General features: G+C 39.1%; 215 protein-coding genes, 2 tRNA genes, 16 pseudogenes, 2 riboswitches and 1 other annotated feature (1 of these 236 running past the window's edge). Of the genes and pseudogenes, 174 read left to right on the top strand and 59 right to left on the bottom strand.

The features are described 5' to 3' along the window. Positions 1-472 precede the first annotated feature (472 nt). Positions 473-1,045, bottom strand: a complete 573-nt coding sequence (locus tag BrL25_RS01595; protein WP_018670885.1) for a putative glycolipid-binding domain-containing protein — start codon at positions 1,043-1,045, stop codon at positions 473-475. Between the two features lie 441 nt (positions 1,046-1,486). On the opposite strand from BrL25_RS01595, the gene BrL25_RS01590 reads away from it, so the two are divergent. The 30 genes from BrL25_RS01590 to BrL25_RS01455 all read left to right on the top strand — a co-directional run bounded on the left by BrL25_RS01590 (position 1,487) and on the right by BrL25_RS01455 (position 34,582). Further along, positions 1,487-2,719, top strand: coding sequence for a macrolide family glycosyltransferase (locus BrL25_RS01590; RefSeq protein WP_018670886.1), 1,233 nt, complete (start codon positions 1,487-1,489; stop codon positions 2,717-2,719). A gap of 488 nt (positions 2,720-3,207) precedes the next feature. Beyond that, entirely contained in the window at positions 3,208-3,723 is a 516-nt protein-coding gene (locus BrL25_RS25455) for a copper amine oxidase N-terminal domain-containing protein (protein ID WP_018670887.1), read from the top strand. Beyond that, positions 3,702-4,250: a DUF3298 and DUF4163 domain-containing protein gene (locus BrL25_RS25450; RefSeq protein ID WP_328150926.1), complete on the top strand. Its 549-nt coding sequence runs from the start codon at positions 3,702-3,704 to the stop codon at positions 4,248-4,250. Before BrL25_RS25455 ends, BrL25_RS25450 begins: the two co-directional genes overlap by 22 nt. A gap of 115 nt (positions 4,251-4,365) precedes the next feature. Then, a complete protein-coding gene (locus tag BrL25_RS01580) occupies positions 4,366-4,719 on the top strand; it encodes a YxeA family protein (protein ID WP_018670889.1) in 354 nt (117 codons plus the stop codon). Positions 4,720-4,912: 193 nt separating this feature from the next. Further along, positions 4,913-5,749, top strand: a complete 837-nt coding sequence (locus BrL25_RS01575; RefSeq protein ID WP_018670890.1) for a ClpP family protease — start codon at positions 4,913-4,915, stop codon at positions 5,747-5,749. Further along, on the top strand, positions 5,746-5,973 hold the full coding sequence (locus tag BrL25_RS01570; RefSeq protein WP_018670891.1) for a YlzJ-like family protein: 228 nt from the start codon (positions 5,746-5,748) through the stop codon (positions 5,971-5,973). Before BrL25_RS01575 ends, BrL25_RS01570 begins: the two co-directional genes overlap by 4 nt. Positions 5,974-6,165: 192 nt before the next feature. Then, entirely contained in the window at positions 6,166-8,547 is a 2,382-nt protein-coding gene (locus tag BrL25_RS01565; protein ID WP_018670892.1) for an FtsK/SpoIIIE family DNA translocase, read from the top strand. Positions 8,548-8,844: 297 nt separating this feature from the next. After that, complete coding sequence (locus BrL25_RS01560) at positions 8,845-9,891, top strand: BMP family lipoprotein (RefSeq protein WP_018670893.1); 1,047 nt, start codon at positions 8,845-8,847, stop codon at positions 9,889-9,891. Between the two features lie 122 nt (positions 9,892-10,013). Next, positions 10,014-11,555 (top strand): ABC transporter ATP-binding protein, encoded by a 1,542-nt coding sequence (locus BrL25_RS01555; protein ID WP_018670894.1) that lies wholly within the window; start codon positions 10,014-10,016, stop codon positions 11,553-11,555. Continuing rightward, positions 11,548-12,624 carry an ABC transporter permease gene (locus BrL25_RS01550; RefSeq protein WP_018670895.1) on the top strand — a complete coding sequence of 359 codons (1,077 nt, stop codon included), beginning with the start codon at positions 11,548-11,550 and terminating at the stop codon, positions 12,622-12,624. The genes BrL25_RS01555 and BrL25_RS01550 overlap by 8 nt, the downstream gene beginning before the upstream one ends. A 2-nt stretch (positions 12,625-12,626) precedes the next feature. Further along, positions 12,627-13,580 (top strand): ABC transporter permease, encoded by a 954-nt coding sequence (locus BrL25_RS01545; protein WP_018670896.1) that lies wholly within the window; start codon positions 12,627-12,629, stop codon positions 13,578-13,580. Positions 13,581-13,780: 200 nt separating this feature from the next. Beyond that, a complete protein-coding gene (locus BrL25_RS01540; protein WP_018670897.1) occupies positions 13,781-14,944 on the top strand; it encodes a stalk domain-containing protein in 1,164 nt (387 codons plus the stop codon). Between the two features lie 80 nt (positions 14,945-15,024). After that, on the top strand, positions 15,025-15,180 hold the full coding sequence (locus BrL25_RS25040; protein WP_018670898.1) for a hypothetical protein: 156 nt from the start codon (positions 15,025-15,027) through the stop codon (positions 15,178-15,180). Between the two features lie 183 nt (positions 15,181-15,363). Then, positions 15,364-16,659 (top strand): EF-P 5-aminopentanol modification-associated protein YfmF, encoded by a 1,296-nt coding sequence (gene yfmF / locus BrL25_RS01535; RefSeq protein ID WP_018670899.1) that lies wholly within the window; start codon positions 15,364-15,366, stop codon positions 16,657-16,659. A 1-nt stretch (position 16,660) separates the two neighbouring features. Further along, complete coding sequence (gene yfmH, locus BrL25_RS01530) at positions 16,661-17,944, top strand: EF-P 5-aminopentanol modification-associated protein YfmH (RefSeq protein WP_018670900.1); 1,284 nt, start codon at positions 16,661-16,663, stop codon at positions 17,942-17,944. Between the two features lie 25 nt (positions 17,945-17,969). Next, on the top strand, positions 17,970-18,704 hold the full coding sequence (gene ymfI, locus BrL25_RS01525) for an elongation factor P 5-aminopentanone reductase (protein ID WP_018670901.1): 735 nt from the start codon (positions 17,970-17,972) through the stop codon (positions 18,702-18,704). A 127-nt stretch (positions 18,705-18,831) separates the two neighbouring features. Then, positions 18,832-19,089: a DUF3243 domain-containing protein gene (locus tag BrL25_RS01520; RefSeq protein WP_018670902.1), complete on the top strand. Its 258-nt coding sequence runs from the start codon at positions 18,832-18,834 to the stop codon at positions 19,087-19,089. 335 nt (positions 19,090-19,424) lie between these two features. Continuing rightward, on the top strand, positions 19,425-20,216 hold the full coding sequence (locus tag BrL25_RS01515; RefSeq protein ID WP_018670903.1) for a DUF3388 domain-containing protein: 792 nt from the start codon (positions 19,425-19,427) through the stop codon (positions 20,214-20,216). 12 nt (positions 20,217-20,228) lie between these two features. Continuing rightward, positions 20,229-21,149 carry a helix-turn-helix domain-containing protein gene (locus BrL25_RS01510; protein ID WP_018670904.1) on the top strand — a complete coding sequence of 307 codons (921 nt, stop codon included), beginning with the start codon at positions 20,229-20,231 and terminating at the stop codon, positions 21,147-21,149. Positions 21,150-21,391: 242 nt separating this feature from the next. Further along, complete coding sequence (rimO, locus tag BrL25_RS01505; RefSeq protein WP_018670905.1) at positions 21,392-22,735, top strand: 30S ribosomal protein S12 methylthiotransferase RimO; 1,344 nt, start codon at positions 21,392-21,394, stop codon at positions 22,733-22,735. Further along, the gene (gene pgsA / locus BrL25_RS01500; RefSeq protein ID WP_018670906.1) at positions 22,736-23,311 is read left to right on the top strand and encodes a CDP-diacylglycerol--glycerol-3-phosphate 3-phosphatidyltransferase; all 576 of its coding nucleotides are present in this window, start codon (positions 22,736-22,738) and stop codon (positions 23,309-23,311) included. It abuts the gene before it with no gap. 19 nt (positions 23,312-23,330) lie between these two features. After that, positions 23,331-24,575: a competence/damage-inducible protein A gene (locus BrL25_RS01495; RefSeq protein ID WP_018670907.1), complete on the top strand. Its 1,245-nt coding sequence runs from the start codon at positions 23,331-23,333 to the stop codon at positions 24,573-24,575. Positions 24,576-24,591: 16 nt separating this feature from the next. Continuing rightward, complete coding sequence (locus BrL25_RS01490; protein WP_018670908.1) at positions 24,592-26,181, top strand: DEAD/DEAH box helicase; 1,590 nt, start codon at positions 24,592-24,594, stop codon at positions 26,179-26,181. A 173-nt stretch (positions 26,182-26,354) separates the two neighbouring features. Further along, entirely contained in the window at positions 26,355-27,413 is a 1,059-nt protein-coding gene (gene recA / locus BrL25_RS01485; RefSeq protein ID WP_018670909.1) for a recombinase RecA, read from the top strand. Positions 27,414-27,494: 81 nt separating this feature from the next. After that, positions 27,495-28,157 carry a RecX family transcriptional regulator gene (locus tag BrL25_RS01480; RefSeq protein WP_018670910.1) on the top strand — a complete coding sequence of 221 codons (663 nt, stop codon included), beginning with the start codon at positions 27,495-27,497 and terminating at the stop codon, positions 28,155-28,157. A 360-nt stretch (positions 28,158-28,517) separates the two neighbouring features. After that, entirely contained in the window at positions 28,518-30,068 is a 1,551-nt protein-coding gene (rny, locus tag BrL25_RS01475) for a ribonuclease Y (RefSeq protein WP_018670911.1), read from the top strand. 151 nt (positions 30,069-30,219) lie between these two features. Continuing rightward, positions 30,220-31,014 (top strand): TIGR00282 family metallophosphoesterase, encoded by a 795-nt coding sequence (locus tag BrL25_RS01470; protein ID WP_018670912.1) that lies wholly within the window; start codon positions 30,220-30,222, stop codon positions 31,012-31,014. Between the two features lie 115 nt (positions 31,015-31,129). Next, entirely contained in the window at positions 31,130-31,390 is a 261-nt protein-coding gene (gene spoVS, locus BrL25_RS01465) for a stage V sporulation protein SpoVS (protein ID WP_003337012.1), read from the top strand. A gap of 575 nt (positions 31,391-31,965) precedes the next feature. Then, entirely contained in the window at positions 31,966-33,744 is a 1,779-nt protein-coding gene (locus BrL25_RS01460; RefSeq protein ID WP_018670913.1) for a 2-oxoacid:acceptor oxidoreductase subunit alpha, read from the top strand. Continuing rightward, positions 33,716-34,582, top strand: coding sequence for a 2-oxoacid:ferredoxin oxidoreductase subunit beta (locus BrL25_RS01455; RefSeq protein ID WP_018670914.1), 867 nt, complete (start codon positions 33,716-33,718; stop codon positions 34,580-34,582). Before BrL25_RS01460 ends, BrL25_RS01455 begins: the two co-directional genes overlap by 29 nt. A gap of 185 nt (positions 34,583-34,767) precedes the next feature. Here the strand turns inward: BrL25_RS01455 and BrL25_RS01445 are convergent, their stop codons facing one another. Continuing rightward, a complete protein-coding gene (locus BrL25_RS01445; protein ID WP_018670916.1) occupies positions 34,768-35,826 on the bottom strand; it encodes a YkvI family membrane protein in 1,059 nt (352 codons plus the stop codon). Between the two features lie 51 nt (positions 35,827-35,877). Here BrL25_RS01445 and BrL25_RS01440 point away from each other — a divergent pair, with 51 nt between their 5' ends. From BrL25_RS01440 to BrL25_RS01430, 3 genes are all read left to right on the top strand, one after another. Beyond that, the gene (locus tag BrL25_RS01440; RefSeq protein ID WP_018670917.1) at positions 35,878-36,615 is read left to right on the top strand and encodes an MBL fold metallo-hydrolase; all 738 of its coding nucleotides are present in this window, start codon (positions 35,878-35,880) and stop codon (positions 36,613-36,615) included. A gap of 16 nt (positions 36,616-36,631) precedes the next feature. Beyond that, positions 36,632-37,186, top strand: a complete 555-nt coding sequence (gene mnmM / locus BrL25_RS01435; RefSeq protein ID WP_018670918.1) for a tRNA 5-(aminomethyl)-2-thiouridylate-methyltransferase MnmM — start codon at positions 36,632-36,634, stop codon at positions 37,184-37,186. Between the two features lie 173 nt (positions 37,187-37,359). Beyond that, entirely contained in the window at positions 37,360-38,421 is a 1,062-nt protein-coding gene (locus tag BrL25_RS01430; RefSeq protein ID WP_018670919.1) for a YheC/YheD family endospore coat-associated protein, read from the top strand. A 109-nt stretch (positions 38,422-38,530) separates the two neighbouring features. Here BrL25_RS01430 and cbpB read toward each other — a convergent pair whose 3' ends face one another. Together cbpB and BrL25_RS01420 are read right to left on the bottom strand one after the other, a co-directional pair. Next, the gene (cbpB, locus tag BrL25_RS01425; protein WP_018670920.1) at positions 38,531-38,971 is read right to left on the bottom strand and encodes a cyclic-di-AMP-binding protein CbpB; all 441 of its coding nucleotides are present in this window, start codon (positions 38,969-38,971) and stop codon (positions 38,531-38,533) included. Between the two features lie 517 nt (positions 38,972-39,488). Further along, on the bottom strand, positions 39,489-40,361 hold the full coding sequence (locus tag BrL25_RS01420; RefSeq protein WP_018670921.1) for a lipoate--protein ligase family protein: 873 nt from the start codon (positions 40,359-40,361) through the stop codon (positions 39,489-39,491). A gap of 158 nt (positions 40,362-40,519) precedes the next feature. Here BrL25_RS01420 and BrL25_RS01415 point away from each other — a divergent pair, with 158 nt between their 5' ends. Beyond that, positions 40,520-40,990 (top strand): GNAT family N-acetyltransferase, encoded by a 471-nt coding sequence (locus BrL25_RS01415; RefSeq protein ID WP_018670922.1) that lies wholly within the window; start codon positions 40,520-40,522, stop codon positions 40,988-40,990. Positions 40,991-41,094: 104 nt separating this feature from the next. Here BrL25_RS01415 and BrL25_RS01410 read toward each other — a convergent pair whose 3' ends face one another. After that, entirely contained in the window at positions 41,095-42,345 is a 1,251-nt protein-coding gene (locus BrL25_RS01410; protein WP_018670923.1) for an S-layer homology domain-containing protein, read from the bottom strand. A gap of 329 nt (positions 42,346-42,674) precedes the next feature. On the opposite strand from BrL25_RS01410, the gene BrL25_RS01405 reads away from it, so the two are divergent. The 8 genes from BrL25_RS01405 to BrL25_RS01370 all read left to right on the top strand — a co-directional run bounded on the left by BrL25_RS01405 (position 42,675) and on the right by BrL25_RS01370 (position 53,315). Further along, positions 42,675-44,801, top strand: a complete 2,127-nt coding sequence (locus tag BrL25_RS01405; RefSeq protein WP_018670924.1) for an AMP-binding protein — start codon at positions 42,675-42,677, stop codon at positions 44,799-44,801. 19 nt (positions 44,802-44,820) lie between these two features. Next, a complete protein-coding gene (gene lplT / locus BrL25_RS01400) occupies positions 44,821-46,023 on the top strand; it encodes a lysophospholipid transporter LplT (RefSeq protein WP_018670925.1) in 1,203 nt (400 codons plus the stop codon). 115 nt (positions 46,024-46,138) lie between these two features. Further along, entirely contained in the window at positions 46,139-48,967 is a 2,829-nt protein-coding gene (locus BrL25_RS01395; protein ID WP_018670926.1) for a sigma-54-dependent transcriptional regulator, read from the top strand. Between the two features lie 187 nt (positions 48,968-49,154). Next, complete coding sequence (locus BrL25_RS01390; RefSeq protein ID WP_018670927.1) at positions 49,155-49,457, top strand: PTS sugar transporter subunit IIB; 303 nt, start codon at positions 49,155-49,157, stop codon at positions 49,455-49,457. 15 nt (positions 49,458-49,472) lie between these two features. Further along, positions 49,473-50,822 carry a PTS cellobiose transporter subunit IIC gene (gene celB, locus BrL25_RS01385; RefSeq protein ID WP_018670928.1) on the top strand — a complete coding sequence of 450 codons (1,350 nt, stop codon included), beginning with the start codon at positions 49,473-49,475 and terminating at the stop codon, positions 50,820-50,822. Between the two features lie 36 nt (positions 50,823-50,858). Continuing rightward, the gene (chbG, locus tag BrL25_RS01380) at positions 50,859-51,608 is read left to right on the top strand and encodes a chitin disaccharide deacetylase (RefSeq protein WP_026315096.1); all 750 of its coding nucleotides are present in this window, start codon (positions 50,859-50,861) and stop codon (positions 51,606-51,608) included. Between the two features lie 29 nt (positions 51,609-51,637). Then, positions 51,638-51,973 (top strand): PTS sugar transporter subunit IIA, encoded by a 336-nt coding sequence (locus tag BrL25_RS01375; protein ID WP_018670930.1) that lies wholly within the window; start codon positions 51,638-51,640, stop codon positions 51,971-51,973. Continuing rightward, positions 51,960-53,315 (top strand): 6-phospho-beta-glucosidase, encoded by a 1,356-nt coding sequence (locus BrL25_RS01370; protein WP_018670931.1) that lies wholly within the window; start codon positions 51,960-51,962, stop codon positions 53,313-53,315. Before BrL25_RS01375 ends, BrL25_RS01370 begins: the two co-directional genes overlap by 14 nt. Positions 53,316-53,460: 145 nt before the next feature. On the opposite strand, the gene BrL25_RS01365 is transcribed toward BrL25_RS01370, so the two are convergent. From BrL25_RS01365 to BrL25_RS01355, 3 genes are read right to left on the bottom strand one after another with little or no spacing between them, the layout of a single operon-like run. After that, entirely contained in the window at positions 53,461-53,775 is a 315-nt protein-coding gene (locus BrL25_RS01365) for a DMT family transporter (RefSeq protein WP_018670932.1), read from the bottom strand. A gap of 2 nt (positions 53,776-53,777) precedes the next feature. Beyond that, the gene (locus BrL25_RS01360; RefSeq protein WP_018670933.1) at positions 53,778-54,134 is read right to left on the bottom strand and encodes a DMT family transporter; all 357 of its coding nucleotides are present in this window, start codon (positions 54,132-54,134) and stop codon (positions 53,778-53,780) included. A 21-nt stretch (positions 54,135-54,155) separates the two neighbouring features. Beyond that, positions 54,156-54,743, bottom strand: coding sequence for a TetR/AcrR family transcriptional regulator (locus BrL25_RS01355; RefSeq protein ID WP_018670934.1), 588 nt, complete (start codon positions 54,741-54,743; stop codon positions 54,156-54,158). A gap of 260 nt (positions 54,744-55,003) precedes the next feature. Between BrL25_RS01355 and BrL25_RS01350 the strand changes: the two genes are divergently transcribed. Beyond that, on the top strand, positions 55,004-55,645 hold the full coding sequence (locus tag BrL25_RS01350) for an FMN-dependent NADH-azoreductase (protein WP_018670935.1): 642 nt from the start codon (positions 55,004-55,006) through the stop codon (positions 55,643-55,645). Positions 55,646-55,912: 267 nt separating this feature from the next. Here BrL25_RS01350 and BrL25_RS01345 read toward each other — a convergent pair whose 3' ends face one another. Beyond that, complete coding sequence (locus tag BrL25_RS01345) at positions 55,913-57,121, bottom strand: NAD(P)/FAD-dependent oxidoreductase (protein ID WP_018670936.1); 1,209 nt, start codon at positions 57,119-57,121, stop codon at positions 55,913-55,915. Positions 57,122-57,789: 668 nt separating this feature from the next. On the opposite strand from BrL25_RS01345, the gene BrL25_RS01340 reads away from it, so the two are divergent. From BrL25_RS01340 to BrL25_RS25035, 6 genes are all read left to right on the top strand, one after another. Then, positions 57,790-58,952, top strand: a protein-coding gene (locus BrL25_RS01340; protein ID WP_099327220.1) for an IS3 family transposase whose coding sequence is annotated in 2 segments (ribosomal slippage) — positions 57,790-58,069 and positions 58,069-58,952 — 1,164 coding nt in all. Because the reading frame shifts where the segments join, the coding sequence is not laid out codon by codon here. 67 nt (positions 58,953-59,019) lie between these two features. Further along, positions 59,020-59,691, top strand: coding sequence for a hypothetical protein (locus BrL25_RS01335; RefSeq protein ID WP_018674299.1), 672 nt, complete (start codon positions 59,020-59,022; stop codon positions 59,689-59,691). Next, entirely contained in the window at positions 59,684-60,208 is a 525-nt protein-coding gene (locus BrL25_RS01330; protein WP_018674300.1) for an accessory gene regulator B family protein, read from the top strand. The genes BrL25_RS01335 and BrL25_RS01330 overlap by 8 nt, the downstream gene beginning before the upstream one ends. Further along, positions 60,205-60,339, top strand: coding sequence for a hypothetical protein (locus BrL25_RS26195; RefSeq protein WP_018674301.1), 135 nt, complete (start codon positions 60,205-60,207; stop codon positions 60,337-60,339). The genes BrL25_RS01330 and BrL25_RS26195 overlap by 4 nt, the downstream gene beginning before the upstream one ends. Beyond that, entirely contained in the window at positions 60,336-60,710 is a 375-nt protein-coding gene (locus tag BrL25_RS01325) for a LytTR family transcriptional regulator DNA-binding domain-containing protein (RefSeq protein ID WP_018674302.1), read from the top strand. The genes BrL25_RS26195 and BrL25_RS01325 overlap by 4 nt, the downstream gene beginning before the upstream one ends. A gap of 170 nt (positions 60,711-60,880) precedes the next feature. Then, a complete protein-coding gene (locus BrL25_RS25035) occupies positions 60,881-61,048 on the top strand; it encodes a hypothetical protein (protein WP_018674303.1) in 168 nt (55 codons plus the stop codon). Here BrL25_RS25035 and BrL25_RS01320 read toward each other — a convergent pair. After that, a complete protein-coding gene (locus tag BrL25_RS01320) occupies positions 61,045-61,434 on the bottom strand; it encodes a helix-turn-helix domain-containing protein (protein ID WP_018674304.1) in 390 nt (129 codons plus the stop codon). The two genes, BrL25_RS25035 and BrL25_RS01320, sit on opposite strands and share 4 nt — an antisense overlap. Before the next feature lie 491 nt (positions 61,435-61,925). On the opposite strand from BrL25_RS01320, the gene BrL25_RS01315 reads away from it, so the two are divergent. The 7 genes from BrL25_RS01315 to mutL all read left to right on the top strand — a co-directional run bounded on the left by BrL25_RS01315 (position 61,926) and on the right by mutL (position 72,354). Then, the gene (locus BrL25_RS01315) at positions 61,926-62,741 is read left to right on the top strand and encodes a (2Fe-2S)-binding protein (protein ID WP_018674306.1); all 816 of its coding nucleotides are present in this window, start codon (positions 61,926-61,928) and stop codon (positions 62,739-62,741) included. 395 nt (positions 62,742-63,136) lie between these two features. Continuing rightward, positions 63,137-64,648 carry a tRNA (N6-isopentenyl adenosine(37)-C2)-methylthiotransferase MiaB gene (miaB, locus tag BrL25_RS01305; RefSeq protein ID WP_018674307.1) on the top strand — a complete coding sequence of 504 codons (1,512 nt, stop codon included), beginning with the start codon at positions 63,137-63,139 and terminating at the stop codon, positions 64,646-64,648. A 6-nt stretch (positions 64,649-64,654) separates the two neighbouring features. After that, positions 64,655-65,107, top strand: a complete 453-nt coding sequence (locus tag BrL25_RS01300) for a YlbF/YmcA family competence regulator (RefSeq protein ID WP_018674308.1) — start codon at positions 64,655-64,657, stop codon at positions 65,105-65,107. Positions 65,108-65,212: 105 nt separating this feature from the next. Beyond that, positions 65,213-65,767 carry an outer spore coat protein CotE gene (gene cotE / locus BrL25_RS01295; RefSeq protein WP_018674309.1) on the top strand — a complete coding sequence of 185 codons (555 nt, stop codon included), beginning with the start codon at positions 65,213-65,215 and terminating at the stop codon, positions 65,765-65,767. A gap of 160 nt (positions 65,768-65,927) precedes the next feature. Beyond that, a complete protein-coding gene (locus tag BrL25_RS01290) occupies positions 65,928-67,232 on the top strand; it encodes a putative amidoligase domain-containing protein (RefSeq protein WP_018674310.1) in 1,305 nt (434 codons plus the stop codon). 53 nt (positions 67,233-67,285) lie between these two features. Beyond that, a complete protein-coding gene (gene mutS / locus BrL25_RS01285; protein WP_018674311.1) occupies positions 67,286-70,066 on the top strand; it encodes a DNA mismatch repair protein MutS in 2,781 nt (926 codons plus the stop codon). A gap of 29 nt (positions 70,067-70,095) precedes the next feature. Next, the gene (gene mutL / locus BrL25_RS01280) at positions 70,096-72,354 is read left to right on the top strand and encodes a DNA mismatch repair endonuclease MutL (protein WP_018674312.1); all 2,259 of its coding nucleotides are present in this window, start codon (positions 70,096-70,098) and stop codon (positions 72,352-72,354) included. A gap of 391 nt (positions 72,355-72,745) precedes the next feature. Here the strand turns inward: mutL and fabG are convergent. Then, positions 72,746-73,521, bottom strand: a pseudogene (gene fabG, locus BrL25_RS01275) (3-oxoacyl-ACP reductase FabG). 1,292 nt (positions 73,522-74,813) lie between these two features. On the opposite strand from fabG, the gene BrL25_RS01265 reads away from it, so the two are divergent. From BrL25_RS01265 to BrL25_RS01255, 3 genes and pseudogenes are all read left to right on the top strand, one after another. Next, positions 74,814-75,179 (top strand): YxeA family protein, encoded by a 366-nt coding sequence (locus tag BrL25_RS01265; RefSeq protein ID WP_018674316.1) that lies wholly within the window; start codon positions 74,814-74,816, stop codon positions 75,177-75,179. Positions 75,180-75,374: 195 nt separating this feature from the next. Continuing rightward, positions 75,375-75,893 (top strand): annotated as a pseudogene (locus tag BrL25_RS25445) (IS4 family transposase); the annotation flags it as partial. Between the two features lie 109 nt (positions 75,894-76,002). Further along, positions 76,003-76,956 (top strand): ETX/MTX2 family pore-forming toxin, encoded by a 954-nt coding sequence (locus BrL25_RS01255; RefSeq protein WP_099327219.1) that lies wholly within the window; start codon positions 76,003-76,005, stop codon positions 76,954-76,956. 491 nt (positions 76,957-77,447) lie between these two features. Here BrL25_RS01255 and BrL25_RS01245 read toward each other — a convergent pair whose 3' ends face one another. Next, on the bottom strand, positions 77,448-78,134 hold the full coding sequence (locus BrL25_RS01245) for a hypothetical protein (RefSeq protein ID WP_018673932.1): 687 nt from the start codon (positions 78,132-78,134) through the stop codon (positions 77,448-77,450). A 298-nt stretch (positions 78,135-78,432) separates the two neighbouring features. On the opposite strand from BrL25_RS01245, the gene BrL25_RS01240 reads away from it, so the two are divergent. Further along, a complete protein-coding gene (locus BrL25_RS01240) occupies positions 78,433-78,771 on the top strand; it encodes a YolD-like family protein (protein WP_018673933.1) in 339 nt (112 codons plus the stop codon). 110 nt (positions 78,772-78,881) lie between these two features. Here BrL25_RS01240 and BrL25_RS01235 read toward each other — a convergent pair whose 3' ends face one another. Continuing rightward, positions 78,882-79,289: a helix-turn-helix domain-containing protein gene (locus BrL25_RS01235; protein WP_018673934.1), complete on the bottom strand. Its 408-nt coding sequence runs from the start codon at positions 79,287-79,289 to the stop codon at positions 78,882-78,884. 204 nt (positions 79,290-79,493) lie between these two features. Here BrL25_RS01235 and BrL25_RS01230 point away from each other — a divergent pair, with 204 nt between their 5' ends. From BrL25_RS01230 to BrL25_RS01210, 6 genes and pseudogenes are all read left to right on the top strand, one after another. Beyond that, positions 79,494-79,748 carry a helix-turn-helix transcriptional regulator gene (locus tag BrL25_RS01230; protein ID WP_018673935.1) on the top strand — a complete coding sequence of 85 codons (255 nt, stop codon included), beginning with the start codon at positions 79,494-79,496 and terminating at the stop codon, positions 79,746-79,748. Positions 79,749-79,816: 68 nt separating this feature from the next. Then, a pseudogene (locus tag BrL25_RS26465) lies at positions 79,817-79,927 on the top strand (DUF7667 family protein); the annotation flags it as partial. A 422-nt stretch (positions 79,928-80,349) separates the two neighbouring features. Beyond that, positions 80,350-81,141: a class I SAM-dependent methyltransferase gene (locus tag BrL25_RS01225; protein WP_018673936.1), complete on the top strand. Its 792-nt coding sequence runs from the start codon at positions 80,350-80,352 to the stop codon at positions 81,139-81,141. Beyond that, complete coding sequence (gene miaA / locus BrL25_RS01220) at positions 81,138-82,091, top strand: tRNA (adenosine(37)-N6)-dimethylallyltransferase MiaA (protein WP_018673937.1); 954 nt, start codon at positions 81,138-81,140, stop codon at positions 82,089-82,091. The genes BrL25_RS01225 and miaA overlap by 4 nt, the downstream gene beginning before the upstream one ends. Before the next feature lie 29 nt (positions 82,092-82,120). Further along, a complete protein-coding gene (hfq, locus tag BrL25_RS01215; protein ID WP_018673938.1) occupies positions 82,121-82,363 on the top strand; it encodes an RNA chaperone Hfq in 243 nt (80 codons plus the stop codon). A gap of 128 nt (positions 82,364-82,491) precedes the next feature. Continuing rightward, positions 82,492-83,307, top strand: a complete 816-nt coding sequence (locus BrL25_RS01210; RefSeq protein ID WP_018673939.1) for a DeoR/GlpR family DNA-binding transcription regulator — start codon at positions 82,492-82,494, stop codon at positions 83,305-83,307. 4 nt (positions 83,308-83,311) lie between these two features. Here BrL25_RS01210 and BrL25_RS01205 read toward each other — a convergent pair whose 3' ends face one another. Further along, a complete protein-coding gene (locus BrL25_RS01205) occupies positions 83,312-84,244 on the bottom strand; it encodes a GNAT family N-acetyltransferase (protein WP_018673940.1) in 933 nt (310 codons plus the stop codon). A 534-nt stretch (positions 84,245-84,778) separates the two neighbouring features. Here BrL25_RS01205 and BrL25_RS01195 point away from each other — a divergent pair. Both BrL25_RS01195 and BrL25_RS01190 read left to right on the top strand, forming a co-directional pair. Continuing rightward, positions 84,779-85,092, top strand: a pseudogene (locus BrL25_RS01195) (DinB family protein). A 75-nt stretch (positions 85,093-85,167) separates the two neighbouring features. Next, positions 85,168-85,448: pseudogene (locus BrL25_RS01190) on the top strand (IS200/IS605 family accessory protein TnpB-related protein); the annotation flags it as partial. Positions 85,449-85,525: 77 nt separating this feature from the next. On the opposite strand, the gene BrL25_RS01185 reads toward BrL25_RS01190, so the two are convergent. Both BrL25_RS01185 and BrL25_RS01180 read right to left on the bottom strand, forming a co-directional pair. Then, positions 85,526-85,756, bottom strand: a complete 231-nt coding sequence (locus tag BrL25_RS01185; protein ID WP_018673942.1) for a hypothetical protein — start codon at positions 85,754-85,756, stop codon at positions 85,526-85,528. Between the two features lie 247 nt (positions 85,757-86,003). Next, positions 86,004-88,820 (bottom strand): NTTRR-F1 domain, encoded by a 2,817-nt coding sequence (locus BrL25_RS01180; RefSeq protein WP_099327218.1) that lies wholly within the window; start codon positions 88,818-88,820, stop codon positions 86,004-86,006. A 417-nt stretch (positions 88,821-89,237) separates the two neighbouring features. Here BrL25_RS01180 and BrL25_RS01175 point away from each other — a divergent pair, with 417 nt between their 5' ends. From BrL25_RS01175 to glnA, 10 genes are all read left to right on the top strand, one after another. Further along, positions 89,238-90,059 carry an AraC family transcriptional regulator gene (locus tag BrL25_RS01175; RefSeq protein WP_018673945.1) on the top strand — a complete coding sequence of 274 codons (822 nt, stop codon included), beginning with the start codon at positions 89,238-89,240 and terminating at the stop codon, positions 90,057-90,059. A 353-nt stretch (positions 90,060-90,412) separates the two neighbouring features. Further along, positions 90,413-90,967 (top strand): sigma-70 family RNA polymerase sigma factor, encoded by a 555-nt coding sequence (locus BrL25_RS01170; protein WP_026315348.1) that lies wholly within the window; start codon positions 90,413-90,415, stop codon positions 90,965-90,967. Then, positions 90,958-91,335 carry a hypothetical protein gene (locus BrL25_RS25440; RefSeq protein WP_018673947.1) on the top strand — a complete coding sequence of 126 codons (378 nt, stop codon included), beginning with the start codon at positions 90,958-90,960 and terminating at the stop codon, positions 91,333-91,335. The genes BrL25_RS01170 and BrL25_RS25440 overlap by 10 nt, the downstream gene beginning before the upstream one ends. Then, on the top strand, positions 91,316-92,632 hold the full coding sequence (locus tag BrL25_RS01165; RefSeq protein ID WP_236848088.1) for a YcdB/YcdC domain-containing protein: 1,317 nt from the start codon (positions 91,316-91,318) through the stop codon (positions 92,630-92,632). The genes BrL25_RS25440 and BrL25_RS01165 overlap by 20 nt, the downstream gene beginning before the upstream one ends. 139 nt (positions 92,633-92,771) lie before the next feature. Beyond that, positions 92,772-93,746, top strand: coding sequence for an AAA family ATPase (locus BrL25_RS01160; RefSeq protein WP_018673949.1), 975 nt, complete (start codon positions 92,772-92,774; stop codon positions 93,744-93,746). Positions 93,747-93,973: 227 nt separating this feature from the next. Then, positions 93,974-95,263 carry a GTPase HflX gene (gene hflX, locus BrL25_RS01155; RefSeq protein ID WP_018673950.1) on the top strand — a complete coding sequence of 430 codons (1,290 nt, stop codon included), beginning with the start codon at positions 93,974-93,976 and terminating at the stop codon, positions 95,261-95,263. Between the two features lie 19 nt (positions 95,264-95,282). Next, a complete protein-coding gene (locus tag BrL25_RS01150) occupies positions 95,283-96,551 on the top strand; it encodes a methionine gamma-lyase family protein (RefSeq protein ID WP_018673951.1) in 1,269 nt (422 codons plus the stop codon). A 191-nt stretch (positions 96,552-96,742) separates the two neighbouring features. Further along, positions 96,743-99,133, top strand: a complete 2,391-nt coding sequence (locus tag BrL25_RS01145; protein ID WP_018673952.1) for a peptidoglycan D,D-transpeptidase FtsI family protein — start codon at positions 96,743-96,745, stop codon at positions 99,131-99,133. A 203-nt stretch (positions 99,134-99,336) separates the two neighbouring features. Further along, a complete protein-coding gene (locus BrL25_RS01140) occupies positions 99,337-99,744 on the top strand; it encodes a MerR family transcriptional regulator (RefSeq protein ID WP_018673953.1) in 408 nt (135 codons plus the stop codon). A 48-nt stretch (positions 99,745-99,792) separates the two neighbouring features. Then, positions 99,793-101,127 carry a type I glutamate--ammonia ligase gene (gene glnA, locus BrL25_RS01135; RefSeq protein ID WP_018673954.1) on the top strand — a complete coding sequence of 445 codons (1,335 nt, stop codon included), beginning with the start codon at positions 99,793-99,795 and terminating at the stop codon, positions 101,125-101,127. A gap of 112 nt (positions 101,128-101,239) precedes the next feature. Here the strand turns inward: glnA and BrL25_RS01130 are convergent. Then, positions 101,240-102,271, bottom strand: a pseudogene (locus BrL25_RS01130) (tyrosine-type recombinase/integrase); the annotation flags it as partial. 386 nt (positions 102,272-102,657) lie between these two features. Between BrL25_RS01130 and BrL25_RS26460 the strand changes: the two are divergent. From BrL25_RS26460 to BrL25_RS25430, 9 genes are all read left to right on the top strand, one after another. Continuing rightward, the gene (locus BrL25_RS26460) at positions 102,658-102,948 is read left to right on the top strand and encodes a YiiX/YebB-like N1pC/P60 family cysteine hydrolase (protein WP_081621654.1); all 291 of its coding nucleotides are present in this window, start codon (positions 102,658-102,660) and stop codon (positions 102,946-102,948) included. A gap of 88 nt (positions 102,949-103,036) precedes the next feature. Next, positions 103,037-104,110, top strand: coding sequence for a hypothetical protein (locus BrL25_RS01120; RefSeq protein ID WP_018673956.1), 1,074 nt, complete (start codon positions 103,037-103,039; stop codon positions 104,108-104,110). 388 nt (positions 104,111-104,498) lie between these two features. Continuing rightward, entirely contained in the window at positions 104,499-104,561 is a 63-nt protein-coding gene (locus BrL25_RS26455) for a DUF7667 family protein (protein WP_418230117.1), read from the top strand. Positions 104,562-104,691: 130 nt separating this feature from the next. Continuing rightward, positions 104,692-105,237: an IS3 family transposase gene (locus BrL25_RS01110; protein WP_119732610.1), complete on the top strand. Its 546-nt coding sequence runs from the start codon at positions 104,692-104,694 to the stop codon at positions 105,235-105,237. Next, positions 105,227-105,406, top strand: a complete 180-nt coding sequence (locus tag BrL25_RS26450; protein ID WP_119732611.1) for an IS3 family transposase — start codon at positions 105,227-105,229, stop codon at positions 105,404-105,406. The genes BrL25_RS01110 and BrL25_RS26450 overlap by 11 nt, the downstream gene beginning before the upstream one ends. 389 nt (positions 105,407-105,795) lie before the next feature. After that, positions 105,796-105,948 (top strand): hypothetical protein, encoded by a 153-nt coding sequence (locus BrL25_RS24615; RefSeq protein WP_018673959.1) that lies wholly within the window; start codon positions 105,796-105,798, stop codon positions 105,946-105,948. 15 nt (positions 105,949-105,963) lie between these two features. Next, entirely contained in the window at positions 105,964-106,239 is a 276-nt protein-coding gene (locus BrL25_RS01105; protein ID WP_018673960.1) for a hypothetical protein, read from the top strand. 100 nt (positions 106,240-106,339) lie between these two features. After that, positions 106,340-106,720: a VOC family protein gene (locus BrL25_RS01100; protein WP_018673961.1), complete on the top strand. Its 381-nt coding sequence runs from the start codon at positions 106,340-106,342 to the stop codon at positions 106,718-106,720. A 163-nt stretch (positions 106,721-106,883) separates the two neighbouring features. Beyond that, positions 106,884-107,078: an STAS-like domain-containing protein gene (locus tag BrL25_RS25430; protein ID WP_272898245.1), complete on the top strand. Its 195-nt coding sequence runs from the start codon at positions 106,884-106,886 to the stop codon at positions 107,076-107,078. 318 nt (positions 107,079-107,396) lie between these two features. Here BrL25_RS25430 and BrL25_RS24610 read toward each other — a convergent pair whose 3' ends face one another. After that, positions 107,397-107,564: a hypothetical protein gene (locus BrL25_RS24610; protein ID WP_018673962.1), complete on the bottom strand. Its 168-nt coding sequence runs from the start codon at positions 107,562-107,564 to the stop codon at positions 107,397-107,399. A 258-nt stretch (positions 107,565-107,822) separates the two neighbouring features. On the opposite strand from BrL25_RS24610, the pseudogene BrL25_RS01090 reads away from it, so the two are divergent. Continuing rightward, a pseudogene (locus BrL25_RS01090) lies at positions 107,823-108,121 on the top strand (YolD-like family protein). A 174-nt stretch (positions 108,122-108,295) separates the two neighbouring features. On the opposite strand, the gene BrL25_RS01085 reads toward BrL25_RS01090, so the two are convergent. Then, a complete protein-coding gene (locus BrL25_RS01085) occupies positions 108,296-108,397 on the bottom strand; it encodes a helix-turn-helix domain-containing protein (RefSeq protein ID WP_081621655.1) in 102 nt (33 codons plus the stop codon). Between the two features lie 106 nt (positions 108,398-108,503). On the opposite strand from BrL25_RS01085, the gene BrL25_RS25425 reads away from it, so the two are divergent. Then, the gene (locus BrL25_RS25425; RefSeq protein ID WP_018673964.1) at positions 108,504-108,932 is read left to right on the top strand and encodes a geobacillin-26 family protein; all 429 of its coding nucleotides are present in this window, start codon (positions 108,504-108,506) and stop codon (positions 108,930-108,932) included. Further along, positions 108,898-109,224 carry a geobacillin-26 family protein gene (locus BrL25_RS25420; RefSeq protein WP_018673965.1) on the top strand — a complete coding sequence of 109 codons (327 nt, stop codon included), beginning with the start codon at positions 108,898-108,900 and terminating at the stop codon, positions 109,222-109,224. Before BrL25_RS25425 ends, BrL25_RS25420 begins: the two co-directional genes overlap by 35 nt. Before the next feature lie 587 nt (positions 109,225-109,811). Here the strand turns inward: BrL25_RS25420 and BrL25_RS01075 are convergent. Beyond that, the gene (locus tag BrL25_RS01075; RefSeq protein WP_018673966.1) at positions 109,812-110,426 is read right to left on the bottom strand and encodes a M23 family metallopeptidase; all 615 of its coding nucleotides are present in this window, start codon (positions 110,424-110,426) and stop codon (positions 109,812-109,814) included. A 609-nt stretch (positions 110,427-111,035) separates the two neighbouring features. On the opposite strand from BrL25_RS01075, the pseudogene BrL25_RS01065 reads away from it, so the two are divergent. From BrL25_RS01065 to BrL25_RS01015, 10 genes and pseudogenes are all read left to right on the top strand, one after another. Further along, a pseudogene (locus BrL25_RS01065) lies at positions 111,036-111,385 on the top strand (Rrf2 family transcriptional regulator). A gap of 79 nt (positions 111,386-111,464) precedes the next feature. Continuing rightward, positions 111,465-112,142: a DsbA family oxidoreductase gene (locus BrL25_RS01060; protein ID WP_018673968.1), complete on the top strand. Its 678-nt coding sequence runs from the start codon at positions 111,465-111,467 to the stop codon at positions 112,140-112,142. 73 nt (positions 112,143-112,215) lie between these two features. Next, on the top strand, positions 112,216-113,145 hold the full coding sequence (locus BrL25_RS01055) for an MBL fold metallo-hydrolase (RefSeq protein ID WP_018673969.1): 930 nt from the start codon (positions 112,216-112,218) through the stop codon (positions 113,143-113,145). A 329-nt stretch (positions 113,146-113,474) separates the two neighbouring features. Next, positions 113,475-113,696, top strand: a complete 222-nt coding sequence (locus tag BrL25_RS01045) for a DUF7667 family protein (protein WP_026315351.1) — start codon at positions 113,475-113,477, stop codon at positions 113,694-113,696. A gap of 1,253 nt (positions 113,697-114,949) precedes the next feature. Beyond that, positions 114,950-115,204, top strand: a complete 255-nt coding sequence (locus BrL25_RS01040) for a hypothetical protein (RefSeq protein WP_018673972.1) — start codon at positions 114,950-114,952, stop codon at positions 115,202-115,204. A gap of 334 nt (positions 115,205-115,538) precedes the next feature. Then, a complete protein-coding gene (locus tag BrL25_RS01035; protein WP_018673973.1) occupies positions 115,539-115,982 on the top strand; it encodes a hypothetical protein in 444 nt (147 codons plus the stop codon). A gap of 363 nt (positions 115,983-116,345) precedes the next feature. Then, positions 116,346-116,687: an HNH endonuclease signature motif containing protein gene (locus BrL25_RS01030; protein ID WP_328150820.1), complete on the top strand. Its 342-nt coding sequence runs from the start codon at positions 116,346-116,348 to the stop codon at positions 116,685-116,687. A gap of 796 nt (positions 116,688-117,483) precedes the next feature. After that, positions 117,484-118,009, top strand: a pseudogene (locus BrL25_RS01025) (phage terminase small subunit P27 family). Positions 118,010-118,112: 103 nt separating this feature from the next. Then, positions 118,113-118,346, top strand: coding sequence for a phage holin family protein (locus BrL25_RS24605; protein WP_018673974.1), 234 nt, complete (start codon positions 118,113-118,115; stop codon positions 118,344-118,346). A 37-nt stretch (positions 118,347-118,383) separates the two neighbouring features. Continuing rightward, positions 118,384-118,779: a GH25 family lysozyme gene (locus BrL25_RS01015; protein ID WP_206765458.1), complete on the top strand. Its 396-nt coding sequence runs from the start codon at positions 118,384-118,386 to the stop codon at positions 118,777-118,779. Between the two features lie 671 nt (positions 118,780-119,450). On the opposite strand, the gene BrL25_RS01005 is transcribed toward BrL25_RS01015, so the two are convergent. The 5 genes from BrL25_RS01005 to BrL25_RS26345 form a co-directional block, all read right to left on the bottom strand. After that, positions 119,451-120,113 (bottom strand): hypothetical protein, encoded by a 663-nt coding sequence (locus BrL25_RS01005; protein ID WP_018673977.1) that lies wholly within the window; start codon positions 120,111-120,113, stop codon positions 119,451-119,453. Positions 120,114-120,189: 76 nt separating this feature from the next. Then, positions 120,190-120,363 carry an aspartyl-phosphate phosphatase Spo0E family protein gene (locus BrL25_RS01000; RefSeq protein WP_081621656.1) on the bottom strand — a complete coding sequence of 58 codons (174 nt, stop codon included), beginning with the start codon at positions 120,361-120,363 and terminating at the stop codon, positions 120,190-120,192. Between the two features lie 452 nt (positions 120,364-120,815). Then, a complete protein-coding gene (locus BrL25_RS26355) occupies positions 120,816-121,142 on the bottom strand; it encodes a hypothetical protein (RefSeq protein ID WP_026315352.1) in 327 nt (108 codons plus the stop codon). Between the two features lie 29 nt (positions 121,143-121,171). Then, positions 121,172-121,546, bottom strand: a complete 375-nt coding sequence (locus BrL25_RS26350; RefSeq protein ID WP_026315353.1) for a hypothetical protein — start codon at positions 121,544-121,546, stop codon at positions 121,172-121,174. Between the two features lie 52 nt (positions 121,547-121,598). Then, positions 121,599-121,799 carry a helix-turn-helix domain-containing protein gene (locus tag BrL25_RS26345; protein WP_026315354.1) on the bottom strand — a complete coding sequence of 67 codons (201 nt, stop codon included), beginning with the start codon at positions 121,797-121,799 and terminating at the stop codon, positions 121,599-121,601. A gap of 168 nt (positions 121,800-121,967) precedes the next feature. Between BrL25_RS26345 and BrL25_RS25025 the strand changes: the two genes are divergently transcribed. Beyond that, positions 121,968-122,117 carry a hypothetical protein gene (locus BrL25_RS25025; protein ID WP_018673979.1) on the top strand — a complete coding sequence of 50 codons (150 nt, stop codon included), beginning with the start codon at positions 121,968-121,970 and terminating at the stop codon, positions 122,115-122,117. Positions 122,118-122,217: 100 nt separating this feature from the next. On the opposite strand, the gene BrL25_RS00980 is transcribed toward BrL25_RS25025, so the two are convergent. Further along, positions 122,218-122,451, bottom strand: coding sequence for a spore coat protein (locus BrL25_RS00980; protein ID WP_018673980.1), 234 nt, complete (start codon positions 122,449-122,451; stop codon positions 122,218-122,220). Positions 122,452-122,814: 363 nt separating this feature from the next. On the opposite strand from BrL25_RS00980, the pseudogene BrL25_RS25415 reads away from it, so the two are divergent. The 8 genes and pseudogenes from BrL25_RS25415 (at position 122,815) to BrL25_RS00945 (ending at position 130,273) form a co-directional block, all read left to right on the top strand. Continuing rightward, a pseudogene (locus BrL25_RS25415) lies at positions 122,815-123,016 on the top strand (DUF7667 family protein). A 324-nt stretch (positions 123,017-123,340) separates the two neighbouring features. After that, positions 123,341-123,742 carry a hypothetical protein gene (locus BrL25_RS00970; RefSeq protein WP_018673982.1) on the top strand — a complete coding sequence of 134 codons (402 nt, stop codon included), beginning with the start codon at positions 123,341-123,343 and terminating at the stop codon, positions 123,740-123,742. Positions 123,743-124,195: 453 nt separating this feature from the next. Beyond that, a complete protein-coding gene (locus BrL25_RS00965; RefSeq protein WP_099327217.1) occupies positions 124,196-125,329 on the top strand; it encodes a glycerol dehydrogenase in 1,134 nt (377 codons plus the stop codon). Then, positions 125,328-125,562 (top strand): annotated as a pseudogene (locus BrL25_RS26445) (dihydroxyacetone kinase); the annotation flags it as partial. The gene BrL25_RS00965 and the pseudogene BrL25_RS26445, both read left to right, overlap by 2 nt. 358 nt (positions 125,563-125,920) lie before the next feature. Next, a complete protein-coding gene (locus BrL25_RS24600; RefSeq protein ID WP_018674167.1) occupies positions 125,921-126,058 on the top strand; it encodes a hypothetical protein in 138 nt (45 codons plus the stop codon). A 248-nt stretch (positions 126,059-126,306) separates the two neighbouring features. Next, a pseudogene (locus BrL25_RS00955) lies at positions 126,307-126,489 on the top strand (SDR family oxidoreductase); the annotation flags it as partial. A 597-nt stretch (positions 126,490-127,086) separates the two neighbouring features. Continuing rightward, entirely contained in the window at positions 127,087-127,848 is a 762-nt protein-coding gene (locus tag BrL25_RS25410; RefSeq protein ID WP_018674165.1) for a LolA family protein, read from the top strand. 1,186 nt (positions 127,849-129,034) lie between these two features. Then, a complete protein-coding gene (locus tag BrL25_RS00945) occupies positions 129,035-130,273 on the top strand; it encodes a hypothetical protein (protein WP_018674164.1) in 1,239 nt (412 codons plus the stop codon). Positions 130,274-130,648: 375 nt separating this feature from the next. Here BrL25_RS00945 and BrL25_RS00940 read toward each other — a convergent pair whose 3' ends face one another. Together BrL25_RS00940 and BrL25_RS00935 are read right to left on the bottom strand one after the other, a co-directional pair. Beyond that, positions 130,649-131,635, bottom strand: coding sequence for an iron-hydroxamate ABC transporter substrate-binding protein (locus tag BrL25_RS00940; RefSeq protein WP_018674163.1), 987 nt, complete (start codon positions 131,633-131,635; stop codon positions 130,649-130,651). A gap of 419 nt (positions 131,636-132,054) precedes the next feature. Beyond that, complete coding sequence (locus tag BrL25_RS00935) at positions 132,055-132,459, bottom strand: DUF3221 domain-containing protein (protein WP_018674162.1); 405 nt, start codon at positions 132,457-132,459, stop codon at positions 132,055-132,057. Between the two features lie 165 nt (positions 132,460-132,624). Here BrL25_RS00935 and BrL25_RS26440 point away from each other — a divergent pair. Continuing rightward, a pseudogene (locus BrL25_RS26440) lies at positions 132,625-132,843 on the top strand (YolD-like family protein). A gap of 179 nt (positions 132,844-133,022) precedes the next feature. On the opposite strand, the gene BrL25_RS00925 reads toward BrL25_RS26440, so the two are convergent. Next, a complete protein-coding gene (locus tag BrL25_RS00925) occupies positions 133,023-133,472 on the bottom strand; it encodes a GNAT family N-acetyltransferase (RefSeq protein ID WP_018674161.1) in 450 nt (149 codons plus the stop codon). A gap of 156 nt (positions 133,473-133,628) precedes the next feature. Beyond that, positions 133,629-134,183, bottom strand: a complete 555-nt coding sequence (locus BrL25_RS00920; RefSeq protein WP_018674160.1) for a TetR/AcrR family transcriptional regulator — start codon at positions 134,181-134,183, stop codon at positions 133,629-133,631. A 144-nt stretch (positions 134,184-134,327) separates the two neighbouring features. On the opposite strand from BrL25_RS00920, the gene BrL25_RS00915 reads away from it, so the two are divergent. Continuing rightward, positions 134,328-135,440 (top strand): alpha/beta fold hydrolase, encoded by a 1,113-nt coding sequence (locus BrL25_RS00915; RefSeq protein ID WP_018674159.1) that lies wholly within the window; start codon positions 134,328-134,330, stop codon positions 135,438-135,440. 218 nt (positions 135,441-135,658) lie between these two features. After that, positions 135,659-135,820 (top strand): hypothetical protein, encoded by a 162-nt coding sequence (locus BrL25_RS00910; protein WP_018674158.1) that lies wholly within the window; start codon positions 135,659-135,661, stop codon positions 135,818-135,820. A gap of 168 nt (positions 135,821-135,988) precedes the next feature. Here BrL25_RS00910 and BrL25_RS00905 read toward each other — a convergent pair whose 3' ends face one another. The 3 genes from BrL25_RS00905 to BrL25_RS00895 are packed head-to-tail and all read right to left on the bottom strand — an operon-like array spanning position 135,989 to position 137,881. After that, the gene (locus BrL25_RS00905) at positions 135,989-136,645 is read right to left on the bottom strand and encodes an ABC-2 transporter permease (RefSeq protein ID WP_018674157.1); all 657 of its coding nucleotides are present in this window, start codon (positions 136,643-136,645) and stop codon (positions 135,989-135,991) included. Next, the gene (locus tag BrL25_RS00900; RefSeq protein WP_018674156.1) at positions 136,635-137,501 is read right to left on the bottom strand and encodes an ABC transporter ATP-binding protein; all 867 of its coding nucleotides are present in this window, start codon (positions 137,499-137,501) and stop codon (positions 136,635-136,637) included. The genes BrL25_RS00905 and BrL25_RS00900 overlap by 11 nt, the downstream gene beginning before the upstream one ends. Beyond that, the gene (locus BrL25_RS00895) at positions 137,498-137,881 is read right to left on the bottom strand and encodes a GntR family transcriptional regulator (protein ID WP_018674155.1); all 384 of its coding nucleotides are present in this window, start codon (positions 137,879-137,881) and stop codon (positions 137,498-137,500) included. Before BrL25_RS00895 ends, BrL25_RS00900 begins: the two co-directional genes overlap by 4 nt. Positions 137,882-138,201: 320 nt before the next feature. Between BrL25_RS00895 and BrL25_RS00890 the strand changes: the two genes are divergently transcribed. After that, positions 138,202-139,074: a DMT family transporter gene (locus BrL25_RS00890; protein WP_018674154.1), complete on the top strand. Its 873-nt coding sequence runs from the start codon at positions 138,202-138,204 to the stop codon at positions 139,072-139,074. 539 nt (positions 139,075-139,613) lie between these two features. Here BrL25_RS00890 and BrL25_RS00885 read toward each other — a convergent pair. Then, a complete protein-coding gene (locus tag BrL25_RS00885; protein ID WP_018674153.1) occupies positions 139,614-140,324 on the bottom strand; it encodes a hypothetical protein in 711 nt (236 codons plus the stop codon). Between the two features lie 643 nt (positions 140,325-140,967). Between BrL25_RS00885 and BrL25_RS00880 the strand changes: the two genes are divergently transcribed. Next, positions 140,968-141,663: an SDR family NAD(P)-dependent oxidoreductase gene (locus BrL25_RS00880; protein WP_018674152.1), complete on the top strand. Its 696-nt coding sequence runs from the start codon at positions 140,968-140,970 to the stop codon at positions 141,661-141,663. 534 nt (positions 141,664-142,197) lie between these two features. Here BrL25_RS00880 and ileS read toward each other — a convergent pair. Further along, positions 142,198-145,278, bottom strand: a complete 3,081-nt coding sequence (gene ileS / locus BrL25_RS00875; RefSeq protein WP_018674151.1) for an isoleucine--tRNA ligase — start codon at positions 145,276-145,278, stop codon at positions 142,198-142,200. Positions 145,279-145,347: 69 nt separating this feature from the next. After that, positions 145,348-145,605, bottom strand: a binding site (T-box leader). A 419-nt stretch (positions 145,606-146,024) separates the two neighbouring features. Further along, the gene (locus tag BrL25_RS25405; RefSeq protein ID WP_018674150.1) at positions 146,025-146,174 is read right to left on the bottom strand and encodes a hypothetical protein; all 150 of its coding nucleotides are present in this window, start codon (positions 146,172-146,174) and stop codon (positions 146,025-146,027) included. Positions 146,175-146,758: 584 nt separating this feature from the next. On the opposite strand from BrL25_RS25405, the pseudogene BrL25_RS00865 reads away from it, so the two are divergent. The 10 genes and pseudogenes from BrL25_RS00865 to BrL25_RS00825 all read left to right on the top strand — a co-directional run. Continuing rightward, positions 146,759-147,232 (top strand): annotated as a pseudogene (locus tag BrL25_RS00865) (alpha/beta fold hydrolase); the annotation flags it as partial. A gap of 345 nt (positions 147,233-147,577) precedes the next feature. Next, complete coding sequence (locus BrL25_RS00860) at positions 147,578-148,204, top strand: TetR/AcrR family transcriptional regulator (RefSeq protein ID WP_018674147.1); 627 nt, start codon at positions 147,578-147,580, stop codon at positions 148,202-148,204. Positions 148,205-148,301: 97 nt separating this feature from the next. Then, positions 148,302-149,000: a YqeB family protein gene (locus BrL25_RS00855; RefSeq protein ID WP_018674146.1), complete on the top strand. Its 699-nt coding sequence runs from the start codon at positions 148,302-148,304 to the stop codon at positions 148,998-149,000. A 696-nt stretch (positions 149,001-149,696) separates the two neighbouring features. Next, positions 149,697-151,094, top strand: a complete 1,398-nt coding sequence (locus BrL25_RS00850) for a radical SAM/SPASM domain-containing protein (protein WP_018674144.1) — start codon at positions 149,697-149,699, stop codon at positions 151,092-151,094. Next, positions 151,091-152,548, top strand: a complete 1,458-nt coding sequence (locus BrL25_RS00845) for a radical SAM/SPASM domain-containing protein (RefSeq protein ID WP_018674143.1) — start codon at positions 151,091-151,093, stop codon at positions 152,546-152,548. Before BrL25_RS00850 ends, BrL25_RS00845 begins: the two co-directional genes overlap by 4 nt. A gap of 53 nt (positions 152,549-152,601) precedes the next feature. Then, positions 152,602-152,763: a hypothetical protein gene (locus BrL25_RS24590; RefSeq protein WP_018674142.1), complete on the top strand. Its 162-nt coding sequence runs from the start codon at positions 152,602-152,604 to the stop codon at positions 152,761-152,763. A 75-nt stretch (positions 152,764-152,838) separates the two neighbouring features. Continuing rightward, positions 152,839-154,047 carry a site-2 protease family protein gene (locus BrL25_RS00840; protein ID WP_018674141.1) on the top strand — a complete coding sequence of 403 codons (1,209 nt, stop codon included), beginning with the start codon at positions 152,839-152,841 and terminating at the stop codon, positions 154,045-154,047. Positions 154,048-154,050: 3 nt separating this feature from the next. Further along, positions 154,051-154,734 (top strand): ABC transporter ATP-binding protein, encoded by a 684-nt coding sequence (locus BrL25_RS00835; protein ID WP_018674140.1) that lies wholly within the window; start codon positions 154,051-154,053, stop codon positions 154,732-154,734. A gap of 119 nt (positions 154,735-154,853) precedes the next feature. Continuing rightward, a complete protein-coding gene (locus tag BrL25_RS00830; protein WP_018674139.1) occupies positions 154,854-157,298 on the top strand; it encodes an ABC transporter permease in 2,445 nt (814 codons plus the stop codon). A gap of 13 nt (positions 157,299-157,311) precedes the next feature. Beyond that, the gene (locus BrL25_RS00825) at positions 157,312-158,247 is read left to right on the top strand and encodes a CPBP family intramembrane glutamic endopeptidase (protein WP_018674138.1); all 936 of its coding nucleotides are present in this window, start codon (positions 157,312-157,314) and stop codon (positions 158,245-158,247) included. Positions 158,248-158,741: 494 nt separating this feature from the next. Here the strand turns inward: BrL25_RS00825 and BrL25_RS00815 are convergent, their stop codons facing one another. The 3 genes from BrL25_RS00815 to BrL25_RS00805 all read right to left on the bottom strand — a co-directional run bounded on the left by BrL25_RS00815 (position 158,742) and on the right by BrL25_RS00805 (position 164,529). Beyond that, entirely contained in the window at positions 158,742-160,634 is a 1,893-nt protein-coding gene (locus tag BrL25_RS00815) for an ADP-ribosyltransferase (protein ID WP_099327216.1), read from the bottom strand. 240 nt (positions 160,635-160,874) lie between these two features. Next, positions 160,875-163,343 carry a binary toxin-like calcium binding domain-containing protein gene (locus BrL25_RS00810; RefSeq protein WP_099327215.1) on the bottom strand — a complete coding sequence of 823 codons (2,469 nt, stop codon included), beginning with the start codon at positions 163,341-163,343 and terminating at the stop codon, positions 160,875-160,877. Between the two features lie 619 nt (positions 163,344-163,962). After that, positions 163,963-164,529: a helix-turn-helix domain-containing protein gene (locus BrL25_RS00805; RefSeq protein WP_018670413.1), complete on the bottom strand. Its 567-nt coding sequence runs from the start codon at positions 164,527-164,529 to the stop codon at positions 163,963-163,965. A gap of 296 nt (positions 164,530-164,825) precedes the next feature. Between BrL25_RS00805 and BrL25_RS00800 the strand changes: the two are divergent. The 6 genes and pseudogenes from BrL25_RS00800 to BrL25_RS00775 all read left to right on the top strand — a co-directional run. Then, positions 164,826-165,050, top strand: a pseudogene (locus BrL25_RS00800) (multidrug resistance efflux transporter family protein); the annotation flags it as partial. A 348-nt stretch (positions 165,051-165,398) separates the two neighbouring features. After that, positions 165,399-166,757, top strand: a complete 1,359-nt coding sequence (locus BrL25_RS00795) for an Nramp family divalent metal transporter (protein WP_018670415.1) — start codon at positions 165,399-165,401, stop codon at positions 166,755-166,757. A 356-nt stretch (positions 166,758-167,113) separates the two neighbouring features. Then, positions 167,114-168,094, top strand: coding sequence for a carbon-nitrogen hydrolase family protein (locus BrL25_RS00790; protein WP_018670416.1), 981 nt, complete (start codon positions 167,114-167,116; stop codon positions 168,092-168,094). Between the two features lie 454 nt (positions 168,095-168,548). Then, complete coding sequence (locus BrL25_RS00785; RefSeq protein ID WP_018670417.1) at positions 168,549-169,394, top strand: D-Ala-D-Ala carboxypeptidase VanY; 846 nt, start codon at positions 168,549-168,551, stop codon at positions 169,392-169,394. Positions 169,395-169,743: 349 nt separating this feature from the next. Continuing rightward, a complete protein-coding gene (locus BrL25_RS00780) occupies positions 169,744-170,703 on the top strand; it encodes a DUF1259 domain-containing protein (protein WP_018670418.1) in 960 nt (319 codons plus the stop codon). 555 nt (positions 170,704-171,258) lie between these two features. Continuing rightward, positions 171,259-171,675 (top strand): hypothetical protein, encoded by a 417-nt coding sequence (locus BrL25_RS00775; protein ID WP_026315046.1) that lies wholly within the window; start codon positions 171,259-171,261, stop codon positions 171,673-171,675. A gap of 197 nt (positions 171,676-171,872) precedes the next feature. On the opposite strand, the gene BrL25_RS00770 is transcribed toward BrL25_RS00775, so the two are convergent. Continuing rightward, complete coding sequence (locus BrL25_RS00770) at positions 171,873-172,856, bottom strand: zinc-dependent alcohol dehydrogenase family protein (RefSeq protein ID WP_018670420.1); 984 nt, start codon at positions 172,854-172,856, stop codon at positions 171,873-171,875. 428 nt (positions 172,857-173,284) lie between these two features. Between BrL25_RS00770 and BrL25_RS00765 the strand changes: the two genes are divergently transcribed. Both BrL25_RS00765 and BrL25_RS00760 read left to right on the top strand, forming a co-directional pair. Further along, on the top strand, positions 173,285-174,166 hold the full coding sequence (locus BrL25_RS00765; RefSeq protein WP_018670421.1) for a DMT family transporter: 882 nt from the start codon (positions 173,285-173,287) through the stop codon (positions 174,164-174,166). 79 nt (positions 174,167-174,245) lie between these two features. After that, positions 174,246-174,710 (top strand): aminoacyl-tRNA deacylase, encoded by a 465-nt coding sequence (locus tag BrL25_RS00760; protein WP_018670422.1) that lies wholly within the window; start codon positions 174,246-174,248, stop codon positions 174,708-174,710. A gap of 371 nt (positions 174,711-175,081) precedes the next feature. Here the strand turns inward: BrL25_RS00760 and BrL25_RS00755 are convergent, their stop codons facing one another. Continuing rightward, positions 175,082-175,495 carry a hypothetical protein gene (locus BrL25_RS00755; protein ID WP_018670424.1) on the bottom strand — a complete coding sequence of 138 codons (414 nt, stop codon included), beginning with the start codon at positions 175,493-175,495 and terminating at the stop codon, positions 175,082-175,084. 301 nt (positions 175,496-175,796) lie between these two features. Here BrL25_RS00755 and BrL25_RS00750 point away from each other — a divergent pair, with 301 nt between their 5' ends. Next, positions 175,797-176,285 carry a DUF456 domain-containing protein gene (locus tag BrL25_RS00750; RefSeq protein ID WP_018670425.1) on the top strand — a complete coding sequence of 163 codons (489 nt, stop codon included), beginning with the start codon at positions 175,797-175,799 and terminating at the stop codon, positions 176,283-176,285. A 186-nt stretch (positions 176,286-176,471) separates the two neighbouring features. On the opposite strand, the pseudogene BrL25_RS26435 reads toward BrL25_RS00750, so the two are convergent. Both BrL25_RS26435 and lexA read right to left on the bottom strand, forming a co-directional pair. Further along, positions 176,472-176,869 (bottom strand): annotated as a pseudogene (locus BrL25_RS26435) (isochorismatase family protein); the annotation flags it as partial. A 118-nt stretch (positions 176,870-176,987) separates the two neighbouring features. Further along, positions 176,988-177,608: a transcriptional repressor LexA gene (gene lexA, locus BrL25_RS00745; protein ID WP_018670426.1), complete on the bottom strand. Its 621-nt coding sequence runs from the start codon at positions 177,606-177,608 to the stop codon at positions 176,988-176,990. 161 nt (positions 177,609-177,769) lie between these two features. On the opposite strand from lexA, the gene yneA reads away from it, so the two are divergent. From yneA to BrL25_RS00720, 5 genes are all read left to right on the top strand, one after another. Then, the gene (gene yneA / locus BrL25_RS00740; protein WP_018670427.1) at positions 177,770-178,156 is read left to right on the top strand and encodes a cell division suppressor protein YneA; all 387 of its coding nucleotides are present in this window, start codon (positions 177,770-177,772) and stop codon (positions 178,154-178,156) included. 78 nt (positions 178,157-178,234) lie between these two features. Further along, the gene (locus tag BrL25_RS00735; protein ID WP_018670428.1) at positions 178,235-178,429 is read left to right on the top strand and encodes a DUF896 domain-containing protein; all 195 of its coding nucleotides are present in this window, start codon (positions 178,235-178,237) and stop codon (positions 178,427-178,429) included. Between the two features lie 63 nt (positions 178,430-178,492). Continuing rightward, a riboswitch (Fluoride riboswitch) is annotated at positions 178,493-178,552 on the top strand. 60 nt (positions 178,553-178,612) lie between these two features. Then, the gene (crcB, locus tag BrL25_RS00730) at positions 178,613-179,005 is read left to right on the top strand and encodes a fluoride efflux transporter CrcB (protein WP_018670429.1); all 393 of its coding nucleotides are present in this window, start codon (positions 178,613-178,615) and stop codon (positions 179,003-179,005) included. After that, positions 179,005-179,367 carry a fluoride efflux transporter CrcB gene (gene crcB, locus BrL25_RS00725; protein ID WP_018670430.1) on the top strand — a complete coding sequence of 121 codons (363 nt, stop codon included), beginning with the start codon at positions 179,005-179,007 and terminating at the stop codon, positions 179,365-179,367. The genes crcB (BrL25_RS00730) and crcB (BrL25_RS00725) overlap by 1 nt, the downstream gene beginning before the upstream one ends. 77 nt (positions 179,368-179,444) lie before the next feature. Beyond that, entirely contained in the window at positions 179,445-181,688 is a 2,244-nt protein-coding gene (locus BrL25_RS00720; protein ID WP_018670431.1) for a HelD family protein, read from the top strand. On the opposite strand, the gene BrL25_RS25385 is transcribed toward BrL25_RS00720, so the two are convergent. The 3 genes from BrL25_RS25385 to BrL25_RS25020 form a co-directional block, all read right to left on the bottom strand. Next, positions 181,625-181,999 carry an OsmC family protein gene (locus BrL25_RS25385; RefSeq protein WP_081621587.1) on the bottom strand — a complete coding sequence of 125 codons (375 nt, stop codon included), beginning with the start codon at positions 181,997-181,999 and terminating at the stop codon, positions 181,625-181,627. The genes BrL25_RS00720 and BrL25_RS25385 overlap by 64 nt on opposite strands. A gap of 121 nt (positions 182,000-182,120) precedes the next feature. After that, positions 182,121-182,423: a HesB/IscA family protein gene (locus tag BrL25_RS00710; RefSeq protein WP_018670432.1), complete on the bottom strand. Its 303-nt coding sequence runs from the start codon at positions 182,421-182,423 to the stop codon at positions 182,121-182,123. A gap of 206 nt (positions 182,424-182,629) precedes the next feature. Next, positions 182,630-182,782: a hypothetical protein gene (locus BrL25_RS25020; protein WP_018670433.1), complete on the bottom strand. Its 153-nt coding sequence runs from the start codon at positions 182,780-182,782 to the stop codon at positions 182,630-182,632. A gap of 151 nt (positions 182,783-182,933) precedes the next feature. Here BrL25_RS25020 and BrL25_RS00705 point away from each other — a divergent pair. The 3 genes from BrL25_RS00705 to BrL25_RS00690 all read left to right on the top strand — a co-directional run bounded on the left by BrL25_RS00705 (position 182,934) and on the right by BrL25_RS00690 (position 183,766). Beyond that, positions 182,934-183,009: transfer RNA gene (locus BrL25_RS00705), tRNA-Thr, on the top strand. A 7-nt stretch (positions 183,010-183,016) separates the two neighbouring features. After that, positions 183,017-183,101 (top strand) — tRNA-Tyr (locus tag BrL25_RS00700). Positions 183,102-183,574: 473 nt separating this feature from the next. Continuing rightward, entirely contained in the window at positions 183,575-183,766 is a 192-nt protein-coding gene (locus tag BrL25_RS00690) for a hypothetical protein (RefSeq protein WP_018670435.1), read from the top strand. A gap of 123 nt (positions 183,767-183,889) precedes the next feature. Here BrL25_RS00690 and BrL25_RS00685 read toward each other — a convergent pair whose 3' ends face one another. Further along, a complete protein-coding gene (locus BrL25_RS00685) occupies positions 183,890-184,624 on the bottom strand; it encodes an alpha/beta hydrolase (protein WP_018670436.1) in 735 nt (244 codons plus the stop codon). A gap of 267 nt (positions 184,625-184,891) precedes the next feature. Here BrL25_RS00685 and pdhA point away from each other — a divergent pair, with 267 nt between their 5' ends. The 4 genes from pdhA (at position 184,892) to lpdA (ending at position 189,774) form a co-directional block, all read left to right on the top strand. Beyond that, on the top strand, positions 184,892-185,977 hold the full coding sequence (gene pdhA, locus BrL25_RS00680; protein ID WP_018670437.1) for a pyruvate dehydrogenase (acetyl-transferring) E1 component subunit alpha: 1,086 nt from the start codon (positions 184,892-184,894) through the stop codon (positions 185,975-185,977). A 3-nt stretch (positions 185,978-185,980) separates the two neighbouring features. Beyond that, on the top strand, positions 185,981-186,958 hold the full coding sequence (locus BrL25_RS00675; protein ID WP_018670438.1) for an alpha-ketoacid dehydrogenase subunit beta: 978 nt from the start codon (positions 185,981-185,983) through the stop codon (positions 186,956-186,958). Between the two features lie 70 nt (positions 186,959-187,028). Beyond that, positions 187,029-188,357 (top strand): dihydrolipoamide acetyltransferase family protein, encoded by a 1,329-nt coding sequence (locus BrL25_RS00670; RefSeq protein WP_018670439.1) that lies wholly within the window; start codon positions 187,029-187,031, stop codon positions 188,355-188,357. A gap of 4 nt (positions 188,358-188,361) precedes the next feature. Next, complete coding sequence (gene lpdA, locus BrL25_RS00665) at positions 188,362-189,774, top strand: dihydrolipoyl dehydrogenase (protein ID WP_018670440.1); 1,413 nt, start codon at positions 188,362-188,364, stop codon at positions 189,772-189,774. A gap of 133 nt (positions 189,775-189,907) precedes the next feature. Here lpdA and thiC read toward each other — a convergent pair whose 3' ends face one another. Together thiC and BrL25_RS00655 are read right to left on the bottom strand one after the other, a co-directional pair. Next, entirely contained in the window at positions 189,908-191,686 is a 1,779-nt protein-coding gene (gene thiC, locus BrL25_RS00660; RefSeq protein WP_018670441.1) for a phosphomethylpyrimidine synthase ThiC, read from the bottom strand. A 122-nt stretch (positions 191,687-191,808) separates the two neighbouring features. Continuing rightward, positions 191,809-191,925, bottom strand: a riboswitch (TPP riboswitch). Between the two features lie 122 nt (positions 191,926-192,047). Next, on the bottom strand, positions 192,048-192,197 hold the full coding sequence (locus BrL25_RS00655) for a hypothetical protein (RefSeq protein WP_018670442.1): 150 nt from the start codon (positions 192,195-192,197) through the stop codon (positions 192,048-192,050). Positions 192,198-192,306: 109 nt separating this feature from the next. On the opposite strand from BrL25_RS00655, the gene BrL25_RS00650 reads away from it, so the two are divergent. Continuing rightward, positions 192,307-192,990 carry a peptidylprolyl isomerase gene (locus BrL25_RS00650; protein WP_018670443.1) on the top strand — a complete coding sequence of 228 codons (684 nt, stop codon included), beginning with the start codon at positions 192,307-192,309 and terminating at the stop codon, positions 192,988-192,990. 64 nt (positions 192,991-193,054) lie between these two features. Next, the gene (locus BrL25_RS00645) at positions 193,055-193,921 is read left to right on the top strand and encodes a HEPN domain-containing protein (RefSeq protein ID WP_018670444.1); all 867 of its coding nucleotides are present in this window, start codon (positions 193,055-193,057) and stop codon (positions 193,919-193,921) included. A gap of 123 nt (positions 193,922-194,044) precedes the next feature. Here the strand turns inward: BrL25_RS00645 and BrL25_RS00640 are convergent, their stop codons facing one another. Together BrL25_RS00640 and BrL25_RS00635 are read right to left on the bottom strand one after the other, a co-directional pair. Further along, positions 194,045-194,512, bottom strand: a complete 468-nt coding sequence (locus tag BrL25_RS00640; RefSeq protein WP_018670445.1) for a low molecular weight protein-tyrosine-phosphatase — start codon at positions 194,510-194,512, stop codon at positions 194,045-194,047. A gap of 93 nt (positions 194,513-194,605) precedes the next feature. Beyond that, positions 194,606-195,679, bottom strand: a complete 1,074-nt coding sequence (locus tag BrL25_RS00635; protein ID WP_018670446.1) for a phosphodiester glycosidase family protein — start codon at positions 195,677-195,679, stop codon at positions 194,606-194,608. 191 nt (positions 195,680-195,870) lie between these two features. Between BrL25_RS00635 and BrL25_RS25015 the strand changes: the two genes are divergently transcribed. The 6 genes from BrL25_RS25015 (at position 195,871) to BrL25_RS25005 (ending at position 200,195) form a co-directional block, all read left to right on the top strand. Then, positions 195,871-196,011 (top strand): hypothetical protein, encoded by a 141-nt coding sequence (locus BrL25_RS25015; RefSeq protein WP_018670447.1) that lies wholly within the window; start codon positions 195,871-195,873, stop codon positions 196,009-196,011. Positions 196,012-196,174: 163 nt separating this feature from the next. Beyond that, entirely contained in the window at positions 196,175-197,407 is a 1,233-nt protein-coding gene (locus tag BrL25_RS00630) for a DEAD/DEAH box helicase (RefSeq protein ID WP_018670448.1), read from the top strand. Between the two features lie 95 nt (positions 197,408-197,502). Then, a complete protein-coding gene (locus tag BrL25_RS25010; RefSeq protein ID WP_018670449.1) occupies positions 197,503-197,658 on the top strand; it encodes a hypothetical protein in 156 nt (51 codons plus the stop codon). Positions 197,659-197,951: 293 nt separating this feature from the next. Next, positions 197,952-199,109 carry a DUF3900 domain-containing protein gene (locus BrL25_RS00625; RefSeq protein ID WP_018670450.1) on the top strand — a complete coding sequence of 386 codons (1,158 nt, stop codon included), beginning with the start codon at positions 197,952-197,954 and terminating at the stop codon, positions 199,107-199,109. 64 nt (positions 199,110-199,173) lie between these two features. Then, entirely contained in the window at positions 199,174-200,025 is an 852-nt protein-coding gene (locus BrL25_RS00620; RefSeq protein ID WP_018670451.1) for a DUF1444 family protein, read from the top strand. Between the two features lie 5 nt (positions 200,026-200,030). After that, a complete protein-coding gene (locus BrL25_RS25005) occupies positions 200,031-200,195 on the top strand; it encodes a hypothetical protein (protein ID WP_018670452.1) in 165 nt (54 codons plus the stop codon). A gap of 135 nt (positions 200,196-200,330) precedes the next feature. Here BrL25_RS25005 and BrL25_RS00615 read toward each other — a convergent pair whose 3' ends face one another. From BrL25_RS00615 to BrL25_RS25375, 8 genes are all read right to left on the bottom strand, one after another. Then, positions 200,331-201,452 (bottom strand): DUF2515 family protein, encoded by a 1,122-nt coding sequence (locus BrL25_RS00615; protein ID WP_018670453.1) that lies wholly within the window; start codon positions 201,450-201,452, stop codon positions 200,331-200,333. 131 nt (positions 201,453-201,583) lie between these two features. Next, positions 201,584-202,033, bottom strand: a complete 450-nt coding sequence (locus tag BrL25_RS00610) for a DUF441 domain-containing protein (protein ID WP_018670454.1) — start codon at positions 202,031-202,033, stop codon at positions 201,584-201,586. 27 nt (positions 202,034-202,060) lie between these two features. Next, positions 202,061-202,369, bottom strand: a complete 309-nt coding sequence (locus BrL25_RS00605) for a DUF1811 family protein (RefSeq protein ID WP_018670455.1) — start codon at positions 202,367-202,369, stop codon at positions 202,061-202,063. 351 nt (positions 202,370-202,720) lie between these two features. Further along, entirely contained in the window at positions 202,721-203,485 is a 765-nt protein-coding gene (locus tag BrL25_RS00600; protein WP_018670456.1) for a cell wall hydrolase, read from the bottom strand. 628 nt (positions 203,486-204,113) lie between these two features. Beyond that, positions 204,114-204,803 carry a peptidylprolyl isomerase gene (locus BrL25_RS00595; RefSeq protein WP_018670457.1) on the bottom strand — a complete coding sequence of 230 codons (690 nt, stop codon included), beginning with the start codon at positions 204,801-204,803 and terminating at the stop codon, positions 204,114-204,116. A 519-nt stretch (positions 204,804-205,322) separates the two neighbouring features. Further along, positions 205,323-205,826 (bottom strand): DinB family protein, encoded by a 504-nt coding sequence (locus BrL25_RS00590; protein WP_018670458.1) that lies wholly within the window; start codon positions 205,824-205,826, stop codon positions 205,323-205,325. A gap of 178 nt (positions 205,827-206,004) precedes the next feature. Beyond that, complete coding sequence (locus tag BrL25_RS25380) at positions 206,005-206,247, bottom strand: hypothetical protein (RefSeq protein ID WP_018670459.1); 243 nt, start codon at positions 206,245-206,247, stop codon at positions 206,005-206,007. Then, positions 206,222-206,377, bottom strand: coding sequence for a hypothetical protein (locus BrL25_RS25375; RefSeq protein WP_236847613.1), 156 nt, complete (start codon positions 206,375-206,377; stop codon positions 206,222-206,224). The genes BrL25_RS25380 and BrL25_RS25375 overlap by 26 nt, the downstream gene beginning before the upstream one ends. 259 nt (positions 206,378-206,636) lie before the next feature. On the opposite strand from BrL25_RS25375, the gene BrL25_RS25370 reads away from it, so the two are divergent. From BrL25_RS25370 to BrL25_RS00480, 21 genes are all read left to right on the top strand, one after another. Beyond that, complete coding sequence (locus BrL25_RS25370) at positions 206,637-206,852, top strand: helix-turn-helix domain-containing protein (protein WP_236847614.1); 216 nt, start codon at positions 206,637-206,639, stop codon at positions 206,850-206,852. Between the two features lie 22 nt (positions 206,853-206,874). Then, complete coding sequence (locus BrL25_RS00580) at positions 206,875-207,912, top strand: tetratricopeptide repeat protein (protein ID WP_236847615.1); 1,038 nt, start codon at positions 206,875-206,877, stop codon at positions 207,910-207,912. Between the two features lie 14 nt (positions 207,913-207,926). Next, a complete protein-coding gene (locus tag BrL25_RS25000) occupies positions 207,927-208,067 on the top strand; it encodes a hypothetical protein (RefSeq protein ID WP_018670460.1) in 141 nt (46 codons plus the stop codon). 303 nt (positions 208,068-208,370) lie between these two features. Continuing rightward, positions 208,371-208,505, top strand: a complete 135-nt coding sequence (locus BrL25_RS00575) for a Spo0E family sporulation regulatory protein-aspartic acid phosphatase (protein ID WP_018670461.1) — start codon at positions 208,371-208,373, stop codon at positions 208,503-208,505. Between the two features lie 326 nt (positions 208,506-208,831). Beyond that, positions 208,832-209,992 (top strand): DUF3238 domain-containing protein, encoded by a 1,161-nt coding sequence (locus BrL25_RS00570; RefSeq protein ID WP_236847618.1) that lies wholly within the window; start codon positions 208,832-208,834, stop codon positions 209,990-209,992. Between the two features lie 55 nt (positions 209,993-210,047). Beyond that, the gene (locus BrL25_RS00565) at positions 210,048-210,320 is read left to right on the top strand and encodes a hypothetical protein (RefSeq protein WP_018670463.1); all 273 of its coding nucleotides are present in this window, start codon (positions 210,048-210,050) and stop codon (positions 210,318-210,320) included. Positions 210,321-210,756: 436 nt separating this feature from the next. Then, entirely contained in the window at positions 210,757-211,389 is a 633-nt protein-coding gene (locus BrL25_RS00560; RefSeq protein WP_018670464.1) for a hypothetical protein, read from the top strand. 65 nt (positions 211,390-211,454) lie between these two features. Further along, positions 211,455-211,655, top strand: a complete 201-nt coding sequence (locus BrL25_RS24585; RefSeq protein ID WP_018670465.1) for a hypothetical protein — start codon at positions 211,455-211,457, stop codon at positions 211,653-211,655. Between the two features lie 475 nt (positions 211,656-212,130). After that, on the top strand, positions 212,131-212,541 hold the full coding sequence (locus tag BrL25_RS00550) for a hypothetical protein (RefSeq protein ID WP_018670466.1): 411 nt from the start codon (positions 212,131-212,133) through the stop codon (positions 212,539-212,541). Positions 212,542-213,473: 932 nt separating this feature from the next. Then, on the top strand, positions 213,474-214,610 hold the full coding sequence (locus BrL25_RS00545; protein ID WP_018670467.1) for a flagellin N-terminal helical domain-containing protein: 1,137 nt from the start codon (positions 213,474-213,476) through the stop codon (positions 214,608-214,610). 615 nt (positions 214,611-215,225) lie between these two features. Further along, complete coding sequence (locus tag BrL25_RS00535; protein ID WP_018670468.1) at positions 215,226-216,386, top strand: flagellin N-terminal helical domain-containing protein; 1,161 nt, start codon at positions 215,226-215,228, stop codon at positions 216,384-216,386. 341 nt (positions 216,387-216,727) lie between these two features. Next, positions 216,728-217,900, top strand: coding sequence for a flagellin N-terminal helical domain-containing protein (locus BrL25_RS00525; protein WP_018670469.1), 1,173 nt, complete (start codon positions 216,728-216,730; stop codon positions 217,898-217,900). An 853-nt stretch (positions 217,901-218,753) separates the two neighbouring features. Further along, entirely contained in the window at positions 218,754-219,800 is a 1,047-nt protein-coding gene (locus BrL25_RS00520) for an HAD-IIIC family phosphatase (protein ID WP_018670470.1), read from the top strand. Between the two features lie 28 nt (positions 219,801-219,828). Beyond that, the gene (locus BrL25_RS00515; RefSeq protein WP_018670471.1) at positions 219,829-220,977 is read left to right on the top strand and encodes an acyl-CoA dehydrogenase family protein; all 1,149 of its coding nucleotides are present in this window, start codon (positions 219,829-219,831) and stop codon (positions 220,975-220,977) included. Between the two features lie 92 nt (positions 220,978-221,069). Further along, a complete protein-coding gene (locus BrL25_RS00510; RefSeq protein ID WP_018670472.1) occupies positions 221,070-221,324 on the top strand; it encodes a phosphopantetheine-binding protein in 255 nt (84 codons plus the stop codon). A 53-nt stretch (positions 221,325-221,377) separates the two neighbouring features. Then, positions 221,378-222,604 (top strand): ACP S-malonyltransferase, encoded by a 1,227-nt coding sequence (locus tag BrL25_RS00505; RefSeq protein WP_018670473.1) that lies wholly within the window; start codon positions 221,378-221,380, stop codon positions 222,602-222,604. 40 nt (positions 222,605-222,644) lie between these two features. After that, the gene (locus BrL25_RS00500; protein ID WP_018670474.1) at positions 222,645-223,499 is read left to right on the top strand and encodes a 3-hydroxyacyl-CoA dehydrogenase family protein; all 855 of its coding nucleotides are present in this window, start codon (positions 222,645-222,647) and stop codon (positions 223,497-223,499) included. A gap of 33 nt (positions 223,500-223,532) precedes the next feature. Next, a complete protein-coding gene (locus tag BrL25_RS00495; RefSeq protein ID WP_018670475.1) occupies positions 223,533-223,781 on the top strand; it encodes an acyl carrier protein in 249 nt (82 codons plus the stop codon). 2 nt (positions 223,782-223,783) lie between these two features. Then, positions 223,784-224,950, top strand: coding sequence for an acyl-CoA dehydrogenase family protein (locus tag BrL25_RS00490; RefSeq protein WP_018670476.1), 1,167 nt, complete (start codon positions 223,784-223,786; stop codon positions 224,948-224,950). 7 nt (positions 224,951-224,957) lie between these two features. Continuing rightward, complete coding sequence (locus BrL25_RS00485; RefSeq protein ID WP_018670477.1) at positions 224,958-226,547, top strand: non-ribosomal peptide synthetase; 1,590 nt, start codon at positions 224,958-224,960, stop codon at positions 226,545-226,547. Positions 226,548-226,586: 39 nt separating this feature from the next. Further along, on the top strand, positions 226,587-230,686 hold the 5' portion of the coding sequence (locus BrL25_RS00480; protein WP_018670478.1) for a non-ribosomal peptide synthetase/type I polyketide synthase. It continues 3,775 nt past the right edge of the window; 4,100 of the gene's 7,875 nt are visible here — the first part of the coding sequence; the start codon lies at positions 226,587-226,589; the stop codon falls past the right edge of the window.

Here is a 230,686-nt window from a genome sequence, read left to right as displayed (position 1 = left end):
TGTAGACAGATCATTCTAAATGATTTATTATATACATAAAATTTATATAATGTAAATATATTACAAAAATAACTTTCGTCAACTAAGCTAGTCAGACCTGAGTAATGCACTTATGTTGCATGCATATGGAAGGAATATTTGGCTTCGATTCAGTAAAAATAGGCTCATTGTATGGCTATCAGGATCTCAAGCTCAGCTTAAAAGATTTTTAATACAACAAACAAGGGGGACTGTGAGGTTTGTCGGTATGAAATGATCCAGTATTAGCTGAAAAAATATTTGTTGCTAGTGAAAGGAAAATAGCTTATTTCCCCTTTTACTCAGTGCAAATTAACGAGTGCCTGCGTGCATTTGAAAACATAAAATCTAAGCCTACTTATGCTAATTCATTAGTAGGCCTAGGTATTGTGCTGAATGCAGCTATTCAAAAGCTATATGATTTGCCGCATCCTTATATAGGACAATCACATTTTTAAGTATGGGCATATTCGCGCAAAAACAATTGCGGATACTCTGTGACGATTCCGTCAGTATCTACCTTGATATTTTCTGTAAAACTGCCACTTTGATAGGTAAAAATCGATTCAGTATGGTTTGTTTTCATCAGAGTATAGGTCTGTTTTACCTGACGATAACATAGATCGGGTACTGATATGTAAACCACAGAGATTTCCTGTGGAGTAGAGAGGGTATGCTCTAAGCGATTGATAGGGAGTGTATTCGTAAATGGGGTACAGGATATGTCGATATCAATACATCCTGCTAAAGCGGAGATGACCTTTCCATGCGCATCCCGCCATTCTCCTCTCCCATTAGAGGTCAGTATCAGGGAATGTTCTTTGCCAATACACTGTATTGTTACTTTGCGGACGATCCAATTCGTGTCAAGAATAATTTGATATTGTACACGAAAAATTGCCCCTTCGTCAGTCTTTCCAATTACTAAACTGTCAACCGTTATCTTGTAATCGTCTTTTACTAATCGCAAATGTTCATAGCCGCTTCCGACGATTGGTCTCCAAAAAATATCTGTTGCTGTTGCCATAATACGTCCTCCTATGACCTGATTCACTACCTTTTCCTAATAAGAATGCAAGTAAAACGAGAAAATCGTAGAGATTGATACTTCAGCTTTAGTTATCTATCTATTTAGAATTGTACCATTAAATAGATGGTGTTTTTAAAAAAACGTAAGCCTAATTTCTTTTTTATCTACGCAAATTCATTTTCTGTGTAATTTCATGAACTGAATTTATTAGAAATTCAAAACTGTAAATAGCTAATACGTAAGAATACGGAACGAAAGGGATGTGAATAAAATGTAGACAAAAAATAAAATTGTTTGTTATAATCCAAACAAATAATAAATTCGTTTGGTTTTGTAGGGTGCCTTATTCACAAGTAGCAGTTCTAACGGATTTCCGTGGGCATCCTGTAAAAAAACTGAATGGGGAGTAGAACAACCTTTATTATGGGAGGGAAGCAAATGGCAAAGGCACTATACATCAGTATGTTGGGAGAAGGTCATGTAAATCCAACGTTAGGGCTAGTAACAGATTTAGTAAAGCGCGGGGAGCAGATTGTCTATTATTCGTCCAATCATTTTCAAGAGAAAATTGAACAAACAGGAGCTATATTTCGGCCTGTGGATCAAAGAGCGCAAGAAATACTTCAAGAAATTAGTAATTTGGTGAATTCACAGCCGGTGGAGTTTTTCCTGCAATTTCTACATGCCATAGAAATGATAACGGATACCATACAAAACGAAATTACGAATGAGACATATGACTATCTCTTATACGATGCACAAACGATGGTAGGTACCTGGATTGCTCACCAATGTAAGTTATTATCCATTGCTACTTGGACTACATTTGCATTTTCAAATGATCCCCATGAAAATATGACACTAACAGGCTCAGATGATGAAAAAAGGAAGCTAGAGAGGCTGACTACGCTTCAAAATTTTCTGCAATCGGAAAAAATACAAGAACGTAATAAGCAATTAGAAAGCAAATATAAAGTTTCATTAGCGGGATTTTTTTTATCGAATCCTGGACCAGTTGATTTAAATATTGTGTTCACTTCTTCTTATTTCCAGAGAAATAGTGAGCAATTTAATGACAACTATATTTTTGTAGGTCCTTCAATACCAGATAGCAGTCACCTTGGTGATTTTCCCATTGATGAGTTAAAAGGAAAACAAGTCATCTTCATCTCTATGGGAACGATCGTAAACCAACAGCTAGAGCTTTATCAAAAATGCTTTACGGCTTTAAAAGACGTAGATGGTAAGGTAGTACTTAGCATTGGAAAGAATACAACAATGGAAGAATTAGGGGATATACCAGATAACTTTATTGTGTGTCATTATGTCCCTCAATTAGACGTATTACGTCACACAAATGTGTTTATTAGCCATTGTGGTATGAATAGCATAAGTGAATCACTTTATTTTGAAGTACCGTTAGTTATGCTGCCCATTGTTAATGATCAACCTATGATAGCACAACGGGTGAAGGAGCTTGGAGCAGGGGTTTTGTTAGATTTTGAAAATCTATCATCAGAGGATATTAAACAAGCTGTTCACGAGGTTTTAGAAAATCCGATTTATCAGGAAAAGGCAAAAAAAATCAGTCAGTCATTTCATAAGTCTGGAGGGCGTCAAAGAGCAGCGGATGAAGTGTTCAAATTTACTCGTACCATAACAAAAAGGTAATTTATTTGTAACCGATGCGGAATAAAGTTTTGGGCAGGATGAATTTAAAATGATCCATATAAGTCTGATAAATTAGTCTTTTAGTTCCATCTCGAATAAGACGTACTGATCAAACTGCTGATTAAATCGCTTCGATCTAGCCAGTTGATTTGGCTGCAATATGACATGCGAGCATTGGAGGCGACAGAAGTGGTTAAGGGTGAATAAATGTAGAAGTCAGGCAGGTAGTCTAATCATTTCTTCTTAAAGAGGCATAAAATATATGGCCTGTGGGAACAGGGATACAGTATGAACGACCTGTCAAGATTTCGTTGATGGGTCGTTGTTTTTAGAATAAGAAGTTAACCTGGAAAAGTAATAATAAAAGCTGTACCGAGGTATGTGAAATGCTAATGAAGGAGTACAAACAAGCATCACATGTGATATACTGTCCTTTTCGCGTCATGGTAAAAAGAAGGAATGGTTCTGTACATAAAGGAGAGACTTGTATGAGAAAAGCAAGAGGGTATATTTTGATGGTAGCAGCAATGCTTCATTGCGTTACGTTCGGTGCAAATTCCGTCTGGGCAGAAACTACTAAGCAGGTTGATGTATTGGTCGACACCAAACTGCTTAGAAGTGCCGGAGAAGTCATCAAGGGAACTACATTTGTAACATTAGATACGTTACGCAACGATTTCCGATTTCATGTATACTACGAGCCCCAAACAAAACGTATTTCAATCCTATCTTCAAAAAAGGAAATAGTAATGAAGGTAGAAGATAATGCCTATCTCGTAAATGGACATAAGCTGTTTATGGAGGAAGCCCCTCGAATCAAAGACTCTTCCATACTGGTACCATTGCGGGTTATTTGTGAAAATATGGGTTTTTCTATTTCACAGGATTCCGTTACGAAAGCTGTAAGCACCCATTTTGTATCCGAAAATGACCTACAATTCGAGAATAAAGAACTGAAAATCAACAGAAATAATACAAACGTATCCTACAATATCCGCAATTAAAATGGCTTTCTTCCAATGTAGAAATTCAACGGAAAATAAACGATCAGCTAGAAAAGGTTGCACTTGAAACCTTTGAAATGGGTTCTCAAGCTTCTACGGAGATCAGAGAGGGTGAAAATCCTTATGATTACTCACTTGATTACGAGATTATCTATAATCAAAACGGATTAATTAGCGTCGTTTTTGATCAGTATACATATACGGGTGGAGCACACGGAATGGTTGATCGGGTTGCTTACACAATCGATATCAAAACAGGTAAAATTCTTTCACTGCAAGACCTTCTCAAAGAAAACCCTGATTATAAAACAGAGATTTCACAACAAATAAAGAAACAATTTCAACAAAAATATGGGTATTTACTAACACCATTTGAAACGATTAATGAGCAACAAGCGTTTTATATCAAAGGAGATTCCGTAATCATTTATTTTGGCTTATATGAATATACTCCTTATGCTGCGGGGATTCCTGAATTTGCTCTCCCGCTTGCTTCCCTTTTAAAAGGATCAATGGTCTCTAGATAGCAGATTTATGCCTTATCTTACAAAAATGTAATATTGATGAAAGGATATTCAATGTTACATTGGGTAAAACTCCCTTATACTGATCGCAATAGAATTCGTATAGAGGAGAATGAAAATGAAGAAGGCAATTATTGGGATTTTAGTTTTTTTGATAGTTTTAGGCGGTTTGTACTATCTTTTTGAAGACAATCGATTCAAAAAAATAGGAGCAGATATTTATTATGTCCAGATCATTGGAGAAGGTAAACAAGTGTCAGATTCGGACTTGTACGAGTATACGTTAACTGGATATGATCAAGATGGTATGGAAAAGACGATTACATTTAAGGGCCTTAAACAATTACGTCAAGAGGCGTATCTTAAAGTATATGTTAAGCCTGACGGAGTAGTTTCCTATACTGAGGTACAGAAATCAGAGGTTCCCGCTAAGGCAAGTGAAAATTTAAATAAAGGTGTAGACAGTAAATAAATTAATAAAACACTCCCTTCATGAATGATGGCTGATCTTCCGAATTTGCCAAACAATATGAATCGGAGTGTTTTTTTTAATATATGAATAACGATGTGAAACAACCTTATAAGCAGGCTAGCATTTCCATCAATGCATGATTTCGGTATGGCTTACCCATACTAAAACCAGCATAAAGGAGGTCGTTAGCCAGATGGATTCTAAAGATTATTTACGTAAGCCGCCATTTACAATGAATAGGATCAATAATGAGGAGAGTCCACAAACACCTCAGGTACAACCAGAACGATCACGGTCACGGTCACAAGAGCAACCAGAGACAACAGCACCTCAGCAGGAGCCTTCAGAGGAGGCTAAAAAACGTCTAATAGACAATATTACTCAACTTGGTCAGACTAACATACCCCAATTGGAAAGCAATATTTACTGCCTGACTATTATCGGGCAAATAGAGGGCCATATTCAATTACCACCTCAAAATAAAACAACGAAATATGAACATATCATTCCTCAATTGGTGGCCGCAGAACAGAACCAAAAGGTTGAGGGAGTTATGGTTATCCTAAATACAGTGGGTGGAGATGTTGAAGCAGGTCTTGCTTTGTCCGAGATGATTTCATCATTATCCAAGCCTGTGGTTACCCTCGTGCTTGGCGGAGGGCATTCTATCGGTGTACCAATATCTGTTGCCGGTAATTACTCCTATATAGCTGAGACGGCGACAATGACTATCCATCCAATTCGGTTAACAGGTCTTGTGATTGGTGTACCGCAAACCTTCGAGTATCTTGATAAAATGCAGGATCGTGTTGTTTCATTTGTTGCTCGTAATTCTGATATTACAGAGGAGAAATTCCGTGATCTTATGTTACGTACAGGCGAATTAACTCGTGATATTGGTACCAATGTAATTGGTTCAGATGCGGTCAAATATGGTTTAATTAATGAAGTAGGCGGACTTGGTAAAGCTTTAAAGAAGCTGAATGAACTTATTGAGGAAAGACGGAATAAAGAAGGTGTGTTTCAATGATAATTTACTCTGCTATGCCAATGGAGCTCATATTTGCTAACCAGGAACAGGTAGAAAAACAGCAGATTCAGGAAATTCAAATGGGAGAGGCGGTTATGTTGGTAGAACCCATTAATTCATATGAGGGAAAAATTGTACGTCTCATTAGCCCAAACCCACATGACTATGTCAATCCAGCCTATACACCTGGGCAAACAATTAAATTCCGTCCTTCATTTGATTAAAAAGGAATTTTGTTAGTAGTTTGTATTTGTAACAATTTCCTGTGGTATACTAATTAAGATAACAAAAACAGCCGGACGCACCAACTCCGGCTGTTTTTGTTCCCATAAAGCAGGGATTTTCGCTGTTAAAAGGGAATGTTACAAGGGGACTGGAAAAGAAAAGTAATCATACGTAAAGGAGGCAAGCGTGCCATGAGCAGAAGAAAGAGAAAAACATCTCCATCGGCATGGGCCTCGATCATTAAGCTGGAACTGATTGGTCTTATTATGATCTGTCTCAGTGTGATCGGTCTTTTGGAGAGTGGTTGGTTAGGTCAAAAAGTCCTTTCCTTTTTATTTCGCATGTTTGCAGGATCATGGGATTTTCTGATACCTGTTGCCCTTATTGTCATTTCTGTATATATGATGTTCGTTCGAAAACTCCCCAGAATGAGTCCTAGAATGTTCGGCTTTTTCATCATTTTCATGGGAATTCTGTTATGGGACCATTTGCTGTTATATGAGCTTTTGTCTGGAAGTGGACGTTTTGATCAAAATATCATTCAACTAACATGGGAGCGTATTATAGAGGACCAGAAGCAGAAAGTATCGACGGTAAGCGTTGGTGGGGGAATGATAGGAGCTGTCTTATTTACAGTAACTAATGCTTTAATTGGCAAAGTTGGGACAGGGCTTGTTGTTGGCCTCTTCTTTTTGATAGGAATCATGTTTATCTTCCAGCTTTCCTATGTAGATCTTTTCAATGTCATTCGAGGCAAGCTGTCTGCTGGCTATATAAAAACAAAACAATCTGTTAAAGAGTCCATGCAGCTATTGCAAGAAGAAAAAGAAAAGAAGAAATCGGAAGAAAAGGTCGGGAATGGCTCGAACTTGGAGCATGCCAGTGCAATAGAGGCACCATCGCCATTGATTGTAGATAATAATACCCCTTGGGAAGAGAAAATCGAGAATGAACAAGCAATTGTTTCACCCGTGATAAGAGATTTTACCGAACGAGTCGAGGATACTCTTCCAGAACAGGATATTGTGAATCCACCTCAAAAAGTAGAAACATCCGCCAAGATCACGGTTAAAACAAAGGCTCATTCACAAGGAGAAGATATGCCCGACGTGACGGTGAATTTTCATACAGAGGATAGTCAGCTTGAAAGCACTTATATAATCCCTGATTTGTCTATGCTTTCAAGACCGAAAAACACGGCTCAACAAAAAGACGTAGATCATGCTTCAAATGCAGCTAAGCTTGTGCAAACGCTCAAAAGCTTTGGTGTAAACGCTATTGTCTCTGAGATCCATCGTGGCCCCGCTGTGACACGTTATGAGGTACAACCTGCAACTGGGGTAAAAGTAAGTCGTATCGTAAGCTTAACCGATGATTTAGCCCTAGCATTAGCAGCAAAAGACATTAGAATTGAGGCTCCTATACCTGGCAAATCTGCCATAGGTATTGAGGTTCCTAATAGTGAAATTTCGTTGGTAACACTACGAGAGGTATTAGAAAGTCCACAATGCAAAGAGTCGGAAGCTAAATTAACTGTAGCTCTAGGACGTGATATCTCAGGAGAGCCGATTTTTGCAGATTTAGCAAAAATGCCCCATTTATTGGTGGCTGGAGCTACGGGAAGCGGTAAATCAGTATGTGTTAATGGGATTATTATGAGTATTTTATTGCGTGCAAAACCGAACGAAGTGAAATTAATGATGATAGATCCGAAAATGGTAGAACTTAATGTTTATAATGGTATACCACATTTACTAGCGCCTGTTGTAACTGATCCCAAACGTGCTTCTGTGGCTTTGAAAAAAGTAGTGGTAGAAATGGAAAGACGTTACAATTTGTTCTCTAAATCTAATTGTCGTAACATAGAAATGTACAACCAGATGGTGAAAACAGCAGAACAAGGGCAACAGACGGCTCCCCTACCTTATATAGTTGTGATAGTAGACGAGTTAGCAGATTTGATGATGGTAGCGCCAGGAGAGGTAGAAGATGCCATTTGTCGACTAGCCCAGATGGCCCGAGCAGCTGGAATTCATCTTTTAATTGCGACTCAACGACCTTCTGTTGACGTCATTACAGGTGTGATAAAAGCGAACATTCCATCGAGAATTGCCTTCGGAGTTTCGTCTATGGCTGATTCACGAACTATTTTAGATATGGGAGGAGCGGAAAAATTACTTGGGCGAGGAGACATGTTGTTCTTACCTATGGGTGCCTCCAAACCAACCCGTGTACAAGGCGCTTTTGTTGGAGATAAGGAAGTAGAAGAGGTTGTATCATTTGTGAAAGAACAACAGGAAGCAAAATACAGTGAAGAGATGATTCCCGAGGAAATAAGCGAGGAACCACAAATGGTTATGGACGACGAAATGTATGAACAAGCCGTTCAGGTTGTTGCAGAAGCTCAGACGGCATCCGCCTCTCTATTGCAAAGAAGGCTACGTGTTGGCTATACGAGAGCTGCTCGATTAATAGATATGATGGAGGCTCAGGGAATTGTTGGTCCGTACGAGGGAAGTAAGCCACGTGAGGTACGAATTCCACGCCCATCCACCGAAACACAAATCTCTTAAAAAAGGTTTTTTATGTTAAACATTAAGAAAACTAACATATTCCGAATGATAGAATAAAAAATTCGCTTGCATATCGCTTCTTACATGGGGTAAAATTTCTACGGGCTGGCGAAAATATTGGATTCATGTCGAAAATGGTGGTTTTTTCCTTAAAAGGAATTGGTAGAGAACAGAATAAACAAGTTATTGTTTTTTATTATTAATTTGCTCTCTCCAAGCTCTTGGATTAACACCCAGATCTGATAGTCTGATATTTTCTTGTCTACATAAAAACTGATAATTGGGGGTATCACAAGCATGAAAAAGATCCTATCTGTTCTTTCCGTGGCAACCCTAAGTCTTTCACTGGTGCTAACTGGTTGCGGTAAAGCTCAACCAACTGAGCCTAGTAAAGAAAGCGCTTCTCCAGGGGCAGAAAAGAAACTTTCTGCAAAAGTTGGTATGGTTACTGACGTTGGTGGTGTTAACGACAACTCCTTTAACCAAAGTGCATGGGAAGCTCTACAGAAGCTAAACAAAGACACAGGCATTGAAACAAACTATGCTCAAAGTAATGGCGATGCTGACTACGTACCAAACTTGAACAACTTTGTTAAGGAAAAATGGGATCTGACATGGGGTATTGGTTTCATGATGGCTGAACCAATCAAAAAAATTGCTGACCAAAACCCAGAATCGAAACTAGCGATCATCGACGCGCAAGTTGATGCTCCAAACGTAGCATCCGTATTGTTCAAAGAGCAAGAGGGAGCTTACCTCGCGGGTGTTGTTGCTGCTGAAATGTCCAAAACCAAAAAGGTGGGCTTCGTAGGCGGTGTTAAAATTCCGGTTATTGAACGTTTTGAAGCTGGTTTCCTTGCTGGTGTAAAAGCCGCTAATCCGGAAGCTCAAGTAATATCTATTTACACAGGTGCTTTTGATAAACCTGACCAAGGTAAATCTACTGCTTCTGGTATGTACGCTCAAGGTGTAGATATCATCTTCCATGCTTCTGGTGCTACTGGAGACGGTGTATTCAACGAGGCTGCTGACCGTAAGAAAAAAGGCGAAAACGTTTGGGTTATCGGTGTAGACAAAGACCAATCTCTTAACTTTGGTAACGAAATCACTTTGACTTCTATGGTGAAAAAAGTAGACGAAGCTGTTTACAAAGTATCCAAAGACATGGCTGAAGGCAAATGGGAAGGTGGAAAAGTTGTTAACCTAGGTATCGCTGAAGACGGCGTAGGTTTAGCTTCTACTTCTTCTATCAATGTACCAGCTGAAGTTCTGAAAAAAGTTGATGAATTTAAAGCAAAAATCGTTAGTGGCGAAATTAAAGTTCCAGAAAAAGCTGAAAAGTAATTGATCTAGTTATTTTATTTGTTAAAGAAAATAAGCAACAAGGCTAGTTTCATGACTAGCCTTGTTGTTGCCTTGTGCAGAGTTACTTGTGAATTATTACCCAGAAAAACGGGGTGAGTGAAATGAAAGATGTAAAAACTGTTGTAGAAATGCGTGGAATTACGAAGCGCTTTCCAGGAATTATTGCAAATGATAATATTCAACTTAAAGTAAAAAAGGGCGAGATTCACGCGCTCTTAGGTGAAAATGGTGCGGGTAAATCGACTCTAATGAATATTCTATTTGGGTTGTATCAACCTGATGAGGGTGAGATTTTACTTAATGAAACACCGGTGAAAATCACCAGTCCAAACGTTGCTAACGAAATGGGTATTGGAATGGTTCACCAACACTTTATGCTTGTCGAACCGTTTACCGTTACGGAAAATATTATTCTAGGAAAAGAACCAAAAAATGGTTTGAAGATAGATATCAATTCAGCGGCTAAAAAGGTACAAGCACTTTCTGAACAGTATGGGCTCAAGGTTGACCCTTATGCAAAAATTGAAGACATCTCAGTAGGGATGCAACAACGTGTTGAGATTCTAAAAACCTTGTACCGTGGAGCAAATATCCTCATTTTTGACGAACCAACGGCTGTTCTTACACCGCAAGAAATTTCCGAGTTAATTGAGATTATGCGTAATTTGGTTAAAGAAGGCAAAACGATTATCCTGATTACCCATAAGCTAAAAGAGATTATGGCGATTTGTGATAGTGTCACCATTATTCGCCGTGGTAAGACTATCGATTCTCTAGCTATTAAAGATACGAATCCAGATGAATTGGCATCTAAAATGGTGGGGCGTGATGTAACGTTTACCGTAGATAAAAAGCCTGCTGATCCTAAAGAGTCGATTCTATCTGTGAAAAATGTAACAGCAATTGGCAATCGAGGAGTTAATGCCTTAAATAAAATCAGCTTTGATGTGAAGGCTGGAGAAATTCTTGGAATTGCTGGTGTTGACGGTAACGGTCAGTCTGAATTGATTGAAGTGTTAACAGGGCTACGCAAATGTCAAGAAGGCTCAGTTACTTTAAATGGTAAGGATCTAACAAATAAAACTCCGCGTTTTATTTCCGAATCAGGACTTTCTAATATACCGGAAGATCGACATAAGCATGGTTTAGTTCTTGATTTTAGCATGGCTGAAAACATTGTTCTTGAGACGTATTTCCACCCTGAGTTTAATAAAAATGGATTCTTGAACTATGAGGCAATCAACAAGCATGCCGAAAAGCTAATTGAAGAATTCGATGTACGTACACCAGGGATACATACCCTAGCACGCGCTCTGTCAGGTGGTAACCAACAGAAAGCGATTATTGCTCGTGAAGTGGACAAGAATCCTGATCTGTTGATTGCAGCTCAGCCGACACGTGGGCTGGATGTAGGTGCGATTGAATTTATTCATAAGCGCCTAATTGAACAACGCGATAATGGAAAAGCGGTTTTACTTATTTCGTTTGAGCTGGATGAAATTCGCAACGTTTCCGATCGCATCGCAGTTATTTATGAAGGTGAAATCGTTGGTATTGTTGATCCGAAAACAACGAATGAACAAGAGCTCGGGTTGATGATGTCAGGTGGAAAACGCATGCAAGGAGGCGAACAGGATGAATAATGTATTTAAGATTTTTACAAAGGATTCTTTCATCGTTCCTGTTGTTGCGATTCTGCTTGGACTCATCGTCGGGGCAATTGCGATGCTGGCAGGTGGATTTGATCCACTGTTAGCGTATGGTTCTTTGGTAAAGAAAGTATTTGGTGACGCTTATAATTTTGGTGAAACGATCCGTCAGATCACTCCTTTGATTTTTAGTGGTTTGGCTGTTGCCTTTGCTTTCCGTACAGGACTATTTAACATCGGAGTAGAGGGTCAATTTATGATGGGAATGATTACAGCTGTTTACCTTGGTGTAAAGCTGGACTTACCTGTCTATATTCATGCTCCACTAACCATTATTGTTAGTACAATTGTCGGTGGACTGTGGGCGGCTTTTGCAGGTTGGCTAAAAGCTGCACGTGGTGTCCATGAGGTTATTACGACAATCATGATGAACTGGATTGCTTTGTATTTGGTAAACTTTATTCTGGTTACCACGTTGGTTCCAGAAGGTCAACAGCGTTCCCCAGAAATTAAGGAATCAGCGTCCATTGCAATTGGCTGGCTGTCTCAAATGTTTGAAAGTGCACGTATGCACTGGGGTACGTTACTTGCTCTTGTTTTAGCTGTTCTTTTCTTTGCTGTCCTCTGGAAAACAAAAACGGGCTTTGAACTTCGTGCGACAGGCTTTAACCCGCATGCAGCTCAATATGCTGGTATGAATGTAAATAACAACGTTGTAAAAGCTATGTTTATTTCAGGTTGTATGGCAGGTATGGGTGGAGCGGCTGAAATTCTTGGAGTGTTCCATTATCAAGCTATTATGGCCGCTCAACCTGGGTATGGTTTTGATGGAATCGCGGTAGCTTTAATTGGTGGTAATACTCCAATTGGGGTAGTATTAGGAGCTATTTTATTTGGAATATTGTCCTTTGGAGCAAATGGAATGAAGATGGGAGCGGGCGTACCAGTAGAGTTAATTCGTGTGGTAATTGCTTCGGTAATCTTCTTCGTTGCAGCTCATGGAATTGTTAGATTTATATTAAAACCTGTTTTATCTAAGAAGAATAAGAAGGAGGTGCTGTAAAGATGCAATGGCTAACCATTGGTGGCGATCTATTACATGACACGATCGTATTTTCCACAGCCCTCATTTTCGCGGCACTAGGCGGTGTTATTTCTGAACGTTCCGGGGTAGTTAACATTGCACTGGAGGGTCTCATGGTGATGGGAGCTTTCGTTGGAGCAGTTGTTACTTACTTTATGGAGCCTGCGCCGTACGCACCTTGGATTGGTTTAATCGCAGCAGGTGTTGCTGGTATTATTTTCTCCCTACCGCATGCAGCAGCATCGATTACTTTTAAATCAAATCAGGTAGTAAGTGGTGTTGCTCTTAACTTCTTGGCAACAGGTTTGGCTGTATATCTTACCAAAATCATTTTTGATGGTGCTGGACAAACAAAAACGTTGAGTGTTGTATTTTCCAAATGGGACATCCCATTTTTAAGTGATATTCCTTTCCTTGGTCGTGCTTTGTTCCAAGCATATCCAACAAGTTATTTGGCATTCATCACAGTTGCAATCGTTTGGTTCATGCTGTTTAAAACTCAGTTTGGGTTGAGACTTCGCTCTGTTGGGGAACATCCACGTGCCGCTGATACAGCTGGTATTAATGTATTTCGTGTTCGTTACATTGCCGTTATGCTGAGTGGAGCTTTAGCAGCGTTGGGTGGAGCAACCGTTGCTTTAACAACAACCTCAAACTTCTCTCACAACACGATTTCTGGTCAAGGTTTTATTGCACTTGCTGCGATGATTTTTGGTAAGTGGCATCCAGTAGGTGCAATGGGAGCAGCTCTTTTCTTCGGATTAGCTCAAGCTGTTAAGACGCTTGTACAAGTATTCGGGCTTACGAAGTACATTCCAGTTGAATTTATCTATATGCTACCATACGTATTGACAATTTTGGTGCTTGCTGGTCTCGTTGGTAAATCACGTGCTCCAAAAGCAAGTGGTGAACCATATGAAACAGGTTCTCGTTAGTAAACGTTATTTATATATTTCTAATCATAATATACACGCGTGTAATATGTGATGATAGCGAGAAGATAGATGGCCACCTTTCCATTTGGAAGGGTGGTTTTTCTTGTTAGTCTACTTTTTACCAGTAATTATGCATAGATACCTTTTTATTACCTATGGGATAATGGGACAAGTTTGACCTGGACAAGGAGGCTATTTACATGATGAGATTACGAAGGAGTATGAGCCGTTGGATAGTAAGCAGTATGGTGGGAACTGCCTTGTTATCAATTTCTTGGATTAACCCTATGCAAGTACAGGCTGCTTCTGTGCCACGCATTTTCCTAATGGTAGATGGAAAAGGTATAAAAACGGATGTAGAACCACAAATTGTGAATAATCGTATGTTGGTACCGATTCGAGCTGTGTCAGAAGCTACTCAGGCGGAGGTTACCTATCAGGCATCTACCAAGCAAGTACTTATTAGTACGGAAACAGAAGAATTTACTTATAGGGTGAACCAAAAAACAGCTTGGGGCAACGGGAAAAAGTATAATCTCGATGTTTCTCCAATAGTAAAAGAAGGTCGCATTTTAGTTCCCCTACGTTCGATAAGTGAGTTATTAGGTTATCAGGTAGATTATAATGAACAATCGAAGGTAGCTGTGGTTGCTACTAAAACAACCTCAGCAACTTATACAGTACAAACAGGGGACTCGCTGTGGTCCATTAGTCAAAAATTCGGTGTTCCCATTTTGTCGATAAAGAAAGAGTCTGGTTTAACAAAGGATGAGATATGGCAGGGAATGAAGCTAACCATTCCAGTGGTTACTATGTATAAACAGACATGGAGCCCATTAGATACAAAAACGAAACAGCAATACATAGAGAACATTGACCAAGCTTTAAATCCTAAACAAAGTGTTTTCCCATTAAAAAAGGGTACTTGGTATGAACAGGTTTACGATACATATGGGGATGGACGGACATGGGGAGCAGACGCTCAAGGTAGAAATCATGAAGGTATTGATATTATGGCTTTTCATGGAGTACCTGTCTTTTCGTCGACGAATGGAGTCATTAATCGCTTAGGATGGAATAACATGGGGGGGTGGAGAGTAAATATTACACATTCCTCTGGTAAGTATCGAGTGTACTATGCCCATTTAAGTGCTTTTGCTCCAGGATTAAAAGTGGGGAGTTCGGTTAAAACGGGCCAATTAATTGGTTTCGTAGGCGATACTGGCTATGGATCTAGTGGAACTTCAGGTATGTTTGCGCCTCATTTGCATTTTGGACTGTACAGCAATCAGACAGGCGAAGCTGTTAATCCTTATCCTTTCCTTAAATATCTTGAAACGATAGAAATGGAATCGATTAAGTAAAAAGCTGTTGGTTATACTCATATCCCAAGCATGTAATGGGCACACTAATCTGCGATAAGGAGCATAAGGAGTGTATAAAAATGTGGGAATGTCCATACTGTGGTTTTGCAAATGGTCATGTGTTTTTGGACAGTCAATTACATGGCATTCTATGCTTAAATCCGGACTGTGGTCGCTTTGACTCTAGCGATACTAGTGTAGAAATGCTTGGGGATTGGGATACAAGTGATTTTTAATGAATGTTATTGTCAGAAAGAAGACTGTTGAGTTCAGCTCATCAGTCTTTTTTTATTAGGATTAGTTACGATGTATAAGTTTACAGTTGAATGGCATACATTTGATGTAATCATTTTGCTGAAAGCTACCTATTTTGGGTAAAATAGAAGATAGGTACGTAAATAAGGAGGGAGACGAATTATATGGCTGAAAAAGCACAGGAAATTGCTTTTACGAAATCTCAGGTAAATGGCATGAATCTACATATTTTACAGACCGAAAAGTTTAAATCAATTACGATGATCGTAAATATTGAACAGGAATTAACTGAGGAATATGCGTCGAAAACCGCTTTGCTTGCCATGGTGTTAAAGCGTGCTACAGCTCGTTTTCCTGAACCCCAAAAGCTTCGTCAGCATCTTGATTATTTGTATGGAGCTATTTTTGACGTAGATGTAGCAAAAAAAGGGGAACGCCAAATTCTACAGCTTTATATGGAGGTTCCTAATGAAAAGTATTTAAGTGGAAACCAGTCTCTGGTTGAAGACGCTATAGAGTTTGTTGGTGATATTCTTACTCGTCCTTATTTGGTTAATGACCAGTTTGATAGTACGTATGTGGAAGCAGAGAAAAAATCTTTAACGAAAAAAATTGAAAGCATCGTAAATGATAAAATGAGGTACGCAAATCAACGGATTACGGAAGAAATGTTTAAAGGGGAACCATATGCTACTTCTGCAATTGGTACTATAGCCCATGTAACGAAGATAGATGCCGCTTCGCTTACCGATTATTATCGTCAATTCGTAGAGAATAACCCTCTTGAAATCTTTGTAGTGGGTGATGTGAAGGAGGATGAGATTACCTCTTTATGTAAGAAGCATCTTCAGCTACCTTCCCAACGTAAGAGTAATCTAGACATTCAACAGGTTTCCAAGAAAGTCACGGAACAAAAAGCAATTGTAGATCGTATGGATGTAAATCAGGCTAAATTAAACATAGGATGTCGTTCAAATATTGTTTACAAAGACGACGATTATCCTGCTTTGCTGGTGTATAACGGAATTCTGGGTGGTTTCCCACACTCCAAACTCTTTTTAAATGTACGTGAAAAGGCTAGCTTGGCCTACTATGCAGTGTCTCGTTTGGAAAGCCATAAGGGCGTAGTTATGATGATGTCAGGTATCGATGTAAATAATTATGAAAAAGCTGTCACTATTATAAAAGAACAGATGGCGATGATGGAAAATGGCGAGATCAGTCAGGAAGAGATGGATATGACGAAAGCTACGTTGTATAACCAATTTAAAGAATTGCTTGATAGCGGTAGAATGATGGTGGACTTTGCTTATAACGGGGTCATAAGTGGCAGAGCACGTGATTTACAAACCCTGCTGTCCGAGATTGAAAAAGTGAAGGTACAAGATGTCGTTAACGTAGCTCAAAAGATTGAACTGGATACAATTTATCTATTACGCGATAAGAAGGGTGGGGAATAGAGTGAAAACAGTAACATTTGATCAGTTAAATGAAACACTCTATCATGAAAAACTGCCAAATGGCTTGTCCGTCTATTTGTTACCAAAAGAAGGCTTTAGTAAGACATATGCAGTTTTTACAACCCGTTATGGTTCAAATGATAGTCATTTCCGATTAAATAATCAGGAAACCATCAATGTACCTGATGGCATCGCCCATTTTTTAGAGCATAAGCTATTTGAAAAAGAAGACCGCGATGTTTTTCAGGATTTTTCACGTAACGGTGCTTCTTATAATGCATTTACCAGCTTTAACCGAACAGCGTACCTCTTTTCTTCTACGGATAAAGTAGAGGAGAATGTGAAGATATTGCTTGATTTCGTACAGGAACCATATTTTTCTGAAGCAAGTGTTGAAAAAGAAAAAGGAATTATTGGTCAAGAAATTCAGATGTATGATGACAATCCGGATTGGAAAGTATACGTTAATTTGTTGAAAGCCATGTATCAAAAATATCCGGTACGAATTGAGATTGCTGGAACCATCGAAACCATTACTCCGATCACGAAAGACATGCTATACCAATGCTACGAGACATTTTACCATCCAAGTAATATGGTGTTATTTGTGGTGGGGGGATTTGATAAAGACCAGATAGGTGAATTGATTCGCAGTAATCAACAAACTAAAAAGTTTCCACCAGCCCCTATCATTGAACGCTTTTTTCCAGAGGAACCGGCTGAGGTTGGTGAAAAGCTTGTGGAAGCCCATCTTTCCGTGGCAATTCCGAAGATATACATCGGGTTTAAAGAAGCGAAAAACCAATTATTTGGTGAAGAGCTGTTAAAACGAGAACTAACCACAAAATTGATGCTAGATTTACTTTTTGGAAACAGCTCTAGCTTTTACCAAAAATATTATGATGAAGGACTAATTACTGAAGCCTTTGATTTTGATTACAGCAACGAGACTGATTACGGCTATACCATTCTAGGTGGAGATACTCCTGATCCTGAAAAGCTAGTTAGCGTTATTACACAGGAAATTAAGGAGGCGAAATCGCGAGGAATTGATGAGGAATCGTTCCAACGGCAAAAACGAAGAAGAATCGGGCTGTTCCTACGCTCGCTCAATTCCATTGAATTTATTGCCAATCAGTTTACTAGTTACAAATTTAATGGGATTGATTTGTTTGAGATCGTACCTACTTTAGAAAAAATTACATTAGAGGATGTACAGAAACGTATGCATGATCATCTGCAAGAAAGTCAGATGGCTGTTTCGATCGTGCGTTCACAGTCTTAGGCAACGTGGGGAAGAGGAGAAATACATGGAAGACAAGCAAGTATGGGCGTTGGTTACGGGAGCTTCCGGTGAAATTGGGCAAGCTATTGCCAGAAAGCTAGCAGACGAATCAATCCCACTATATCTTCATTACAACACACAGATAGACAAAATAAATTTGCTGTTATCGTATTGTGAAAGCAAAAATGTGCCAGCGATTGCTTTGCAGGCTGATTTATCTCAACCAGATGCAGTCACCACTATGTTTACTCAAATGCCAGTGAAGCCACTCTATATCATTAATAATGCTTCGATTGATCACGTGGGCTTACTAAGCGAGGTTAGCCCAGAGTTATTTGATGAATTGGTTCGAGTTAACATGGGCTCTTGCTTTTTTGTATCACAGCACGGATTACCTGCGATGCTACAGGCTAGATTTGGGCGAATTGTTACCATCTCCTCCATTTGGGGAGAGACAGGTGCAGCGTGTGAGGTCCTGTATTCTATGACAAAAGGTGCCATTCTTAGTTTTACGAAAGCTTTGGCCAAAGAAGTAGCCCTTAACCATATTACAGTCAATGCAGTATCACCAGGTGCTGTTTCAGGTGGGATGATGGATCGATTTACCTTAGAGGATAGGGAAGCTGTATGTGAAGAAATTCCGATGGGACGACTTGGACGACCAGAGGAAGTAGCTGTCGCAGTTTCGTTCTTATTACAAAAAGAAGCCGAATATATTACTGGCCAAACCATCTCTGTTAATGGTGGATGGCATACCTAAGAAATGAAAATATGAACGTTGGAGTTCAGTACTTTCCTTGCTACTTGCATAAAAATCAGGACTGAAACACATTCTAATTCTGAGCGGACATGAGAAATCGTCCGAAGAGTGCTAAGGAGGGATTTGGATGTCAGTACTTGATAACTTTAGTGATTGGAAAGGGTTTTTATCTGAACGCGTCCAACAAGCTACACAAGCTGGTATGAACTCCGATACCATCCACAATGTAGCATATCAAATCGGTGGATACCTTGCTGAACAGGTAGATCCGAAAAACGAACAAGAGCGTTTACTTAAACAACTATGGGATGCTGGAGATGACGAGCAGCGTCGTGCGATCGCTAGTGTTATGGTTAAAATTGTAAGCGATGGTAAAGCAGAATAGATATTTATTTCTCTTGACAGAAAAGTAGCTCTTACGTTAAAAACGTAAGGGCTGTTTTTTTATAAGAGGGAAATGTAAGGTCACAGACAGATTGTAAGAAGCACATTTTCTTATAATGGCATAAAAAGTAGAACATAGCATAGAAATGATTATTGATAAACAAAAGAAGAGACTTATTGATAAAATGTAATAAAAGAATTTTTATTAGGTTGATTGGCATGTTTTCTGCATTTTTCCTTTGTCCTTCTACATGCAAATGGTATACTATTGTTGAAAAGCCATCTATCACGGGGGAAGAACAATAGGATTGTTCTTACAGAAAAAGGGGATACATGATGCTCACGGAGGAGAAAGAATTTTTTGAGTGGTATCTAGAATATCGCTTAATTAAGGATCGTCCTGGTCTGCTAGGAGACTTAGCTTCTATTCTGGGGATGCTTAACATCAACATTCGTACAATTAATGGTGTACAAACCAACACGCGAGGAATGTTATTATCCACGGATGACAATGATAAGATTGAAGCCTTACGTAGCTTGTTGTTAAAAGTAAGCAATATTGAAATTAACAAGTTGCGTCCGCCTACCATGCTTGACCGTCTAGCTGTTCGTCATGGACGTTATATTGAACGTGATGCGGAAGATAAAAAAACATTTCGCTTTATCCGTGACGAATTGGGGATTCTGGTTGATTTTCTGGGCGAGCTATTTAAAAAAGAGGGCCATCAATTAATTGGAATTCGCGGAATGCCTCGCGTAGGTAAAACAGAGTCTATGATCGCAGCCAGTGTATCCTCCAATAAGCGTTGGACGTTTATTTCATCAACTTTATTGAGACAAACAGTTCGTAGTTCCTTGACCGTTGATGAAATGACAGCCAATCATGTATATTTGATTGATGGGATCGTCTCAACCATGCGCTCTACGGAACGTCACCACAGCTTGTTGCGTGAGATTATGGCTTTCCCAGCTACTAAAGTCATTGAACACCCTGATATTTTTGCAAGAGAGACAGAGTACAAGCTGTCTGACTTCCATTACATTATTGAGTTGAGACATCATCCTGATGAAGAGATTACATATGAATTAATCAACACGAGAAGTTTTAATGACTTCGAGATGACGTAAGGAGGCTACATTGTGTCTGAGCTCGGCCAAGTATTGAAGAGAGCAAGAGAAGAAAAAGGAATCTCGCTCAATGATATACAAAAAATGACAAAAATCCAAACCAGATATTTAGAAGCGATTGAGCGGGGAGATTTTCACATGTTGCCCGGCCACTTTTATGCAAGAGCTTTTATCAAAAGCTATGCGGAAGCGGTAGGATTGGATCCTAATCAGATCGTAGAGCATTACCAGGCCGACTTGCCATCCCAACCTCCACAAGAACAGGTGGAACGACTACAACGACGTCATGTGGTTCAAAGGCGATCACCTTTTCAAACCGGTAGCTGGGTAGCTCCTACTTTGTTAACTCTATTTATCATCTTAGTTCTTGGTGTTGCTTACATGGCACTAGTGAATCGGGATAGCACACCACCTATTGTTCAAAAGCCTGCTGAAGGTATCATTGATACCACACAAGGTGGAGGAGGAGTTCCTACTCCGAATCAAACACCGGGTCAGGGACAGGTTCCAACTACTCCTGAAACAGCTACTCCGCCAGCAACTACAACACCACCAGATGTTACTATGCCTGATGTGAATATGCCTGAGACTGATGGGGCTGCTGGTACACTTACTTTTGAATCCCAACAAGGAAAGTATTACAATTATAAGGTTGGTAATACGGATAAAATCTCAGTGACGATTAAAGCAACCCATGGTGCTTGTTGGGTACAGGTCCGAGATAAAGATCAAGGTAAAAAACTATTTGAGTCTACCCTTAAAAAAGGTGAAGAAAAAACCATAGAGGCACAAGATACTGCTTTTCTACATGTAGGTTTCTCACCTGCAGTTGAAATAATAGTTAATCAGGTTCCAATTACGATGAGTGATATTAAAGCACAAACGGCTAAGTTTAATTTCACTTTGCAAAAGGAAGAAGTGCCGGTACAATAGCTTTTTAAAAGGTTTTCAACTCCCGTTTCACTAGTAAAAGTGAGGCGGGAGTTTTTTATCTGGGAGTCAGGTTTCTATCTTTCGTTAATTGTATATACAATTAAAGTGGCTCGTATAGAATAAAGGCTTTGAATGCCTGAAAACAGTTGATTTTAAGTGCTACTCTTTTTGACTACTCGCCTTTGCTTATATTATACTGGTTAGGTGAATTTGGGCTGGAATATGCAATTGGAGGAAGAAAAATGACCGAAAAGACAACACCCCGTGAAAAGGTTGCCATAGTGACCTTGGGTTGTGAGAAGAACTTGGTTGATTCAGATATGATGGCACATCTGATTGATGAGAAGGGTTATGAGCTAGTTGATAATCCAGATGACGCAACAGTCGTTATCGTGAATACCTGTGGATTCATCGATGCTGCAAAAGAAGAATCCGTGAACAAGATTTTAGACATGGCCGAGTTAAAAGAGAGCGGAAAATTAAAGTCGTTGGTAGTAGCTGGCTGTTTAACCCAACGCTATAAAGAAGATTTATTACATGAGATCCCTGAAGTGGATGGTATTGTTGGAACCGGCGATTTCATGTCCATTATTAACGTGATTGAAGATACACTAATTGGTAAGCGTACAAGCCTGATCGGAAATCCGGTGTTTAACTACGAGCAAGTTGTTAAACGGAAGGTAAAAGAGGGAACTTATACGACATATACCAAAATTGCAGAAGGCTGCGATAACAATTGCACATTCTGTAGTATCCCACTCATGCGCGGTAAATTTCGCAGTCGTTCAATAGAATCTATCGTAGAGGAAGCGACATATCTGGCAACGAAAGGCATTGTAGAAATTTCGTTGATTGCCCAGGACTCAACCAACTACGGTATGGATTTATATGGCAAGCTAATGTTGCCTGAGCTTTTGAACAGACTGTCTGAAATAGACGGTATTGAGTGGGTTCGACTACACTATGCATATCCAGGGTTCTTTACAGATGAGCTAATTGAAACGTTTGCTAAAAACCCGAAAGTTTGTAAGTATATTGATATGCCTTTGCAACACTCAGAGGACGGTATTCTGAAACGAATGCGCCGTCCGGGACGTCAAACTGATATTCGTAAGCTTGTTGCCAAAATCCGCGCTGAAGTACCGGATGTAGCTTTGAGGACCTCTTTAATTGTTGGTTTCCCAGGTGAAACAGAGGAGGACTTCTTGAAGCTGTGTGATTTTGTGAAAGACATTAAGTTTGATCGTCTAGGTGTGTTTACGTATTCAAATGAAGATGATACTCCTGCGACACGCCTGCCTGATCAGATTGATGAAGATGTCAAAGAAAAACGCGCTAACATATTGATGGAAATTCAACGTGAGATTGCTAACGAGAAGAATGGTCAATACGTGGGTAAGGTATTGGATGTCCTAGTAGAGAGATACGAAGGCAGAAACAACATTTACGTAGGCCGTACCCAATACGATGCTCCAGAAATCGATGGGGAAGTCTTTATTTCAAATTATCAAGGAGAACTAGGTAAGATTGTAAAGGTGAGAATTACCCACTCATACGATTATGATCTAGCTGGGGAGGTTATTTAGTTGAATCTTGCCAACCGCATCACGCTTGCCAGAATTTTTCTGGTTCCTGTCGTCATGTTTTTTCTACTAGTAGAATACAAATTTGGCACGTTTACCATCGGGACTCTAACTATGACGTACAATGAGCTGATAGCGGCTTTGGTATTCATCTTGGCAGCCAGCACAGATGGTCTAGATGGGTACATTGCCCGTAAGCGGAAGATTGTTACGAATCTGGGCAAATTTTTAGATCCATTAGCGGACAAATTGTTGGTATCGGCTTCGCTTATTTCTCTTGTTGAGATGCAACGAATCGAGGCGTGGGTCGTTATAGTGATTATTAGTCGTGAATTTGCAGTGACAGGACTTCGAATGATTGCAGCGGCAGAAGGAAAGGTCATTGCTGCAAGCGCTTGGGGAAAAATTAAGACCTGGGTGCAAATCGTAGCGATTGCTGTATTAATGATGAATAATTTCCCGTTTGAGTTTATTGGTATACCTTTTGACAAAATCGCGATTTGGGCAATGGTTTTAATTACCCTTTGGTCAGGGTATGACTATTTTTCTAAGAATCGCAATGTCATTCAATATTCGTAAAAGATTGGGATGAAGAGTGATGAAAGCGGAAATTATCGCGGTTGGAACTGAGTTATTACTTGGACAAATTGCTAATACAAACGCACAATACTTATCGCAAAAGTTAGCTGAAGTAGGAATTAATGTTTATTATCACATAACAGTTGGCGATAATTATGAACGAATGCTACAAGTGATAGAACGTGCGAAATCGCGTTCCGATCTCATCATTTTTACCGGAGGGTTGGGCCCTACGCAGGATGATTTGACCAAAGACGTAGTGGCCGACCATCTTGGTCACAAGCTGGTCACGGATGGAAAAGCAATGGCGAATATTCGTGATTTTTTTGAGCGACGCGGTATTGACATGACAGACAACAATCGTAAGCAAGCCCTTGTAATTGAGGGATCGACGGTCTTTGACAATGATCACGGAATGGCACCAGGAATGGGGATTACCCAAGAGGGCGTAACGTATGTCTTGTTGCCTGGTCCCCCAAGCGAAATGTATCCGATGGTGGAAAATTATTTGATGCCATTTTTGGCTTCTTTAGGGAATGAGCATCAAATCTTTCATTCTCGTGTCTTTCGCTTTTTTGGTATCGGAGAATCTTTGTTAGAAGCAAAGCTGATTGACTTAATTGCAGGGCAATCCAACCCGACAATTGCCCCATATGCCAAGGAGTTTGAGGTGACGTTGCGCATAACGGCTCGCGCTACTTCTGTGGAGGAAGCCGAGAGTTTGTTACTTCCTGTCGAAGAAGAGATTCGCAATCGCGTAGGTGAGTTTATATATGCAGTAGGGGAATCTCCGTTGCATCAGGTACTCTATGAGCAACTGCTATTAAAACAGCAGACGATCTCTTTTGCTGAAAGCTGTACAGGGGGCACTGTTTCACAACTGCTTACCTCGGTTCCTGGCGCGTCGCAAGTATATCGAGGGGGTATTGTTTGTTATTCTAACGAAATGAAACATCAATGGCTGGATGTGCCTCTTGACGTCCTAGAGACAGAAGGAGCTGTCAGTGAAACAACGGCTCGGCTTTTAGCTGAGAATATTCGCCAAAAGATGGGCACAACCTATGGCGTTTCTGTTACCGGTGTAGCAGGACCTGAATCTTCCGAGGGAAAACCTGTAGGACTGGTCTATATCGGAATCGCCAGTGAGAAGCAGCCTACTTTGGTAAAAAAGGTGCAGGTTGCGGGACAGCGCAGAGCTATAATTGGACGTGTTGCCAAGTATGCTCTATATCACACCCTCCAGCAGCTGCACTGTAATGACTAAAAGAAAGGTGACTATCATGACGATTTTTTCAGATTTAGCTTTACATAAAAATGTGTTGCAAGCTATTCATGATATGGGCTTTGAAGAACCATCACCAATTCAAGCGGCTTGCATCCCCAAGATATTAGAGGGTGGCGACCTGATCGGACAGGCTCAAACAGGAACAGGGAAAACTGCTGCGTTTGGGATTCCACTAGCCGAGGCCTTAAACCCTACTAACAATCGGATACAGGCGATTGTGTTGACTCCAACTCGTGAACTTGCCATACAGGTGGCAGGAGAATTGGTGAGAATATGTAAATACAAAAAAATTCGCACCCTTCCCATCTATGGTGGTCAATCGATTAGTCATCAGATTCGTGCGCTTCGACAAGGCGTGCATGTGGTGATCGGTACTCCTGGGCGTGTTTTGGACCATTTGCGTCGTAAAACGCTCCATCTTGAAAATGTAAAAATGCTTGTTCTCGATGAAGCAGATGAAATGCTGGATATGGGTTTTATTGAAGATATCGAGACCATTCTTAGTCACATGAAAGCTGAACGTCAAACCTTGCTTTTCTCAGCAACGATGCCTCCTGAAATCAAGCGATTAGCTCATCGCTACATGAAAAATCCCGAGATTGTGGCTGTCAGTCGTGAAGAAGTCACAGCACCTTCTATTGAACAAGTGTATTATAAAGTTTTTGAACGTAATAAACGGGAGAGCTTATGCCGGATTCTCGATAGTCAGGATGTAGAGCTTGGTATCATTTTCTGTAGGACAAAGCGTGGAGTAGACGAATTAAGCGAAGCCTTGCAAGCACGAGGTTATTTGGCAGATGGATTACATGGTGACTTATCGCAAGCACAGCGCGATAAAGTGATGAAGGCTTTCCGGGAAGGTACTATTGAGTTCTTGATTGCTACAGATGTAGCAGCTCGTGGTATTGATGTAGGTAACGTATCACATGTTATTAATTATGATATTCCACAAGATCCGGAAAGCTACGTGCATCGAATTGGTCGTACAGGACGGGCTGGACGTAAGGGAATTGCCATGACACTAGTTACTCCACGAGAGATGCGTCAACTGATGGTAATTCAAAAACAGACTAAAGCATCTCTGGTTACTCGCACTGTGCCTACCTTGGAAGAGATTGCTGAGCGTAAACGTACCCAATTACGTGAACAACTAGGTTCGTTGATTGTAAGTGATTCTACGAACAGTATGTATCAAGAAATTGTTGAAGAGTTAATGCAGAAGCATGAACCGGCTAAAGTTGCCGCGGCAGCCCTACATCTTGCATTTCATACTGATCCAAGTGGAAATGATGAGGAAGAAGGGTACAACTTTGGTGAGACGGGTGCAGCTAGAGGAATGGTGCGTTTCTTCCTAAATGTAGGACGAAATGTTAACATGAAGCCTCAAGATCTTGTACGGGAGATTTCCGAATCGGTGGGCATTCCGGGAAAATCAGTCGGACGGATTGATATTTTTGAAAACTTCACCTTTGTAGAAGTTCCAGAAGATGTTGCTCCGTTTGTTTATGAAGCGTTAAGACAGACGCGCATCAACGGTAAACGTATTAATCTGGAGCCTGCTAAACCGCGAACACGAAAATCATAATTTGGCCGTATAGAAGGTTTTTTCACCCGGAGGTTGAGTGAAAATGCCTTCTTTTTTCTATATAATTTACATACGAATATTTGTTCGCAAAAAATACTTGGCAAACCCCTCTATCTCGATGTATGATACATACATAAGAAAAAGTTAGTGGAACGAGAAAGGGAGTGTCACTATTGTCAGATCGTCGCGCTGCGCTAGAGAGTGCTTTAAGACAAATAGAAAAACAGTTCGGGAAAGGCTCCATCATGAAGATGGGGGAAATGGCACATTCACAGGTTTCTACTGTTTCAACAGGAGCCTTAGCTCTTGATATCGCACTTGGTGTCGGCGGTTTCCCACGTGGTCGTATTATTGAGATTTATGGACCAGAATCCTCTGGTAAAACGACGGTTGCGCTTCATGCCATTGCAGAGGTACAGAAGCAAGGTGGACAAGCAGCCTTTATTGATGCAGAGCATGCCTTAGACCCTGTTTATGCTGCTAAATTGGGTGTTAACATAGAAGAATTACTTTTATCCCAACCAGATACAGGAGAACAAGCATTAGAAATTGCGGAAGCTCTCGTACGCTCTGGCGCTGTAGATATTATCGTAGTAGACTCCGTAGCGGCTTTGGTTCCAAAAGCTGAGATTGAAGGAGAAATGGGAGACTCTCACGTTGGTCTACAAGCTCGTTTGATGTCTCAAGCTTTACGTAAGCTTTCTGGAGCTATCAACAAATCCAAAACGATTACGATCTTCATTAACCAGTTGCGTGAAAAAGTGGGTGTTATGTTTGGTAACCCAGAAACTACTCCTGGTGGACGAGCTTTGAAGTTCTATGCTAGTGTACGTCTAGATGTACGTAAAGCAGAGGGTATTAAACAAGGCAATGATGTAGTAGGTACGAAGACTAAAATTAAAGTTGTAAAAAATAAAGTGGCTCCTCCGTTTAAAGTAGCCGAAGTAGATATTATGTATGGAGAAGGTATTTCTAGAGAAGGAAGTATTCTGGATATTGGAGCTGAGCTGGACATTGTTGCAAAAAGCGGTGCTTGGTATGCATTTAATGATGAACGATTAGGTCAAGGTCGTGAAAATGCAAAACAGTTCTTGAAAGAGAACCCAGCTATTGCGGCTCAGATTGACCAAAAAATTCGAGAATATTACAGCCTGAATCCTAATTCCATCCCAGAGGGAGAAGCGGTTCTCGATCCAGAGCAGGAGGAAGAACCAACTTTTGATTTAGAGTAGAAGAGATGTAAGCCTGTCGTATTCTGTGCGACAGGCTTTTTATGTAAAGAGAAGGCAGTTTCGATAAGAGTAGGAGGAAATATGAAAACCTCAGGGGTAATCACGGCCGTTCATAGGGATTCTAAACGAAAACAGGTATATTTGATTGATCTGGACAATGAATTTGCATTTGAAGTGCACGAGGAAGTCTTCATTAAGTATCACTTGATGAAAGGGACAGAGGTAGATAGTAATTTTTTCGCAGAGGTATTACGAGCGGATCAAGAGAACAGAGCCTATTTGGCTGCTATCAATTATCTTAGCTATCGTCCACGGAGTTCCAGAGAAGTGGAAAGATATCTAATGGGTAAGGAGTTTTCACTAGAACTAGCGGAACGAATAGTAGAGAAGTGTACGCGAGAAGGGTATGTAAATGATGAGTTGTTTGCTAAAAAATGGGTAGAAGAGAGACTACGTTTGAAACCTCGGGGAGCTTATATGCTAAAGATGGAATTGAAGCAGAAGGGAATTGCCCCAAGTTTGATAGAAAAAGTATTGGGAAGAATAGAATATGAACAGGAGCTAGATGCAGCTCGTTCTTTATTACGAGGAAAATTGGCAAGGAAAACAGCCCCAATCGATCAAAAAACAGAGCATAAGCTCTTACAATTTTTGTTACGGAAAGGTTTTTCGCATTCTATTGTTCAACAGGTAAGAAATGAATGGAGAACAAAAAACTGGACTGAGGAAGAAGATGAGCAGTGAGGGCGTATACTGTATAATCCTTCCCTATTCGAAGCAATCCTACTCCCCACAAGGTCTACTCCTTGACAAGGCTTGTTCGCAAATAATAAAATAGGTTTGTATTACTTGGTGTTTGATAACTTTTTGCGATTAGCAATCCATAACTGAACATCCATGAGACCTATGTCTATCATGATTGCAGTCGACCGAGTCGCATCGGTCTTGTTTTTTAGGCTATGGATGCCAAATGTTTCCTTCCTCGCTCTTACTTGGTTTTCATTTGGTGTACCAAGATATGAAGATGATAGGAATCACCAAGAAAAAAATGATTTGTATGAGAAATGTAAAAGTCATAGACAAAGGAGGTGTAAGAGAACACGTATGGATCTATCTAACCCACTATTGTTAGTTTTGCTATTGTTGGTAGCACTAGCAATTGGTTTTGGGGTCGGATACTTCTTACGTAAATCCATTGCAGAAGCCAAAATTTCAAGCGCAGAAGAGGCGGCGAAGCAAATCGTCGAAGAAGCAAAACGCGATGCGGAGGCAGTGAAAAAGGAAAAAGTCTTAGAAGCCAAAGACGAAGTGTTTAAGCTGCGTACAGATGCTGATCATGAAATCAAAGAGCGTCGGAACGAAATTCAGCGTCAAGAGAGACGTATCCTTCAAAAAGAGGAGTCTCTTGACCGAAAGCTGGACCAATTGGAACGTAAAGAAGTAGAGCAGAGCGACCGTGAAAAATCAATTACTGAGTTGCAAGCCAAGGTTGAGCAATTATATAAAGATCAAGTTGCTGAACTCGAACGCATTTCAGGACTAACTCAAGATGAAGCAAAAACGATTATTTTAACAAACGTAGAAAACGAAGTACGCCATGACATGGCAATTATGATCAAGGATATTGAAACGCATGCTAAAGAGGACGCTGACAAAAAAGCTCGTGAGATTATCACAACAGCTATCCAACGCTGCGCGGCAGATCATGTGGCAGAGACGACCGTTTCAGTTGTTACTCTTCCCAATGATGAAATGAAAGGTCGAATTATCGGTCGTGAAGGTCGTAACATTCGAGCACTAGAGACATTAACTGGTATTGATCTTATTATTGATGATACTCCTGAGGCAGTTATTCTTTCAGGCTTTGACCCGATTCGACGTGAAATTGCTAAAACCGCCCTCGATAAGCTGGTGGCAGACGGACGTATTCACCCGGCTCGTATTGAGGAAATGGTAGAGAAATCACGACGTGAAGTAGATGAACGTATTCGTGAGTACGGGGAACAAGCAACATTTGAGACAGATGTACACGGATTACATCCTGATTTAATAAAGATTTTAGGACGCTTGCGTTACCGTACAAGTTATGGACAAAATGTCTTGAAACATTCAATGGAAGTAGCTCATCTTGCTGGTCTTATGGCTGCGGAATTGAAAGAAGACGTTAAACTGGCAAAAAGATCAGGTTTGTTACATGATATCGGTAAAGCAATTGATCATGAAGTAGAGGGTTCTCATGTAGAGATTGGCGTGGAACTAGCGAAGAAGTACAATGAGCACCCTGTTGTTATCAACAGTATTGCTTCTCACCATGGTGATACAGAACCTACCTCTGTTATTGCAATGTTAGTAGCTGCAGCTGATGCCCTTTCTGCTGCACGTCCAGGCGCTCGCCGTGAAACCTTGGAAACATATATTAAACGCTTGGAGAAACTGGAGGAAATCTCCGAATCCTTCGATGGCGTAGAAAAATCATATGCAATCCAGGCAGGCCGAGAAGTGCGAGTGATGGTACAGCCAGAAAAAATTGATGATGCTGAGGCAATGAGGTTAGCTCGGGAAATTACGAAACGTATTGAAAATGAGCTGGATTATCCAGGACATATACGCGTAACAGTGATTCGGGAAACCCGCGCTGTTGAATACGCGAAGTAAAAATAAAGTGGCGAGATGCCACTTTATTTTTTTGACAAGATAGGAATTTATCTAAATTCTCATCTCTATATGTACAATCAAGCTTCTGCTGGCAATAGAGACTTGGTCATCGCCCATTTTCTTTAAAGAACGAATAGTAGAGGTGATTAGAATGAAATTATTATTTATTGGGGATATTGTAGGTTCTCCAGGAAGAGAAATTGTGAAAGAATATGTACCACGTCTGAAACGTAAATATACTCCTGATCTGATTGTAGTAAACGGTGAAAATGCAGCACATGGACGTGGAATTACGCGAAAAATTGCTAATGAGTTTTTTCAGGTGGGTGTTCAGGCGATCACGATGGGGAATCACACGTGGGATAATCGAGAAATTTTTGATTTTATAGATGAGGACTCACGTATCGTTCGACCGGCAAATTTTCCTGAGGGAACTCCAGGTAGAGGTCTTACCTATGTTCAAACACATCTGGGAGAGGTAGCTATCATTAATGTACAAGGGAGAACCTTTTTACCACCATTGATGTGTCCGTTTGAAACGGCAGAGCAACTAGTAGAAGAAGCAAGAAAGCGTACCAAATATATTTTTGTAGATGTGCATGCTGAGGCTACATCAGAAAAACAGGCACTAGGCTGGTATCTCGATGGCAAAATTAGCGCAATGGTTGGAACACATACCCATGTACAAACAGGAGATGAACGAATCTTACCTAATGGTACAGGCTATATTACTGATGCAGGGATGTGCGGTCCAACAGATGGGATTCTGGGTATGGAGCGTAGCGCAGTTATTATGAAGTTTTTAACACAATTACCTGTTAGATTTGAAGTAGCAGAAGGACCGACACAACTAAATGGTGTTCTCTTTACCCTTGATAAGTCAACAGGAAAAACTACAAAGATAGATCGAATTCGAATTGACGCCACTTGTCCTTTTATGGAATAATACAAGGTAGATTCGAATTTTGCGAATATTAATCGTAAAAGGCAGGAATTTTTAGGGGTTATGCGAATATCATTCTAGAGATAAGAGTTATTCTATCTGACGGGAGGTACAAAGGATGGACGTATTAAAAGTTTCAGCAAAGTCTAACCCCAACTCTGTTGCTGGTGCTCTTGCAGGCGTACTCCGTGAGCGCGGGGCCGCTGAGATTCAAGCTATTGGAGCGGGGGCGCTCAATCAAGCTGTGAAGGCAGTAGCTATCGCACGTGGATTCGTAGCGCCTAGTGGTGTTGATTTGATTTGTATCCCAGCCTTTACAGACATTATAATTGATGGAGAAGAGCGTACAGCCATAAAATTGATTGTGGAACCCAGATGATAGAGAACTAACCTACCTATTCACCTGTTTGTCCTCTTGGGAATAAACAGGTTTTTTATTTGCAGGGTAAGAAACAAGCCTGCTAACAAAGAGAGTTAGATGCCAAGCCTATCAGTCGATTGGCTTGGCTTTCTTATAGTATTTACATATAATTATCCTCAAAATTACATCGTAAAAAAGATGTCCAAGCAGTCAGAAAACAAAAAAATAAACATGACTTGCTTTCAGCGCTAAAATCGACGAAGATATAAAGAATAGCTAATGAATCAGCTTCAATGGAAGGACAAAACCTTCTAAATTTTTAGTAAAAATAGTTGCGACTTTATGGGAACATGTTACAATTACTTCAGAAGATCATTAATATACCGAGTACATTTATTTACACAATGCAACCATCTTTAGGAAAAGTACTTGCAATTTGAATAAGCTAGGTCTAAAATTGGTCTTGCTTATACACAAATTCTTCACAATTTGTCTACTATATTACATAGACAAATGCTGAATGACAGCTGTGTGCAGTTCGGATTGAATGATGATTGTAGATTTTCTCACAGTCGCTGAAGGGGTGGAATTTCATGATTAGTCAACTTTCTTGGAAAGTTGGAGGACAACAAGGGGAAGGTATTGAAAGTACGGGTGAAATCTTCTCTATTGCCATGAACCGCATGGGTTATTATCTGTATGGTTACCGTCATTTCTCCTCGCGTATTAAAGGAGGACATACCAATAACAAAATTCGTGTAAGCACGAAGCCTGTTCAGGCCATTTCGGATGTCCTAGATATGCTGGTAGCGTTTGACCAGGAAACGATTGATGTTAATGCTCCAGAGTTACGTGAAGGCGGAGTCATCATAGCAGATGCTAAATTCAACCCAGTGTTGCCAGAAGGATTACAGTCTGTTCGCCTATTAGCTGTTCCACTAACTGAAATTGCTGATGAATTGGGTACTTCCTTAATGAAGAACATGGTGTCCATTGGGGCAACCAGTGCAATCCTTGGTATTCCAGTTGAAGGATACCGAAACATTGTAGAGGACATGTTCTTGCGTAAAGGTGAAAAAGTAGTCGAATTAAACATGCAAGCGATTACTCGTGGAGCACAATTTGTAAATGAATTAACAGGTGGACAACTTCCAGAATTCCAACTAGAGCCGGCAGATGGAAACAAACGTCTTTTCATGATCGGTAATGATGCGATAGCTCTAGGGTGTTTGACGGCCGGAGTCCGCTTTATGCCTGCATACCCAATCACACCAGCGTCTGAGATCATGGAATATCTTATTAAAAAATTACCGAAATTTGGCGGTACAGTTATACAAACAGAGGATGAAATTGCAGCTATTACAATGGCAATTGGAGCTAGCTACGGTGGTGTGCGTGCATTGACCGCATCAGCTGGTCCTGGTCTGTCTCTCATGATGGAAGCGATCGGTTTAGCAGGAATGACCGAGATGCCTGTCGTGATTGTAGATACACAACGTGGCGGTCCTTCTACAGGTCTACCTACAAAACAAGAACAATCAGATGTTAATGCCATGATCAATGGTACACATGGTGAAATTCCTAAGGTAGTAATGGCACCTACATCGGTTGAAGAATGCTTCTATGATGCAGTAGAAGCTTTTAATATTGCGGAAGAATATCAAGTACCGGTTATTCTGATTACCGATTTGGCATTATCACTTGGTAAACAAACCGTCGAACCGCTTGATTATAATCGTGTTGAGATTCGTCGAGGAAAGCTACTTGCGGGTCAGGAGCTCCCAGAAACAGAGGCTGGTACGATGTTCCAGCGTTATCAGGTAACAGAGGATGGCGTATCTCCACGCGTCATTCCAGGTCAAAAATTTGGTCTTCACCACGTAACAGGGGTAGAGCATGACCAAACAGGTAAACCATCAGAAAGTCCAACGAACCGTAAAGCCCAAATGGATAAACGCTTACGCAAATTAGATGTACTTCCTGCTAAATTCCCAACTCCGGTTCGCATTAATGGTGAGGGTGTAGAGTCTGATGTACTATTGGTTTCTATTAACTCTGTCGGGGGTACAGTAGAAGAAGCGCGTACACGTTTAGAAGCAGATGGACTAAAGGTAAATCATGCTCAAATCAGATTGCTTCACCCATTCCCTGTAGAAGCCATCAAACCTTACGTAGATCAAGCTAAAAAGATTATTGTGGTTGAAAATAACGCGACTGGTCAAATCGCCAATCTAGTTAAATTGAATGTAGGCTGTGCTGATAGACTGGAGAACGTGTTAAAATACGATGGAAATCCGTTCTTACCGAACGAAATTTATACACAAGTCAAGGGGCTGATAAAAGATGGCGACGTTCAAAGAGTTTCGCAATAGTACCAAGCCAAACTGGTGTCCAGGGTGTGGTGACTTCTCCGTACAAGCTGCAATTCAACGGGCAGCAGCAAACGTGGGATTGGAACCAGAAAACTTAGCCGTCGTGTCTGGTATTGGTTGTTCAGGACGTATTTCTGGTTATATCAATTGCTATGGTTTCCACGGTGTACATGGTCGAGCTTTACCAATCGCCCAAGGTCTAAAAATGGCAAACCGTGAATTAACTGTCATTGCATCTGGTGGAGACGGAGATGGTTTCGCCATTGGGATGGGGCATACTGTTCATGCGATTCGACGTAATATGGATATTACGTATATTGTTATGGATAACCAGATCTATGGACTTACTAAAGGTCAAACTTCGCCTCGCTCTGCGGCAGGTTTTGTAACTAAATCTACCCCTGCTGGTGCGATTGAACAAGCTATTTCTCCTATCGAATTAGCCTTGTCAGCGGGAGCTACTTTTGTCGCACAGTCCGTATCTAGTGATTTAAAAGGGCTGACGGATGTTATTGAAAAGGGGATACAACATAAAGGCTTCTCGTTAATTAACGTATTTAGCCCCTGTGTAACCTTTAATAAAGTGAACACATATGACTGGTTCAAACAAAATATCGTACCAGTTGATAGTATTGAAGGCTATGACAAACACAATAAGATTATGGCAATGTCCCACTCGATGGCGAACAAAGGCTTGCTAACGGGCATTGTGTACCAAAATACAGAGCAACAGCGCTACGAGGATTTGGTAAAAGGATTTGATCAAGAAGCTCTTGTGAAAAAAGATTTGCATCTTGGTGAAGAACTCTTTAATCAATTACAAGCGGAATTTGCGTAAGTCAAATGCTAGAATAACTATTCTTACCTCATAACAATACATCCCTTCATCTACACTGAAAGCAAGGATTTCTTTTGCTAAACTAGTGTTTATGAGGGGATGATTTTTTTGTTGGCAAATAAGCAGATAACGAAAACAAGCTGATTCTAGAAAAAACACAGAATCAGCTTTTGCACCTGCAAATATCAGTTCCATCGTCTGGATCGATCCATCAGTTGGCGATAAAATAGCATCACTAAAAAGAACACGACAATCTGTCCAAAAAGCGGGTACAATATAGTAAGCAAAGAACTAAACCCTACAAAACTAACCCCATAGCAGATTAGCAGTATGATCAATAGGATTAGTGAAAAGTGCAGATTAATATAGCTTTTTACCTGTTCAACTAAGCCAAACAGATTGGCAACAAGCGAGGAGAAAACCTCTGCATAGACCAATAACGCAAACAGGAAGGTAATCGTTTTGCCTAGCCCAGACAAAATGAAAATCGTAGGAGTATCTACAAATTGAACGTGGGGCATATTGTCGAGTAGTGATGCATACGCGAGAAAGAGAAGGAAGCCAATACCTAATCCACCAACTAAGCCTCCGTAAACTAAAGTACGCCTAGAAGAGCACTCTCGCCCTATAGGGATTAGGACTGCTTGTGCTAATGCAACATTAAGCGATACATAATAGATGGGGGATTGGAGCCATCCGTCACTCTCTAGTTCATCAAGAGGCAAGCCGGTTACGGTGGCAGTACTATCCCATGGCTTCGTGTAAAAGAAGACAAGCAGTGTAAATCCAATAAGGATCGGAACAAAAATACTATTTACCGTGTGGATAGCTCCCATACCTCTAGCCGTTACCAGGAAAATAAGTATCATACTTGCCCAAATTCCTATCTGAGCTGGTAAATGGAACGATTCTTTAAAAAGGGAACCAGTAAAGGCAAGCATAACTGAAGTTGTCCCGATTAAGACCAGAAGTAATATTGTATTAAAAAAAGTGCCGATCGTTTTGCCAAATAGGTAGAAGCTAACTTCCTGATAGGATTTGGCCTGTATGCGCTGTGCTACCAGCATGACCTGTATAGCAGACCAGACAAATAATAGACTAGCGATGCCAATTCCAAGTAAACCGTACGGTCCAAAACGTACAAAAAATTCAAGAATCTCTCGACCTGAAGCAAATCCAGCACCTACAACCGTTCCGATATAAGTAAAGGCGATCTGCAAAATAGCTTTCCATGACTTTTGCATCGAGTACCTCCTGTCCACCATACTACATCCTATGAAATGGAGAGTGAAAACATGCGTATCACTGTGTTAGGCTTTCAATCACCATATCCAGGACCTGGAGGAGCTACCCCTGGTTATTTACTACAAACAGAATCAATGAATATATTAATTGACTGTGGGAGTGGGGTAATCAGCCAAGTAACGAAATACATACCAATTCATCAGTTAGATGCGGTTTTCTTATCACATTATCATCAAGATCATATTGCTGATGTTGGGGTTTTGCAGTATGGTTTGAATGTGCATCAAAGAGTGGAGGGAATACGCACTAATCAACCTGTACCAATTTATGCCCCGACAGAGCCAGCCGAATATAGCAGTCAAATGGTATATAAAGAAGCAACAATTTATAAGCCCATAACCGAGCAGACAGAAGTGATTCTAGGAGACATAGCTGTTCGTTTTATCAGAACAGATCACCCCATTTTATGTTATGCTATGATGTTTACGCATAATGGGAAAAAAGTTCTGTATGGTGCTGACACAGGAATGCAGATGCACTGGGAGAAGGTTATGGAACCCGATTTATTTATATGTGAAGGCACGTATCTTGACGGTTTTGAGCCAAACAAGCCGAGTGGTCATTTATCTGTGCGCCAAGCGGCTCAGATTGCAAATGATATAAAAGCAAAATCATTATTGATAACGCATCTATTCCATAACACAAAGGAAGAGGATGTTTACGAACAGGCCAGCTCATATGGGGAATTATGCTACGTAGCACAGATAGGATTACAGATAGAGATATAAAAAGGAGAGAATCAACGTGTTTCCAAATGTTTTAGAAGTTGTACGTCAATATATTAGAGAGCGAGTAGTAGAGGGAGAGACTGTAGTGGATGCTACTATGGGCAATGGAAATGATACATTATTTCTTGCTCAATTAGTTGGGGAAAGAGGAAAAGTGTACGCTTATGATGTTCAAGCAGAAGCGATTGAGAAGACTAGAGCACGCTTAGAACGTGAACAGGTAGTAGAGCGGGTAAATTTGTTATTAACCAGTCACGAACAAATTAAAGAGATTCCGGTTGATCTTGGAGCCGTTATGTTTAACTTAGGATATTTACCGGGCGGAAATAAGGATATTACCACACAGGCTAATACCACCATTCGTGCAATTGAAGCCGGCTTGGATAAGCTACGAACAGGCGGAATAATGACTATCATTATTTATTGGGGTCACGAAGCAGGTACTATTGAGAAAGATGCAGTAGTAGCCTATTGTGAAAAATTACCGCAGTCAGAGTACCTTGTGCTCAGATACCAATATATGAATCAACAAAACCAAGCCCCTTTTATCATTGCAATTGAAAAACGCTAAGAACAAAACAAATAACAACCTTATCCGAGTAATGGACATGTTCGTAGAATCCTTTACTCGGTTTTTTATTAGAGAGGAAGCAGATGAAAAATAGGCACCCCATTTGCCTATAGCCTACATAGAGTGATAAAGAGGAAAAATGTACTAAAGAAATGATGTAGGAAGGGATTAATGTGGAGAAAATTGGAATAATGCTCAATAAGAAAGTTATTTCTTTGAACAAACGGCGACGACACACTTATGAGCGACTTGCCTTTTATGTAGAGATTGGCGCTAGGCTTGGACTAGAAACTGTTTTTTTTCATTCAAGTCAAATTAACTTTGCCACGAATAAAATTAAAGGCTATGTGTGGAGAGATAAGAAGCTGGTACCATCCACTTTTATAATCCCAAAAGTCATTCACAATCGAGTGCTTTCTGGTAAGAAAGATACGATTAAACGAATTAAAAAATTAGAAAAAGTAAGCCGGGTGTACAATGGAATTGTAACACGCAATAAATGGATAGTGCACAAGAGGCTTTGGACACAGGACAATTTACGTCATTATCTTCCAGAAACCAAATTATTTCGTAACCGAGCCTTTACTGACATGCTAAATAAGTATGACATTATATACGTCAAACCAGTCATTGGATCTGTAGGTGCAGGTGTAGCTCGCATAGAACAAAAGCCAGATGGATATTTTTTTTACTCATCACAAACAAGCGAAAGTTTTCAACATCTAGAAGAACTAGTACAATTTGTGGAAAAATGGGTAAAAAATAAAACCTACATTATTCAACAAGGTATCCCGCTTTGTAAGTATCAGGATCGTACTTTCGATGTGCGTGTCTCTATTCAAAAAGATCAACTACACGAATGGAAAATATCGGGTATGGTAGCAAAGCTAGCAAATCTCGATAATAAATTAAGCAACTTAGCACAAGGTGGCAGTGCAGAACAACTGGAAACCGTTCTAGGCTCTCTTTTTGCTACTCAAAGTATTCCCATCGTTGTGAGGCGTTTGCAGACTGCCTGCTTTGCTATTGTAGAGCAGCTAGAACTCAACGAATCCTCACTTGTTGATTTGGGGTTAGACATGGGGATTGACCAGTTTGGATTACCTTATTTCATTGAGGCGAATGTTAGAGATCAAAGGTACTCATTTTTTAAAGCAGGTGAAAAGGCAATGTTTTATCAAACTTATGAAACCCCACTAGAATTTGGAGCTACTCTATACAGGAAGAAAAAATAATTAGATGAGATGTGAGACACCTATGCGTAATAAAAGGCCTGCTCCATGTTGGATGCGGGCCTTTTATTCATTTCTAACAATAACATGGTGTGTGTAAACTGAGACTGTCTTATTCGGCGTTACGGAAATGGTGGTATACGAGGGCAAGAACTGCTTTACGGGTCAAAATCCCCTCAAAGACACCTTGCTCATCCTCAACACATACAAATGGGTGATTAATGGACAACTCTAGAGCACGTTGAAAAGTGTCAGTAGGATGCAAACGTGGGATGTTGCGTTCCATTACCTTTTCTACATGATGTTCGTGCAATGTTTCATACTCCACACGCTCTAAACCTAGAATTGATTCCAGTATCATTGTTTTACTAATTTGTCCCATCACTTTATAGGAAGAATCCAATACAGGAATGGCTGAATATCTACTTTTCACCAATACCAGTAAAGCGTGTTCCAAAGAATTGCCCAATTGAACATGAGCTACTTTTGAGGCGGGCAATATTAAATCCATAATTGGGTAATTGAAAATATGCTTAGCTTGAGGATTAATCAATGCAAGATCCTCCTTACCTTTCATTGTTAATGGACATTCTTCTTTTATTGTATAAAAAATTAAGCAAAAATGCATTTTTTTCTCTATTTGAAATAAGATGAAAAATAACTTATCAGTAGCTCCCTATGATTTCAGATACAGATGAATAGCTATTGTCCTGTTTTTGTCGAGGTTTGTTCATCTATCATTCATATTTAGTTGCTATATTACTTTCCATAGCTTGAGATAAATCAAATGGTGAACGGTACATGTGAAGCACCACTTTTATAAAGGGGATAAGGGATGTAATCGGATCAATACGGGAAGTGGGTTAGGACTTGCCATCGTCAAAAAAATTATACAAATTTCCAATGGTAGTCTGTAGGTAAAGAGTGAATTAGGTAACGGGACAATCATAACAGTTACTTTACCAAAGGATAGGTGATAAAGAAAAAACCTGAGACAATGAATCCTCAGGTTTTTTGAGTGAGAAGATGTCTCTTTTATAGATATGCAACACATGTCTTCGTTTATGTGTCTATTTTAATAACTGCCAATCAGCTCGTTGAATCTCTGCTGCTGTAAAAGAGAAAAGACCAAGACGACCCGTTAGATGCTGGATTGCCACTTCTTTATCTGTTTCTGTCAAAGGCAAGGTTCCTTTAGGTGCTGTCCATTTTTTTGTAATGGCAAGATAAAGCTGCTCTTTTACTTCATCTACAGAGATGGCACGTCCAATATGTTCGGAGATACTGCCAATAGTCTCTTTTCGGACGGCTGGAACGGGACGTTGGGCTACTTCCATTTCATATAATCCAGCTTGATGATAGAAGTCTTCCATCAGCGCTCCACGTTCTAATCCACTTCCTTCAATATTGATACAGAGTTGCAAAATGGAACCATAGCGCGTTCGGCGTTGTGCCATCCCACCAATTTTTTTACCAGCAAGCGCAAAATCATAATCACCTACACAATAGGAATCTACGACTTCTCCCAGTTCAATCTTTCCGTAGTCAGCAAGCCCGACTGATAGAATTTCGGCAGCTAGCTTATAAAAATCATCAATTGTCAAATTACACTGGGGGAATAAAATAGCCATATTTAAAACACCGCTATCTAGTGGAACACATGCGCCACCAGAGGAACGGAGTAGAGCCGAATACCCTTTATGACTGTATGATTTCAATGCTTGTTCTAAGTGTGGTAGCTTGGCGTCACGGCGACCCAACCAAAAAGCTTTATCATAAATCCATAAATGGATAATCGGTTTTGCATTAGGCTCTTTCATAGCAGTAGCTAATGCTTCATCCAACGCAATCGGTTCTACCGGAGATTGTCGATAGATGCCGGAATCAATCCAGGTAAATGGAGAGTGCAGTAGTTCAGAATACACAGTAAAACCCCTTCCCAAATACCCTCCTGTAAGAGAGGTGTCTTTCTCCATTATACACATGTCATGAAAATCTCTGCTAGGTAAAAGGAGTATTCAGAAAAGATGGATTTTTCGGTTTGATTTGTTTAATATATGAGGAGAAGTCAAAGAAGTCCATGTAAGAGAGGAAGAGCGATTTGTCAGAGAAGGTAACTGTAGTCCTTGTACCCATGGAAGAACGAGATAAAGGTGAATATGATCGATTGTTGTTAGAGGCTGATGAATCAGAAGAAATGATTGCACGTTATAAGCATCGTGGTGATATGTACGCTGCCTATACGGAGGAGCGTTTGCTTGGTATAGCAATTTTGCTTCCATGTACAGAGGAAATGGTCGAAATTAAAAATATAGCAGTATGTAGAGGCGAACAAGGAAAAGGCTACGGTAAACAATTTATTTCGTGTTTAGAAGAAAAAGCTAAAGAAGCAAACTATAAGGTGATGGTTGTAGGAACAGCTAATTCTAGCTTGGATAACCTAGCGTTTTATCAAAAGGTAGGGTTTCGAATTACTGGAATCAAAGCTGATTTCTTTTTACAGTATCCCTATCCAATTTGGGAAAATGGAATTCGTGCTTTAGATATGGTGATCTTAAAAAAAAATCTATAAAACAAAAGCTGGTTTCCAAGAACATTTCGCCAAAGGTACCACAGTTTCAACAATTGTACCTTTATCTTAAAATGAAATGTTGTTCAAGGAGACCAGCTTCTTTTTTATTTTTTCGTAGCTGTAAATGTGAAATTGTCAAACCAAGTAGTCTTTGATGGAATTTGTTTAAAAGCATCTTTGCTCATGTACAATCCTATTTCGGAATGATCCCACTTCACCTTTTGCAGCGTATAGATATTTGTGCCGTTTAAATAAACGGATAATGTATCATTTTTTGCTTTTATTTTCAGGTTGTTGTTTGTTTTTAGCTTGGTGGCAATGCTTGCAATTGCTTTTGTCTCTTTCTTTTCTGGATCAGTAAGGTGACGAACTTGCAGGGAGTCTTTTGTCAAATAAACGATATCTGCTTCTCCGTCTTCACCATTAAAAAATATACCAGCTTCACCATCTGTTTTTACTGGATTAATATCTACTTCTATTTCCCATTCTGTATCATCTTTGTTTACCTTTTCTTGTAGAGGCAGAAGATAATGTTTTAGATCGCTGTCATTGCTATAAGCTGTTACACGTTTATCATAAACCACCCACGATCCAGTTCCTCGTGGACTGTTCCATTTTTTCAATTGATTATCTGAAAAATCATCAGTCACTTCTCTTGTTTTTTGATCAGGCTTTGGTTGTGGGACAGGAGAAGTAGGATCAGTTGGGAAAACCACTTTTTGTTCATCTAATTTAGCACGGTACAATAAAGATGCAGCTTCAGCACGAGTGATGGCATCTTGTGGACGGAAAGTACCATCGTTGAAGCCTTTAATAAGATCATTATCTAAGGCGATTGCGATAAAGGTACGAAGATTGTAAGAAATCTTTTCTTTATCTCTGAATTGATTTAATAATGTTATTTTTGCTGATTTTGATTGGTCATAACCTAGCAGGCGTACCAAAGCAACGGCAATGTCTTCACGTACCGCATTTTGATCAGGCTTGTAGCTGTAGGTCGAACCTGATTTGTAGCCAGTCAGGTAAGGCTTTGCATACTCGACATACGTAAATGCCCAATGACTGCGTGGTACATCTTTAAAGGTCTGAGAAATACCCCATTTATCCCCCAATTGGACTCCAGAGGCTGCAATCATAATTTTAGCAAACTCGGCACGGGTAACTTTTGAGTTTGGACGGAATGAACCGTCGCTATAACCATCAATAATTCCCTTGTTGGCCATATCTGTAATTGCTTCATAAGCCCAATGATCTCGCGGAACGTCCCAAAAAATTGTGTTTTTAGCTTGTGCAAGCAGGGGCATCATGGAAAACAGCAGTAGGAACGACAACAGTAAAGCAGATATCTTTTTCATGGTTTCCTCCTCATATTCTTTTTCATGTGTGATGTTTGTCAATTTTCTTGACGTGGAAAACAATAAGTTAGTTTCAGTGTTTATCAGAAAAAACAAAAAATAGGGCGAATTGAGTAGGGCTAATCTCCTTAGCTTGGATTCTAATTGGCCAAATAGACTTGTTTTGTACAGAGAAGAATAAAATATGCTATGAAAAAAGATAGAAAAAACCAGCATTACAGAAGATGGATGGTTAGGTGTAGAGATATGTCGTATATATTAGTTGACAAGTCTGTTATGATTTTTTGAGAATACAAGTAATTTGGAGAAAAGAAGAAGGGTGGAATGGTGTGGGTATTGTAGATGGTTTGTTAAAAACGGTGGTAAATGCGAGTTATCGAGTCGAGATAGAGGGACTCTCAAAACTTGATTTTTCCAAGCCGGTTATTTTAGCACCAAATCACGTGTCAATCTTAGATGCGATATTGCTGGCTTGCAATCTTCCTAAAGAGGTATGCTATGTAGTGAATACGGATATTGCAAAGAAATATGCCAGCTTTTTATCGCAGCGAAAATTTATAACGGTAGATCCTTTTAATTCCTATTCCATTCGTAAAATTGTACGTGAAGTCAAGACTGGCGTACCTTTGGTGTTGTTTCCTGAAGGCAGGATTACAACGACTGGTGGAATAATGAAAATATATAGTGGGCTCGGTTATATTGCACTTCGTACAGGTGCCACTATTTATCCCGTTACATTGCTGGGAGTTGAACGTACACCATTCTCTTACATTACGGATAAGTGGAAAACGAAGCTATTCCCCAAAGTGCGTATCCGTATTGGAGAGCCTTATACAATTCCAGTAGAAGCGGGAGTATCTAAGCGCATTCAAAAGGAAAAGGCCGGTAGTTTAGTCCTGAGAACGATGCAAACAGAGTTATTTTATTCCAAGGAGAAGCATCATGTGCAATTATTTAATGAATTGCTGGATGCATGTCGTCTTAATGGTCCCAACCGGATGATTGGTGAAGAATTAACACAGTCTATTACTTACAAAAAGTTGGCGATAAGTTCATATGCATTAGGTAATAAATTACAAGCTCTTGTTCGCAATGAGCAACGTATTGGTACTCTATTACCTACATCACTAGGCCATGCAGTAGCTTTATTTTCATTGTTTTATTTAGATAAGTCAGTTGCCCTACTCAACTTTAGCATGGGAGTGCAAACGGTGTTGGATGCATGTGAAACCGCAAGCATTTCCATCATTTTAACCTCCAGAGAATTTATTCAGAAGGCTAATTTACAGCCCATGGCTGATGCGCTTGAAAAACATATACAGGTTATTTACTTAGAAGACGTAAAAGCTTCTATTAGCACAACTGACAAAGTAAAGGCCATGTTTGCTTATATGAGCAATCAGCGTGCTTTAAAAGAGAATTCAAAACAGGAAAGTGAACTTATTTTATTTACATCTGGAAGTGAGAGCAAGCCAAAAGGGGTGGTGCTCACCCATAGTAATATTTATAACAATATTCAGCAGGTCTTGAGCATGATGGATATGACGTCGAAAGACAAGTTTTTAAATACCCTGCCAATGTTTCACAGCTTCGGTTTAACGGTAGGTACGATTTTGCCAATTGTGACAGGAATACCTGTATTCTTTTACCCTTCGCCGCTCCATTATAAGGTGATTCCTGAGATTGCTTATGATCGTAATTGTACAGTGTTATTTGGAACCTCTACATTTCTCGCAGGTTATGCTCGCACTGCCAAACCATACGATTTTTACGCCATGCGGCATGTAGTGGCGGGAGCAGAAAAATTAAAGGAAGAGGTCCGACAGCTCTGGATGGACAAATTCGGTATAAGAGTGATGGAAGGATATGGTACGACTGAGGCTTCTCCTATTCTTTCACTGAACACCCCGCTACAGCATAAAAAGGGAACAGTAGGCCAATTTCTGCCAGGTATTCGTTATGAACTAGAGAAGATTGAAGGCATATCTGAAGGCGGTAACCTTTGGGTTGATGGAGCGAATGTCATGAAAGGCTATTTATTTCATGGAAAAGGGTTTGAACCTAGAGAAGGCTACTATGATTGTGGAGATATCGTAACGGTGGATGACGAGGGGTACATTTCTATCGTAGCTCGCAAAAAACGTTTTGCAAAAATTGCAGGTGAAATGGTCTCACTAAATTTAGTCGAGCAATTGGTTACAGAAGTGGCGCAAGATACAAGGCTTGCCGCTGTGACGACAGGTGATCCACGAAAAGGGGAACGCATCTATCTATTTACCTCAATTCCCATTACAATGCGTGAGATTAAGGAATATGTACTAGCTAAAGGCTTCTCAGCACTGTTGGTTCCTTCCAAAATTGTAGAGATCGAGGAACTCCCTATGCTGGGTAGTGGCAAGGTGGACTATGTAACATTAAAACAATGGGCAGAACAAGGAAACCCATCTAATCGATAAGGAGAGGAGAGCGGCATTCGTGAAAAATAAAGCCTTGAAGTATCTATACATCACTCAATTTTTATCTGCATTTGCTGATAACATGGCATTATTTGTGATTGCCAATCTGTTAAGACAAAATGGCTTTTCTCCTGTCGCACTTGCCTTAGTTTCCATGGCATTTTTCTTGCCATTTATTTTAATGGCACCTGTGGTAGGACCCATAGCTGATAAGTATTCCAAAACAGAAATTTTACTTGCAGGTAATTTTTTGAAGCTACTTGGTATCGTGTTATTAATGTCAGTGGACCACCATAGTATTATGGCGTTGATGGCTAGTTACTTTACAGTAGGAATAGGAGCTGTTGTCTATTCACCTGCCAAGTATGGCATATTAGTAGAGCTTACTGAGAATGAAATGGAGTTATTTGAAGCTAATTCGCGGATTGAAGCCTATACGATACTTGCCATTTTGTTGGGGATTGGGGGAGGAGGGGCGATTGCAGCCGTTACTAGTGTAGCTGTTTCCTCTAGCATTTGCTTGCTTCTCTTTGCGGCTTCTATCGCTATGACTTTTTATATTCCAATGCAACGAGGCAATCCCCATATTAAAATTAGTGAAGAAATTCGCTTGTTTTTTGAAAATTTTCGTTTGCTGTACCGTCATCCGACTACGCATTACGCATTGATCGGAACAGGAGCATTCTGGATGAGTTCGGCGGTACTCCGGATTGCTGTACTTGCTTGGATTCCGCTTACATTAGGCTTTGCAGAGAATGACTTTCGAGTATCACTTATTCTAGCGACTACCTCTATTGGGATTATTGGAGGAGCTTTCTTTGCTCCCAAGGTTATTCCCTTATCTAGATTTACCAAAGCCATTTTCTATGGGTTTCTTATGACGGGCTGTATTATGCTGTTTCCCTGGATTCATTCTACATTCATTGCGATCCTGATGTTGCTTGCCGTTGGTTTTATGGGTGGGGTTTTTATCGTTCCGATGAACACAGTCATTCAGGAGCAGGGACTTCAAATCATTGGATCAGGCAAAACGATTGCGGTCCAAAATTTTGTGGAGAATAGCTTAATGCTAGGAGGAACTGCTATTTACTATGCGGTAGCCTATATGGGTGGCTCCGTTTCTTTCGCTATTTTATTTCAGGGTATTCTCCTTGCAGTCTTTCTCGGTTATCTGGTAATCAAAATTCCAGAAGTAGATCGGGCTCGGACCAAGCGAATTTAGCTTTCACAAAAATGATCCATGGATGAATAGATATAAATATGAGATGATGGATAATGAATGATGAAAGAGTTTTCATAGTGAACCTGTCAGTTAAAAATCGGCACAAGGTGATGAAATGAAACGCATAGAGCTGATTATGCAACAGATTGTATCCAATTCACGTGAAGGACAAGCAAGCAGTGCTCAAGAGTTGGCTGAGCTCCTCTCGTTAAGTCGAGCCAATGTGAGTTCTGATTTAAACCAGCTATGGAGAGAAGGGCGTATAGAGAAAAGTACAACCCGGCCTGTACGATTCTCCTTGCCTGGTACTCAACCTACTGCTTTGATGAATGAAAAGAAAGTGGAAGCGAAAGCATTTGAACAAAGAAAAGCTGAAGGAAAACGGACTTGGGAACGTAATAGTGCAGGCTCTTTTTCAACGGAACCCAAGAGAAATAATCATCAGGGAGTAAATCAGCTACAAGATAGCGTGATGGACCAGTTAGCTAAAGATTGTCAAAGCTTAACAGCACTCATTGAACAAGCTAAAGCCGCTTTGCTCTATCCGCCCCATGGCATGCATACACTACTCTTTGGTGAGACGGGTGTAGGGAAAACCATGTTTGCTGGGCTCATGTACGAATATGCTGTGGAAAAAGGAATTTTAGCAGCTACTGCTCCGTTTATCACATTTAACTGTGCAGACTACGCTCATAATGCTCAGTTATTGGTAGGTCAATTATTTGGTGTGAAAAAGGGTGCATACACTGGCGCTGATCAAGATCGTCCAGGACTAATGGAAGCCGCTGATAATGGCATTCTATTTTTAGACGAAGTGCATCGCTTGCCTTCAGAAGGGCAAGAGATGTTATTTACTTTCATTGATAAAGGCTTCTTCAGACGTGTAGGTGAAACCGATGGAGTGCGTCAGGCTACTGTCAGATTAATTGCGGCAACAACAGAGAATCCTACATCTGCCTTGCTAGCTACTTTTACCAGACGGATTCCTATGATGATTTCTCTGCCCTCCTTAAAAGAAAGAGGACTGGAGGAGCGTCTACAGCTAATCAAGCAGTTTTTTCAAGAAGAGTCTTATCGATTAGGGAAGGATATTCATGTCTCAGGGAATTCTATCCGTGCTCTTTTACTGTACCACTGTCCGAACAACATCGGTCAATTGAAAACGGATATTCGACTATCCTGCGCAAAGGCATATGCCGATTTTATTTCTTTACGGAAAACAGAAATGCAAATTACTACAGCTGATCTCCCCCCTCATGTAAAAGAGGGCGTGCTACATGTGGAGCAGAATAGACAAAATATCGAGAAGCTTATTGGAGAGAAAAAATATTTTCTGTTTCATCCAGATCAAGAGCCATATATTTTAGAAGATTCATCTGTGATTGATAATAATATCTATGAACGAATGGAACAAAAGATTGTTCAGCTACGAGCTACAGGAGTATCTGATACAGAGTTGTACACAGTTTTGACTAGTGAGATTGAGAAATATTTTACTAATTATCTGACTAATGTACGAAAAAGCTTTAATCAGGAGGATGTATTAAAAATCGTCCATCCCGATATTGTCAATCTGGTCGAAGACATCGTCAAGTATGCCGAGACTATTTTGAATAGAAAATTAACACGTAATGTTCTACTGGGAATGTCCTTACATATTCAGACACTGATTGATCGTATTGGAAGGGGTAAAACAATCTCGAATCCGCAGTTGAATCAAATTAGCAAGCTACATAAAGCTGAATTCATGGTGGCTCTTGAATGTGTGAGCAAGATAGAAGAGGCTTTTGATCTCGACATACCACTAGATGAAGCTGGTTTTCTCTGCATGTTCTTTGTACTCGATGAAGCACAACCTGAAGAAATGAAAAATTATGTTGGTATTCTCGTCATGATGCACGGTAATTCCAGTGCTACTTCTATGGTAGAGGTGACAAACCGCCTGCTGGGTACAGATCACGCTGTCTCATTGGATATGCCCTTAGAAAAGACACCCCATGAATTATTAGAGAAAGCCAAAGAAATCGCCAGGACGATTGGTAACGAAGAAGGACTGTTGTTTTTAGTAGATATGGGCTCTTTGCTTACCTTTGGGGAAATTGTCCAAAAAGAATTGGGAATACCCGTAAAAGTTATTCCGTTAGTTAGTACCACTCATGTTTTAGAAGCTACGCGCAAAGCGATATCAGGCTCTACTTTAGACGAGATTTATCAAAGTGTGTTAGCTGTATCAAGTCATGAAATACAAGAGCAGTCTGTTAAACGGGAACGTAATAAGCTACCAAAACAAGTGATCGTAACGGCGTGTTTGACAGGTGAAGGAAGCGCACTTGTAATTAAAAATTTGTTGAAAAATTATCTGCGGTTTCATAATGAATCATTACAAATTATACCGATTACTTGTGTAGATCAAACCAAGGCCAAACAGGAATTGGAAGACCTAAAGGAAAAACGCCAGATTTTGTGTGTTGTGAGCAATTTTCGATTGGATATTGAAGCACCTCAATACAATATTGAGCAGGTCTTAAGCTTACAGGCAATTCCAGAGATTCAGCAGATTATCAACCAGGAAGAAATTTATATAAAAATGGGTGAAACACTAGAATCTCATTTAAAATACCTCTCCGGTGAACAAGTCCTAGCAGATGTTCGTGCTACTATTAAATGTATGGAGAAGGAGCTACAGCAGGATCTATATCAGGATGAACTGATGGGAATTACATTGCATATGTGCTGCATGATTGATCGGTTAAAAGGTAGAGAAGAAGTAGCGGTATTTAAAGAAAAGGAAGCGTACAAGCAAAATTATAAGGAGATGCTTACTGTTATACAAAGGCTTATGCAGCCAATTGAACTGACTTATGGCATTATGGTGGAGGAAAATGAAATCTGTTACCTTGTTAAATTTTTCCTGATGAGTGAAGAAAACCAGCCTCAATCATAAGTAAACACTCGCTTTGCTTAAAACGAAACACTATCTCATTAGTGTTTCGTTTTTTTATGGATGAGCAATACACTAATAGAAGAATTAAGAGATGACAGCCTACACATAAAAGAATTAGTGTTTTGGCATAGCAATTGCAATATAAATAAAATGTAAACACTTACATGATCAAAGGGGGCATATAAAGATGAATATTGTACTGTGTTGTTCAGCAGGAATGTCAACTAGCCTACTCGTAACTCGAATGGAGGAGGCAGCAAGGGAGTTAGGAATTGAGGCAACGATTTGGGCTATCTCTGCAGATGATATGCGTGATAACTGGGATAAAGCAGAGGTCGTGCTACTCGGACCCCAAATTCGTTATAAATTAGCAGAATTCAAAAAGGAAGGCGAAGCGAGAAATATACCAGTTGATGTCATAAAACCTGTTGATTATGGCATGGTCAATGGCCAAAAGGTTCTAGAATCTGCTCTAAACATGAAGAAATAGAGAGGAGTGATAACAATGGACAGACTCGTTCAATTATTCGAGAGAGCGCTGATGCCCATTGCAGGGAAGATCGCGGGGCAGAAGCATTTACAAGCCATTCGTGACGGTATCGTCTTAACAACTCCCCTGCTAATTGTCGGGTCCTTATGTTTGGTTATTGGGTTTATTCCAATTGACGGTTATGATGACTTTATGAAAGGAATTTTTGGTGAGCTATGGCGTACAAAGCTTTTATACCCGGTAGGCGCTACTTTTGATATTATGGCACTCATTGCTAGTTTTGGTGTAGCGTATCGGTTAGCGGAGAAGTATAAGGTGGACCCTTTATCGGCAGCTTCCATATCTGTTGCCTCCTTCTTGTTGGTAACGCCATACAATACCATGTTTACTGCGCCTGGGACAGAAACAGCCATACAGGTTAGCGGTGTCATACCTGTAACATTGATGGGTAGCCAAGGCTTGTTTGTTGCCATGATTATGGCTCTTCTATCAACTGAAATTTTCCGTATTGTTATACAAAAGGACATTGTAGTAAAAATGCCGCCAGGTGTGCCACCAGCGGTTGCAAAATCCTTCGTCGCTCTCATTCCAGCTTTTATTGTACTTGGAGCCTGCTGGATTATTCGTTTGATTATGGAAGCGACCACTTTTGAAAGCGTACACAATATTGTTAAAACGCTGTTAGGAGTTCCGTTACAAGCATTAGGCTCCAGCTTTGCAGGCGCTTTAATCGCTGTTATTTTGATTCATCTTTTATGGGCTTGCGGTCTACATGGAGCCAATTTGGTTGGTAGTGTAATGAGTCCAATCTGGTTAACTCTGATGGATGCAAACCGAGCTGTTTACATGAGCAATCCTAATGCAGAATTACCCAATGTCATCACCAGTCAATTCTTTGATCTATGGCTCTATATTGGTGGGTCAGGCACAACACTTGCGATGGTTGTTGCAATGGCATTTCTGGCGAAGAGTCAACAGATGAAAAGCTTAGGTAGACTCTCACTTGCACCAGGGCTATTTAACATCAACGAACCGGTGATCTTCGGGATGCCGATCGTAATGAACCCGCTATTAATTATTCCGTTTGTAATAACGCCTGTTGTTCTATTGTGTGTCTCTTATTTTGCAATGTCCACGGGACTTGTAGCGAGACCTAGCGGTATATCCGTGCCTTGGACGACTCCATTGTTAATCAGCGGTTATCTAGCGACTGGTGCTAAAGCGTCTGGATTAATACTTCAACTCATTAACTTTATATTAGCTTTTGCGATTTACTATCCATTCTTCCGTCTGTGGGATCGTCAAAAATGCAAAGAAGAGCAGGAGGCAACAAAAAATCAAGCTGTCAACACATTACAAGCATAAGTAAAATTGTGTTTTGCAGATATATAGAAAGGGGTAATCGTTACGAAACTGATTATAAACGCAGATGATTTTGGTTACTCAAGAGGAGTCAATTATGGAATTATTACTTCCCATGCATGTGGTGTTGTTACATCGACCACGATGATGATGAATATGCCTGAGGTAGAGCATGCCTTTCAGCTGGCGGAACAGCACTCAGGTTTAGGAGTAGGGATTCATTTGGTTCTGACCTGTGGGAAACCACTCAGTGACGATGTACCTTCCTTAGTAAATGAATCAGGTCGATTTCACTCGTTGCGGGATGTATTTCATCTAATGAATACAGAAGATGTGGAAAAAGAATTTACACGTCAATTAGAAGCATTCCTCTCATTCGGGAAGAAACCAACCCATATTGATAGCCATCATCATGTACATGGGCATGAGAAAATATTGCCTATCGTGTTGAAATTAGCGGAGCGGTATAATGTACCGCTTCGTCTCTTCCACACAAATGATGAGACTAATAGGTTACAAGCAGGGGTACGGAGCACTGTTGCTTTCGATCATACTTTTTATGGGGATGAACTTTCCCTTGAGTCTTTGGAACAAATCTTGGATAAGTATGTTGGAGTTGAATCGCTTGAAATTATGACACATCCCGCTTTTATCGACCAACCTCTTTACCAAGGAAGTAGCTATGCGCTTCAACGTATGAACGAATTGGCGATTTTGACTGACCCGCATGTTAAAGAACGGCTGAACTGCCGAGATATACAATTGATTACATTTGAACAACTTGGCTGACAGTGGGTCATGGGATAGGAGGCAACCATATGGAAATTACGGATGTAGCTTTTCACATTATATTACATGGTGGTAACGCCAAAAGCTTTGCGATGGAGGCAATTGCAGCAGCAAAGCGCGGAGAGATAGAGGAAGCACGCAAATTAATGGACGAAGCAACCACAGAGTTACGCGAAGCCCACCATATTCAGACTTCTTTAATTCAGGAAGAAGCTGGTGGGCGCAAGACAGAGTTAACCTTATTAATGATCCACGCGCAAGACCATTTAATGAATGCAATCACCGTTAAAGACTTAGCAAATGAGTTCATTGACCTTTATGCAAAAATAAACATCGAAGGGGGACTTACAGTTGAGCGGAATTAAAATTGTAACCATTGGCGGTGGCTCTAGCTACACACCAGAGTTAGTTGAAGGCTTTATCAAGCGTTATGAGGAATTACCTGTGCGCGAACTCTGGCTAGTCGATATTCCAGAAGGAAAAGAAAAGTTGGAAATCGTAGGAAATTTAGCAAAACGCATGGTGGAGAAGGCTGGTGTCCCAATGCAAATTCATTTGTCATTGGATCACAGAGAAGCGTTGCCAGGGGCTGATTTTGTTACGACTCAATTACGTGTAGGTCTACTAAAGGCTCGTGGATTAGACGAAAGCATACCATTAAAGCATGGATGCATTGGCCAGGAAACAAACGGCGCAGGTGGTTTGTTTAAGGCATTGCGTACAATCCCAGTTATTTTAAGCATTAGTAAGGATATGGAGGAACTATGTCCAGATGCATGGCTCATTAATTTTACGAATCCAGCTGGAATGGTGACGGAGGCGGTTCTACGCCACAGCAATATTAAAAAAGTAGTAGGTCTTTGTAATGTTCCAGTCGGCATGAAGATGGCTGTTGCCAAGATGCTAGATGTAGATGGTAGCCGTGTGCACATTGATTTTGCAGGATTAAATCATATGGTTTTTGGGACAAACGTCTATCTGGATGGTAGGAAAGTAACGGAGCAAATAATCGAAAAGCTGACAAGTGACGAAGAAACGGGTCCTTCCGTGAAAAATATTGTAGATATGGGCTGGGAAAAAGAGTTCATTCGTGCGTTAGGTTTATTGCCGTGTCCGTATCATCGCTATTATTACCAAACAGGACCAATGCTTGAACATGAAGTAGAAGCGGCGAAAAAAGAAGGAACAAGAGCAGAAGTAGTTCAGAAGGTAGAAGCTGAATTGTTTGAGCTGTATAAAGACCCTGAGTTGGCCATCAAGCCACCGCAGCTGGAGAAACGAGGCGGCGCATACTACAGTGATGCGGCATGTAACCTAATTTACTCGATTTATAATGATGTACGTGACATCCAGCCGGTTAACGTTCGAAACAACGGTGCAATTGCAGGTATTTCCCCAGATTCAGCTGTAGAAGTGAACTGTGTAATCACAAAAGAAGGGCCTGTGCCAATCTCAGTCGGTGAACTACCAATCGCTGTAAACGGCTTAGTTCAACAAATTAAATCCTTTGAACGAGTGGCGATTGAAGCAGCGGTGACAGGTGATTACCATAAGGCGTTGTTAGCAATGAGCATTAATCCATTAATTCCATCAGATACCATCGCTAAAACGATTTTAGATGAAATGTTGGAAGCTCATAAGGCATATCTGCCGCAGTTTTTCAAATCGGAGACAGGTAAAGTGACCGCAGAAGTTGGTAATGCTTAGATGAAACCAAAAAATAATAGAAACTAGGTAGTGGTTTTGCTAATACAAAAAGCACAGGAGGTATCATTGCGAAATGTTGATCATCCCCGCAATTATCAACCTTCTGTGCTTTTTTGATCAGTTTTGTAAGCTGTCCCATGTATTGTTATGATATCATTTTCAAACCAATTGCTGCGGACACAATCATCATAATAAATAAAATCCGCCGCCATTCTTTTGGTTCCTTATAAACAAGCATGCCCAATAAGGCGCTCCCAACTGTACCAATACCAGTCCAGATTGCGTAAGCTGTACCCATTGAAATACTTTTCATGGACAGGTTCAAAAAAGTAAAACTAAGAGCGAATCCACCAATTAAAATAAGATAAGAGGCTAAGCTTTGTTTTAATGAGACCTTTTTTAGCCCCAGCACGCCAACAATTTCAAAGCATCCTGCAAAAAATAAGAAAGCCCAGCCCATGTTTAGCTCGCTCCTTTCAGCTTCGTTTCTCTGGTTCCTGAATCATCAGTTGTGATCAATTTCAATCCGATAACACCTACCAGCAATAAAGCAACAAGGATTACTTTAGCTAAATGGAACGGTTCACCAAACAACAACATCTCTGTCAAAATAGTACCAGCAGTACCGATTCCAGTAAAAACAGCATAAACCGTCCCAATTGGGAGATTTTTGGTTGCACGGATAAGCACGGCGAAACTAAGAGTAATCGTAATCAAAGTTCCAGCCCATTCATACCAGGTCGAGGAGTGTTTAATCCCCGAGACCCAAATAATTTCTAATAATCCACCAACTAGTACGTATGTCCAATTCCGATTCATCGCATGTTGCCTCCAAACCTGTTACTTGTGTAACTGAAGGTGAATCCCCTCAGCGAAAATTTTCCATGAGGAGGCCCAACGTTTCTCATATCGCTCTGACCCACCAAACAATAATTCTGCAAATAGACCATCCATTAAACAAAGAAAGGCAATCGCGGCATCTTGAGGATCATCAACCTGAATTTCCCCTAATTCCTTTGCACGCTTAAAGAAGGGGACTAGCATAGCCTCCAGTTCGTCCAAAAACTGATTGGTCACATCACTAACCGTCTCTACCATACTAGATGGGGGAAAAAAAGCCATCCGGAGCCAAAATGTAAACGTGCCATCATTAGTAAAATTTGTTTTGTAATGGTTCAAAAGCTGGGGTAACAAGACTGATAGGTGTTGATTCTGATTGACCACAAAAAATTGTTGAATAATGGCTGTTTCTTTAGCAAATACATCATGAATCAGGTGTAAAAAAAGATCTTCCTTTGCTTTAAAGTGGGCATAAATGGAAGGTTTTTTAATCCCAACCGCATCTGCAATTTGAGCAAGCGACGTTCCTTCATAGCCGTGTTGAGCAAAACACTGCAATGCAGCTTCTTTTATCTTGTTGGCAGTCATAAGACTAAACCTCCTACCTAACGTTCGTTAGGTAAAGCATCTCACAAGATTTTATCCGTGTCAAATAAAGAATGCTCCAAGAGATCAAAAAATATACAGAAAAATATGGAAAAATACTTTCTATATAAATGTGTTGACAAAATTTCTATCAAAAAGTACTATACTTGTATAAGGTAAGTAAATAAATATTAATGTATTACATGCTGTACACCTAGTAAGGAAATAATAAGGTACATACAACAGAAGGGATGATTACAACAATGGCAAAAGTATTGTATATTACAGCAAATCCGAAATCTGTAGAGGAATCATTTGGACTAAGTGTGGGAGAAACTTTCGTGGAGGCATATCGTCAAGCAAACCCGCAAGATGAGGTAGTTCGTGTTGATCTATTTAAAGAAGATATCCCAACAATTGATGGGACAGTATTGGACGCTTGGAACAAATTGGGTCAGGGAACTGCGTTCGGGGATTTAGCTCCAGAAGCTCAAGCTAAAGTAGGCCGTATGGGTGAAGTCTTGGAGCAGTTCTTGGAAGCAGATCGCTATGTATTTGTAACACCAATGTGGAACTTGAGCTTCCCTCCTGTAGTGAAAGCATATATTGACAATGTATTGATTGCTGGAAAAACCTTCAAATATACAGAAGCTGGCCCAGCAGGATTACTAAGTGGAAAAAAAGTTCTCCATATTCAAGCGCGTGGTGGTATGTACTCAGAAGGTCCTGCTGTTGACTTTGAATTTGGTGATAAATATTTACAAGCAGTAATGAACTTTATCGGTATCACTGAATATGAAACATTGGCAGTAGAAGGTATGAATGCACTTCCTGCTGAGGCGGAAAATATCAAGGCAAAAGCGAAAGTGCGTGCCACTGAAATCGCTAAAACGTTTGGTAAATAAATAGCAAGAAGCATACAATAAACGACCAGTTTATAAAGAAAGAGATATTTCAAAACAAAATCCATTCAGCAAAAAAACGCCATGGCTTATAGTAAAGCTGTGGCGTTTTTCTTTTGTTCCCCGGCTTTTTTTAATCATTTTAAAATCAATTTCAGCATGAGATCACCAATTATAAAATATTATTTAAGCTTAAACGCCTCTCTCTACATGATTTCCTTACACTCATTATGCGTAGGGTGTTGAAAAAATACCTTTTGAAAGAAAGAATTAAACACGGGCAAAATCTACTAAATGGGCATCCGTGTGAAAGCCTTTTACAACGAGGTCGTGAATAATTTGTGCTCCAACCATAGTGAGGACAGTTCCGTTTCCGCCGTAACCAAGCAAAAAATAGCATTGTGGGAAATCAGGCTGTGTTCCAATTAAAGGCAGACCATCATGTGTTTCACCAAATGTTGCAGCCCAGGAGTATTCAATGCGCATATCAGGTATGCTGGGAAACAAGTCTTGAACCTGCTGAAGCAAGAGCTTGGCTTTATGTTGTAGATGAGAATCGCGCTCTTGCTCGTCGTAGCTGGTAATATCTAAACCTCCCGCTACAATTCGATTATCCGCGGTAGTACGAAGATAAAGATAGGGACGGGCTGTTTCCCAAATAAGGGATCGCTCATGCCAACCCGTGAATGAAGGGAGCTGTTGAGTGACCAAAGCATAAGAACTAGAGAGCACTGCATTTTTATTTCGTTTGATTTGTTGTGTCTCATATCCAGTAGCAAAGATTGCTTTTTTACAGCGGATGTAGTTACCTTCTGCCGTAAAGAAAAGAAGGGTATCACCTTCTAGGATATGATGTGTTATCTCAGTTTCCGCATAAATGCGCATTCCTTTTCTGTGAGCATGCTGAAGAAGTGAATGTACCAGCTTAAAAGGATTAAATTCCGCATTACCTTCAGAATAAAGGGCAGCAGGTTTGCTAAAGGAGTAACGCTCTGCTATTTCATCTGCTTGGAGGAATGTTACAGGGAAACCGTATTTGGATAACCATTCATATTCTGTTTGCAAGTTTTGTACATCCCCTGGTTGCGAAGCGTAGTAAAGGCTTGGTCGTTGTATGTAATCGGGTGAGAATTCTAGCTGTGAGGTGATATGCTGTAGTTCTTCCACAGCTTGTTTACACATCCAGTAGAATCGTGCCCCTTTTTCTTCTCCAAAGGTAGCAATCATCGACGTCAGTGATTTATCATTAGCAAAATGCAAAAGACCAGTGTTAGCACAAGAGCTACCATGGGCTACCTTTCGTTTGTCTACTATCACAGTATCTACACCACTGTTAACTAAATAAAAACTACAAAGTGAACCAGCTTCCCCACCACCAATAATAAGAACATCACATTGAATGTCTTTGGAAAGTTTTGGATAAATAAAAGGGGATGGTAGTGTATCAAACCAAAATAATGAGCCGGTTTTTAAATTCATAGGTACCTATCCTTTGTATTAAGATAAATGTCATCTTAGTATGCCCTGACATTTTAAAATTATGGTAAATCATTCGTTCCGAAATATTTGACGTAGGGCATTACATTCTTTTGTTTTGGGCAAAAGTAGTAACAGAGGGAAGACAAGGTTTATCATTCAGATTTTGGGGTATTTTTTATGTTATTTTTTGCGTGATTTTACAAGAAAATACTTGATTTAATAAGGATTCACATGCTTTTCATTGATATTTTATGAAAGTAGAGAATACGTAAAAAATCCATGCTATAATAGCGAGGTACAATAGAATGCGGCTACTTAACAGATGATCAGCACACTCTCTTTTATCCCAATTGGGAAGGAGGTGAGTACATAAAGGTACACATTGGAATATCAGGAGTTGTTCTCGATTTCCATGTTTGGCATGTTCTTTTTAGCCTTGATGGTTACTTACTTAAACATAAAAAACCTCCCTTGGGCTGATTAGGCGAGGAGATCATTTTTCATCTAGAAGTTATGAGCGAGCTACACTCTCTAAGAGATAGTCTATTGCATGGTCGTGAGTACAAAAACACCTACATCGTTTTGAAGTGACCCAGTAAATTGAGACAAGGAAAAAGCACCTCCTGAATCGTATTAAACAATATGATTTGATGGGAGGTGCTTCTTTCATGGGTACAAGAGTTTCTTATCCAGAAGAGGTGAAGTGGCAAGTCGTAAAGATGAAGCAAGAGGGTTATACGAATAAACAGATTATGGATGAACTTGGTATCAAGGATAAATCTCAGATAAAGACATGGATGAAGTGGTTTCGTAATGGAGAAACGTATCGGTTTGCTCAACAGGTAGGCAAACAATATATGTATGGAAAATACGGACAAGATCAGCTAGACGAGATAGCTACCAAAGACCTGAGAATTCGTCAATTAGAGTTGCAGATAGAAGTCCTAAAAAAGTATCAGGAATTTCAAAGGAGGTGAAAAAATCGAGCCTAATTGACGTTGTAGAGAGCTTTAAAGATCGGTTTACTATTACGGAGATACTAAAATTGTTTGCTGTACCACGAGCAACGTATTATCGCTGGAAAGCGAAGTTTCAAAACACAAGTACAGAACTTGAATACCTAATTGAACAACTCTGCTTGAAGTATCACTATCGTTTTGGTCATCGCAAGATAACTGCTTTACTAGGTCGTATTTATAATAAAAAAGTGAATCGTAAAACAGTGCAGAGGGTTATGCAAAGGAAAAATTTACAATGTCGTGTAAAAGTAAAGCGCAAGACGTTTAGTAGTGGCGAGAGTAAAATGATTGTTTCAAACAAGCTGAACCGGGAATTTATAGCTTTAAAGCCAAATGAAAAGTGGGTAACGGATATTACGTATTTACCTTACGGTCAAAGCATGTTGTACTTATCTTCGATAATGGATCTATATAACAACGAGATCATTGCTTACCGAATAAGTGACAGACAAGATGTTTCTCTCGTTCTAGAGACGCTTGAACAAGCCACGAAAACTAGAGACGCGCGAGGTGTCCTTCTCCATAGTGACCAAGGTTCAGTTTATACCTCATACGCTTTTCAAAATAAAGCAAAAGAAAACAGCATTACCACGAGCATGTCCCGTAAGGGAAATTGCCATGATAATGCTGTCATTGAATCCTTCCACTCCTCGCTAAAGTCGGAAGAATTCGCCTCTCCGAAGAGAGAGTTCCTAACAAATCTAATGGTATTACAAAAAGTAGAAAATTACATCTGTTTTTACAATCAGGAACGAATTCAGGAAAAATTAAACTACCTGTCCCCATACGAGTATGGAAAACAGGTAGCATAGGTGTTTTTTCAATGTCTCATTAACCTGGGTCAGTCCATTTTGATCTTGGCTAAATAGGGGATATATTATGAAAAGTTTTTTGTATGTATTGTTTGGATTCATTGATTCATTTACCATTTTATTTTTAACCTTCAAAGCATTTAGGCTACCAGTAACTATGTATTTGAGGGACTTCTCAATCATGGCTACTGCATTGTCCATAACATCATTTGTAAATCGAGTTGTACTAGAAGTAGACCAGATTGATGTTGGGGCACAATTTTTTCTGATTGTAGTGTTTTTTAGACTTTTGTTTAAGATAAGAGTATATGAATCAGCCTTAATTACTGCAATTGGTTATCTAAGTTACATAGGGATACAATTTGTTATTTATCCTGTTCTTCTATCTTTTGGATGGGTGACCTTAAGTGATGGTAAAAGTCTTGTAGAGTGGGGAACTTTCTTGATTCAACTTATCACCGATGTGACCGTTTTGCTGATAGGTTGGCTCATTGGTATGTTTAATTTTGGGTTTTCCTTCATTATGCAACCACCCCATGATCTATACCAAAAAGGAAAGCTAGACGCTTTAAAGATAAGAATCATTTGTGGATTAGTGCTAGGGATATTAACTATTTCTGCTAATGCTTATTGGATTTTTATTTTTAAAGGCGATATGTGGGTGTTGATATTGCCTATTTTGGCCCCTCTGTTACTTTTACTTCGCTGGTTATATAGGAGGGACAAAATTATTGATTGAAAGATTATCTGAAGCTATGTCTATCAAAATAAAAAATGCAAGTCCAGAGCGTACGAATAGCGTAGCTGTGTTATCATACGCTCTTTCTATTTTACTTAATTTCTTTTTTATTTGTTTCTTTTTGCTTTTAATCGGAATTTTGACAGATAGTTTACAGGATAGCTTTATAGCATTGATGTCTTTTGTGGCCCTACGTTTTTTTTCGGGGGGCTATCATCTAAAATCCTTAGATCAGTGTGTCATCGTAACTACCGCAATTATTGCAGTAGTTCCACATATTCCTGTAAACTATATTGTTGTATATCTACTAACAGCTATCAGTGTTATTCTAGTTTTCTGTCTTGCTCCTAATAGTACATATGAAAATCTGACCGTACCTCGAAAAGTGCTGATCTTAAAATTAAGCTCTGTTTTAATCGTAAGCACGAATTTCGTCTTCGGCTCTCCTATAATAGCATTATCTTTCTTTATTCAATCGTTGTTATTAATTCCAAAAAGGGGGGTGAGTATCAAATGAAAAAACTTATAGCAGAAACTACTTCGGTTATGCTTACCGCTGTGGCTAGGGCCTTTGTTGTTTCCTTCAAAGCTAGTATCGGTAGTCCAGTCGTGCCAGAAGAACTAACAAAGCAAAGTGAAGCAAAATGAAACCAAGGTTAACAGGGATTAGAATCGAAAGGAAGTACGATGAGTCAGATTTTGTAGAATTTGGAGTGGAAGAGGTTAATTATGTAGATCTCTTCAGACCAAAAAAGAATTCAGCTAGCATTTTACGTTTTCATACTAATAAAGGTGTGTTTCTCGGAGTGACTACCTTAGAAGGGATTCGCGCTTCTTGGGGGAAATACGGTTTTGTTTCATTAGATGCTGTAAATGTTGTCAATCTCGAAAACATTACTTATGTAGTGGAGAATGCGTTGTTCATCAGAGCTTACTTCGACGATGGTTCTTATACAACAGTTTCTAGGTCTAAGTATGAATTAGTTAAACATCTGAAAAGAAAGAATCATCCAGATTAAATGGATGATTCTTTCTTTTTTGGCATATAATTATACATTTGTTTTTACTGAATGTAAAGAAAAATTGAAGGGGGTAGAACAGACAGGCTTTATCTTCATTTTTCGACAAAAAATTCTATAATTTAATGATAAATTTTTAGAAGCAAAGAATTTTAAAGTAGGTGAAAAAAATGGAGATAAAAGCGGTAAAACTCACAGATTATACCAAAATGAAAGCCGTTGAATTAGCCGAACTCTACTTAATCGAAAATAAAGACTATAGTATAAATTCCATTATTTGTTTTATAGAGAAAATTATTGAAGATGCGAAAAAACGCCATAATCAGTTCGATTACTAATCAGGACGGTTTTTGTTTTTTACGATTTCAACAGCCGCTTCAATCATTGTACCGATATTCATTTGGATGTCTTCCGGTAAGGATAAAAAATCGTTAATCTTTTCCATTTGTTTTGGAGTTAATTTTTCTAATTTTTCCTTAGGTAGGTACTCATCCACTAAAGAGAGATCGTGATCTGCTTGTTCACCTGATCGACCGAGAAGATAATCTACCGTAACAAAATAGAGATCTGCTAGTGCTATAAGAGTATCATTATCGGGTTGCGAGTGATCATTCTCATATTTGGAGATAGTGGAGTAGTCAAGTCCGAGTTTATTGGCCACTTGTTCTTGCGTTAATTTTGCTTTTTTTCTAGATTTCTGTAATCGTTGACCAAATGTCGACATTTTCTCACCCCATTTTTTTCTAACAATTATACGACAGTTGAAGTATCTTCAAAAGAAACATGAAGAAAATTCAAGTATAAAGAATGTTTTTCCTGAAGTTATTTCAAGTTTTTCGTATTAAGACTAAGATAACCGTCATGGATATCTTAGCAGTAGCTAGTTACCATTTACTATGGCAAATAATAACTTAATTATAAGTTGAAAAGATAGATTTTTACATCCTTTCATTTGAAATAACTTCAAGTTTTTTGTCGAACAAGCGTAAGCAACAATTTTAGAAAATTGAACACAGGAGAGCAGAAATTTATGAAGAAGCACATTGCTATGTCAAATAAAGAATGGCTACCCAACGTTATAAGAGAACGTTTGGTTAGCCTTTTTGAGTTGAATGCTCGTGTTTTGTGTTTTACAATTACAAATAATGAAAATCATTCTCGGACTTTAGAACCGTTTGGGGCCTCATAACTAAATGGAGGAAAAGGGGAAACATAATGAAAAAGAAATATGCTGACCTGCTTGATGAGATGTTTAATATTCATTTGCTAGAACCTAAGGGAGCTTATCGTTCAATGCCTGCCACTGACTTACTTAACGAGGGGTACATGCGAAATTTTATTGATCAATACGCCCCATTGATAAAGGCATTAGATGATACGGCTACGGCAGCATACCTTGCTAGCTGGTTTCTTGCGATGGCTACTGGGCTTCAGTATATGGTGTCGGTGCAAAATAAGGCTTTGGATCTTTCTTTAACGAATGTAATAATACATATGAGCCCAAAATCTGAGGGATCGTACACGCGGATCTCTTTCCAACTACGTTCGTGGACAGAAACGGAAGCACCAGAGAGTGACGAGAAGAGACAGGAATGGAGAAAAGATGTTCTTTCCCGTTTATACGGTGAAACATTGCGTCCGCTCTTGGAATGTATGTCTGTGGTTTCTGGATGTAACGTTGGCCAGATGTGGGGGCAGTTGCCAACTAAATTCCATTATTTTATAGAAAATCTTATGGAACAAACAACGAACTCAGAAGAAAAACAGCGAGTGATTGATGATTATCATTTTTTACAGCATGAGTTTAGTCCAAGTGTCATTGGGCGTAGCAAGAATCCGTTTGATGTGAAGGTGCGATTCATCGAACATATAGAGGACCCAACAAAACAAATGAGAATGAAAAATGTATGCTGCAGATATTTTAGAACCGAGGGTGCCCAGTATTGCTACACCTGTCCTCTTATGAAAGAAGAGGACAGAGCGGCAAGAAGAACAAAACATCGAGCTGAAATCATACAAGCGAATGCATAAAAGTGAAACAGCTCCTTGCTGAGGCAACCAAAAACTTGCGTCAGTGTATGGGCAAGTACGTACGGGGCATAGTATTTTCCGTGTTCAAGTGAAATGATCTTTTGACGTAGTACACCTGCTTTGATTAAGAGCTTTTCTTGTGTTTAACCAAGAAGGGCTCTTTTTCGCGTATACCATTCTTTGTGTAACCTCTCTATATAGAGCTGACTTTACAATCGAGGGATGAAGTCTCAAACAAATATCGAAAAGTGAGCCTTATCTTGAAATGAACGGCAAGTATCACCAATCGGAGGTACTCCTAGAGAACTTTTTCCTTTTATTCTCAAAGGACAAATATGCTATAATATCTGGATGGTAGTAGAAAAAAACAGCATTTTATGAGGTGAATATAGAAAATGATTGATAAAAAAGAGGCGACAACGGACTTAAAATCCGGAAAGTCTAGCAAATCCACAGCAGATTATGCAAAATATTTTCAGGCACCTAGCTTAAAAGATGCCAAGAAACGTGGAAAAGAAGAGATTGAAGTGCATTACGACTTCAATATACCTGAAGAAATGAAACAGATAGGAAAAGGCCTTCACTATTTGATTCGTACGTATGGCTGTCAAATGAACGAACATGACACTGAGACCATGGCTGGAATTTTTGAGGCTATGGGTTATACAGCGACAGAAGATACGATGGAAGCTGATGTCGTTCTGTTTAATACCTGTGCGATCCGAGAAGGGGCAGAGGATAAGGTTTTCGGTGAACTTGGTCACATGAAGCATCTGAAACGTAACAATCCTAATCTCATTCTCGGATTATGTGGCTGTATGTCACAAGAAGAAAAGGTAGTAAATAAAGTACTGCGCTCCTATTCGGAAGTAGATATGATTTTTGGAACGCATAATATTCATCGTCTACCAGTATTATTGCGAGATGCCATGTTTAGCAAAGAAATGGTAATTGAGGTATGGTCTAAAGAAGGCGATATCATTGAAAATATGCCGAAAACACGCACAGGTGATATCAAAGCGTGGGTAAATATTATGTATGGCTGTGATAAGTTCTGTACGTACTGTATCGTGCCCTATACACGTGGAAAAGAACGCAGTCGTCGTCCAGAGGATGTTATTGCCGAGGTGCGTGAACTGGCACGTCAAGGGTTTAAAGAAATCATGGTACTTGGACAAAACGTAAATGCATATGGGAAAGACTTTGAAGATCGGGAATACGGACTAGGGGATCTGTTAGACGAACTTCGTAAGATTGATATTCCACGTATTCGCTTTACAACAAGTCATCCACGGGATTTTGATGACCATTTAATTGAAGTCTTAGCAAAAGGCGGAAATTTGGTGGAGCAAATTCACCTGCCTGCGCAGTCTGGTAGCTCAGAAGTATTGAAAAAAATGGCACGTAAGTATACACGTGAACATTACATGGAGTTAGTACGTAAAATTAAGGCTGCTATTCCTGATGTTTCGCTAACTACAGATATTATAGTTGGATTTCCGGGTGAAACTGAGGAACAATTCCAGGAAACACTCTCCATGATGAAAGAAGTGGAGTACGACTCAGCCTACACTTTCATTTACTCCCCTCGCGAGGGTACACCGGCAGCTTCTATGGAGGATAATGTAGCTGAAGCGGAGAAAAAGGATCGTTTGCAACGATTGATGGCTGTACAGAATGATATTTCTTTGCGGAAAAATCAGCAGATGATTGGTAAAACCTATGAGTTGCTGATCGAAGGAGAGAGTCGAAAAAACCCTGAAGTATTAACTGGGCGCACTCGAACTGGAAAATTAGTGCATGTAAAAGCTGATAAATCTTTAATTGGTACACTGGTACATGTTACAATTACAGATGCAAAAACATTTACCACATACGGTGAATTAGTGACTAAAGTTGAGGTGTAATTGGAGATGGCAGAAACACCGGTTTACACAGATCAAGAAATTTTGGCAAAAGCGCGTGAATTAGCTAACATGATTTCTCGTACAAAAGAAGTAGACTTTTTCAAACGAGCAGAATCACAGGTAAAGCAAAATAAACGCGTTCAAGATTTGATTTCCAGTCTGAAAGCAAAACAAAAGCAACTAGTCATGTATGAGAGCATGAACAATGCGAAACTTGTCGAAAAAGTACAAGCTGAATTCGATGCTCTTCAGGAAGAATTAGACGAAATTCCGCTGGTAACGGAATTCAAGCAATCTCAAACAGATGTAAACGATCTATTGCAAATGGTGACACATGTTATTACCAATACCGTGTCCGATAGAATCATCCTAGATACTGGTGGTAATCCTCTTACAGGTAAAACAGGTGGCCCTGAAGCCGGTCATCATGATGATGAAGGCTGTGGTTGTGGCCACTAAAGTATGAAAGATTAATTATTGCCGCAACAGTTCTCTTTATCTTGCACTCTGAGCGAATCACCTGCATACAAATGTACAGAAACGATGTATGGAGGAGGTTACAATATGTCTGGTCCTGATAAAGATTTGCAGTGTCGAGAATTGATTGCCAAGGCTGTCTGCGGTAGAGGACATAGATTCTCGCAAACGACACATACAATCTCACCTACTCAGACGCCGACTACTATCCTAGGATGCTGGATTATTAACAATAATTTTTCAGCAGAAAAAGTATTAGAATCGGTCGTTATCAGTGGAACGTATGATGTCAATCTCTGGTATTCTTATGAGGATAATACTCAAACAGAAGTCAAAAAAGAAGAAGTACAGTATACTCTAGATGTTCCCCTCTCTTATTTTGACAAACATTGCCGCGGTGATTTAGAAATTATTTGCCAGTGCATTGAACAACCAAAATGCGTCAGAGCAGAAATTTGCGGTAGTACAGTTAATGTACGAGTTGAACAGGAGTATTCTGTGGAAGTTGTTGGAGAAACCAAGGTGTGTGTTGTAATTTGCCACAACTGTGAGGATAAAGACTCCTACTCGCATGACTTTGATGACTCAACCGAAGAGTACGATCAATTCGACTCATCAAGCTTACTAGATGATTTAGATTAAATGGTAGCAAGAAAGGCTGTCGGCCTGTACGACGGCCTTTTTATATTTTTTACGAATAGACAATATTGCATCAAAGTTAAAAATGTGACCGTGTTAGACCATGCACCATACCTTTTAATCATGCATAGCGTGTAAGTAAGGAAGTAAGGGAGGTAAGCGTATGTCTAACATGGTAATGAGTAAAGTCACCGCCTCTGCGATTGAGAAGTGGAATAGGGAGAGCGCCATAAAACATACGCATCATCGAGAGAAAATGATAGCCATTTTGAAGTTACACGGAGTGCCAATTCAGACGTACGTTGGAGTAATTCCAATGCAAACGTTTGAGGTACATCTGTTTCAACATCAGGTCGCTGCCATTTATCGGATAGAAGAACGTACTGTTTGGATTTTACAGGAAGCACGAACGATTGGCAAAACCCGTAAAGAAGAGGTAAGCCAAACTTTAGACGAGACGGAAAAAAATCGGATCATTGCTCTGGCAATGCGTACCATTTACGCTCTCGGATTAGATTACGGGAAAGTGACAGTTGGAGTGCATTCCCCAACAAGAATGCGAATAATTGACTGTCAAGCGGAACTACCGATAGATGTTTCGTTACGGGAACGTTTACAGTTGTTTATGAAGCAACGTGAACAGCAAATTCTTTTGGATCAAGTAGCCGCTCCACAGGTGATGTTAGGAGCCGATCCAGAATTTGCTTTGCGTGATCAGTTTGGACAGATGGCAATTGCTTCTGAATATTTAACGAAAAATGGTATCATTGGATATGATGGTGTCCGATTAAAGACAGAGTTTCCATCCAATCAGCATCCATTGGTTGAAGTTCGACCAGATCCTTCAACAGAGCCAGAAATCGTCTTCAAAAATATCTATAGAGCCCTTCATTTAGCTCAACGTCGGATATCTGATGATTCCATTAGTTGGTTAGCGGGGGGAATGCCCTTCGATGGTTATCCAATCGGTGGTCATATTCATGTTAGCGGGACTACTCTGCATTTCGATTTAATACGTAAATTAGATACTTATTTAGCACTACCTCTATGTTTACTAGAAGATCATGGTTGTCTTAAAAGACGACCGCGTTATGGCTTTTTAGGAGATGTACGAGAACAGCCGCATGGAGGATTTGAATACAGGACGCTACCTAGTTGGCTGGTTTCGCCACGAATCACCAAAGGAGTTTTGGCTCTTACCAAAGTAATTGCTGAATCCCAATATCTTCTCAAGCAAGATGTAAGTACAGATATATCCATGCAGCTTGCCTACTATCGAGGGGAGAAGGAAAAACTTGCTTCGTTAGTCAAGGATTTGTATTTGGAGTTAACCGTTTTACCTTTATACAAAAGGTATCGAAAATATATAACTCCCCTTTTTCATAGTATTTTTACGGATGGGGAGTGGCAATGCAACCAAGATATGAAGCTAGCTTGGAAGTTACCCCCATTTCAACTCAACAACTAGTAGGAACCATGCTATAATAGACGAAATGATTATGGGTATTAGGAGTAGAAATAATGGCACAATACACCCCGATGATTCAACAATATTTAGAGATAAAGCGTCAATATACAGATGCTTTTTTGTTTTTCCGTTTAGGCGATTTTTATGAGCTATTTTTTGAAGATGCAATTTTGGCTTCACGTGAACTAGAGATTACGTTAACAGGTCGTGGAGGAGGAGCGGAAGAGCGCATCCCAATGTGTGGAGTTCCTCATCATGCAGCTGAGACCTACATTGCTGAATTGTTAAAAAAAGGATACAAAGTAGCAATTTGTGAACAAGTAGAAGATCCTAAAGCATCAAAAGGTGTTGTAAAGCGCGAAGTAACACGAATGATTACACCTGGGACCATGATTGAAGGAAAATGGTTAAACGATAAAGAGAACAATTATCTGGTTGCTATTGCCGCTTTGTCTGGAAAAGCGGCGGTAGCAGCGTGTGATTTAAGTACTGGTGAAATGTATACAACTTCATTATCAACCATGTATGCAGCAGTAGAGGAAGCGATGCAGTATCGGCCGAGCGAGCTATTGCTATGTGATATCGCTGAAGATGAGCTTCGAGGCAAAGGATTATCACCACATATGTCTATTACCTGCCTAGCTACCAATGTAGTGTCGCAAACAGCCATAGATGAGCTGTATCCAAAGGAAGCTGCTCAGTTAGAGGATGCAGTCCGCCTAGCGATGAATGGTCTCTTGCATTATGTAGGATCTACACAAAAGCGAGCATTAACACATATGCGTTCCTTACAACATTATGTGGCAGATGAATTTCTGCAAATGGACCATTTCTCGCGCAGAAATTTAGAGCTGACTGAAACCATTCGGGACAAGTCCAAAAAAGGCTCTCTATTGTGGCTTCTGGATAAAACGGAGACGGCAATGGGAGGACGTTTGTTACGTCGCTGGATTGAACGACCTCTCTTGAATCCTGAGGAAATCGGTAATCGTTATGACACGGTAGAAGCATTTCGTCACGATTTATTATTGCGCTCCGATGTACGTGAAGGTCTTGATCGGGTGTATGATTTGGAGCGTTTAGCGGGACGAATTTCTTATGGCAATGCAAATGCAAAAGATTTGGTGCAACTGCGCCATTCTCTCGAGGCCATTCCTAGTGTAGTACATTTGTTGGTTAACAGTGGGGAGGAAGCCTTACAATCGATTGCTTCAGATATGGATGACTGTAGTGATATTGCCCAATTTCTAGCAGAAACGCTCGTAGAAGAACCACCTGTGAGTGTTCGTGAAGGTAATTTAATTCAAGATGGTCATGACGAATATCTGGACAAGCTCAGACTGGCTAGTCGCCAAGGTAAGAGCTGGATCGCACAACTCGAAAAAAGCGAGCGGGAGCTAACAGGAATTCGCTCCTTGAAGGTGGGCTTCAATAAAGTCTTTGGTTACTATATCGAAATCTCAAAGGCTAATCTTGCCCATATACCAGCGGGACGTTACGAGCGTAAGCAAACATTAACGAATGCGGAGCGCTATGTCACGCCAGAGTTAAAAGAGAAGGAAGCACTAATTCTGGAAGCTGAAGAGAAGCTAGTGGAATTAGAATATCAGTTATTTACTCAAATTCGTTTGGAAGTAGCTAAGCACATCCCTCGCATTCAAAAATTAGCAGAACGAATTGCGCGTATTGATGTGTTGCAAGCCTTTGCTACCGTGAGTGAAGAACGTGGCTTTATCCGTCCAACATTATCTACGGATGGTGAGGTTTATGTAAAAGATGGTCGCCATGCTGTAGTGGAAGCAGTATTAAATCAAGAGAAGTATGTTGCAAATGACGTGACGATGAATCAAAAAGATCGTAATATTTTACTCATTACAGGTCCTAATATGGCGGGTAAGAGTACATATATGCGTCAAATGGCGTTGATCACGGTTATGGCTCAGATCGGTTGTTTTGTTCCGGCTAGTGAAGCCCGTATTAGCTTAGTAGATCAGATTTTTACACGAATTGGTGCTGCCGATGATTTAGTAGGTGGATTCTCTACTTTTATGGTGGAAATGCTAGAAACTCGTAACGCGCTAGTAAAGGCGACTCCACGTAGTTTGATCTTATTAGATGAGATTGGTCGTGGAACGTCCACCTATGACGGTATGGCTTTAGCGCAAGCTGTCATTGAATATATCCATGAGCATATTGGTGCAAAGACACTATTCTCTACACACTATCATGAACTGACTGATTTGGAGGAGAAAATTCCTGGAGTGGTGAATGTCCATGCACGTTGTGAAGAACGTGATGGCAAACTCTTATTCTTGCATAAGATCGAAGAGGGGCGAGCTGATAAAAGCTATGGTATTCATGTTGCCGAATTAGCAGAAATGCCTCTTGAGGTAATCAGTCGTGCACGTGAAATCTTACAGGGATTAGAAGGGAAGGATCGAGAAGCGCCGTTAGAGCAACTTTCACTTGATATGCTTTGGGGACAAGCTCCATCAGCATTACAGCAAGTTGCTTCAGGTCAATCTGTACCTACTCATAAGAAAAAGAATAAAGTAGACGTTTCTACTGAATCAAACGTAGAAACAGAAGGTAAAACGGACAGGACCGATGCTGTAGTAGAAGTCGCAGAGGTGGTTCAATCTACAGCTACTTCTAGCCATACGGAAGATGCTATGAGGGTGGCAATGCCTCTGAATCCATCTGAACCTTCCGCAAACCCTACAGAGGCAGAAGTCCTATCAGAATTACGTGATATAGATTTAAATCAAATGACGCCTCTACAAGCACTCATTCAGTTATCTAACTGGAATGCACGTTTACGTAAACATAAGTAAGCTTACTTCACACAGAAAGGGGGAGGAACATGGGGAAAATTCAAGTGCTTACAGAGCAGGTAAGCAATATGATTGCTGCTGGTGAAGTGGTAGAACGCCCAGCCTCTGTGGTGAAGGAGCTGGTGGAAAACGCCATTGATGCAGGTACCTCTCAAGTAGAAATTCACATTGAGGAAGGCGGTTTACAGCTAATCCGCATCGTTGATAATGGCGCAGGAATGGATCGAGACGATTGCTTACGAGCTTTTGAGCGGCATGCTACGAGTAAGATTCGTTCAGCACGTGATTTATTCCATATTCGCTCTCTTGGTTTTCGCGGGGAAGCCTTGGCATCTATCGCCTCGGTATCTCGAATCGAATTGATGAGTGCTGAAGATAGCGGACAAGTAGGAACTAAGGTCGTTATCGACGGTGGAGATATGAAAAGCGTTGAGGATTTCGCTAGGGTAAAAGGAACAGAAATTGTCGTACGTGACTTATTTTTTAATACACCAGCACGTTTAAAATATATGCGCTCTATTTCTACAGAAGTAGGACATGTCTCAGATTATGTAAACCGTTTAGCGATTACCTATCCGAAAATTGCTTTTACCCTAACTCATAATGGGAAAAACCTCCTCCAAACGTCAGGCGATGGTAAACTATTACATGTGATGGCAGCCATTTATGGGGTTCAGGTAGCAAAGCTATTGTTGCCGTTTGAAGGGGAGACGTTAGATTTTCGCTGGAGTGGTCTATTATCTAAGACGGAGGTTACGAGAGCGAATCGCACGTACATCTCGACTCTGGTTAACGGTCGTTATGTACGTAATTATCCACTGTCTCAGGCGATTATGCGAGGGTATCATACCTTTTTACCGATTGGGCGGTTTCCGATAGTTGCTATGCATATTGAGATGGACCCTATTTTGGTTGATGTGAATGTTCACCCAGCTAAACTAGAGGTACGTTTTAGTAAGGAACAAGAATTGTGTGCAGCGGTCGAACAATCAGTGAAAGAGGCACTACAAGCAGGCTTACGAATCGTGCAACCATTACAGACAAGCAGTAAACCCAAAATTAAGCTGGAAAAACCGTATCAGCCGCAGTTTAATCTTGGTGAACACCATTCAGACGAACAGCAACAGCAGATGAATCGATTATTGACCGCTTTTGATGTACCGCTCAGAGAGAAACGGTCGACCTACGTAGAACGAACAGTGGAGCCTGCGTCTTTTGAATTGACGGCAAAAAAAATAGTTGAACAGCAGAGAGATCAGGAGCCTCTAGCAGAGGTTCCCGTACAGCCAGATCAACAACACGAGAGCAAGTGGATGTACACAGGTAACAACAAGACCGGTTATCCTTCTAGTATTTCGAGACAGCCTGTAGTAGAAGGCTCTAGTAATAGTTCTGTTCAAAATGATGCTGATAATGAAATTGATTCTTGTGAGCTAGAAAAGTCATCAACTGAATATGATATAACCGATTCTAGGAAAAGCGTTAAAACACAAGAGGTCGTATGGGACGATTTTATAGAAGATGACAAAAGCATAACAGACGAGGAAGATCGTAATAGGTTGAGTTCATATATAGTAGAACGTTCAGAGACAATGGGTGATATGAGTAACTCAACAGCTGAAGAACATACTGAGAATACATCTATACTAACGGCAAGCAATCTTGATGATTCAGCGCACTCAGACGAGGATGGAACTGCTGTCCCAGTCTTATATCCAGTAGGTCAAGTTCATGGGACTTACATCATTGCTCAGAATGATTCAGGCATGTATTTAATTGATCAGCATGCTGCTCAGGAACGGATTTTTTATGAGTACTTCATGCAAAAATTGCAAGAAGAAAAGGTTTCGAGTCAAATGCTTTTATTTCCACATACAGTGGAATGCACGATGCAGGAAGAAGCGAAATTATTGGATCGACTTGAGTTGCTACAATCATTTGGGTTAGATATAGAATGGTTTGGTAACCGGACGTTTCTTGTACGGGCTCATCCTCAGTGGTTCCCTCAAGGAAGTGAAGTAGAGATTATTAATGAACTGATTCAGTTTGTACAAGAAGCAAGTGAAAATGAGCGAGTTGAAGTGAGCAAGATGCGAGAAAAGGCTGCCATTATGATGTCATGTAAAGCTTCTATAAAAGCTAATCGTTATTTGACACACGCCGAGATGGAGGCTCTTTTAAACAGGCTTCGCCAAACGACCAGTCCATTTACTTGTCCGCATGGTCGACCCATCGCTATTCACTTTTCAACATATGAATTAGAAAAAATGTTTAAACGAGTTATGTAATAGGTTTATTTGTTATGCCCATCTTTAGTACAGTCGTAGAAATTTTAAAAAATAACTCTCACGTATACCCTCTTAGTACCCTTAACTTGATGGCGATGTGGCGGGCCCCCTTATTATCCCCAACTAATTTTTCAAGGCTTTGCAAGGCATCTCCGGTAATATAGGATACTTATTGGCCAACCTCCCAGGGCCCCTACTTCCACCTTCACCTTCACAAAAAAGTGGACATAACCGTTCTTCTAAAACGGATGTCCCTTATACATAGGTTATGATGATTACATTGAGCTCGGCCAGCAGAGGTTCATAATGAAATGTTTCGCTCTTCAAAAGACAAAGACATGCGCTTGCCTTCTCTCTCGGGGTATCGATATGGTGTCCTATCGTAATCGAATCAGGTTTGCCCCATCGCTTCCAGACTCTCTGGAATAATCTGACCGCCATCAACGATGATGGTTTGGCCCGTAATATAACCTGCCTCCTTCGAAGCCAAAAAAAGAGCGGCGTAAGCGATATCTTCGACGCTTCCGAGCCGCTTGAGCGGGATGGACGCCGTCATCGCCTGCAGATAATGATCTCCAAGGCCATCCAAGCCTTCCGTCATTATGTTGCCGGGCATGACGGCGTTAATGGTAATGCTGTAACGCGCGAGCTCGAGCGCCGCACTGCGCATGAATCCAAGCTGAGCGGCTTTGCTTGCGCCGTAGTGCGACCATCCGGCATAGCCGGTGGCCGGCCCCGTAATCGAAGAGGTAACAATGATCCGGCCGTATTCCGCCTTCTTCAGAAAGGGCAGGCAGGCTTGAAGGGAAAACAGAGTCCCGCGAGCATTCGTGTTCATCACCTGATCCCAATGCTCGCCGGTCATCTCCTCGATCGGCGCATTCGGAAAAATACCGGCATTGGCGCACAGCACGTCGATCCCCCCGAAAGTACCGGCCGTCTCGCAACGCACTTCATCGACTCCAAATCGGCGACATTGCCCTGGAAGGCATGAGCAATGCCTCCGTTCTTCCGGATTTCCACCGCGGTTTCCTCCGCTTTCGTCAGGCTGCGTGCGACGACCGCGACTTTCGCCCCCTGTGCGGCGAAGGTTCTCGCAATTCCTTTGCCGATTCCTTTGCTGGCTCCGGTCACTACGACCATCTTATCCTTCAGTGGCGTCAGCATGTAGCAGCACTCCTATCCTCTGTTATATAAGTTACATTTTCCCATTGCCTGGATTCCTTATCAGCGTACTACAAATCCAAATTTTAAACAGCTATAACTATTTCTATACATGAGACAACTCTCCTTCGGTTATCCGTTGGAGGTTTTTTTGATATTTGGTATCGGAGCAATTTCAGTTTGATCCAGTAATAACATAGCGATAACAAAAACATTCTGTTTTAGTATAATTTCTCTACAACTCCTGTAGGTTTAGCTACTTCATACTCAGTATGTAATAGCTTTATACGCTTTCCACATACCATACCTACAGCCTCGATACTTTCACTATGGACACATTCGACTGTATATACTCGTTATCTGTGTCAGGCTTTTTTGTAATTGGTTTTATCAGATCATCTTCGAAAGCAAAACTCTTATAAAGCATATATTGCTTTTTCCTGTATAAACAAAATAAAGTTCGTTCGTCTCATTAGAAATGCCCTATCAGCCCACAAAAGCATGATTCCATAGACTATTGTAAATGAAATCCATAGAATAAATTTAGTTTGATAGTGTTTTAATCGTCAACTAGTCATTTGGTATTTCTAAGCTGCCGTCTGGACCTTTTACTGAAGCAGTAACATCAATTGTTAGCCAAGCCACACTACCATAAAAGTCTCGATCTAAACTATAAGTCCAAGACTTTTTTTTGCTTTTAGTCCAACCACTAGAATATGTCTCGTCAACAGCTTTACCAACAATTGTGCCACTAGTGCCCACGGCACCGTATCCTATAATTCGAACATCTGTGTTATAGTCAGTTGGTTTTCCGCTACTTACTTTAGTAGTAATATCTCCCTCAATAGTATTATGCCAAATACCTAGTGCTGTATAAAGCTTACCCTTTATCGAAGCATCGAAAATATCGTTGGTGGGTAATTAGCAGATGAGTTGAGGGTGGCTAGTGGGCAGGAAATACAAAATCAATAACTCTTAAAAGGGTACCGTTAAATGCCTATCAAGTTATCGAATTCTCGTTTCTTCTTGATGGGGAGGAACAAAGAAGGATACTTATTAATTGTCCGTATAGAAAACGTAAACTCCTTACGGTGTTCGTTTTTCCGATTTCTAAATCGCAGTTTGTACTCTTAACCAATGACAGGCTTAAAAAAACTTAAGAAATTCCCTAATTTTTTGTTAAGGAACACTCCCTATACTTAAAAATATCTTATAAATCATATTTATTCTTATTAAAATTTAAAGATTTAAATGTAGGTGAAATTAACTATAGAGGAGAAAGGTGAAAAGTATAGATGAAGAAGGTAAAATTTTTTGTATTTGGGATTGCTGGACTAGTTATTGGGTTATGGGGATTGACATTTATCGAAAATGAGAACATAGACAGATTTAATCCGTTAGTGAAAGAAAAAGATGTATACGTTCTTACGAAGGGCGAAGCAGAACCAGATACTGAACACAAGGGAAAGAGATATTTTTACATGTTAAACGGAGTTGATAAATCGGGTAATGAAAATACCATTAAAGTAGGGCTTTCTGGTAAAGATGAGTATCAAGATTGTTATTTAAAAGTTCATGTAAAAGGAAAGTATGTTTACGGATTTGAGGAAGTGCAAGAAAAAGAAGTTCCTGAAAAAGCTAAAGAAATACTAAAAAAATAACAAGAAAATATATCCCCTAAGTTTACAGGCTCTATATAAACGCTGTCCTCTCGTGATGAATTTAAAACGAATGGATAGCGTTTTTTTCTTTGAGGGGTAGCACCACATGCCCATCAACTTAAAATAATTTAGTACCCCCAAAACGAAAAATACGCTATTCTTTCCGTAGATTTATAGGAGAGGATGGCGGTTTTTATGGAAATCTTAGACGATCTGCAGCTTTTTTCTCAAGAGCTCCAGCGTTGCTTAGTGCCTGAAGCTCTTGAAGAGCTTGCCAGAGAAGCTGGTTTTACCAAACGGAAAAGTAAGTAATCAGTCTCAGGAGTTAGTTGCACTTTGTGTATGGTTAAGTCAAAAGGTTGCAAGCACATCTTTAATGAAATTATGTAGTCGTTTAGAGGCATACACTGGGATATTAATGAGTCCGGAAGGGCTAAATAAGCGATTTAATAGAGAAGCCGTACAATTTCTTTAACGAATTTTTTCACACCTTCTATTCAAAAGCTATACGCTACCGATACATTACCTCATGGTTACGCGACTTTGTTTCATAGAATCCGCATACTAGACTCCACTACTTTTCAGCTTCCGGATATCTTTGCTTCTGCTTATAAAGGATCTGGGGGAAGTAGCCATACAGCCGGTGTTAAAATTCAGTTAGAATATGACCTTCTTAGTGGACAGTTCCTACACGTTGAAGCAGGACCAGGAAAATGGAGAATTTATGAACATATCTGATTACATAATGAAAATAGTGGAATTTAATTGTATGATTTTGTATGTGAATATATTCACATAATAAAATATTAACGGGAGGGTTTTTATGAAAAAATTTGCAAGTTTAATTCTTATAAGTGTGTTCCTTTTTTCGAGTACGCAATTTGTTCATGCGTCATCCACAGATGTTCAAGAAAGATTACGGGACTTGGCAAGAGAAAATGAAGCTGGAACCCTTAATGAAGCATGGAATACTAACTTCAAACCCAGTGATGAACAACAATTCTCTTATAGTCCAACTGAAGGTATTGTTTTCTTAACACCACCTAAAAATGTTATTGGCGAAAGAAGAATTTCACAGTATAAAGTAAATAATGCATGGGCTACATTAGAAGGAAGTCCAACCGAAATGTCGGGGACACCTTTATATGCGGGAAAAAACGTATTAGATAACTCAAAAGGAACAAGCGATCAAGAGCTGTTAACACCCGAGTTTAACTATACCTATACGGAAAGCACTTCAAATACAACAACTCATGGATTAAAATTAGGAGTCAAAACCACTGCTACCATGAAATTCCCGATTGCTCAGGGTAGCATGGAAGCTTCTACTGAATATAACTTTCAAAATTCTTCCACTGATACTAAAACTAAACAAGTATCATATAAAAGCCCATCACAAAAGATTAAAGTACCAGCAGGTAAAACCTTTAGAGTTTTAGCATACCTAAATACTGGATCTATTTCAGGTGAAGCTAACCTTTACGCAAATGTTGGGGGTATAGCTTGGGGGGTTTTACCAGGTTATCCCAATGGCGGAGGAGTAAATATAGGTGCTGTACTTACCAAATGCCAACAAAAAGGATGGGGAGATTTCAGAAACTTTCAACCTAGTGGAAGAGATGTAATCGTTAAAGGCCAAGGTACTTTCACATCTAATTATGGAACGGACTTCATTTTAAAAATTGAAGACATCACAGATTCAAAGTTACGAAACAATAACGGGAGTGGAACTGTCGTTCAAGAGATTAAAGTTCCACTAATTAGAACTGAAATATAGTAAGTCACTTTTTGATTATCCGTCTACTAGGGGTAGCACCACATTGCAATCAAGTGAAGAAATTGGTTGTTCCCCAAAACGGAAAAAAATGAGCTGAATTATTATAAACAACTATGGAAAGATAACGGGAAAGCCCTCTGACGGAAAGTTATAAAACGTCAGAGGGCTTTTTTTTATTTCTGTGGTATTAGTGTTCTATCCTTTTCTTTGGTCAGCTATTACTTTAATAGTGAAAGCCAAAATTAAAGTAATAACGAACAAATTGTTTGCATGCTCCATTGTTATTTGTTGCCAAACTAAAATTGAAATAAGAAGCAAAGAGAAAACAATATAGGCTATGTTTTTTGAAAACACAGACTTTAACAGGAATAAAGTTACAACAGCACCTATTAATATAATAAACAGCATTATACTAAATACACCGAATACGATAAGTCAACACCCCTCTGTAATACCTTGATGGAATAGTGTATGTTGATCTAATCAATATTTTACCATGTACCTTTAGGGTTTGTCGAAATTGTAAAATAACCGACATAATGAATGTTTATTGTAACCCCATAACCTTCATTTTTATAGTTAATATCATTTGCAATGGCTACCATTCCAGTTGACAAGGCATATGAAATAGCTTGTACAAGTTTTGTTGGCGGAGAAGGAATCAACCCAGAAATTGCAGTAACACCTGCAGTAACTGTCCCTGCTTGTGCCCAAGCGTTAGCTACGTCTCTAGTATCCCTATCTGTCATAGTAAATGCATATCCCCACCAGTAGTAGTTTCCGAAAGATCCAAGTGACGCAACTTTCGAATCCTTTTCAGTAGGGGCAGATAAATCTTTTTTATCTACTGAGAGCTCGCCATCTTTTACTTTAATGTCGCCAGACTCTATTGCACTATTAACAGATGCGGCACCATTCACGTATACCTCGTAAACTTCTTTCCCCACTATCTCTTTAGCAGCAGGATCAACGTGTACCAAGCCATCCTTGCCTACTTTAACATAATCCGACATTACAGTAATATTTCCAATAACTTGTTCCTGTAATTTAGATTCAATAGAGGATTGAGCTTGTGACGATGAACTAGATACCTCAACGGGGGAAGCAGCTAGTCCAGTAGTGGCGGTTCCCATAATAGTAGCTAAAGACAATGCAGTTGCGAGAAACGTTTTTTTCATAACATCATATCTCCTTTAGTTTTAATGTTAAAACTCAAAACTTTTAAAATATTTGTATTTGAAGTTAAATGTTACCATATAACCCACGAAATACAAACGCTTTTTTCAAAAAATGACATAAAATTACTGTATTTTTGATTTTGATAGGAGACAGGATACAGGATACAGGATACAGGATACAGGATACAGCAAATACCGCACCTAGCCTGAAGATAAACATGTAATTTTACCCATTACATAATCTCCTCATCATCAAATAAAATAAGAACACATATTCGTATTTTAAGCAGATGTTTTGATGGCTAGCAAAATTCTTGATCCACTTGTAACAAAATTTATTTTGCCAGAACATGCAGAAATGTTACGTCAGTATCATGAGGATAAGAAACTAATTGAGAAACCGATCATTGAAGAGGATGAGCTGGCCGAGTTTTGCTACAAGATATCTGACTCACGTCAGTATGACTATGCCTTAACCATTAGCTGGTGGAAAGAAACAAAAGAGGGTAGAGGCGTGATAGAATCTGCTTGGGGATGGGTAGATAGGTTTGATTCCCAATTTAAACAGATCAAGCTAAAAAACGACGAGTATTTCTGGTGGATTCCTGTAGAAGATGTGGTCAATATAGAAGCCTAAGCAGTGCCTCTTACAACTACATAGAATGTATAGCCTGTGGGAACAGGGATACAGCAAACACCCCATCAATAAGATTTATGATGGGGTGTTTATGTTATTGTCGAGTAGCCTTAACTAAGTTTCTGGCTATCCCACCAACTAAAAATGGATTTTATTATTTTTTTAAAGTCATCATAAAAAACCATTGTCAGAACTCCTAATATTGTTATTAATGCTGAAATTGATCCAGCATTAATAAACAACCCTATAAACATAATAACAAATCCTACGTACAAACCAGTATCTTTGTTATCGGCGATGATTATCTTTTTTTTGAAGCTCTCGTTTCCTTTTATTAAGTCATCTAGTGTTACATTGTATAACTCGCTAAGTAAAATCAAATTATCAATGTCAGGATAGCTTTTGTCATTTTCCCATTTATAGACAGCTTGTCTAGTCACACCAATTTTTTGAGCTATATCTTCTTGTGAAAGAGACTTTAATTCACGGAACTTTTTCAATTGCTGACCTAAACTCATTTCATTCATCCTTTTTTGTATCATCATTGCATATAAAGAAATAATTAGTAAAGAAACCATTGGTAACAATGCATGTAAACTAGTGGTTTACATCAGCAAATCCCGCCAATATCGACCAAGCGGGGTCTTTTTTCGTCAAAACCTCCATTTACTCGCTAAAGGATTCGACAAGGGCAGTAGTGAAGTGAGCAATGAGGTGATTTTATGATCTGCTACCTGAAAGCAATACTGGTCATGTTGGACATGTCACAGCAGGAGTTAGCTGATACACTTGGAGTTAGCCGAAATACGATCACAAGCCTTGCGAGGAATAAGTCAGTACCTAATCTAATGTTGGCTTATGACATAGTGGATGCTTTGAACGACCGAGCTGCTGAACAAGGGTTACAAAAACTATGGACGGTTGAGCAAATTTGGGATAGAAAAAAATCACAGTTGGACATGCAAAATCAAAGTTAACTGTGCATACACTGTACCATTAAGATTAAGGAGCTGGTGCAAATGTGGATCATTCACCAACGCATGGCAGAGCTTTGGAGATTGCAAAACTCAAAAACTTATCCTTAATCGCCAGTATGACGAACGATACGGACTGGCAGCACGAACTATGCTCAAGAATAGAGAAGATAGAAGGCTGACAACATTGACAACCAAATTGACAACGCAATGAAGTAAATGACAAGCAAAAAAGCTAAAAATATTCATTGTTAACTTCAATAAAATAGCGTAGTTGCGCTTCATTCATCTTATGTGTAAAGTAATAATTAAACGAGTTATGTAGAGCTAAATTGATATTTTCAATTGGCATGTGCATATAGGAACATCTCGAACGTATGATTACGAGACGGCGGGGTGTTCTTCTTTTTATTGATGGTGAAGTGACGAGAGGAAAAGAGGCAACATCGTGAATAACCTAGATTTCAAGCCATTTCTTAGTCAAATTTCGTTGCTGTTGCCAGCTTGCTTTTGTTAGTATAATAGGATAGCAACCAAGGCAGGAGAAAATTCACACAGGAATCCAAGAGAGCGGACTTAGTATGAGTAGGAAACGAGTGATGAAATGATTGTAACAACAGGAAATGAGCCAAAATCAGCTGTTCTGGCTCATGCGCAAGAACTGGCTACTATCTTTTCCGCTCCACTAGTTTCACGTGGAGAGGATTCAATTGAAAAACTCAGAGATAAATACCAGACGAATGATATTTTAATTGTAACTGCTAAGGGAGCTAGGTTGGAACGAAGAGGTCAACAAGCTTTCTTTTTTCATCCAAATACAGCTTCATTCCGTATAAAGAGGCTGGAACGCGGCGATAATGATACTATGCTTTCTGTTTGCCAAATTTCACCAGGTGATAAGGTGTTGGATGCCACGATGGGATTGGCAGCGGATGCGATCGTATTTGCCTATGCCACAGGTGAAGCAGGGCAAGTGGTTGGAATTGAATCGGAGCCTGTGATTGCTAGACTAGTCCGAGATGGTCTTGCTCATTGGAACACGGGAACGCAAGTCTTAATCGAGGCGATGAGGCGTGTACAGGTGGAACAATCAGATCATCTTAAAAAACTACAAGCGTTGCCTGATAACTCGTTTGACGTAGTTTATTTTGATCCTATGTTCCAACAAGCTGTCTTTGAGTCACATGGTATTTCTACCTTGCGTCAATTGGCTAATGATAAGGTGCTGACTGAGGAAACGATTGCTCAAGCTCGTCGGGTAGCTAAACGACGAGTCGTTTTAAAAGAGGGGACAACAGGTACCTTGCACGAGCAATTGGGTTTTACACCTTATCGAAAACGTGATCATCAAGTGATTTATAGTTATATCGAAGTATTGGAGGGGAGTGAGAGATGAAACAAAAAGAGAACTTAGTGGTAATTGCAGGCCCTACAGCAGTAGGTAAGACTGCTTTAAGCCTCCGATTAGCACAGCAATTTAACGGAGAGATCATCTCTGGTGATTCTATGCAAGTATATCGTGGTATGGATATAGGTACAGCTAAAGCTTCCGAGGAAGAGAGAGCCACTGTTCCCCATCATCTAATTGATATCATGAATCCAGATGAGGAATACTCTGTGGCTATCTTTCAACAGCAGGCACAACAGCTAATCACCCAAATCAATCAGCGTAATCATCTACCTATTATCGTGGGTGGAACGGGACTTTACATACAGTCAGTTACTCATGCTTATCAATTCTCTGAGGCGGATCAGGATGAGGAAATGCGAGAGCGTTTGCAGAGATTTGCCGATGTGGAAGGAGTAGAAGCTCTTCACAGGCGCTTACGCGAGCATGATCCTATTACAGCAGATCGGTTGCATCCTAATGATGTCCGCCGTGTTATACGTGCTATAGAAATATACGAGTTGACTGGAAAACGTATGTCTGATTTTCAAAATCAGGCCGATTATTCCCCTTACAACCTGAAAATCATAGGCTTAACAATGGATCGGGCGAAACTATATGAAAGAGTAAATCAACGAGTCGATTTAATGATTGAGGCTGGATTGGTAGAAGAAGTTCGCGTTTTGCTTGATCAAGGCTATTCCGCCGATCTAGTAGCGATGCAGGGGTTAGGCTACAAGGAGCTCATTCCTTATCTATATGGTGAGATTACGTTAGACAAAGCGATAGCTGATATTAAACAAAGAACCAGGCATTTTGCTAAGCGCCAGTTAACTTGGTTTAGACGTATGCCTCAGTTGGAATGGTATGATATGACTGATTCCGATTCTTATGAACAAGTGGTTGAAACAATTACCAGTGCGTTGGAAGGAAAGTTCCATTCAACGCCGAATATATAACTTACAAGTCCTTTTAGGGGGTATTGTCCATGAAACAGACGATCAATATTCAAGATACGTTCTTAAACCATTTACGTAAAGAAAATATCGCAGTTACCATATATTTGGTAAACGGGTTCCAATTGAGAGGCTATATCAAGGCGTTTGACAACTTCACAATCGTTATTGATACAGAGGGCAAACAACAATTGGTTTATAAACATGCGATCTCAACATTTACTCCACAACGTCCGGTATCTTTGATGTCGGAAAGCCAATCACAACAATTGTAATAGCAGACAAGAAAATCAGGGTTTCTTCGGGAATCCTGATTTTTTTGCTGAAAAAAGCATAAACAAGAAGATTTTTGCAGGTAAATATTGACTTTTTTGCGTATAACGGAATAAAATGGAAGTATTACATGATGAAGGCAGGCGATGAGATGTTTGCTGAAGAGAGAAGAGGCAAGATTCTGGAGATCCTTCATGAAGCGCAACGGGTGTTGGTGAAGGAGCTAGCAGAACAATTTCACGTTTCTATTGATTCTATCAGGAGAGATTTATCCATTATGGAAGAGCAGGGATTATTGAAAAAAACACATGGAGGAGCTATCCCTGTATCAGCTGTGCGCAAGCCCGTTGTACCATCAGCTGTACGCATTAAAGATGGTCCTAGTCATATCACTGCCATTTCCAAAACAGCCGTATCCTACATACAAGAGCACGATACCATATTTTTGAGTGGAACAAACCTGCATTTTCATATGGTAAAATATTTACCTCAACATATGCCAATAACAGTGGTTACTAACTCGATTAAAATTGCAGAACAATTGCGTGAATCTGAAAATACTGACGTTTACTTGATCGGTGGACAAGTTAAGAAAACAGGTTTAATTTCTGATATCATCGCGAATGAAATGGTAAAACAATTTACAATTGATCTTTGTTTCATGACAGCTGGAGCCATCAGTTTACAAGGTGTTAGCACTCCAACACCAGAAGTAGCTAGTTTTAGCCGTGCTGTTTTGGAGGTTTCTCGACGTCGTTTTATTTTAGCGTCTCATGAGAATATGGGGCATGATGCCTTTTCTAAAATAGGTCCCCTCAACAGCTTTCATTTACTAATCACTGACGAGGGAACACCAAAAGAGTTGCGAGATCAAATTGAAAAGCAAGGACTAGAGGTAACGGTAGCCAAAGGAAGCTACCCGGTCGCTGTTCCTGATTATTTGTAATTTTTTACATTTTTGTTTCCTGGTCACCTAACTCTTCATGCGAAAGCTGAAACAAGCCCCCAAGTTGCGAAGTGGCCAGGATATAATAATCATTGGCAGTTACTTCTTTAAAACCACAACGGTTATATAGTTTAAGCGCATTTTTGTTCTTCGTCTCTACCTCTAGGACGATTGAAGGTGATTGTTCTTGGATTAATTTGTTTACCACTCTTGTCAAAATCTCTCTCCCATATCCTTTTCCTTGTAAGGCTGGCATGACTGCAAAGCCGTAAATAAAATCTATATCCTCACTTCGTTGATGACTAATTTTTCCTATAAATTCGTTATGATGAAAAGCCACTATAAGATGTCGATCAGGTTCTTCAACTCCTGTTGACGCATATTCTTTTGCATCCTCTTTCGATAACCCAAAGGACTCCATATCAATTTGGACGAGTAAGGGAAGGTCATCTTTCGTTGCTTCTCTAAGAAGAAGAGAGGGTACTATTGGCTCAGTGGGAGAGGCTTCTAATTCCATCCAATATTCTGAGAAGGAATAGGCACTTCCCAGTGCTTCTAAGAATGCCTTACCAGATGCAGATTTTTCTTGTGACATGAAAATAAGTTTTGGCAACTGACGACGTTCAATTTCTGGGTAAGCGAGTCGAAGCAAAGAAGAAAAGATGCCATTACGTCTATGAGCCGGATCTACCATTCCGCTGATTTCTACCTCCCGACTATTAAAAATATACAAGGCAAGATAGCCAATGATTCGGTTATCTTTTGCAAAATAAAAATCCTGAATTTGGTCAGTAGGTCTACAGTTAAGCATGTCCAGATTTAACTTAATTTCAATTTGGTCATATTTATTACAAACCTGTAAAAGCTCCTTTATTTGAGTAAGTTCTGTTGCTGTAAGTCCTGCAGCGGCATAAACGCCGTTTGGCTGTCTTAGCACATTTATTCACACCTTTCGAGTACTGCTAGCTACATATAAATGATTCTTGACGCTAACGTATTATAATTAAGTATAAAAGAATTTGAAAATTACGCACATTAAAAATTGCGTGTTATGTAGCATAAATTGCGAACGTTGATTTTACTGCTTACACAGATGGTTGTGTATTTGAGTTTTTACCCATTATTGCAAAATTTTTGACGCTGTCTGACAGACTCTTGGAGTCCTTTTTTTGTGGATGTGTTACCACACATGAATAAGTGTAACAGCCGATGTGGTACGCGTGGGATGGGAGCGGATAGTACCTAAGTCTATTATGAGAATTATAGGCTCTGAACTGAAGGAAAATCAGGACGTTCCCAAAAGCATAAGGATGGGAAATGATGGGATATGACCTTTGTTATTGCTACATTACCGCTATACTATTTTCGGCTCTTTTTGTATTTTTTCCAACCGAAGAATTACAACGGTCAATGGACAACTATCATAGCTAATTTCAGAGCCTATAACAATTGGGAAAAGTCTATTAGATAGTTGTATGAATATAACGTATGGGCAATAAACAAATTTGTAACCGACTAAAAGAGCTTCCAAAGGATGTTTATCGTCAAGAGGTTAAAAGTGTGTTTTCATCGATATCTAATGCATTGGCCCATATTTATCTTTCTGATCTTGGGTGGATAGAAGTTTACTTAATGAAAACTAGTGTATCCGAATTAATACCCCATGTTGTGAATCATGGAACATATCATCGTGGCAATATCACAGTTATGTTACGACAAATAGGTTACGCTTCTATCACGACAGATTATGGTCTTTATTTATATTTAAAAACAAAGGGACAGTAACTGAGGATTGAAAACCCAGCATTCTGTACGAGGCGGCTGTTTGTGCTGTCTGAATAACCCAAAACAGCCTTTAACTTGAAGGCTACCGTTAGAAAAAATCCTTCTGGCAAATACTTTGCCATTCTTTTGACAGGTTTGAAAATAGCCAATCCCGGGATTCTTCGTCAATACGAAAAGAGGCTTGCTACTTGGCAACAGAAACTGTCAACTCAACTGATTCGTGAAAATCAAACGATTTGCTTGGAAGGCTTACGTGTGGAAAACATGATCAAGAACCACAAGCTTGCGAAAAGAATTGCGGATGCGTCATGGTCAGCATTTAGAACCATATAGAATACAAAGCAGCTTGGTATGGAATAATACCAACTAAGCCCATAACAGTTTTTTTACCCCATTTATTTTCCTCTAAGTTATACTTTAGTCTAATATGCTTTCATTCTTCATCTGCTTGCCAAAATTCAACTTCTTCTGCAATAACTCTATACAAAGTCCAAGAGGGAGACACTAAAGTTGGATTCTGACGTATACTATGGAGTTGCTTGGTTAGAGCGTCATTGAAATCACTTTGCTTTTCTAATATTGAATTTTGTTTGTCAATTAAAGTTATTGCTCGAGCTACGGTTCCGCGATTTAAGAAGTCTTTGGCATTGATTTCTTTAGCCATCTTAATTGCTTTTCCACGTATTGTAACTTGTCTTCCAATTAATGAAGAAAGTCGTCTCCCTTAATTAAGGAAACGACTTTTTCTTATGCAAACATTGCAAACAATTTCAAGGGACGTAAATGAATATAAAGGGGAGTTGTTGACGAACTGTTGACCAAATCCGTTAACATGTTTCGGAATCAATCAAAATAGAACGTAAATACGAGGAGAAAAAGTTGATTTAATCGTAATTAATCACACTATAAGACTATAATAAAGCGCCAGTGAAAGTGATTCCTCCTATTGCGGTAACTGTACCACTACCAATAATTTGGCCAACTAATGTGTACGTAACATTACCGACCCCAGGAGTTAAATCAACATGATTTATACTCGTAGAGCCAAACGCATTTGTTCCAGTTCTCTGATCATTAATACTAAAAATAACAGTAGTTCCTCGGAGAATCTGGAATTCGATTACTGGATTACTTGCTCCATTTTGCCAACCAATTATTCCACTTAACCAAATACGGTTTGTAGCGGTACTTCCTGATACTGTGATGGTTTTTAATGTGGTTTGGGTGCTACTTATTACTATAGCTGAACTGCCACTGGTATTCGGAATGTTTTCGGAGACCTGGAAATTTAAAAAGGTTCCAGAAGAGCCCGTGGAACCAGTAGCCCCCGTAGCGCCGGTGTCACCCGTAGCGCCAGTGATTCCGGTAGCGCCGGTGTTACCCGTAGCGCCAGTGATCCCGGTAGCGCCGGTGATTCCGGTAGTGCCAGTGATCCCGGTAGCGCCAGTAATCCCGGTAGCGCCAGTGATTCCGGTAGCGCCGGTGTTACCCGTAGCGCCAGTGATCCCGGTAGCGCCGGTGATTCCGGTAGTGCCAGTGATCCCGGTAGCGCCAGTAATCCCGGTAGCGCCAGTAGCGCCGGTAGTTCCGGTAGTTCCGGTAGCGCCAGTAATCCCGGTAGCGCCAGTAATACCAGTAGCGCCGGTGTCTCCGGTAGCGCCAGTGATCCCGGTAGCGCCGGTAATACCAGTAGCGCCAGTAGCGCCAGTGATACCCGTAGCGCCAGTAATACCAGTAGCACCGGTGTCTCCGGTAGCGCCAGTAGCCCCAGTAGCGCCAGTAGCGCCAGTAATGCCGGTAGCGCCAGTATCACCCGTAGCGCCGGTAATCCCGGTAGCGCCAGTAATACCAGTAGCGCCAGTAATACCAGTAGCGCCGGTAATACCAGTAGCGCCGGTAATACCAGTAGCGCCGGTAATACCAGTAGCCCCAGTAATGCCAGTAGCCCCAGTGTCACCAGTAGCGCCAGTAATACCAGTAGCACCGGTGTCTCCAGTAGCGCCGGTGTCTCCGGTAGCGCCAGTAATGCCGGTAGCGCCAGTATCACCCGTAGCGCCGGTGTCTCCGGTAGCGCCAGTAATGCCGGTAGCGCCAGTATCACCCGTAGCGCCGGTAATCCCGGTAGCGCCGGTAATCCCGGTAGCGCCAGTAATACCAGTAGCGCCAGTAATACCAGTAGCGCCGGTAATACCAGTAGCGCCAGTAATGCCAGTAGCCCCAGTAATACCAGTAGCGCCGGTAATCCCGGTAGCGCCAGTAATACCAGTAGCGCCAGTAATACCAGTAGCGCCGGTAATCCCGGTAGCGCCGGTAATCCCGGTAGCGCCAGTAATACCAGTAGCGCCAGTAATACCAGTAGCGCCAGTAATACCAGTAGCGCCGGTAATACCAGTAGCGCCAGTAATACCAGTAGCGCCGGTAATACCAGTAGCCCCAGTAATGCCAGTAGCGCCAGTAATACCAGTAGCACCGGTGTCACCAGTAGCGCCGGTGTCTCCGGTAGCGCCAGTAATGCCGGTAGCGCCAGTATCACCAGTAGCGCCGGTAATACCAGTAGCCCCAGTAATGCCAGTAGCCCCAGTGTCACCAGTAGCGCCGGTAATACCAGTAGCGCCAGTAATACCCGTAGCGCCGGTAATACCAGTAGCCCCAGTAATGCCAGTAGCGCCAGTAATACCAGTAGCGCCAGTAATACCAGTAGCGCCAGTGATACCCGTAGCACCGGTGTCTCCAGTAGCGCCAGTGTCTCCGGTAGCGCCAGTGATACCAGTAGCCCCAGTAATGCCGGTAGCGCCAGTGTCACCAGTAGCGCCGGTAATGCCCGTAGCGCCGGTAATACCCGTAGCGCCGGTAATACCAGTAGCGCCGGTAATACCAGTAGCCCCAGTAATGCCAGTAGCGCCAGTGATTCCGGTAGCGCCAGTAATACCAGTAGCGCCAGTAATACCCGTAGCACCGGTGTCTCCGGTAGCGCCAGTGATACCCGTAGCGCCGGTAGTTCCGGTAGCGCCAGTATCACCAGTAGCGCCGATAGTTCCGGTAGCGCCAGTGATCCCGGTAGCCCCGGTGTCTCCGGTAGCGCCGGTGATCCCGGTAGCGCCAGTGTCACCAGTAGCGCCAGTATCACCAGTAGCGCCGATAGTTCCGGTAGCGCCAGTGATCCCGGTAGCCCCGGTGTCTCCGGTAGCGCCGGTGATCCCGGTAGCGCCAGTGTCACCAGTAGCGCCAGTAGCCCCGGTATTTCCTATTGTCCCTGCTCCAGTTTGTACTAATACAATGTCATCAACTACTATATCTGAAGTTGATGGAGAAGGAATCTTATGAATAATCACCATTGCATGAGTAGCCATTGCAGGTACAACGGAAGATATTTCGTAGATGGTACTCCAGTTATTATTCAGATTATCGGGAAGATGGCCTATTGGAAGTATAATACTCATCCCAATACTTATAGGGGTTGAAGCTGCATTTAAATAAATAAGTGCAATATCTACTTGTGGGCTTGGTAAATTTCCTATTTTTGCGATCGATAGAAAGAATTCAAAACTATCTCCAACTGTTACAGGTACTGCTTGAAACAAAAAACTGTTAGCTGCATTTCCAAAAAGTAGTGCACTATAAGAACCAGTGTGACTCTGCAGGTTACTAATTGCTACATTCGAAGAACTCCATGGGATCAGGCTGCCGGTTTCAAAATTACCATTTACAATTTTGTTGCCAAAAGGCAATTAAATCACCACTTCCATAAATAGGTTTATTAGAGCTAATGTATTATATGGTGACTCTTCTATTTTTGAAAGGGTAAATACCAGTGGCTAAAAATACAAAATTTGAATAGAATTGATCGTTATGGAGTACGAGAGAGAAATACTCAATCAAACAAGAATCCAGAAAAGCAGATCCATACGAGATGTGATTGAATATGTTCAGGGATGGATAGATAAATATGTTAGTACAGTGTATACAGATTAACGCTTTTCTATTTTTTTCATTATGTTAGACTATTTGTAAAAGCTTCTACTTTCCTATTATGACGTCGTTATGTTTGCATAATTAAGTAAAGATACTTTTAAGTTTCAGAAAATGGTGCACATTAAAAATTGTGTATTAGCTAGCATTTATTGTGTTGGGGGAAATATAAATAAATGGATATGCTTCTAGAATGGAAAAACAGTGGTTTTCGACTGTTTACCTTGCAACAAGGTGAAAGCGATGAATTACATGATCATGGCAATTACTTGCAAGTAAGCATGCCGCTCGACAACGAGGTAGAGATTCAATGGAATAAACGATACCAAAGAGTGGCTTCTGGGCAAAGGCTGTTGGTACAACCAGATGAACAACATCGCCATCTTGCTACTTATGGTCCTGCTACTATTATGTTAGTTAGCTTACAGTGTGATTTTTTACAAGAAGTTTGGGAAAATGAACAGCCTGCAAGAGCAAAACATTCACTTGAATACACAAGTTTATCTACGGAGATTGTCCCCCTTTTTCAGCAAACCGTCCAACGTGCTTTTCAGCGATCGTTGTTTGAGCCGATGGATGAATTGCTTCAAATGGAGCAGGAGTGGGAGGTAGCAAGACTATTCCTTACCCTTCATTCAAAAAATAATACATGCACTGAGCTTAAAGTGACCTCACTGTATGAACATCCAGGAGTCAAAAGAGCGATTGACTATATGCATGATGAATTTAAACACCCCTTAACGCTTGAAGAGATAGCAGGTATCGCTGGTAGTAGTAAATATCATTTTATTCATCAGTTTAAAAAAAATAAAAGAATGACACCTGGACAATATCTGCAACAATTACGAATAAAAGAGGCAGCTTATTTACTACGTACAACTGATTGGGAAATCACACGAATTGCTTTTGAAGCTGGGTTTGGTAGTGTCAGCTCATTTCAACGCGTATGGAAGCAACAATATGGAGTTTCAGCTAGCGATTTTAGAAAAAATGTGTAAGTCATGTATAGAAATGTTCAATGTGGCTACACTATAATCATCGAGCTCGGTGGTCACCAATTAGAAACGCGCAACAGTCTTTATAGGAGGTTGATGTGCCGTGGACGATGAAATGATTACCCAGATTGTGGTATCCGGTTCGCTTTGATGATCTAACTCTATAATGGAGGTAGATGTGTTAAAGAACAGTACCGCTAGTACCCCAAATGACTGAGCTCGATGTAAACCGCTCTCCTATGAGGGCGGTTTTTCATGTTGAATGGAAGTATTTCTATAAAAATCATTGTCACAAAAATTGTTTAGCAGAATCTAATTTTATAGAGGAAAAAGAATACATAAAGCGGGTGAACACATTGGAAAAAGCGGAAATCGCTTTAACGATGTCTAAAGAGATTATTTTCGAGTCTCTTATGCATGAATATGGCCAAAAGATTTTAAATATGGTGTATCTCATGATAAAAGACCAAAAGATTGCAGAGGACATTACACAGGAAACGTTTATGAAGGCTTACATGAATTGGGATTGTTTTAGAGGGGAATCAGAGCCTAAGACATGGTTGTATCGAATTGCGATCAATGAAACGAAGAAGTATGTCCGTTCCTGGTCGTTTCGAACGATTTTTTCAAAGCTTACCTTGCAAAGTCAACAACAAGCGCAAAATAAGGTAACGGATGATACGGAAAGTGTATTTTTTAAGCAAAATCGAGCAACTGAATTAAAAAAGCTGGTAATGTCTTTGTCCCCAGATTATCGCCAAGTCATTATTTTACGTTATTATCAAGAGCTGGAAATGAAAGAAATAGCATTTATTATGCAGATGAAAGAAGAGGCAGTACGGAAAAGACTTTCGCGTGCTCGTCAACAGATCAAGCAGATGCTGGAAAGTAGGGGAGAGTCATGGGTGTAGATTCATTCGATAAAAAAATAGTACAAGAGTTTAGAGCGGCCAATTTAGATATGCTTCCCTTCACTCCTCAAATGGAAGCTAAAATTTGGGAAGGGATTCGTCAGAAAAAGCTGAAAAACCGTCGTGTGTTTACTTCCCTATCTTTAGCATGTGGCTTTGCTTTGGTCGTGCTAGGAACACGGTCCGCATGGATCGGGGAAACATCGCAGGTTACTTTACATCCAGTAATTATAAAGCATGAAACCGAATTAAAAGGATTGTCTCCAGAAGCGAAAAAAACGGTACAGTCACTTTATAAATTTGCGCCTTATCTGCAAAATGGCCAAGTAACAAAGCTGAGCGATAATAGTGATAGATACGATAGATAATAGTGATAGATACGATATTTATATGAAAGAAAAGAAAAAAGAAAAAGGTGAGGGATGGTCAGCAGAAATTCGGATCGATCGGACGAGTGGAGAGTTGGAAAAACTCGACGTATTAGGAGAGGAGAGGATCAGGGCAACAAAATCTGTTCTTATACAAAGGGGAACTGCCATTCTCCAAGAGATGCTAGGAGAAAAGAGTAATGAGTATAAGCAAATTGGGTTAGATAGATCAATTAGTTTCCAGCGATTTGTTAATAAAATTCCTGTATCGGGAGATTACATCGGGATTGATATTAATGAAAAAGGCGAGTTAGATGGGTATTGGAGACAGGGTAGTTTAGATTCTTTTGTAGATAAAGCAGCTTTTCCGCTTCCATCAAAAGTAATTCCTTCACATGAATTAGGGGATTATTTACAAAAATATATAAAATTAAGGTATGTAGAACATTTTGATCCGAAAAACGACCGCCCGATTCTAGAATACACACCAGGTATCCTGGATATGTATAATTTCGACGCAATAACGGGTAAACCGATCTATCATACATACTACGATTATGATCCTCCGACCTTGATTCAAATGGATCCACCGAATAAGCCTGTAATTGCACGCACTCAACAAGAAGCAGAGCTACTCATTAAACGGGAGTATGAAATAAAGGGGCCATTAAAAGTCTATTCAAATAATTGGGATGATCATAAACAACGTAAGAAAGAGAACGAGGCGGTTTATCAATTTGGAGAAAGGGGTGAATATACGGTTTTCACTGAATTAAGTTCTGGGCGTGTCTTACAAATTACCAAGGATACTCCTAAAGCGAAAGGGAAAATTTCTAAAGAGAATGCTAAAGAGAAAGCGATTCGTTTTCTGGAGAAATACCTTGATTCCTGGGACAAGGAAGTACAACTCACATACAGTAATGAGGATGAATACTCATATAAATTCCGTTTCTTTAAAAGCTATCAAGGCATTCCGGTTCTACCGACGGTTGATTCATATATCAGCTATTCGGTTAAAATAGATTCAGCTACAGGAGAAGGAATCTCATTTATAAAAGATTCAATTGAAAAACCTTATGTACCTAATAAGCAAGTCAAGCTCCCGGATCGAAATGCTATTATGTCAACGAAAGTGGGAGCTAGTGAGTGGCTTCGTCATAATCCAGTAAAGCTAGTGTATGAGTTTGTAGGTGGGGGAAAGGACCCTAGGTTGGTGTACCAACTTGTGGAAAAAAGGGTAGATAAAAATGTTTTTATTGATGCGACCACAGGTAAAGCCGTTTTAGTTGACAGATAGGAAGTATTCCCGGATCACTGTAACAGGTGAGACGGGATTTTTTTATAAATCAAGCTATTTATTTTTGGATTTTCTGTACAGGATTTTAAAGCATGCTGCGTATACTGTAGAGACGATTATGGAAGGCAGGTGATGGGACATGAAACAGGCTGCGACCATGACCAAAACGGTCGTTACAGAATCGCCGGAATCACCACATCGAATTCAATTTGTGTTTCATCATCCGGTGGTACAGCCGCTAAAGGAACCAGAGCCATTGGCAGACACGGTACGCTCTACAGCTAATGATCAAATCAAATCAGTTATTAATGAGCTGGAAAAAATGATTGGATTAGATGAGGCAAAGCTTGTCATGTACGAGATTTATGCTCTCCTTAGAACGAACCGTGAACGAGCAAAGCATCAATTAAAGACAGAACAACAAGTATATCATATGGTATTTAAAGGTAGTCCAGGAACAGGAAAGACTACTGTGGCCCGGATTTTTGGAAAGGTACTCAAAGAGATGGGAATATTAAGCAAGGGGCATTTAATTGAGGTGGAGCGAGCCGATCTGGTGGGAGAGTTCATCGGACATACAGCACAGAAAACACGAGATTTAATAAAAAAAGCTTTGGGTGGTATCCTGTTTGTGGATGAGGCTTATTCGTTAGCACGCGGAGGAGAAAAGGATTTTGGCAAGGAAGCAGTGGATTGTCTAACAAAGGCGATGGAAGATCATAAAAATGAATTTATTTGCATTTTGGCAGGGTACACAGAGGAGATGGATGAGTTTCTACACATTAATCCAGGTCTACCTTCGCGCTTTCCCATCCAGATTCATTTTACTGATTATGAGGTGGAGGAGTTAATGGAGATTGCTTCTATTATGGTCGAGGAAAAACAATATGTGCTCACCTCTACGGCAAAAGAAAAAATGAAACAACATCTGATCCATCTACTATCCGATCCTTTTTTGGAGTCATTTAGCAATGCTCGTTACATACGGAATTTGCTGGAGAAAGCAATTCGAGCACAAGCTATGCGTTTATTAAAGAGCTCTAATCCAAGCAAGGAAGAATTAATGAACATACGGTCAGAAGACTTACAGGTAAGTAATCCGTTTTTGAACTGAAAATCTGATGTTTAACGACTACAACATTTGTTTTAAAATCTGGTGAATCAAGCTCCGCATCCCTCTGGATTTCATGGTAGAAGGATGAAAGGGATGACAAATGGGTAAAAAAGAAGGTATATTGATTACTAGTTAGTAAAAGAATGAATCAGGGCATACGTTTGCTAGACACATGCGGGCGGATGCCGTTCTTTTCGTCTGGGGACGTGGGAAGGAAGGATACATATATGAGTGAATGGAATAAACAACAAACAGCTATAGTAGTCGGTTGTCTATTAGATCAACGGGATGAAGAACGAATGCGATTGTCCATGGAGGAGTTGGGAGAGCTAGCACGTACGGCCGGTGTTGAAGTGCTAGAAGTTATCACCCAAAATCGAGATCGAGTAGATTCAGCTTGGTATCTAGGAACGGGTAAAATTCAGGAAATTGCTGAATTAGCAGTAAGTCTGGATGTGGATGTTGTCATTTTTAATGATGAATTATCTTCTAGCCAAAACCGTAATTTGGAGGCTTTATTTGAATGTCGAGTAATTGACCGTACACAGTTGATACTAGATATATTTGCGAGTAGAGCTAATTCACGAGAAGGTAAAATCCAAGTAGAGCTAGCGCAATATAGCTATTTACTACCCCGACTTGCCGGACAGGGAAACCAAATGTCCCGATTGGGTGGTGGAATTGGTACACGTGGTCCTGGTGAGACCAAATTGGAAACAGACCGCCGTCATATTCGTCGTCGAATTAGCGAGTTAAAGCAACAGTTAGATGATATCGTGCGGACTCGTCAGCTTCACCGTGAGCGTCGGAAGAAAAACCACGTGTACCAAATCGCGCTGGTTGGCTATACGAATGCAGGCAAATCTACCTTACTAAATAATTTAACAAAAGCGGACACATTGCAAGAGGATAAATTATTTGCTACGCTTGACCCAACCACACGTCAGCTGGCTTTGCCTAGTGGAAAGGAAGTACTGTTGACGGATACGGTTGGTTTTATTCAAGACCTACCGACAGCTCTGATTGCAGCTTTCCGTTCAACCTTAGAAGGGGTTCAAGAGGCAGATTTAATTTTACATGTGGTCGACTGCTCTCACCCTGACTTTGAAGTTCATATGGAAGTTGTAGATAAAGTCTTAAAGGATTTAGAAGCTGAAAGCATCCCACGATTAGTCGTATATAATAAGGCTGACTTGCTTGATTCTGACAAGTATCTACCGCATCTTGAAGATTCGATTCAGGTATCAGCATTGTCCGAGCAAGATTTACAACGTCTGTTAAATAGAATAGAAGGAATTGTATTGACGGGATATGAGAGTGTTGAGCTGATTATTCCGATGGAACGTGGAGATGTGATTTCCATGATGCATCGAGCTGGATTGGAAATGGAGCAGGAATTCTCCGAAGATGGCACCGCTTATCATATTACGATACGTATTAAGCCAGATGAGCCAATGTATGGTCGCTTGATTCCATATATGGTAAATCCACCAGTTATCAACGAAGAGGAATGGTAAGAGAAAGGTGAGAAAGAACATGTTTCAACTGTTTACACACGGAGAGCAATTTCGCCCGCTCGTGGAAGAGGTAGAAGAAATGATTGCCAAGCGACATCAGGAAGTGTCTCGCTTGGTTGATTATAATCAATTAAAGGTGTTGCGCTCATTCCAAAAGCATGAAGTGAATGAATTTCATTTTTCGCCATCTACAGGATATGGCTATGATGACAGTGGTCGTACTACATTAGAATCCATTTATGCAGAGGTGTTTGGTGGAGAAGCGGCCTTAGTACGACCGCATATCATATCCGGTACGCATGCTATTGCTATTAGTTTATTTGGGATGCTGCGCCCAGGAGATCACTTATTATATATAACGGGCAAACCATACGATACGTTAGAAGAAGTAGTAGGGGTACGTGGGGAAGGTCAAGGCTCCTTGAAGGATTATGGGATTAGTTATGACTATGTACCATTATTAGAGGATGGAAGCATTGATTTTAATGCTGTAAGGACGGCGATTCGTCCCGAAACGAAAGTGATTGGTATTCAGCGCTCACGTGGATATGCCGATCGCCCGTCGTTTACGATTGCTAAGATAGAGGAAATGATTTCTTTTGTTAAAGAAATCCGCCCTGAATTAAACGTGTTTGTAGATAATTGCTATGGTGAATTTACAGAAGAAAAGGAACCACTACAGGTCGGCGCTGATATTATGGCGGGTTCGCTGATTAAAAATCCAGGTGGTGGCTTGGTCAAAACAGGCGGGTATATTGTGGGGCGTGAGGATCTGGTTACAATGGCGTCTTATCGTATGGCAGCTCCTGGGATTGGAGCGGAGGGAGGAGCGTCATTATACTCCTTATTGGAGATGTTCCAAGGATTCTTCTTAGCTCCGCATGTAGTAGGTGAAGCGTTAAAAGGGGCGATCTTCTCGTCTGCAATGTTGGAAAAGCTGGGCTTCCGTACTGATCCATTGTGGCATGAACCACGAACTGATTTAATTCAGTCGGTTGAATTTGGAAGTGCTGAACGATTAATAACCTTCTGCCAAGGTATTCAGAAGGCAGCACCTGTAGATTCACACGTAACACCTTATCCTAGTCCTATGCCAGGCTATGCCGATGAGGTGATCATGGCAGCGGGTACCTTTATTCAAGGTGCTAGTATTGAGTTTTCTGCTGATGGTCCCCTACGTGCGCCTTATTTAGGCTTTGTACAAGGTGGTCTTACTTACTCGCATGTAAAAGTGGGAATTTTAACAGCTTTAGATGGTATGATTGCAAAAGGCTTACTTGATTTATAGCATTTTACTATGATTTTTATACAATTGTGCAGACAGCTATGAATGAACATCATTTATAGCTGTTTTTTTGTATGTGGTAATCGTGAAGGTTAGTCAAGAATTACAGGTTTTTCCACTAATCTGATGGAATATATGGAATATTTTGGTATATTAATAAGGAAGGGATATATGACAAGGAATGCGGTGAAGTCATGCAAATTGAACCAGACCAACAGCGACAAAAAGACCCGGAAATATTATTCCGTGTAAATATTATGTTTTTAGCTGTCTTTATCTGTTTTGTAGTTGTCATTTTACGGCTAGCATATGTTCAAGTTGTCCAAGGAGAGTTATTTGCACAAGAATTGGAGAAATACAGTCTAAAAGAACTTCCGATCCCGGCTCCAAGAGGTCATATTTTAGATCGTAATGGCGTAGTGCTTGTTGATAACAAGCCTGTATTCACTGTGAAATTTATGGACAAACCAGAAGAGAAAATTAACAAGGAGAAAGTAGCTGAGGATCTGGCTACCTTGTTGGATTGGAAGCAAGAGGAGCGAGGTGATGATAGGAAGCTTGCTGATTTAGGGATTCAGCTACAGGCTAGCTTTCCTATCATGTTAACTCCTGAGGAACGTCAGAGATTGCGAACGCAAATACAGATAAAATTAGATGCATTACCTTCACCAGAGAGAATCGATCCATTACAACCTGTTGAATTATTTAGCATAGCAAAAGAAGTACATGTACCCATCAAGTATGTCTTTACCGATGTAGAACGAACTCAGGCCCTAGAACTGTTACGAAAAAAAACAGGGAAGACCTTGCCGAATGAGCAAGGTTCAAATGATCGGGTATTACTTACCGAGATTATAAAACAGCAGATTTCTTTTCCTTATCATTTTGAAAAAAAACAGGCAGATGACCTCGTTCGCAAAATAAAAAGTTCCATGGAGATTTTACGTGAGACACCTGTTACTAAGCAGAGTGATCGAAAGCTAATTGAAAATGCACGCTTCTTTTTCCTAGATGTAAAGCTAGGCCACTCTGCTTTACAACGCGAGCAGACATGGCGAAAACTGCTTGTTTTAGAGCGTATGGTAGGAATGGGTGTACCCGCCTTCATGCCAAGGCAGATAAAGCGAAATATCACAGCGTTTGAAGATGCACGGATTGAGGAGCGGTTAGTCGAATTACCTGGTGTTTATGTAGAGGTGGAGCCGCTAAGGAAAGTAAAAACTGATGCGAACGGAGGGCCACTTGCGACACACATTTTAGGGTATATAAATTCAATTGATCCTCAATTTGTCAAGGAGTATAAATCTAAACAATATTCTGGGAATGAATTAGTTGGTGTAGCTGGTTTAGAAAATTATTACGAGTCGCAGCTACGGGGGAAGAATGGTGCCATGGCTGTACAGGTAAATCGAAATTCGGAATTTGTCAATGAAACCATAAAGCGTATCGCAGAGCCGGGAAATGATCTAATTCTTACTTTGGACTGGAGATTTCAAGATAAAGTAGAGGAGATTCTTCATAAAAGTCTTTCGCAGAAAAATCTGAAAGTAGGGCATGCGGTGGTGATGGTTCCTAGTACGGGAGAAATATTAGCCTTGGCAAATTATCCTGACTATGATTTGAATTTATATTATGATCGAGAGACATTTAGTAAAGTGTATAAAACTGATATCTTGCCCTATGAAGATAATAAAATTACTCGAGGAGCTTATGCACCAGGCTCGACAGTAAAACCTGTATCCGTCATGCTTGCATTACAGGAAGGGCTGGTTTCACCTTCTGAGACAATCATGGACAGAGGAGGTATTTATGTCGGGAATCGATTTAAAAATAACTGGTTACGCTCTGGACATGGTGCGGTAGATGCGAGAAGGGCCTTGCAAGTATCTAATAATACCTACATGTATGAAATGGGACTTCGTCTAGCGAGAAAGGGCAATCGTGAGGGCAAGCATTATAGCGAACAATTTGAGGTGTTAGATTACTATAACAGTCAATTTGGATTGGGTGTAAAAACGGGAATCGATCTTCCGGGAGAGAAGACAGGATATCGAGCGGACGACAAATATTTAGGGAATTTAGTAGATGCATTTATCGGTCAATATAATAATTTTACGCCCATGCAACTTTGTCAGTATGTAAGTACAATCGCAAATGGGGGTTATCGAATCAAACCCCATGTAGTCAAGGAGATACGTAAGGGAGCAAGTAATCCAGCAGATCGAACACTGTTGACCAAAGTGAAGCCATACGTCATAAATAAAGTGGATATAGATCCCAAGTGGATAAAGGTAGCTCAGGAAGGGATGGCCAAGGTAACACAGCCCAATGGTACTGCGTATCGGAATTTTAAAGATTTTCCTTTTCCTGTGGCAGCTAAAACAGGAACAGCACAAACTGGTGGAAACACAGACAATGCGTTGATTGTTGGATATGCACCTGTTAATAACCCGCAAATTGCATTTGCTGTAGTTGTACCAGGTGGCGGACATGGCGCTGATATGTCTGGACCAATTGCAAAGCAAATTTTGGAAGAGTATGTGAAAATGTATGGGATCGAGCAATCATTAAAATTGATAAGATAATACCGTAAAAGGGAGCATGTTCTCTGATTGTCTTACTGTCTACCGTGTATAAGGTAGTCAAGAGATAGTCGAGGACATGTTTTTTTCTTAAATTAAAAAAGTCATGTCAGGTTATCTAACATGTATTGACAGATAATCTGCTATCAGTTAGAATTTGAACATAACAAATTTGAATAAATTGATTGGCAGGAAGGGGAAGCAAGATGAGTGATGAAATTCGTCGCAACATGGCCCTTTTTCCCATAGGTATCGTCATGAAGTTAACAGATCTGACTGCCCGACAGATCCGGTATTATGAACAACACGGGTTAGTTACACCAGTTCGCACAGACGGAAAGCAGCGGTTATTCTCGTTTAATGATGTAGATCGTCTGTTAGAAATTAAAGAACTGATTGATAAGGGCCTAAATATCGCTGGAATTAAACAGGTGATCCAAATGAAAGAGCCTGTGGTAGAAGCGCCGATCCTACCAGACAAAACGGCAGCTCGTCCACAAATGGAGAAGAAGGAACTATTGCAATTATTGAAACAACAAGTGATAAACCCCAGTGCCAATCGCTTAGGTGAATCGGCATTGATTCGTGGAGAACTTTCTAGGTTCTTCCACTAGATAGATGGGTACAAAAAATTAATGGATTTGGTCGAGGAGGAAGAGAGAATGAGCCGTTATACGAAAGAAGACATTATGCGTTTTGCTGATGAAGAGAATGTGAAGTATATCCGTTTGCAATTTACTGATCTAATGGGTATCAGTAAGAATATTGAGATTCCGATTTCTCAATTGCCAAAAGCGTTAGACAACAAAATGATGTTTGACGGATCTTCCATTGAGGGTTTCGTGCGCATTGAAGAGTCTGATATGTATCTTTTCCCAGATCTTGACACATGGGTAGTATTCCCGTGGGGAACTGAATTCGGAAAAGTGGCTCGTTTGATCTGTGATGTGTATATGCCGGATGGTAAGCCGTTTGAAGGTGATCCCCGCTATATTTTGAAAAAGGTAATGAAAGAAGCAGAAGAGCTAGGCTTTACGGATTTTAATGTTGGTCCAGAGCCTGAATTCTTCTTGTTTAAAATTGATGAGAAAGGCGAACCTACTCTCGATTTGAATGATCAAGGTGGATATTTTGACTTCGCACCATTAGACTTGGGTGAAAACTGTCGCCGTGATATCGTGTTAACCTTGGAGAAAATGGGTTTTGAAATTGAAGCTTCTCACCATGAAGTAGCACCAGGACAACATGAAATTGATTTTAAATATGCAAATGCTTTGCAAGCAGCTGATCAAATTCTAACGTTCAAACTGGTTGTTAAAACGATTGCTCGTCAACATGGGTTGCACGCAACCTTTATGCCAAAGCCGATGTTTGGTGTAAGTGGTTCTGGTATGCATGCTCACCAATCTTTATTTATTGGTAAAGAAAATGCATTCTATGATGAATCTGATGAGCTAGGTCTAAGTCAAACAGCAAAATACTATCTAGCTGGTCTGTTGAAGCATGCAAGAGGGTTTGCGGCAATTACGAATCCACTAGTTAACTCTTACAAGCGTCTCGTGCCAGGCTATGAAGCGCCTTGCTACGTGGCATGGTCTGCAAAAAACCGTTCTCCATTAGTACGTATTCCTGCTTCACGTGGAATGGGCACTCGCTTAGAAGTGCGTAATCCTGATCCAGCAGCGAACCCATACTTGGCATTAGCCGTTATGCTAAAAGCCGGTTTGGATGGAATTAAGAACAAATTAAAATTGCAACCTGCTGTTGATCGTAACATCTATGTGATGAATGAAGCTGATCGCGAAGCAAACGGTATTGATAGCTTGCCATCTACGTTAAAAGAGGCGATCGAGTGTCTGAAAGCGGATAGTGTTATCTGTGAAGCGCTTGGTGAGCATGCATCGTTACACTTCATTGAAGCGAAAGAAATCGAATGGGATATGTTCCGTACACGTGTTCACGAGTGGGAGCGTAGCCAATACATGAATACGTATTAATCGTCAGAACCCTTGCGCCTGTAGGCGTGAGGGTTTTTCTTGTTTGTGGGTTATAGGGTTGAAAAAGTCTGCACCCACATACGCACCCACAAAACACCCACATTTTTTTCAATTAGTCGTAAATATTTTGCATATACTCTTCGAATTTGCTTATCGAATCAGTTTCGATTTTTTTAGATATGTGGGCGTATACGTCTGATGTGATTCGAAGGTTGCCGTGTCCGAGACGCTCTTGAATGTATTTCATATCTACTCCTGTTTCTAAAAGCAAAACTGCGTGAGTGTGTCGTAAAGAATGAATGGGCATTGAGAGGATGCCTGCTCTTGTTAAAATCCTTGAGAATGCGTTGAATAGAGAAGATTTAGGAATGAAGCTCCCATCATTTCTACATAGAACCAGGTTAAGATCGTGATGGTAGAGATCGTTTAGCGCTAACTTGTTTTGATTTTGATATTTTGCATGATTGATCAAATCATTAACTAAGTTTTTACTAATATGAATCGTTCTAACAGAGTGATAGGTTTTTGTATCACCAAAGAGCTCACGTCTATCCGTGGCAGAAAAATCGAGCGTTTTGTTGATGCTGATGGTCATTTGTTTTAAATCAATGTCAGACCATTGAAGTGCAGCAGCTTCACCTTTTCGCATCCCTGTCTCAATTAAAAGCTTGAAGTAAATCCAATAGATGTAATTATATTGATAAGCTTGTTGCAAAAAAAAGGGTATATCTTTTGACTCCATAAATTTTAAAGTCTGTACTTTTTGTTGACCTTTAATAGTTGCACCGATACATGGATTTTTCTCAATCTTCCCTAATGTAACAGCTCTGCTCATTGCATTATGCATGGTAGAGTGTACTAACTCAACTGAGCGTTTGCTGTAGCCTTTATCAAATAGTTGATTCAAAAATTTCTGATACATAATAGGTTTTACTTTTTCTAATAATATCCGGCCGAAAAAAGGAATGATATGTTTCTCGATATTCCTTTTGTGGAGTACAAAGGTATTTTTTCGAATTGTCCCTTGTTTATATTCATTCAGCCAGATTAATAAATACTCTGAAAGGGGAATGTCTATTTGCTCAAACCCGCCCATTATTTTTTTCTCAAATTCTGAGGCTGCAAGTTGAGCTTCTTTTTTTGTTAAAGTTAATATATTACACGGATTGTATAGAGAGTTCAGAACAATGTCTAATAAGCCTAATACTTTACATTTATTTTAGGGGAATTAGCCAATTAATAACTCCAATAGCCATAAATAATATAAAAAATAGTACTAAAATTGATTTGAATTTCATTGGTATACCTCTAAAAATAAAAACAATATGCTATTTTAAAAAAATATGGAAAAAAGTGAACAAAAAATGAACATTTTTTTAAAATGTTACTATGCGACAAAATTCTACAAAATTCCCTTTTTGTATATGATATGTTTTTTACGAACCGGTTCATAGAATTAAGAAAAAAAAGGAAAGTCTAATTGAAACCGCAAAAGAAAAAATGGATATAAACTACATAAGGATGTAATGTATATCCCACGGTGGAACTGTTGATGACGAAGCACAGTATTATGTCAAAGGTGCTTCAGCTTCCGATTATCGAAAAGCGGTTTCTTATGCCAGAGATCAAATAGGTAAGCCCTATAAATTGAAAACTTCCCTAAATAACGAATCTAATTGGTACTGCTCTAAATTAGTATTTAAAGCTTGGGAATATGCTGGTTTCCGAATAGGTTCAGTAGACGAATACCTAGGTATTGTACTTCCAGCTAGCATAATATCGGATTGGGATGTAGTGGAATATATTAGCGATCCATATTAATTTAAAGTATTAAATCATGTTAATAGGCGTGTCGAAAAATATTTTCCGACACGCCCACAATGGTAATTTTTATAGAGGGAGAAGCGAAATGAAAAATTCTCTTATTGTTTTTTGTATTTCTACGATATTTCTCGGGGGATGTGTTCAGGATAAACCGTTAGATGATCTGACGAAATTTTCAACAGATAACAAAGGTGATTATCTATTATTCCATTTTATTAATCCTTTAGGGAAAGAGGGATATATATCAGAAGTTGATGATGACGGCAAAGTCATTAAGAATTTCATGATAAGAGATAAACATTTCGCTCCTTCCGATGTTTTTTATTATTCTGATAATTTCTTTTTTACTAGCGGAGCTTATTCCGATGATACAAAGGTAATGAAGTACAACCCAAAGAAAAAAGAATTGTCTTTATTTGATACAAATCAAAACAAGTTTATAGAGAAATATCACAAAGATGATAAATCTGAATACATAATAACGGTTCTTGATAAGAATAATAATAATGAAGTTTGTGACATTAAATTGAACAAGTGCATTGAATCCCTTGAGAATTATAGAGCACATACTGTTACTACGCTAGATAATTATATAATTGTTGTAGGAATTAATAAAACTCTTAGTAGTACAAAAAACAGTATACAACTTAAAAAATTTAATCGAAATTTAGAAGCTTTAAAAGAAGTTACGCTAGATCAAATACCTAATTATTTTACTTATACAAGCGAAGATCAGAAATTGTACATATTTATGAAAAACGGCGATATAGTAGAAATAGATAGTGATTTAAACGTCCATTCATATCCTGTAAATCTATCAGGTTTTTCCGAAAACATAGAAAATGTTAAATACAAAAAAAATGTCATGCTTGATAAAAAACGTATTCTCGTGGATATGGAAATAAAAGCAGACTACAAGAAAACTGATATTCTTGCTGAAATTTCTTTTGAAAAAGATGTACCAACTATGAATGTAATACAGAAAGGTATAAATGAAGATATTCTAAATGTGGACTATGAGACAGAAGAAGTTTTTACAAGATCTTATGTTGATAAAAAAACAGTGATTTCTATAAGAGACACGAAAAAGTTGGACCTTAAAAATCGGTTAGTATTAGGTAACAAAGACCCTATATATTTTGTGGATAACATCAAATAATATTAGCTTTGACTTGTATATTTAGGATGTATCTCGATAAGAGATTTCTAAGGAGTGAAAAAACAAGTGGAAACTCTTCCAGATTGGTTTTGGACTATATATTACTTATTTTTGTTAATAACATTAAGAAGTGCTATATCCAGTCTTGTTAAAAAAAGGTTTTAAGAATAGTATCTAGTTTAACAATTATTTTTGTGTGTACTATTCCCTTTATAGGTTTAATTCATGAGATTGAAAGACAAGAAGGGTTAAATGAGTTTGAATATTTAATCGATCAATTACAACAAGGAGAGATGTGGACTATTTATTCAATTTTAGGATACATATACCTACTTGTATGGTGGGGGCTAATAATTAGCAAAAAAAAGACTAATTAATCACTGCGAGTATGACAAATGACACGGACTGGCAGCATGAGCTATGTGCAAAGTTAGAAAAAATACAAGGATGAAATAAAAATGAAGAAAATCGTCTCCTAAGATATAAGGAAACGATTTTTTCTTTTGTAAACTATTAATGAAAAAAACATGGCTAATCAAACTGTATATAGAATAAAGAGATTATCTTAAAGCGCAGGTAGAATACCTAAAAAAGCGCAATCCGAATCTGCATCTGGGGGGAAGGTATGGAAAAATCTGAAGGAACATCTAATAGCGATCCACCAAGCTCATCCATACTTCGGATATCCAAGAATGCAAATTGCTTTAAGAAAGAAAGGATGGAAGGTGAATCACAAACGAGTATACCGGTTGATGAAGGAGCTAAACCTTCAGTCTATTATCCGAAAGAAGAGACGTTATTTTGGTAAAACAGTATCTGTTATTACTCCTAATTTACTTAACCGTAAGTTTAAAACGGACAAGCCAAATCATTTGTATGTAACAGATATCACCTTTGTATCGTTTCAAAGTCGCTTTTACTACCTCTCAGTCATCCAGGACCTCTATAACAACGAAGTTGTTAGTTGGAAGGTTTCTCATCGAAATGACTTACAGCTCGTACTAGATACTGTGGAACAACTGAGCAAAAAAAGAGACGTGCAGGAAGCGATCCTGCATTCTGATCAGGGCTTCCAGTACACGTCTAAGCAGTACAATAAGCTAATAAAGGAACGGCATAAAAGGTAGCCACTCTCGCAAAGGAAACTGCCTCGATAACGCCTACATTGAATCCTTTTTTTCGCATCTCAAAACCGAGACATTGTACTTTTTTGAGTGTAAAACAGAAGAAGAACTCTTTCAAGCCATTAAAAAATACATATGGTTTTATAACCATGAACGATTCCAAAAAATTTAAACCAGTGTGCTCCGGTGGAATACCGAAACACACTGGTTGCTTAGGCTTTTTTAATACTGTCTACTTGACAGGGGTAAGACCAAAGACCAAAAGTAGGGAGTCTTTTTTTATTCCATCAAAAGAGAGTAGGAGAAGGAAAGTGGCAAAAAAAAACGTGAGTAAAGAAGGGCTAGAAAGCCAAGCAAAGGCACTTCGAGACAATCGTCCTTCGGCACCCAATCAAAGGCATGGCGTGTTTCCTTTTATCAAGTCAGGACTGCATCCATGTAGTAAGTGTGTAAAGGCCAAGGATTGCGATAGATAAGATAGCTGAAGACGGTGCTACTCCAGCGAGACTACTGGTAGAGGTAAGTAACAATGCTGCGGATGAATCACCTACATGGGAAGACATGACGCAAGCGTTTTTAAGTAGGGATTACCTTGAGTTACAAAATCGGGTGAAGCAAGCAGAGAAATGGGGACTAAACGTAAGAATCACTATCTTTGCGAATGATAGTCTAGGCCCAATTGAATTTGATGCGTTTGGTTTTTCCTTCGACTAAGTGAGGTGATAGGATTTGGAAATCGCAAAATCAACTGATTTGGAAAAACTGCGTGCTGCTAAAGAGAAATTGGAGCAAGAGAAAAAGAAATTATTAAGTCAGGTTGAACAGCTTGAAAAAGAAAAGCGGGATTTAATGCTCACCGTCACAGACATGTATGAACAAAACTTGAAGTCCGAAAAAAGGAATAAAGACACGATGATAGCTGTAACAGACCTATATGAACAAGTTTCACAATTACAATCAGCAGATAATGCTGTAGCTTTTAAAAAAATTGATCGTTTAAAATAAAGATGGAGTAAAATGATATGATTTTGATGCCAAAGTATAATGGAATGCTCAAAAGTAAAAAATCAATATTAACTGAACTAGTAGAAAGGAAGAGAAGAAAATGATTAATAAAGTCGGTCAAATTATGATATATGTAAATAACCAAGATGAGGCATTGCAATTTTGGACAGAAAAAGTAGGGTTTAGCGTAGTTTCTGAAGAAGATAATGGCCAAGGGTTAAGATGGATTGAAATTGCTCCAACAAATGAAGCAGAAACGAGTATCATTCTCCACAATAAGGAATTAATAGCTAAAATGCAGCCTGAATTAAATCTTAATACACCTTCGCTGATGTTTTTCTCAGGAAATCTCGATAAGTTATATAAAGACTTTTCAGATAAAAAAATTACAGTCGGGGAAATTGTAAGTATGCCTTCTGGTAGAGTGTTTAACTTTGCTGATAATGAAAAAAATTACTTTGCAGTCATGGAAAAAAAGTAAATCACAAAATTAAAGCAGAAACAAACATCAAAAGTTGTTTAGATGTTGAGTAAACATGGTGATCAATATATTAGATTACATTGAACGCTGTTACTTCAATGCTGATGGGGAAGTAATCCTCGCTTTAATCAAGCCAAAACTCGCTAAGGGCTAACAAGTTACTATCTCTTTCAGTGGAGTAGATGGTGTACCATCTTCTTTTGTTAACTCCGCGTTTATTCAACTTCTTGAGGATTTTACCTTTGAGGAAATTCGTCAAAATTTGAGATTTATTAATTCAACAAAACAAATCAATCAAATGATCAAGAGCCGTTTTGAATTTGAGGTTAATGAAAGAAAAAAGTTGATTAGCGTGTAAAAGTTTTAACATTAAGCCCTACATAAAATGTCAGGGCTTAATGTTAACGTTTTGTAAATTTGTTCTCTGTTAATGATAGCCTCCCTTAACATAGCGAAGGAGGAGGGCGGTAAAGGAGCCTTAAATCATTTATACACAGAATAACCCCCTAGTAAGCCCTAGAGGGTTAACTTTATTTAAACAACTTCTTAATCACCTTAATTACATCAAACGTAGTTCTATTATACGCCTTGTTATAAGCATACTTCTTAGGGTATCTGAGCCATCCCCAGCCTCTGGGCATCTTCAACCCAGCTCGATGTACTAACTGTTTTTTCACTAGGCAGATTTATTATTACTTTTCTTTAACTCATCCCGTATTTCTTTTAATATTTCATTTTTTTGCTTCATCGTTTTAATAACAGTAACTACAGAGTAGAAAATGAAAAAAATTACTCCAAAATAAATCAAAACATTTAGCATACCGAAAAAAGCAAATCCATCCACAACAAATTACATCCTCTCAAAAATTGAATTTTTTTACATGATAGTACTCTACAGTTTTTAAGTAAGCAATATTAGCTCCACCATAGCTTACATAAACTCAGACAGAAAAGTAAACTGTTGGAGGGCCCTTTGCTTATACTGATTTTAGAAAAATACTAAGCCTCCTTTTTCTCTAATTGTACCATTTCTAACCATTGTATAATCTCCTCATCATCTAATAAAATAAGAACGCACATTCGTATTTAAAGAGATGTTTTTATGGCTAGCAAAATACTTGATCCGCTTGTAACAAAATTCACTTGCCAGAACATGCAGAAATGTTACGTCAGTTTCATGAAGATAAGAAACTGATTGAGAAACCGACCATTGAAGAAGATGAGCTAGTCGAGTTTTGTTACAGAATATCTGACTCACGTCAATATGACTATGCCCTTACAATTAGCTGGTGGAAAGAGACAAAAGAGGGTAGAGGAGTGATAGAATCAGCTTGGGGATGGGTAGAGAAGTTTGATTCAACGTTTAAACAGATTAAGTTAAAAAATGGTGAGGATTTTTAGTGGATACCTGTTGAGGATGTGGTCAGTGTAGAAGCCTAACACTATCTTTTTTATTTACATACAATGTATTACCTGTTGTAACAGGTATACAGCAAACACCCCGCCAGACTATCTATGGTGGGGTGTTTGCATTTAACTTTCAATAGCTTTTCAAACGGTTTCTATCTATGTATGTTAGAGACGCTCGTCCGAAAGTTCGAGTACATCCGTAATCTCAACGCCAAGCACTTCGCATATTTTCGCAAGGTTATCGGGCTGCAACCGTCCCGGTTTCATTGTTGCTCATGCCATATGTGTTTCCAATATGTTATTGATATTTAAAACAATAACTATTATACCGATTTATGTAAAAAAATTAGTATATATTCCCAAGGAGGAAAAAATGAAAAAAGTTATTTTATCTAGTGCTCTTGTTTTATCAGTAATGGCCTCATCTAGTATTCCTGTTTTTGCTATGGATGAATCTAATCAAATTGTTGAAGCAGAAACCCTTGAAGACAGTCAAGGAAATAAATATAAGATTGAGATTTTAGAGGATAATGATAGTGAAAGAGTAGTTAGAGTAGAAAGTAAAAATGGAATTACTGAGGCTACATATGATAAAATGAATCATACTATAGAGTTCGATGAAGATGGCACCCTAACGGAGGTCTCCATAGCAGACCCTGAGGAACAGATAAAGAAAGAAAAAGACAGACAAAAGCGGTCGGCGAAAGATATAGTGAGGAGTGCACATGAAAAATACTATGGTTATTATTATGTAATCGATAAGAGTCGTGGAAAAAAAATATTGGGATGTCGGGAACGGTAAAGAAGGCACCTATGTAAAACAAACGTCAAGTAACAAAGCCGACTTGTTTGATTATGAGGATAAAGTTCTAGATTTAATAAAAGCAGAGGCTACGTTTGTAGCAACCTCAACTGTTTCGTTATCGGCACTTATGGCAAGTGTAAAAGGCATTAAATCAGGTTGGGGCGCTGATAGAATGATCGCTTTTTTTGCAGGTGCTGGTTTTGGTATGACAGCAGCCGTTAACGCTGCGGATATGGTTATAATTGAGAGAAAAGTAGCACGTGCATTTGATATTATTATGGAAAAGTAGTGAATGAAATGACAGCATACAATTGGGTTATATTCCTTTTACCTTTGTATATATTTCTTAATCTAGCAATTCTTCCTTTTCTCCTAAAGGGTAAATTCGAAAGGTTACGAAAAGTGCTCTATATAGTAAGTATTGTATTAACGTCGCTCTCGTTCATCACATTTATATATTTGATTTATAATATAATGGCTTTTTCTGTTTTTTAAACAATTACATTGTTAATCTCGCTCGCCGTGTTGGTACAAGCCGTGAAAAAACGCAATTAGTCGTCGGACAGCTGGCGGCTTTTTCTATTTGGAAGGAAATCTTACAGCCATAGAAGGTACTGCCTGTGGAGTAGGGGTTGTGGCTTTGAAATAAAGTCACGATGTTTAAAGTAAAGTCACGACGTTTAGAAAAATGTTGCGATGCTTTTCCCATTTTTGATTAAAGAATACTAAGTGAGTTTTAATTAAATTTTTTATAAAATAGAAAGTTCAATCAAAAAACCAATTCATTTTGATTGAACTTTTTTTCAAAACGGATTCATTTTTATGTGCTATAGAATAAGAATTTGTGGAATATTTTTAACAATCTTTATTTCAAAGTTACATATAAAAGGGGCTATTTCTAATATAGTAGCCATGTACAACGCGACGAGGCATAGGACGACAATCTAAAGGTGGGAACTGAAGAAATGAATCGACACCCTGTATCATCCAATCACAAGTTGGCCTGCTCCACCAAGTTTTATCATCACCAGGTGTATATCGGCCAACATGAAGATGCGGCCCTGTAGTATAACCAGAATCATCTACAAAACCAATTAATTGACCTCGTGTAATGGAGTCTCCTATCTTTAGTAATTGCCTATTCCAACGCCATGGACGACCCCCGGGACCAACCCTGGGATCAACCCTGGGATCAACCCTGAGATCAACCTTGGTAGCTCGTGCCATGTGATTGTACTCTGTGAAAAACCCATCTTGACCTCGGATCACAACATTATTAGCATACTGTGGGCAGTCTGGAGTTGGACAATGGGGTCTGTTTGTTCTTACATCAGCTATTACACCTGATTCCATAGCATAAACTGGTGTGCCAAATGTAATGCCTGGAAACACCAAGTCTTTTGAACCTGGATGTCCTGGGTGGCAGCCAAAGCCCGGCGGGATGGTGACTTTTTCATTCGTTTTAAATGGATGTCTACAGTATATTTTCATAAGTTTATCTCTCCTCTAATAAATGATGTTTTCAGTATATTTGACATTATTTTGTTCTGCTTGTGGTCTATTGTGGATTTTATATAAAATCACAATGTTTATAAAAAAGATATGATGTATGTTTGAAAAGAGCCACAGGGTAGGGCTCTTTACGATATTTTTTGCTCGCGATTCTGTTTCTCTGATACCATTCGCCGTAATGCTTTTGGCACAATCCTTTGGTCTTGCTAGGATGCTCTTCTTTGCTATCGAGTAAACAAACATAGCAAGTGCTTTCTCTTGCTACGTCCATCATTGAGGTAATCTCAGAAAGTTTTTCTGCATCCGTTTTTTCGGACTCAAGTATGCTAGAGACTTCTGCTACTAAGGGGCAATCCCAGCGTCCGTGACACCAGGGGCAAATTTGTGTAAAATTATGGAAAACAATCTTAGGTAGTTCCGCAAATGGGTAGAATAGGAACATTTTTGTTAAAAACAGTATATCTGAACTAAAACAAAGAAATATATCGAAGTTCCTTTTACAAAATTAACAATATCAAAAGCCCTCTTGACACACGTTATATGTTGTAACTATAATGGTTACATCGAGAGGGTGTCAGCAATGAAAAAATAAGCAGCAGATTTTCCATAGCGGTTCACATTCTTTCGTTGCTTTCTACGGCCAAGGATGCGCACTGCTCGTCGGAATGGATTGCTGGTAGCGTCGGAACGAATCCGGTTATCATTCGGAAAATACTCGGGCAGCTAAAGAAAGCAGGATTGGCGGGCGTTCGAGCCGGAAAAGGCGGTGCTTTTTTCCTGAACAGCCGAATCCCGACTGTCCGGTCGGTGCGAACATTCAAGCCGTTCTGGAACTGATCGTAAGACGGGCCCAAAACGCCATGGAAGCGATCCTGGCTGACATAACGATGCATGAGTTACTTTCCGAGTTTGCCGAACATATCAACATGAAAAAGTGAACCCATTTTTTTTGGAATTATTGTAACCTAATTGGTTACAACTTCAAATCTCGAAATAAATTGAAAGGAGGTTCCCAGAATGAAAGTTGAAGTTTGGTCCGATTTTGCTTGCCCCTTCTGTTACATCGGCAAACAACGGATCGAAGAGGCGCTTGATAAATTTGCGCACAAAGACGATGTTGAGGTTGTTTTCCGAAGCTTCGAGCTTGATCCAAAAGCACAGAGAGACGTGGATTACGACGTGCATGACATGCTGGTCGCCAAGTACGGCATGAGCCGGGATCAAGCGATTGCGATGAACGAAAATCTTAGCGGTAAAGCGAAGGAAGTCGGGCTTACCTTCCAATTTGACACCTTAATTCTGACGAACACATTCGATGCCCATAGGTTGGCGAAGTACGCATTCAAGCAAGGTAAAATGAACCCGATGGCGCAGGAACTGTTCCGGGCATACTTTACCGACTCCCGGCATTTGGGCGACCACGAAACGCTGGTGGAATTAGCGGTGAAGGTCGGGTTGGATCGCGATGAAGCGCTCAAGGTGCTTGCCGGTGATGATTATTCCGCCGAAGTGCGCGCTGACGAGGAAGAAGCAAGCCGGCTTGGCGTCAGCGGAGTGCCGTTCTTCGTCATCGACCGCAAATACGCCGTATCGGGGGCGCAGTCAACCGACATGTTTCTCAATTCTTTGCAGACGGCTTGGAAGGAATCGCAGTCGTTGAACGTGTTGGACGATGCCGGAAGCGAATCTGAGTGAGCAGCTTGTGCTGACGGCGTTACGTTACTGTTTTGATAATCGTTATTAATTTAAGGGAGAGGGAGATTTACCGATGTTTAGTAAGAAATCATCAATCGGAGTTATTTTGTTGCTTTGTTTCACGCTTTTGCTGAGCGCATGCTCCAGCGAGGCGAGTAAGACGAATACCGCGAGCGAAGGAACTCAGACACCGGCGGCGGATCTGAAGATCACGCCGTTCAACGCTGGAGAAAACGGCCTCTTTTCCGTCACATCGAGCCTGATCGAAGGGCCGAACGAAGTGCTGCTCGTCGATGCTCAATTCGAAAAGAACAACGCCGAGCAACTGGTCAAGATGATCCGCGACACTGGAAAGAAGCTGACTACGGTTTATATCAGCCACAAGGATCCGGATTTCTACTTCGGCCTGTCGGCGATTCGCGAGGCGTTTCCTGACGTAAAGATCGTAGCCACCCCGGCTACTGTGGAAGGGATCAAGTCAACCATCCAGCTCAAGAGCGATTACTGGAGTCCGATCATGAAAGAAAACGCCCCGACCGCGCTGATCGTCCCCGATGTCCTTGACGGGGATAAGCTGACGGTAGATGGCGAAACCGTGCAGGTGATCGGTCTCGACGGTTCGGATCCGTCTCACACTGTCCTTTGGGTTCCGTCGGAAAAGACCATCCTGGGCGGAGTGCCGATCTACGAGAACCTGCATGTCTGGATGGCAGACAACCAGACCCCGGAGAGCCGTGACCACTGGCGGGAGATTCTGGACCGGGTTCTTTCCCTGAAGCCGGAGCGGGTTATCCCGGGCCATTACCTGGACAAGAGCTCCGAAGATACATCCAACGTTGTCTTCACCCGTGACTACATTGCGGAATTTGAAGCTGCGGCAAAGCAGGCCAAGAATTCCGCTGAGCTGATTGCGGCGATGCAGAAGGCCCACCCGGACTTAAAGAACACAAGTGATCTGGAACTGAGCGCCCAGGTGATCAAGGGTGAGCGTTCCTGGCCATGATATAACGCCGACTCCGACCGTTAGATGCGGAGGTGGTTAACCACTGTTTGCGGTGTATGAAGGCGCCCGGGTTCAGGCCCGGGCATTTTCAGAATTACGGTCCGCTCGGCGGGTACACGTCAGTGCAGCCAAGCCCATCCTTAGTGTACAAGGTGCCAATGTTTATCGATCAAATGGGGATGAATGCAAAATCTGTCGGTGCCCCTTCAAAAAAGCCGGTTACACTCTTAACGTGGTGACAATCGGCTTTTTTCGTATTCAAAACTCCTTTACGTTGTAAATCCATTTTTTGCTGGATGTACCCCTTCAAGATTAAGGAGCTGGTGCAAATATGGATCGTTCACCAACGTATGGCAGAGCTTTGGTTTATCAATAAGACGAGAGAACTTACTGACTCAGAAATGACAGAAATGAGCCGTTGTCTGAGTGCAAACGCTAAAAAAGCTTGGGAGATTGCAAAACTCAAAAACCTATTCCTGATCACCAGTATGACAAATGACACAGAGTGGCAGCATGAGCTTTGTGCAAGAATAGGGAAGATAGAGAGATGAGATTGAGAGCCCCCTTCATTTAAAAAGAGGGCTCTCATATACAACTCAACGGTCGTTTTGACGGGACCTATGATTTTGTAATTCAACCGAAAGACTACTAGTAAATGGGATTTCACGTTCGGAGTGATAGGTTTTTACATCTCCGAATAAATCTTCTTTTGTCTTTGCTTCGTAATCGAGAGTTTGAACGATTCTTACTCTATTATTGACAAGGTCTATATTAGTTCCATTGCAATGCAAGGGCTTCACCCTTTCGTGTTCCAGTTTCTATTAAAAATCCTTAATATAAGAATGTGTGTTCTGGTTTAAGCGTAGAGGAAACAACCTGAACGGTTGTGTGTCCTCAGGATCAAAAGAAATATAAGCAATTAAATACTAAAATGGCAAGTCATCATCACTAATGTCTCTAGGTGTATTAATAGAAAAAAGATCGGAAATTGGGTGTTTTACTACCTCATCTTTTGATTTTTCTTCTAATTCAACTTCCCAAGCTTTAGTAGACCCTCTTTAAAGAATGTAGTTTTCTCACCACATTTTGTACAATAACGTGCATTTCCTTCCGCAATTTCTTCGCACTATGGGTAGCCATTATAATCTGTTCTTGTACATTTATTAACTATCGTAACACCACATATTTTACAATATTATCCACCATTAATTTGTTCATTTAAGCACCGAGGACATTTATTAGCACGTCCATTTTTATCAACATTAAATCCATTGTAGATCAGTTTATAAATTCTTCTTTTCGAAAGTTTATTATTACTGCATAACTGATAAAATTTTGAATTTTAACTCACGAAAAACAACAATTAATGCAGAAAATTTATATATACTTCGCAACAATATGCAAGGCTGTTTGATTGGGAAATGACTCCCGATCAACGCCAAGAACATACGATAAAAGTAAATAAATTTGAGGGACTTCTTTATGAGCAATTAAGATAAGAACCAAACAGTCACTTTTTATTAGAACTACATAGAGAGTATCGTACAGCACTTGCACAACAAGTTAAGTATCATTCATTTCTTCACTAAAAAGGATTGGAAGATGAATTTCTAATGTTTCAAATGGAGAATACGCCTTAAATACAAATCTTGGGTAAGCGTGGGGGAATAGCGATGGGTAAGCAGATATCTTTTTTACCGGAGATCGACAGAAAAGCAACACAAAAGCACCACAAAAGAAGATAGAACAATATTTAGAAGATACGCGGATCTATAAACAAATTGGTTTTGTACGTAGAGAGATAGTGAATACCCCAAGCTATGAACCAAGACTTCATGGACAAACAAACAAAACCAGCGATCCAGTAGCAAATTGCGCTGCTTGGAATGTAGATCAAGAGCAAGAAGTTAAAAGGCTCTCTGAACGTGTAGAATGGGCTGTAAGCCGTCTTCTCAAAGACAGAGATGAGTTTTTTTATCCAGAACAGATATTAAGAGCGGGAGGATGCCTTGGATTGCCTCCTGTGCCGCGAACTAAATATGAGCAAGCGGACAAATGAAAGACAGAAAGCAAGAGCATTCTATTTACTTGCACATATGTTAAAAGCAGAGGTCATATTGGAAGAGGCTTCATGAGTGGCGGCTACATGGCGGAATATTGGCGGTAGAATGGCGCTCCATTTGAAGAATAAGGTGATAAAATGGAAATAGGTAAATAAAAGCAAGGACAGGCTACTCGATCAATCGGGTGGCTATTTTTATGTCAAGCATGAATATAATTAAAATAAGTATATTGAAAACACAGAATTAACAGGTTATTATATATCCATAATCTCTTATGTAATTTTTTTACAATAAAGGTTTATTATTGAAATTAGGAGGAGGATGGTAAAAATGAAAGTTGTACGCAAGTTTTTAATTTCATTAATGGGATTGTCTCTGATGTTATCAGCAGGAGCGACAGGAGCATTAGCGAGTGAAAATGTAATCAACACCCCAAACCAATTTCCACCAAGTATTAATAAGTCTGAAAAAAGTGTTCTTCCAGCAGATGATGCCCGTGAGAATTTTGTTAAAGACACACTTTACCATGCTTTTTACCAAGTGGGTCAAGGAAAAAAGAATGTGGTGGTTTATAATTTAAATCAAAGATATTCTCATAATCTACAAGGCATTCAAACATCTTATACAGTACGTTATGGTAGCATTCTTTATGGAGTGTGGGTTTTCACAGATGGTGAATTCTGGAATAATGGGGATGGCGGATGGATTAACGGGGGGTATCAAGGTAGTTTTGATAGGTATGCAGGATATGTACGATTCCATAGAATAAGTTGAAATCCCGTTTTGTAAAGAAGATATCACTATACATGATCCTCTTTTTGGATCATGTATTTTTTTATTGGAATCAAAAAAATCTCCTAATAAAAATACGTTTGCTTAATGTTTACATCATGTTGCAATAACTCTGTTTGAACTGTAGTTTCTGTAAGCAATAATCCTCATTTCTGCAACAGTAACTCTAGTTTTTGCTGCGTGATGTATGCAATAAGTACACAAAAGAAAAGAAATAAATATATAGGTCATTTTGATAGATATTTTTTCTATTAAACAAGGGGGATGAAACAATGCCTAGCAAACCATTAAAGACCTGTTTGCATTCCAGATGCCCAACATTAACTCGCGAAGCTTTATTGCCCTTTGCATCAAAAGAAACAAGTCCAGCAATATGATCGGGAACGTGGATCAGCTACGCAACGTGGTTATGATGCCAAGTGGAGAAAAGCTAGAATAGGATTTTTAAGAAAGCATCCATTTTGCAAACATTGCTTTGATAAAGGATTCCTAACGGGTGCTACAGTAGTTGACCATATCATTCCACACAAGGGAGATAAGACGTTGTTTTGGGATCGGAACAACTGGCAGCCATTATGTGAGCAGTGTCATAGCCGGAAGACTGCTAGAGAGATAGAGGCGCTTGGAGATAATCTATCAATTTATTCGAGACATGATCTATATGATGGAAGGTGTTTAGTGAAGTAGTAGTCAGGAAGAAAAAATATATTCCAGACTACCACTTTTTATTAAATTATAGATTCCTGTTATTGGAACAGTATTTGTACAACATTTACGGGGTAACTCATTGTTTCTGTAACTGTTGAGTCGGAGTTCGCAAACATAACGTTAATTCAAAGCATGTCAGTTAGCAATATCCACATCTATAGCAGCAGTTTAAAGAAGGTATTCCCAGTCTTCTGCATTCTCTAACACAATCATCGTCAGGAAGAAAAGAATAATAGTGATAAGGGATAGGTGGAAGAGGTTGAGGGTTAAGAGGATAGGGATATGGCTGTGGACTGTAAGGCACTGGTTGACTCATGCCGTAAGGTGTTGAAGGCGCATATGGCATAGATTCTGTACATATTGTATACCAAGGTCTTGTTTTATACTGTCTACATACAGGCTCGCATTCTTCAACTGTACCTGGATTTTCTCCAGATGTGCACTCCTGCATACATTGCTCATAGGTATAAGGAACATTATAACAAGCCAAATACAATCACTCCTTTTCTTAATCTTAATTTTCTAGATATTATATTTATCTGTATACCTTTTGGGTGATTATCCATGCATAATTGGGTGAATACCTACCAATACATAGCAAGGCCAAAATTCAGACGTTCACAGAGTCGCAGAAAGTGGGTAAGGTGAGTTTTTAATAGGAATGGAAGGATTGAGTAGTGGGTATCGAAAACCTGCACAGTGCTAACGCTAGACCGCGTAGTAGTCTTCCGTAAAAAAGTTCCCTAAATGGATTTTCAGAAATGAAGGTGAGGAGATGGCTAGACCAAGGCAACCAGTTGACTTGTTGCTTTACAAGGGAAAGAAAAACGTAACAAAAGCAGAAATAGAACAGCGTAAAGCCCAAGAAATAAAAGCGGCAAACGACAAAGTTAAGCCACCTAGCTACCTACCGAAAGACTTGAAAAAAGAATTTAAAAAGAGCAAGCGAGCTGCTGCATATCGGCATCATGACTAATCTTGATGTAGATGCATTGGCTCGCTTTTTATATGCCCGAAAGATGTATATAAAGGCCACAGACGCCTTGTTGGAAACGGAATTGACAGTGCAACGCAAACAAGCAATTCATGATGATGACGGGGCAGTAATTGACATGAACGAATGGGAGGAAGCAAACATAGCTTATTCAGATTTATTGAGTAACCAAGATAAATTATTCAAGCAATGTAGATCAGTAGCAAGCGACCTGGGCCTTACCATTGCATCTCGCTGCAAGGTTGTAATACCGAAACAGGAGAAGCAGGAGCCTAGCGAGGTCGAAAAGGCGTTTGGTGATTTATGATACATGGAAAACGTAATCAAAGTTCTTTCAGCCGTAGGAGGTGCAGCAGTTACGTGTCTTATTGATGGATGGTCTTATTTACTCACTGTATTAATTTTTTTGTATGTTTTACTACGCAAGTGGTATAGCGGCAGAAGGGAAACTAAAAAGCAAAATTGGACTCATCGGGATAGCAAGAAAACTTTTTATTTTTGGGATCTTTGCAATTGCTTACATGCTGGATACTATTAGCCTAGTTGAAAGGAAGCTGAAAGAAGGTTCTCAGGGAGCGAATAATACAGGAATTAAAGTGGGGTATTATCATTTTGCCCACCCTGATTTATCTGCCCAAGTATAAGCAGAGCGTTTTGTACAAACGGTTAAAGGGCTAACGTGTGATATGCCGCGAGACGGACAAAGGGTTAACACCTGCACAGATTACAACGTTTTGCCTTTCGTTTCTTAACCATGTTAAGGGCCACACAGGAAAAACGCCTATGATTTACACAGGAGCTTATTTTGCTAAACGTAACCTTGGGAAAGCTTTATCTAGCTTTCCTTTGTGGGTAGCCCATTACAATACAAACCAACCTATGCCAAACCCTACATGGAGCCGCTGGGCGGTATTCCAGTATTCCGATTGTGGGAAAGTGGCTGGTATTAAAGGTAATGTGGATATGAACTGTATGGAACAAGATTTTTGGAATGCAATTATGAAGGGGGAAACACCTGTGGATAAAATGTTAGCAGATGAACTTATTTTAGTTTTGAAAACACAATTTGAAAGTTAGTGACGCAATGGGGATGAAGGAGCAAGAGAAATATCTTGGGGAGCTGGCTGATCGAGTAAGGATTGCTAGTGGGCAAGCACCGCAAAACCGATAGAGTTAATCCAAAATCCTTGATAGGTTTTTATAAAATATAACTAGCATCTATAGAGTGTTTATTATTAAATAACGATGACTGAGGAGTGATATTGGGCTACCATAAAAGATGACAATAGTAGCCCAATTAATCAATATAATTATTCTATTATTACATAAGTTTATGGTGTACATATTTTATTTTGTGTAGGCTAAGATATAAATTGTAATAAGCAATAAGAAACTAATAAGTGATAGTATCCGACAAGTTTTATAACGAGACATGTTTTTTTCCAATAATGATTTTATTACTTCAAAAAAATTAAACAAAAACGTAAAAGCAAATATCAATAACAAAGATAAATAATAGTATTTCATAAATACCTCCTAATATAGGTTATCCTCATCGTCAAATGATGGGATTAGATAGACGAGAAAGTCCCCTTTCAAAAAGAGGACTTGTCTTGAATTTTAGGAGGGTACAAATATTTCTGTCTACCCTCGAAAAATATCTTAGAAGAGATTCAAGAAGGCAAAAAAGTTTTAACGTTCAAACTAACATTACTAACTTGAGGTTTCTTTCCATAATACGAGTAATTTTAATAATCAAATTCAATACCGAAATCAATTACTTTACTTACTGATTGAGGTTTAATTGAAAGTCCAGCTGGAAGTATAACAAATTCTACATCCCCAGACCAAGTTTGGTGGCCATATTGAAATTTAATATTGGTTGATCCTGAATTCCTTTCGTCTGTATATACATATTGACTAATGTATCCTTTGTGAAGGTTGTTACTTGGCATTGCTTTTAAATCTATTTCTCCACCAACTCCTACACCTGGGTCCCAATCTTTTGCTTTGGTACTTTCGGAACACTTCCATTTTTTATCTACGTTATCTGGCTTATGACAATATCGAAGTTCAAAATCTTTAACCTTCCCATTTGCTGACATCGGCAAAGTCCATTTATTACTCACTGGATACCCAATACTTATTCCGTCAGTTAATTCCCAACGAGGACTATCTGTCCATTCATACTTTCCATATAAATAAAACTTCTTTTTCCCTTTCTTATCACTTTTTTCCTCGAAGGCAGTTCCTCTCAACTCAAGAGTACCACCATCTATATCTTCACCAGATAGACCATGTATTGCCTCTTCTTTGACGACTTTATAATTAGTTGCTATTTTCTTAGCATCATTTTGAATTAGTTGGTGAAGAACTTGGACGGGATAATCATTAATCTCACTTTCTTCCATTCCAACATGGCTGTTTAATTATTACCCCTACTGGGTTTCGTATAAGTTTCCCGTACAGCTTATTCATATCGACCAACTAGAGTCTAAGCTTCTGAAAGATAACGATGTACTCATCTAGTTGTTGGCTCAGTTGTATTACGTTTGGGTGTAAAAAAGAGCCTTTTTTGAAATATACCTGTTCTAATTCTTTGCGGAGGATTTCTATAAGCCTTTGTAAATCATTTTCCAGTTGTGAATTTTCTGTTTTCATATCCTGTAAGTGAGTGGTAGAATATTCTTGAGTAACATTTTTGGTTGCTCAAGGTATAGGCGTTCCTGTGAGTTTAGCGGCTTTTGGGACGCCTTTTTTTGTATTGTTAAAGGACACAAAATAACTACAGATACCTCCTTTCTTCCTCCTATGTATTATTTTACCATACCGTTTTGATAATTCATGTGGAATAAAAAAATTGAAACGTTCTTCAAATTATGACAAAAAATCACAAAATTTTCACACAAAAAAGGACGCTAATTAATAGCGCCTTGAAAAATCTCAGAATGAATTAGTGACCAGGATCAGCGTTATTTGCACGCACACTGAAAAATACCAGATTTTTTGTGGGCTTTATTTCATCCACTGATAAAACCATAATATTTATGATTAAACTTAGAGATAATACCATTAGAGAGTATTTCTTACTCATTGCAATCCTTCTTCTATTGTTAATTTTTTCCTCTTATTTCATTATACGCTTTTTCTAACTTTTTTACATATTGCAAATCAATTGGCCTTGATATTTTGGAGAAGTGGGTGAAAATCTCTTGCAAACATTCCGTAATCTCTGCAAGTGCGTTTATTTCGCCGTATGCTGTTAAACTGTTAATGTAACTGTCCATACCTTCATCAAGAAGTCCTTTATTTATTTGGTAAGCACCTTTTTGACGATAGTATCTTGCAAGCGATGCCACTTTATAAGGTGTATGTGGATTATCGGGTAATAATTCTTCTTCCTTGCTAATTATTTCATCTATTGAATCTGTGATGTTCAAATGGGAGTATATTCCCAGTAGTTCATTTATTACATGTATTTATTGACTTTACTTAATTCAAGCATATATTGTTCCAACATTGGTAATGCTATGTCAAACTCTTTTTTCTTAGCTTTGGTTACTGCTTGTGTTATCATAGTTGATTCTGGGACAAAACCATGCTCGAATTCCCTAAAGACTTCCAGATGACTTTCAACATTGTCATAGTTATGTAGGTCAGAATTTGAGTTAATCATTGCTAAATACGCTCTAGCCTTTAACTCTGTATCTTTTTCTTCTAAAAGAATCCCAGCCTCACATAGTTCAATACATTCAAAGTATTTCTTAATGTTATGAGCATGTAATGACATTCTGAAATAGAACGTTATTTTCTCGTCGTCAGATAGAAAATCAATATAATGCAAACCTTCTTCTCCTACTTTAAACGATTCCTCCAACCGTTTTAAGTCATCTCTCTCAATAAGGTATTTTTATAGTATCTGCTATTAGTTTGAGATTTCTTAGCTCTGGACGCTTTGTTTCACCTGATTCTATTTTTGAAATGATTCCTTTGCTAACTCCCGATCTTCTTGATAATTCTGATAAAGTGATTCCAAATTCCTCTCTTTTTTCTTTTATCAGTTCCCCCAATGTTGTGGAAGTTAAAATTTCATTCATACAAATCCCCTTCCTAAATTAATAAAACATGATATTTCTTAACATTCTAACTTAAATGTATAATTATGTAAATGAGAATAAAATATAGTAATACTATCTATAGGATTAATAAAAAACCTATAAAAACCTCTATTCTGTATATTGATATTGTTTCTTATGAGTGGACAAGTGAAAGCAACACAAGAGGATAGGAGAGTAATTGATTCTGCATGGGGATGTGTAGATAAGTTTGATTCAACGTTTAAACAAATGAAGTTGAAGAATGATGAGGATTTCTGGTGGATACCTTTAGAAGATGTAGTGAGAGTGGGATATTAACAGAACAGGTACACTAAAACGCCAAGATTGGTCAATTGGATCAACAAACAAAAATCCTTTCCCAAAAGGAAAAGGATTCGAGAGAGCTCCACACTTTATTTTAAAATATTGATTGAGATGACTCTGGAAGATTCAAGGTTGTTTTTGCGGTCTTCATATCCATTTGAATTTGCTCGTTTATATGATAAGCATGATAGTAACCTTTGCTCATCATGTAGTTTGTTATTTTTTCATGAGTAGCGATGGCATCATCTAATTGTTTGTGCAAGATTGTACGAACGTCAGGAGTAGCTACCTCAGTCAAAGCAGCTGCGTAGTTCGAAAAAATGACCAAGCTCTAAAGGTTAGCAAGGGATTTTAACATAATCATTATTAATGTTTTTACTTCATTTCCTATGTTATTAGTGTAGAAGTCTAAGCAGTGCATCCTTCAACTAGCTAGAATGTATTCCTTTGTGGGAACAGGGGTACAGCGATCCCCCCTCTAACGGATAACCGAAAAAGGGGTTGTGTTATTTTATGTAGAATATGGTGATTACGTTTAGCAATACATAAAAAGCAGGGGGGAGAAATGAGATGTCAGGTAGTCACGGACCAGAAATAGGTTCTCTAGGATCAGTAGAAGGCAACAGAGCTTTAGAACTTATGGGACCGCCAGAAGGAAATTAATAGTTGCTAAGTTTTCGTCCATCAACGGATGGCAGAGCTTTGGTTCATCAATAAAACAAGGGAACTTACTGACTCAGAAATGACAGAAATGAGCCATTGCTTGAGTGCAAACACTTAAAAGAGCTTGGGAGATAGCAAAACTCAAAAACTTATCTTTGAATGCCAGCCTAACAAATGATACCGAATGGCAGCACGAGCGTTGCGCAAGGATAGAAAAAATTCAAGGATGAAATAAAATGAAGAAAATCGTCTCCTAAGAAATAAGGAAACGATTTTTTCTTTTGTAAATCAACTTCAAGGTGCGTAAAAAATGAAAGGAAGTAATGGTATCTAAAAATTGTAAGATATGGTGTTTATGCTGACATGAATGGATCTAAAAGACATTACATAATCAAAACAAAAGGCTGATGAGGATTCTCTTCAGATAACTTCACCTACATTTATTTTCGTTAATTTATGTCTTATTTGTTAAATATTAGAAAAAACGGAGGTTTTTTGTGGTGAAAAAAGAATTTCTACTATGTACGGACAAAATATAAGGAGGAGACATATTTATGAAAATGTCAAAAAACAAATTAATAGCGGCAGTAACCACTCTTACACTAGGGTTTGGATTTACGATGGGAGTAGCACCAGCTTTTGCGGATTCAAACCAATCCGTCTTACAGCATGCTTCTATCTCTTCTATTGAGAAAGAGGAACACCCTTTCACTGGCTATGTTATTTCTATTGATGATATGTACATGGTTGTGGCAAATACTTCTACACAAGAAGACGCACTTTCCTATAAAGATGATTGGTGGGAATTAGCTTCTCAAAATAAAATATTAAGAGTCCCTATTTCTACTGGTGACGATTACGTTTTGGGTGAAAAGTTGAATATATATGCAACAGCATGGTCTTTGTCAATTCCACCAATAGCAATTGCTCCTACGATTCAAAAAATAGCCGATTAATATCATACTTCTGACTTGTCAGCTATGTATTACATGTTATGGCAGTTTTTATGTACGGTTCAGTTGCCCTTTGAAGACCACTTTGTTGTAAATGTCAATCAGGCCCCTTTTCAATATGAAAGGGGCTCTTCCTTTTTCAACATTGTGTCTTTTCTAACCTAGCGTACTGCTCATATTAGCTTTAATATCTTTCGTCAGGCTGCAAGTTGAGCTTCTTTAACGTATTCACGCTGTCTTTAAGAACCCGAACACCTTTCTCTTTGAACAGTCCTTCTTCAATAAGAGTCTTTTCTCCCTGTTCCTCGTATGGCAGGACAAGATAATACCATTTTAGTACTTGGAGGATAAGATAATACGACGAGAAAGCGCTTTATTTGGAGTGGATTGTTCAATGATCTTTGTACAAGGTAGCTCTATAATGGGGGTACATTAACACAAAGGAGGATTACCCAAATGAGAAAAGCATTTATTAGTCCAACTAAGTATGTTCAGGGTGAAAATGAAATAGTCAATTTGGGGTATTTCATCAAGACATTTGGTGATTCAGCTCTTCTTATTGCTCATCAAGATGATATAGCACGTGTGAAAGATAAACTTAAGCAAACTATGGAAAAATTTGGTGTAACAATTATTGTAAGCGGTTTCAACGGAGAGTGCTCTCGAAATGAAGTTCATAGATTGCAACAGCTTGCAAAGGAACATGCTTGTTCTTGCACCATTGGATTAGGTGGGGGTAAAGCAATTGATACTGCGAAATGTGTAGCAGAAGGAGAAGCGTTAATTATTGTGCCGACAATTGCAGCGACGGATGCACCAACAAGCCATTCTGCCGTTCTTTATACACCAGAAGGGGAGTTTGATGATTATGCTTACTTTAAGCAAAGTCCAAGTGTAGTATTGATAGATACAAACGTTATCGCTAATGCTCCTACACGCTTTCTAGTTGCGGGTATGGGGGACGCGCTTTCTACTTACTTTGAAGCAAGAGCGACCGCTAACTCTTATTCGAATGTGAATGCAGGACTTCCTTGTGGAGCAAATGCAGGAGTTGGTCAGCCAACTAAAGGAACAAGAGCTGCTCTTGCCCTTGCCAAGCTTTGCTATGAAACACTGCTTGAAGACGGTCTAAAAGCTAAAATATCCTGTGATTCCAATATCGTCACTCCAGCGCTTGAAAATATTATCGAAACAAACATTCTGTTATCAGGTTTAGGATTTGAAAGCGGTGGTCTGGCAGCAGCGCATGCCATTCACAATGGCTTAACCGCGTTGGAAGGAACCCATTCGTATTATCATGGTGAGAAAGTCGCATTTTCTACGCTAGTTCAATTAGTCCTTGAAAATGCAAACAAGGGAGAAATAAACGAGGTATTGAATTTCTGTGTAAGTGTGGGTCTTCCAGTTTGTCTCGCTGATATTGGCGTAACGAATGTCACAAGATCCGAGTTGCTCAATGTCGCCCAGAAAGCTTGTATACTGGAAGAATCTATTCATTCCATGCCTTTTCCGTTGACTGAAGAAAATGTAGTAGCAGCTATTATGGTGGCGGATCAAATCGGGCAGGAATTTAAGAAAAAGGGTGAGTAATACTCCTGCTCTTCAAATTAATCAACCGTTTAGCCCGCTACGTGTTAACGAGATAGTTATTGGAATCCCAAGTAAATCAAAACGTTTCTTATCGATGTAGACGGATAAGAAATATGCAAAGATCGATCAGAATACCATTCTCTTTACACAACCCGAAATATCTGGTTGATAAGGTGAGTGAGGTTATTATAGAGAATGAAGTTCCTTTTTTTGAACTGGATTCCCATGCAGGTTAAACGATAAAGTAATAAAGTGTAGATCAATACCTAGAAATAAAAAATGATGGTGTAACATTACGTTCAGGTCATGGCGAGGGAAGTTTTGAAGTAAATGGAACAGGTTCGTTTGAAGGAGTAGTTGGAGCATATTTAGAAGTAGTGACGTATGATATTACTGATTCAAATAACATTAAAAAAGTAAACACTCGAAGTATTAATATATAAGCTCTATTAAAGATTATGGTTGATATTTTACTTAAAAAGAGGACTCCCAATCGGGAGTCCTCAGCGTGTAGACAAAATACCGAAAGGTATGGAGAGTCTGCACGCTTTTTTGTTGAATGTATCAATATAGTGGAAAGGAGTGGGTTTCTTGTTAAAAAGACAAGATGCAGAAGCCCGTTACCAACTGTCCGTTGTTTCGTTAGATGAGCTTGTCCCTTCTGATCATTTAGTTCGTAAAATTGAAAAAGCATCACAAATGGTAATTTTAGGCCGTATTTTTTATTGAATATATAGAATGACAAGACAAAAGTATGATATTAATCGGCTATTTTTTAAATCGTAGGTGCGATTGCTATTGGTGGAATTGACAAAGGCCATGCTTTTGCAAAAACATTCCACTTTACACCTAGAAGCCCACATTTTTTTTCATTAGTCGTAAATATTCTTCATGTGTTTTCGAACTTACTCTTGTTATCTGATACACGATACCTCAATTTCGCGGCCTCATACTGTAGTTTAATGAGCACTTGTTATACGGAGATGAATGCTGGGACATTGCAAGATCCCAATGGACAGAAATTTGCCGCTGGTCTTTCAACCTTCAACAGGTGGGGGGAGCCTGAAGATGTGGGGGATATGGCCGCCTTTCTTGCCTCATCGGACAGCCGTTGGGTAACCGGTCAATTGATTGATGCAAGTGGCGGATCTCATCTGTAAATCAACGGTTCCGAAACCTAGCTTAAGAGCCAGATTTCACTGTATTGATCCGAGCATTGTATCCGTCATCGAGGCGATGGCTTGTCTTAGAGGATCAGTACAAGCGATAATCGGCATACTAGGGTCATTGTGGTTTTTTGAAACGAAAAAAATTGTAAGCTAACGTACGATTTTTTTCGTTTTGTGACGTGATCCCTACAGTAAGTATGAGCCTATAAAGGATACATGAAAGGACGATCTGTTGATGAAGCAGATATTGGAAGCCAACAATGTCATTCACTGCTGATTAAAAAGAGGAGTCTGGCAAACACCTCACTTACTGAAGTAGAGCGACAGATTTATTATGTAGCACTCCACTCCAAATGTGGATCAGATTAGTGCTTTTATATTCTAGGACGATTATCATGAGATTTGAAGGTTAGTCACCTACGGGTGGCTATTTTTTATTCTTACAAAATAGGGAGACATAGAGCAATGTAAGATCGATGATTTTTTATGATCTATAAAGGCAAGAACCAATATCGAAAGATGTGGTGTCACAAAATCTGTTTTGCTGGATCAAATAGGGGAATAAGAAAAAAGAAAGGTTGGTATTTCATGAAAAAACAAGTATTTCTAGCCCTAAGTATGTTCACTCTTGCTCTCTCGGCTGCTTCCCCATTTTCCCATGTTTTTGCTCAAACAGTGAACGCAACAGCTATTCAGCAGAAAACCTTGAATCTGGATCAGGTGATTGCTGAAATCAATCAAAAACAACCAATTTCCACATACTCAGAAACTACCTTTACGTCTACTATCATTTTGCCCAATAATAACAAAGAAACATATACAATACAAAGTAAAATTTGGGATAATACGACAAAAAATGAGCTGCGTGCAGAGGAATTTGATAAGGATAGGATAACTTATTACGTTAGTAAGGGAGGTAAGTCCAGGTCTTATAAGGCGGGGAATAAGGAAGCAGTGCTCTTCCCAGCAGGAGTAACAGCAATTGCTGATAATAAAATCAATCATACAAAACAAAAGCTGATAAGATTTAAGGAAGAAGCTATCCAAGCTGACAGTAAGATGACTTTTCATGTTGTAGAAGAATCATTCCTGAATCGACCGGTATATCATTTTTCTCGCAAACAAGAAAACGTTTTCCAGGGAAAGACTCGTGTCTACCTGACAGATTTGTGGGTTGATAAAAAAACGGGTTTTCTATTAAAGGAAACTATTAATGACAACAATGGGACACAGGCTTCAGAATATACAGTAACCAAAGTGAATTTTAATCCTACATTTAATGAAAAAGATTTTACGCTTGATTTACCTAAAGGAGTAAAACTAGTAGATAGTAGTAAAAAGAAAAATTAATAGATTGTAGCTAAGCACCCAATGCGGTGCTTTTTCTTATGTACTCCATACATTCGTCATAGGTACGAGGGACACGATAACAAACCAAATACAATCACTCCTTATCTTAATCTGATTGTTCTCGATATTATATTTAGCTGTATACTTTTTGGGGGGTTATCCATGCATTATTGGGTGAATACCTACCATGCGTAGCAAGGCCCAAGTACAGATGTTCACAGAGTCGCAGAAAGTGGGTGAGGTAAGTTTTTAAAAGTGTAGGAAGGTTTTAGGGGAGAGTGGGGTGTCAAAAACCTGCACAGTACCAACGCTAGACCGAGTGGAAGTCTGCTGTGAAAAAAGTTCTAAATGAATTTTCAAATGAAAGAGTACAAAAAAATGGCATATTTTTCAAAAGTGAGTTTTTATTTGTTGCCTAAAACTTTACATCATAACTATTTGTATATCGTAAAACTTGTAACTATCCCCATATGTTTTGTCATAATTTACATAGTCATACATATATGGTTCACTGGGAGAATTCTATGAAAAAAGTATTTTAGTAGCACGGAACCAAGGTAGAACTTTCCATGACGGTATTGATTACGTTACTCCAAAAGGAACATCTATCGTTGCCGCAAATGATGGTGTTGTTATGGTAGTGGGTAGTCTATAAGGTTTTGGAGAAACGATAATCATCGATCATAATTCAGAGTTCATGACATTTATGGGAGCATTAAACCAGGATCTTTTCTTGTTAAAATAGGATATTATGTAAAAAAAGACAAAAAATTCTGCAGTGGGCTCGTCTGAATCAACCGGAAATAAACTGCATTTTACCGTGTACAAACAAGGGAAACCTGTAAAACCAAACGATTTTTTAAAGCAGTCAAGCAAGTAAATATACACAGTCACCTATCGTTTAGATTAGGTGGCTGTTTTCTCTTCCCCAAACGCGCGGGAGCGTTCTCTTTTTTGAACTAACAGGCAGGATGATGTAAGTATTGTTCCGTGAAAATAAAGTTGTAGACTGTAAAATAAAGTATTAGACTGAAAAAGAGTTATTGAGCTAACGTGCAGTTATGCGCCCTAAGTAACGTTAACACTTCTTCCTTAAACATTTCGAATATGACAGTCAGCTAATTCCAATCGTATTTATTGGTAAGAACAAATTATAAAAACACTAGTAAAGCGAGAGAACCTTACTGTGAAATCTACCAAATATTTCAAGATCATACTTTCTTTGTGTCTCACTTTTTTACTCGTTCCGCATGTCGTACAAGCAGAGCAACAGATCATCTCGATGAATGATGATATCCCGACAGAGAAGGAGATTCAGGTGCCACCTGGTTTGACAGAGCCATTCTTTGTTCCATTTATGAGACCGCTTCTGGATGCGGACCCACTGTTTAAGGGTCGTCAACCATTCCCATTTTTCGCGCTTGTATCCCCCACTGGAAAAATAATAGCAAGTCAGGAATTCACGGATTGGCCTGGCTACATCAGTCCGTTCAGAAATGGATATGGCTTCTTTAAAACAGGAGTTATGTTTAAGTACAGCGAGTATATTATTTACGACAAGCAAGGAAACATTCAGGAAACGGCTTCGTACGACAATTCGTTCTCGCAAATTGATGGCGAATGGTTTTTATCTTATGACAATGAACAGTCTTACTTTTACAATGTCCGTACCAAAACCACCAAACAGCTTACCGGTGAGGAACAATGGTGGAGTATTCCAGATCAATATACGGGTAAAATAGCGTACGATATTCATCACTACCCTTTTGTGCAATATCAAAAAAGTAATGGAATGATTACATCCTACAAATTCGGTTTAAAAGATATGAATGGAAAAGTATACTGCAAACCATTTTTCGATGAATATATGGGATATAGCGAAGGATTACACCGTGTAAAAATAAACGGCATGACTCACTTCATCACTCACGAAGGAAAAGTCGTATTGAAGCCTTCACGAAATTACAAGGTGGAATCAAACTTTCATTCGGGCGTAATCATCGTATCAGGAAAAAAGGATAAGGAAGAATTTTATTTGCTGATGGACAAAAAAGGGACCTTCGTGTCAAAAAAGTACGCTTTTATTAAGGAGACGAATGACGGACAGTTTATTGCTGTTTCGAAAACAAAAGACGGATATTTTTTTCAGAAAATAAATGCCATGGACAAAGCTATTACAACACTGAGTTACAAGCTGGATAAACCAGAAAAACTGAAGCAGCTGAATCAGACCGGCAAGCTGTATCACACTGATATACATATCATTACGGACATAGCGAATCAACAGCCATTCCCATTTCCGCACAAACTGCTCACGCCTCCGAGAAATGAGACGGTTGCAATTGAATACACAATAGCAGGTATTAAACGAATGGGTGTGTTTACACATGAAGGAAAACAAATATATGCGAGACAGGTTAAGTAGTCGATCGACGCGATACGTATACGTTATGAACGAGAATAAATTGTATTTAACCCCCCTTCAGTTACTGCTAAAGGGGGGTTACTCATATAACCGACTAGATTTGGGAAGTGAAATAATTTCAGAGGGAATTCGCGATTACGAGAAGCTTTTTTAATAATCACTAGCCTCTGGACTCATGGGGGATTCACCAGATTGTTTCATGGAGGGGTCAATATCAGCAATAGCGACTAGTTTTACCCCCTATTTTAAAGTGAGATTATTTACTTGTTATTGAACTCCGAAATCATAGACTGATTCTCTTAAGCAAAATGGGAAACAAAAAAAGCGTGTAGCTTACTCCAATAAGGAGTAGCTACATACTCTTCTGGTTCGAACTTATTTTTTAGACATGAGGTTATTGACAATTTGATCTAGTTGGTTATTTAGGGCCATAGCATCTTTAAAGTACATGGATTGTACGTCATATTCGTAAATATGACCGGATTTAACTGAGGGGAGGTTCTTCCATATAGTTGTTTCAACGACCCGTTTTTTGCTAGCACCAGTACCACTCGTCGTCCCTACACTTGTATTGCGAACGCCAAGAAAAATATGATCAGCTTCTGTTAGATAATCTGGGATTGCTTCCAAAGAAATTTTAGCCCAGCCTGTTTCAAATACATCTGCTTCTACTTTGGCTGGTGCATGTAAACCTAATTCATCATAAAGAATATCTCCGCCACGTCCATAGGTTTTTCCATAAATAAATATATCTTTATCAGAAATTTCGACAATGGCGACTTGTTCGTTTGGATTTACTTTTTGAAAGAGTTCTTTTTTCTTCTCAGCAATTTTTTTGTCAAAGTTGCTTAGCCAATCCTTAGTTTCTGCTTCCTTATTAAGGATTTTACCCATCTCTATCAATCGATCGCGGTAAGTAGATTTGCCATACGGAATGAAAACGGTAGAAGCAATCTTAGAAAGTTGTTCATAAGATTCCTCTTGATAGGTGAGGATGAGATCTGGCTTTAAACCGATAATGGTTTCCATAGAAACACCTTGCTTATCTCCAACCTTTACAACACCATCTAGATGCCCTTTGTAGTAGGGGGTATCAAACACCCAGCCAGCAGCTCCTACGGGTTTAATCCCTAGTGCTAGTACATCACCAACATAATCTTGAACACCTACCACAACACGTTGTGGATGGGCGGGTATAGTAATATCTCCTTTTTCTGTTTTATAGATTCTGGTTTCTGCTTGTTTCTCTTGTGTTGTTTCTTTTTGTTCAATAGGAGAAGCATTATTTCCACAAGCGCTTACCACCAGCGCAAAGAGTAGGAAGATGCCCCCTTTTGTACGTATTCTTTTCAGCAAATTCATGGATGTAACCTCCTAAAATGATAGCAGTAAGCTTCTTATTACTCTAAATAAATAATGAAAATGATTATCATTACTGATTATGCAATTAATAAAATACTACGTAGCCTGCATGAAGTCAAGCCGCATCAGGCAGAGTGAGGAAAAGATACGGAACAATAGATAATTGATAACGTCCTACAATGTCCTGTTTTTTTAACAATAAACTCCCTCCTTTCTGCTTTATTCATGCACTAACAAAAAAGCGTGCAGACCTTCGTACCTTACGGTACTTTGTCTACACGCTGAGCTAACTTATAAAATAAGTTAGCTTTTTACGATATGCTTTTAGGGAATTTTGTCTTGTTATTAATACATCATATCTGGGATTTTCAGGTCGTATTTTTTATTGAAATATTGAATGACAAGACAAAAGTATGATTTTAATCAGCTATTTTTTCAATCGTAGGTGCGATTGCTATTGGTGGAATTGACAAAGTCCATGCTTTTGCAAATACATTCAATTTTTCTCCTAGAACGTAATGGTCACCAGTAGATACAGGGACTCTTAATATTTTGTTTTGAGAAGCTAAATCCCACCAATTATCTTTATAGGAAAGTGCTTCTTCTTTTGTAGAAGTATTTGCCACAACCATGTATATATTATCAATAGAAATGACATAGCCAGTGAAAGGCTGTTGTTCCTCTTTCTCAACAGAAGAGATAGAAGTATGCTGTAATGATGATTGATTTGAATCCGCAAGAGCTGGTGTTACTCCCATCGTAAATCCAAAACCTAATGTAAGAGTGGTTACTGCTGTTATTACTTTGTTTTTTGAAAATAACATAATCACATTTCCTCCTTATATTTTATCCGTACATAGTAGGGGTTCTATTTTTACATAGCAAAACCTTTATATATTCAAATAATTAACAAATATGTCAAAAATTAAATTAAAAATTAGCTTGGTTGGATTTATCTGAAGAGAATCCATGAGGATAAGAAACTGATCATGGAAGAGGACGAGCTAGCCGAGTTTTGTTACAGGATATCTGACTCTCGACAGTATGACTATGCGCTTACCAAGTAGCTGGTGGAAAGCAACGAAAGAAGATCGAGGCGTGATTGAATCCGGATGGAGAGGGGGATAATTTTGATAGAACATGTAAGCAGAATAAGTTAAAAAAATGCTGGGGATTTCTGGTGGATACCTGTAGAGGATGTTGGTTAGTGTGGAATCTAAACAGTACTTCTTACATCTACATAGAATGTATTGGACTATGAGAATAGAGAAACACCAACGCATGGTAGAGCTTTGGCTTATTAAAAAACAAGGGAACTAACTGATTCAGAAATGATAGAAATGAGTCATTGCCAACGTGCAAACACCGCGCTCTTTAGCTGGACGTATTAGTATCCTTTGGTTTTGATCAGTTGAGTATTTCCCACAACCTCAAACCCTAATCTTGTGTAATAGTTACATACCCTCTTATTGGAAGGATTTGTTTCTAGTTGAAGGGCAACGATATTATCCATTTTCTCTATATAATTAAGAAAATAAGCACCTATCCCTCTACCTCTGGAATCTTCTTTAACGTATAACTCATCTATGAATAGAATGTTTCCACCAAACTCGTTACTCCAAAAGAAAACCAGTATTGAATATCCAATAATTTCATTGTTGTGTAATAAAATGAATATCCGAATCTTTTGTGGATTTTTTTTACACTCGTTAATAGTAGAGTTTACTTTCGTACGGGTCATTGGTTGACCTTCAAGATCCTCGCTATAGAGGGATTTTACCATTTCAAGAAATTGATTATAGTCAGCATCCAAATAATCCCTTACCTTTATATCCATTACTATATCACCTGTCTATTTTTAAAAAAATTGTACCATATGAGAAAGAGAGTAGGTTGAAGAGCTTTGTTGTTTGTAACGTCACTTGTTTTGACTAGTTAAGTTAATTGACACTACGCTGGTATTATCCCTAATCAATAAGTCTGGCTGACATGCTTATTTATGATTAAAAATATACTGTTGCATTTTGTCGGCCAGGTCAATCGCACTCGTGTCTTTATCATTTTTTAAAGTCCAGTTCATAAGCACCATAGCATTTGCCACATATAGTTGGGCTAGATAATCAATCGAGACGGTTGGTGTGGTCAGTTCTTTTTCCAGATAAGAAAAGCAGGCATTGTATAAAATCGTCTCAAATTCTACACGTAAATCTGCTAAAGACACGTGTACGTTTAACAGTGTAGCGATCTCGGTTTTATTTGCTGATGTCTGATCTATAATCATTTCAATGACTTCAGCCACATTACCTTGGTCCATGGATTCAAAGCGCAGGGCAATTTCTTTTTTAAAAGAGCTGGCATGTTTTTTTGCTATTTTTTCCAGGAGATCATACTTGTCTACAAAATGACTGTAAAAAGTAGATTTGCTGGTTAAAGAGCGGGTGCAAATATCTTTTATCGTAATTTGACTGAAATCTTTTTCATTCAGCAGATTGATTAGTGCTTCTGAAATGCTTTTTTTGGTTTTATATACGCGAACATCTTCTTCCATATCATCAATACCCTTCTACATGTCTCTTTTCGAACCAATGGTATATACATCGTTCGACTTCGTACGCCTTGTACTTTCTTGCTTATTGTTAGATCGGATAAATCCCTTTACCATGGTTTTGTAATCAATTGGAGGAGGGATACGATGTTTAAACAATATGTTGCCAATGAACAATTTAACTTGCAAATTAATCGTTTTTTAAATGACTATTATCAGGAAGATGAACGGGCAAACAGTGATTTGAAAGGCATTGTTCCAAGACTGACAGGTACAGAAGGCTGGTTTGAAGCTTGGCTGGAATATGCCGTAATGCGCGAAGAACAGCAGGATTATGATCTTGCTTCTGTCTATTATCAAGCTGCCGAATTTTATCTAGCTCCGTCAGATCCCAACAAAGAGAAAATGTATCAAAAATATCGCGAGACTTTCTATAAAGGTTTTCATGATTTTGTCTATGAATCCTATCAAATTCCCTATGATAATTCCTATCTTCCAGCGATTAAATTACTTACACCAGGTGCCGATAAAACCTTGCAGGTATTTGGTGGCTATGATTCCTATATGGAAGAAATGGTAAAGATGATGAATTTCATCAGAGGGATTAATTATCATATTATTGTCTTTGATGGTCCTGGACAAGGGACAGCGCTAAAAAATGGTTTGAAATTCATTCATAACTGGGAAAAACCGGTTTCTGCAGTAATTGACTACTTTAAACTTGACCGTGTTAGTATTATGGGAGCTTCATGGGGCGGTTATTTGGCGATGCGTGCTGCTGCTTTTGAAAAACGGATTGACAAAGTGATTGCATTTAATATTTTCTATAGCGGTCTTGATGCGCTAAAAATTCGGATGCCGGAGGATGTTTGGAATAAACTGACTTCTCTTTTGGCTGCGAATGAAGCTGATAAAGTCAATGCAATGATTCAAAAAATGATGGTCTCCAATATTGACTTAAACTGGAAGGTTACAAAAGGCATGGAAAATACGGGTGAGAAAACACCATTTACGTTGATTAAAAATTTTGAGAAACATACAATGGCTGGGATCGGTCAGTTTATCAACCAGGATGTATTGCTGCTAGCTGGAGAGGATGATCAGTACGTTCCAATCAGTCGTCTGCTGCAAATCCAGCATGAACTCTGCAATGCAGGGTCAATTACTACAAAAGTCTTTACCAAAGAAACGGGCGGTGAACAACACTGTCAGGCTGGTCATCGTGATTTGGCTTTTCATGAAATAAAAAAATTTCTGTAAATGTTATCTCTAGTGTTGCACAAAAAAACAAAAAATTAATAGTTTTCTACAGAAGCAGCTAAAGATAAGGCTGCTTCTAGTTTGCATTAAAAAGCAGGTTTTTTATGGGTAACTGTATTCTAATAAATTACATACGTTACATGATAGGTGTTGAGGCACAATGACATGAACGAGAGATATGTAGCTCATGTTTACATTATTGAAGGGAGAGCGTTCTTATGAGACAAACTCAAATGCTTCCATGGATGGAAGAATGGGTAAAATCATACAGTCAAGAAGAGAAAATACTGAAAGAAATATGTAAGGATGAATTGATTGATATTTTTCACATTAGCCGGTGCAAGAATAATAAAAGGGAAGAACATAGTAAACATGACTAATATGTTCTTCCCTTTATTTTTCGAGCATTTCAGATTCTAGGTATTGATAACCCACGCAAAGACATTTTAGAGGCAGAAATTTGATTGCAGGACGCTTTAACGTTGTATAAATACAATCTCCTTACACTAACCCTTGATAAGGGAGGCTATATGCTACAATCTTGTATTCTACAGATTTTTTTTCGAATAAATATTTGATGAAATGTACATTGATACGAAACCAATTAATAACGCAATACCTAAAGGAAGCCAATCCATAATTATTTGAGGGATTAATTCAAAAAATGAATAATCAAAGGATAGGTTTGACGATTGCATCCATTTTAAAACAGTAGGAAGTACAAAAGGTGTTAAAAAAATTGTGAAGAATGAAATATATCTTGTTTTCTCATAACCTAGATGAATTTGAATTGGTATTAATATTCCAAAGAAAATAGAAACGACCAATAATGCTATGCCGATGTTTAAAGGAGTTAGCCGTTCTAAGCCAACGGATGATCCAATTACAGTTGCTAGGTTATATAATAAGAAGCAGGCCATAAAGATCAAAAGAACAAATAGGTATTTTCCTTTAATGATACCTTTTCTTGTATAAGGGGTTGTACATAGAAGTGCTGCACCTTTATATTTCTCTTCTGACATTGAAACCATATTAAATAAAATAAATTCTGCGAATATCACAGTAATAAGAAAGCTTACAAAACTACCGCCACTAAATTCTAACTTCGAATAGAGATAGATTGGACCTATAACTGCAAAAAGTAGCATGGGTATCATATATTTTTTGGCAAGAATTAAATCCTTTTTTACAAGATTAATAACCATTTCCATTCCCTCCTATATAGGCTAACATTATATTTTCAATCGATGGTCTCTCTATAATGACATCTTTCATTTGTTCTAGGATCACCTCCTGTTTATCTGTGATACCCTCAAACCCATATGCTGTTTGATGCAACCTTAAGAATAATTTTTCAGTATGTTGATTAATGAATTGATTGTCGCCTTTTATTAAAGCATGACGGTCTAATAATTCGTCTTTACTTTCATTTAAAATAATTCGACCATTATCAATGAGAATAAGAACATCAGCAATTTTATCTAAATCAGAAGTTATATGCGTTGAAAAAAATACACTTTTTCCTTCTTCATTCATAAATTCTGACAGTATCTCCATTAACTCACTTCGAACAAGTGGATCTAGGCCACTTGTTGGTTCGTCCATTATTAATAAATCAGCATGATGAGAAAGAGCTAACGTAATGGCAAACTTCATGCGCATACCTTTTGATAAATGGGAAATTTTTTGATCCAATCTTAAATCAAATCGATTGATGTTCTTTGAAAATACGGATTCATCCCAGTTACTATAAGCAGGGGCGATTATACTTTTCATCTCTAGTAATGTCATTTCTTCATAGAAATATCCTTCATCCAATACGACACCTATCTGATTTTTTATTTCTTGTTCATGTTTTTCTAACTCTTTTCCCTTGAAACGTATATTCCCAGAATCCTTTCTATAGAGCCCGAGTATCGTTTTAATAGTGCTTGTTTTCCCAGACCCATTTGTACCAATAAAACCAGTAATACAATCTTCCTTTAAAGAAAAATTGATATTATCTAAACGAAAGCTACCTAATTTTTTATGTAAATGCTTCACTTCTAAAACATTCTTCATTGTTCATCATCCTCTTCAAAAAGTATATCCATCATTAAATAGAGTTCTTCTTTCTGAATACCTAGGTTTTTAGCCATATGCCATACTTCTGATAATTTTTTTTCTACTAAGTGCTTTTTAGTCTCCATTAATATATCTACATTTTCTGATGCTACGAAGGATCCTCTACCTGCTTTCGTGACAACAAATCCCTCTTTTTCTAACTCCTCATACACCCTTTTTGTTGTGAGTACGCTAACCTTAAGATCGTTTGCTAATGAACGAATAGAAGGTAGCTGTTCTCCTGCCTTTAATTCTTCACGAAGAATTGCTGATTTAATTTGGTCCTTTATTTGCTGATATAATGGTTGGCCTGAATTATTCTTAATAATAATTTTCATGATATGTACCCCTCGTTATTCTAACTGTATATTATATTAATACACAGTATGCACACAGTCAACAAACAATACACTCTTAAAGAATCAAGCACATCAGCAAATTTTGAACCATACAAGTAGTCGAAACGTTGAATAGTTATATACCAAATTCAATACAATTATTGTACGATGAAGTAAACAAAATGAAAGTGAGCTGAAAGCCGATGATGTGGTCACCATTATTTGAAAACGATGTACCTGAAGTTATTCTTCCTTAACGGTTTGAATAACTACATCTCCGTTAAGGACAGGAATTGTCTATATAAAACGGAGGGTACAAAATGAAAAACACCTTATTAGGTTCTTTATATTTATCACTCGCTGCTAGTATTTGGGGCGGGATGTACGTTGTGGTAAAAGTTGTGGTAGACTTTGTACCACCGCTTGAATTAGTTTGGTTTCGCTATGTAATTGCCATTTTTGCATTGCTAATGATTGGCGTTATAACAAAACAATCATGGCGTATTAAAAAACGAGACTGGCTATTAATTTTCATCATTGGGCTTATTGGAAATACAATTTCTATCGTAACCCAAGAAGTTGGTACGATGCTTTCTACTGCACAAATGGGTGCCATTATCACTTCAACGACACCTGCATTTATGGTGCTATTTGCGCGTATTATTTTAAAAGAAAAAATTACCTTTAAAAAGGCAATTTCTATTATTTTAGCAACACTCGGTGTCTGTATTATTGTTGGAAATGCGCATATCGATTCGTCTCATCAACTTGGAGGTGTATCACTCTTTATTGCAGCACTGACATGGTCACTTATGTCTGTTCTGATTAAACGGGTACCGGAGCAATATTCACAAATTGTTGTAACGAGCTATGCTATTCTTGTTGCAATTGCTTTACTGACACCTTTTACAATTGGTCGGCTAGCTGAGCTCGATTTTCAAGCCATGATGCATCCATCTATTTGGGGCGGTCTTTTATACTTGGGAGTTATTTCGACAGCATGTGCCTTTTTACTGTGGAATCGTGGATTACAAATGCTCAATGCTTCAAGTGGCGGATTATTTTTCTTTTTCCAACCAATAGTCGGTACCTTTTTAGGCTGGTTATTACTAGGTGAACAAATTGGCTTCTCTTTTTGGATAGGTACCACATTAATCTTTATTGGTGTACTATTAGTCATTCGAGAAGAATAAACATCAGGAAAAAAGCTGATTGGTGTCATTTGCCGATCAGCTTTTTACATATAACGAACTTTTCTGCCATTAGGTTTAAATTTAAACCATTTTTTTATATGTTAAGTGACTTTATTGTAAAGTTTACAACTTTAGTGATCCTTAACATTATGATTAAAACAAGAGAGCTGACCAAATCGGAAATGACAGAAATGAACCAGTGTCTTAGTGGCGGGTTGATGAAAAGGATCAGAAATAGGCTTGCCAAAATTATGGTTCAGGTGAACTGTATTCTGCTTAACACATAATGTATAAGCGAGAGGTAAGCTGAGGAAGTGCTATTATATAAGTTGTAAAAAAGGAAACCACAACAGATGGGGAGATTCATAAAAATACAGACGGTGGCGTGGAGATTTCAGCGCAGGTGTAAGCGTATGACAAACATAAAATGAGCCTAGATTCCTTTAAAACACCAGACTTCACAAATCATTATAAAAGAAAAAGGGGCCATCGAGATTTCTCGACAGCCTTCACAGAGTAGTGACTGATTGTTTTGTATGTTAGGCAAGCTTTTCAATTACTATTGAGGCACTTACAACTGCAGGACCTGCACCTGATACACTATTTTGTATTGTAGTACCCCCATCAATGTTACGTAAGGTAAGAATATCGCCTGCTGCAAAAGTTGTGATAACTTGCCCACTGTAAGTTTGGTTACCTGAACCAGATCCAAAATTTGAGCCCGGTATTTGTGCTGCGCCATTGAATAAAGCAAATGCGGAAGTACCCTGTTGAGGAAATACCTCATAAGTAATGAGGTAAGTACCTTGCTGATTTATCGTGATGGGGGCAGTGCCTGCAACGTGGGTAACAAAACCTGGCGTGATGTTTCCATTTGTATTAAAAGTGACCGCAGCATTTGCTGCTAAGGTTTGCGCTGTTGTATCATAAATATTTGCGAAACCTGAAATACCTGCACCAGTAGCGCCGGTAGCACCAGTAGCGCCGGTAGCACCAGTAGCGCCGGTAGCACCAGTAGCGCCAGTAGCGCCAGTAGCGCCAGTAGCACCAGCACCGCCAGCACCGCCAGTAGCACCAGTAGCGCCGGTAGCGCCGGTAGCACCAGTAGCGCCAGTAACCGTAGGTACATTGATTTTAATTTTATTCTTTACTTTGCACTTGCATTCTTTAGTCCCACAGCTTGAACAACGTTTTCTCTGACATCTGCATTTTCTATGTCCGCATTCCCGACAGACTCCATGGTAACTCAAAATGACATTCCTCCTTTAAACAATGGTTTATATATAAATATGGTTACGGAATAATGTTGATTGGACGATTCGCGCACAATTATTACTTGTGAGAAGAGCGGAAACAGTATGAAATGACAATTGGATCAGAATATAAATCCTATTAAGGATGTTGTTGAGTTGCTCATGTATAAAGATCTCGAAAAAGACTCTAGTTCAAGAGGAAATAAAAAACAGAAATGATTATTTTCACTAATAGGAAAATGCTTTATATATAATCCGCACTACAGAGGGTAATGCACTTAGATTAACCAATGAAAAGACCCTTAGCCAAATTGACAGTGGGGGGCGCTTGGTTCGAATGTACTCCGGATCACTATAAAATTAAATGTTAATCCTAACAAATGATACTAAATGGGGCATGAGCTTTGCGCAAGTTTAGAAAAGATACATGGAGGAAAAGAAAGAGTCCCTTTCATATTGAAAAGGGACTGACAACTGACAACAAAATTGGTATTGACGTTCATTTTACTATTTTTATGGACGAGTTTTTATAAAAAAGCTCGATCATTTTCTACTTCTTGAACGAACACAACTTGAATTATATAATCAAAGGATTATAATTTTTGAATAGTCACAAAAAAGAGGAGGTAGGATTCGTTCGATGAAAAAATATCTAATATTTGGAGCTAGCAAAGGTTTACCCAATTCTGGAGATCAGGTATGGATTGTCTCCAGAAGCAGACCCAATAGTTTAGACATAAATGACGGAGTTCAGCGAAAATGGCTGGAAGTAGATTTATCGCAGCAAAATAAAATAAACATGATTACGGAAAACCTCCAAAATGAAAGAATAGATGCGCTTATATATAATGTTGGAGTTTGGGAAAAAGAGGGGTTTGAAGATCATTATGACTTCGAACATGACGATCCAGAAGATATTTCTACTATCATTAATATAAACATAACATCCACAATCACCTATATTCAAGCCTTGTTACCAAATCTAAGAAAGTCCGAAAGCGGTAAAATAGTCTTGATTGGATCAACTGCTGGGTTAGATAATACAAATAATTCTCAGGTATCTTTCGTGACTTCTAAATTCGGGCTACGTGGTATAACAAATGCTTTGCGAGAACATGTTAGGAAAGATGGAATTGCTGTTACTTGCATCAATCCAGGTGAACTAGCGGCGGAAATCCCATATGAGGCTGGTGCTGAAAAAGCCATTGCTGAATATAACGGCACACGGATTCCAGTTCAAGATATTGTCTCTCTAGTCAAATGTGTTGTGAGCTTGTCAAAAGTTTCTTGTGTCAAAGAGATTCATGTACCAGCCATAACAGATCTAAATGCTTGACGAACATATAACACTAGTAGTGAAGGACTAAATTAGTATGGCGTTTTTTTAGATAAAAAACTCTCTCTTGGGATGATTATCCAAGAAATAAAGTAGCAGTACTTTTTTAAACAGTGACAATATTATTGTTCAGAAAAATGGTAATAACCTGAAGATAAGGCGAATTTCTATGAACCGATAATAGGCTCGGTAGCTAAATAAATCAATAATTACATTGTAATATCTGATTAAGATCGCGAAATCAACGCGATCTTTTTTGTTTTACAAGAAATTGTACGATGAATAGTAAGATATGTAGTTGAATAAGGCGGGCGTTAAAGGTCTTCCAGTCTCGTGAATTTTGTTTGGAGGGATCATCTAATAGTACGCTACGAATCTCTTATAATTATGATTCGACAAGATCTCTAGATTACTGATGTACTTCTGTAATGAAACAAAAACCAGTCCAAAACACGAAAATAAAGCGTTAGACTGGTTTTTGAATGTTTGATTATTGAACTATTTTCCATAACAAGTTGTAAATCTCATTTCTTGTTACTCAATTAGTAATCTGAAGTTTTTATCTCCAATTGAAACTGTCTCCATGCCTATTTCTTTAGCATATCTGACCTCTGAAAGTAATATGTTGTTCTGCAATACATGATTAAAACGCTCCAGCGCTTCTTTCAACTGGGCATCAACATCAAGCGTAAGGATCACGCGTTTATCAATCGGTAGATCCATTTTTTTGCGAAAATCTTGAATCACGCGAATGACTTCACGTACAGTCCCTTCCTGTTCTAGTTCTTCCGTTATAGTCGTATTCAAAGCAACATTGATTTGGTAACCCGAAGCGGAAGCGAAGCCCTGCTTACCATGTTTTTCCACAAGAAGCTCATCAAGTGTAATACGGAGGGTTTCGTCTAATAGAGTGACATCTAAGAAGCCGCTGTCCACAGCTTGTTTTGTCTCGGCTGTAGAGAGCTGCTTTAAATGATTTTGAATCGGTCCGACGAGTTTTCCGTATTTTTTTCCGGCAGCTTTTAAATTCAGTTTAAAGTGATGGGTAGTGAAGCTGCTATCACTCTGCTCTACTCGAATTTCTTTTACGTTTATTTCATCTTTAATGATGTTTTCAAACCTGCTCATGCTAAACGGACGATCTATGGAGACGATAAGCTCAGATAGAGGCTGGCGGGTCTTTACACCAGTTTCATTTCGGATATTCCGAGCAAGCTCAACGATTTGATGGGCGGTTTTCATGTCACTTTCAAGTGTTTTGTCGATAGCTACTGTGTTCGCCTTCGGATAATCTGTCAGATGTACGCTTCCCTCGCCGTCAAGATTACTATAGATGTCCTCAGCAATGAGCGGGGCATACGGCGCAATCATTCGGGCCAATGTTAAAAGTACTTCGTGTAGTGTTTGGTATGCGGATACCTTATCGTCCGTCATCCCGCTGCTCCAAAAACGATTACGTGAGCGACGAATATACCAATTACTCAATTCGTCGACGAATGTTTCAATGTGCTTCGCCGGATTCATAAAGTCGTATGTTTCAAGTCCTTTTTTGACGTTTTGCAGAGTGGAATTCAACCTCGAAAGGACCCAATGGTCTAACTGGTTTACAACCATTTGCTGTGGATAGTCCTCAGGCTTGTATTGATCGATCGTCGCATAGAGTGAATAAAAAGCATGTGTGTTATGAATCGTATCAATCACTTTAAACTTCGCATCGGCTACAATCCGTTTTGAAAATCGCTTGCTACTCCACGGAGCACTGTCAGAAAGCAGGGCCCAGCGGAATGCATCTGCTCCAAATTCTTCGATGACTTCCCAGGGGTCAATGCCATTTCCTTTGCTCTTGGACATCTTTTGACCGTTTTCATCCAGCACGTGTCCAGTTGAAATTACCGCTTTGTATGGGGATTTTCCGTTATAAAGTGTAGATACCGCAAGCAAGCTGAAGAACCAGCCTCTCGTTTGGTCGATACCTTCGGAGATGATGTCAGCAGGATACTGCTCGTGGAATCGTTTCTCGTCACCAAAGGGATGGTGGTACTGGGCAAACGGCATCGAGCCGCTGTCAAACCATACATCAATCACTTCGGGTGTTCTTTCCATTGTGCCGCCGCACGAGCAACGTAATTTTACATCATCCACAAATGGTCTATGCAGTTCTAAGATTTCATCAATTTTCTCTACCGATTTTTCACGTAATTCGTTCAAGCTTCCCGGGGCATACTCGGACCCGCAATCTTTACAAAGCCAGATATTAAGCGGAGTTCCCCAGTAGCGGTTTCGGCTGATATTCCAATCGACGAGCTCTTCTAAGAATTTTCCGAAACGTCCTTCGCGTAAATGGGAAGGGTACCAATCGATTTTACTGTTGTTTTCGATTAGCTGATCTTTAATCGCTGTTGTTTTAATGAACCAGCTTTCCATGGCATAGTAGAGAAGAGGAGATTTACAACGCCAGCAAAAAGGATAGCTATGCTCATAACGTTCTTTGGAGAACAACAGATTTCGATGCGACAAGTCTCTTACAATATCGACATCGCAATCTTTGACGAAGCGATCAGTATAATCTGTGATTTGATCAGTGTATCGTCCAGCCAGATTTACTACATTGACGAAATCTAATCCGTGCTGACGACTTGTGCGATAATCATCTTCTCCGTGAGCAGGTGCCGTATGAACGATACCGGTACCACTTGTATCACTAACATAGTCAGCATCTACGACGATATGCCCTTTTTTCACACTGATATAACCAAAAGGTGGCTCATATGCTGTTCCTACGAATTCCGAGCCTTTGTGAGTAGACAAGATCTCGTAGTCATCTTTGAACACTTTTTCTACAAGATTTTTTGCAACCACGTATACTTCATCATTTTGTTTAACGCGCGCATAGTCGATATCTTTATTGATTGCTAAAGCTACATTGGCTGGAAGTGTCCATGGCGTTGTTGTCCACGCTAGAAAAATTTCATCCCCATTTTTGCTTTTGAATTTCACAGTGGCACTCAAGTCTTTAACGTCTTCATAACCCTGCGCTACTTCATGTGAACTTAACGTTGTTTGGCAGTCAGGACAATATGGACTGACACGGTGACCTTTATACAATAGTTCTTTTTTATGGATTTCGGACAAGATGTGCCAGACACTTTCGATATAATTATTGGTTAGTGTGACGTAAGGGTCGTCCATATCTGTCCAATAGGCAATTCCTTCTGTAAGTTCGCGCCATTGCTTTTCATATTCGAACACACTACTTTTGCACTGTTCCACGAACTTAGCTACTCCGTAATCTTCAATCTCCTGTTTTCCTGATATACCCAACTGCTTTTGCACGCCAAGCTCTACTGGGAGGCCATGAGTGTCCCATCCGGCTTTGCGGACGACTCTGTACCCAGACATCGTTTTATAACGGCCGATGAAATCCTTAATGACGCGTCCGAGTACATGACCGATATGAGGCTGCCCATTGGCTGTAGGAGGACCTTCATAAAATACAAAGTTCGGCTTGCCTACCCGATTATCAATTGATTTTCGAAACGTATCGTCTTGTTTCCATTGATTCAAGACCCGCAATTCTCTATCCCTGGCTTTTTCTTTTACATCCACTTTTCTCATGTCTTCCATCCTTTCTCTATCTAGATAACGATTGGGGTAATGCCAAGAAAAACAAAAAAATCCCGCCCCCTAAGGGACGAGATTTCATCTCGCGATACCACCCTTGTTCCGAAATAATCATGAAAAAATGATCTCTCGGCACCTCATACTACGTACCATCATACGCGTCCCTTTTAACGGCGGGATCCCGGGGTAGCTTACTCAACTATCTTCAGCGCTCCTTCTCGGAGAGGATTTTCGGCTAAGTCTTGAACGTTGGCTTTCAGCACTAGGCCAACTCTCTGGGGAACAAGGGAATAGCTTACTCTTTCTCGTCAATGAATTTACTCAAATCATTCTGTTACATTCTTTTTACACCTCTTTCAACAAAATGTCAAATAGATTAACACCGTCATTCATTTTTCGTAAAAAGGAATTTACCGGTTATACGGCAGAAATGGCAACAAGAAGTATGCACTACGATGTAGCTGGTTGAAAGCGAAAAAAAAGATGGAGGCGTGATTATATTTGCATGTATTCCTTCACGAGGGTGGGAGAGTTCCTCATTTAAACAGGGTGAACATAAAAGAAGCTCTCCTTCATTATGTAGGAGAGCTTTCCAAGGCCTATCTTCTATGAACTTTATACAGTACTTCATCTTCTCCATCGAGAAGCAATTTGACATAAGCACCGTTAAACTGGGAATCAGCTCTCATGTACCAAGTTTGATTATAGGGATTCTTATAAACCTCGAAATGAGAGTTACCTCATATAACCACATACGAAATATTACGCATAGAATACAAAGGTACTGGTGGTCCACCTGGCACTACAAAAAGATTACCGGTTTTCATTTGTGCTTTAACAACCGGCTGTGCTTGTGCAGAATCTAATGTAGCCGCAGAGGCGGAACCCACGCCCATTCCACTTGCAAGTCCTAACTCTAGGGCACCAACAACAAATTTTTAAAACATTTGCCTCAACTCCCTAAAAAATATTTTTTGTTACAACATAGTTTATTCTTTGTGAAAAAAGGAACATTTTCCCAAATGAAGGGGAGTTAACGATCTAGACACAAATATTTATTGTTATTTCAGTACGTTATACAAAAATAAAAATTGATCGTTAATTTCATTTGTTTATGTAACAACTAAATAAAAAGTCGATTCCTTTCCGTACAAGATAATAAAACAAGTAGAGAGTCTCTATCCACAAATAAAAACGTTTGTTCCTAATGGTGCTACTAAAAATGATCCACTTACCACTGAAATGTTTTTGAGGAATCCAACTGTTAAAAAAGATAGCATACAGATTGTTTACAAGGATAAAACGGGAGAAATAACTTCTTTATCATTTGATTTTGAGAGTATTCCTAGAGTCACAGAGCCGGGAAAACATATCCCAATAGAACAAGCCAAGAAAAAGGCTATGGAGCATATACAGAAGTTGTACGGACCGGTTGCTAGTCAATATCAGGTGTTGAAAGTGATGCCGATAGAATATCTTAGTGGGACATTCTTTTGGTGGTTTAATCGCCAGACTGTATGCAAGTCTTTATCCACGGCTCATTTCTGGCATGGTTCTGGTTGACTCTGCGCCCGAATATAAAGAGCTGGAGTATGAAAAAGTGTTGCCAGAAAAGTTAGTTGCAGAGAATAGGGAATATTTCGATAATCCTATGCTAAATAGTGAGAAGATTGATAAGGCACAGAGCTATAAGCAAATCGTTGATCATTGTCGACAAAGTAACATTCCTCTTTCAATTATTACGAGAGGATTACCGGATATGGATGACGGGGAGTGGCCATGTCAGGAAATACTAGAAATGGAGCAAAGGCTGCAAGTCGATTTCCAGCGGCTGTCAACGTCTAGTAAGCACCGGATTGCTAGTTATAGCGGTCATTATATTCATCATGATGAACCAGAAATTGTGATAGAGGAAATTATGGTAATGTTGAAGGAGATGAGAAAGTGAACGATCAGGACGAAGTTCATGATGGATCTGCATAGAATTGAGGAGGAGAATACCAGATGAGATATATTACGGTGTAAATAAAGAGACTGCACTTATGTTGAAAAGATAAGCCTTTTCGGTTTTTTAATTGGCGCCATATTAATAAATTCGTTGAAATTTATTCGAGGTTGTCCATATCGTCTTCATTCTTCTTTACATAGAATGTAGCATGCTTTCGGAAAGAAGGTGAAAACATGGGAAGCTATGTGTAGTGTATTGACCACAATATTTTTTTGCGCTAAAATTTGATTGATCGTTCAAATTAAAAATTAAACGTTCAATCAAAGGTGGAAGGAGTGCTTTTATATGAGCAACAACAGTGGAGAAGAGAAACAATCTTTCATCGCTGAAGCAAGACGCGAACAAATTATTGAAGCAGCGATCAAAACTCTTGATGAAATCGGATATGTAAAAGCTAGCCTTTCCCAGATTGCACAAAGGGCAGGTATAAGTACGGCGTTAATCTCTTATCATTTCTCAGATAAAAATGATTTGATGAATCATTTGCTAACGAAACTTTTAGATAGCTCTACTTCATATATTTTGGAGAAAGTAAGGAAGGAAGATACACCTAAGAGAAAATTGGATACATTTATAGGAGCAAGCTTAGCTTATCAAGGTTCACATCCTACGCGTAATTCGGCTCTATTAGAAATTATCTTTAATGCCAGAACGCCTGATAACATTCCCTACTACAAATTAGGTGATGATGATGAAGATCAAATCATGTATGAGCTTCAACAAATATTACGAGATGGTCAGGAAAAAGGGGAATTTGGAGCGTTTCATGTAGATGTCATGGCTAACACGATCCAAGGGGCTATTGGAGAGTATATGGGAAATGCTGCTATAACCAAAAAGGTTGATCTAGAAACATATACTAATGAACTCATAGATATTGTTGGTAAAGCAACAAAAGGTATGATTGAATGATATCATACCTTTTAATGGATTATTCATTTGCTTCTAAAGTCATGTAGAAACGTAAAAAATGGAATCCAATCGATCATAAACAAGAAGGTGAAAATAGATGACACCATCTAAATTATCATTACATCAACCAAAAACAGTCGTAGGATATTCCAAAATAACGGGAATCATTCTGTACGGAGGATTCGGAATAGTAGGAACTATCCTTGGTTTTTTTCTTCCACGAATAGCAGCATGGGCTGTAACACTTCCTTGGATCCCATTTCAAGGACCTCTAAAACTCATCAATTCACTACAGGGACCGTGGGTAGCTATTATTATGGCAGTTTTGGGCTTACTAGCTGGTCTAGTGCTTGCTTATATAGCCGTTAAAGAAAGTCTTATCATAACGATTACCGATCAAGAAGTACAATTGGAAAAGGATGAGAATACGCATACGATAGCATTAAAAGATATTGATATGGTGTTCCTTGATGGAAAACAGCTTGTGATCCTCGGGAAATCAGGATTTGAACTTGTACGGGAGAAAAATGATCAATCAGCTATACAAGTGAGCAATGCTTTCAAGAAGCATGGTTATCCCTGGTCATCAGAAGGAGACCCATTTAAAGATGAGTATCGACGCTGGGTGCAGGATATTCCAGATATATCACCAGCTGCTAATGCTTTAATGAAGGCCCGAGAGATTGCACTGCAAGAGAAAGAAGAGGCAGATATAAAAGACCTTCGGCGTGAACTTGCAAAGCTCGGATACATCGTACGTGAGGAAGGAACACGTCAATATTGGCGAAAAATATAAAGATATAAAAAACGAGCGAGTGCTTCTATCTTTCTATCTTAATGATCCATTTTTCCTCTGTACGTTTTTCTTTTACTATATCTGGGGATTTAGCATATATTTTTTTCGGTAACTTAATCCGGAAACATGGCAGTACAGATGCATGCGAACGTTGTGGAAAAGATTCCTGCAATAGAGAATCTCCCCAAGGCGAAAAACATGCTCTGAAGAGTGCAGATGTATCCACAATAACCGGGTATGACGTGAAAACTATCATAAACGTAAAAACCAAAATAGCCCTTCGACGGTTTACTTTTTCCGTCAGAGGGCTATTTTTAACATCAACCGTAAAAGCCATTGGAATTTGGCATTTGCTGTAGATCGCGTATCATATTGTGGATGAAATTCCTTCCACAACTGTAGTACACCAGAATACCTAAGACGTTTAAACAACTATTGGCTCTATTGCTACAATATCCATTTTTAAAAACGATTATATTAATTTGAAAATGAAGAAATGAATTTACAACATATGGTATTTTTGTTAATATATATTTATAAATACAATTATTTAGTAATTATTATAATAAAATGTAGCCTCTCTTGATTCAGATATGTCTAGTATGTTGTTTTGACAGGTTGGAGAAATCTCTTCCATCCTTTCAAAAGGAATACATAAATGAAAAATTAGGTGAGAATGAGAGGAGATGGTTTTTCTTGATAAAGAGCAGGTATTATTTACGTTATGAACTAGAAGAAGAAACACTAGTTATCAATACCTTAACAGGCTCGGTTGACTACTTCTCGGAAGAAATGATTGGATTATTTGATAAGTTGGAATCCGTTGAATGCAGTGAGTTATCAGGTGAAGAGCATGAATTCATTCATCATCTCAAACAAAGAGGATATATTTTTTCGTCTAAAGAAGAAGAAGAGAAACGATTAAAGCAGGCTATGAAGTTTGCAACAAATCTAGATGTCATGCAATACATTATCTGTCCTACATATACCTGTAATTTCCGATGTCCGTACTGCTTTGAAGACCATGCTATCCATGAGAAAGTTTCGATTATGTCAGATGAGCAATTGGAAGGCGTATGGTATGCGATTCAACATTTTCATCAAGAAAGTGGTCTTATGAAAGGACACCTTCACTTGTTTGGCGGAGAGCCACTTCTCCCTTTGACACAGAATATTATCAAAAAAATCTGCGACAAAGCTGTAGAATGGGATTTCCGTATTGGCTGTAATACGAATGGTTTCCATCTTGCTTTATTTGCCGATACTTTAGCAAGTTATGGGGATCGAATCAGTGTAGCAGTAACTATTGATGGGCCTGAGGACATTCATAACCAACGCCGTATTTTGGCTGGAGGGCAAGGAACATTTCAACAAATTGTCCGTGCGATTGGAGAATCTCTCGCAAAAGAACTGCGTATTGTAGTCCGAATTAATATTGATCGTTCTAATATTTCACGAGTAAGCGAACTTGTGGAGTATTTTAGAGAAAATAAGTATCTTGACTATGAGACTTTTGGAATACATTTTGCCCCTATCACCGACCATACCTGTCAGAGTACAGGAGAAAACCTAATGCAGGGAGTAGAAATTATTAAGCTACTTCGCCGCGATATTCCTGACTTTGATGAGCTTGTTGCATCGAAAAAGCTTATGATCGGGCCTGACATGTGGCGTTTTATGCAGCCATTGATTCAATTAGACCCTGAGTTGAAGGGGCACGCACAACCATTTTTTCCAAAGACGGTATTCTGCGAGTCTGTGCAGGGAAAACAAATTGCTTTTGGCCCAGATAGTCACATCTATGCTTGTCCTGATCTTGTCGGTCGACCAGAATTCAAAATAGGGGATTACTTTCCACAAATGAATCTAAATGATCGGAAGTGGCGCAAGTGGAATGAATTCAACTCATTCACAATTTCCCAATGTAAAAGTTGCTCCTCTGCACCAATCTGTGGTGGAGGCTGTGCAGCTGAGGCGTTAGTTACTTTTGGAAACCTTGAGCAACCCCATTGTACACATGCGGATAGCAAAGTGTTTGAATATCTGGATACCATTCGCAACGATCTTGTTGCTCAAGGGGGTATATCCAAATGATATCTAGCACATATAACTCATTCTATAAACTATCGAATGGTGAATATGTTCTTATTAACTCCTTGAGTGGAGCGATTGATACAATTGGTGTAGAAGTGAAACAAGTTCTAGACCGTATTCGAAAAGGTGATGTACCTCCACGAAATGAAGATTATGAACCTCTCTATCAATTCCTTGAAAAAAGAGGGTATATTTACGAAAGTCGTGAATCTGAGTGGGCAAAGTTACTTGAAATACGAGACCACGTTTATCGGTTACAAAATACATCTGTTGCAGGGATTACTTTTAATGTATGTACGACTTATATGTGTAACTTGCGATGCCCGTACTGCTATCAAGGGCATGAGATCCACGAAAAACCACATGCACTCACAATGACAGAAATAGACAAAATGTTTAAGGCAGTTGACGGAATCCTCGCAATGGAAAAAGAAAAAGGTCGTTATCAAAATGCCACACATCGAATGATGCTCTACGGAGGAGAACCTCTGTTGCCTACAACTCGCGAAACAGTGAGGGAAGTTGTAAGAAGAGCTGTCGATGAGTATGGTTTTAGAGTATATGCCATTACTAACGGGACTTTTCTACATGACTATCTCGATTTCTTTGAACAGTATAAAGAAAAATGGGATTATTTCCAAATCTCTGTAGATGGTCCTAAGTCGATTCATGATCAGAGAAGGATTACAGCTGGCGGGCAAGGAACGTTTGATAGAATAGTTCGCAACATTGATATGGCATTAGAGCGCGGGTTTCGAATCGCATTGCGCACAAATATCAACAAGGATAATGTTGATCATCTAGAAGAGTTAGTCTCTTATGTTGAGCAAAAAGGCTGGAACGGGCACCCACTATTTTTCTGGCAAATCTCCCCCGTTACTGACCACTATGGAGACAATCTACCTAACCACTTACCTGAACATAAACTACTAGTGGCTCTTTATGAGAAGTTTGGCAATTTGGAAGAGTTTATGGACAAGTACAGCGTCCAGCTTGGTACAGATTTGAGTATGAGGACTTCGAGAATTCGTCAGGCCATTACCTCCAAAGACTGGGTTATGAATAACCCTTGCGATAGTTGTACCTCTACACCTAACACACTTCCAATTTTTAAAGAATGTAGTGCAAGAGAACATCGTTTCTATGCCTTCGGTGCAGAAGGAGCGATTTATGCCTGTCCAGAATCCGTAGGACGTCCGGAGCTTGCCGTTGGGACATTTTTCCCAGAGTTTGTGATTAATCCCGCCAAACATAACATGTGGGATAAGGATATAACAGATTCGGAACAATGCGGCACGTGTAGTGTTTCTCTGTTCTGTGGTGGCGGATGTGCCTACTCCAATTTGATGCGGAACGGGTCTATAACTGAGCCGTACTGTAACTACTCTCATCCAACCATTTCAACCTATGTGGAGCAGAATGAAGATGTCTTTTTACAGGTGCAAAATAAATAAACTTCAAACCCCATTCGTGTGAAGAGAATCTTCAGTGAAAGGAGGTGAGAAATATGTCATTCAAAATTCATTCTGTTAATGAAAATGCGAAGCTTTGGACTGAATTAGCAGACGAAATGGAAGTTTTAGAAAATCGCGATGAAATGTCTATTATCAATGCAGGTTCTTGTTGTTTCCAACCTTGGACTTGCTGCATTAAAATTTCCTTTTCCTAATACTAATTCGACTTATTATTCAATGAAGAAACTCCGCTATCACGCGGAGTTTCTATCCTGCTTAGGGGTGAAAATGTGAATAGGACGATTAGTAATCCCCATTTGTTGCCATATACGGTCAGCCCCATGGATATCTGGGACAAGGGTAGTCATTATATTGTTTCTTTTGAAACAGGGCTTCAATTAAAAGTTACGGAGAGATTACTCAACATATTCTCCTGTATGAATGGAAATCTATCATACGAAGAGATGAAAAAGCAGTTAAAACAGAAATATGATCTACATATCGAAATAGAAGAGTTATGCTATTTTGTTGAGAAATTATTACTTCCTCACGGTGTACTCGTTGGTTATGCCAAAAAGTCTGAACATAACTCAGCTATTTTATTTCGAACACCGCTTATGACAGGAGAGCGTTTTGAAAAAATAGCAAAGCCTTTTCATTGGTTGTTTCGAAAACCTTGGTCAATCCTCACGCTCTTTGGGATAGGATTTTGTTTGCTTTTGAATTTTTACCAAGTACAAACGGCAGACATGACGGGGTTATTTGGAACTTTTAGTGGAGTTGGAATGTCACTTATTCTTCTTCTCCTATCTATTTTATTCCATGAGTTTGGACATGTGGTGGCAGCATACCGATATAGTATTCGTCCGCGTGATATAGGGATAGGTTTGTATATGTTGGTGCCCGTGATGTTTGTAGATCTTAGTGAAGCGTGGAAATTACCCCGTAAGCAGAGGGTTGTAATAGATTTTGCAGGAGTATATTTCCAATTACTCATGGTATCTGGTCTTGCAATCTGGTACAATTTAACAGCAGATCGAGACATACTGATTGCAAGCCAGTTAATATTATATTCTGTCGTTTTAAATCTAAACCCAATCCTACGTTATGACGGATTTTGGGCATTGAATGACGCGATCGGTATTTATAATGTTCATACAAGGGCCTTTACCTTACTTAAAACTGGAATAAAGGGATATTTACTTCGTCATCAAGAGTCGAGGAATGCTTTTCACAAGAGCATAAGAATGATGGAGAAAAAACTTCGCTCTGTCCTACTTCTCTACTTTTCACTCTATGTTCTTATGGCAGTAGCAGTGATCTCATATATTTTGTATTCGATAATCCATACTTTACTAGCAGTACGCCCGTTGACTTTGGAAAATACCAAAGGATTATGGATACTTGCGTTGGTAATCCTCTTACAATTGGCGTTAAACATGAGTTATCGCCTAATACAAAAGAAAAAACAGATAAAACAAATGATGAAGGAGGGTTAACCTTTGTCTCAAGCAATTGTTAAAGTAAGAAATATCCGAAAAGAGTATCAGATAGAGTCAGGTACCTTACAAGTTTTAAAGGGGATCACCACAGACATTCATCAAGGTGAGATTGTCAGCATTATGGGGCCAAGCGGAAGTGGAAAGTCTACTTTGCTTGGTATTTTAGGAACCTTAGATACACCAACTTCTGGTCAATTAAGAATTGATGGTGATGAGGTTACTGGTTTGAACGAGAGCCAACTTACAAAGTATCGCGCAAAAAAGATTGGCTTTATTTTTCAGGCTTACAATTTGATCTCCACCATGACTGCCAAAGAAAATGTAATGCTTTCCTTGATGTCTGCAAAAGGAAAAAGTAATTCCGAAATGGAACAAAAAACGCTTGAACTGCTAGAAATGGTAGGGATGAAAGAACGTTGTGATCATCTGCCTAGTCAACTGTCGGGCGGACAACAACAAAGAGTGGCTATTGCCAGAGCTCTTGCCAATCAACCATCCATCATCATCGCCGATGAGCCAACCGGAAACCTTGATTCGAAGACAGGCAAACTCATTCTTAATCTTATATGTGGCCTCCGAGAAAAGGTAGGGACAACATTTATCGTAGCAACACATGATCCAAACGTTGCTGAAATTTCAGATCGTGTACTACACATTTTAGATGGGCAAATCCAAGAAAATTAAGTGAAGGTTGTGAAATTTCCATGTTGTGGCTATCTTCTGTTCGGAGTTTATTTCGAAATAAGTTAAGAACTTTTTTTACGATGACAAGTATAGCCATAGGAGTAGCGAGTTTTTTCTGTATGTTTATGCTTTCTGAGCTTGTACCACAGGCAGTACATGAATCCTCCAAGAAAGTCTTAGGAGGAGATATCGCTGTTCAAGCTTATATGAAACCTACAACTCTGACAGATTTGGAAAAAGCGATACCTGATCATGCAAGAGAAAACATGACGATTGGGTATGTCACCAATACGATGGTCAAATCAGACCACAAAATAACGAATGCTTTTGTAAAAGGGATTGATCCCAAACAGTATCCTCTCTATGGAGAAGATATGTTTCCAGATGTCCGCTCGTTACGCGAAAACGAAGTCTTGATTACAAAAAATCTTGCCAATCGCTTACACGTGCAAGAAGGAGATAACATATCACTTCCGAATAAAAAGGGCGAGCTTATAACTTTTCAAATTCGTCGATTGGTAGAAAATGTCCAGGAATCATATGGAGATTCTATGATTTTTGGCATGATTTATATGGGTTACAATCAGTTGATACAATCGCAAAACTTAGTACCAGGTATCACAAATGAAGCTTGGGTCACTCTTACGAACAAAGATGAAATCGATCAGATACGGAAATACGTAACGACTACCATTGAAGGAAGTAATGTATTGGATTCAGCCGACAAAGAGAAAAAGATGCTAATTGATGTCCGCTCTTTGTTACTATTTTTACGTGTGTTCAGTCTTATAACACTTGCTATAGCTGGTATGACTACGTTTAATACAATGACAATCATGATGTTTACTCGTATCAGAGAAGTAGCTGTGATGAAAGCCATTGGTCTCAAAAACAGCTTCATCATGTACAGTTTTGCTGTTGAGGCATTTTTAATCGGGCTATTTGGAACAATTGGTGGAATTCTGGTTGGAGAAATTGCTAGTGTGTGGTTTTCTTCCTATATGGGTGCTGTCCTTGTCTTACCTCTTCATTGGGAATTTAGTTGGCAAGCGATCTTCTCCACTTTACCAGTAGGTATCTTAGTAACTATTATTGCAGCTTGGATACCGTTACGTAGCGTATCACATATGTCTCCTTTACAGTTACTTCGCGGAACAGAGCCTGTAGGTGAGGGAAAATTACCTTTTTTAAAAAAGCTACAGATCCTTTTATTTGCAAGCGTAGTGGTTGGTTTCTATTTGCAGGATGTCATGTTTGATTCAGTTGGTTCTTTTCAAATATCTAATTTGCTTCTTGCTTCATTAACATCCATGGTGATCTTACTTTTGATGATTGGACTAATCAATGTGACTTCTTGGATCTTTGGATTATTCTTTCGGCTTTTGGGGAGAGGAAAATCATTTTTCTCTCAACCGATCTATTTAGCTTTACATAACTTAGCGATGGCATACAAAAGGAATGGTCTATTATCAGTAACATTGACTGTTGGTGTGCTATCTGTCGTTCTAAGTCATGTGTTTGCAGATAATCTTATCAAAGTGATTCAAATGCAAATGGAAGTCCAATCCAAAGGAAATGTGTTGGTCACTTCCTCCACTAGTGACGTAAAAGAAGTTGATTATTTACTGGGTAAAACTGACGGAATCAGCTCATATAAGAAAGGATATAACCAAGGAACACAGTTGATACGGATTAACGATCAAAGTGCGATTGAGAAACTAAAAAGTCTAGGGCGAACCAGTAAAGTGTTCGAAAATATGAAAGTTACTACAGAAGCTGTGGACTTAGATGAAAAAAGCCACTCATATAAAATCTCCTCTGGTCGTGACTTTACGCTGGCAGACAACGGTGCTCTACACGCTTTGTTAATTCAAGATTTCCAAACAGAATTGGGTGTCAAAGAAGGCGATACTCTTAAAGTTAACTTGGACAATAATACGGTGAATGTAACAGTCATTGGTTTTTTTGAATCAAATTTATTTAAGACAGCAGAGATACGTCTTCCTGAGCAAACCATGCTGAAGTATGGTCAACCAACACGTGTTTCTTACTATGTAGACGTAAATGCAGGTAAAATACAGGAAACCTTGGATGTGCTCAACCAAAAGCTGCCTAAATCTGCAATGGCATACTCCATCAAGCAAACCGTGACAGAGAGTTTACAAAATGTCGTAGATACATTTAGCAACTTCTTTTCTATCGTCTCTTTACTTGCATTTTTAACTTCTGGATTAATGATTGGAAATCAAGTGGTGATCTCTCTTTTACAACAGAAACGAGATGTTGCCATTATGAAAGCAGTGGGTATCCCTACAAAAAATCTGATTTCATTTATTTTGACTGAAAAAGCAATTCTCTCTTTTGTAGCAGGTGTCGTAGCATCTGGTTTGGCGTTGCTTTTTTCACTCGTCATTCTGCTCTCTGTTTTCCATGTATCGCTCATGTCAATGAATGTTTATTGGGTCGTTAAGGGCATTGGCTTATCGATGCTTGTCACCTTGCTTGTTTCCTTATTGGCATCTATGCAGTCTATGGCAGCGAAACCAATTGAAATGCTACGTTAGGAGAGTGTTACCTATGTCTAAAGCTCCTTCCCAAATCCCGACAAATCAAATACCTAACCGCATAGCTGGTTGGGTTCAGCCTCTCACCTTCCTGGTTTTATGTATTTATATTGCCGCACTGGTTCTAACAGGTATTCTCACAGATGATTGGATATCTCATCCGATATATGCTGTTGGTGTAATGTTACCCGGTATATTGGTGCTCGTCTGGTCACGATCTTATCAACTTGAAACATCTTCCCTACAGATATTGAATGAAGAAGTAAAAGTGAGCCTCATCTGGTATGTGATGATATTGATCATCTACAGTGTTATTTTGGGAAACAATGATTTACGCCTTCTGATTAATGAACAAACAAACTGGCTAACATTGGTCATCGTACCGCTTATTTTGATTCAATCAGCGCGTGGGAAGAAAGGTGGAACGTTTCGAGAGCTATTACGTTCTGTGGGATTAACGCGTCAGGGATTGGGAAAAACGATAACGCTATCTGCAGTTACATGCCTTTTGCTACTACCAATTATTTTCTATTCTCTTAGCGAAGAACAACTTTCCAAAGTGATTACTGTTTTCCAGAAACCTAGTCAAGCAGTCCTCTTTTACCCATTAAGTTTAGTAATAGCTTTTGTCCTTCCTGGCTTTACGGAAGAAGTAATGTTTCGTGGCATTCTACAATCTCGATTATCAAGTTTCACAAGGTCTGAGGTGAAAGGTTTATTCTTAGCTTCTCTGCTATTTGCTCTCTACCATGTACCGTATGCCTATTTTCTTACTTCTTGGGCTACCCACGGCAACCTAACTTGGTCACTTTCCACAGTTTTGACAGAGCAGTTTATCACCGGATTGTTGATGGGCTTGATCTGGATCCGTACAAAAAATCTAGTGGGGCCCATGATCGTTCATGCTTTTATTGATAGCTTTATTATTCTTGCTAGTTTTGTGAAATAGGAAGAACATGCGAAAAATAAAGGCGCTCGACCGGTTCAAACCGACTTGAGCGCCTTTATTGCAATAAAGTAGAGATATATTATGGGAGGAAATCGTCTACATTGGCCAGTGGACAATTATCAATCAGAGGGAGTACGGAAGACCTCTTTTTTAACTGGAAATGTTATTACATATCATCATACAATCTCGGCATATATAAATGAATATTTGCCCTGTTTTTTGTAAGATTTGGTATTATATAAGCTACTATAGCTATTAGTTAACCATTTCACGACACTTGAGTTGACTGAAACAAGAGGGGCATGTAAAGGAACCGCGAAAGAGCAGCATAACAACATTTCTTTGGACTTTTAAATTAAATACACCCCTTCAGTAGGCATTGGAAAAACCTTTTGGGTTTACCGATGAACGTTAGGGGTGCATTCTTACAGCGATCTGGATGTGGGAGGATACTCGCTAATGACTTAGAGTATGGAAAAGCATCTTAGATTCTATTAGCTGTTATCAGAGTCTAATTTACCTTTTAATGTTGTTAGGTATTCAATTATTTCATTGTCGCTTAATTTTTGTATCGTTTCAATATGCCCGTACATTGTTTTTACATCTTCTAACCAAGTAGTAAATTCTGTATTTTCTTTGCTATTCGTTAATAATGTGTTTAGGATAGTAGCATCATGTTTATTTACATGACTGACATTATCAACAATTGCTTTAAAATATTCTAGCGTTTGTTCTTCATTCATTTCATTCGATTTTTTTAATAGTCGGTCTAGATCAGATAAAGACTCATCTAAATCAATAAATTTTTCCAATATATTATCTTGCTGATCCTTCAATCCATGCTTTTCCAGCTCTTTTGCTGCCGTATTGATATTGTCTGCAAGATCACTTGGAAGTAATGTTGCTTCTACTAGTAAATTTGTTTGTTTAACTCCAGATTTTTTCGTGTATTCATACGTATTAATTTTATCAATCCTGTAAGAAGAGCCTTTATCTATGATTAGTTCGGATTCTCCTTGGTAGGTAGCAAGGTCTCCAAAAATATAAGCAGCATGTGTTCCTTCTGGAATATTTATTTTAAATAGAACTGTTTTTGCATCGAAGGATTCACTAAAGTGGTTCGCTACTGAGGTACTAAGAAAAGCTTTCTCTTCTCTGATTGAACCTTCTAAGTCATTTTTCAATTTCGTTACAACATTTTGATTTTTAAAGTTAGTCGTGATGTCAATACCTAGCGCATCTTTCCCAACTTTTCTATACACAACTCCTGCTTCTGAAATAGGGGACTTGGCTAAAGCCTTCGACATGTCTCGCACTTCTTTTATCTTGTCTACAGGCAGATTATCCTCTCGTAATCCTTTATTGATCGTTTTATAATTTTGAGTGGTATATAATTGGATGGCTGCTTTTTGCTCAGGTTTGAGCTTCTGACTATATTCCTTATACATTTCTTTGTACCACGTATCAGCTGCTGTTACATCTTCCTTGAAGTCTTTTCGTTCTGGCTTTTCTGTTTCATTCAAACTCTTATTTATTTCTTCAAATCCCTTTTTGCTCATGTCATCCATGTACCTAAACATTTCTGGTGCATAAGCTTTTAATACAGGTCGATAGCTAGGTTCATAATAATACGAAAATGCTTGTGCAAACACCTCTCGAAATTCATTGATGTGTTCTTTCACATATGTGGTATCATACTCACCTTCATGAGGGGGTAGATGTGAAAGGAGTAACGCGCTTGCATCTTCGTCTGCTTTTGCTTGATGTACAGCTTCTAAAAACGCTTCATTTGCAAAAGTATTTTCTTCTAACGTGTCACGAGCGATTGCTTTTCCTACCTCATAATATACCTCTTTGCTTTTGCTGTGGCTTTCCGAATACTCTTCTGTATGGATAATCAGAGCTGGGTTTTTACCACCTATTGAAAATACAAAATGAGAATCTAAGGAAACTTCATTTCCTTCGCTATCTTTTATCTGCTTTTCTTTTTCACTGATATCCCGGACAGTAGGATTTTCTGCAATACTTTTATCTGTCAGATGAATTTTTCCTCCCACCTTTTCATACATTTCCAATACTTCAGGCGAAAGTTTTTTTAATAGGGCTTGGGTATCTTGTAATCGTTGTTCTTCTTCACTGTTAAACTCTGTTGTTACAATTCCTTTACTAATTTCTTTCATTCTTTCTTCTCTGGCTTTTTTCTCTCGCTCTTTCTTTTCTTTATCTTCTTTCTCTTTTTTTTCTTTATCCTCTTTCTTTTTATCTTCTACATCATGTATTCCATTTGCGGCATGAGTAATATAGGAAAACGCTGGAGAAGTGGCTGTTAAAGCCAACAGCATCGTAGTTGTACTCAGGACTTTTAGCATTTTATTTCTGTGTGGCATCAAATTCCTCCTTACATGTAGTGGAACCCCCGAAGGTAGTAGAGTCTTTTGTATATCCATCGAAGATAAAATCACTCGTTTATCAGTGTCCTCGACAAATGAAGAAAACAGCCCTCTTTTTTAGTACATCTATTATGTGATTACTATGGAAAAGAGGGCTGTTTTTGACATCTATGGGATAGCGGGAGGTTCAGTCATTACCTTCATGTTTATTTCAATGTACAAACGTTGACTGACAACCTAATTTGCTTCCAATTTTTCTAATTCCCACTTTTGATTATCAGTACCTTTATAATTACTTACCTGAATGTTGGACCCGTTTGAAGTACCTGAACCATCTACATCTAACACTTTAGTAGGATCTTTCTTGTTTTTTAATTTATAGAAACCATTACCTAGCGATTCAGGAATCCAAAAATGTTCTTCTTTCCCTTCAAACGGTGTAGCAAATACATTGGTTAAATTCTGATAAGCATTCCAAGCCATAATTTTATTGTTATCTTCTAAATTTCGAATCACATACGCTTGATGAGTGTCATTATATTCTAATTCCCATTTTTGATTACTGCCATTGTGCTTTTCATACAACGTGATATTATTATCGCTTCTATTCCAATCAACGAGACTGTTATTTTTTAATGCTGTTTTTATTTGATAGGTACCATCCTCAATTACTCTGCTGGGTTCTAGCACACCATTTTTATTAAAATAATATTTTTTCCCATCTATCGTTTGCCATCCTGTTTGCATTTCACCAAATCTATAGTAATACTTTTCTCCATCTATTGTTTCCCAATCAGATACTTCAACATCATCTGTAGGTTCATCCTTCTTCGGTGAAATTAGTATATTCATGCGAGCATGTAATTGGACGTCATAGATACTTTCTGTTTCCATGTTTTCTAATTGTTTTTCAATATTTGCAGCTGTTTCTTCATCAAACACCAATTTAAAATTATCTATACTCGTATTTTTGTAAGATAATGTTCCGTTCTTGTCTTCAAAACCAAAAGCTAATTGGAGCGCTTCTCCTAATGTAACATCTGGCTTCGTTTGTTCGATAAAGTCAATAGGATCAATGGCAGCTACTCGTCTTTCTATCTCTAGATCGTCTGGTGTTTTTAAGATCAATCGAGCAGATGTTTCCTCGATTTGAGGGATAATATGACTCCACTGCTTATCTTTATCTACCTCAACTAATTTTGTTTTAGGATCGATTACACCTACATAACCTGAAACCTGGTCAGTTTCTAATCGCATTTGTTTTGTCTGCTCCAGAATATCAAGCTGATCCTTATTGATTGTGATGGGGCTGGACCCAAAATCGTCTTTGGTTTGTAGGGAAATGGCTGCTTGATCTTTGTTTGGATAAAAACGGTCTGGTAACACTACATTTGCTAGATGGTTTTCTTTTGCTTTTATCGTTGCAATGGTATCGTTTTTACCTAGTACGAGAGAAGTAGTAGGTGCTGCTTCATAGATAGGAGCGGTACCATTATTAACATATCGGATATTCGCATTGAAATAGGCAGCTTCTCCTGCATTTAAACCTATGCTCTTGGACCAGTTCCTTCCCAAACTCTCTGAACTCGAATGATCGATGGTTACTGTCTGTGAATTGCTATCGCTAAAATTAGTGGATACACTTCCACCAAAGTTAAATAAGGAAACATTGACTTCAGCTCCAACAGATACTTCTGTTGAATGAGTATTGCTTGTGGACGTACTTCCACTGATCGTGTTACTTGCATTTCCCCCATTTTCTAGCGTTTCATTTCTATTTTTCGAAATAATGAATTTGTCCATATGGACCTGTAAATTAGGATACGCAGCAAGTAACGGATGTCTCACTTTTACCTTCTTATCAATGATTCCTGATACTTTCGCGAAATCGCTATATGGATCAGAAGCCGTGCTCCATTTATAAGCAGAGGATGTATATTTTGTTAACGGTTCTCCAAATCTCGTTACTTTTTTTCCATGGACTTTTTCAATCCAAGGCATCAGGGTGAGTTTTTTATTCTTGATATCCAAGGTATATCCTTCATTTTCTAACGAATCAGGGATGCCGTCACCATCAGTATCTTCGACTCCGTCATCAGAAGTTGCTGAAATACTTCTTTTTTTTCTACTGGATTCATTCTCTGGTTGATTTTTTATGTCAGGTAGAAGTAAATTTCCCTCTGGAATTATTTCTTTCTTTCCTGCAGGAGTTATCCATTTTAGCTGTAAGCCAAATTCGTTAGCTGTAGGGGATTCTGGCTTATAGGTTATTTTTACTTTATATAGCTTCCCTTTTTCTAGATAGATTTTTTGCGTAGAGGAGGATTGATCGATGACTTGTTGATCATCTATCCATAATATGGTGTGGTCATTATCTGACGTGGAGAAAGTATATTCACCTGATTTTCCTGCTTTTACAAATCCTGTCCACATAGCGGATTTAAATTGTTTTAATTCATCAGGTAACATATCATCGATTTGATCGTTATCAACGGATAGATCACCAGACTCTGAATTCGAAATCAGAGCGGTTTCTTTTAACTCTTTATCAGTAAAGTAGTAGCCTAATAAGCCTTTAAAATTAGCGTCTTGGTCGTTGATTACTTCTCTCTCGCTCGAAGCCGCATGTGATAGTTCTGGATAGGTGGTGAATTGACCGAGGAGTGCGGTTGCTAGTAAACACTTATACATTTTTGGTAACTTCATCTTGTTTTCTCTCTTTTCTATAGAATATTTGAGTCATTTTTTAAGACCAAGTATACATTCGCATGGTTGAAGAATATGAAATGATACCTAGCCATTTGTTAAAACATTTAAATGTAAATAAACCTCCCTTAAGTAATAACAAAATATCGAGTTGGGATATTTTGTTATAATTTTTATAGAAACATTTTATCATTTGGTTTTCTGTGAATTGAATAGCGAAAAGCATCTTTGTCAAAGTTACTTTTAGCTGTTAATTTTTTAAAAAAAATAACGAAAGATAATGAAATATGAACTGCTGTGTTTTCTTCCTACAAGCGTTAAAAGAGCTGAAGGGACTGAAAAAGGTTACATTCTATTATTAATTGCTAGTCTGATAAATGATAAATAGGGCAATATAATCGTGTGTCAAAATGGTGAAATTACAGGAGAGAAATAAGAAAAAGCCCCTTTACTTAAAAAGGGGGGCGATAAATGACTGCTAAATTGACAGTGATTTTGTTATGATTTTATAAAAAGTAAAAAAAGATAATGCAATATAAATGTTCATTTTATATAAGTTTCTCTGTAATCACCAACATTCAATTAAAAAAGTTTGAACCAATTTTGTTTATAAAAAATACTATTTATAACTTATCGTTAAATGAAGTACGACCTGTTCATCCTGTAGGTTTGCGTAAATATGTTTTTCACTCGCTGTAAATTGAATCGAGTCGTATTTGTTAAGAGTATAGGAAAATTCTCCAATCGTTAATTGAACTTCTCCTGCCATTACGGTAGCAATCTCTATCGTTCCAGGATGATGAGATTCAGGCTCATACGTACAATGGGGTTGTAGGAAACCACGATACATCTCAATTCCTCCCCGTGTATCACTAAACAAAGGTTCAAGAATCCATTCCTGACCCTCTTCCGAAATTTGTGGCCCTTGTCCGGCACGTAAAATATTAATTTCATTTTCCGGTTTTAAAAGTGTCATCAATGGTACGGAAAGGCCATTCGAAATTTTCCACAGCATCCCTAGCGTTGGATTCGTTTCGCCACGTTCAATATTTCCCAGTGTAAGTTTGCTGACTCCTGTCTTTGCCGCCAACTCCTCTAAGCTTAATTTCTGTTCCTTTCTGAGCTCTCGAAGTGTTGTTCCTACAAATTGAATCAGTTTCTTTGTTTCATCTTTAGTAGAACTCATCTTTTATTACACCCTTTTGATATTTAGTTTACTTTTTCCTTGTATTTATATATTATACTATATCGTGCTGAGAGGGAATTTGTCATAATTAGTAATTTATAAACGTTTTTGGGTTGAATCAGTATAATATATTATACTTTACAATTAATATAATTAAGTATAGTATATTATTTTGTGAAAAAGAGGTGAATAAATATGAGAGCAGTATTAGTTGGGATATTATCCTCCTTGTTTTTTTCGGCTACATTTATCATAAATCGGGCCATGAACCTTGGAGGTACTAGTTGGGCTTGGGGGCTAAAAATAATATGGGCTTGCTTGCAGCAGTTGAATCAACACAATCGGGAACGATGATTTTTACCGTTCTTGGTGAAGTAATCTTGTTAAATGGATCATTCCCGAGGGGGCTATCATTACTTGGAATGATTGTCGTTATAATCGGAATGATTCTAACCAGTTTAGCAAATGGCAAACAAAAAAAACTAGTAAAGCTACGTAGGGAGAAGAAGCTATTCGAATAAGGTGAAAGGTTCAATCCCGATAGTAAGCAGCCTTCAACGATTTAGATGCTCCTATCTACTTCTAAAGATATGAACCCTCTGTCAGATTTTAAAAGGCAGAGGGTTTAATGTTTATAAAAATATGGTTATAAGACTTTGAATGTATTCATTAACATATTGGTAATCCTTAATCAGGTGGAAAGTTTCTTTCGAGACAAAAAGTTGCATTAGGTTAAAAAATATTTACAAATGAAACTAGGTGGTCGTATTATATAAATATACACACACGATCGGTGTACTTTTTTTTACATATATTTTTTCCTTAAGGAAACATAATTTCCTTAATGCAATTTAGTGGGAGGAAGAAACATGAATGCTCGAGTCGAAGAAGCAAAAGACAATAGCGGTTGGTTACAGAGAAGTTCCAATGTAAGCTTAGAAGAAGTTAATAATTCCGTTCGCATTCCTAGTAATGCAGGGTTCTGGCGCAAATTTTTAGCTTTTGCCGGTCCTGGTTCATTGGTAGCGGTTGGCTATGTAGATCCAGGAAACTGGGCAACGTCGATTGCCGGTGGAGCACGGTTTGGTTACACATTGCTGTCTGTTATTTTAATTTCCAACCTAATCGCCATCTTACTACAATCTTTGGCAGCTAAGCTGGGGATCGTCACTGGTCGGGATTTAGCGCAAGCTACGCGTGATTCGGTAGGTAAAAAAACGGCTTTTGTTCTTTGGATTTTAACTGAACTTGCCATTATCGCAACCGATTTGGCAGAGGTGATCGGCTCCGCGATTGCTTTAAATTTGTTGTTTGGTATCCCGCTTTTAGTGGGAATTGTCATTACCACTCTTGATGTTTTGCTGTTATTAATGCTACAGAAAAAAGGATTCAGGATTATTGAATCGATCATTATTGTGCTAATGACAACGATCTTTGGTGTATTTGCCTTTGAATTGATCGTTTCCAAGCCGGAAGTATCAGCGTTATTCTACGGTTATATTCCAAAGGTTGAAATTGTTACCAATCCAGAAATGCTGTTTGTTTCACTTGGGATTTTAGGAGCAACCGTGATGCCACATAATTTGTATTTACATTCGTCCATCGTTCAAACACGACAATATAAACGGAACCGGGAAGGACGCAAAGAGGCACTTAAGTTTTCGATGCTCGATTCAACCGTTTCCCTTTCCGTTGCTTTCCTAATTAATTCCGCCATTTTAATTCTCGGGGCGGCAGCTTTCCACGGAACTGGACTGGACGTATCTGAAATTGAAGGGGCCTATGAGCTCCTGAGTCCAACTGTTGGCGTCGGTATTGCGAGTACATTATTTGCGGTTGCATTGCTCGCTTCCGGTCAAAATTCAACAATAACAGGAACCATAACGGGACAAATTGTTATGGAAGGTTTTATCCAGTTACGCATTTCACCTTGGCTACGCCGTATCATTACACGTCTTATTGCTGTCGTCCCTGCGTTTATCGTAACCTGGATAGCTGGTTCAAGAGGAACAGGCGATTTACTATTATGGAGTCAAGTCGTACTAAGCTTGCAACTTCCATTTGCAGTTATTCCTCTCGTGTTGTTTACAAGCGATAAAAGAAAAATGGGCGAGTTTGTGAATCGTACGTGGGTAAAATGGTTAGCTTGGCTGTCTACTGGCGTTATATTAGCTTTAAATGTATTCTTGGTTGCATATATTATCATTACTGGCCACGAATTAGGATGATAAATAAGACATCAATGCTTCTAAACGAAAGCTGTTAATACCTTATGAAATAAGTGATTTTGTATGTTAGAGACCTTCATTTTTGGAGGTCTTTTTTTATACGTAGCGAACCAAAGCATAAATGTGACTATGCTCTGAGCTGGTGGACTAACAAGCTATGCTCATAACAAATTCCTGAGGTCTATCATGTTAGATCATCCCCGAAATTTGGACGGTCTGGAATTGATAGTGGATGGATAAAAAAACCACTAAGTGGATGGTTACACCAAAATTAGTAAATGATAGCATTTGTGTTGCAAGAACGATTCAAACTAATTTGAAAAGGTAATAAACAAAAAACAAGAGGAGGAATTACGATGAAGAAATATCCTAAATTTTGTGCAGCGGCAGTTCAAGCAGCGCCCGTATATTTAGATTTAGATGCAACGGTTGAGAAATCTTGCAAATTAATTGATGAAGCTGCTTCTAATGGTGCGAAGCTAGTTGCATTTCCAGAAGCATTTCTTCCAGGCTACCCTTGGTTTGCGTTTATTGGACATCCAGAATATACGAGAAAATTCTATCATGAGCTATATAAAAATGCAGTTGAAATCCCAAGCTTGGCGATTCAAAAGATAAGTGAAGCAGCTAGAAGAAATCAAACGTACGTTTGTATTTCTTGCAGTGAAAAGGATGGGGGTTCTTTATATCTAGCACAATTATGGTTTAATCCGAACGGAGATTTAATTGGAAAACATAGAAAGATGAGGGCATCGGTTGCTGAAAGGTTGATCTGGGGCGATGGAAGTGGAAGCTTAATGCCTGTCTTTGAAACAGAGCTTGGGAATTTGGGTGGACTGATGTGCTGGGAGCATCAAGTACCATTAGATCTTCTTGCGATGAATTCACAGAATGAACAAGTTCACGTAGCTTCTTGGCCTGGATATTTTGATGATGAAATTTCAAGTAGATATTATGCGATCTCCACCCAAACCTTTGTATTGATGACTTCATCCATTTATTCTGAAGAGATGAAAGATATGATTTGCTTAACTTCAGAACAAAGAGAGTATTTTGATACGTTTAAGAGCGGGCATACTTGCATTTATGGACCAGATGGAGAGCCAATTAGTGAAATGATACCAGCAGAAACTGAAGGAATTGCCTATGCAGAGATCGATATAGAAAAAATTATAGATTTTAAATACTATATTGATCCAGCAGGGCACTACTCTAACCAAAGCCTAAGTATGAATTTTAATCAAAATCCTACCCCTGTTGTGAGAAAGTTTGGAGAGAGAAAAAACGAAATGATTTCCTATGAAGAAATCAATTTATTGGTAGGCAGTGAGCGGTAGACTCTGAAAATAGGCTATACTTGGGTACAGGAGTAGCAGAGTAGTCAATTTATATTGGCAGCTTTGTTGATAGGCACCCATTAGATATTGGAATAGTGATTTGAAGCTGAATAAGCAATGATAAGAAAGCGGCTCCTACTTGAGCCGCTTTTTCCTTTTTCATACATGATGTATTCGTTTTTTCGTTATTTGTTATAGCCTTTGTCCTATCAATTGATTTGTTTCAAAGCTGTATGTGTCCTTTGTAAATTCTCCGTTTTTATACGTATAGATTTCGAATCCTGTTTCTTACCATCTGCGCTTGTTTGATTGCTTTGGATTACAAGAGAAATTATTAAGGAAATTAAAATAATATGCTGGAAATACGATTTAAGAAAAATTTTATTTTCACCCTACTTTTTATTTAAACAGTTTTCTCTATCCTACATAGACAAGATTGAGGAGGAAGCTGAAAATGAAGAGATGGTTTCTATTACTTTTTATACTTTTGCTACTGGGCTATACAACTCTCGAAATATACCAAAACAATACAGCCCAAAAAGAGATTTCTGAAGAAAATAACCTAACAATAAAAATCTCTAGAGATCAAGTTCACCAAGGTAATCTATTATTAGTCAATAAGGAAATCCCCGTTCATGAAGAAGGTGTAAAATCTGATGTGGTCAATCTCTCAGAACATAAGGAACTGGTAAAAGGATATAAATTATTTGATGAAAATATTTATTTATCAAAGAGTGTGGCCCAACTATTTATGGATCTGGTAAGTGACGCCAAAAAGGATAACGTCCGACATTTTATTATTAATAGCGGTTTTCGAAACAGTGATGAACAAAATGAGCTTTATGAAAAATTAGGCTCTGACTATGCATTGCCCGATGGATATAGCGAACACAATTTAGGGTTATCTCTTGATATTGGGTCTACACAAATGAAGATGGATCAAGCATCTGAGGGAAAGTGGCTTAAAAAAAGTGCTTATAAATATGGGTTTATTTTACGTTATCCAAAGGAAAAAGTAGGGATCACTGGTACGCAATATGAACCCTGGCATTACCGTTTTGTTGGATGGCCACACAGTGCTATTATTCGAGAACATGGCTTTGTACTGGAGGAATATTTGGATTATTTGAAAACAGAAAAATTGATTTCATTTAATGTTCATGGTGAAAAATATGATATTTATTATTACCCTGTGTCCAACAACGAGTCCAGTACGATTAAAGTACCAGCAAATCGAATCTATGAAATTTCAGGAAATAATATAGATGGAGTCATTGTGACGATATACCCTAGAAAATAGTGAATAAACAATGAATTACATGTATGTTAGCAGAATTGTGAAGGAAGCACGCAACGCAATAAAATAAGGCGGTGTATTAGAAATACATTTCCAAATGGGAATCGCAGGAGTATGGATTTCGCTTGCAATTGATCTGTTCGTAAAAGCCATCTTTTTGTTCTACAAATTTAGAAGTTTGCTACAGTACAAATAACTAATAATGCTGGTATTCTTAGCGTACAGGATACCAGCATCTTTATGCTCAAACAGTGCTTAACATACAAAATCTACATTTCGTTGGCAGTTCTCTGTGTATAAATAAACACATCTTTGGGAAAGAAAGGGATGAAGTATGATGTAGGAGGCAGAAATGAAGAAGTCGTTGATGCTGGTGTCGATCCTTACAGTAGTATTGGTTGCAATTGTTGGAATCATGAAAGTAACCAATAGAATTGATCAAAAAGGTGTCTTTCAAGGTGAAGCAGTTACAAAAAGCCTCTCGGGAATCTCTCAAAAACAAGGTCTTAATTGGGAGTCTGTCAAAAGAGTTTTTAACAAGGGGTCAATTCAAAACGACGTTTTTAAAGTAACGTTTCCACGTTCCGATTTACAGGTAAAAGTAGGAAGTGTTCAAATTGATCCAAACCTTGCTTTAACATCTTATTTGGCATTTAAACAAGTTGATAACCATGCTATGATGATGGGCGATCTTGTTCTCCTTGAAAAAGAAGTCAAGCCTGTCGAGACAAAGTTAGCTGAGCTTGGAATTGAAGTAACTGCTTTACACAACCATATCATCGAAGAAAATCCAAAAATCATGTATTTACATGTTGCTGGCCACGGTGATCCAGCTATTCTGGCTGAAAAGATGAAGGATGTTCTTACCGTAACAGGCACTCCACTAACTGCTACACCTCCTGAGAAATCTCCGTCAACTTTTAACTGGTCTAAAGTTGAGGACATTATAGGGTGGAAAGGTGAACAAAGAGGCAAGGTGTTTCAATTCTCTATTCCAAGACCGGAAGAAATTACGGAAAAGGGTGTAGGTATTCTACCTGCTATGGGTATCGGGATGCCCATTAACTTTCAAGTGATTGGTGACAAAGCCGCAACAACTGGCGATTTCGTATTGTTTTCAAACGAAGTGAATCCGGTTATCCGTGAATTAACGAAAAATGGGATTACCGTAACAGCTATACATAATCACATGTTGGATGAATCTCCTCGATTATTCTTCCTGCATTTCTGGGCAGTGGATGACCCCGAACAGTTAGCTTATGGTCTACGTGCGGCACTAAATCAAACTACGGTGGGAATACAAATAAAGTAGCCATAACGGGAATAGCCGGTTTCCTTAGCGAATAGGATACCGGCATTTTTTCGGTCAAACAGGGTTTAACGTACAAAATCCGCATTTTGTTGGCGGATGGAGGAGGAATGTTTAAAACTCCAAAACTATTAAGTTTGATTTGTTTACCTTACCAAATAATAAACTTGGAAAATCACTCGATAGGAAAATGAGCTATAGAACAGTAGGTGTTTTTGAATTTGTCTATAAGACTGGAGGTACTAAATGAATAGTTAGAAAAGTATTCTTTGAATATTGATTTTTCCTTCCTAAAAATACCACATTTTTATGTGTGAGAATATTTTTAATAACTTTTGAAAAAGCCTGTTAAATAGGACTTTATTAATTGTCAATATATTGTTATTCAATATAAATTTAAGATTTTTGTAAAAAAAAAGAAAAAAGTTCTTGATAATACTTCTCAATGTAACTATAATGATTACAACAGGAGGTGAACAAATTAGAAGAAAGTGGTTAAAAGCAATTTTAATAATTTTCATAGTTTTTAATTTTTAACAAAAACCTAAGGGAGGAATTATGATGTTTAAAAAAATTCTTTTAGCTGGTGTATTGGGAGTTGCAGGATTGACAGGAGCAAGCTTCACAGGTTTAGAAGCAACAAAAGTAAGTGCGGCGAGTGTCCAGGATCAAGATGTTTTTAAATATTATTCTTTAAGCTCTTATGAAGTTACTCCAAAAGAATCCTTCCATCTGAAAAAAGGTGAGGAGCTTAGCGTTACAGTAACGAATTCAGGCTATCCGATCACTTACACAGTCTATGATGCCGATAATAAGGTCATAGGTACATATGATACGTACGCAAAATATGGCCGTATCTTTAAAGCTACAAAAGATGGAAATATCTCTGTTCAATTTCAAGCAGGTGTAAATTCTTCCTTTACAAAAAAAATGAGCTTTACGGCTAAATTTTCTCTTTATAAATTTGCTGAATAAGTTTTACACTTTGTAGATACTATATTTATTCAGAAGCTAGTGGGCGAATAAAAGTCGCCTGGTAGTGGTAAACAGGTCCTTCTCAACAGAAGGACCTGTTTATGTTTATGTAAGAAACGAGTACAGTGCAGTTGACGGCTGTAACAACTCTCTTTTCCTTGTCTAAGACTCAGCCTAACATATGGTTTGCTATTTCATTACGTAAGAAAAAATTTCCCCCTATTCCTTGAGGATTCGGCAACACGAATAGCTTCCTGTACTTCAAATAGATCGTAATGAGCGTAAGGCATCATGAGCGCGAGTTTTTGTTCCATAAGTAATGCTAGTAATAGAGAAAAAGTGTCCTGCCAAGCTTGTACAGATACCTGCTGATTCCAATGTCGTAGATGAAACAATTTAATATTTACCTTTGATCTACGCGAAATTTCTCCCCAATGAACAGGCACCCCTGATAATAGTCCAATCGTTACTAAAGTACCATTTGGACGAACACAAAAAGCTAGATCTGAGCCAGCTGCTCCCCCTACAGAATCAATAGCAGCAGTTGCTCCACGTCCATTTGTCAATTCCATAACAGTATGATGCAATACGGTGTCAGAGGTATTAATTACAGAGGAGGCACCGAGTTGAAGAAGTTCTTCTGTATACGTATTGCTTCTTGTGACAGCAATCAGCCGAAAACCAAGAATGGTAGATAATTGGCAAAAGATACGTCCAATAGAAGAACCACAAGCATTGACGAGAAGGATATCGTCATCTTTTAATCGTAATATTTCTGTACAAATAACCCATGCTGTTATGGGATTGATATATAGCTGGGCAGCGATGTAATCTTCCATGGAAGTAGGTATGGAGATTGCTAATTCTGCTGGTGCTGTAACATAATCCTGCCAGGTACCTTCACCTCGCAAAGGAAGAACACGTTTGCCAAGCAGCTCTTTAGGAACAGAAGGACCTACTTCTTCAACAATTCCAACCCCTTCATACCCGGGAATGGTAGGCAATGAAATACGATGAGAGTATGCACCTCTAATGGGGATTAAGTCAGATGGATTTATGGGACGAGCGACCATACGAACAAGAATTTCTCCATTCATAGGGGGCTGAATTTGTTTATCTTCAACTTGTAACAAATCCTGCGGGCTACCAAATCCATGGTATCTAATACAAGTGGCTATCAAAATCTACGTCTCCTTCCTTTTTTATCTCTAGGTTATTTTATAATATCTGTAGCTATAATGAAGGTAGTTGATTTATCTTGAGCATTTTTGGATGGGTTTGTTTTTATTTCAAAGCTACTCTCTACATCGTTTGTTATTCATAGAAATGCAAAAGACGAAGTAGAATTTCCTTTATTTATTTTGAATTTTTTGTAATAATGCAGAAGCATGCTTGCAATGTCATCAATATTATGAATAATAGTATATAACTTAAAAGGATTTCTGTATGCTAGTCGACTTTGTGTGATTAGCTTATATCTAGTCTAGAAAGCAATCTTTTTATTCGTTAGTGGGAAGAGGGCGGTTTCAGTTCAATGAACCCGTTTTATTTTTGGATCAACTATAGTAGTTAGAGTAATAACTTCTATAGATAGAATGGAGAAAAAATTATGAATATAAGGGCTTTTATTCAAATGTTCATTGCGATGACGATTTTTGGATCAGTTGGTTTTTTTTCTGTGTTAACTGGTCTTCCTGCTTTAGAATTAGTTTTTATTAGATGCATTTGTGCGACAGTTTTCCTTGGTATTATATGGGTTGTTACAGGAACGTATAAAAAAGAACAATGGGGCAAAAAAGAACTGATTAGAGTTAGCTTCTGTGGAATAGCAAACCTGTTAAATTGGATATTCTTATTTAAATCCTTTGAATTGATTTCAATTACAGTAGCGATCTCTCTCTATCATCTTGCCCCGATGATTGTCTTACTTGTAGGTAGCTTTATTTTTAGAGAAAAATTAACAACTCTATCAGTTCTAGCAATATCGGTATGCTTTGTAGGAACGATTTTCATTATTGGAGTTGATGGCGATCTCTCAAATGCTTCGTTTCAAATGACTGGATTTTTGTACGCTATTCTAGCTGCCCTTTTTTATGCATTAACGATGATTTTAGGGAAAAGTTTGCAACAAATAAGTGTCTATGCCACCACGTTTATTCAAACTGCCCTAGGCGCTATATGTTTGCTTCCCTTTATTCATTACCATGCATTTTTAGATTTAACTACGCTGAATTGGGCATATGCAATCATTACTGGTATTATCCACACTGGTGTTGTTTACCTTCTGTTTTTCGATAGTGTACGAAAGCTATCGACCAGAACCATTTCAGGAATGGTATTTTTAGATCCAGCCGTCGCTATTTTATTAGATGTGGTCATTATTGGATTTCGACCAAGTATTATTCAAACAGTGGGTATCCTATTCATTTTTATTGGAATGCTTTATACATTAAAAAAACCAAAACAAGAAAATACGGCGAATTATACGTAACTAAAATTCACCACTACTATTGATAAGTCATTGGAACATAGGTAAAATGAGGAAAATATTTTAGAAAGGAGAGGGGGATATGAATTCTTATGAGTTGCAAGTAAAAGAATATCTACATTCAAAGAATGCTGATGCCCAGCACTTTATTTTAGGTCAATCTTGTCATACGGTTGAAGAGGCGGCAAAAGCTGTGAATGTTCCTGTTAACGAGTTGGTTAAAAATATTTGTATGGTTGATCAAGTTGGAAGATTAATTGTTGCCGTGGTAAAAGGTGAAGATAGAGCTAGTACATCACGAGTAAGTAAAGCACTCAATATTGAAAGACCTCGTTTGGCCAATGAAAAAGAAGTGTTAGAAGGAACTGGTTATCCAGCTGGTGGTGTCCCTTCTTTTGGGTTTGAGGCCATTTTTTTAGTAGATCCTAGAGTAACAGAATTGGAGTATGTTTATACGGGAGGAGGCTCGCCTAATTCTCTAGTAAAAATAAAGGTAGAAGATTTATTGAGATTAAATAGAGGAAAAATTGTTCGTGTAAGAAAATAAAAGATACAATATGGTGATGAGTAAGGCTGTTTAGCATACAGCAAATTCCCTATGAAGCCATCAATTCCAGGGAGAATGGGAAATTTCTGAGATCGAGCAAAATATTTCGGCACAGAAATTCTGGCGCGCATTAATTTCTGAATACACAAATAATAATTATCAAGAATTGAGAAGAGAGGATTGGGATGGTCCCATTCAAAAATTCTCGTCAATAGGTATTCAAAAAAGGGGAGGAGAATGAAAGATAATCTAGCATTTAAAATGGTGCTTATTTTATTGAATCTTATCATTCTCCTACAAACAGTCTTAGTAGGTACAGCGGATGTAAGTGGTGATTGTTAATCAGCTGAAGGTGTAGGATTTAGTAAAGCCTAGTGAATAGTCACGTTACCTGAAATAGTGACAGGATTAACGCTAGAGTTTTGTAGAATAACAATCCAATGTGAATTTCGTGGCACAGTTACGGTAGATCCTTTTGGATAAATTTTTTCAGCTCCATACCGATTTGCATTCAGTAGGTACCACCCCAGCGTATCTACATGCTTGTCAAATGTAACTGTTACGGTACCACCTTTAGCTAGGAAAAAAGGTCCTGTGACCCCAGCTTCTCCATATCCTCTATCCCATTCCTTTACTGTTAATGCAAATGGAATAGAAAATTGACTGTAAGCATTACTACTCATACTTACTTGAGTTGTACTATGCTTTTCTTGAGCAGCATAACTAGTCGAGGACAGTAAGAAAACAACAGGTATTGCCAATAAAGAATAAACGATTTTGTTCATATTATTACCTTCCTTTTCTAAATAGGGTACACAGATTGATGAATGGAAAAATGAAATCACCTAAAATAAATTTCTACAAATGTTATATTTTACCTTTTTTAGTTTATTTTTTTTCTTGCTGGCCTTTTCCTGTTCATGTAGGACAGAACCATATAAAAGAGAAGGAGTCACGTATATGTAGATGAGAAGAAACGTATACCAAACAAGAAAAGGAAAACTTGTAAACAAAAATGAAACGTAGGAGAGCATTGATACGTACATATAGAAAACGGGTAAGATGCAACAAAGAGGGGGTTTAAACATGGATGTTTTATTGTGGTTGATCGTTATTCTCTTATTCGGTCTTAGTATCGCCGGCATCTTCTTGCCAGTGTTACCTGATACCGTTTTATTATGGGGCGGTTTCTTATTGTATCAGTTTGCGATTGCCGATCCGGGGGCAGGACTGCCGGTTTCCTTCTGGTGGGGAATGGGAATTTTGAGTGTGATGTTATATGGTGCTGACTTAATGACCAATATGTATTTTGTTAAAAAGTATGGAGGATCAAAGGCATCAGCAATTGGCTCAATATTAGGTATTATCATTGGTGTATTTACGTTTCCGCCATTTGGTATGATTATTCTTCCATTTGTATTTGTATTATTAATTGAAATGCTGATGCAAAAACAACCGGCTGAACGAGCTTTTAAGATAGCTATAGGAAGCCTCATTGGATTCTTCAGTAGTGCTATTGTGAAAATCTTTATTCAACTAATCATGATTATCTGGTTCTTTATTGTAGCTTTGTAAAAATTTTTTGTGGATAATCAAATTAGGTATTGAATTTTTGATCTAATGAACAAAACCGAGATTGTCAATTATTTTTTCTATGATCAACTGGAGAGAAAAGCGGCAATCTTGGTTTATTTTTTTTGTTCTTGAATCAGGATTGGTCTTAATGGTAGAGTTTTGGTGCTCTTTTGAGAGTATGCCAATTTACTTTTTCTGATAATGATTGTGAGTCGGAGAAAACAGATTTTCACGCGCATATCTTACAAGAGGAAAATGATCCACATTATCATGTCCATGTAACACCCGATTATGGTGAGTAATCATCTGTTCGGCAGGTAAACTGGTTGAATCTGTTGTAGAATGTCCGTCTCCAACTAGTGTTACATCAAAGCCACATATAGTAGCCGTTCTGACGGCTGTGTCAATACAGAGTTCTGTTTCAGCCCATCATGATTAGATGCTGTATCTGGTGATCTATGAATGCTCGAATGGATTTCAAAGCCCGTTCCATTCCCATTAGCAACATCTTTATCTCTACTAAAAATGACGGAATAATCTGAATGCAATACTTGTTGTATGACAGCATTAATCGAAAGTAATAGAAACGGTTGCTAGCTAAAAAGTTTCAGAACGAAAAAACTCTTGGTGAGTATGATCTTTACCAAGAGTTTTTTCGTTCAAGCACGTTAGAAGTCAGCAAGTAAATTAAAATTCAATGTACTAGTGGAAAAGGCGGTAAACGCCAATCACTTTACCTAGAATTGTAACGCTATCTAAAATGATTGGTTCAAGCTGAGAGTTTTCTGGCTGAAGACGGAAGTGCGTTTTCTCTTTAAAGAAACGCTTAACAGTTGCTTCATCCTCTTCTGTCATCGCTACCACGATATCACCGTTATTGGCTACATTTTGTTGGCGAACAATTACGTAGTCGCCATCTAAAATGCCTGCCTCAATCATGCTCTCTCCCATAACGCGCAACATGAAAACATTGTCAGACGTAACGATGTTTTCTGGCAATGGAAAATATTCTTCCACTTGTTCAATAGCTGTAATAGGCTGACCTGCCGTTACCTTACCAACCATTGGAACACGAACAATGGAGCTTTCATAATCATCCTGTATACGAGTTTCGTCCAATAGTTCAATAGCACGTGGCTTAGTAGGATCGCGGCGGATTAAGCCCTTCTTTTCAAGTCGTGCAAGATGACCGTGAACAGTGGAACTGGAAGCTAGTCCTACCGCTTCACCGATTTCTCGGACAGACGGGGGATAACCTTTATCTTTTACTTCCTTACGAATAAAATCAATGATCGCTTGTTGGCGATTGGAGAGTTTGGACATTTCGAACACCTCATTCTCTCGATCCAGATATTTTCTACATTATACCATGAGAATTTGCGTTCGACAAACATTAGTTCGATTTCACCTGCTTGACAGGAATGTTTGTTCGCATTATGATTGTGCTATCGAAATAAGAACAAACGTTTGCGAGGGTGATGATAATGATGGTACAATCTAGCAATTGTCAGAATCTATACAAAGATAAAACAAGAACAACGACGAATAAGAACACGTTGGTACACCATAGAAGAGGGATAACACGAGGGCAGGCTATAGTAACGATACTGCTCATCATAATAGTATCCTTTGCAGCAGGAAGTATGATTTTTGGAAAAGAAAAAGTGGCTATTGCAGCTCCCAATACACAGCAAGAAGCTCTTGTCATTACCATTCAGCCAGGTGATACGCTGTGGAGTATTGCGGAAGCATATCAACAGGAATCCGGGTTATCAGTTAGAGAACTAATGGAAGAGATCATGATACGAAATCAATTAGATAGCCCAATGATTTATGCAGGAAATAATCTCGTTATTCCAGCATACCGGTAGGCTTTAAACCATAATTTATATCTCCTCTCTTTGGTCTTGTGTTATAATAAAGAGAAGTTAGTTGAGGAGGTATCACCATTGGTTACTGATGCAGAGGTAAAACGTATTAATGAATTAGCCAAGAAATCGAAGGGTGTTGGCTTAACTCCAGAAGAAAAAGCGGAGCAACAAGTTCTTCGTCAAAAATACATTGATGCTATGAAGGCTTCCTTGAAATCTAGTTTAGACTCGATCCGTTATGTAGAGGATGAGGAACCTAAGCATAAGCACTAGTCTATGTGATTTCTTTAAATAATCCACGTAGGAATAGTGCCGTTGATTAGGGTTACTTACAAGCAAATAAGAGGCGATGGAGTTCGCCCGAAGCGCCGTTAGGCTAATGACTCCTACCAGCAATATTGCTGGTAGGAGTTTGTTTGTATATGTGTCAGAAATAGATGATAGAGGAGGGAGTGCATGTCATTTTTTATTGTTGGACTATCAGGAATGATGGGGGCTGTATCTCGATATTTACTAGGAGCATGGACATCGGGCTGGTGGGGGCTTTCATTTCCTTTAGGAACGCTAGTAATTAATTTCATAGGCTGCATTGGATTAGGCATTCTCAATCAATATATCCTAACTCGAAATCAACTGCCTTCCTGGTTTACCGTAGGAGTAGGAACAGGGTTTATTGGCTCTTTTACTACCTTTTCGACTTTTAGTGTAGAGACGCTAACTCTTTGGCATCAGCATCAATATATGCTAGCGATTTGTTATGTGTTGGCCAGTCTATGGGGAGGTTTGCTAATGATATGGCTTGGTTCTTTGATAGGTACTCGATTAAGCACAGAGAGGGAGCGAGACTGATGCTATTGAATAGTATAGGAGTAGCATTAGGCGGGTGTCTGGGAGCAGTGGCTCGCTATGGAATCAGTCTGCTGATAAATCGGAGTTATCAAGGAATGTTTCCATTGGCAACCTGCTGTATCAATATTCTTGGATGTTTTTTATTAGGTATAATAATAAGCTCTTCATTGGCCCCATTTTTTGTGGTAATGGCAGGAACAGGTTTTATGGGAGCCTTCACGACCTTTTCTACATATAAATGGGAGAGCTACTCTTTATTCACTAAAAAACGTTACCAAATAGGAATCATATACTTACTTATCAGTTATTCCTTGGGAATTTCATCTGCCGCACTGGGGATGTTTCTCGGAGTACAATTGTGATTTCTAAGATTGTCCTTGGATTTGTTATTTTGTTTTGATAAGATAAATATTCGTTTGATGAAAAGGAGGTTAGACATGTGACCATTCATCATCCTGCATATAAGGAAGAACAAGACCGGCTGGATAAAACGGTACATACCATTGAAAAGGAGATTGGACAGCTCCGAGAAGATCTGCGAGAGGCAACGGATGATTATGTTAAACAAGTAGTCAATTCTTCGAAAGCAAGGGATCTCTTTCACCTGGAAAGCTCCTTGAAAAAGCCCTACTTTGGTCGAGTGGATTTCATGAAGGAAGAAACGTATGAAATGGATTCCGTATACATCGGAAAACGTGGGATCGTAGAACGCGACACAATGGATAGTGTTGTAGTAGATTGGCGTGCACCTATTGCCAGTCTTTATTACAGTGGGGAGAACAAGGATGCTTTTTACCGAACACTTCAGGGAATTGTACGTGGAGAAGTAAAGCTAAAACGTAATTTTGCTATAGAAGATGCTCGGATTACAGGAATATATGATGGAGCTTTAAAAGAAACGATTCATCGCGAGATTGGGGCGCCAGAGGATTTTCTTGAAGAAGGCTATATTGACGAATTTTTAGCTTCTAGTCTGAATCAAAATAACGATAGTCGATTAAAAGATATCGTTGCTACAATTCAAACGGAACAGAATGATATCATTCGTGCTGAAAAAGATCGGGCAATTGTAGTACAAGGAGTAGCAGGAAGCGGAAAGACTACGATTGCATTACACCGATTGTCCTATTTGATCTATAATTACCAGCATTTGATCGCTTCCAAGAAATTTATGGTATTTGCGCCAAATAAGCTGTTTTTAACATATATCTCTGATGTATTACCCGAATTAGGCGTGGAGGATGTGCAGCAAGCAACTTTCACCGAGTGGGCAGCCAAACAGGTAAAGGTGCTTTTGCCAAAAGGATGGCGAATTGTTGATCCGAGCAAACCATTGTTACTTTTCTTTGAAGACGATACAAGTAAGCAGGTGGAGCAACGTAAAACGTGGAATCGGATGTCATTTAAGGGTTCTATTCACTGTCGTAATATGTTAGATCAGTATATGAATTATTTGCTACATGAACTAATAACCTATAAGGATTTGCGATTTATTTATAATAAGACAAAGCATGTGTTTGAAATGAAAAAAGCAGATATTCGCCAGTTGTTTATTGATGAATTTGCTCATTTACCATATCAACGGAGAAGAGAAGCTTTAGCTAAGCATGTGAAACAACAGATGACGCAACAATTATTTACTCATTTGAGGGAAGTAAAAATTGATCTGGATAAGCCTAGCTTATTGCGTTTCGAGAAAAAAATAGATGAATTACTTGTTTTGTATTTAGGTAAGTGGCCAAGTATAGATGCGTTTAGTGTGTATGCGCAACTATTGCAAGACTGGGAGCTGATACGCAAGCTTACCAGTGAAGAAATTCCGGATGAAGTGCTGCAAGATGTTGTGGAGACTTCAAAATCATTAATAGAGGAAGAACGTATAGAAGCAGAAGATCTTGCTCCTATTTTATATCTTCGTCATCTGCTGGAAGGAAGCGGGAAGGAAGCACCTTTTGATCATACGGTGATTGATGAAGCTCAGGATTTGAGTTATGTAGAGATTTTAGTGCTTTCTTTACACACAAAAAATGAATCAATGACTATCGTAGGGGATTTGGCTCAAGGTATTCATGCCTACCGTGGATTAGATAGCTGGCAGCCAGTTTTACGAAATATCTTCAAAAAGAAAACAGACTTTTATACATTAGAGCAGAGCTATCGTTCGACTATTGAAATTATGAATTGGTCCAATGTTGTTCTAGAGGGCACTCACTTACCGGAAATTACAGAGGCCAAGCCAGTGTTGCGTCATGGTGAGGAACCGCTATTCTTACGGGCCAAAAGCCTAAGCAACATGCTAGAGGATATTAAAAAACGAGTCGAAAAGTTTCTAGATTTTGGTCATCAAACGGTGGCGATTGTAACCAAAACCATACATGAGAGCAAAAAAATTGCAAAGGCATTAAAAGAAAAAGGTCTTGAGCTACACCATTTGGGTGTAAAAGATAAGGAATTTCCCGGTGGAGTAACGGTTCTTCCTGCTTATCTGACGAAAGGGTTGCAATTTGATGTAGTAATTGTCCTACACGTAGATAATGAACATTACAGGGACAATGAGATGGATGCCAAGCTACTTTATGTAACAATGTCTCGTCCTGTACATCAACTTCTACTATATATTCAAGGGGAAGCTAAGGTGACACCATGGCTAGAGGCAAAAGCAAATGCTATACAAGAAATATGAAATGAAAAATAATGCAAGGTAATACTGAAAAACCATGAAAGCTTCCCAGAATGAACGATTGTTAGAGTACGATCAGTTCTGGTAAAGCAATCATGGTTTTTGCTTTGGTTGTATATGTTTTGGAGGGTTAGCGAATCGTACGAAATACGTTGTTTTTCTAAGATGCGGGTGAAGACGATTTGGCTACAGCCAGCAATTGCAGAAACTAGCAAATCAATTGGTTTAAAGCCACTCTGACGATCACTAGAGATGGTCAAATTCTCAAAAGGGAGTGTTGTTTGCAAGGTTTGATTAATCTGAGTGAATTGCATGATCCTACCTCCTGTTTAGAAAATAGAGCAACCACGAAGGAGAGTATTCTTCGTGGTTGCTCTTGAATGCAAATAATATGTAGAGTTTGAGATACAAACAAATCAACCAGGGGAAAAGAAATTAGTGATCTCCTGTGTTGCCCTTGCTTGGATTGGTTACTACAAAGCCTTCCTCTGGAACATACAGATAATCTATTACGACTCCATCTAGTAAATCCTCGGAGGTTTGCAGAAGGACGTCAATGTCTTTATCAGTAGATACAACGGTATCTTTCTCAGAAGGTTTGTCCAAAGTCATACCATAATGAGCGTGAGTACCGTGTTTGTGCGTGATATATACGCGAAGTTTTAAATCTTTATCTGTTTCCTGAGCCATGATTTCATTGATTTTTTTTGCGGCATTGCGAGTAATTTTTGCTTTCATCATCGAAGACTCCTTACCTTGTTAGGATGTGTTCATCATAACAAAATTACCTTCTATGTGGCAAACCTCTTACGCACTTTTGCGTGAACATCTTGAATGGAATGAATCGGTGGCATGTTCCAATGAAGAAGGTAAGAACCAAAACCAGACTCAGATATGGATATTGGGTTGCCAATAGTGTACATGGCAACCCATGCTAGCTATTCTTAATAAAATGCTCCAGGCCAATCGTACCATCCAAGCGAAGATAAATAAGCATCTGTGAATGCATCTTCTTCACGAGGAGGATAGGACAGTTCGTGCTCATCTACAAATAATAATTCACTCGGCTCTGCATGACGATGTGGATCATAATTCATGGAGAAAAGCCCCCCCTTCACAGTACATAGTCTGTCCCATTTTAAAAGGAAATACGATTTTAAATTTTTTTTAAAAAGGTATTGAATATCAAAAAGGTTCATGATATACTCAATTTTGTTGTGAAGCAAATAATGATTTGCTATTTGAAATGCCGGTGTAGCTCAATTGGTAGAGCACCTGACTTGTAATCAGGGGGTTGTGGGTTCAAGTCCTATCGCCGGCACCATTTTTATGGGGAGATAGTGAAGTGGCTAAACACGGCAGACTGTAAATCTGCTCCCTCCGGGTTCGGCGGTTCGAATCCGTCTCTCCCCACCATACTTGTTACTAGAGCACCTTGACTGTTAGTCACGGTGCTTTTTTATGTATTAGCTAGAATTCGTATTTTTATTACGAGATGAATTTGCTTCGGACAAAATTATCTTATGACATGTTGATTGTCCGTATGTTATCCTATTCATTGAGATGGATGGTATGGCAGGAGTAAACATAGTAGGGAGAATTGTGTACGCTAGCCGAAATCTGAAATTCAATAAAAAAGTAAAAAAGAACCGTTTTCACTTTTTTATTGAAGAAAAACTAAATATTGTCTTGTTGGAATTGTGTATTCTATTCCTATTTCGTCCATTTGTAGAATGTAAGAAGAACCTATTTTATGGGTATTGCGGTAAAGTAAAAGGAGAGTCCTATTCTAATAAAATATAGTGACTGGTAGTTCTTTTTCGTGCGATTAAATGGAAGCTCTGTTTGTCATACTAGAAGAGAGGAATATATGAAACTGGGGTGGTTACGTGATTTCACAACAAGATATTATGAAGGTGCAGCAACAAATGAACCGGGAAGTAAGTAAGCTGGTCAATATTGTATTAGTAGACAGTCAACAAGTAGCTGGTGAAATTTCGGAAGCGACTGATGATGAGATTCGCTTGTCTGATGGGCGAACCTACAGGTATGAAACGATCCGTGAAATTAATGGTCTATAAAAATGAAAGCGGTAACATTTAGCTGAATCAGAGCCAAAAACATTTTAATAGGAAGCCATGATGTTCTATCGCCATGTATTTCTCAAGATAGGAAAAGGGGGCTAGAACACCCCCTATAGTAGTTTATAGACCTGAAATTGGGAAGAAATATTTTAATGCATCAGGTAGAACACGTTGCCAAAAGCCCCAAACATGGTCACCGTGATCTTCAATGTAGGCGATACGTGCTTGCTTTCGATCTAAAACAGACTTCATTCGTTGGTTGTAGTCTAAGAAATCGTAAGTACCTGTGCTGGTTTCTACTTGCAGCTCTTTCAAGCCTACAATCATCCACATGTGCATCCAGGATAAGTCAGTTGTTTTTTCTGCTTCATCAATAGAGGCATCAAAGAATGCACCTGATAAAGAGATGATTTTATGGAATAGATGAGGGTAATCAAGGGACAAATGGAACGAAACTGTACCACCAAGAGAGTCACCGGCTAGAATACGGCTATCAGGGTCTTGGCGGATTGGATATTTGTCCTCAATATAAGGGACAAGCTCCTCTGCGAAGAAGCGTTTGTATCCAGGGTTTCTTTCCCCAACATGTGAGTATTCGCTGGTGCGTTTGCTTCGCTCATTTGAGACGCCGACAATAATCATAGGTTCCATGCCTTCTTCAAGAATAAGGCGATTAGCGATTGTAGCGATTCGACCCATCGTAAAGAACTCATTTCCATCCTGACAATAGATGACCGGGTAGGAGAGCATGTCGTTGTAGCCCGGAGGTAAATACACTTTTACTTGACGTGGTGCATCTAGGTACTTGCTGGTAAGTTCTTCTTTGATGATGGTTCGTTTTAGGATGTCTGACATCGAATGGAAACCTCCCGACAATTATTCTATCGTTTTTACAAATTGTAATTAAGGACTTGCAAAAAAATGATACAGAACTTATCATTGATAATAACAGGAACAAGTAAACCCCTGTAATGACTATATTATAACACAAAAAACAGAGTCATGAACTGAAATATAACAGTTAAAATAACTTTTATATGGTTCGCATATACAGGGCTTTTTGTATCTTCCGTAAGAATGTAATTTTACTCCAAACAAAACTCCGTTAATGAGGTGAGCTAAATGACTGTATCTACTGCTGTAGAACATATCGGTCACAATGAGCCGTTGCAAATTCTGGCTCCGGATGGAACTGTTGTTAATCCTGAAATGATGCCTAAGCTTTCTGATGAAGAGCTTCGTGAGATTATGCGTCGCATGGTTTTCACTCGCGTTTGGGATCAACGTGCAATTAGTTTGCAACGTCAAGGTCGTCTTGGCTTCGTAGCTCCAGTATCTGGACAAGAAGCTACCATGGTTGGTTCTGAATTTGCTTTGAGCAAAGAAGACTTTATCCTACCAAGCTACCGTGACCTTCCACAAATGGTATGGCATGGTGTTCCTATGTACCAAGTATTCTTGTGGTCCCGTGGTCATATCGAAGGTGGACGTTACCCTGAGGGCGTAAACGTATTGATGCCACAAATTATCATTGCAGCACAATGTACACAAGCTACTGGTGTAGCAATGGGCTTTAAGCTTCGTGGAGAAAAGAAAGTAGCAATCAACTACTTCGGAGACGGCGCTACTTCTCAAGGTGATTTCTATGAAGCAATGAACTATGCTGGTGTATACAGCCTGCCGGTTATCTTCTTTAACCAAAACAATGGTTATGCAATCTCCTTGCCGTTTGCTAAGCAAACAAAATCCGAAAACATCGCTGTCAAATCTGTAGCAGCTGGTATTTCTAGTGCTCGTATTGATGGTATGGACGTTCTTGCAGTTGTAAAAGCAACACAAGTTGCAAGAGAGCGCGGTATTAACGGTGGAGGAGCTACATTGATCGAAGCTCTTACATACCGTTTCGGTCCTCACTCCATGTCTGGTGATGATCCAACTCGTTACCGTACTGGTGAAGAGCAATCCGAATGGGAACAAAAAGATCCATTAATTCGTTTCCGTAAATTCCTAGAAGCAAAAGGACTATGGAGCGAGCAAGATGAAGAAGCAGTAATCGAAGAGGCAAAAGCCCACGTTGCTGAGCAAATCAAGAAAGCCGACGAAACAGCAAAAATGAAAGTTTCTGAGCTGATTGATGTGATGTTCGAAACTTTGCCTCCACACCTAGAAGAACAAAAAGCAGAATATCTGGCAAAGGAGTCGAAGTAAGCCATGGCAAATTTGACAATGATTCAAGCCATTACAGATGCAATGCGTATTGAATTGGCACGCGACCCTCAAGTTCTAGTATTTGGGGAAGACGTGGGTAACAATGGCGGTGTATTCCGTGCAACAGAAAATCTGCAAAAAGAGTTTGGCGAAGATCGCGTATTTGATACGCCTCTAGCTGAATCTGGTTTTGGTGGATTGGCAGTAGGTCTTGGAATTAACGGATTCCGTCCAGTTGTTGAGATTCAATTCTTTGGTTTCGTTTTTGAAACAATTGATGCGATTGCAACTCAAGCTGCTCGTATGCGTTACCGTTCTGGTGGAAAATTCACTAGCCCAATCGTATTCCGCTCTCCTTTTGGTGGTGGTGTAAAAACACCTGAGTTGCATTCTGACTCACTAGAAGGTATTTTCCTTCAAACACCAGGTGTGAAAGTTGTAATCCCATCTAACCCTTACGATGCAAAAGGTCTATTGATCTCTGCGATTCGTGATAACGATCCGGTAATCTTCCTTGAGCACATGAAACTATATCGTTCTTTCCGTCAAGAAGTTCCAGAAGGCGAATATACGATTCCGTTGGGTAAAGCCAACATCGTTCGTGAAGGTACAGATGTTACCATCATCACATACGGTGCAATGGTTCAAACAAGCATGAAAGCTGCTGAAGAATTGGAAAAACAAGGAAAAAGCGTTGAAGTTATCGACTTGCGCACGATTTCTCCATTAGATATGGAAACAATTCTTGCTTCCGTACAAAAAACAAATCGTGCAATCGTTGTACAAGAAGCACAACGCACTGCTGGTGTTGCTGCTGAAATCATCGCGCAAATCAACGAAAAAGCTATCTTACATCTAGAAGCGCCTGTTCTTCGTATCGCACCTCCAGATTCCGTGTTCCCGTTTGCACAAGCAGAAGATGCTTGGTTGCCTGATGTAAAAGGTGTTATTGACGGCGTGAACCGTGTATTGGAGTTCTAAGATTCGTATAATCAATGGCGGAAAGTAAGCTTTCCGCCTTCTTTCTCGAAATCGATAGGAGGGAATTATAGTGGCACGATTTGAATTTAAACTGCCAGAAACCGGTGAAGGTATCCACGAAGGCGAAATTGCAAAATGGCATATTGCTGTAGGAGATACAATTGAAGAGGATCAAGTTATCCTAGAAGTACAAAACGATAAATCTATGGTAGAACTACCATCTCCTGTTGCAGGTAAAGTAGTTGAGATTACAGTTAGCGAAGGTACTGTTTCTATGCTAGGTGACACTCTTTGTGTCATTGAAGTAGAAGGTGCATTGCCTGAAGGTCAAGATCATGGTCATGGTGGCGAAAGTCATGCAGCGCCAGCTCAAGAAGCTCCTAAAGCTACTGAAGCACCGGCGGCAGCAGCTACACCAGCCGCACCAGTTGCTCAAGGTGGGGCACCAATCGATCGCAAGCATGTACTTGCTACTCCTTCCGTGCGTAAATACGCTCGTGAAAAGGATATTGACTTGGCGTTTGTACCAGGTACAGGTGGTAAAGTAGGCCGAATTACCAAAGCTGATGTAGATGCATATCTTGCTGGTGGGGCTCCTGCACCTGCTCAAGAAACAGCAGCACCACGGGCAGCAGCACCAACTGCTTCCCAAGCAGCAACGGCTACACCTACACAACACTATGCTCCACAAGCTTTCGAATTAGAAGAGCGTGTACCTTTGAAAGGTATCCGTAAAGCTATTTCTAAAGCAATGGTTAAATCTAAATATACAGCTCCACACGTTACGTTGTTTGACGAAGTAGATGTTACTGGTTTGGTTAACCTACGTAAAGAAGGTAAACCACTAGCTATGGAACAAGGAATTAAATTGACTTACCTTCCATTTATTGTTAAAGCAGTAGTGGCTGGTCTGAAAAAATTCCCAATCCTTAACACTTCTATGGATGATGAAACACAAGAAATCATCTTCAAGAAGTACTACAACATTGGTATTGCAACATCTACAGAGGACGGCTTGCTCGTACCTGTAGTTAAAGGCGCAGATCATAAATCCATCTTCGAAATCTCTGCTGAGATTAACGAATTAGCTGGTAAAGCTCGTGACCGTAAAGCAACTGCCGATGAAATGAAAGGTTCTACTTTCAGCATCACAAACATCGGTTCTGCTGGTGGAATGTTCTTCACTCCAGTGATCAACCATCCTGAAGTTGCTATTTTAGGTGTAGGTCGCATTGAAGAGAAACCAGTAGTGAAAAACGGTGAGATTGTTGTTGCACCAGTCTTAGCGTTGTCTCTAAGCTTTGACCACCGTCTAATCGATGGAGATCCAGCGCAACGTTTCATGAACTATATCAAAAAGCTTCTGGAGAACCCAACACTATTGGTTATGGAGGGATAACATCATGGTAGTAGGAGAATTCGTAGAAGAAATTGACGTAGTAGTCATCGGGGCAGGTCCTGGTGGTTATGTCGCAGCAATCCGCGCAGCTCAAATGGGGAAAAGCGTAGTTGTAGTAGAACGTGGTAACGTAGGTGGCGTATGCTTAAACGTGGGTTGTATCCCATCAAAAGCTCTTATCCACGCTTCTCACGTTTATGAAAATGCACAGCATGGTGCTAGCATGGGTATTACCATGGAGAATGTAAAAGTTGACTATGCTAAAGTACAAGAATGGAAAAGCGGCATCGTGAAACAATTAACTGGCGGGGTTGCTTCTTTGTTCAAAGGAAACAAAATACGTCTAGTTTCTGGAGAAGCGTTCTTCTTGTCAGAGAATGAAGTTAGCGTATATAACGAAAATGAATCTCATAAATTTAAGTTCAACAATGCGATTATCGCAACTGGTTCTCGTCCGTTCGAACTTCCAGCGTTTAAATGGAGCAAGCGAGTATTGTCCTCTACTGAGGTATTAAGTCTTAGCGAAATTCCAAAACGCATGGTAGTTATCGGTGGTGGATACATCGGTGTCGAGCTAGGTACGGTTCTTGCTAAATTTGGTACAGAACTTACAATCCTTGAGGGTGCTGATCATATTCTACCTGGATTTGAACAAGACATGACTCGTCTAGTTGAACGTCGTTTGAAAAAACACAACGTGAAAATTCATACCAAAGCTCTTGCAAAAGGCGTGGAGGAATCAGAAAACGGTGTAGTCGTAAAAGCAGAAGTAAAAGGAGAAGAAATGTCCTTTGAAGCTGATTACGTACTAGTTACTGTTGGTCGTAAGCCTAACACAAATGATATCGGTCTTGAAGCGATCGGCGTGAAAATGAACGAACGTGGATTGATCGAAGTTGATAAACAAGGTCGTACAAGTGTGCCAAGTATCTATGCGATTGGTGACATTGTTCCAGGTCTTGCGCTAGCTCACAAAGCTTCTTATGAAGGTAAAGTGGCAGCTGAAGCAATTGCAGGACATGCGGCTGAAGTGGATTACAAGTGCATTCCTTCTGTTGTATTCTCCGATCCAGAAATGTCCAGCGTGGGTATCTCTGAAAAAGAAGCAAAAGAACAAGGTCTAGATGTAGTTGTGGGTCGTTTCCCTTATGCTGCTAACGGACGTGCTCTATCTGTTAATGCTGGCGAAGGATTTGCAAAAATCATTGCTGACAAAGAAACAGGAGTAGTTCTAGGTGCTCAATTTGTTGGGGAAGATGCTTCTAACATCGTATCTGAAGTAGCTTTGGCTATTGAGATGGGTGCTACATTAGAAGATATCGAACTAACTATCCATGCTCACCCAACCTTGGGCGAAGTAACATTGGAAGCTGCAGAATTGGCGCTTGGTCGTCCGATTCACGTGGTAGTAAAATAAATATCTCTATTAAAAAGGTTGCTGGGTTATCCAGCAACCTTTTTTCTGTACACCTATTAAAGGTGGTTATTCTAGCAAGCGAGTATGGCCTAGGTAGATTACTGCATGCTACATATTACAGTGATTAGAGAGATCAGGTACAAATTTTGGAGCCAGAGCGTTTAAATTCCTCTGCCTTCTGAGAAAGCCCTGTTTTAATCAGAGATTCTTCAAGATTTGGTATATTTTTATCCGTCAAATTTTTATTATCAACCATTTCCTTTATTTCATGACTTATTTTCATACTGCAAAATTTTGGCCCACACATCGAGCAAAAATGTGCTGTTTTGGCTGGTTCTGCGGGAAGAGCTTCATCATGATAGTCGCGTGCTCGATCGGGATCTAATGATAAATGAAATTGATCGTGCCAACGAAATTCAAAGCGGGCTTTTGACATCGCATCATCCCATGCTTGAGCAAGTGGATGACCTTTCGCTAGATCAGCTGCATGTGCTGCGATTTTATAGGCGATAACCCCTTCTTTTACATCATGCTTATTAGGCAGTCCCAAATGTTCTTTTGGTGTTACATAGCATAGCATCGCAGTACCAAACCAGCCAATCATGGCTGCGCCAATGGCAGATGTGATGTGATCGTACCCAGGTGCAATATCGGTAGTAAGCGGCCCCAAAGTATAGAAAGGAGCCTCCTGACAAATATCCTGTTGAATATCTACGTTTTCTTTAATCTTGTGCATCGGAACATGTCCTGGCCCTTCAATCATGACCTGAACGTCGTATTCCCAGGCTATTCTAGTTAGTTCACCTAAGGTTTCTAATTCCGCCATTTGGGCAGCATCATTGGCATCCGCAATGGAGCCCGGTCGTAGACCATCACCTAAAGAGAGTGAGATATCGTAAGCACTTGCAATCTCACAAATCTCGCGGAAATGTGTATACAAGAAATTTTCCTGATGATAGGTAAGACACCACGAGGCCATGATGGAACCTCCGCGCGATACGATACCTGTCACTCGATCCATGGTAAGAGGGATGTAACGAAGCAAGAGTCCAGCATGTACCGTGAAGTAGTCCACACCCTGTTCTGCTTGTTCGATTAACGTATCCCGGTACAATTCCCAAGATAAATTCTCTGGCTGTCCTCCGGCTTTTTCCAAAGCCTGATATAATGGTACAGTACCGACTGGAACAGGGGCATTACGTAGAATCCATTCCCGGGTAGTGTGGATATTTTTACCTGTCGAAAGATCCATAATGGTATCTGCGCCCCAGCGGATAGCCCAGACCATTTTTTCAACTTCGTCTTCTATGGAGGAGAGAACAGCAGAATTTCCAATGTTAGCATTTATTTTCACCAAAAAATGCTTTCCAATAAGCATAGGCTCTAGCTCAGGGTGATTTATATTAGCTGGTAGGATTGCACGTCCACTGGCAATTTCTTGTCGTACAATCTCAGGGTCCATCCCCTCACGTATTGCTGCAAATTCCATTTCAGGTGTAATGATCCCTTTGCGTGCGTAATGAAGCTGTGTGACGCGTCGCTCCAGGCGTGCTCGCAAGGGTTCTCGATTTTCAAATGCTTGAGTTGGAAGAGGATTAGAAGCCTTTGTTTTTGTAGGAGCAGGATTTTTTTGGTCTTTATACGGCTCTGTATCCTTACGCTCTGAAATCCAAGCAGAGCGGAGCGGGGGAAGACCCTTGGTGAGATCAAGGGCTTCATACAGCGTTTCATCTGTGTAGGGTCCGCTCGTGTCATACACTTGTAAGGGAGCATTCGGAGTGACGCGTCCTTGTTGATCAACGGTAGGAGAGAGTGAAATTTCACGAAACGGGACTAGTAGATCAGACCTTGAGCCCATCACATACATTTTGCGGCTTGCAGGGAAAAAAGATGGTGTTGAAATAAAAGACATCGGTATACCTCCCAACATGGTTTGGCAACTAGCTAGGACGGTAGGAGCGACAAACTAAAAAGAGCCGTACAGCAAAGGCTGACGGCTCTTATCCATACAAAATAACATGCTGAAATAAACGAAGTAATTCGTATGGGATCGTTTCCTACGCTGGCATTATCCAGATCAGGTTTCACGGTCGGTAGCAGAGTTCTCCACCCTCTCAGCCTGGCTTAATCCAAGCTCCCGTATCCATATGTAGTTGCCCCTATACCTTATCATATGGAAAAAAGAGGGTCAATAGGAATTCAACAAGGGAAGTGGGACAAAAGTAGCGAAACCGCCGATCCAACTAATGGAAGGCGGTTTTGCTAACAGAAGTCTATCCTTCGCGTGTTTTGATTTGATGGGTATGATTCTGTTGCTTTACCTTTTTCGTTCCCGGTTGTGGTTCCCCCGTTTGTTCTAAGCCACGAAATTGGTTATTATAAGTTTGATGCGGATTTTCTACTAAGAAATCGTCTTTCGCCATCCCTTATCAACTCCTTCGTGATTAGTATGGGAGGGAAATTCGTATCACATGCACAGGGAAGTGTATGTAAAGCTGTGAATTATAGTTAAACTGGAGAGGACAGATTTTCATGAAAAAAAGAACAATGCTCTTGGCAGTGATTGCTAGCTTACTACTTGTGACAGGTTGTAGTGGAAATCAATCGGATACTGCACCTACAGAACAAGCCCAAGATATAAAGGTAAATCAGATAGATCTTACAGCTGAGCTTAAGCTTACAGAGCAAGCTGTTATTGGGAAAACGACACTAGCTCAGATGGAAAAAACATATGGATCTGCTGTAGAAAAAAAGACTATTAAAAGTAATTTTCGCACCAATTTAAAATCGGAGAATGGACCAAATCCAGAAGTGGAACAAGAAGTAGCTTTTATCAAGATCAATCCGGTAACAGGCGCAAAATGGAACAAGGCCTATCCCTTATATTTTACTAAAACGGCTGACCCTACATTAGTAGCTGCTCAAGTAATGTTAAAACGCGGAGATTTGATGAAAAAACTTGAGACTGAAAAGCAACTGACCCTAGAAAATGTCAAAAAGGTTTATGGAGCACCAACACGTGACCTAGGAAGAGTTCTGGAGTATTATGATTTCAACAATAAAGCTGTTCTGCATGTCATTCTAACGGACAATAATCAAATCTCCACTATGTTAACTCATTATGGATTGTTGTATGCGGACAAGCCAGAGGATATGATTGAGAATGAAAATATTATTAAGCGTTTGAGTCAGGAAAAAGGCTCAGCTTCTAAGTAAAATCTGCCGGAAGCCTTTATAAGAGACATAACCTATAAAAGCCGTGGCGAATGGAGGGAACATCATGCCAACCTTGATTGCACCAGTATTTAATACCGTAACAGATAAGCCACTTCGTATACAGCTTAGTGAGGATTTCTTTCTGGTATCAGGCTTTGAGCCCTTGTATAAAATTTGTCATGAGCGCTTGCGTCCACAGATGAACGAGAATAGGCTTCATTTTGAAGAAAAAGTAAAACCAAACTCGCTGTTTCTCTATGCGGAGTATCCTACTTTAAAAGTAAAAGAAGATCGTCCCTTCATAGCTGAAATAGAGAATCGCTTAAACATGGCAAATGGCGAAGGGGTTTGTTCTATACCGTATCTATTAACAATGGAAGAAAATCGGTATGGGATCAATTATTTAAAACGTTCATTAGATGGACCTAAGTTTATCTATACCAATCAAATAGAAGGATTGTTCAAGCGTCTAATGAATGCAGATATCTCATTTCCAACTGTACCCTATCGCAGATATTTATTAGCACTGGAAAAGAAATCGTTGGAGGATGAGTTATTAGATTTATGGATTGCTTTGGAATCTTTGTTTGTACCAGATGGAAAAAAGGGAGAAATTACGTACAAGGTGCGAACACGAATTGCTTATTACTTGGGGCAAACACCAGAAGAACGGATTAGGATTTCCAATTTTATTAAAAACTCTTACAATCATCGTTCTGAAGTGGTTCACAGTGGGAAGGATTTAGGTAATTCCATTAAAGAAGAAATACACATATTACGTCAGATTGCCAGAGCTACCCTCATTAATTTAGCTTTAGAACAAACAAAACTTCAAAAGCTGAGAGAACAACTAGATAATTTAGTGCTAACTGGTAGAACTTACAAGGAAGAGTATTCCCCCGCTTATTTTGAGCAAATTGTTTTGTCCTAGAATTTTCATGAAGAAAATGGAAAAGTAGAGGAACCCTTCCTAAATAAAAAAGCAGCTACTCTTTACTATGAGTGGCTGCTTTTTTGCAAATAAACGAATGAATAAAGACACATACATGCTATGTTAAGAAAGATGGTGTTTGTCACGAATATGCTTGATTAAACCAATTGAACCAGCTTCGACTAACTCGTACACATAATCAAATCTGCCTGTAAAATACGGGTCTTCTACTTCTGTTTCTTTATAGGCTGGAGCATAATCCATCAGTTTCGTAATATTTTTAGCATCTGGAGCAAAGGTGCGTAATTTCTCTACATTTGAATTGTCCATGCATACAATATAGTCAAATTGCTGAAAATCAACGGAACGAATTTGTCTAGCAAAAATGGTATCAAAACGGACGTTATGCTTCGTTAATACCTGTTGTGTCCCTTCATGTGGAGGGTTTCCAACATGCCAGCTACCAATCGCTGCTGAATCAATCTTAATGAATTGCTCTAGCCCAGCTTGTTGTACGTGATGACGAAAAACTGCCTCTGCCATAGGTGACCGACAAATGTTACCTAGGCAAACAAATAAAACATGAACCATATGAAAATCCTCCTTACCTTGCATATGCACAAAACAAAACCCCGGCCATCAAGCTCGCCGAGGTTATTTGTTAACCTACTCACATGCCTACTATTAGTATACCATCCATGCGTTTGGTAACCAACGACCGCGTGGGTCGCCATTTGCGGATTTTGTGAGAACATTACCTTTATCAACCATCATAGAAGAGGTACCGCCATCCATGGCCATTCCATTTACGGCACCGTATTCTTCTAACAGATCAGCCATATCTTTCATACTAGCTCCGATGGAGTGCTTCTGACGACCATCTATAACAATGAACAAAATAGTGCCGTCAGCAGTCTGTCCTACAGCTGTACGTGGAGCAATTCCCCAGCTAATAGGATCTTTTCCAGCAAACAGGTTCTTCCCATTTACCATCAATTGAGGTCGGAATGACATAGCATCTCTGATATTCATTTTCAACAGCTCTTTAGAGGTATAACGACCTGTGATTAATTTGCCGTTGTAATCAATTCCAAGTACGGTGTCGCCACCAGATTGATTGTAATCCTGGAGCAGTTTGCCATCTACAATGACTAATCCAGCAGCTTGACTTCCATATCCCATAAAGTTGGGATCATAAAAACCGCTTGCATTTACTCCGCCGATTGCATTAGTGCGTTCTGAGAACTCACTAATCCATTCACCACGTGGTTTCCCACGATTCGTTTTCGTACCGATCGTTTGAATTAAATGCACGCGATTTGGATCAGAAACCTTCATAACGTATCCTTTAAAGAAATGAGCAGGATTAAAGTATTTCTCTACAGGAATAACTTCAGTCAGCTCTTTTTGAACAGGTTTTTCTTCTTGTTTTTCTTCTTTAGCAGAAGGGGTAGTTACCTCTGTAGGTGAAACGGAGTTAATCGCTTCGGGATTATTAATCTCAGCCCGAAGAGAATTAAGGGCGTCTTCTCCTACAAATGTATATTTAGCCCAACTGGAGTGTTGAGTTGTAAGCAACGTTCCAGCAAGCCACAAGCGCAAGTCGTGAGTCAAGTAAAAACCAGCGACTAGTACAAAGAAGGTTACAATACTTGCTATGAATAGTTTCTTTCTTCGTTTCGCTTTTCTTTTTTTTGATCTTCGCACAGGCTGTTGATCTTTAGAACTGCGAGAACGGGTTAGCGGTGCATCTGACATGTATCTCATTCCTATCTAGCTTAATATGATATTCTAACGTGTAAGTAGGTAGTTCCATTTATATGACGCACATGTGAATAAAAGGTTACGACTTTTTACTTCACATGAACAACACATGTAGGATAGTGTGCATTATTTCTACCAGCATGCTATATCTTAATCTGGGTAAACTATATGTGGAGGTGAGGTTTATGCGCGAATTTGATAAAGAGTTTCAGGAACAAGTAGAAGAGTACAGAAAAGATCCACCGGGTACTCATAATCAGCATAGTGAGACAGATCGCCATGATAAAATGGAAAAACATGAAACACGAGTTGATTCTAACTCCTAACCGGATACGTAAGGGCGATGACTCTTTATGAGAAATCGCCTTTTGCATACATACATAGGGCGATAGAGAAGTAAAGATGATTTTTATACCTTGGGTTTTCTTCTTGTCAAGAACATGGTAAGCTAATTTGTACGAACTATTTGGTTGTAGGAGGATTTCTTCAGTGTCTAACGATTTTATGCAAATTACACGAGGTCCCATTGTAACATTTCTAAGGGAACGTGGCTATGAAAAGCTAACTCCTATTCAAGCACAAACCTTACCTGTTATTCTAGAGGGAAAAGATGTCATAGCTGAATCCCCTACGGGATCGGGAAAAACAATGGCATATCTATTACCCCTTGTCCAAAATTTAGATGAAACAAAAAAAGAATTACAAGTATTAGTGTTAGCACCTACTCAAGAGCTGGTTATGCAAATTTATCGTGAGGCTACACAACTGTTAGCTTCTATAGGAATGCATGCCGCTGCGCTTATTGGTGGAGTCGATGCAAAGCGCCAATTGGAAAAGCTAAAAACTCATCCAGCTATTGTTATTGGAACGCCTGGTCGTGTCAAAGAACTATTGGAAATGCGTAAATTAAAAGTGCATACGGTGAAAAGTGTAGTAATAGATGAGGCGGATCGCATGCTCGATCGTGGGTTTGCTAATCCTGTACAGGATGTATTGCGCCGTCTAATGCGTGACACGCAACGCTTGTTTTTCTCAGCAACCTTATCTAGACAAACGCAAGCCTTGATAAAAGGCATGGCTCATGAACCGGTAGTTATTGCAACTGAGGCTCCTGATAGTAAATATGAGGTGCTACATTTTTATTTAGTAGAAGAGGGACGTAAAAAAGCAGATGCGCTTCGTCGTCTGATTCGTTTGGTTAATGCTAAAAAAACACTTGTTTTCTTAAACACCATTGAACGAGTCGACGAAATTAAAGAAAAGCTGACTTATCATCATTTAGATTGTGAGCTACTACACCGTGATACGCCAAAGGTGGATCGAGCGAGGGCTTTGCAGCATTTCCGTGATGGCAAGCTACCTGTATTGATCGTGACAGATGTAGCTGCTCGTGGTATTGATATTTCTGACGTTGAGCTGGTTATTCACTACGATCCTGCTACAGATGCGGATACATATGTTCACCGTAGTGGAAGAACAGGACGTATGGGGAAGGCTGGGTTGGTATTTTCGATTGTGTTACCTAACCAACGATTTATCATCCAAAAATTCGCTAAACAAAAACAAATTCCTATCCAAGAAAAAGCGATGTCCTATGGGGCATTGGTTGATCCAAGTGGGGAACGTAAGCCTTATTCAGGACAGAAAGTGAAACAGCGTGAATCTTCAACTGGAGATCGTACAGCAGATAAGCGTGGTCCTTCAAGAAATCGTTCTAAATAGCGGTTGTTTTTCTTAGATAGTACATAAGCCTCCTCTATCTGTGACACATTAGTAGGGTACAAACATTCCTTGTTAACGGAAGGTGGGAAGGGCTTGTGCGTAAAAATCGATTGTATGAAGAGAAGCTATTGGTAAATGGATCGATCGGTGGCGAGGTTTTATCCAGTCAGGAGCGCCAAACATTGCAAAGAGAAGCTCAAGAATTAAAAGAGCTGATGGAAAAAGCAAAGCAACAGGAGATTGTCGAATAGGTTCCACGTTAAAATGAGCGGCTGAAAAAGCCGCTCTTTTAGTTGATACAGTAGGTAATAGCTGGTTATTTTGGACGCTTTGATAGCAAATAAAATAAAAAGCAAAAACTGACCCCAAGAATAATGATCCAGATAATACTAGTAAAAGGTAAACTGCTCAATGTTTTCTCTCCTCCTAGATGCCTAACCTGTTCATGAAAATTGCTCCTTATCTCCAATGTAAGCAAATCATCTGTTATAATCAAGTTCTGATAGCTAGAACGTGGGAAATAGAGAGAAGGAGAAACATTTTTATGAACTTTAGTATCGACTGGCTTTCCTTTTTTGTATTAGAGCAGATTGATGACGAGGGAACGAAGCAGGTACGCATGTCTAAAATTCTCTCACATGATGAATATGAACAAAGCGAACTAAAAACGTTCCTTGATGGGGAATTTACAAAAATCGCTAAACGAAAAGTAGAAAAAAACCCCTTACATGATGCGGCCGCAACTAAATTGGGACAATTTATTTTAGAGCCTGGACATCCATTAGATTCAAACCCCAATTATGGGTTGTTTAAACGTTTGTTGCATTCGACAGCTAAGGAAGATATCAAGACGCATTCGCTAGACCTACTACAATCGTATGTAAAAACACCACAAGTGCGTGGTGGTGTACTCTTAATCGTCAAAGCCAAGCTAGATAAGCTCGACGATCAGTTCTTATTTCTGTTAAAATGTGATTTTGAGCAAAAAACAGCAGTGATTACGGATGAAAACAGCCTAATCTCCAATGTGGAAATGGCGATTAATGCAAAAAATATCAAATCAATCATGTATCCTTTCATGGAAGAAGAAGGTATGGTAGATATCTATCATGTGAAAATCCATCAATTCTCCCATGCTCGTTATTTTGAAGAATTTCTCAAGTTTATTGAGTATCCAAGAACGATCACTGAGATTGTTTCCCAAGAAGTTATCTCGCTGGCAAAGCAGCATATTGAATACACCTATCCAGAAGATTCACCACAGCGTCAGCAGGAGGAAGAGGAAATTGAGCTAATAGCTACTAGTCCTAAACGAGAGCTTGCTGAGAAATGGGAACATGAGACAGTTATGGAAGCTATGCATATCATTACCGAGCATCAACCTGAAATTGAACTGAAATTTAAATTGGATCACTTGCAGGTAAGAGCAATGCTGTCCGATTACGGGACACAAATGCATATTGCCAAGGTGAATGGCCGTTATGTTGTTCTCTTAGAAGGAGATGTGCTGCAATTTGAAAAAGGCTTCTCTCCTGTCGAATTTTTAAAACCCAAATCTCTTCATGAACTAGTAGACGATATCGAGAGAAGAGCTAAAGAAGCGACTAGTCATCCTGGATACCAAGAAAATAATGCTGAAAGAACCTCTACTATGGAAGTAGCATCAGCAATAGCACCTTCAGATGATACACCACCTTGGTAGAGGTCACCATTTCCTAAAAGGTAATGAGAAAGCAATAGTACCTTTCAGACAAAGAGGTGAGTAGATGAGCTACAATCATGATCAAGAACAAAAACACGATCAGAAAGGTCGTGAATCCATTCAGAAGCGGGTAAAAGAATTATTGGAGAAAGAATTACCCGATGGCTGGAGCTGCCTACTAGATGGAGAGCAGATTAAGCTACAAGCTGTTATAGAAGGTGAGATCCATGAGCGTTCCATTTCCCTGCAAACCTTATACAAGCAAGTGGAAGCCCAGCCTGACAATCGCCGCGAACTTTTATATCGCTACATTCAGCATATAATGGCAGCAGTAAAAGGAGCTACGGAAACGAGTAAACTAACGGGAAATGAACAGCGTGTGTATCCAGTGTTGCGTCATTCATCTTTTTTCGACCATCCTAGAGCTAAAACCTTAGTAACTCATCCTCATACAGTAGAAACGACGATTGCCTACGCATTAGATCGAGAGGATGGATACGTTTTACTAGATGAAAAAATGTTGCAGCAGGCGGGATGGACGCAGGAAAAGCTACATGACCTTGCTATGGACAATCTTGAGGCATCTCCCTACACCATCAAAAGTGATCAGGTAGGGGAGCATGTTCTTTATTTTCTCAATTCCCAAGATGGATATGCTGCGAGTCGTATTTTACTACCTGGCATCCTACATGAATTTGAGGGAAAAAAGACAGGGAAGTTAATAGGAACCGCTATTCCCCATCAGGATGTCATGATTATTGGTGATCTAGCAAATGATAAAGGAGCACAACTATTAGCTCAAGTAACACACCATTTCGCAAGTAAAGGTGACGTACCGATATGTCCGTTACCTTTCATCTATCAACAAGGGGAACTAGAGACCTATCTGGTCGTCAGTCCTAATCAGAAAGGATAAGAAATATGCTAACGAAAATTGAAAAAGAATTACTAGAAGAATGTATGGATGATTTATATGCTGATTATAGCGATTATAAAAAAAGCTTGAAGCCAGGGGAAGAAATGAATGCAACTTATAAGACGTTTATCAGCATTACGAAAAAATTGGGATTGAGCCAGCCTAAATAAGCCAAAGTGGTAACTGCATGGTTACAAGAAGCTACGATTTTATCTTAGATAAAAGCTTCAGTCACGGGGAAAGCAATCTAGTACCAGATTGCTTTCCTTTTTTTGAATAACTATAACTTGGCAACAAAATGCCAATTATTTTGTTTTGAAAAATGACGAGCTTTTGTGATGAGATTGTAGCCACTGCTTTATTTTCAAAAACGGAGCAAACCAATAAGTGCCTTGCTTAATCATATCCAATGCTGATTCATATTCGGCCTCTCCTGTCACCGGTAACAGGCTTTCCGCTACTAATTTGTCATACCAGGACACGTCACAAAACCAGTCCATCCCCCCAGCATTCTTATGTCGCACTGGTGACCACACTTGTTCCAAAGCAGGACTGTAGTATGGGGAGGAGTAAGCAGTGGTAGAGGAAGATTCGCTTACCTTTTCTTTAGTAGAAGTAAATCGATGGGGCCAATAATCAGACCTTGAGCCTGTATGCTTCACCTCTTCGCAAAATCGACAGATAGCTTTCAACCGCTCAGGATCAGCAAATAGATGATGATATAAGGTTTTGCCGATCTGAATACGACTGGATAGCTTCTCAAAATGTGCTATACCTAGCACCAGCATTTTGTCATAGGTATTGCTACAGGGTATCTGATAAGGGAAGAGGACTTGTTGTAAGGAAAACATTTCGGGTAAGGTAAAGTCTAACCGTTCTAGGACATGTGCAACAAAATAGGGATGGGTAATGACTCGCTGGTGTATGTAATTTTGCTCGTTAATAATGAGTGCCCAAGTAAGGCGTCTACGTTCATCTTGCAGAGCAGTATCAAAAGGCTTCCATGCTTTTCTTTTGGTTTGAGAAACACGATTCCAAAATCGAGACCAGATCGGGATCATAAATTCAGAAACACCAAGTTCAGGTAGCCATGATGAAAAATCCTGTGTATGTGTCTGCATGGCTGCATATAGTAATAGCTGTGGATAGGCGTCTTGGAATATGAGCCAGTTACATCGCTCCAAAAAGATAAAAAAATCATCTATTTCTTGTTGAGGTAATATCTTTGGTAGCCATTCCCCGCATAAATCGGTCATTTGCCAGCCACCGTTACGTGAGACCAAATGAGCTAACAGGGCCCAATCTATTTCAGGATAAGCTTTGTAAAAGGAGTGATAGGCATTCGTACGGGTAATATTAGTAACATTAGCTTCTTTTACCTGATGACGAATGCTATTTAGGATTTCTGTTTTTGTTAAGGCAGACATGGTAGTGTGAAATATCCTTTCTTTTACAGGTACATATTAGCCTCTCCCGTTAACAAAAAGAACATGCAACGTATTAATAGTAAAAAACAAGCTTCACACCTGTATGGGCGGAAGCTTGTTTATTTTATTACTTATTTTGGTAAAACCTGAAATAACATCGAAACGATACCTGCAGCGATTAATGGGCCCACCGGAACCCCTTTAAACAGTGATACTCCAATAATCGTTCCCACTAATAAACCTGTTACAATGACAGGATTCGCTGTCATGAGGCCTGCACCCCTGCCTCCTAAGTAAGCAACAAAAATTCCTACCACGACAGCTAATAACGACTGCCAGTGCGTAAATGTACTCCAAATCATTTGCGGTGTAATTTTTCCACTAGCAAGCGGGGTCATGACGCCAATCGTTAAAATAATGATTCCAATATGCAAACCGTTTTGTTCTAAAAACGGAAAAACACGCTCTAATTGTAATAAACGTACAAACAATAAGAAGGAAACCGCAATCGCTACGGCATTATTACTACCAACAATCGCCAATCCTAGCAATAACAATAGAAGTAAACTGGTTATGTCCATGATGATTGTCTCACTTTCTGCTTACATTTATTCTTCTAGCATACCGATTGGAAAACCAACAGCTTCTGCCTCTCTGTGATGTTGAAAGGTTCCCCATGCAAAGACACCATTAAAATACTCGATGATAAAGGGCTCTTGTTGTCCATGTACCTTATAGCATTTCCCGATACGGAATTCTTGGGTACCCACGTAATAAGATTTTGCCATGAAAAATTTTTGTTCAAGAATGCCAACGCTTACCTGATCATTTTGTCTTTTTTTCTCATCAATTTGTTTACGGAGTGTTTCCATTTCTACTTGCAGTTCGGCTAAGGTAAACTGGCTGTATAAACGCATGTTCTGCCTCCTCTATGCTTGACTCCTGCTTCAATTTATCTTACTAACACTTTATTGTAACAAGAAAAAAGAAAAAGCGTGAGCAAAATAGTAAAAAAAAAGCACTCATCCGTCATGGAATGGGTGCAGAGAATATGGGGGTTTTGAGAAGGAATACTCACAAATCGATTGATTCGCTCTCACCCGAATAATCGAATATGTGATGAGTACTCTGAAGAATGGGTCTTCAGAACCCTACTCAAATTTGAAACGACTGATTAGAGCTTACTATAGCAAATAAAAATAAATTGAAAATAAAGGTAAAATAAAAGAAAAATAAAATCGTATGAAGCCACATGCAGATCGTATTTTCTAGACAGCAAACACGTGGTTATCAATCACGACGGTAGTTGTCCGGCTAAAAATCCAACGAGAGGTAGAGATGTCTGGATTGTAAAAATACAGCGCTCCACGAGAAGGATCATCCCCAAATAAAGCATCACGTACAGCTAATTTGGTTTCTTTGTTTTTAGCAGTAGATAACCGTCCATTTTGGATAACACTAAATGCATTACGTGCAAAAATGACGCCCTTGATAGTATCAGGAAACTGCTCAGATTTTACGCGATTTAATACAACCGCTGCTACAGCAACCTTTCCTTTATAAGGCTCACCACGACTTTCCGCATAAACTAGACGTTCCAGCATGTCTATTTCCGCGGAAATAGAAGTACTTTTTTGTAACCGGGAAAAGGTTTCTTCATTAAGTAGCCCAGTTGCCGGGAGACCTTTCAAACGTTGAAAAGCGGCTACAGCTTGTCCTAATTGTTCACTTGAACGACCATCAATCTGTCCCTCATAAAGTCCCACCATTTTCAGCTTATCTTGGGCTTTCTGAATATTTTTCCGACTACCTTCTTCTGGTAGCTCTTCTACAGATTCCAAATTCGCTGGACTTTGTTGGGGAGCAAAAGCAGAGGTAGCAGGCTGTTTATCTGTTTTGCTTGCAGACACGGGTTGAATAGCAGGAGCAGCTACACCAGCTGGTGTAAAGAAAAAGGCGATCGAACTAACGCCTGCTAAAAGGCTAATGTGTAAAGCCATACGTATCAAAGGTAATGTCCTTATTGATTGCAAGAGAATGCCTCCTTTAAAGTTCGGATGGGAACAAGCCTAGTTCACCACACGTCAAATTTGGCAATTTTTTCATGTAATAGAAAAGGACGTAGAGGTAAACGCCCTTTTATTTTTTGTCCTCAATTTATGCCGTTGAGTCTTTTGTCTTCAATCATTCTAGTCATAGGGCAAAGCCTAGGACAATAGTAGGATATTGGAAACGGATGTAAGGGAAGATGCACTCAAAAACAGCATAAGGATATATCAATGAAAGAAATTTTCTTTTGTAGGAATCAGGAACACGGAGAGAGAAAGAGGGAGGTTTTTAGTAGTGTGGGCCGATAAATTGCAATAGGACAAGGGATGGAGGGTGAAGGAGATTTTGTATAGGTACGGGCTAACGATGTAGAATACAAGGTCGAACATAATTGGAAAAAGAGGAAAATGGACAGGGCGAGAAGATAATAAATGGTTCATTCTGTCAAGAATGAACCCGAAGATTGGCTATCATACCTCTAATTCCCATGGGAAACGTATGAAATAAAGTGGAAGAGATGGACTGGTCTCTGTATATTTTGGTAGCAATATATACAAAAAAGCCCTTGGGTTATGCCAAGAGGCATTCCAAGAGCTTTTGGTTTTTATACGTTTATTTTTCTGTAACGGTAATCTTTTGAATAGTGATTGTTTCGGATGGCGTACTATTTTCACCAAATGCATTTGCTTTGACAGGTGTAGCAGCAATTTTATCGATCGTATCCATACCTGCTGTTATTTTACCAAATATCGTATAGTTTGGTTGAGCCTCCAAATTCTTTACATCATCTCCAGAACCAACGAAGAACTGGCTACCATTGGTATTTGGCCCCGCATTAGCCATGGCTACAACACCTTTATCATACGAGTGACCATTTTTTAATTCATCTCCAAAGGAGTAACCAGGGCCACCTGTGCCATCTCCCTTTGGATCACCAGTCTGAATCATGAAGCTCTGGATGATGCGGTGAAATTTTATCCCATCGTAAAAATGATCGTTTGCGAGAAAAACAAAGTTGTTGACGGTTTTAGGAGCGTCTTTGGCAAACAATTGGATGGTAAATGAGCCTTTGTTCGTTTCCACAACGGCTTCATAATTTTTGTTGGGATCAATCTTCATCTCAGGAGCCTTATCATATTGTTTACTAGGCTGCTTAGTAGTTTCATCCTTTTTGTCTATAGGGGTGGTTTGACCAGAAGTAGCGTTATTTTGTTGCTGATCAGTAGCTGGAGCTGTTTTTGTCCCACACCCTGTTACGACAAGAGTGAAGCCCAATAATAGTGCGAGTGGTAGACGTTTCATGAAGAACCTCCTTATTTTTTCTTTATTGTACCAGACAATCTATGCAGAGGTGAAATGAAAGGATCAGATCGTCTCCCATGCGGGGAAGTCACTTAATACGGGGTTAAAAAATCACTCAGATGGATTTCTCTCCTAATCATTTATTTAAAGATATCAACCACTTGAGTACTAATTCCAAGAGAAGCCAAAGCTCCCAACAGAATCATACTGAATAGTGTTGGTTTAGAATAAAGTTTGATTAAAAATTACTCTAAACCCTTAATTTCACTGCATATAAAAAGCCATTATTTTGAACAAAGATTGATCAAAACGATGGCTCTCTTTTACTTTTCAGAACTGTTTTTTATAAAAAAGTTTGATTAATTTAATGCTCCTTATTCCACTAACGAGCCCGTTAGTTTAATAAAAGACAGCAACAAAAAGAATCAATTTCGAAAAAAGATTGAACAAAATTGATTCTACAATATCGGATTGAAATGTAATACAAGAAGTTTGACCATTAGGATGGGTTTTGTTGAACTACATTTGTGGGGCTTCCATACCAAACATTGCCCATTCCTCTTTCGAAGGACCATAAATTCCTGGAACAGTTAATCCTGCCTGTCGCATAAGAACCGTCATTTGTCCTCGATGGTGGCTTTGATGTTGAATCAAAAACATTAATAGTGAACCATTTGGCATCTGTTGACCTATAAATTCGATACGTTCTTGTAGTGTATGGTCAGTCCATTCTTTTTTTAATGCCTGTACAAATGCATTACTAGCTTGATGATAACTTTCTGCTATAAACTGAGCCTTAGTAGGAACGGGATAATCTTCGGCTGGGGCATCAAACGTTAGGTTTGTATTTGAAGTAATAATGCGAATGGCAGCAACGGTATGCCAAGCAATACGTCCTAAAGTCCAATTTTGTAAAGTTATTTCCTGTTTAAGTGATTCATCAGTTAGATTACGCAGTAGTTTCTGTGTAGCAGCAGCTTCGAACTCCCAAGATTTTAAAAAATGGTCTAAGGTTTGGAACATAAAAAAATCCCCCTAAAAATGTTTGTTTAATTCTTCTATTTTTAATAACGTTACAAGATAGATTTGAATTATTAACAGATTAATTGAAATATTCTACAATATCTACACTAAATCCTTCTTACGCTAACCTCTCTTGCCCGTAAGTGAAATAAGAAATTCTAGCTCACAGGATTTCTTATCAAACTTTTTTATAAATGATCAGCCTTTGTTTTGAATTATCAAACTTTATTTTAAAACCACAAATAGGATTAAAAGCGCTTAGTTGTACCTTGAAGAAATTTTTTATCTCAGCATTTTGTTTTTCTTTGGATTCTCGAATTAACCTGATTTCCTCACGTTGTTGACGCATTTCTTCACGTTGCTGATCAGCAATAGTAGTTAGTTTGGTAATGTTTTCAGTCATGGTCACAATAGTGGTCATTAAAGTGCTTTTCGCTTTGTTTGATGCTTAGATTAATATCTTGAATATCTTCTTTTGTTTCTTCTTTGAAAGAGTTGAGTTCTCTGTGTAGGTTCTCAATTTTCACTTCTAAAACTTGATTACTGGACATGGTAGCAGTTCCTTTCAACGTAGAGTCGTGTACAGTATGAGCATAGATTGACTAACCCCTTTTCCAACGAATAGGAATGAATTTATTAGGTTTTGAATTTAAAATTTGAAGACCGCCATTCTTGTTTTAAACAATAAAAAAATTATTTAATCCAATATTTTTTATTGTTATTTACAAAAAAATACAATAAAGTTAGGATTAAGTTAAGGTTAATAAAGGAATAAATGCAATTATTTATAAATTATGGAAGGGGATTAACATGAGTGTAAGTCTAACTTTCACAACATTGGGGGAACTGATAAAAGAAAAAAGAACCGAACTGAGCATCAGTTTGTCAGAAGTATCCAGAGTGACTGGGATTAGCAAAGGGGTTTTATCGAAGATTGAAAACGATGAAACAAAGCGTCCAGAATTAAGAACTTTAAAGCCGATGTTTTGGCTATTCCTTATGAAAAATCATAGAGCGCTATATTGATGTTGAGCACAGAATTGAATTTTTGGATAGCCTTTTATCCGAAGCAATAGAAATGAGAAATTTGTTTTTAATAGCTAAATTAGCAAAAAAAATTCTTGAAAATCCCCAAGAAGATACATATACATCATTAGAACGATTGTATGATCTTGCAGGTAATACAATAAGGAATGAGGTCAAATTAAAGCTATATAGCGTTATTATTGAGTACGCTAGAGTGCGTGGGGAGCCAAAATATATAGTAAAGGGTTTGTTACAAAAATATCTTATTGAAAGAAAAGATTTAAAAAAGATGGAGGATAGTTTTTCACTTGGTCAAGAAATTATACATTATAAAAGATTCTTGACTGAAGAAGAAAAAGCAATTTTTTATTTCCGTATGGCGCTACAAGCATTTGCTATTAAGAAATACCATGAAAGCATCGAACTGGCTGAAGCAGGTCTTAATGAAGACAAATCCAGCAATGAATTAAAGGCAAGAGCCTATTTAGCAATGATTAACTCTCTTTTATTATTAGGGAAATATGATGAAGTTGAACATCGTTTAGATGTTTTCGAAAATTTCGAATACAATTTCGTTCCAGATGCCACCAAAATCACACGTGGCATTGTAAAAGCTAAAAAGAAAGAGCATGATGTAGCTATTCCAATGTTAAAAGAGTGTCTAGATGAGGTGAGTAAGGAACTTAAAATACATGTGGCGAATGAATTATTTGATGTATATTTTCAAACGAGAGACATGAACTCCATTGCAGAATTGCTGACCCTAGAACAGGAATGTATAATTAGCAATCCTCAAACACCATTTCAGTTCATATCTATGGGGATATTTTATCAATACAAAGGAAATTTTATGATGGAAACTGGATTTCCTGAACAAGGAAAAGAATGCTATCTGTTGAGTTTAAGTTCTTTTGGGAAGGTGAGCGCATATCAAGAAATGTTAATATGCATGAAAGACGTTTTCTCGCATTTTACCAAAAAGTCAATGTCGTTTGATTTGGAATATATAAAACAATTAGATGAGGTGTATAATAATATTACGAACATAAATTGTAATTAAAGGAGGAATGTGGAATGAAAAAGATGCTAACGGTGACGGTATTATTCTTATCATTAATTGTTGTTGCGGATTCATTGCCTTTAAACAAAACAGAAGACACTCTAAATGTCATCGCATTAAAAAGTACTCCGTATGTAGTTGATCCGGGATATTAAATCAATTATTTCTTCTTCAAGGGCGCTGTTAATCCAGCGTTCTTTTTTTATGAACAAAAATGTATTTTTTGTCGAATTTTAAGTGCGTTCTACATATTCAGTATCAAGAGGGTATTTATAGTACATATGGTAAAATATTGAACATGAAGAAGAAAGGAGGTATCATCTTCAAATTATATTTCTTATCAACTAAAAGGGACGTTCCCGTTAGTTTGTACACCATCGGAACGCCCCGTCATGAATAACAAAAAATGTTATTCAGAAAAATTATAACATTCAATCGAAGGAGGAGAAAGCATTAATTTGCTGTCAGAAAATGATTTATTGAAGTCCTTTGAAGACCTTCAGCAAAAATTAGTGGAACTATATCGTATAGAAGGCTCATTTTTAAGTCCAACAGTGTTGCATCTGAGTCAACAACTGGACAAAGATAAATAAAGTAAATGTCGAGACTAGAATAGGTTGTAAGGAAACCTTCTGGGTATATAAATAGCCGTTTTTCAGCTATATCTAAGCAAGCATGATCTGGAGTGTTATTTATGAAATATTAATTACAGGGATGTCCAAAAATTTAACGGATGATTAATAAGATATGGAGGTAAAAATGATGTTTAAAAGTAAATTACTCTTAATAGCTCTTACCTTTTCTTTAATCTTTGGAGCTCAAAATGTATCAAAAGCAAGTAATTCTGAGGGTCATACCCATCTTGACTTAGATGTTGTGGAAGTTTCAAGTTTCAATGATAGTGTGAAACTTGTTTGGAATGGTAGCGCCAATTTCTTACGAGATTTACTCCCATGGAGAGAAAATATATGCTGGTAAAGACCAAGTATATACACATGAAAAATTAGAGGCTGATACTCCAATGGAATATACTATTGTTGCATTGGATGAACAAAACCAAGTGTTAGATAAAGCTAAGATAGAAACATACACTAAAGCTAAAGCCAATAAATTAGGACTAGATTCTTCGGAAGCGCTAGATTCTTTACGAGTTACAACCATCTATAAAAATAATTATATTAAATTCGACTGGGAAGATATACCGAATATTAAGCAATATGAAGTCTATAAAGACAATGTGAAAGGAAAAACACTTGATGAGAGCGAATACAGTGAGAAAAATTTAAATAAGCTTACAGGAGGGACATATGAATTTATTGGGAAAATTGAAATTGACGATAGTCGAAAGGAGAAAATAAAAAAAGAGGCAAAACAGAGACTAAATCGGGAGCTAACTCACGAAGAAGAGCAAGAACTATTTTTTGACAATTACTCAATAATAAAAATATTTAACCCCAATACTGATGCATTAAATAGCAATAAAACTATTACTACCAAAGATGTTGACCCTGCCCACTCCTTTTCTCTATTATATCAAACTTTTATTAAAGACCAGTTTGCCGACAATCCTTACTTTCCATACACAGATAAAGAAATTAAATATTTTGGAGGAGATGGACGAGGATTCAATCCAACGAGTTATGCTTATCGTACTCGTACTGAGTCACAATACATTTTTCCTTCAAGATCATTAAACCTTAGTAAGTCAATCGGAACTTCAAAATTCTATGATTCAAACAAATCTTTAAAAGATACTCGTGTTGCAAGTAGCTCTGGCATATATATGTCTGAACAAGAAAAAACAGAAACATCTGCAAAATTTATTGTATATCATTCTGCTGCGATTCCCTATAATTCAGCAATTTCACCATCAATTGATTACAACTATACAGCTACACTGAATAGTGAAAATGGTGGGAAGTTCACGATTTATGGATCTCATGATAAGGCTCCTCATCATGAATTTTATTATAAAATGAACGGCAGTGGACCTTATAAGACATTGTTTCAGCATGAAAATCAAGGATTCAAATATCTGTTTGGAATGTATCCAAATTGGACATTTAATATATCCAATTAATATGTTAGAAACCTTCCCTCCTAGGGGGGAAGGTTTCCAAAAGGAGAGCTGTTATATGAAAAAGTGTAATCCTTCATTTGTATTATCTTTAATAGCAATTATAGGCTTTATACTAATGATAGTAGCAGATTTATCCTTTGGTATAAGCAATGTCTACTGGTTACAGTGGGGATTACTTCTTTATTTGTTTATAATAGTTTACTTTATTTCTCTTTTGTTTACTTTTTATGAATATGTAAAGGGGGCATTTAATAAATCCTTTATTGGTGGTGTTTCACTGAATATTTTAGGATTAATTCTATACTTGATTTATACGAGTAGTTTATAATGAATGGATAAAAAGAGACTTGATGGAAGAGTTAATTATAATCTCATTAACAGGAACTATACTTGCCATTTGAGCGGATTAGCATCGCTGATAATTAATGTAGAACGGTTAGAACATGTACAATTAAGTTATTGCCCCTAAAACATAGATTTTTTCTTTCGAATTGTTATACTCTCTAATATTATAAGGAATACATATAGAAATACATCCACTAAAAAACAATTAAGTACCAAAAGTGAAAAGCTCCTCTTCCATAAACCTTACTGATTGTTCTTCTCGTATTTATCCCATCCCGAATTGTATTATCACGATACCCTCTTAATTCTAAATCCAAAGATCTCAAGTGATTATCTTATTGTAAGTAACGAAATTTCTAATCCTTTATAAGAAATTGGTTCTTATTTCAAAAAATGAATACAGAATGGAGAGTTTGGTGATGAAAAAAGTTTCCCTTTCCTTATTGATTTCCATTCTAGCTATCACTTCATTTTCAGCTTGTTCTCCAATCAAAGCTGAAGCAACAAGTAGCAGTGTACTTGCCAAAAGAAATGATTTACTAACAAAAGAGAACATAACTTTCATAGCTTCTCTATTAGAAAAGTCTGCTCCTGTTGTGTTGAATGATGAAGTCCTAACCAGCAAAGGAGACATACCTAAATTAATTTGGTTTGATAAATTGCAATCATGGACAGGAGAATTTGTATCACTTACAAGCTCAAAACGGTTTATTGATGGCAACTCGAAAGAAGTTATCATTTCAACATTAAAAAAATACTATACCTCCTCTAAAGCAGAAGAAATCTTTGCCTTTTACTTTAAAAAGGGGGACGATGGTACTTATGAATGCATTGAGACAGAAGGTTTTTCATCAAGTCTGCAAGGGATTCTGGAAGGTCTAAAAGTAAATATCCAAAAGAAGAATGAAACAAATACAAGTGTTTTGTTCACAGGTTTTGGATATGACTCCTTTAACTTTAAAGAGATACAAAAAAGTGCAATAAAGGTACAATTCAATCTTGTCAAAAATAAGGATCATTATCTCATTGACGATATGATTGACCTAGATTAAGTTTCAACCATGACTAGTACCACAAGCCATTTTTAGTGTCTAACAACAGCCAATTGGAGGTACATATGAAAATAACAGGATTAATTATTACTTCTTTAGGGCTTATTGGACTCTCACTAGTACTAGAGATGGCAAAGTTAACTATGTATGTTGACAAAATGATTGGCAGTTTTCACCCTGACTGGACAAAATATTTGGAAATGGGTACGATATTTCCTGTAATACATAGCCAGTATCTACATCATATTGTAGATTCCTCACTGTAATCCTCGCATCTTCTTACCCTTACTGTAATACTAGCTGGAAATTTTACATCACGATATCCTCTAACCTTAATTTCTGCATTTAAAAATCCTGAATGAACTTGAATACTACAAGGAAAATCTCTAACATGTCGAACAACCATTTGGCTTGAGAAAAACTTCCTTGGTGGAATAACGATTGAGCCACTAAGTTTATTACTTTCTCGTTGTGGTTGCCCAAAGCTAAACTGGATATTAGCTTATAGAGCCAGGAATAGTAGGCTGTCTAAACCCCCATACAGAAAACAGTTTAACGCAATAAAAATTTTTACCTAGCACAATAAATCAGTTCTTTGAATATGATTGTTATATGAAAAAGTCAGTGTGTACACTGGATTTGTTTTGTACTAAAAGGTGAAACTTGCGGAATTGTAGTTTACAGTCTCACCTCACACCGATATGTATGAGCAATTACTATGTTTGGTGGGAGGAAGAATAAATGGATTCCTTTCAAAAAAATAATATGTTAGCACAAAATTCATCAAGTGATACAAAAAAGAAACCGTCAACTGGTAATTCATCAAGTGATGCAAAAAAGAAACAGTCAACCGGTAATTCATCAAGTGATGCAAAAAAGAAACAGTCAACCGATAATTCATCAAAATCACATTGCCATAATAATAATTTAGAACTCATTGTGGCTATTCTTCTTTTAACTGGTAAGTTAAGAGTAGATGCTGTTCAATTGTTTAGACAAGCTACGATGATTGTCAGTTTAACGGGAAAGTACATTACATTAGGCGATTTGAATAATAAAAATGTAGATAACATGCTGAAAATTCTTAACGATAATGGAAATATGACCGTAGATGAGATTATTCAGGTACTTAATAAGAAAATGGATAATTGATGAGTTTTTTTAGAAAGGAAAAGGGTGAATTCATAATGTGTATTTTTGATGGAGAGGGTTTCTCGGAATTAATATTAATAATTATTTTAATTACATTGCTATTATTTGGTTCCAGAGATATAATCGGCCTTTCCGCTCAGCCAACAAAACCTTAGAAACCTAAGTGAAAGCACCTATAAACATAAAGAGAATGCCAACTCCCATTTTATTTTTCTGAACAAACGGCAATTAATGTGCACAAATTCATTCAAGAGGCTGTGTTTTTTATCGTTGAGAGACAACCTTATTGATTTGGGCTTCGTTTGTTTCTTAACCAAGATATAAGCAACACGCTAAAAGTAAAGTTATAATAATAACGAAAGAAGAGCAAAGATGGTCCCAATAATCCCGAAATGGATGATTTGACAGTGGTGAAACAAAACAGACAATATCGCCAAAAACGGTCATTTTAACATAGGTTGTTACACACCGAAGTCTTTAAGGATATTGAATAAACAAAATGGTAATTTCGTTATTGAAGTAACGGGAATCTTTAGTTAAATAAGAAACCAAAAGAAGGGCCCAAAAACGGGTCCTTTTTCTTATTGATGAATTATCAACATTGCTGTTTAACAGATTCAAAAAATAAATTCAACCTCTTCTTTTTCTGCACGTGTCTTTCAATATATTTAACGTAAGCTGAGTTAGTCTAATGTTTAGATAATAAAAAAATATCACAATAAACCATAAAGTTTTTTGTGATATAACCGATATTAATAATAGTCACCTAAATCATGGATATTTTTTGAGCAAATGATGCTCAGATAGGCTTGTACTGTCCAAAATTTGGTTGACTGGCATCTTGAAACGATCCTATTTCAGAATAATGTAACACTACATAATCTTGAGCGAATGGATGGTTCAAGAAGTAAAAAAACACGGAGGTAAGAATCATGAGAATCAATCACAACGTATCAGCATTAAACACACACCGTCAACTAGGTGTAAACACTGGCGCATCTGGTAAAAACCTGGAGAAATTATCTTCTGGTCTTCGCATCAACCGTGCAGGTGATGACGCAGCTGGTCTAGCAATCTCTGAAAAAATGCGTGGACAAATCCGCGGTCTAGAAATGGCTTCTAAAAATGCCCAAGATGGTATCTCTTTGATCCAAACAGCTGAGGGTGCTTTGACTGAAACGCACAGCATTCTACAACGTATGCGTGAATTAGCTGTTCAAGCATCTTCTGACACAAACGAAGGCGTAGACCGTCAAAAGCTTCAAGCAGAGGTTGATGAATTGTCTAAAGAAATCAAACGTATTTCTACAGACACAGAGTTCAACAACCAAAAAGTATTGGATGGTTCTTTCGATAACAAAACGTTCCATATCGGTTCTAACCAAGGACAAAATATTAAATTAAGCATTAATGATATGAGCAATGAGAAGCTTGGTGTAAACGGTTTGGCTAAAGAAACAACTGCGGGTGATATCACGTTTACTAACAGAAGTGGCGACGATGATTTTAAAGTTGAATTTGTAATTGGAGCAAAAGGCTCCAGTACATCCGCTGCGGTAGATTCCAAGACTGGAAAAGTGACTGTAACATTAGCATCTACTAATGGTACAGATACAACAGCAAAACTTGATGACGTTTTAGGAACTTTAAAAGGAGTAGGTGTTGAATCGAAACTTGCCACTGGTAAAAAGGGAAGTGATGCTGCAGCTAAATTAACAGAAACAACTATTTCCAAAGCGGCAACTACAAATGTTGATGACACAAGAGGTGTTAACATCTCCACTCAAAAAGCTGCGGACAAAGCAATCACAACCATCAACAGCGCTCTTAACAAAGTATCGGAAGAGCGCTCTAAACTAGGTGCAAACCAAAACCGTCTAGAGCACACGATCAACAATCTGGGGGCAACTGCTGAGAACTTGACAGCAGCAGAATCCCGTATCCGTGACGTTGATATGGCGAAAGAAATGATGGACTTCACGAAAAACAACATCTTGACTCAAGCAGCTCAAGCAATGCTTGCCCAAGCTAACCAACAACCTCAAGGTGTACTTCAATTACTTCGTTAATCTAACGATGATAATGATAAGAAAAGACCTAACGAATCAGTTAGGTCCTTTCTTTTTGTATAAAAGGGTAGTTCTTAATAAAAGAGGAAAATAAGATATTAAGTTATCTAAGGGTATTTCTTTGGAAGAAGAGATAATACGAACGGAACTAGCTAGATTTGCCTTTTTATCTGTGAGATATCAAAGCATACCCAACTCTTTGGATGCTGTATATTGTAATGAAACATAAGTAAGTCCTATAATTGATATTTCTATTTTTTACGTTTTTGAATCAAGTATTAGTTGATGTTAAACCTGAATGCTTTGCTTAGATTGATCATAACAACTAACCTACTTTCTACTAAAATGAGACCTCTCAACTTAACGTTGGAAAAATTTGAATAAAAAAACTTTTGATGAACTGTAAAATTTTATGATTAATATCCGATACTAATAATAGTCACCTAAAATCTTGGATTTTATCTGAGCCATCATGCTAAGGGTAGCGCTACTATTAGCCGATTGGGAGACTAAAGAAGTTGCCATTTTGAAACAACTATATTCAAAGTGATGCAACACAATATCATCTTGAACAAATGGATGGTTCAAGAAGTAAAAACACGGAGGTAACAAATCATGAGAATCAATCACAACGTATCAGCATTAAACACACACCGCCAACTAGGTGTAAACACAGGTGCATCTGGTAAAAACCTGGAGAAATTGTCTTCTGGTCTTCGCATCAACCGTGCAGGTGATGACGCAGCAGGTCTAGCGATCTCTGAAAAAATGCGTGGTCAAATCCGCGGTCTAGAAATGGCTTCTAAAAATGCGCAAGATGGTATTTCCTTGATCCAAACAGCAGAGGGTGCATTAACTGAAACACACAGCATCCTACAACGTATGCGTGAACTAGCTGTTCAAGCTTCTTCTGACACAAACGAAGGCGTTGACCGTCAAAAGCTTCAAGCAGAGGTTGATGAATTGTCCAAAGAAATCAAACGTATTTCTACAGACACAGAGTTCAACAACCAAAAAGTATTGGATGGATCTTTTGAAGATAAAACCTTCCATATCGGTTCTAACCAAGGACAAAATATTAAAATAAGCATTAATGATATGAGCAATGAAAAACTTGGTGTTACTGGCCTTCAATCAAAAGAAACAGCTGTTGCAACAGATATTCAAGTTGGAAACACTTCTGGAGATAGCTTTAAAGTAGAATTGAAAGCAGAAAAAGCAAATGGTAATGCTGAAGTAAAAGAAACAACAGCAAAAATTGATAAAGATGGAAATATCGTTATAACATTGAAACAAGACGCAGCGGCAAATCCTACAGCTGCTCCAGGTGGTATCACTGCAACAAAACAAGAAGTAGTAGATGCTCTTAAGAAGATTGGTATCGAAGCTTCTGTTGATGGCGCGAAAGCTGGCGACAAAGTTGCTGCTAGTAATACAACTATTGCTGCAGCTACAGATGCTGACGACACAAAAGGTGTTAACATCTCTACTCAAAAAGCAGCAGACAAAGCAATCACAACAATCAACAACGCTCTTAACAAAGTATCCGAAGAGCGCTCTAAACTAGGTGCAAACCAAAACCGTCTAGAGCACACTATCAACAACTTGGGAGCAACTGCTGAAAACCTAACAGCTGCAGAATCTCGTATCCGTGACGTTGATATGGCAAAAGAAATGATGGACTTCACAAAAAATAACATTCTTACTCAAGCTGCTCAAGCAATGCTTGCACAAGCTAACCAACAGCCTCAAGGCGTACTTCAATTACTTCGTTAATCTAACGATGATAATGATAAGAAAAGACCTAACGAATCAGTTAGGTCTTTTCTTTTGTAAAAATTGACTGCTGTAATCTACAATCAATCGTACAAAAAATTTGAATAAAAAAATATTTTTTATCCTGTAAAGTTTTATAAAACAAATCCGATATAAGTAATAGTCACCTAAGTCAAATTTTCTTCAACGACAGGTGCTAAGAGTAGAGCTACTACTAGCCTATAGAGGTGACTGTATCAGTTGTCATTTTGAATGAAGTCACTTTATTTAAAATGAACAACACAACATCATCTTGAACAAATGGATGGTTCAAGAAATGAAAAACACGGAGGTAACAAATCATGAGAATCAATCACAACGTATCAGCATTAAACACACACCGCCAACTAGGTGTAAACACAGGTGCATCTGGTAAAAACCTGGAGAAATTGTCTTCTGGTCTTCGCATCAACCGTGCAGGTGATGACGCAGCAGGTCTAGCGATCTCTGAAAAAATGCGTGGTCAAATCCGCGGTCTAGAAATGGCTTCTAAAAATGCGCAAGATGGTATTTCCTTGATCCAAACAGCTGAGGGTGCCTTAACTGAAACACACAGCATCCTACAACGTATGCGCGAACTAGCAGTTCAAGCATCTTCTGACACTAATGAAGGCGTAGACCGTCAAAAGCTTCAAGCAGAGGTTGACGAATTGTCTAAAGAAATCAAACGTATTTCCACAGACACAGAATTCAACAACCAAAAAGTATTGGATGGATCTTTTGAAGATAAAACCTTCCATATCGGTTCTAACCAAGGACAAAGCATCAAATTGAGCATTAATGATATGAGCAACACAGAGCTTGGTGTAACAGGCTTTGAATCGAAAGAAACAGCTGTTGCAACAGATATTCAAGTTGGAAACACTTCTGAAGATACCTTTAAAGTTCAATTGAAAGCAGAAACAGCCGTAAAAAATGCTGAAGTAAAAGAAACAACAGCAAAAATTGATAAAGATGGTAATGTTGTTGTAACATTGGCCCAAAAAGCAGGAGATACAACTGGTGCAGGTACTGTAGGTGCTATCACTGCAACAAAACAAGATGTAGTAGATGCACTTAAGAAAATTGGTATCGAAGCTTCTGTTGACGTTGCGAAAGTTGGAGACGTAATTGCTACTGGTGCTGCTACTACTACAACTATCGCTGCCGCTACAGACAAAGATGACCAAAAAGGTGTTAACATCTCTACTCAAAAAGCAGCAGACAAAGCAATCACAACCATCAACAACGCTCTTAACAAAGTATCCGAAGAGCGCTCTAAACTAGGTGCGAACCAAAACCGTCTAGAGCACACTATCAACAACTTGGGAGCAACTGCTGAGAACTTGACAGCTGCAGAATCTCGTATCCGTGACGTTGATATGGCGAAAGAAATGATGGACTTCACGAAAAACAACATCTTGTCTCAAGCTGCACAAGCAATGCTTGCACAAGCTAACCAACAACCTCAAGGTGTACTTCAATTACTTCGTTAATTTAGCGAAGATAATGTATAGAAAAGACCTAGCTACTCAGTTAGGTCTTTTCTTTTTTATATCAATATGGAGGGGAGTGTAATATGTGGAGCTTGTTTATAGTACACATAATTACTTAAAATTTTAATTGTAATTTTATGCAAATAAAAGTAATATATGGTTACCTCGAAAATACAATATGTCAAGGACTATAAGTTGAAAAAAAGATTTCCTTCGTATCGTGCAGTAGCAGTTTTACCCTCTGCTGTACCAGCATTTGCAGTATCATCTCCGAGTTCAATTATCCATTAAGCAAAGAAGGTAAAATTGTAACAACATGTAATATAAGTTAGTCATTTATTATAAAGAGCGATTGGTGAGAATTACTTCCATATCGCTCTTTTATAATCTGGTGAAATTGCAATCTTTTTGCAAGCTTCAAATTTAATAGATGGCAAGAGAATAAGTAGTAAAGAACTACTGCTAATGTAAGGAAAAAGGAAATTTTTTCTAAAATGAGACTTTATTGATATAGTATAATTTTAACTTTTTTGATATATTTGGAATACAGTGAAATATTATCCAATATTTTTAGATTGTAGTATCTATTTGGATTAAGTTTATGAAAAGTGATGGAATTATTAGTAAACTTGGTATTGTTTCATTATTGTTTAAAAATATTTTGCTTTTTATGGTAGCTATTTCAGATTAAAAGAGAACTTCCTGTAACCCAAGCGAGTGTGGGTGATAGTGTATGGTCCATTATGTTGGCAGGGACAGAAGATATGCTTCAACCTAAGATTGATTCCAATAGTCCTATCTATTCTCAATTAGGTTCTGATTGATGATATCGGATACGAAAAGAGGGAAAATCATGGAGAAAGAAATCAAGTGCGTGATTTGGGACTTGGACAATACGATTTGGGAGGGGATTTTATTAGAATCTCCCGATGTTCAGCTTCGTCCCGGGATTGTGGAGATTATGAAAGAATTGGATTCACGTGGGATTCTTCATTCGATTGCAAGTAAGAATAATTTTGAATTAGCATACGAAAAACTAAAGGAGTTTGGTATCGCTGAATATTTCCTCTATCCGCAGATCAATTGGAATGCCAAATCAGCCAATATCTCTAGTATCCAGAAAGATATAAACATTGGCATGGATACCATGTTATTTATTGACGATCAACCGTTTGAGCGTGACGAAGTAAGCAGTGTTCATCCAGAGGTTACTTGCATGAGTGAGACTGAATATACAAACTTATTAGATCATCCTCGTCTCAACCCAAAGTTTATCACTGAGGATTCGAAAAGACGTCGACATATGTATCTGGAAGATATCAAGCGTAACCAGGAAGAACAAGCCTTTGTTGGCCCTCAAGAATCTTTTCTTGCATCTCTTGAAATGAAGTTTATCATCTCAGAGGCACAAGAAGAGGATCTAAAACGTGCCGAGGAGCTAACGGTTCGTACCAATCAGCTGAACTCAACAGGGGTTACCTATGATTATGATGAATTGAACGCTTTTCGTACGAACGATAAGTATAAATTGTTAGTATGTGAGCTTACAGATAAATATGGATCATACGGCAAAATTGGACTAGCACTAGTAGAGATAACCGAGGAAGCATGGCATGTCAAGCTGCTTTTAATGTCCTGCCGGGTGATGTCTAGAGGCGTTGGTACAGTTCTGCTTAGCTATATTATGCAAGAGGCCAAAGAGGAAGGAAAATTTTTACTTGCTGACTTCCGAAAGACAGACCGAAACCGGATGATGTATGCGACTTACCGCTTCGCCAACTTCAAAGAAATTTCATCTGGTGATAATGGGCATGTTGTATTTCAAAATGATTTGTCTATGATTCAGCCGTTTCCGCCTTATATCTATGTAAAAGTAAATCATGCTATTGAAAAGAGATAATAAAACGGATGAAGAGGAGATAGACGGTATGAATATAAGTGCGCAACAAGCTGATATTTTCGTTGAAGTAGAGAAATTTGCTGAAGAAGAGATTCGCCCATATGCGAAAGAATTTGAGTTAAACGAAGAGCTACCTTCTGGGCTGATTACGAAAATGGGGGAGAAAGGATATCTCACTGCCAGTATTCCCAAAGAGTACGGAGGGTTGGGGCTTGATCCAGTGCAATTTGGATTGTTTATAGAGCAAATAGGAAAATCATGCAATTCCGTCCGAGAATTGATCACGGTGCATAACTCACTTGTCGGAGAAACGATTGTACGATGGGGGACGAAAGAGCAAAAAGAAAAATGGCTCCCGTTGATGACAAAAGGTAAAAAGATTGCTGCGTTTGCACTCAGTGAGCCGAATGTTGGGACAGATGCTAGAAGTGTAGAGACATGCTATCGAAAAGAGGGGAATCAGTACATTATTACAGGGATAAAAAAATGGATTTCCTTCGCCGATATTGCAGATTTATTTCTCGTCTTCGCGTCACATGAAGAGGAAGGTCAAGTCACTGCTTTTTTGGTAGAGCGTGAATCGGAAGGGATACAATCAACTCGCATGACCGGATTACTGGCAAGTAAGGCGTCGCATATCGCTGAAGTTGAGTTTAGAGATGTTGTCGTTCCAGCAGAAAATGTACTTGGACCTGTTGGTGGAGGTTTTAGCTACATCGCCTCATATGGATTAGATCATGGACGCTATAACATCGCTTGGGGAGGTGTCGCAATTGCCCAAGCCTCACTGGAAGCAATGATCTCCTATTCCCGTAGGAGAACACAATTTGGGAAAAAGCTATGTGATTTTGACCTCATGCAGGGAATGATTGCGGATGCGACCACAAAAATTCATGCAGCTCGTGCCTTATGTCTTCATGCCGGAAAAATGCGATTGAACAAAGATCCTGATTCGATTATGGAAACTGCCATGGCGAAATATTTTTCTTCTAAGATGGTAATGGAGGTAACTACGGATGCGGTGCAAGCACATGGTGGAAACGGCTTTTCCAACCAATATCCTGTAGAGCGCTACTTCCGCGAAGCCAAGCTTCTGGAAATTATTGAAGGTACATCACAGGTTATGCAGCTCATGATTGCCCAACATTCGATAAGTAAAAATTATGAAAAACGATAACCCTTGTCTTGTTTATTTAGATGGGGAAGCAGAAATAGATATCACCATTATTATTTTGAAAATAATAACGATACAGAATTGAGGGATGCGTGATGACGACACGGGATAAAGTACGCCACTTTATAGAAAGTAACCTCGTAATTTTTGATGATCATGTTGAATTTAGTGATGAAGATAATATTTTTGAGCTTGGCTTTGTCAACTCGCTATTTGCCATGAAGATGCTGACATTCGTTGAGGAGGAATTCGTCATCACCATAGACAATGATGAACTTGATCTCATCAATTTTAGCTCTGTAAGCAATATCGTACGATTAATTGAGAAAAAAGTAGAAACAAAAGTGTAGGGGTGCCTTCCAATGATTCATGCTAAAACACCAACTGATAAGGGAGAAAAAATATGCCGAACATAATCTTTATGTTTCCAGGAGTGGGCTCCCATTATTTTGGAATGGGAAAAACACTTTATGACAACTTTTCGGTGGCGAAGCTTGCCTTTGAAGAAGCGAGTGACGCCGTAAAAATGGATCTAGCCAAGCTATGTTTTTCTCCTGACTACAAGGATGAGCTGCAAAAATTAAAAAATTCACAGCTAGCTCTTGTATGTGTTGGGGTGACGACGTATCGAGTTTTTATGGAAGAAATCGGTCTTTTACCGGCTTTTTCGATGGGATATAGCCTTGGGGAGTATTCGGCGCTTGTTTGTGCAGGTGCCATTGAGTTTAAGGATGCTCTACAAATGGTACAGGAACGTGGTGATGTGGTTAGTGACGTAGCCAATGGAATCTCAGGTACAATGGCTTGGGTAACGAACATTGATTCACGAACCGTTGAGCAAATTTGTGTGGAAGTTTCACAAACAGGGGATGAAGTATATGTCTCCGCCTACGACACACCTCTAAAAACTTCTATTTCAGGCACAAACACCGCGATTCGTAAAGCAGGAGAGAAGGTTGTCGAAGCCGGTGGAATTGCCATTCCAATAAAAATGTCAGGCCCATTTCATAGTCCACTGATGATTGAAGCTGCAAACAAGTTCAAAGAAATTTTGATCAAGTATAACTACCAACAGCCGCAATATCCAGTCCTATCTAATTACTCCGCACATCCATTTACAGATCACGCAAGTATTATCGAAAACTTATCATTACAACTGGTTTCCCCCATTCGTTGGCAAGAATCACTATACTATGGCCTATCACGAGGAACTGACATGGCAATCGAGCTTGGGCCAAAAACAGTGCTCAAGTATTTGCTGGAGAACAACACCAAGGAATGTCCCGTATATTCATTTGACAAAGCAGAAGATTTACAAGCAATAAAGAACTCCTTCTTCTTCACGGAAGAAGAGTATATGCCTCTGATTGCCAAGTGCTTAGCAACAGTAGTAAGCACGAAAAATTATAACAAGCACAATAATGGATATGAAGAATCAGTTGTGCAAACGTTTGAACAGGTACAAAACATTTATGAACAGTTGGTGGAAACAAAGACACTGGTGCAAAAGGAGCATGCGTTAGCCGCAATTCATATGCTTCAAAGTGCTCTAGTAGCAAAGAACCTGCCTGAGAGGAAACATGCCGATCAAATAAAAAAAGTACTGGGTCATAAAAGATTTTCGAGCTAACGGACGATCACTTTGTTTACACAAAAAGGAGAATGATAGCATGTTTCAAAATGTAGGAATCATCGGAGCAGGAACCATGGGGATTGGTATGGTTGTCGATCTTGCTCTTCACGGAATTCGATCTGTGCTAGTAGATGTATCGGAGGAAACGTTGGAGAAAGCAAAAAAGGAGATATTACATACGGTTCGCTTTGCGCCACTGGTAAAGAAAGACGTAACGAGATTGACGCCAGAGCAAGTGATTGAGCTTGTTTCCTTTACGACTGCTTTAGAGGATGTTAGTCAGTGCGATTTCATTGTGGAAAATGTAACAGAGAACTGGCAGATTAAACATGCTGTTTATATGGAATTAGATCGTATCTGCAAACCAAATGTATGCTTTGCGGTTAACACCTCGTGCATCTCCATTACCAAGGTTGGCGGTGTGACAAAACGCCCGGACAAGGTAATTGGTATGCACTTTATGAACCCCGTTTTTATGAAGCGCTCCATTGAGGTAATCAAAGGGCATTTTACTTCACAAGAGACCATCGATCAAGCAGAAGCGTTTCTCTCCCAGTTGGATAAAGATGCGATCATCGTTAATGACTTACCTGGATTTGTATCCAATCGTATTTCGCACTTATTTATGAATGAGGCAGCATTTGTAGTACAGGATCAAGTAGCGACACCTAAGCAGGTAGACGAGATATTTAAAAAGTGCTTCGGTCATACGATGGGTCCACTTGAAACAGCAGACCTGATCGGCTTGGACACGGTTCTCGATTCTTTGGGAGTGTTGTATGACAGCTACCAAGATCCAAAATTCCGGGCGGCTCCCCTTCTTCGCAAAATGGTGGATGCAGGAATGGTAGGTAGAAAAAACGGGAAAGGTTTTTACGATTATTCGAAATAGTAAATTGTACAAAAAGAGAGGAATGAATCTTAAATGACTACGCTGACGACCGAAAAAATGATTAGCGATTATATCATGGATCATGTAAACGTTGATGAGCTGGACTATGATTTTCTGATTTTTGAGGAAGGATTAGTCAATTCTTTATTCGCAATTCAGCTCATGACATTCCTCGAAAAAACGTTCAATATCAAAATCACAATGGATGACCTAGATATTGAGAACTATCGTTGTGTTAACGCTATTTCTAAATTTGTGAAGAGCAAACAGGGCGAGGTGTAAGCATGCTAAATCTGTTGACTGCAAAACAAAAAGCTCATTATGATCAATTTCTTGCATTCGCCGAAGAACATGTAGAGCCATACGCAAATCAGTGGGACCTCGACGAAAGAATTCCACAGGATATCATCGATAAGTCTGCAAAGGCAGGCTTCCTTGGAGGAGCACTCCCTGCAACATACAAGGGTCAGGAATGGGATTTTGTTACGTATGGATTGCTGAACGAAGCTATTGGTCGCTTCAGCATCTCTCTGAGCGGATTGTTTAATGTACACACAATGGTAGCTCAAACATTGCTGAAATGGGGAACTGAGGAGCAGAAAAAACATTGGCTAACAAATCTTTCTACGGGAAGAAAAATCGCGGCACTTGCATTGACCGAACCAGGGGCAGGCAGTGATTTGCAAATGATGGAGACCAGCTATACGGAGCAGGGAGAGTATTTTCTCTTAAACGGTAAAAAGCAATGGATTACCTTTGGTGCAATTGCAGATGTCCTACTTGTCTTTGGGAAGCTAGGGGACAAACCTGTCGCTTTCCTTGTTGAAAAAGACACACCAGGGTTAACGATCACACCGATTCGAGGAATGCTTGGGTTTAGAGCGTCGCATTTGGCGATCTTAGAATTCGATAACTGCGTGATTCCCAAGGAAAATATGATCGGTAAACCCGGTTTTGCGCTATCTTATCTTGCCCCTTACGCACTTGAATTCGGTCGTATTAGCATTGCTTTTGCTTCGTTAGGATTGTTGCGGGGCTGCTTAGAAATATGCGGTTCTCATGTGATGGAACGAAAAGCGTTTCATGCTCGCTTAATCGATCACGGAATGATTTCACATTTTATGGCCGACATGGGCGTTGATTATGAAGCAACAGCTCATCTCTGCATCTCAGCGTGCAGGGCTAAGGATGAGCACTCCCCGGAAGCAACTGAAAAAATCATGATTGCCAAATACTTCGCATCCCGTGCTGGAGCTAGACACTCTTCTAATGCAGTCCAGATTATGGGAGCGATGGGGTGCAACGAGAACTTTTCAGTTTCTAGATTTTACCGAGATTCCAAGACCATGGAAATTGTGGAAGGCAGTAATCAGATTCATCAAATTATACTTGGTTCAAGCTTTGCCAAAAAAGCGAGAAGAACGCTGGCTAGCGTGAGAACAGAAGGGTAGAGTCGATATGAGCAAATCGAACCTATTTGTTTCAGAAGCCGATAGACAGCAAATTTTGTTCATGCAAAACAATCACACAAAAGTAGAATATCCCAAAAACAAAATGATTTATCAATTATTTGAAGAACAGGTGGCTGTTGCACCAGATGCGATTGCTGCTATTTATAAGGATCAAACGATTACGTATCAAGAGCTGAATAAAAAAGCAAACCAATTGGCAAGACATATTCGCTCTTATGGTGTAGGCCCTGACCAGATTGTGGCAATCATGCTAGAACGTTCACTTGAAATGATTATAGGTATCCTAGCCATTATCAAGGCAGGTGGCGCATACTTGCCCATTACTCCGTCCAATCCAGAGAAGCGAATCCGCTATATGCTGGAGGACAGCGGTTGTAGGCTGATGCTGACCAAAAGAGAAGTCATGCACTCGTATGATATTCCCACCATGTTCCTTGATGATGAGAATTATTACACAGGGGACCCTGATAATTTGTCATTCATCAATGAACCGAATGATCTCGTGTATGTCATTTATACATCGGGTTCGACGGGAAAACCAAAAGGCGTAATGATTGAGCACCATTCTCTAGTGAATCGCCTACACTGGATGCAGCATGCCTATCCTCTTGATGCGAATGATGTGATTATGCAAAAAACGCCTTTTGGGTTCGATGTTTCCGTATGGGAAATGTTTTGGTGGTCTATGGTCGGCGCAAAAGTATGCTTCCTGCTACCTAACTTCGAACGTTTCCCACAAGCGATCGTTGAGACTGCGGAGAAGAATCAGATTACGGTGATGCACTTCGTACCGTCTATGATGAACGCTTTTCTCAATTATCTTCAGGATGCAGGAGAAGAAGAAATTCGTCGATTGCGCTGCTTAAAACAAGTTTTTGTCAGCGGAGAAGCATTAACGCCTATCCACGTGAAAAAATTTAATCAAATTTTGCATGAAACCATTGGGACCAAATTGACGAACTTGTACGGCCCGACAGAGGCAACAATCGATGTAACTTACTACGATTGCCCACCGAGTGAGGAAATCAAGAGGATTCCAATAGGAAAACCGATACACAACACAAACATGTATATTATCGAAGAAGATCAATTGCAACTATCTGGAGAGTCAGGGGAGCTATGCATTGGAGGAGTGGGGCTAGCTCGCGGCTATCTCAATAATCCTACCTTAACAGCGAAAAAATTTGTTGAAAATCCTTTTATCCCGGGAGAAAAGATGTACAAGACCGGAGATTTGGCTCGTCTTCTACCCGACGGAAACATTGAATATCTGGGAAGACTGGACCATCAGGTGAAAATCCGAGGACTACGAATCGAATTGGGAGAGATTGAAGCGACAATAACCGATTTCGAAGCGATTGACCAGTGCATCGTAACAGTCAATGAACGATCAGAAACGATCGTTCATCTTGTAGCCTATGTTGTTCCTAAAAAAGAGTTTTCGGTATCCGACTTAAAAAGATTCGTTAAAGAACGCTTACCTGAATATATGGTTCCTAGTATTTACATGACGCTTGATTCACTGCCGTTAACGTCTAACGGCAAGATTGATCGCAAATCTTTGCCTGATCTGTAAAGCTAGGAAACTTATCCTCTAATAAAGGCAGGTTATGAAATGGCACATTCAGAAAAAATAGACAGAAATAACGTTGAAGATATCATGGGGCTGTCTCCCGTTCAAGAAGGAATGTTATTTCACTTTTTAAAAGAGCCTGAGTTGGAGCAATATCATGAACAATTGTCGCTGACGATTTCAGGAAAGCTGGATTTAGCGGTTTTTAAACAAGCTTGGAATGATGTCATTCAAGCAAACGAGATGCTACGAGCTCTATATCGATGGAGAGAAGTTAATCAGCCTGTTCAAGTTATCTTAAAAGAACATCAGATTGTATTTGATTACTATGATTTTTCTGATTTGCCTTCTGCTGAGCAAACGAAGCAGATTAACCTACAAAAGAAAGCAGATCTTCGTAGACCCTTCACTCTTTTGGAGGTACCATTCCGGGTTGGGCTTTATAAATTAGCTACTGAACATCATCAAATGGTAATCAACAATCATCACATCTTGTATGACGGATGGAGTAACGGCCTTATCTTGCAGGAGTTTTTTCAAGCATATCACAGCTTGGAGATAGAACAGCCTTCTTTCTTTCCACGCAAGCCTAAGTACAAGGAGTACATTGCGTGGTTGCAGAATCAAGATCAAGGAAAACAGAATGCTTTTTGGAAAGAGTATTTGGAAGGCTTTGATACTCAGACCCCGCTTTCGATTAAAAAACATAATGCTGTCAAGAGAGGAGATATCGTTAAGCACAAGATCACGTTGGAGCCTTTCGTGACATCCCAAATCGAAGCGTTTTGCAGAGAACACCAAGTCACGGTAGCATCACTGTTCTACGCGGCATGGGGACTTCTACTCAATCGGTACAACAATACGGATGATGTAATTTTTGGTACCACGGTTTCAGGTCGTTCAGGAAATATAGAGGGTCTCGAACAAGTCGTTGGGCTATTTATTAATACGCTTCCGCTCCGTATGAAAACGGATACTGAAACAGACTTACTTACGTATATCAAACGAGTCAACCAAGACATACAAAATAGGACCCAATTTGAAAGTACATCACTGGTCAATATAAAACAGGCGAGTTTACTCGATAAAAAAGAAGAGCTTTTCGATACGCTGATGGTTATTGAAAACTATCCGTTAGACAAACAACTGTTTCAGGAGAACAAAGGGCTACGTGTTACTTCCTACGCGATTCACGAGATAACCAATTATGATTTGACAGTTGCAGTGGAATTGTTTGAAAAAACCAATCTGGTTTTCACCTATGAGCAGGCTTTGTTTGACCGGGATGTAGTAGAACGACTGGCCCAGCATTATTCAAGAATGCTTACCCAGCTCATACAAAATCCAACAAGATATCTTGGGGAGCTGGAGCTTCTCTCTGAAAAGGAGCTTGGGGAGCTGAAAGCATGGAATCAAACCAATGCTTGGTATGCTTACGAACAACCGATCTATCAATTATTTAGCGAACAAGCCAAGCGTACCCCCGAGAAGATTGCTGTCATTTGTGGAGAAGCGAGTCTCACTTATCGTCAACTGGATGAACGTACGAATCAATTAGCGCACACTCTTCGCCAACATGGAGTTCGAGCGGATACAATTGTAGGAATCTGCACCGAGCGTTCTGTGGAAATGATTGTCGGGTTATTGGCTATTTGGAAAGCAGGCGGAGCGTATTTGCCCATTGATCCTACCATTCCTATGGAACGTCTCTGCTACATTCTGGAGGATAGTGGTACTAAGCTGGTTGTCACGCAACAGCAATTTATGAATAGATTCTCTAAGGAATGCAATACACTTAATCTGGATGACAACGAACTATATCACTCTGATCGAGACAGCTTGAATCATAGTAGTGGGCCAAAAAATCTAGCCTATGTGATCTATACGTCCGGCTCTACTGGAAAACCAAAAGGGGTATGCGTCGAGCACCACTCAGTCGTAAATCGGTTGAATTGGATGCAAAAGGCTTACCCGATCAGCGGCAAAGATGTGATTCTACAGAAAACACCATATATGTTTGATGTATCTGTTTGGGAGCTGTTCTGGTGGTCTATTCAGGGGGCGACGGTTTCTTTCCTCGCACCTGGACAAGAAGGAAATCCTGAATCCATTATAGAGACGATTTGTCGTGATAAAGTAACGACCATGCATTTTGTTCCTTCTATGCTACATGTCTTTTTGGAGTTTGCCGAAGCCTTTGAAAAAACGGATAAGCTGAACAGCTTACAAAGGGTCTTTGCGAGTGGAGAAGCACTGGGCGTTCATCTGGTGAAACGATTTAATCAGCAGCTATATGACCGATTTAAAACAGAGTTAATCAATCTGTATGGACCGACTGAGGCGTGCGTAGATGTATCATATTTCAATTGCTCACCATGGATGGATTATGAAAAGGTGCCTATCGGCAAACCAATTGATAATATTTCGTTCTTTGTATTAGATCGTAACCTAATGTTACAGCCAGTAGGTGTTCCAGGTCAGCTATGCATTGCGGGGGTGGGTCTCGCTCGTGGATATGCTAACAACCATGCATTGACCCGTGAGAAATTCATTGATCATCCTTTTGCCCCAGAACAGAAATTATATTTAACAGGTGACCTTGCCAGATGGCTACCAGATGGCAACATCGAATATCTGGGACGGGTCGACTCTCAGGTTAAAGTACGAGGATTCCGTATTGAGCTGGGAGAAATAGAGCATCAACTCCTTGATTTTCCTGGCATAAAAGAAGCGGTTGTAGTAGTAAAACAAGATAAAAATCAAGACGATTATCTTGCTGCCTACGTCATATGCCAAGAGGAATTACATGTGGCAGAGGCAAAGCAATTTCTATTAAAACGTCTTCCGAATTACATGGTTCCAACTACTTTTATTTGCCTGGATGAAATGCCCCTAACCACTAATGGCAAGCTTGATCGCAAAGCATTGCCCGCTCCAGAGCTTACCCAATCTACTCAGAAAACGACTTATGTGAAACCACAAACAGAATTAGAACGAACGATAGCTGCTATTTATAAGGAAGTACTAGAAGTCGATAGTGTTGGTTTATATGATAATTTCTTTGACATAGGTGGTAATTCACTGAAGCTAATTCGTATATACAGCCGACTCAATAAGGTCTTGGACAAAGAACTGACAGTAGCGACACTCTTTCAATATCCGACGATAGCTTCGCTCACTCAATATTTGGCTCAAGCAGAAAAAGGAGCAGAACCGGACAAAAGTAAGCCCTCACGGCGTTCAAAGCAAGAATCTCCACAGAAAGCGAACGATAGTATTAGTCGGGATGTGGCTGTCATTGGGATGGCAGGGCGGTTCCCAGGAGCAAGGAATGTTGATGAATTTTGGGATAATATAAAAAATGGAATTGAAAGTATTCGTTTTTTTACGGACGAAGAGCTTCTTGAAGCAGGAAATGACGCAGAACTGATCAAGAAATCAAACTACGTAAAGGCAAAGGGATATCTTGATGATTTTGAATGTTTCGATGCTGCTTTATTTGAATATATGCCAAAGGAAGCAGAATGGATGGATCCCCAATTGCGCCTGCTTCATGAGTGTGCGTGGGAAGCATTAGAGCAGGCAGGTTACTTAACTGATGAAGGTTCTGATCGTATTGGTACGTTTGTAGGCGCCTCCTCTAATTTTCATTGGCTTCACCAGGTAGCACTCCAAAACCAAAACTCATTGGAAGAGTTCTCTGCGATGCTACTTAACGAGAAGGACTTCTTTAGCACTCGTCTGGCCTACAAGCTTAACCTGAAAGGCCCAAGTGTGACAGTGCAAACCGCTTGCTCGACATCTTTGGTAGCAATTCAGATGGCTTATCAGGAGCTGATCCAAGGGAACTGTGAGATTGCAATAGCTGGTGGTGTTGGGATTACCTATCCACCCAAAACGGGATATTTATACGAGGATGGTATGATTCACTCTCCAGATGGTCACTGCCGTGCATTTGACAAGGATGCCAATGGAACGATTGGCGGGAACGGTATCGGGATTGTCGTGTTGAAGAGGCTCCATAATGCATTGTTAGACGGTGACACCATTCATGCTGTCATAAAAGGCGGAGCAGTCAATAATGATGGGATCGACAAGGTAGGATTTACAGCTCCGGGAGTCATGGGACAGGCGGAAGTCAT

It is taken from the genome of Brevibacillus laterosporus DSM 25, assembly GCF_002706795.1.
GTDB lineage: Bacteria > Bacillota > Bacilli > Brevibacillales > Brevibacillaceae > Brevibacillus_B > Brevibacillus_B laterosporus.
The sequence above is the reverse complement of the archived record's forward strand: the minus strand, read 5'-3'. Positions and strand labels throughout refer to the sequence as shown.

Bases quoted from the DNA above. Each gene is read 5' to 3' on its own strand.
- BrL25_RS00760 (WP_018670422.1), top strand. From the start codon at position 174,246: ATGAATTCTTATGAGTTGCAAGTAAAAGAATATCTACATTCAAAGAAT.
- BrL25_RS00915 (WP_018674159.1), top strand. From the start codon at position 134,328: ATGTTTAAACAATATGTTGCCAATGAACAATTTAACTTGCAAATTAAT.
- BrL25_RS00925 (WP_018674161.1), bottom strand. From the start codon at position 133,472: ATGGATATAAAGGTAAGGGATTATTTGGATGCTGACTATAATCAATTT.
- BrL25_RS01555 (WP_018670894.1), top strand. From the start codon at position 10,014: ATGAAAGATGTAAAAACTGTTGTAGAAATGCGTGGAATTACGAAGCGC.
- BrL25_RS00485 (WP_018670477.1), top strand. From the start codon at position 224,958: ATGAGCAAATCGAACCTATTTGTTTCAGAAGCCGATAGACAGCAAATT.
- crcB (WP_018670429.1), top strand. From the start codon at position 178,613: ATGTCATTTTTTATTGTTGGACTATCAGGAATGATGGGGGCTGTATCT.
- BrL25_RS00970 (WP_018673982.1), top strand. From the start codon at position 123,341: ATGAAAATGTCAAAAAACAAATTAATAGCGGCAGTAACCACTCTTACA.
- BrL25_RS00795 (WP_018670415.1), top strand. From the start codon at position 165,399: ATGAATGCTCGAGTCGAAGAAGCAAAAGACAATAGCGGTTGGTTACAG.
- BrL25_RS01480 (WP_018670910.1), top strand. From the start codon at position 27,495: ATGAAAACCTCAGGGGTAATCACGGCCGTTCATAGGGATTCTAAACGA.
- BrL25_RS00605 (WP_018670455.1), bottom strand. From the start codon at position 202,369: ATGCGTTTATACAGCCAGTTTACCTTAGCCGAACTGCAAGTAGAAATG.
- BrL25_RS00880 (WP_018674152.1), top strand. From the start codon at position 140,968: ATGAAAAAATATCTAATATTTGGAGCTAGCAAAGGTTTACCCAATTCT.
- BrL25_RS01255 (WP_099327219.1), top strand. From the start codon at position 76,003: ATGAAAAAATTTGCAAGTTTAATTCTTATAAGTGTGTTCCTTTTTTCG.
- spoVS (WP_003337012.1), top strand. From the start codon at position 31,130: ATGGACGTATTAAAAGTTTCAGCAAAGTCTAACCCCAACTCTGTTGCT.
- BrL25_RS25375 (WP_236847613.1), bottom strand. From the start codon at position 206,377: ATGTCCAGTAATCAAGTTTTAGAAGTGAAAATTGAGAACCTACACAGA.
- BrL25_RS00845 (WP_018674143.1), top strand. From the start codon at position 151,091: ATGATATCTAGCACATATAACTCATTCTATAAACTATCGAATGGTGAA.
- BrL25_RS26195 (WP_018674301.1), top strand. From the start codon at position 60,205: ATGAAAAAACTTATAGCAGAAACTACTTCGGTTATGCTTACCGCTGTG.
- BrL25_RS01000 (WP_081621656.1), bottom strand. From the start codon at position 120,363: ATGAAAACAGAAAATTCACAACTGGAAAATGATTTACAAAGGCTTATA.
- BrL25_RS01350 (WP_018670935.1), top strand. From the start codon at position 55,004: ATGGCAAAAGTATTGTATATTACAGCAAATCCGAAATCTGTAGAGGAA.
- rny (WP_018670911.1), top strand. From the start codon at position 28,518: ATGGATCTATCTAACCCACTATTGTTAGTTTTGCTATTGTTGGTAGCA.
- BrL25_RS00805 (WP_018670413.1), bottom strand. From the start codon at position 164,529: ATGAGTTCTACTAAAGATGAAACAAAGAAACTGATTCAATTTGTAGGA.
- BrL25_RS01160 (WP_018673949.1), top strand. From the start codon at position 92,772: ATGAAACAGGCTGCGACCATGACCAAAACGGTCGTTACAGAATCGCCG.
- BrL25_RS01085 (WP_081621655.1), bottom strand. From the start codon at position 108,397: ATGAAACCGGGACGGTTGCAGCCCGATAACCTTGCGAAAATATGCGAA.
- BrL25_RS01470 (WP_018670912.1), top strand. From the start codon at position 30,220: ATGAAATTATTATTTATTGGGGATATTGTAGGTTCTCCAGGAAGAGAA.
- BrL25_RS00920 (WP_018674160.1), bottom strand. From the start codon at position 134,183: ATGGAAGAAGATGTTCGCGTATATAAAACCAAAAAAAGCATTTCAGAA.
- BrL25_RS00895 (WP_018674155.1), bottom strand. From the start codon at position 137,881: ATGAAAATTATTATTAAGAATAATTCAGGCCAACCATTATATCAGCAA.
- BrL25_RS01210 (WP_018673939.1), top strand. From the start codon at position 82,492: ATGATGAAGGCAGGCGATGAGATGTTTGCTGAAGAGAGAAGAGGCAAG.
- BrL25_RS00910 (WP_018674158.1), top strand. From the start codon at position 135,659: ATGAGACAAACTCAAATGCTTCCATGGATGGAAGAATGGGTAAAATCA.
- BrL25_RS00830 (WP_018674139.1), top strand. From the start codon at position 154,854: ATGTTTATGCTTTCTGAGCTTGTACCACAGGCAGTACATGAATCCTCC.
- BrL25_RS00625 (WP_018670450.1), top strand. From the start codon at position 197,952: ATGAACTTTAGTATCGACTGGCTTTCCTTTTTTGTATTAGAGCAGATT.
- BrL25_RS01335 (WP_018674299.1), top strand. From the start codon at position 59,020: ATGAAAAGTTTTTTGTATGTATTGTTTGGATTCATTGATTCATTTACC.
- BrL25_RS01315 (WP_018674306.1), top strand. From the start codon at position 61,926: ATGAAAAAGAAATATGCTGACCTGCTTGATGAGATGTTTAATATTCAT.
- BrL25_RS25425 (WP_018673964.1), top strand. From the start codon at position 108,504: ATGAAAAAAGTTATTTTATCTAGTGCTCTTGTTTTATCAGTAATGGCC.
- BrL25_RS01055 (WP_018673969.1), top strand. From the start codon at position 112,216: ATGTTTAGTAAGAAATCATCAATCGGAGTTATTTTGTTGCTTTGTTTC.
- BrL25_RS01320 (WP_018674304.1), bottom strand. From the start codon at position 61,434: ATGTCGACATTTGGTCAACGATTACAGAAATCTAGAAAAAAAGCAAAA.
- lpdA (WP_018670440.1), top strand. From the start codon at position 188,362: ATGGTAGTAGGAGAATTCGTAGAAGAAATTGACGTAGTAGTCATCGGG.
- BrL25_RS00525 (WP_018670469.1), top strand. From the start codon at position 216,728: ATGAGAATCAATCACAACGTATCAGCATTAAACACACACCGCCAACTA.
- BrL25_RS00645 (WP_018670444.1), top strand. From the start codon at position 193,055: ATGCCAACCTTGATTGCACCAGTATTTAATACCGTAACAGATAAGCCA.
- BrL25_RS01540 (WP_018670897.1), top strand. From the start codon at position 13,781: ATGATGAGATTACGAAGGAGTATGAGCCGTTGGATAGTAAGCAGTATG.
- crcB (WP_018670430.1), top strand. From the start codon at position 179,005: ATGCTATTGAATAGTATAGGAGTAGCATTAGGCGGGTGTCTGGGAGCA.
- BrL25_RS01325 (WP_018674302.1), top strand. From the start codon at position 60,336: ATGAAACCAAGGTTAACAGGGATTAGAATCGAAAGGAAGTACGATGAG.
- miaB (WP_018674307.1), top strand. From the start codon at position 63,137: ATGATTGATAAAAAAGAGGCGACAACGGACTTAAAATCCGGAAAGTCT.
- BrL25_RS00505 (WP_018670473.1), top strand. From the start codon at position 221,378: ATGCCGAACATAATCTTTATGTTTCCAGGAGTGGGCTCCCATTATTTT.
- BrL25_RS00785 (WP_018670417.1), top strand. From the start codon at position 168,549: ATGAAGAGATGGTTTCTATTACTTTTTATACTTTTGCTACTGGGCTAT.
- BrL25_RS00890 (WP_018674154.1), top strand. From the start codon at position 138,202: ATGAAAAACACCTTATTAGGTTCTTTATATTTATCACTCGCTGCTAGT.
- celB (WP_018670928.1), top strand. From the start codon at position 49,473: ATGGACAGACTCGTTCAATTATTCGAGAGAGCGCTGATGCCCATTGCA.
- BrL25_RS01150 (WP_018673951.1), top strand. From the start codon at position 95,283: ATGTTTCAACTGTTTACACACGGAGAGCAATTTCGCCCGCTCGTGGAA.
- BrL25_RS00520 (WP_018670470.1), top strand. From the start codon at position 218,754: ATGGAGAAAGAAATCAAGTGCGTGATTTGGGACTTGGACAATACGATT.
- BrL25_RS01245 (WP_018673932.1), bottom strand. From the start codon at position 78,134: ATGAAAAAAACGTTTCTCGCAACTGCATTGTCTTTAGCTACTATTATG.
- BrL25_RS01235 (WP_018673934.1), bottom strand. From the start codon at position 79,289: ATGAGTTTAGGTCAGCAATTGAAAAAGTTCCGTGAATTAAAGTCTCTT.
- BrL25_RS01145 (WP_018673952.1), top strand. From the start codon at position 96,743: ATGCAAATTGAACCAGACCAACAGCGACAAAAAGACCCGGAAATATTA.
- ileS (WP_018674151.1), bottom strand. From the start codon at position 145,278: ATGAGAAAAGTGGATGTAAAAGAAAAAGCCAGGGATAGAGAATTGCGG.
- BrL25_RS01390 (WP_018670927.1), top strand. From the start codon at position 49,155: ATGAATATTGTACTGTGTTGTTCAGCAGGAATGTCAACTAGCCTACTC.
- BrL25_RS00825 (WP_018674138.1), top strand. From the start codon at position 157,312: ATGTCTAAAGCTCCTTCCCAAATCCCGACAAATCAAATACCTAACCGC.
- BrL25_RS00545 (WP_018670467.1), top strand. From the start codon at position 213,474: ATGAGAATCAATCACAACGTATCAGCATTAAACACACACCGTCAACTA.
- pdhA (WP_018670437.1), top strand. From the start codon at position 184,892: ATGACTGTATCTACTGCTGTAGAACATATCGGTCACAATGAGCCGTTG.
- BrL25_RS01060 (WP_018673968.1), top strand. From the start codon at position 111,465: ATGAAAGTTGAAGTTTGGTCCGATTTTGCTTGCCCCTTCTGTTACATC.
- BrL25_RS01225 (WP_018673936.1), top strand. From the start codon at position 80,350: ATGATTGTAACAACAGGAAATGAGCCAAAATCAGCTGTTCTGGCTCAT.
- BrL25_RS00535 (WP_018670468.1), top strand. From the start codon at position 215,226: ATGAGAATCAATCACAACGTATCAGCATTAAACACACACCGCCAACTA.
- BrL25_RS01445 (WP_018670916.1), bottom strand. From the start codon at position 35,826: ATGCAAAAGTCATGGAAAGCTATTTTGCAGATCGCCTTTACTTATATC.
- BrL25_RS01580 (WP_018670889.1), top strand. From the start codon at position 4,366: ATGAAGAAGGCAATTATTGGGATTTTAGTTTTTTTGATAGTTTTAGGC.
- BrL25_RS01575 (WP_018670890.1), top strand. From the start codon at position 4,913: ATGGATTCTAAAGATTATTTACGTAAGCCGCCATTTACAATGAATAGG.
- yneA (WP_018670427.1), top strand. From the start codon at position 177,770: ATGATGGTACAATCTAGCAATTGTCAGAATCTATACAAAGATAAAACA.
- miaA (WP_018673937.1), top strand. From the start codon at position 81,138: ATGAAACAAAAAGAGAACTTAGTGGTAATTGCAGGCCCTACAGCAGTA.
- BrL25_RS01100 (WP_018673961.1), top strand. From the start codon at position 106,340: ATGATTAATAAAGTCGGTCAAATTATGATATATGTAAATAACCAAGAT.
- BrL25_RS00815 (WP_099327216.1), bottom strand. From the start codon at position 160,634: ATGCCACACAGAAATAAAATGCTAAAAGTCCTGAGTACAACTACGATG.
- BrL25_RS25015 (WP_018670447.1), top strand. From the start codon at position 195,871: ATGCGCGAATTTGATAAAGAGTTTCAGGAACAAGTAGAAGAGTACAGA.
- BrL25_RS01440 (WP_018670917.1), top strand. From the start codon at position 35,878: ATGCGTATCACTGTGTTAGGCTTTCAATCACCATATCCAGGACCTGGA.
- BrL25_RS24590 (WP_018674142.1), top strand. From the start codon at position 152,602: ATGTCATTCAAAATTCATTCTGTTAATGAAAATGCGAAGCTTTGGACT.
- BrL25_RS00565 (WP_018670463.1), top strand. From the start codon at position 210,048: ATGAAAAAGTGTAATCCTTCATTTGTATTATCTTTAATAGCAATTATA.
- BrL25_RS00515 (WP_018670471.1), top strand. From the start codon at position 219,829: ATGAATATAAGTGCGCAACAAGCTGATATTTTCGTTGAAGTAGAGAAA.
- BrL25_RS25005 (WP_018670452.1), top strand. From the start codon at position 200,031: ATGCTAACGAAAATTGAAAAAGAATTACTAGAAGAATGTATGGATGAT.
- rimO (WP_018670905.1), top strand. From the start codon at position 21,392: ATGACCGAAAAGACAACACCCCGTGAAAAGGTTGCCATAGTGACCTTG.
- BrL25_RS25370 (WP_236847614.1), top strand. From the start codon at position 206,637: ATGAGTGTAAGTCTAACTTTCACAACATTGGGGGAACTGATAAAAGAA.
- BrL25_RS00780 (WP_018670418.1), top strand. From the start codon at position 169,744: ATGAAGAAGTCGTTGATGCTGGTGTCGATCCTTACAGTAGTATTGGTT.
- BrL25_RS00765 (WP_018670421.1), top strand. From the start codon at position 173,285: ATGAATATAAGGGCTTTTATTCAAATGTTCATTGCGATGACGATTTTT.
- BrL25_RS25410 (WP_018674165.1), top strand. From the start codon at position 127,087: ATGAAAAAACAAGTATTTCTAGCCCTAAGTATGTTCACTCTTGCTCTC.
- BrL25_RS01075 (WP_018673966.1), bottom strand. From the start codon at position 110,426: ATGAAAATATACTGTAGACATCCATTTAAAACGAATGAAAAAGTCACC.
- BrL25_RS00965 (WP_099327217.1), top strand. From the start codon at position 124,196: ATGAGAAAAGCATTTATTAGTCCAACTAAGTATGTTCAGGGTGAAAAT.
- BrL25_RS01495 (WP_018670907.1), top strand. From the start codon at position 23,331: ATGAAAGCGGAAATTATCGCGGTTGGAACTGAGTTATTACTTGGACAA.
- BrL25_RS24615 (WP_018673959.1), top strand. From the start codon at position 105,796: ATGACGCAAGCGTTTTTAAGTAGGGATTACCTTGAGTTACAAAATCGG.
- glnA (WP_018673954.1), top strand. From the start codon at position 99,793: ATGAGCCGTTATACGAAAGAAGACATTATGCGTTTTGCTGATGAAGAG.
- BrL25_RS00675 (WP_018670438.1), top strand. From the start codon at position 185,981: ATGGCAAATTTGACAATGATTCAAGCCATTACAGATGCAATGCGTATT.
- yfmF (WP_018670899.1), top strand. From the start codon at position 15,364: ATGGCTGAAAAAGCACAGGAAATTGCTTTTACGAAATCTCAGGTAAAT.
- BrL25_RS01455 (WP_018670914.1), top strand. From the start codon at position 33,716: ATGGCGACGTTCAAAGAGTTTCGCAATAGTACCAAGCCAAACTGGTGT.
- BrL25_RS00655 (WP_018670442.1), bottom strand. From the start codon at position 192,197: ATGGCGAAAGACGATTTCTTAGTAGAAAATCCGCATCAAACTTATAAT.
- BrL25_RS01560 (WP_018670893.1), top strand. From the start codon at position 8,845: ATGAAAAAGATCCTATCTGTTCTTTCCGTGGCAACCCTAAGTCTTTCA.
- BrL25_RS25440 (WP_018673947.1), top strand. From the start codon at position 90,958: ATGGGTGTAGATTCATTCGATAAAAAAATAGTACAAGAGTTTAGAGCG.
- BrL25_RS01175 (WP_018673945.1), top strand. From the start codon at position 89,238: ATGGATATGCTTCTAGAATGGAAAAACAGTGGTTTTCGACTGTTTACC.
- BrL25_RS01355 (WP_018670934.1), bottom strand. From the start codon at position 54,743: ATGACTGCCAACAAGATAAAAGAAGCTGCATTGCAGTGTTTTGCTCAA.
- BrL25_RS25040 (WP_018670898.1), top strand. From the start codon at position 15,025: ATGTGGGAATGTCCATACTGTGGTTTTGCAAATGGTCATGTGTTTTTG.
- BrL25_RS00635 (WP_018670446.1), bottom strand. From the start codon at position 195,679: ATGTCAGATGCACCGCTAACCCGTTCTCGCAGTTCTAAAGATCAACAG.
- cotE (WP_018674309.1), top strand. From the start codon at position 65,213: ATGTCTGGTCCTGATAAAGATTTGCAGTGTCGAGAATTGATTGCCAAG.
- BrL25_RS00615 (WP_018670453.1), bottom strand. From the start codon at position 201,452: ATGTCTGCCTTAACAAAAACAGAAATCCTAAATAGCATTCGTCATCAG.
- mutL (WP_018674312.1), top strand. From the start codon at position 70,096: ATGGGGAAAATTCAAGTGCTTACAGAGCAGGTAAGCAATATGATTGCT.
- BrL25_RS01395 (WP_018670926.1), top strand. From the start codon at position 46,139: ATGAAACGCATAGAGCTGATTATGCAACAGATTGTATCCAATTCACGT.
- BrL25_RS01005 (WP_018673977.1), bottom strand. From the start codon at position 120,113: ATGGAAGAAAGTGAGATTAATGATTATCCCGTCCAAGTTCTTCACCAA.
- hfq (WP_018673938.1), top strand. From the start codon at position 82,121: ATGAAACAGACGATCAATATTCAAGATACGTTCTTAAACCATTTACGT.
- BrL25_RS00650 (WP_018670443.1), top strand. From the start codon at position 192,307: ATGAAAAAAAGAACAATGCTCTTGGCAGTGATTGCTAGCTTACTACTT.
- BrL25_RS00710 (WP_018670432.1), bottom strand. From the start codon at position 182,423: ATGAAAGCAAAAATTACTCGCAATGCCGCAAAAAAAATCAATGAAATC.
- BrL25_RS01345 (WP_018670936.1), bottom strand. From the start codon at position 57,121: ATGAATTTAAAAACCGGCTCATTATTTTGGTTTGATACACTACCATCC.
- BrL25_RS00855 (WP_018674146.1), top strand. From the start codon at position 148,302: ATGACACCATCTAAATTATCATTACATCAACCAAAAACAGTCGTAGGA.
- BrL25_RS00495 (WP_018670475.1), top strand. From the start codon at position 223,533: ATGACTACGCTGACGACCGAAAAAATGATTAGCGATTATATCATGGAT.
- BrL25_RS01360 (WP_018670933.1), bottom strand. From the start codon at position 54,134: ATGAATCGGAATTGGACATACGTACTAGTTGGTGGATTATTAGAAATT.
- BrL25_RS01265 (WP_018674316.1), top strand. From the start codon at position 74,814: ATGAAGAAGGTAAAATTTTTTGTATTTGGGATTGCTGGACTAGTTATT.
- BrL25_RS26345 (WP_026315354.1), bottom strand. From the start codon at position 121,799: ATGAATGAAATTTTAACTTCCACAACATTGGGGGAACTGATAAAAGAA.
- BrL25_RS01520 (WP_018670902.1), top strand. From the start codon at position 18,832: ATGTCAGTACTTGATAACTTTAGTGATTGGAAAGGGTTTTTATCTGAA.
- BrL25_RS25455 (WP_018670887.1), top strand. From the start codon at position 3,208: ATGAGAAAAGCAAGAGGGTATATTTTGATGGTAGCAGCAATGCTTCAT.
- BrL25_RS01230 (WP_018673935.1), top strand. From the start codon at position 79,494: ATGATCTGCTACCTGAAAGCAATACTGGTCATGTTGGACATGTCACAG.
- BrL25_RS00510 (WP_018670472.1), top strand. From the start codon at position 221,070: ATGACGACACGGGATAAAGTACGCCACTTTATAGAAAGTAACCTCGTA.
- BrL25_RS24585 (WP_018670465.1), top strand. From the start codon at position 211,455: ATGAAAATAACAGGATTAATTATTACTTCTTTAGGGCTTATTGGACTC.
- BrL25_RS01490 (WP_018670908.1), top strand. From the start codon at position 24,592: ATGACGATTTTTTCAGATTTAGCTTTACATAAAAATGTGTTGCAAGCT.
- BrL25_RS01290 (WP_018674310.1), top strand. From the start codon at position 65,928: ATGTCTAACATGGTAATGAGTAAAGTCACCGCCTCTGCGATTGAGAAG.
- BrL25_RS00775 (WP_026315046.1), top strand. From the start codon at position 171,259: ATGATGTTTAAAAAAATTCTTTTAGCTGGTGTATTGGGAGTTGCAGGA.
- BrL25_RS01590 (WP_018670886.1), top strand. From the start codon at position 1,487: ATGGCAAAGGCACTATACATCAGTATGTTGGGAGAAGGTCATGTAAAT.
- BrL25_RS00900 (WP_018674156.1), bottom strand. From the start codon at position 137,501: ATGAAGAATGTTTTAGAAGTGAAGCATTTACATAAAAAATTAGGTAGC.
- BrL25_RS01240 (WP_018673933.1), top strand. From the start codon at position 78,433: ATGGCTAGCAAAATTCTTGATCCACTTGTAACAAAATTTATTTTGCCA.
- BrL25_RS01300 (WP_018674308.1), top strand. From the start codon at position 64,655: ATGGCAGAAACACCGGTTTACACAGATCAAGAAATTTTGGCAAAAGCG.
- BrL25_RS00905 (WP_018674157.1), bottom strand. From the start codon at position 136,645: ATGGTTATTAATCTTGTAAAAAAGGATTTAATTCTTGCCAAAAAATAT.
- BrL25_RS01035 (WP_018673973.1), top strand. From the start codon at position 115,539: ATGAAAGTTGTACGCAAGTTTTTAATTTCATTAATGGGATTGTCTCTG.
- BrL25_RS00940 (WP_018674163.1), bottom strand. From the start codon at position 131,635: ATGAATTTGCTGAAAAGAATACGTACAAAAGGGGGCATCTTCCTACTC.
- BrL25_RS25020 (WP_018670433.1), bottom strand. From the start codon at position 182,782: ATGAATTATGATCCACATCGTCATGCAGAGCCGAGTGAATTATTATTT.
- BrL25_RS01365 (WP_018670932.1), bottom strand. From the start codon at position 53,775: ATGGGCTGGGCTTTCTTATTTTTTGCAGGATGCTTTGAAATTGTTGGC.
- BrL25_RS01565 (WP_018670892.1), top strand. From the start codon at position 6,166: ATGAGCAGAAGAAAGAGAAAAACATCTCCATCGGCATGGGCCTCGATC.
- BrL25_RS25000 (WP_018670460.1), top strand. From the start codon at position 207,927: ATGAAAAAGATGCTAACGGTGACGGTATTATTCTTATCATTAATTGTT.
- BrL25_RS25380 (WP_018670459.1), bottom strand. From the start codon at position 206,247: ATGACCACTATTGTGACCATGACTGAAAACATTACCAAACTAACTACT.
- BrL25_RS00620 (WP_018670451.1), top strand. From the start codon at position 199,174: ATGAGCTACAATCATGATCAAGAACAAAAACACGATCAGAAAGGTCGT.
- BrL25_RS00685 (WP_018670436.1), bottom strand. From the start codon at position 184,624: ATGTCAGACATCCTAAAACGAACCATCATCAAAGAAGAACTTACCAGC.
- thiC (WP_018670441.1), bottom strand. From the start codon at position 191,686: ATGTCTTTTATTTCAACACCATCTTTTTTCCCTGCAAGCCGCAAAATG.
- BrL25_RS00750 (WP_018670425.1), top strand. From the start codon at position 175,797: ATGGATGTTTTATTGTGGTTGATCGTTATTCTCTTATTCGGTCTTAGT.
- BrL25_RS01120 (WP_018673956.1), top strand. From the start codon at position 103,037: ATGAAAAATTCTCTTATTGTTTTTTGTATTTCTACGATATTTCTCGGG.
- BrL25_RS00810 (WP_099327215.1), bottom strand. From the start codon at position 163,343: ATGAAGTTACCAAAAATGTATAAGTGTTTACTAGCAACCGCACTCCTC.
- BrL25_RS25035 (WP_018674303.1), top strand. From the start codon at position 60,881: ATGGAGATAAAAGCGGTAAAACTCACAGATTATACCAAAATGAAAGCC.
- BrL25_RS00490 (WP_018670476.1), top strand. From the start codon at position 223,784: ATGCTAAATCTGTTGACTGCAAAACAAAAAGCTCATTATGATCAATTT.
- BrL25_RS00570 (WP_236847618.1), top strand. From the start codon at position 208,832: ATGGTAGCGCCAATTTCTTACGAGATTTACTCCCATGGAGAGAAAATA.
- BrL25_RS01570 (WP_018670891.1), top strand. From the start codon at position 5,746: ATGATAATTTACTCTGCTATGCCAATGGAGCTCATATTTGCTAACCAG.
- BrL25_RS24605 (WP_018673974.1), top strand. From the start codon at position 118,113: ATGTTTTACTACGCAAGTGGTATAGCGGCAGAAGGGAAACTAAAAAGC.
- BrL25_RS00590 (WP_018670458.1), bottom strand. From the start codon at position 205,826: ATGTTCCAAACCTTAGACCATTTTTTAAAATCTTGGGAGTTCGAAGCT.
- BrL25_RS01185 (WP_018673942.1), bottom strand. From the start codon at position 85,756: ATGGCTAAAGAAATCAATGCCAAAGACTTCTTAAATCGCGGAACCGTA.
- BrL25_RS01410 (WP_018670923.1), bottom strand. From the start codon at position 42,345: ATGAAAAAGATATCTGCTTTACTGTTGTCGTTCCTACTGCTGTTTTCC.
- BrL25_RS01515 (WP_018670903.1), top strand. From the start codon at position 19,425: ATGCTCACGGAGGAGAAAGAATTTTTTGAGTGGTATCTAGAATATCGC.
- BrL25_RS01550 (WP_018670895.1), top strand. From the start codon at position 11,548: ATGAATAATGTATTTAAGATTTTTACAAAGGATTCTTTCATCGTTCCT.
- ymfI (WP_018670901.1), top strand. From the start codon at position 17,970: ATGGAAGACAAGCAAGTATGGGCGTTGGTTACGGGAGCTTCCGGTGAA.
- BrL25_RS00860 (WP_018674147.1), top strand. From the start codon at position 147,578: ATGAGCAACAACAGTGGAGAAGAGAAACAATCTTTCATCGCTGAAGCA.
- BrL25_RS01140 (WP_018673953.1), top strand. From the start codon at position 99,337: ATGAGTGATGAAATTCGTCGCAACATGGCCCTTTTTCCCATAGGTATC.
- BrL25_RS00500 (WP_018670474.1), top strand. From the start codon at position 222,645: ATGTTTCAAAATGTAGGAATCATCGGAGCAGGAACCATGGGGATTGGT.
- BrL25_RS01460 (WP_018670913.1), top strand. From the start codon at position 31,966: ATGATTAGTCAACTTTCTTGGAAAGTTGGAGGACAACAAGGGGAAGGT.
- BrL25_RS00755 (WP_018670424.1), bottom strand. From the start codon at position 175,495: ATGAACAAAATCGTTTATTCTTTATTGGCAATACCTGTTGTTTTCTTA.
- BrL25_RS00550 (WP_018670466.1), top strand. From the start codon at position 212,131: ATGGATTCCTTTCAAAAAAATAATATGTTAGCACAAAATTCATCAAGT.
- BrL25_RS00560 (WP_018670464.1), top strand. From the start codon at position 210,757: ATGAAAAAAGTTTCCCTTTCCTTATTGATTTCCATTCTAGCTATCACT.
- BrL25_RS00935 (WP_018674162.1), bottom strand. From the start codon at position 132,459: ATGTTATTTTCAAAAAACAAAGTAATAACAGCAGTAACCACTCTTACA.
- BrL25_RS00595 (WP_018670457.1), bottom strand. From the start codon at position 204,803: ATGAAACGTCTACCACTCGCACTATTATTGGGCTTCACTCTTGTCGTA.
- BrL25_RS00610 (WP_018670454.1), bottom strand. From the start codon at position 202,033: ATGGACATAACCAGTTTACTTCTATTGTTATTGCTAGGATTGGCGATT.
- lexA (WP_018670426.1), bottom strand. From the start codon at position 177,608: ATGTCCAAACTCTCCAATCGCCAACAAGCGATCATTGATTTTATTCGT.
- BrL25_RS00640 (WP_018670445.1), bottom strand. From the start codon at position 194,512: ATGGTTCATGTTTTATTTGTTTGCCTAGGTAACATTTGTCGGTCACCT.
- BrL25_RS00790 (WP_018670416.1), top strand. From the start codon at position 167,114: ATGAAGAAATATCCTAAATTTTGTGCAGCGGCAGTTCAAGCAGCGCCC.
- BrL25_RS01545 (WP_018670896.1), top strand. From the start codon at position 12,627: ATGCAATGGCTAACCATTGGTGGCGATCTATTACATGACACGATCGTA.
- mutS (WP_018674311.1), top strand. From the start codon at position 67,286: ATGGCACAATACACCCCGATGATTCAACAATATTTAGAGATAAAGCGT.
- BrL25_RS01375 (WP_018670930.1), top strand. From the start codon at position 51,638: ATGGAAATTACGGATGTAGCTTTTCACATTATATTACATGGTGGTAAC.
- BrL25_RS25385 (WP_081621587.1), bottom strand. From the start codon at position 181,999: ATGCAATTCACTCAGATTAATCAAACCTTGCAAACAACACTCCCTTTT.
- hflX (WP_018673950.1), top strand. From the start codon at position 93,974: ATGAGTGAATGGAATAAACAACAAACAGCTATAGTAGTCGGTTGTCTA.
- BrL25_RS01595 (WP_018670885.1), bottom strand. From the start codon at position 1,045: ATGGCAACAGCAACAGATATTTTTTGGAGACCAATCGTCGGAAGCGGC.